218 protein-coding genes, 1 tRNA gene and 1 riboswitch (2 of these 220 cut by a window edge) are annotated in these 230,686 nt (G+C 36.1%); of the genes, 161 read left to right on the top strand and 58 right to left on the bottom strand.

Going from position 1 to position 230,686, the window contains the following annotated elements:
- From G7081_RS01670 to G7081_RS01650, 5 genes are all read left to right on the top strand, one after another.
- Nucleotides 1–148 carry the 3' portion of a post-transcriptional regulator gene (locus G7081_RS01670; RefSeq protein WP_166006837.1) on the top strand. The gene continues 146 nt to the left of window position 1, outside the view, so the window shows 148 of its 294 coding nt (coding positions 147–294); the start codon falls outside the window, past its left edge; its stop codon occupies nt 146–148.
- Between the two features lie 141 nt (nt 149–289).
- Complete coding sequence (adhE, locus tag G7081_RS01665) at nt 290–2,863, top strand: bifunctional acetaldehyde-CoA/alcohol dehydrogenase (protein ID WP_166006835.1); 2,574 nt, start codon at nt 290–292, stop codon at nt 2,861–2,863.
- 132 nt (nt 2,864–2,995) lie between these two features.
- Nucleotides 2,996–3,850, top strand: a complete 855-nt coding sequence (gene mreC, locus G7081_RS01660; protein WP_338064555.1) for a rod shape-determining protein MreC — start codon at nt 2,996–2,998, stop codon at nt 3,848–3,850.
- A 32-nt stretch (nt 3,851–3,882) separates the two neighbouring features.
- Nucleotides 3,883–4,371, top strand: a complete 489-nt coding sequence (gene mreD / locus G7081_RS01655) for a rod shape-determining protein MreD (RefSeq protein ID WP_166006831.1) — start codon at nt 3,883–3,885, stop codon at nt 4,369–4,371.
- Nucleotides 4,372–4,495: 124 nt separating this feature from the next.
- The gene (locus G7081_RS01650; protein ID WP_166006829.1) at nt 4,496–5,725 is read left to right on the top strand and encodes a C40 family peptidase; all 1,230 of its coding nucleotides are present in this window, start codon (nt 4,496–4,498) and stop codon (nt 5,723–5,725) included.
- 42 nt (nt 5,726–5,767) lie between these two features.
- Here the strand turns inward: G7081_RS01650 and G7081_RS07720 are convergent, their stop codons facing one another.
- A complete protein-coding gene (locus G7081_RS07720; RefSeq protein WP_166006827.1) occupies nt 5,768–6,451 on the bottom strand; it encodes a prepilin peptidase in 684 nt (227 codons plus the stop codon).
- Nucleotides 6,452–6,585: 134 nt separating this feature from the next.
- Between G7081_RS07720 and uvrC the strand changes: the two genes are divergently transcribed.
- A complete protein-coding gene (uvrC, locus tag G7081_RS01640) occupies nt 6,586–8,358 on the top strand; it encodes an excinuclease ABC subunit UvrC (protein WP_166006825.1) in 1,773 nt (590 codons plus the stop codon).
- 26 nt (nt 8,359–8,384) lie between these two features.
- Here the strand turns inward: uvrC and add are convergent, their stop codons facing one another.
- On the bottom strand, nt 8,385–9,404 hold the full coding sequence (add, locus tag G7081_RS01635; protein WP_166006823.1) for an adenosine deaminase: 1,020 nt from the start codon (nt 9,402–9,404) through the stop codon (nt 8,385–8,387).
- A 243-nt stretch (nt 9,405–9,647) separates the two neighbouring features.
- Between add and metG the strand changes: the two genes are divergently transcribed.
- The 9 genes from metG (at nt 9,648) to G7081_RS01590 (ending at nt 19,235) form a co-directional block, all read left to right on the top strand.
- A complete protein-coding gene (gene metG / locus G7081_RS01630; protein ID WP_166006821.1) occupies nt 9,648–11,654 on the top strand; it encodes a methionine--tRNA ligase in 2,007 nt (668 codons plus the stop codon).
- Between the two features lie 65 nt (nt 11,655–11,719).
- Entirely contained in the window at nt 11,720–12,487 is a 768-nt protein-coding gene (locus G7081_RS01625; RefSeq protein ID WP_166006819.1) for a TatD family hydrolase, read from the top strand.
- Nucleotides 12,488–12,490: 3 nt separating this feature from the next.
- Nucleotides 12,491–13,081: a ribonuclease M5 gene (gene rnmV / locus G7081_RS01620; RefSeq protein WP_166006817.1), complete on the top strand. Its 591-nt coding sequence runs from the start codon at nt 12,491–12,493 to the stop codon at nt 13,079–13,081.
- The gene (rsmA, locus tag G7081_RS01615) at nt 13,071–13,940 is read left to right on the top strand and encodes a 16S rRNA (adenine(1518)-N(6)/adenine(1519)-N(6))-dimethyltransferase RsmA (RefSeq protein WP_166006815.1); all 870 of its coding nucleotides are present in this window, start codon (nt 13,071–13,073) and stop codon (nt 13,938–13,940) included. Before rnmV ends, rsmA begins: the two co-directional genes overlap by 11 nt.
- A gap of 93 nt (nt 13,941–14,033) precedes the next feature.
- Nucleotides 14,034–14,192: riboswitch (THF riboswitch) on the top strand.
- A gap of 34 nt (nt 14,193–14,226) precedes the next feature.
- Nucleotides 14,227–14,754: a folate family ECF transporter S component gene (locus G7081_RS01610; protein WP_166006813.1), complete on the top strand. Its 528-nt coding sequence runs from the start codon at nt 14,227–14,229 to the stop codon at nt 14,752–14,754.
- A gap of 162 nt (nt 14,755–14,916) precedes the next feature.
- The gene (locus tag G7081_RS01605; protein WP_166006811.1) at nt 14,917–15,735 is read left to right on the top strand and encodes a ZIP family metal transporter; all 819 of its coding nucleotides are present in this window, start codon (nt 14,917–14,919) and stop codon (nt 15,733–15,735) included.
- Between the two features lie 237 nt (nt 15,736–15,972).
- Nucleotides 15,973–17,160, top strand: a complete 1,188-nt coding sequence (locus G7081_RS01600) for a glycine C-acetyltransferase (protein WP_166006809.1) — start codon at nt 15,973–15,975, stop codon at nt 17,158–17,160.
- A 43-nt stretch (nt 17,161–17,203) separates the two neighbouring features.
- Nucleotides 17,204–18,169 carry an L-threonine 3-dehydrogenase gene (locus tag G7081_RS01595; protein WP_166006807.1) on the top strand — a complete coding sequence of 322 codons (966 nt, stop codon included), beginning with the start codon at nt 17,204–17,206 and terminating at the stop codon, nt 18,167–18,169.
- A 121-nt stretch (nt 18,170–18,290) separates the two neighbouring features.
- The gene (locus tag G7081_RS01590) at nt 18,291–19,235 is read left to right on the top strand and encodes an L-lactate dehydrogenase (protein ID WP_166006805.1); all 945 of its coding nucleotides are present in this window, start codon (nt 18,291–18,293) and stop codon (nt 19,233–19,235) included.
- A 36-nt stretch (nt 19,236–19,271) separates the two neighbouring features.
- Here the strand turns inward: G7081_RS01590 and G7081_RS01585 are convergent, their stop codons facing one another.
- The 3 genes from G7081_RS01585 to G7081_RS01575 form a co-directional block, all read right to left on the bottom strand.
- Nucleotides 19,272–20,126: a DegV family protein gene (locus G7081_RS01585; protein ID WP_166006803.1), complete on the bottom strand. Its 855-nt coding sequence runs from the start codon at nt 20,124–20,126 to the stop codon at nt 19,272–19,274.
- A complete protein-coding gene (locus G7081_RS01580; RefSeq protein ID WP_166006801.1) occupies nt 20,127–20,681 on the bottom strand; it encodes a DUF1836 domain-containing protein in 555 nt (184 codons plus the stop codon). It lies immediately after the preceding gene.
- A gap of 104 nt (nt 20,682–20,785) precedes the next feature.
- A complete protein-coding gene (locus G7081_RS01575; RefSeq protein WP_166006799.1) occupies nt 20,786–20,974 on the bottom strand; it encodes a hypothetical protein in 189 nt (62 codons plus the stop codon).
- Nucleotides 20,975–21,170: 196 nt separating this feature from the next.
- Here G7081_RS01575 and G7081_RS01570 point away from each other — a divergent pair, with 196 nt between their 5' ends.
- The 4 genes from G7081_RS01570 (at nt 21,171) to G7081_RS01555 (ending at nt 25,983) form a co-directional block, all read left to right on the top strand.
- On the top strand, nt 21,171–21,749 hold the full coding sequence (locus tag G7081_RS01570) for a nicotinamide mononucleotide transporter (protein WP_166006796.1): 579 nt from the start codon (nt 21,171–21,173) through the stop codon (nt 21,747–21,749).
- 122 nt (nt 21,750–21,871) lie between these two features.
- Nucleotides 21,872–24,493, top strand: coding sequence for a pyruvate, phosphate dikinase (ppdK, locus tag G7081_RS01565; RefSeq protein ID WP_166006794.1), 2,622 nt, complete (start codon nt 21,872–21,874; stop codon nt 24,491–24,493).
- Nucleotides 24,494–24,542: 49 nt separating this feature from the next.
- The gene (locus tag G7081_RS01560) at nt 24,543–25,178 is read left to right on the top strand and encodes a CBS domain-containing protein (RefSeq protein WP_166006792.1); all 636 of its coding nucleotides are present in this window, start codon (nt 24,543–24,545) and stop codon (nt 25,176–25,178) included.
- 1 nt (nt 25,179) lies between these two features.
- The gene (locus tag G7081_RS01555; protein WP_166006790.1) at nt 25,180–25,983 is read left to right on the top strand and encodes a pyruvate, water dikinase regulatory protein; all 804 of its coding nucleotides are present in this window, start codon (nt 25,180–25,182) and stop codon (nt 25,981–25,983) included.
- Nucleotides 25,984–26,024: 41 nt separating this feature from the next.
- Here the strand turns inward: G7081_RS01555 and G7081_RS01550 are convergent, their stop codons facing one another.
- Complete coding sequence (locus tag G7081_RS01550) at nt 26,025–26,681, bottom strand: winged helix-turn-helix transcriptional regulator (protein WP_166006788.1); 657 nt, start codon at nt 26,679–26,681, stop codon at nt 26,025–26,027.
- 322 nt (nt 26,682–27,003) lie between these two features.
- Between G7081_RS01550 and G7081_RS01545 the strand changes: the two genes are divergently transcribed.
- The 7 genes from G7081_RS01545 to G7081_RS01515 all read left to right on the top strand — a co-directional run bounded on the left by G7081_RS01545 (nt 27,004) and on the right by G7081_RS01515 (nt 34,419).
- On the top strand, nt 27,004–28,263 hold the full coding sequence (locus G7081_RS01545; RefSeq protein WP_166006786.1) for a murein hydrolase activator EnvC family protein: 1,260 nt from the start codon (nt 27,004–27,006) through the stop codon (nt 28,261–28,263).
- A 111-nt stretch (nt 28,264–28,374) separates the two neighbouring features.
- Entirely contained in the window at nt 28,375–29,427 is a 1,053-nt protein-coding gene (locus G7081_RS01540) for an acyltransferase (protein WP_166006784.1), read from the top strand.
- A gap of 55 nt (nt 29,428–29,482) precedes the next feature.
- Nucleotides 29,483–30,025, top strand: coding sequence for an NADPH-dependent FMN reductase (locus G7081_RS01535; RefSeq protein ID WP_166006782.1), 543 nt, complete (start codon nt 29,483–29,485; stop codon nt 30,023–30,025).
- Between the two features lie 133 nt (nt 30,026–30,158).
- On the top strand, nt 30,159–30,725 hold the full coding sequence (gene ahpC, locus G7081_RS01530) for an alkyl hydroperoxide reductase subunit C (RefSeq protein ID WP_166006780.1): 567 nt from the start codon (nt 30,159–30,161) through the stop codon (nt 30,723–30,725).
- A 66-nt stretch (nt 30,726–30,791) separates the two neighbouring features.
- Nucleotides 30,792–32,465: an FAD-dependent oxidoreductase gene (locus tag G7081_RS01525; protein WP_166006778.1), complete on the top strand. Its 1,674-nt coding sequence runs from the start codon at nt 30,792–30,794 to the stop codon at nt 32,463–32,465.
- Nucleotides 32,466–32,567: 102 nt separating this feature from the next.
- The gene (locus G7081_RS01520; RefSeq protein WP_166006776.1) at nt 32,568–33,395 is read left to right on the top strand and encodes a hypothetical protein; all 828 of its coding nucleotides are present in this window, start codon (nt 32,568–32,570) and stop codon (nt 33,393–33,395) included.
- Between the two features lie 136 nt (nt 33,396–33,531).
- Nucleotides 33,532–34,419 (top strand): YitT family protein, encoded by an 888-nt coding sequence (locus tag G7081_RS01515; RefSeq protein ID WP_166006774.1) that lies wholly within the window; start codon nt 33,532–33,534, stop codon nt 34,417–34,419.
- Between the two features lie 31 nt (nt 34,420–34,450).
- Here G7081_RS01515 and G7081_RS01510 read toward each other — a convergent pair whose 3' ends face one another.
- The 4 genes from G7081_RS01510 to G7081_RS01495 all read right to left on the bottom strand — a co-directional run bounded on the left by G7081_RS01510 (nt 34,451) and on the right by G7081_RS01495 (nt 37,489).
- The gene (locus G7081_RS01510; protein WP_166006772.1) at nt 34,451–35,500 is read right to left on the bottom strand and encodes a YdcF family protein; all 1,050 of its coding nucleotides are present in this window, start codon (nt 35,498–35,500) and stop codon (nt 34,451–34,453) included.
- Nucleotides 35,501–35,579: 79 nt separating this feature from the next.
- Nucleotides 35,580–36,035, bottom strand: coding sequence for a hypothetical protein (locus G7081_RS01505; RefSeq protein ID WP_166006770.1), 456 nt, complete (start codon nt 36,033–36,035; stop codon nt 35,580–35,582).
- A gap of 319 nt (nt 36,036–36,354) precedes the next feature.
- Nucleotides 36,355–36,939: a helix-turn-helix transcriptional regulator gene (locus G7081_RS01500; protein WP_166006768.1), complete on the bottom strand. Its 585-nt coding sequence runs from the start codon at nt 36,937–36,939 to the stop codon at nt 36,355–36,357.
- Nucleotides 36,940–37,024: 85 nt separating this feature from the next.
- The gene (locus tag G7081_RS01495; protein WP_166006766.1) at nt 37,025–37,489 is read right to left on the bottom strand and encodes a hypothetical protein; all 465 of its coding nucleotides are present in this window, start codon (nt 37,487–37,489) and stop codon (nt 37,025–37,027) included.
- A gap of 173 nt (nt 37,490–37,662) precedes the next feature.
- Here G7081_RS01495 and G7081_RS01490 point away from each other — a divergent pair, with 173 nt between their 5' ends.
- Both G7081_RS01490 and G7081_RS01485 read left to right on the top strand, forming a co-directional pair.
- Nucleotides 37,663–38,031: a YccF domain-containing protein gene (locus G7081_RS01490; protein WP_166006764.1), complete on the top strand. Its 369-nt coding sequence runs from the start codon at nt 37,663–37,665 to the stop codon at nt 38,029–38,031.
- 93 nt (nt 38,032–38,124) lie between these two features.
- The gene (locus G7081_RS01485) at nt 38,125–38,829 is read left to right on the top strand and encodes a hypothetical protein (RefSeq protein WP_166006762.1); all 705 of its coding nucleotides are present in this window, start codon (nt 38,125–38,127) and stop codon (nt 38,827–38,829) included.
- Nucleotides 38,830–38,867: 38 nt separating this feature from the next.
- On the opposite strand, the gene G7081_RS01480 is transcribed toward G7081_RS01485, so the two are convergent.
- Nucleotides 38,868–39,248: an iron chaperone gene (locus G7081_RS01480; protein ID WP_166006760.1), complete on the bottom strand. Its 381-nt coding sequence runs from the start codon at nt 39,246–39,248 to the stop codon at nt 38,868–38,870.
- 190 nt (nt 39,249–39,438) lie between these two features.
- On the opposite strand from G7081_RS01480, the gene G7081_RS01475 reads away from it, so the two are divergent.
- From G7081_RS01475 to G7081_RS01460, 4 genes are all read left to right on the top strand, one after another.
- On the top strand, nt 39,439–41,376 hold the full coding sequence (locus tag G7081_RS01475; RefSeq protein ID WP_166006758.1) for a Na+/H+ antiporter: 1,938 nt from the start codon (nt 39,439–39,441) through the stop codon (nt 41,374–41,376).
- Nucleotides 41,377–41,534: 158 nt separating this feature from the next.
- Nucleotides 41,535–42,278: a helix-turn-helix domain-containing protein gene (locus G7081_RS01470; RefSeq protein WP_166006756.1), complete on the top strand. Its 744-nt coding sequence runs from the start codon at nt 41,535–41,537 to the stop codon at nt 42,276–42,278.
- 127 nt (nt 42,279–42,405) lie between these two features.
- A complete protein-coding gene (locus G7081_RS01465; protein WP_166006754.1) occupies nt 42,406–42,636 on the top strand; it encodes a hypothetical protein in 231 nt (76 codons plus the stop codon).
- Between the two features lie 224 nt (nt 42,637–42,860).
- A complete protein-coding gene (locus G7081_RS01460; protein ID WP_166006752.1) occupies nt 42,861–43,091 on the top strand; it encodes a hypothetical protein in 231 nt (76 codons plus the stop codon).
- Nucleotides 43,092–43,317: 226 nt separating this feature from the next.
- On the opposite strand, the gene G7081_RS01455 is transcribed toward G7081_RS01460, so the two are convergent.
- Nucleotides 43,318–44,574 carry a MucBP domain-containing protein gene (locus G7081_RS01455; RefSeq protein ID WP_166008362.1) on the bottom strand — a complete coding sequence of 419 codons (1,257 nt, stop codon included), beginning with the start codon at nt 44,572–44,574 and terminating at the stop codon, nt 43,318–43,320.
- A 293-nt stretch (nt 44,575–44,867) separates the two neighbouring features.
- Here G7081_RS01455 and G7081_RS01450 point away from each other — a divergent pair, with 293 nt between their 5' ends.
- Complete coding sequence (locus G7081_RS01450; protein ID WP_166006750.1) at nt 44,868–45,653, top strand: hypothetical protein; 786 nt, start codon at nt 44,868–44,870, stop codon at nt 45,651–45,653.
- A gap of 87 nt (nt 45,654–45,740) precedes the next feature.
- Here the strand turns inward: G7081_RS01450 and G7081_RS01445 are convergent, their stop codons facing one another.
- A complete protein-coding gene (locus G7081_RS01445; protein ID WP_166006748.1) occupies nt 45,741–45,887 on the bottom strand; it encodes a hypothetical protein in 147 nt (48 codons plus the stop codon).
- Between the two features lie 402 nt (nt 45,888–46,289).
- On the opposite strand from G7081_RS01445, the gene G7081_RS01440 reads away from it, so the two are divergent.
- Both G7081_RS01440 and G7081_RS01435 read left to right on the top strand, forming a co-directional pair.
- Nucleotides 46,290–47,000, top strand: a complete 711-nt coding sequence (locus tag G7081_RS01440; protein WP_166006746.1) for an ABC transporter ATP-binding protein — start codon at nt 46,290–46,292, stop codon at nt 46,998–47,000.
- Nucleotides 46,984–47,712, top strand: a complete 729-nt coding sequence (locus G7081_RS01435) for an ABC transporter permease (RefSeq protein WP_166006744.1) — start codon at nt 46,984–46,986, stop codon at nt 47,710–47,712. The genes G7081_RS01440 and G7081_RS01435 overlap by 17 nt, the downstream gene beginning before the upstream one ends.
- Before the next feature lie 423 nt (nt 47,713–48,135).
- Here the strand turns inward: G7081_RS01435 and G7081_RS01430 are convergent, their stop codons facing one another.
- Nucleotides 48,136–48,330, bottom strand: a complete 195-nt coding sequence (locus tag G7081_RS01430) for a helix-turn-helix transcriptional regulator (RefSeq protein WP_166006742.1) — start codon at nt 48,328–48,330, stop codon at nt 48,136–48,138.
- Between the two features lie 354 nt (nt 48,331–48,684).
- On the opposite strand from G7081_RS01430, the gene G7081_RS01425 reads away from it, so the two are divergent.
- From G7081_RS01425 to G7081_RS01415, 3 genes are all read left to right on the top strand, one after another.
- Nucleotides 48,685–50,601 (top strand): retron Eco8 family effector endonuclease, encoded by a 1,917-nt coding sequence (locus tag G7081_RS01425; RefSeq protein ID WP_166006740.1) that lies wholly within the window; start codon nt 48,685–48,687, stop codon nt 50,599–50,601.
- A gap of 188 nt (nt 50,602–50,789) precedes the next feature.
- A complete protein-coding gene (locus G7081_RS01420) occupies nt 50,790–51,794 on the top strand; it encodes a reverse transcriptase family protein (RefSeq protein WP_166006738.1) in 1,005 nt (334 codons plus the stop codon).
- Nucleotides 51,795–51,806: 12 nt separating this feature from the next.
- The gene (locus tag G7081_RS01415; protein ID WP_166006736.1) at nt 51,807–52,601 is read left to right on the top strand and encodes an abortive infection family protein; all 795 of its coding nucleotides are present in this window, start codon (nt 51,807–51,809) and stop codon (nt 52,599–52,601) included.
- A gap of 139 nt (nt 52,602–52,740) precedes the next feature.
- Here the strand turns inward: G7081_RS01415 and guaA are convergent, their stop codons facing one another.
- Together guaA and coaA are read right to left on the bottom strand one after the other, a co-directional pair.
- Nucleotides 52,741–54,285, bottom strand: coding sequence for a glutamine-hydrolyzing GMP synthase (gene guaA / locus G7081_RS01410; protein ID WP_166006734.1), 1,545 nt, complete (start codon nt 54,283–54,285; stop codon nt 52,741–52,743).
- A 60-nt stretch (nt 54,286–54,345) separates the two neighbouring features.
- Nucleotides 54,346–55,272 carry a type I pantothenate kinase gene (gene coaA / locus G7081_RS01405; protein WP_166006732.1) on the bottom strand — a complete coding sequence of 309 codons (927 nt, stop codon included), beginning with the start codon at nt 55,270–55,272 and terminating at the stop codon, nt 54,346–54,348.
- Nucleotides 55,273–55,534: 262 nt separating this feature from the next.
- Between coaA and G7081_RS01400 the strand changes: the two genes are divergently transcribed.
- The 15 genes from G7081_RS01400 (at nt 55,535) to comGG (ending at nt 70,994) form a co-directional block, all read left to right on the top strand.
- Nucleotides 55,535–56,116, top strand: coding sequence for a DUF459 domain-containing protein (locus G7081_RS01400; RefSeq protein WP_166006730.1), 582 nt, complete (start codon nt 55,535–55,537; stop codon nt 56,114–56,116).
- The gene (locus G7081_RS01395; RefSeq protein WP_166006728.1) at nt 56,109–56,717 is read left to right on the top strand and encodes a class I SAM-dependent methyltransferase; all 609 of its coding nucleotides are present in this window, start codon (nt 56,109–56,111) and stop codon (nt 56,715–56,717) included. Before G7081_RS01400 ends, G7081_RS01395 begins: the two co-directional genes overlap by 8 nt.
- Nucleotides 56,718–56,876: 159 nt before the next feature.
- Nucleotides 56,877–57,212 carry a helix-turn-helix domain-containing protein gene (locus G7081_RS01390; protein ID WP_166006726.1) on the top strand — a complete coding sequence of 112 codons (336 nt, stop codon included), beginning with the start codon at nt 56,877–56,879 and terminating at the stop codon, nt 57,210–57,212.
- Nucleotides 57,213–57,576: 364 nt separating this feature from the next.
- Complete coding sequence (gene rpoB, locus G7081_RS01385) at nt 57,577–61,167, top strand: DNA-directed RNA polymerase subunit beta (RefSeq protein WP_166006724.1); 3,591 nt, start codon at nt 57,577–57,579, stop codon at nt 61,165–61,167.
- 123 nt (nt 61,168–61,290) lie between these two features.
- Nucleotides 61,291–64,944 carry a DNA-directed RNA polymerase subunit beta' gene (gene rpoC / locus G7081_RS01380; protein WP_166006722.1) on the top strand — a complete coding sequence of 1,218 codons (3,654 nt, stop codon included), beginning with the start codon at nt 61,291–61,293 and terminating at the stop codon, nt 64,942–64,944.
- 107 nt (nt 64,945–65,051) lie between these two features.
- The gene (locus G7081_RS01375; RefSeq protein WP_166006719.1) at nt 65,052–65,351 is read left to right on the top strand and encodes a hypothetical protein; all 300 of its coding nucleotides are present in this window, start codon (nt 65,052–65,054) and stop codon (nt 65,349–65,351) included.
- The gene (locus tag G7081_RS01370; RefSeq protein ID WP_166006717.1) at nt 65,329–65,844 is read left to right on the top strand and encodes a VanZ family protein; all 516 of its coding nucleotides are present in this window, start codon (nt 65,329–65,331) and stop codon (nt 65,842–65,844) included. Before G7081_RS01375 ends, G7081_RS01370 begins: the two co-directional genes overlap by 23 nt.
- A 34-nt stretch (nt 65,845–65,878) precedes the next feature.
- Nucleotides 65,879–67,129, top strand: coding sequence for a hypothetical protein (locus tag G7081_RS01365; RefSeq protein WP_166006715.1), 1,251 nt, complete (start codon nt 65,879–65,881; stop codon nt 67,127–67,129).
- Between the two features lie 81 nt (nt 67,130–67,210).
- A complete protein-coding gene (gene comGA, locus G7081_RS01360) occupies nt 67,211–68,230 on the top strand; it encodes a competence type IV pilus ATPase ComGA (protein WP_166006712.1) in 1,020 nt (339 codons plus the stop codon).
- Nucleotides 68,166–69,209, top strand: a complete 1,044-nt coding sequence (comGB, locus tag G7081_RS01355) for a competence type IV pilus assembly protein ComGB (protein ID WP_166006710.1) — start codon at nt 68,166–68,168, stop codon at nt 69,207–69,209. Before comGA ends, comGB begins: the two co-directional genes overlap by 65 nt.
- Nucleotides 69,206–69,502 (top strand): competence type IV pilus major pilin ComGC, encoded by a 297-nt coding sequence (gene comGC, locus G7081_RS01350; protein WP_238786652.1) that lies wholly within the window; start codon nt 69,206–69,208, stop codon nt 69,500–69,502. The genes comGB and comGC overlap by 4 nt, the downstream gene beginning before the upstream one ends.
- A gap of 61 nt (nt 69,503–69,563) precedes the next feature.
- Nucleotides 69,564–69,941 (top strand): hypothetical protein, encoded by a 378-nt coding sequence (locus G7081_RS01345; RefSeq protein ID WP_238786651.1) that lies wholly within the window; start codon nt 69,564–69,566, stop codon nt 69,939–69,941.
- Nucleotides 69,922–70,245, top strand: a complete 324-nt coding sequence (locus G7081_RS01340; protein WP_166006706.1) for a type II secretion system protein — start codon at nt 69,922–69,924, stop codon at nt 70,243–70,245. The genes G7081_RS01345 and G7081_RS01340 overlap by 20 nt, the downstream gene beginning before the upstream one ends.
- A 46-nt stretch (nt 70,246–70,291) precedes the next feature.
- The gene (locus tag G7081_RS01335) at nt 70,292–70,657 is read left to right on the top strand and encodes a ComGF family competence protein (protein WP_238786650.1); all 366 of its coding nucleotides are present in this window, start codon (nt 70,292–70,294) and stop codon (nt 70,655–70,657) included.
- Entirely contained in the window at nt 70,626–70,994 is a 369-nt protein-coding gene (gene comGG, locus G7081_RS01330) for a competence type IV pilus minor pilin ComGG (protein ID WP_238786649.1), read from the top strand. Before G7081_RS01335 ends, comGG begins: the two co-directional genes overlap by 32 nt.
- A 33-nt stretch (nt 70,995–71,027) precedes the next feature.
- On the opposite strand, the gene rpsD is transcribed toward comGG, so the two are convergent.
- The 6 genes from rpsD to G7081_RS01300 form a co-directional block, all read right to left on the bottom strand.
- Complete coding sequence (gene rpsD, locus G7081_RS01325) at nt 71,028–71,639, bottom strand: 30S ribosomal protein S4 (RefSeq protein ID WP_166006702.1); 612 nt, start codon at nt 71,637–71,639, stop codon at nt 71,028–71,030.
- Between the two features lie 220 nt (nt 71,640–71,859).
- A complete protein-coding gene (locus G7081_RS01320) occupies nt 71,860–72,705 on the bottom strand; it encodes a MurR/RpiR family transcriptional regulator (RefSeq protein WP_166006700.1) in 846 nt (281 codons plus the stop codon).
- 61 nt (nt 72,706–72,766) lie between these two features.
- Nucleotides 72,767–73,408, bottom strand: a complete 642-nt coding sequence (locus G7081_RS01315) for an HAD family hydrolase (RefSeq protein ID WP_166006698.1) — start codon at nt 73,406–73,408, stop codon at nt 72,767–72,769.
- Nucleotides 73,409–73,411: 3 nt separating this feature from the next.
- Nucleotides 73,412–74,848 (bottom strand): PTS transporter subunit EIIC, encoded by a 1,437-nt coding sequence (locus G7081_RS01310; RefSeq protein WP_166006696.1) that lies wholly within the window; start codon nt 74,846–74,848, stop codon nt 73,412–73,414.
- Between the two features lie 23 nt (nt 74,849–74,871).
- Nucleotides 74,872–75,762 carry an N-acetylmuramic acid 6-phosphate etherase gene (murQ, locus tag G7081_RS01305; RefSeq protein ID WP_166006694.1) on the bottom strand — a complete coding sequence of 297 codons (891 nt, stop codon included), beginning with the start codon at nt 75,760–75,762 and terminating at the stop codon, nt 74,872–74,874.
- 5 nt (nt 75,763–75,767) lie between these two features.
- Complete coding sequence (locus tag G7081_RS01300) at nt 75,768–76,832, bottom strand: DUF871 domain-containing protein (protein ID WP_166006692.1); 1,065 nt, start codon at nt 76,830–76,832, stop codon at nt 75,768–75,770.
- Between the two features lie 239 nt (nt 76,833–77,071).
- On the opposite strand from G7081_RS01300, the gene G7081_RS01295 reads away from it, so the two are divergent.
- The 22 genes from G7081_RS01295 to G7081_RS01195 all read left to right on the top strand — a co-directional run bounded on the left by G7081_RS01295 (nt 77,072) and on the right by G7081_RS01195 (nt 98,302).
- A complete protein-coding gene (locus tag G7081_RS01295) occupies nt 77,072–77,479 on the top strand; it encodes a CidA/LrgA family protein (RefSeq protein WP_166006690.1) in 408 nt (135 codons plus the stop codon).
- Entirely contained in the window at nt 77,457–78,161 is a 705-nt protein-coding gene (locus G7081_RS01290) for an LrgB family protein (RefSeq protein WP_166006688.1), read from the top strand. Before G7081_RS01295 ends, G7081_RS01290 begins: the two co-directional genes overlap by 23 nt.
- 30 nt (nt 78,162–78,191) lie before the next feature.
- Nucleotides 78,192–78,968, top strand: coding sequence for an HAD family hydrolase (locus G7081_RS01285; protein WP_166006686.1), 777 nt, complete (start codon nt 78,192–78,194; stop codon nt 78,966–78,968).
- 340 nt (nt 78,969–79,308) lie between these two features.
- Nucleotides 79,309–80,025: a site-specific integrase gene (locus G7081_RS07705; protein ID WP_275115411.1), complete on the top strand. Its 717-nt coding sequence runs from the start codon at nt 79,309–79,311 to the stop codon at nt 80,023–80,025.
- Complete coding sequence (locus tag G7081_RS07700; RefSeq protein ID WP_275115410.1) at nt 79,985–80,437, top strand: tyrosine-type recombinase/integrase; 453 nt, start codon at nt 79,985–79,987, stop codon at nt 80,435–80,437. The genes G7081_RS07705 and G7081_RS07700 overlap by 41 nt, the downstream gene beginning before the upstream one ends.
- A gap of 158 nt (nt 80,438–80,595) precedes the next feature.
- Nucleotides 80,596–81,666, top strand: a complete 1,071-nt coding sequence (locus G7081_RS01275; RefSeq protein WP_166006685.1) for a coiled-coil domain-containing protein — start codon at nt 80,596–80,598, stop codon at nt 81,664–81,666.
- 35 nt (nt 81,667–81,701) lie between these two features.
- The gene (lepB, locus tag G7081_RS01270; RefSeq protein ID WP_166006683.1) at nt 81,702–82,823 is read left to right on the top strand and encodes a signal peptidase I; all 1,122 of its coding nucleotides are present in this window, start codon (nt 81,702–81,704) and stop codon (nt 82,821–82,823) included.
- 15 nt (nt 82,824–82,838) lie between these two features.
- Nucleotides 82,839–83,072: a hypothetical protein gene (locus G7081_RS01265; protein WP_166006681.1), complete on the top strand. Its 234-nt coding sequence runs from the start codon at nt 82,839–82,841 to the stop codon at nt 83,070–83,072.
- Nucleotides 83,073–83,088: 16 nt separating this feature from the next.
- A complete protein-coding gene (locus G7081_RS01260; RefSeq protein WP_238786648.1) occupies nt 83,089–84,438 on the top strand; it encodes a glucosaminidase domain-containing protein in 1,350 nt (449 codons plus the stop codon).
- A 26-nt stretch (nt 84,439–84,464) separates the two neighbouring features.
- The gene (locus tag G7081_RS01255) at nt 84,465–85,142 is read left to right on the top strand and encodes a type IV pilus modification PilV family protein (protein WP_166006679.1); all 678 of its coding nucleotides are present in this window, start codon (nt 84,465–84,467) and stop codon (nt 85,140–85,142) included.
- A 13-nt stretch (nt 85,143–85,155) separates the two neighbouring features.
- Nucleotides 85,156–85,851, top strand: coding sequence for a PulJ/GspJ family protein (locus tag G7081_RS01250; RefSeq protein WP_166006677.1), 696 nt, complete (start codon nt 85,156–85,158; stop codon nt 85,849–85,851).
- Nucleotides 85,838–87,811 (top strand): hypothetical protein, encoded by a 1,974-nt coding sequence (locus tag G7081_RS01245; protein WP_166006675.1) that lies wholly within the window; start codon nt 85,838–85,840, stop codon nt 87,809–87,811. The genes G7081_RS01250 and G7081_RS01245 overlap by 14 nt, the downstream gene beginning before the upstream one ends.
- A 17-nt stretch (nt 87,812–87,828) precedes the next feature.
- Nucleotides 87,829–89,391, top strand: a complete 1,563-nt coding sequence (locus tag G7081_RS01240; RefSeq protein ID WP_166006673.1) for a GspE/PulE family protein — start codon at nt 87,829–87,831, stop codon at nt 89,389–89,391.
- Between the two features lie 18 nt (nt 89,392–89,409).
- Nucleotides 89,410–90,615, top strand: coding sequence for a type IV pilus twitching motility protein PilT (locus G7081_RS01235; RefSeq protein ID WP_166006671.1), 1,206 nt, complete (start codon nt 89,410–89,412; stop codon nt 90,613–90,615).
- Complete coding sequence (locus tag G7081_RS01230; protein WP_166006669.1) at nt 90,615–91,826, top strand: type II secretion system F family protein; 1,212 nt, start codon at nt 90,615–90,617, stop codon at nt 91,824–91,826. Before G7081_RS01235 ends, G7081_RS01230 begins: the two co-directional genes overlap by 1 nt.
- A 26-nt stretch (nt 91,827–91,852) precedes the next feature.
- On the top strand, nt 91,853–92,332 hold the full coding sequence (locus G7081_RS01225; RefSeq protein WP_166006667.1) for a pilus assembly FimT family protein: 480 nt from the start codon (nt 91,853–91,855) through the stop codon (nt 92,330–92,332).
- A 148-nt stretch (nt 92,333–92,480) separates the two neighbouring features.
- Nucleotides 92,481–92,963 carry a type II secretion system protein gene (locus tag G7081_RS01220; RefSeq protein WP_166006665.1) on the top strand — a complete coding sequence of 161 codons (483 nt, stop codon included), beginning with the start codon at nt 92,481–92,483 and terminating at the stop codon, nt 92,961–92,963.
- Nucleotides 92,964–93,020: 57 nt separating this feature from the next.
- Nucleotides 93,021–93,797 carry a prepilin peptidase gene (locus G7081_RS01215; RefSeq protein ID WP_166006663.1) on the top strand — a complete coding sequence of 259 codons (777 nt, stop codon included), beginning with the start codon at nt 93,021–93,023 and terminating at the stop codon, nt 93,795–93,797.
- Nucleotides 93,798–93,822: 25 nt separating this feature from the next.
- Complete coding sequence (gene pilM, locus G7081_RS01210; protein ID WP_238786647.1) at nt 93,823–94,869, top strand: type IV pilus biogenesis protein PilM; 1,047 nt, start codon at nt 93,823–93,825, stop codon at nt 94,867–94,869.
- 1 nt (nt 94,870) lies between these two features.
- Nucleotides 94,871–95,470 carry a hypothetical protein gene (locus G7081_RS01205; RefSeq protein WP_166006660.1) on the top strand — a complete coding sequence of 200 codons (600 nt, stop codon included), beginning with the start codon at nt 94,871–94,873 and terminating at the stop codon, nt 95,468–95,470.
- Nucleotides 95,470–96,075, top strand: a complete 606-nt coding sequence (locus G7081_RS01200) for a hypothetical protein (protein WP_166006658.1) — start codon at nt 95,470–95,472, stop codon at nt 96,073–96,075. Before G7081_RS01205 ends, G7081_RS01200 begins: the two co-directional genes overlap by 1 nt.
- Nucleotides 96,076–96,100: 25 nt before the next feature.
- A complete protein-coding gene (locus G7081_RS01195; RefSeq protein ID WP_166006656.1) occupies nt 96,101–98,302 on the top strand; it encodes a MucBP domain-containing protein in 2,202 nt (733 codons plus the stop codon).
- 137 nt (nt 98,303–98,439) lie between these two features.
- Here the strand turns inward: G7081_RS01195 and def are convergent, their stop codons facing one another.
- Entirely contained in the window at nt 98,440–99,003 is a 564-nt protein-coding gene (def, locus tag G7081_RS01190; RefSeq protein WP_166006654.1) for a peptide deformylase, read from the bottom strand.
- Between the two features lie 240 nt (nt 99,004–99,243).
- Here def and rpsO point away from each other — a divergent pair, with 240 nt between their 5' ends.
- The 19 genes from rpsO (at nt 99,244) to G7081_RS01095 (ending at nt 117,878) form a co-directional block, all read left to right on the top strand.
- Nucleotides 99,244–99,513, top strand: coding sequence for a 30S ribosomal protein S15 (gene rpsO / locus G7081_RS01185; protein ID WP_166006652.1), 270 nt, complete (start codon nt 99,244–99,246; stop codon nt 99,511–99,513).
- 136 nt (nt 99,514–99,649) lie between these two features.
- Nucleotides 99,650–100,057 carry a hypothetical protein gene (locus G7081_RS01180; RefSeq protein WP_166006650.1) on the top strand — a complete coding sequence of 136 codons (408 nt, stop codon included), beginning with the start codon at nt 99,650–99,652 and terminating at the stop codon, nt 100,055–100,057.
- Between the two features lie 168 nt (nt 100,058–100,225).
- A complete protein-coding gene (pnp, locus tag G7081_RS01175; protein WP_166006647.1) occupies nt 100,226–102,364 on the top strand; it encodes a polyribonucleotide nucleotidyltransferase in 2,139 nt (712 codons plus the stop codon).
- Between the two features lie 97 nt (nt 102,365–102,461).
- Nucleotides 102,462–103,640 (top strand): CDP-glycerol glycerophosphotransferase family protein, encoded by a 1,179-nt coding sequence (locus G7081_RS01170; protein ID WP_166006645.1) that lies wholly within the window; start codon nt 102,462–102,464, stop codon nt 103,638–103,640.
- 230 nt (nt 103,641–103,870) lie between these two features.
- Nucleotides 103,871–104,392 (top strand): translation initiation factor IF-3, encoded by a 522-nt coding sequence (gene infC, locus G7081_RS01165; protein WP_166006643.1) that lies wholly within the window; start codon nt 103,871–103,873, stop codon nt 104,390–104,392.
- Between the two features lie 24 nt (nt 104,393–104,416).
- Nucleotides 104,417–104,620, top strand: a complete 204-nt coding sequence (rpmI, locus tag G7081_RS01160) for a 50S ribosomal protein L35 (protein ID WP_166006641.1) — start codon at nt 104,417–104,419, stop codon at nt 104,618–104,620.
- Nucleotides 104,621–104,683: 63 nt separating this feature from the next.
- Nucleotides 104,684–105,043 carry a 50S ribosomal protein L20 gene (rplT, locus tag G7081_RS01155; protein WP_166006639.1) on the top strand — a complete coding sequence of 120 codons (360 nt, stop codon included), beginning with the start codon at nt 104,684–104,686 and terminating at the stop codon, nt 105,041–105,043.
- 112 nt (nt 105,044–105,155) lie between these two features.
- Complete coding sequence (locus tag G7081_RS01150; RefSeq protein ID WP_166006637.1) at nt 105,156–105,455, top strand: hypothetical protein; 300 nt, start codon at nt 105,156–105,158, stop codon at nt 105,453–105,455.
- A gap of 192 nt (nt 105,456–105,647) precedes the next feature.
- Nucleotides 105,648–107,813 (top strand): anaerobic ribonucleoside-triphosphate reductase, encoded by a 2,166-nt coding sequence (gene nrdD, locus G7081_RS01145; protein WP_166006635.1) that lies wholly within the window; start codon nt 105,648–105,650, stop codon nt 107,811–107,813.
- A 44-nt stretch (nt 107,814–107,857) separates the two neighbouring features.
- Nucleotides 107,858–108,454 (top strand): anaerobic ribonucleoside-triphosphate reductase activating protein, encoded by a 597-nt coding sequence (gene nrdG, locus G7081_RS01140; RefSeq protein WP_166006633.1) that lies wholly within the window; start codon nt 107,858–107,860, stop codon nt 108,452–108,454.
- Nucleotides 108,455–108,576: 122 nt separating this feature from the next.
- Nucleotides 108,577–108,738 carry a teichoic acid D-Ala incorporation-associated protein DltX gene (locus G7081_RS01135; protein WP_166006631.1) on the top strand — a complete coding sequence of 54 codons (162 nt, stop codon included), beginning with the start codon at nt 108,577–108,579 and terminating at the stop codon, nt 108,736–108,738.
- A 14-nt stretch (nt 108,739–108,752) separates the two neighbouring features.
- A complete protein-coding gene (gene dltA / locus G7081_RS01130; protein ID WP_166006629.1) occupies nt 108,753–110,264 on the top strand; it encodes a D-alanine--poly(phosphoribitol) ligase subunit DltA in 1,512 nt (503 codons plus the stop codon).
- 8 nt (nt 110,265–110,272) lie between these two features.
- A complete protein-coding gene (gene dltB / locus G7081_RS01125) occupies nt 110,273–111,538 on the top strand; it encodes a D-alanyl-lipoteichoic acid biosynthesis protein DltB (protein WP_166008359.1) in 1,266 nt (421 codons plus the stop codon).
- A gap of 20 nt (nt 111,539–111,558) precedes the next feature.
- Nucleotides 111,559–111,795 (top strand): D-alanine--poly(phosphoribitol) ligase subunit DltC, encoded by a 237-nt coding sequence (gene dltC / locus G7081_RS01120; RefSeq protein ID WP_202982268.1) that lies wholly within the window; start codon nt 111,559–111,561, stop codon nt 111,793–111,795.
- Complete coding sequence (gene dltD, locus G7081_RS01115; RefSeq protein WP_166006627.1) at nt 111,795–113,102, top strand: D-alanyl-lipoteichoic acid biosynthesis protein DltD; 1,308 nt, start codon at nt 111,795–111,797, stop codon at nt 113,100–113,102. The genes dltC and dltD (G7081_RS01115) overlap by 1 nt, the downstream gene beginning before the upstream one ends.
- A 28-nt stretch (nt 113,103–113,130) precedes the next feature.
- Nucleotides 113,131–114,423 (top strand): D-alanyl-lipoteichoic acid biosynthesis protein DltD, encoded by a 1,293-nt coding sequence (gene dltD, locus G7081_RS01110; RefSeq protein WP_166006625.1) that lies wholly within the window; start codon nt 113,131–113,133, stop codon nt 114,421–114,423.
- A gap of 112 nt (nt 114,424–114,535) precedes the next feature.
- Entirely contained in the window at nt 114,536–115,618 is a 1,083-nt protein-coding gene (locus tag G7081_RS01105) for a M42 family metallopeptidase (protein WP_166008357.1), read from the top strand.
- A 112-nt stretch (nt 115,619–115,730) separates the two neighbouring features.
- On the top strand, nt 115,731–116,735 hold the full coding sequence (locus G7081_RS01100; protein WP_166006622.1) for a lipoate--protein ligase: 1,005 nt from the start codon (nt 115,731–115,733) through the stop codon (nt 116,733–116,735).
- Nucleotides 116,736–116,801: 66 nt separating this feature from the next.
- The gene (locus G7081_RS01095; protein WP_166006620.1) at nt 116,802–117,878 is read left to right on the top strand and encodes a M24 family metallopeptidase; all 1,077 of its coding nucleotides are present in this window, start codon (nt 116,802–116,804) and stop codon (nt 117,876–117,878) included.
- Between the two features lie 43 nt (nt 117,879–117,921).
- Here the strand turns inward: G7081_RS01095 and G7081_RS01090 are convergent, their stop codons facing one another.
- Together G7081_RS01090 and trpS are read right to left on the bottom strand one after the other, a co-directional pair.
- Complete coding sequence (locus tag G7081_RS01090) at nt 117,922–118,488, bottom strand: ATP-dependent Clp protease proteolytic subunit (RefSeq protein ID WP_166006618.1); 567 nt, start codon at nt 118,486–118,488, stop codon at nt 117,922–117,924.
- A 26-nt stretch (nt 118,489–118,514) separates the two neighbouring features.
- Nucleotides 118,515–119,531 carry a tryptophan--tRNA ligase gene (gene trpS / locus G7081_RS01085; protein ID WP_166006616.1) on the bottom strand — a complete coding sequence of 339 codons (1,017 nt, stop codon included), beginning with the start codon at nt 119,529–119,531 and terminating at the stop codon, nt 118,515–118,517.
- A gap of 329 nt (nt 119,532–119,860) precedes the next feature.
- Between trpS and spxA the strand changes: the two genes are divergently transcribed.
- From spxA to G7081_RS01070, 3 genes are all read left to right on the top strand, one after another.
- Nucleotides 119,861–120,259 (top strand): transcriptional regulator SpxA, encoded by a 399-nt coding sequence (gene spxA / locus G7081_RS01080; protein ID WP_166006614.1) that lies wholly within the window; start codon nt 119,861–119,863, stop codon nt 120,257–120,259.
- A gap of 140 nt (nt 120,260–120,399) precedes the next feature.
- Nucleotides 120,400–121,110, top strand: coding sequence for an adaptor protein MecA (locus tag G7081_RS01075; protein ID WP_166006612.1), 711 nt, complete (start codon nt 120,400–120,402; stop codon nt 121,108–121,110).
- Nucleotides 121,111–121,156: 46 nt separating this feature from the next.
- The gene (locus tag G7081_RS01070) at nt 121,157–121,840 is read left to right on the top strand and encodes a YjjG family noncanonical pyrimidine nucleotidase (RefSeq protein ID WP_166006610.1); all 684 of its coding nucleotides are present in this window, start codon (nt 121,157–121,159) and stop codon (nt 121,838–121,840) included.
- A gap of 33 nt (nt 121,841–121,873) precedes the next feature.
- Here the strand turns inward: G7081_RS01070 and nrdF are convergent, their stop codons facing one another.
- From nrdF to nrdH, 3 genes are all read right to left on the bottom strand, one after another.
- Complete coding sequence (gene nrdF / locus G7081_RS01065; RefSeq protein ID WP_166006608.1) at nt 121,874–122,836, bottom strand: class 1b ribonucleoside-diphosphate reductase subunit beta; 963 nt, start codon at nt 122,834–122,836, stop codon at nt 121,874–121,876.
- Nucleotides 122,837–122,851: 15 nt separating this feature from the next.
- Nucleotides 122,852–125,014 carry a class 1b ribonucleoside-diphosphate reductase subunit alpha gene (gene nrdE / locus G7081_RS01060; RefSeq protein ID WP_166006606.1) on the bottom strand — a complete coding sequence of 721 codons (2,163 nt, stop codon included), beginning with the start codon at nt 125,012–125,014 and terminating at the stop codon, nt 122,852–122,854.
- A 132-nt stretch (nt 125,015–125,146) separates the two neighbouring features.
- Nucleotides 125,147–125,371 (bottom strand): glutaredoxin-like protein NrdH, encoded by a 225-nt coding sequence (gene nrdH, locus G7081_RS01055; RefSeq protein WP_166006604.1) that lies wholly within the window; start codon nt 125,369–125,371, stop codon nt 125,147–125,149.
- 355 nt (nt 125,372–125,726) lie between these two features.
- On the opposite strand from nrdH, the gene G7081_RS01050 reads away from it, so the two are divergent.
- The 3 genes from G7081_RS01050 to G7081_RS01040 all read left to right on the top strand — a co-directional run bounded on the left by G7081_RS01050 (nt 125,727) and on the right by G7081_RS01040 (nt 127,385).
- Nucleotides 125,727–125,799, top strand: a tRNA-Lys gene (locus G7081_RS01050).
- 150 nt (nt 125,800–125,949) lie between these two features.
- The gene (locus G7081_RS01045; RefSeq protein ID WP_166006602.1) at nt 125,950–126,411 is read left to right on the top strand and encodes a Dps family protein; all 462 of its coding nucleotides are present in this window, start codon (nt 125,950–125,952) and stop codon (nt 126,409–126,411) included.
- Between the two features lie 125 nt (nt 126,412–126,536).
- Nucleotides 126,537–127,385, top strand: coding sequence for a YitT family protein (locus tag G7081_RS01040; RefSeq protein WP_420824505.1), 849 nt, complete (start codon nt 126,537–126,539; stop codon nt 127,383–127,385).
- A gap of 27 nt (nt 127,386–127,412) precedes the next feature.
- Here G7081_RS01040 and G7081_RS01035 read toward each other — a convergent pair whose 3' ends face one another.
- Nucleotides 127,413–128,717 carry a Na+/H+ antiporter NhaC family protein gene (locus G7081_RS01035; RefSeq protein WP_166006600.1) on the bottom strand — a complete coding sequence of 435 codons (1,305 nt, stop codon included), beginning with the start codon at nt 128,715–128,717 and terminating at the stop codon, nt 127,413–127,415.
- Nucleotides 128,718–128,940: 223 nt separating this feature from the next.
- Here G7081_RS01035 and G7081_RS01030 point away from each other — a divergent pair, with 223 nt between their 5' ends.
- The 7 genes from G7081_RS01030 (at nt 128,941) to G7081_RS01000 (ending at nt 137,257) form a co-directional block, all read left to right on the top strand.
- Nucleotides 128,941–131,094, top strand: a complete 2,154-nt coding sequence (locus G7081_RS01030) for a HelD family protein (RefSeq protein ID WP_166006598.1) — start codon at nt 128,941–128,943, stop codon at nt 131,092–131,094.
- A gap of 55 nt (nt 131,095–131,149) precedes the next feature.
- A complete protein-coding gene (locus G7081_RS07695; RefSeq protein ID WP_166006596.1) occupies nt 131,150–131,665 on the top strand; it encodes a methylated-DNA--[protein]-cysteine S-methyltransferase in 516 nt (171 codons plus the stop codon).
- A 134-nt stretch (nt 131,666–131,799) separates the two neighbouring features.
- Nucleotides 131,800–132,507: a response regulator YycF gene (yycF, locus tag G7081_RS01020; protein WP_166006594.1), complete on the top strand. Its 708-nt coding sequence runs from the start codon at nt 131,800–131,802 to the stop codon at nt 132,505–132,507.
- A gap of 11 nt (nt 132,508–132,518) precedes the next feature.
- Nucleotides 132,519–134,339: a cell wall metabolism sensor histidine kinase WalK gene (walK, locus tag G7081_RS01015; protein ID WP_166006592.1), complete on the top strand. Its 1,821-nt coding sequence runs from the start codon at nt 132,519–132,521 to the stop codon at nt 134,337–134,339.
- A complete protein-coding gene (locus tag G7081_RS01010; protein ID WP_238786645.1) occupies nt 134,339–135,637 on the top strand; it encodes a YycH family regulatory protein in 1,299 nt (432 codons plus the stop codon). The genes walK and G7081_RS01010 overlap by 1 nt, the downstream gene beginning before the upstream one ends.
- The gene (gene yycI / locus G7081_RS01005) at nt 135,637–136,434 is read left to right on the top strand and encodes a two-component system regulatory protein YycI (protein ID WP_166006588.1); all 798 of its coding nucleotides are present in this window, start codon (nt 135,637–135,639) and stop codon (nt 136,432–136,434) included. The genes G7081_RS01010 and yycI overlap by 1 nt, the downstream gene beginning before the upstream one ends.
- A 16-nt stretch (nt 136,435–136,450) precedes the next feature.
- A complete protein-coding gene (locus G7081_RS01000) occupies nt 136,451–137,257 on the top strand; it encodes an MBL fold metallo-hydrolase (protein WP_166006586.1) in 807 nt (268 codons plus the stop codon).
- Nucleotides 137,258–137,290: 33 nt separating this feature from the next.
- Here G7081_RS01000 and G7081_RS00995 read toward each other — a convergent pair whose 3' ends face one another.
- Nucleotides 137,291–138,547, bottom strand: a complete 1,257-nt coding sequence (locus tag G7081_RS00995; RefSeq protein ID WP_166006584.1) for a S1C family serine protease — start codon at nt 138,545–138,547, stop codon at nt 137,291–137,293.
- 206 nt (nt 138,548–138,753) lie between these two features.
- On the opposite strand from G7081_RS00995, the gene rlmH reads away from it, so the two are divergent.
- From rlmH to G7081_RS00970, 5 genes are all read left to right on the top strand, one after another.
- Nucleotides 138,754–139,233, top strand: coding sequence for a 23S rRNA (pseudouridine(1915)-N(3))-methyltransferase RlmH (rlmH, locus tag G7081_RS00990; protein WP_166006582.1), 480 nt, complete (start codon nt 138,754–138,756; stop codon nt 139,231–139,233).
- Nucleotides 139,234–139,246: 13 nt separating this feature from the next.
- On the top strand, nt 139,247–139,984 hold the full coding sequence (truA, locus tag G7081_RS00985) for a tRNA pseudouridine(38-40) synthase TruA (protein WP_166006580.1): 738 nt from the start codon (nt 139,247–139,249) through the stop codon (nt 139,982–139,984).
- A 169-nt stretch (nt 139,985–140,153) separates the two neighbouring features.
- Entirely contained in the window at nt 140,154–144,230 is a 4,077-nt protein-coding gene (locus tag G7081_RS00980; RefSeq protein WP_166006578.1) for a CDP-glycerol glycerophosphotransferase family protein, read from the top strand.
- A gap of 167 nt (nt 144,231–144,397) precedes the next feature.
- Nucleotides 144,398–144,961, top strand: a complete 564-nt coding sequence (gene efp / locus G7081_RS00975; protein WP_166006576.1) for an elongation factor P — start codon at nt 144,398–144,400, stop codon at nt 144,959–144,961.
- Nucleotides 144,962–145,111: 150 nt separating this feature from the next.
- Entirely contained in the window at nt 145,112–146,296 is a 1,185-nt protein-coding gene (locus G7081_RS00970; protein ID WP_166006574.1) for a NupC/NupG family nucleoside CNT transporter, read from the top strand.
- 28 nt (nt 146,297–146,324) lie between these two features.
- Here G7081_RS00970 and G7081_RS00965 read toward each other — a convergent pair whose 3' ends face one another.
- Both G7081_RS00965 and G7081_RS00960 read right to left on the bottom strand, forming a co-directional pair.
- Complete coding sequence (locus G7081_RS00965) at nt 146,325–147,767, bottom strand: MDR family MFS transporter (protein WP_166006572.1); 1,443 nt, start codon at nt 147,765–147,767, stop codon at nt 146,325–146,327.
- Nucleotides 147,754–148,206, bottom strand: coding sequence for a MarR family winged helix-turn-helix transcriptional regulator (locus tag G7081_RS00960; protein ID WP_166006570.1), 453 nt, complete (start codon nt 148,204–148,206; stop codon nt 147,754–147,756). The genes G7081_RS00965 and G7081_RS00960 overlap by 14 nt, the downstream gene beginning before the upstream one ends.
- Before the next feature lie 111 nt (nt 148,207–148,317).
- Between G7081_RS00960 and G7081_RS00955 the strand changes: the two genes are divergently transcribed.
- Complete coding sequence (locus tag G7081_RS00955) at nt 148,318–148,716, top strand: DUF4809 family protein (RefSeq protein ID WP_166006568.1); 399 nt, start codon at nt 148,318–148,320, stop codon at nt 148,714–148,716.
- 31 nt (nt 148,717–148,747) lie between these two features.
- On the opposite strand, the gene G7081_RS00950 is transcribed toward G7081_RS00955, so the two are convergent.
- From G7081_RS00950 to G7081_RS00935, 4 genes are all read right to left on the bottom strand, one after another.
- On the bottom strand, nt 148,748–149,125 hold the full coding sequence (locus G7081_RS00950) for a DUF956 family protein (protein WP_166006566.1): 378 nt from the start codon (nt 149,123–149,125) through the stop codon (nt 148,748–148,750).
- Between the two features lie 109 nt (nt 149,126–149,234).
- Entirely contained in the window at nt 149,235–150,146 is a 912-nt protein-coding gene (locus tag G7081_RS00945; RefSeq protein ID WP_166006564.1) for a PTS system mannose/fructose/sorbose family transporter subunit IID, read from the bottom strand.
- A 22-nt stretch (nt 150,147–150,168) separates the two neighbouring features.
- Nucleotides 150,169–150,972, bottom strand: a complete 804-nt coding sequence (locus G7081_RS00940; RefSeq protein ID WP_166006562.1) for a PTS mannose/fructose/sorbose transporter subunit IIC — start codon at nt 150,970–150,972, stop codon at nt 150,169–150,171.
- A 32-nt stretch (nt 150,973–151,004) separates the two neighbouring features.
- A complete protein-coding gene (locus G7081_RS00935) occupies nt 151,005–151,991 on the bottom strand; it encodes a mannose/fructose/sorbose PTS transporter subunit IIA (RefSeq protein ID WP_166006560.1) in 987 nt (328 codons plus the stop codon).
- Between the two features lie 481 nt (nt 151,992–152,472).
- Between G7081_RS00935 and G7081_RS00930 the strand changes: the two genes are divergently transcribed.
- The 3 genes from G7081_RS00930 (at nt 152,473) to G7081_RS00920 (ending at nt 156,687) form a co-directional block, all read left to right on the top strand.
- Nucleotides 152,473–153,348 (top strand): SPFH domain-containing protein, encoded by an 876-nt coding sequence (locus G7081_RS00930; RefSeq protein WP_166006558.1) that lies wholly within the window; start codon nt 152,473–152,475, stop codon nt 153,346–153,348.
- Nucleotides 153,349–153,650: 302 nt separating this feature from the next.
- Nucleotides 153,651–155,156, top strand: a complete 1,506-nt coding sequence (locus G7081_RS00925) for a peptide MFS transporter (protein WP_166006556.1) — start codon at nt 153,651–153,653, stop codon at nt 155,154–155,156.
- 190 nt (nt 155,157–155,346) lie between these two features.
- Nucleotides 155,347–156,687: a glycoside hydrolase family 18 protein gene (locus G7081_RS00920; RefSeq protein ID WP_166006554.1), complete on the top strand. Its 1,341-nt coding sequence runs from the start codon at nt 155,347–155,349 to the stop codon at nt 156,685–156,687.
- 37 nt (nt 156,688–156,724) lie between these two features.
- Here the strand turns inward: G7081_RS00920 and G7081_RS00915 are convergent, their stop codons facing one another.
- Genes G7081_RS00915 through G7081_RS00905 form a run of 3 tightly spaced genes read right to left on the bottom strand, consistent with a single transcriptional unit; the run spans nt 156,725 to nt 160,369 of the window.
- Nucleotides 156,725–158,008, bottom strand: a complete 1,284-nt coding sequence (locus tag G7081_RS00915; RefSeq protein ID WP_166006552.1) for a hydroxymethylglutaryl-CoA reductase, degradative — start codon at nt 158,006–158,008, stop codon at nt 156,725–156,727.
- A gap of 14 nt (nt 158,009–158,022) precedes the next feature.
- The gene (locus G7081_RS00910) at nt 158,023–159,189 is read right to left on the bottom strand and encodes a thiolase family protein (protein ID WP_166006550.1); all 1,167 of its coding nucleotides are present in this window, start codon (nt 159,187–159,189) and stop codon (nt 158,023–158,025) included.
- Between the two features lie 13 nt (nt 159,190–159,202).
- Nucleotides 159,203–160,369 (bottom strand): hydroxymethylglutaryl-CoA synthase, encoded by a 1,167-nt coding sequence (locus G7081_RS00905; RefSeq protein ID WP_166006548.1) that lies wholly within the window; start codon nt 160,367–160,369, stop codon nt 159,203–159,205.
- Nucleotides 160,370–160,583: 214 nt separating this feature from the next.
- Here G7081_RS00905 and G7081_RS00900 point away from each other — a divergent pair, with 214 nt between their 5' ends.
- A complete protein-coding gene (locus G7081_RS00900) occupies nt 160,584–161,549 on the top strand; it encodes a prenyltransferase (protein ID WP_238786644.1) in 966 nt (321 codons plus the stop codon).
- A gap of 31 nt (nt 161,550–161,580) precedes the next feature.
- Here the strand turns inward: G7081_RS00900 and pepI are convergent, their stop codons facing one another.
- Nucleotides 161,581–162,471 carry a proline iminopeptidase gene (gene pepI, locus G7081_RS00895; protein ID WP_166006546.1) on the bottom strand — a complete coding sequence of 297 codons (891 nt, stop codon included), beginning with the start codon at nt 162,469–162,471 and terminating at the stop codon, nt 161,581–161,583.
- 172 nt (nt 162,472–162,643) lie between these two features.
- Between pepI and G7081_RS00890 the strand changes: the two genes are divergently transcribed.
- From G7081_RS00890 to G7081_RS00870, 5 genes are all read left to right on the top strand, one after another.
- Nucleotides 162,644–164,152, top strand: a complete 1,509-nt coding sequence (locus tag G7081_RS00890; protein WP_166006544.1) for a DUF1846 domain-containing protein — start codon at nt 162,644–162,646, stop codon at nt 164,150–164,152.
- A gap of 90 nt (nt 164,153–164,242) precedes the next feature.
- Complete coding sequence (locus G7081_RS00885) at nt 164,243–165,958, top strand: ABC transporter ATP-binding protein (RefSeq protein WP_166006542.1); 1,716 nt, start codon at nt 164,243–164,245, stop codon at nt 165,956–165,958.
- Nucleotides 165,959–166,194: 236 nt separating this feature from the next.
- A complete protein-coding gene (locus tag G7081_RS00880) occupies nt 166,195–167,913 on the top strand; it encodes a ribonuclease J (protein ID WP_166006540.1) in 1,719 nt (572 codons plus the stop codon).
- Nucleotides 167,914–168,061: 148 nt separating this feature from the next.
- Nucleotides 168,062–169,384: a DRTGG domain-containing protein gene (locus G7081_RS00875; RefSeq protein WP_166006538.1), complete on the top strand. Its 1,323-nt coding sequence runs from the start codon at nt 168,062–168,064 to the stop codon at nt 169,382–169,384.
- Nucleotides 169,385–169,401: 17 nt separating this feature from the next.
- On the top strand, nt 169,402–170,349 hold the full coding sequence (locus tag G7081_RS00870; RefSeq protein WP_166006536.1) for a DHH family phosphoesterase: 948 nt from the start codon (nt 169,402–169,404) through the stop codon (nt 170,347–170,349).
- A gap of 26 nt (nt 170,350–170,375) precedes the next feature.
- On the opposite strand, the gene G7081_RS00865 is transcribed toward G7081_RS00870, so the two are convergent.
- A complete protein-coding gene (locus G7081_RS00865) occupies nt 170,376–172,304 on the bottom strand; it encodes an ABC-F family ATP-binding cassette domain-containing protein (RefSeq protein ID WP_166006534.1) in 1,929 nt (642 codons plus the stop codon).
- 236 nt (nt 172,305–172,540) lie between these two features.
- On the opposite strand from G7081_RS00865, the gene G7081_RS00860 reads away from it, so the two are divergent.
- Nucleotides 172,541–173,194, top strand: a complete 654-nt coding sequence (locus G7081_RS00860; RefSeq protein ID WP_166006532.1) for a redox-sensing transcriptional repressor Rex — start codon at nt 172,541–172,543, stop codon at nt 173,192–173,194.
- Between the two features lie 18 nt (nt 173,195–173,212).
- Here G7081_RS00860 and G7081_RS00855 read toward each other — a convergent pair whose 3' ends face one another.
- Entirely contained in the window at nt 173,213–173,863 is a 651-nt protein-coding gene (locus tag G7081_RS00855) for a CPBP family intramembrane glutamic endopeptidase (protein WP_166006530.1), read from the bottom strand.
- Nucleotides 173,864–174,049: 186 nt separating this feature from the next.
- Here G7081_RS00855 and groES point away from each other — a divergent pair, with 186 nt between their 5' ends.
- The 6 genes from groES (at nt 174,050) to pepF (ending at nt 181,499) form a co-directional block, all read left to right on the top strand.
- Nucleotides 174,050–174,334, top strand: a complete 285-nt coding sequence (gene groES, locus G7081_RS00850; RefSeq protein WP_166006528.1) for a co-chaperone GroES — start codon at nt 174,050–174,052, stop codon at nt 174,332–174,334.
- Nucleotides 174,335–174,351: 17 nt separating this feature from the next.
- The gene (gene groL / locus G7081_RS00845) at nt 174,352–175,968 is read left to right on the top strand and encodes a chaperonin GroEL (protein WP_166006526.1); all 1,617 of its coding nucleotides are present in this window, start codon (nt 174,352–174,354) and stop codon (nt 175,966–175,968) included.
- 151 nt (nt 175,969–176,119) lie between these two features.
- Nucleotides 176,120–176,953: a helix-turn-helix domain-containing protein gene (locus G7081_RS00840; RefSeq protein WP_238786643.1), complete on the top strand. Its 834-nt coding sequence runs from the start codon at nt 176,120–176,122 to the stop codon at nt 176,951–176,953.
- 165 nt (nt 176,954–177,118) lie between these two features.
- Nucleotides 177,119–178,381 (top strand): NCS2 family permease, encoded by a 1,263-nt coding sequence (locus G7081_RS00835; protein WP_238786642.1) that lies wholly within the window; start codon nt 177,119–177,121, stop codon nt 178,379–178,381.
- Between the two features lie 78 nt (nt 178,382–178,459).
- Nucleotides 178,460–179,653 carry a competence protein CoiA gene (locus G7081_RS00830; protein WP_166006520.1) on the top strand — a complete coding sequence of 398 codons (1,194 nt, stop codon included), beginning with the start codon at nt 178,460–178,462 and terminating at the stop codon, nt 179,651–179,653.
- A 31-nt stretch (nt 179,654–179,684) separates the two neighbouring features.
- Nucleotides 179,685–181,499: an oligoendopeptidase F gene (pepF, locus tag G7081_RS00825; protein ID WP_166006518.1), complete on the top strand. Its 1,815-nt coding sequence runs from the start codon at nt 179,685–179,687 to the stop codon at nt 181,497–181,499.
- Between the two features lie 28 nt (nt 181,500–181,527).
- Here the strand turns inward: pepF and G7081_RS00820 are convergent, their stop codons facing one another.
- Nucleotides 181,528–182,184 (bottom strand): DsbA family protein, encoded by a 657-nt coding sequence (locus G7081_RS00820; RefSeq protein WP_166006516.1) that lies wholly within the window; start codon nt 182,182–182,184, stop codon nt 181,528–181,530.
- A gap of 70 nt (nt 182,185–182,254) precedes the next feature.
- Nucleotides 182,255–182,845 carry a CYTH domain-containing protein gene (locus tag G7081_RS00815; RefSeq protein ID WP_166006514.1) on the bottom strand — a complete coding sequence of 197 codons (591 nt, stop codon included), beginning with the start codon at nt 182,843–182,845 and terminating at the stop codon, nt 182,255–182,257.
- Nucleotides 182,846–183,014: 169 nt separating this feature from the next.
- Here G7081_RS00815 and yjbM point away from each other — a divergent pair, with 169 nt between their 5' ends.
- From yjbM to mgtE, 4 genes are read left to right on the top strand one after another with little or no spacing between them, the layout of a single operon-like run.
- Nucleotides 183,015–183,698 carry a GTP diphosphokinase gene (gene yjbM / locus G7081_RS00810; RefSeq protein ID WP_166006512.1) on the top strand — a complete coding sequence of 228 codons (684 nt, stop codon included), beginning with the start codon at nt 183,015–183,017 and terminating at the stop codon, nt 183,696–183,698.
- 39 nt (nt 183,699–183,737) lie between these two features.
- Nucleotides 183,738–184,541 (top strand): NAD kinase, encoded by an 804-nt coding sequence (locus G7081_RS00805; protein ID WP_166006510.1) that lies wholly within the window; start codon nt 183,738–183,740, stop codon nt 184,539–184,541.
- A gap of 14 nt (nt 184,542–184,555) precedes the next feature.
- Complete coding sequence (locus G7081_RS00800; protein WP_166006508.1) at nt 184,556–185,470, top strand: RluA family pseudouridine synthase; 915 nt, start codon at nt 184,556–184,558, stop codon at nt 185,468–185,470.
- A complete protein-coding gene (gene mgtE / locus G7081_RS00795) occupies nt 185,471–186,835 on the top strand; it encodes a magnesium transporter (RefSeq protein ID WP_166006506.1) in 1,365 nt (454 codons plus the stop codon).
- A 41-nt stretch (nt 186,836–186,876) separates the two neighbouring features.
- Here the strand turns inward: mgtE and G7081_RS00790 are convergent, their stop codons facing one another.
- Complete coding sequence (locus G7081_RS00790) at nt 186,877–187,518, bottom strand: copper homeostasis protein CutC (RefSeq protein WP_166006505.1); 642 nt, start codon at nt 187,516–187,518, stop codon at nt 186,877–186,879.
- Nucleotides 187,519–187,631: 113 nt separating this feature from the next.
- Here G7081_RS00790 and G7081_RS00785 point away from each other — a divergent pair, with 113 nt between their 5' ends.
- From G7081_RS00785 to recD2, 4 genes are all read left to right on the top strand, one after another.
- Nucleotides 187,632–188,483 carry a methyltransferase domain-containing protein gene (locus G7081_RS00785; protein ID WP_238786641.1) on the top strand — a complete coding sequence of 284 codons (852 nt, stop codon included), beginning with the start codon at nt 187,632–187,634 and terminating at the stop codon, nt 188,481–188,483.
- A 208-nt stretch (nt 188,484–188,691) separates the two neighbouring features.
- The gene (trmL, locus tag G7081_RS00780; RefSeq protein ID WP_166006503.1) at nt 188,692–189,198 is read left to right on the top strand and encodes a tRNA (uridine(34)/cytosine(34)/5-carboxymethylaminomethyluridine(34)-2'-O)-methyltransferase TrmL; all 507 of its coding nucleotides are present in this window, start codon (nt 188,692–188,694) and stop codon (nt 189,196–189,198) included.
- Nucleotides 189,199–190,380: 1,182 nt separating this feature from the next.
- Entirely contained in the window at nt 190,381–192,219 is a 1,839-nt protein-coding gene (locus G7081_RS00775; RefSeq protein ID WP_166006501.1) for a lectin-like domain-containing protein, read from the top strand.
- A 1,020-nt stretch (nt 192,220–193,239) separates the two neighbouring features.
- Complete coding sequence (recD2, locus tag G7081_RS00770; protein ID WP_166006499.1) at nt 193,240–195,813, top strand: SF1B family DNA helicase RecD2; 2,574 nt, start codon at nt 193,240–193,242, stop codon at nt 195,811–195,813.
- Between the two features lie 32 nt (nt 195,814–195,845).
- Here the strand turns inward: recD2 and G7081_RS00765 are convergent, their stop codons facing one another.
- A complete protein-coding gene (locus G7081_RS00765) occupies nt 195,846–196,802 on the bottom strand; it encodes a diacylglycerol/lipid kinase family protein (protein WP_166006497.1) in 957 nt (318 codons plus the stop codon).
- Nucleotides 196,803–197,011: 209 nt separating this feature from the next.
- Between G7081_RS00765 and G7081_RS00760 the strand changes: the two genes are divergently transcribed.
- The gene (locus G7081_RS00760; protein WP_166006495.1) at nt 197,012–197,494 is read left to right on the top strand and encodes a QueT transporter family protein; all 483 of its coding nucleotides are present in this window, start codon (nt 197,012–197,014) and stop codon (nt 197,492–197,494) included.
- A gap of 37 nt (nt 197,495–197,531) precedes the next feature.
- Here the strand turns inward: G7081_RS00760 and argS are convergent, their stop codons facing one another.
- Nucleotides 197,532–199,223 carry an arginine--tRNA ligase gene (gene argS / locus G7081_RS00755; RefSeq protein WP_166006493.1) on the bottom strand — a complete coding sequence of 564 codons (1,692 nt, stop codon included), beginning with the start codon at nt 199,221–199,223 and terminating at the stop codon, nt 197,532–197,534.
- A 235-nt stretch (nt 199,224–199,458) separates the two neighbouring features.
- Between argS and G7081_RS00750 the strand changes: the two genes are divergently transcribed.
- A complete protein-coding gene (locus G7081_RS00750) occupies nt 199,459–199,917 on the top strand; it encodes an arginine repressor (protein WP_166006491.1) in 459 nt (152 codons plus the stop codon).
- 29 nt (nt 199,918–199,946) lie between these two features.
- On the opposite strand, the gene G7081_RS00745 is transcribed toward G7081_RS00750, so the two are convergent.
- Nucleotides 199,947–200,813 carry an RluA family pseudouridine synthase gene (locus tag G7081_RS00745; RefSeq protein ID WP_166006489.1) on the bottom strand — a complete coding sequence of 289 codons (867 nt, stop codon included), beginning with the start codon at nt 200,811–200,813 and terminating at the stop codon, nt 199,947–199,949.
- A 191-nt stretch (nt 200,814–201,004) separates the two neighbouring features.
- On the opposite strand from G7081_RS00745, the gene G7081_RS00740 reads away from it, so the two are divergent.
- From G7081_RS00740 to G7081_RS00715, 6 genes are all read left to right on the top strand, one after another.
- Complete coding sequence (locus tag G7081_RS00740; RefSeq protein ID WP_166006487.1) at nt 201,005–203,137, top strand: PBP1A family penicillin-binding protein; 2,133 nt, start codon at nt 201,005–201,007, stop codon at nt 203,135–203,137.
- A 71-nt stretch (nt 203,138–203,208) separates the two neighbouring features.
- Nucleotides 203,209–203,559 (top strand): YlbF/YmcA family competence regulator, encoded by a 351-nt coding sequence (locus G7081_RS00735; RefSeq protein WP_166006485.1) that lies wholly within the window; start codon nt 203,209–203,211, stop codon nt 203,557–203,559.
- Nucleotides 203,560–203,648: 89 nt separating this feature from the next.
- On the top strand, nt 203,649–204,866 hold the full coding sequence (locus G7081_RS00730) for a metallophosphoesterase family protein (protein ID WP_166006483.1): 1,218 nt from the start codon (nt 203,649–203,651) through the stop codon (nt 204,864–204,866).
- A 15-nt stretch (nt 204,867–204,881) separates the two neighbouring features.
- Nucleotides 204,882–207,509: an ATP-binding protein gene (locus G7081_RS00725; RefSeq protein WP_166006481.1), complete on the top strand. Its 2,628-nt coding sequence runs from the start codon at nt 204,882–204,884 to the stop codon at nt 207,507–207,509.
- 13 nt (nt 207,510–207,522) lie between these two features.
- Nucleotides 207,523–208,467, top strand: coding sequence for a 3'-5' exoribonuclease YhaM family protein (locus G7081_RS00720; RefSeq protein WP_166006480.1), 945 nt, complete (start codon nt 207,523–207,525; stop codon nt 208,465–208,467).
- 621 nt (nt 208,468–209,088) lie between these two features.
- Nucleotides 209,089–210,063 carry an ETX/MTX2 family pore-forming toxin gene (locus tag G7081_RS00715; RefSeq protein ID WP_166006478.1) on the top strand — a complete coding sequence of 325 codons (975 nt, stop codon included), beginning with the start codon at nt 209,089–209,091 and terminating at the stop codon, nt 210,061–210,063.
- A gap of 54 nt (nt 210,064–210,117) precedes the next feature.
- On the opposite strand, the gene ytpR is transcribed toward G7081_RS00715, so the two are convergent.
- The 4 genes from ytpR to pepA are packed head-to-tail and all read right to left on the bottom strand — an operon-like array spanning nt 210,118 to nt 212,645.
- Entirely contained in the window at nt 210,118–210,744 is a 627-nt protein-coding gene (ytpR, locus tag G7081_RS00710; RefSeq protein WP_166006476.1) for a YtpR family tRNA-binding protein, read from the bottom strand.
- Between the two features lie 17 nt (nt 210,745–210,761).
- Nucleotides 210,762–211,226: a universal stress protein gene (locus G7081_RS00705; RefSeq protein ID WP_166006474.1), complete on the bottom strand. Its 465-nt coding sequence runs from the start codon at nt 211,224–211,226 to the stop codon at nt 210,762–210,764.
- Nucleotides 211,227–211,241: 15 nt separating this feature from the next.
- Nucleotides 211,242–211,559 carry a thioredoxin family protein gene (locus tag G7081_RS00700; RefSeq protein WP_166006472.1) on the bottom strand — a complete coding sequence of 106 codons (318 nt, stop codon included), beginning with the start codon at nt 211,557–211,559 and terminating at the stop codon, nt 211,242–211,244.
- A 9-nt stretch (nt 211,560–211,568) separates the two neighbouring features.
- Complete coding sequence (gene pepA, locus G7081_RS00695; RefSeq protein ID WP_166006470.1) at nt 211,569–212,645, bottom strand: glutamyl aminopeptidase; 1,077 nt, start codon at nt 212,643–212,645, stop codon at nt 211,569–211,571.
- Between the two features lie 153 nt (nt 212,646–212,798).
- On the opposite strand from pepA, the gene G7081_RS00690 reads away from it, so the two are divergent.
- Both G7081_RS00690 and G7081_RS00685 read left to right on the top strand, forming a co-directional pair.
- On the top strand, nt 212,799–213,353 hold the full coding sequence (locus G7081_RS00690) for an NUDIX hydrolase (RefSeq protein ID WP_166006468.1): 555 nt from the start codon (nt 212,799–212,801) through the stop codon (nt 213,351–213,353).
- A 47-nt stretch (nt 213,354–213,400) separates the two neighbouring features.
- Nucleotides 213,401–213,736, top strand: a complete 336-nt coding sequence (locus tag G7081_RS00685) for a PepSY domain-containing protein (RefSeq protein WP_166006466.1) — start codon at nt 213,401–213,403, stop codon at nt 213,734–213,736.
- Between the two features lie 27 nt (nt 213,737–213,763).
- Here the strand turns inward: G7081_RS00685 and trmB are convergent, their stop codons facing one another.
- The 4 genes from trmB to G7081_RS00665 all read right to left on the bottom strand — a co-directional run bounded on the left by trmB (nt 213,764) and on the right by G7081_RS00665 (nt 217,294).
- Complete coding sequence (trmB, locus tag G7081_RS00680; RefSeq protein WP_166006464.1) at nt 213,764–214,411, bottom strand: tRNA (guanosine(46)-N7)-methyltransferase TrmB; 648 nt, start codon at nt 214,409–214,411, stop codon at nt 213,764–213,766.
- Between the two features lie 57 nt (nt 214,412–214,468).
- Nucleotides 214,469–215,251 (bottom strand): phosphotransferase family protein, encoded by a 783-nt coding sequence (locus G7081_RS00675; protein ID WP_166006462.1) that lies wholly within the window; start codon nt 215,249–215,251, stop codon nt 214,469–214,471.
- A gap of 85 nt (nt 215,252–215,336) precedes the next feature.
- Nucleotides 215,337–216,554 (bottom strand): ABC transporter permease, encoded by a 1,218-nt coding sequence (locus tag G7081_RS00670; RefSeq protein WP_166006460.1) that lies wholly within the window; start codon nt 216,552–216,554, stop codon nt 215,337–215,339.
- Nucleotides 216,551–217,294, bottom strand: a complete 744-nt coding sequence (locus G7081_RS00665; protein WP_166006458.1) for an ABC transporter ATP-binding protein — start codon at nt 217,292–217,294, stop codon at nt 216,551–216,553. Before G7081_RS00665 ends, G7081_RS00670 begins: the two co-directional genes overlap by 4 nt.
- 126 nt (nt 217,295–217,420) lie before the next feature.
- Here G7081_RS00665 and G7081_RS00660 point away from each other — a divergent pair, with 126 nt between their 5' ends.
- From G7081_RS00660 to G7081_RS00635, 6 genes are all read left to right on the top strand, one after another.
- A complete protein-coding gene (locus G7081_RS00660) occupies nt 217,421–217,855 on the top strand; it encodes an HIT family protein (protein WP_166006456.1) in 435 nt (144 codons plus the stop codon).
- On the top strand, nt 217,848–218,192 hold the full coding sequence (locus G7081_RS00655) for a YtxH domain-containing protein (RefSeq protein ID WP_166006454.1): 345 nt from the start codon (nt 217,848–217,850) through the stop codon (nt 218,190–218,192). The genes G7081_RS00660 and G7081_RS00655 overlap by 8 nt, the downstream gene beginning before the upstream one ends.
- A gap of 142 nt (nt 218,193–218,334) precedes the next feature.
- A complete protein-coding gene (locus G7081_RS00650; protein ID WP_166006452.1) occupies nt 218,335–219,351 on the top strand; it encodes a peptidylprolyl isomerase in 1,017 nt (338 codons plus the stop codon).
- A gap of 120 nt (nt 219,352–219,471) precedes the next feature.
- Nucleotides 219,472–219,738: an IreB family regulatory phosphoprotein gene (locus G7081_RS00645; RefSeq protein WP_166006450.1), complete on the top strand. Its 267-nt coding sequence runs from the start codon at nt 219,472–219,474 to the stop codon at nt 219,736–219,738.
- A complete protein-coding gene (ruvX, locus tag G7081_RS00640; RefSeq protein WP_166006448.1) occupies nt 219,738–220,160 on the top strand; it encodes a Holliday junction resolvase RuvX in 423 nt (140 codons plus the stop codon). The genes G7081_RS00645 and ruvX overlap by 1 nt, the downstream gene beginning before the upstream one ends.
- 23 nt (nt 220,161–220,183) lie before the next feature.
- Nucleotides 220,184–220,489, top strand: coding sequence for a DUF1292 domain-containing protein (locus G7081_RS00635; RefSeq protein WP_166006446.1), 306 nt, complete (start codon nt 220,184–220,186; stop codon nt 220,487–220,489).
- A 37-nt stretch (nt 220,490–220,526) separates the two neighbouring features.
- Here G7081_RS00635 and rnhC read toward each other — a convergent pair whose 3' ends face one another.
- A complete protein-coding gene (rnhC, locus tag G7081_RS00630; protein ID WP_166006444.1) occupies nt 220,527–221,435 on the bottom strand; it encodes a ribonuclease HIII in 909 nt (302 codons plus the stop codon).
- A gap of 197 nt (nt 221,436–221,632) precedes the next feature.
- On the opposite strand from rnhC, the gene G7081_RS00625 reads away from it, so the two are divergent.
- The 7 genes from G7081_RS00625 to efaA all read left to right on the top strand — a co-directional run bounded on the left by G7081_RS00625 (nt 221,633) and on the right by efaA (nt 228,187).
- Nucleotides 221,633–222,106: a cell division protein ZapA gene (locus tag G7081_RS00625; RefSeq protein ID WP_166006442.1), complete on the top strand. Its 474-nt coding sequence runs from the start codon at nt 221,633–221,635 to the stop codon at nt 222,104–222,106.
- Between the two features lie 20 nt (nt 222,107–222,126).
- Nucleotides 222,127–222,675 carry a CvpA family protein gene (locus tag G7081_RS00620; protein WP_238786640.1) on the top strand — a complete coding sequence of 183 codons (549 nt, stop codon included), beginning with the start codon at nt 222,127–222,129 and terminating at the stop codon, nt 222,673–222,675.
- A gap of 59 nt (nt 222,676–222,734) precedes the next feature.
- Nucleotides 222,735–225,101 (top strand): endonuclease MutS2, encoded by a 2,367-nt coding sequence (locus tag G7081_RS00615; protein WP_166006440.1) that lies wholly within the window; start codon nt 222,735–222,737, stop codon nt 225,099–225,101.
- A gap of 88 nt (nt 225,102–225,189) precedes the next feature.
- Nucleotides 225,190–225,498 (top strand): thioredoxin, encoded by a 309-nt coding sequence (gene trxA / locus G7081_RS00610; RefSeq protein ID WP_166006438.1) that lies wholly within the window; start codon nt 225,190–225,192, stop codon nt 225,496–225,498.
- 131 nt (nt 225,499–225,629) lie between these two features.
- A complete protein-coding gene (locus G7081_RS00605; RefSeq protein ID WP_166006437.1) occupies nt 225,630–226,418 on the top strand; it encodes a metal ABC transporter ATP-binding protein in 789 nt (262 codons plus the stop codon).
- On the top strand, nt 226,411–227,268 hold the full coding sequence (locus G7081_RS00600) for a metal ABC transporter permease (RefSeq protein WP_166006435.1): 858 nt from the start codon (nt 226,411–226,413) through the stop codon (nt 227,266–227,268). The genes G7081_RS00605 and G7081_RS00600 overlap by 8 nt, the downstream gene beginning before the upstream one ends.
- The gene (gene efaA / locus G7081_RS00595) at nt 227,255–228,187 is read left to right on the top strand and encodes an Mn/Fe ABC transporter substrate-binding lipoprotein EfaA (protein ID WP_166006432.1); all 933 of its coding nucleotides are present in this window, start codon (nt 227,255–227,257) and stop codon (nt 228,185–228,187) included. Before G7081_RS00600 ends, efaA begins: the two co-directional genes overlap by 14 nt.
- A 26-nt stretch (nt 228,188–228,213) precedes the next feature.
- On the opposite strand, the gene proC is transcribed toward efaA, so the two are convergent.
- The gene (proC, locus tag G7081_RS00590) at nt 228,214–229,026 is read right to left on the bottom strand and encodes a pyrroline-5-carboxylate reductase (protein WP_166006430.1); all 813 of its coding nucleotides are present in this window, start codon (nt 229,024–229,026) and stop codon (nt 228,214–228,216) included.
- A gap of 174 nt (nt 229,027–229,200) precedes the next feature.
- Between proC and mprF the strand changes: the two genes are divergently transcribed.
- A protein-coding gene (gene mprF / locus G7081_RS00585; RefSeq protein ID WP_166006428.1) for a bifunctional lysylphosphatidylglycerol flippase/synthetase MprF crosses the window boundary here: on the top strand, nt 229,201–230,686 show its 5' portion. The gene runs 1,106 nt beyond the window's last position; only the first 1,486 of its 2,592 coding nucleotides appear in the window; it begins with the start codon at nt 229,201–229,203; its stop codon lies off the right edge, out of view.

The following is a 230,686-nucleotide window of genomic DNA, read 5'->3' as shown; positions in this document are numbered from 1 at the left end:
GCGGGAGTTTCCCAAAACAATTTCTGAAATGAAAATAGATATTGAAAGCATTACTGCTAATGATTATTTTGATTATCAAGTGATCTGTGCTCAGACAGTAAAGAGTCATGAATTTGATTGGGATAAAATAAAAGATTTGTTAGATTAAAAGGCTGGTATAAAGGTCTTTTTCTTTTTTTGAAATCTTTTGTGAAAAAAATCACAGAAAAGCATTTACTTATTCCTCGTTGTGTTATATGATGATTGTGAAAAGTTTAACAAATGAAAGAAAATTGGGAGGATACAGTAAATGTCTGAAAAAAATCAAGGTGTTAAAGAAATGATTGATGAGTTAGTCGTCAAAGGAAACGCTGCTTTAATAGAAATGGAAAAGCTTAATCAAGAACAGGTTGACCATATAGTTCATCAAATGTCGATGGCGGCACTTAATGCTCATATGCCGTTAGCTAAGATGGCAGTTGAGGAAACGGGTCGTGGTATATATGAAGATAAAGCGATAAAAAATATGTATGCATCCGAATCAATTTGGAACAATATTAAGGATAATAAAACAGTTGGAGTTATTAATGAAGATCCATCGAAAGGGATTGTCGAAATTGCAACACCCGTTGGAGTTGTTTGTGGGGTGACGCCAACAACGAATCCAACATCAACAACTATTTTCAAAGCAATGATTTCTTTGAAAACGCGTAATCCGATTATTTTTGCATTCCATCCCAGTGCGCAAAAATCTTCTGCTGAAGCAGCACGAATCGTGCGTGATGCAGCGGTTCAAGCCGGAGCACCAGAAAATTGTATTCAATGGATTGAACAGCCATCTATTGATGGGACGAACGGTTTGATGAATCACGAGGGTGTTGCGATTGTATTAGCGACAGGCGGCTCAGGTATGGTCAAGGCAGCTTATTCAACGGGTAAACCAGCCTTGGGTGTGGGACCAGGGAACACGCCGGTTTATTTAGAAAAAACAGCTAAAATCAAACGTGCAGTGAATGATTTAATCGTTTCGAAAGCATTTGACAATGGAATGATTTGTGCTTCCGAGCAAGGGGTCATTGTTGATAAAGAAATTTACGATGATGTAAAAAAAGAATTTCAAGCACATCAAGTCTACTTTGCCAAAGCATCTGAGCTTAAAAAGTTAGAAGCAGCTGTAATGAATGAAAGTAAAACGGCTGTTAATCCTGCTATCGTAGGGAATAGTGCGGTAGATATTGCTAAACTAGCAGGTATTAAAGTTCCGGAAGGTACGAAAATTTTAGTAACGGAATTAGAGGGAACGGGGATTGATTACCCCTTATCGCTTGAAAAATTATCACCAGTTTTAGCAATGATGAAAGCTGACTCAAAAGAAGAAGCTTTTCAAATGTGTGAAAATATGCAAGAGTTTGGATTGGGTCACACAGCCGTAATTCACTCAGAAGATGAGGCGCTGCAAATTGAATTTGGTTTGAAAATGAAAGCTTGTCGTATTCTTGTTAATAGTCCTGCGGCACAAGGTGGGATTGGCGATTTATACAATGAAATGATTCCATCCTTGACACTTGGTTGTGGCTCGTATGGTAAGAACTCAGTTTCAAAAAATGTGTCAGCGTTAAACTTAATCAATATTAAAACTGTAGCGAAACGGAGAAATAATATGCAATGGTTTAAACTACCTCAAAAAATTTACTTTGAAAAGAACTCGTTAAACTATTTAGAAGAGATGGCCGATGTTAATCGTGTTTTCTTAGTTTGTGATGAAGGTATGGTTAAGTTTGGATATGCTGATCGAGTAATAGAAACCCTTCGTAAACGTAAAAATGATGTGCAGATTGAAATGTTTTCTGATGTCGAACCAGACCCATCAAGCGATACGGTCTATAAAGGTACTGAAAGAATGGTCGCTTTCCAGCCGGATACTGTTATTGCTTTAGGTGGTGGTTCTGCAATGGATGCGGCGAAAGGCATGTGGCTGTTCTTTGAACACCCAGATACAGAGTTTTTTGGGGCTAAGCAAAAATTCTTAGATATTCGCAAGCGTGCATATAAAATTCCAACAGCAGAAAAAGCGAAATTCGTTTGTATCCCAACAACATCAGGTACAGGATCTGAAGTGACACCCTTTGCTGTTATTACAGACAGCGAGACAGGGGTTAAGTATCCATTAGCTGATTATGCGTTAACGCCGGATGTGGCGATTATTGACCCGCAATTCGTATTATCAGTACCACGTTCAGTTACTGCTGATACTGGTATGGATGTGTTAACTCATGCAATTGAATCGTATGTTTCTGTAATGGCTTCTGATTATACTCGTGGACTAAGCTTGCAAGCAATCAAATTAGTATTTGAAAACTTAGAGGCTTCTTGTGATCGACCAAACGAGGAAAACAGGGAGAAAATGCACAATGCTTCAGCGATGGCGGGAATGGCATTTGCCAATGCGTTCTTAGGTATTTGTCATTCGATTGCGCACAAATGTGGTGGTGAGTATCACATCCCTCACGGTCGTACGAACGCCATTTTATTACCGCACGTTATTCGTTACAATGCTAAAGATCCATCTAAACACGCTATTTTCCCTAAATATGACTATTTCCGTGCGGATGAAGATTATGCTGAAATCGCTCGTTTCCTTGGTTTGAAAGGAACAACAACAACAGAATTGGTTGAGTCGCTTGCTAATGAAGTAACTGATTTAGGAAGACGTGTAGGCATAGATATGAGTTTTAAAGCACAAGGTGTAACTGACAAACAATTAAATAGTACAGTGGATCGCTTGGCAGAACTTGCCTACGAAGATCAATGCACAACTGCAAATCCTAAAGAGCCTTTAATTTCAGAATTAAAAGGGATTATCGAAGCAGCATATAAAGGATAAAAAATAAAAGCCCTCTTGGGGCTTTTTTATTTTTTATAAAGATAAGCATGATAAAATAGAAAAACTATTAAAAGAATGTTAAAATAGTTAGCAATAGTAATTTCAAGATTGGGGCGTAGTGATGTGAAGGATATGAATTCAAATAAAAAAATAATCATTCTTATTTCATTAGTGTTGGCAGTTGTTTTTTTAGTTAGTTTTTCTGCGCTTAAAAGAAATGAAACTAAAGAAACGGGAGTTGTTCAATCCTCAACAAATGATTTTGTAGGAACCGTAGATAAAATTGTTTCGGCTCCTGTAAAAGCGATTAGTAATTTAACTGATTCGATTGGAAATTTATTTAATACATTTGACGAGAATGCTAGATTAAAAAAACGTTTAGACAGTTATGCTGTTATCCAAGGAGAAAATGAAAATTTTAAAAAAGAAAATAAAGATTTGAAAAATCAACTTGAAATGTCAGATAGTTTGTCAAGTTATGAAAAAATCACAGGCAGTGTTATTAGTCGCTCTCCTGACACATGGCAAAATATTTTGATTATTGATAAAGGTAAAGATGCAGGTGTAGAAGTTGATATGCCGGTTATGGGATCTGAAGGTTTGATTGGTCGAATAATTGAAGTCAATAAGTTATCTTCAAAAGTAGAGCTACTAACATCGAATAATCAAAGTGTTAACAAGTATCCGGTTATGATTTCTCCAGACAAAGGCGACATGTCTTACGGGTTGTTAGCAAGTTATGAGGAAAAAAGCGGTCATTTTATCGTGAACCAATTAACTTCATTAGATGGGTTGAAGTCAGGTGATAAAGTAACTACCTCAGGTTTAGGAGGTAATTCTCCGAGTGGTTTAATAGTTGGAGAAGTTGTTGGAATCAAAAAAAATGGTTTAGGTCTCGATAAAGAAGTCTATATAAAACCAATAAATTCAATGTATGATATTTCGTTTGTAACGGTTATCAAACGCTTAGCAGAAAGTGAAGGTTAAGAAGAATGGATAAGCAAAAGATATTTAAGATTGTGCTACCAGTTCTATTGTTTATCTTAACCCTGTTGGATGGACAACTTAGTCGCGGTTTAAGAAGTGTGATGACTAATCAGGCTTTTTTAAACAGTCACTTACTTTTGATTGCGTTAATATTGGCAAGCATTTGGTATTCGAAACGATATATGGTAATAACTAGTATGTTTATTGGCTTACTTTTTGATATTTACTATTATGGCATTATTGGAATAAATATGGTTGTTTTACCATTAACAGTATTACTTGTATATCTGGTATTTAAACATGTCCCTATTAACATGTTAAGTATTATCTTAGGTTTAATTGTTTTCATAACAATAATGGATAGTAGTGCGTACTTACTACAAGTGGTATTCAACCTAAGAACGCCAGGCGTTGCAAGGTATGTAGTAGGGAACTTGGGACCGACATTGATGTTTAATATAGTGGCCTGTTTATTGTTAAGTTTTCCAATTAATAAGTTCTTAAAAAAGGCTAACGTGTAATTGAAACATGATTGTAACATTTCTATTATACAGTTGACATGTTGCTATGATATTATTTGAATGTTGAATAGGGGATTGCCCTATATGAAACTTAGAAAAAGAAAAAACTTCGGAGGTAACAACCTTGAAAAAACGTATTTTATCAACAGTAATGATCAGTTCAATGATGTTTGGTGCAACAGTACTACCTGTATTATCAAGCGCTAGTCCAGCAACTGACTCAGACAAAAAAATATCAGACTTAAGTTCTAAAGAAGCAGCAGCAAATGCTGAATTAACTTCAGTTAGAGAAAATATTGCAAATATTCAAGCGAAAGCATCAGCATTACAAGCTGAGCAAGTTTCGTTAAATAAAGAAACTAAAAAATTAACTAAAGAAATCACATCGTTAACAGAACGTATTGAAAAACGTGAAGCAGCGATTAAAGATCAAGCAAGATCAGTTCAAACAGATCGTAAAGGGACAACTTTTATTGATGCCGTTTTAAATGCTGAATCAGTTTCAGAAGCCATTACTCGAGTAGCAGCTGCAACTCGTTTAGTTGGTGCCGGAAATGATTTAATGGTTGAACAACAGCAAGATAAAAAAGCAGTTGAAAAGAAAAAAGAAGCAACAGAAGAAAAAGTTGCAACAATTCAAAACAACGCTGCTAAATTAGAAGCTAAAAAAGGTGAGTTAATCACTCAAGAACTTCAAAAAGCTGCTGTTTCAAATGGCTTAGCAGCTGAAAAAGCAACTGAAAAATCTAAAAAAGATGAATTTTTAGCTGAAGCTAAAGCAGCTGAAAAAGCATTAGAAAAACAAGAAAAAGCAGTTGCTAAAGCAGAAAGTTCAAGAGAAGAAGTTGAAGTTTCAAAAGGTGAAACAACGCCTCAAACGGAAGCTCCAAAAGAGGAAACAACGCCTCAAACGGAAGCTCCAAAAGAGGAAACGACACCTGAAACTGAAGCGCCTGTTCAAAAGCCTGAAGTGCCAACGACGCCAGCTAATCCTAACGCAAGTGGTTCAGCAATTGTTGCTGAAGCAATGAAACATATTGGTAAACCATATGTTTGGGGCGCTAAAGGTCCTGAATCATTTGACTGTTCTGGTTTTACAGCGTATGTATATCGTGCAGTAACAGGTAAAGAAATTGGTGGTTGGACAGTTCCTCAAGAATCAGCTGGAACTGTGATCCCATTATCACAAGCACAAGCAGGAGATTTATTGTTCTGGGGACCACAAGGTGGTACTCATCATGTAGCTATTTCAACTGGTGGAACAGGATATGTTCATGCACCAACTGAAGGCCAAACAGTAACGACTTCGAACTTTGCATGGTATTCACCAGATTTCGCAGTACGTGTAAACTAATTTAAAATGTCAAACCAACTCAATTGAGTTGGTTTTTTTATTTTATTTATTTAACAATAGTGCAAGTAATAAGCCAAGTGTTAAAAATGGAATGAATGGCGAGGTGTTAGTTTTCGTCATTAGAAGTGAGTAACATAGCCCTATTCCCGAGGATAGGATTAATGTTATTAGAATAATTGATGGTTCAAAAAAAATGCTCCATGAAAGGATAATTTTTATATCCGCTCCCCCAAGGGAATTAGGAAGTAGTTTAGTAATGCTAAATAAAACAATAAACAGTAAGAAAGTGAAAGATATATGTAATGTTTCGGTTATGCCATTTATGCTGACAACAGTTACTAAAAGAAGAATATTAGGTAGATAAAAAAGTGTTGGATTGATTTCTAAATGATAATAATCCATTAAACTGTATAAATATGCGAGGATTAGCGTGGTGATTATAATAATTGATTGCAATTGCTGTATGCAGAAAATTAAAATGAACAAGGCGCCGCAAATCAACTCAGCGATTAAATATGAATATGCAATGGGAAAATTACAATATCGACATTTTCTTCTATATAATATGTATGAAAATAATGGGATTAGATCATACCACGTTAATTGTTTTGAGCATGAATCGCAAGTGGACCTTTGAAAATTAATTGTTAGTACATTTTTTAAAGCAACTTGATTGAGAAATGAACCAAAACAACAGCCAATATAGAAAAGTGTGGCATTTAACATAACTTGCTCCTCCCCGTTTGTTATCATTAGTAAGTTACGTAAAATATTATATTTAAAACGGGGTAAAAGTATTTAAAAGAGTATTTTGCTATAATGATATAAAGGCATCTTAATAGTCGAAAGTAGGTGAACCAATGAATGAACGAATCAAAGGGAAATTAGAATTATTACCTGAACAGCCAGGGTGTTATTTGATGAAGAATGAATTCGGAGATATTATTTACGTAGGAAAAGCAAAAATATTGAAAAATCGTGTTCGTTCTTATTTTACGGGAAGCCATAATACCAAAACTGAGAAGTTAGTTAGCGAAATTGCTGATTTTGAATATATTGTGACAGAGTCAAATAAAGAAGCGCTTTTGCTAGAAATTAATCTAATTAAAGAAAATAAACCTCGATATAATATTCTGTTAAAGGATGATAAGAGTTACCCGTTCATAAAAATTACTAATGAAAAGTATCCTCAATTAAAGATTGTGAGAGAAATTAAGAAAGATCATGCCGATTACTTTGGTCCTTATCCTGATGTTAAGGCGGCGAATGAAACGAAAAGAATGTTGGATAGATTATATCCATTAAGAAAGTGTAGTTTATCTGCTAAAAAACCTTGTCTCTATTACCACCTGGGGCAGTGTTTATGTCCGGGTTATTTTGATGTGAATCCGCAAGTGTTTTTAGAAATGAGAACAGAAATTAAAAAATTCCTAAGTGGTAATTATTGGGGGATACAAGCTGAAATAAAAGAAAAAATGACAGCAGCAGCTAACAATCTTGAGTTTGAAAAAGCGGCAGAATACCGTGACCAGTTGTCATCGATAGAGTCCGTAATGATGCCACAAAAAATGACGCAAACAGACTTTGTCAATCGTGATGTTTTTGGTTTTTCAGTGGATAAAGGCTGGATGTGTGTACAAGTTTTCTTTGTAAGACAAGGTAAAATTATTGAACGTGATGTATCTTTATTTCCATTTTATGGAGAAGCGACAGACGACTTGCTAACATATATTGGACAATTTTATGATGAGGGTCGGCATTTATTGCCAAAGGAAATTTTTATTCCAGAAACGCTTACGATTAGTGATGTTAGTTTATTAGTTCCAGGTGTCAAAGTGACTCAACCGCAACGGGGTGAAAAGAAAAAGTTAGTTCAACTGGCATCTAAAAATGCTGATGTGGCGTTGAAGGAAAAGTTTGATTTAACAATAAAAAAACAAGAACGTAGTGTAGGAGCGATTGACCGATTAGCGGGTGCTATGAATCTACCCTCGTTGCACCGGATTGAGGCTTTTGATAACTCGAATATTATGGGGACTAATCCGGTTTCTGCTATGGTGGTTTTTGTTGATGGTAAACCAGTTAAAAATGAGTATCGAAAATATAAAATTAAAACAGTAGTTGGTCCAGATGACTATGCTTCGATGAGGGAAGTAATCTATCGTCGCTATTCAAGAGTATTAAAGGATGAGCTTGAAAAACCAGGTTTAATTTTAATTGATGGAGGTAAAGGACAGGTTGAAGCTGCGCGGGAGGTCCTCGAAAATCAGCTAGGATTAAGCATTCCGATTGCGGGGTTAGTTAAAAATGAAAAACATCGAACGAGTGAATTGATTTATGGTGCGGATCACCATGTCATCCCTCTGAAACGGAATTCAGCTGAGTTTTTCTTGCTACAAAGAATACAGGATGAGGTCCACCGTTTTGCCATAACTTTCCATCGTCAGCTAAGAAGTAAAACCAGTTTTGCTTCGAAATTAGATGGTGTTGATGGACTTGGTCCCAAGAGAAAACAACAGCTTTTGAAAAAATTTAAATCGTATAAAAATATTCAAGAAGCTTCAAAAGAAGAATTGATTAGTAGTGGTCTTCCTGAGGGAGTAGCTGAAAAGTTAATTGATCATTTAAAATAAAAAAGCTAGGCGTATGCCTAGCTTTTTTATTTATAGTCGTAATATGCCGTTTTTAGTAAAGTGTGTAATTGTTCTTTTTCGTTATCCGAAATGAATGCGCCGTTAACAGCGTTGTGATTTAGTTGTTCCATGCAACGGTAATCGATATTGTACCATTTGTGAAGCTTAGTATATTCCTTAGTAAGCGTAGTGTTTGAAACAGTTCGATTATCAGTATTAATACAAATATTTAAACCAGCATCCATAAATTTTTTGAAAGGGTAGTCTTCTAATTTTGTGACAGCTTTAGTTTGGAAATTACTTGTAGGGCACATTTCGATAACGGTGCCGCGTTCTTTGCATTCTGCTAGGATGGCATCGTCCTTTGCAATGGCAATGCCGTGCCCGACACGAGTTGCTCCTAACTTGATAGAGGTCAAAACGTTTTGAGGGCAACCACATTCTCCTGCGTGTAGCGTTAGAGGGATAGCATATTTTTTTGCAAGTGTGATGAGGTCAGTATATAAATCTGCTGGGAATTGGGCTTCATCACCAGCGATGTCAAATCCTACTACACCATTGTTTAAATAATTTTTTGTGGCTTCGACAACAGCTTTGTTATCCGAATTTGTGTGGTGACGCATCCCGCATAATAAAGCGTTTGATTTTACACCGAATACTTCTTCACCACGTTTCAAACCAGCAATAACAGCCTCAACAATTTGATTAATTGTTAATCCTTGATGCGCAAAAAGTAAAGGTGCGAAACGAACTTCAATATAAGCAACATTTTCTTCAGCAACTTGTTCAATTAAGTCATATGAAATTAATTCAATCGCTTCCGCTGTTTGTAAATAAGGGAGCACTATGTCGAAACGTTCTAAGTATTCTAGTAAACTTTCGCAATCTTCTGGGGCAGTTAATTTTGAAGCTAGTTCGGCACTGCTATAAGGGAGAGGATTTCCTTGTTCTTGAGCTAATCTTTCTAATATGTGAGGACGAACAGAGCCGTCCAAATGACAATGTAATTCGATTTTAGGCAAGTGTTGAATGATTTGTTCTTCCATGTGTTTCCCTCCAATTGAATTTTTAAACAAGATTATTTAGATATAATATACAGGTTATTTCAATTAATTACTACACTTCGAAGGAAGTAAGCTAGAACTTCTTAGTTACTTTTAATAATATAGTGGGACCAGTGAGAATTCCATGTTTTTAATGCTGATTTTGTCCGCAAATATGATATAATTATACCTGATTATAAACGGTGCTACATAGTAAGGCGCTAGTTTAAAAGGAGGTCATTTGAAATGACAGAAAAGAAACCATTTTATATAACAACGCCAATTTACTATCCAAGTGGTAAATTACATATTGGTAGCTCGTATACAACGATTGCTTGCGATGCTGTAGCGCGTTATAAACGTTTAACAGGGCATGAAGTTTTTTATCTAACAGGTTTAGATGAACATGGCCAAAAGATTGAACAAAAAGCAGAAGAAATGAATATTTCTCCCCAACAGTATGTTGATCAAATGGCGGTTGATGTTCAAAAGTTATGGAAAGATTTAGACATCACAAATGATAAATTTATTCGTACAACAGATCCAGAACATGTGGAACGTGTCCAACAAATTTTCGAACGCTTATTAGCGCAAGGGGATATTTATTTAGGTGAGTATGAAGGCTGGTACTCTGTTTCTGATGAAGAATATTTTACTGAAAGTCAGTTGATGGAAGTTTTCCATGATGATAACGGAAAAGTTATCGGTGGGAAAGCGCCGAGTGGTCATGAAGTCGAATTAGTTAAAGAAGAATGTTATTTCTTCAGAATGAGTAAGTATGCTGGCCGTTTACTTGAATACTATGCAGAGAACCCAGATTTTATTCAACCAGAATCACGTAAAAATGAAATGATCAATAATTTCATAAAACCTGGACTGGAAGATTTAGCAGTGACAAGAACAACATTCTCGTGGGGAGTGCCTGTCCCAAGTAATCCTAAACATGTTGTATATGTTTGGATTGACGCGTTATCTAACTATATCACTGCATTAGGATATGGCAGTCAAGATGATGAAAATTTTCAAAAATTCTGGCCGGCTAATGTCCACATGGTTGGGAAAGAAATCGTACGTTTTCACACGATTTATTGGCCAATTATGTTAATGGCATTAGATTTACCATTACCAGAGAAAGTTTATGCACATGGTTGGATCGTGATGAAAGATGGGAAGATGTCTAAATCAAAAGGGAACGTTGTCTATCCTGATATGCTGATTGAACGTTACGGCTTGGATGCATTACGTTATTATCTATTGCGTGCTATTCCATTTGGAAATGACAGTGTCTTCACGCCAGAAGAATTTGTAGCCCGTGTTAATTATGATTTAGCTAATGATTTAGGGAACTTGTTGAACAGAACGGTTGCAATGATTAATAAATATTGTGATGGTGTGGTTCCTAAGTACGCTTCACTTGTAACTGATTTTGATGGTGAGCTATCAACAACAGCTGCCAACGTGATTGGTAAATATCACAAAGCAATGGATAACATGGAGTTTAGTGTTGCCCTACAAGAAATTTGGGTGTTAATCTCTCGCGCCAATAAGTATATTGATGAAACAGCGCCTTGGGTGTTGGCTAAGGATCCAGAGAAAAAAGCAGAGTTAGATAGTGTAATGGTTCATTTAGCTGAAAGTTTGAGAATTGCAGCATTATTATTACAACCGATTTTAACAGAAGCGCCTAAGAAAATTTTTGCGCAACTTGGTTTAGATGATTCGGATATGGGGATCGAAGAAATTCGTTTTGGTGAGTTCCCAATTGATACAAAAGTAATCAGTAAAGGTCAACCAATCTTCCCGCGTTTAGATACGGAAGAAGAAGTCGCTTATATTAAAGAAAAAATGAATGAAAAAGCTAGTGAAAATGCTGAGGATTTCACGTGGGATCCAACTGAAACAGAATTGGTTAGCGTCAAAGAACAAGCAATTGTTTATGATGATTTCGACAAAGTGGAAATTAAAGTAGCAGAAGTTATTGATTGTAAAAAAGTCAAAGGTGCCGATAAATTATTACAATTCCGTTTAGATGCAGGTGATAAAAATCACCGTCAAATCTTATCAGGTGTGGCAGAATTTTATCCGAACCCAGAAGATTTAGTTGGTAAGAAAGTGATGGTAGTTGCTAACTTAACACCAAGGAAATTACGTGGTGAAATTAGTCAAGGAATGATCCTATCAGCTGAATTTGATGGTAAGTTACAAATTATGGAAGCACCTAAAGGCGTTCCGAACGGTTCAGTGATTGCCTAAGGTTTCAAACGATTGAAGGGAATGCCTTCAATCGTTTTGCCGTATAGATGAGAGGAGTAAAAAGAATGATTTTTGATACCCATACCCATTTAAATGTTGACCAGTTTAAAGATGATATTCCAGAAACTATTCAACGTGCTGCTGAGTTAGGAGTGACTGAAATGGCCATTGTTGGTTTTGATATTCCGACAATCAAAAAGTCATTAGAACTGAGCAAAGTGTATGATCATTTATACAGTATTATTGGTTGGCATCCGACTGAAGCTGGTAATTATTCAAAAGAGATTGAAAAAGATTTAGAAATGAAACTAACCTTACCGAAAGTAGTCGCTTTAGGTGAAATTGGTTTGGATTACTATTGGATGGAAGATCCAAAAGACGTTCAAGAAAAAGTGTTTCGTCGTCAAATTGCCATTTCCAAAGAACATAATCTACCGATTAGCATTCACACGCGAGATGCCATGGAAGATACCTATCGTATTCTTAAAGATGAGCAGGTACCTGAAGCGGGTGGTATTATGCATAGTTTTAGTGGTGATTCGGAATGGATGGAACGTTTTATTGATCTAGGTATGCACATTTCATTAAGCGGTGTGGTAACTTTTAAAAAAGCTATTGAAGTTCATGATGTGGCTAAGTTAGTCCCTCTTGAAAGACTATTAATCGAAACAGATGCTCCGTATTTAGCGCCAGTTCCTTATCGAGGGAAGCGTAATGAACCTGGGTTTACACGTTATGTGGCTGAACGGATAGCGGAGTTACGAAATGAACCATGGGAAAGGATAGCGGAAGAGACAACACGTAATGCTCATAAACTATTTAGGTTAAATTAGCTCATGGTAAAAAAACAAAAAATTAATGAAATGGTTGTTGTAGAAGGAAAAGATGATACAAAACGTTTACAACAATTTTTAGAAGTAGATACGATTGAAACGATTGGTTCAGCAATAGATGAAGCGATTCTAGAACGAATTCGTTTAGCCCAAGAAGTCAGAGGAGTCATCGTACTGACTGATCCTGATTTTTCGGGAGAAAAAATTCGTAAGATTATTACTGCTGAAGTGCCAGGTGTTAAACATGCTTTTATTACTCGTGAAGAAGGTGAGCCTTCTTCAAGTTCTAGAGGTAAAAGTCTTGGCGTGGAGCATGCTTCAAAGGGAGCGATTGAAAAAGCGTTGAAACATGTGATGACACCAACGTTAGATGACAATATCTCAGAAATGATTCCGCGAGAAGTTTTGATTGGTTTAGGATTGATTGCGGGACCTAAAGCTAAGAGACGTCGAGAACAATTAGGAAATAAATTACGAATTGGTTATACGAATGCGAAGCAATTAGAAAAAAGATTATTAGCTTTTCGTATTACAGAAGAAGAACTAGCGGCCGCTATGATAGAGGTTCTAGAGGAGGAAAAACGTGGAGTATAAAGATATAGCAACACCAAGTCGCACGCGTGATATTTTAAAAAAATATGGCTTTCAATTTAAAAAGAGTCTAGGGCAGAATTTTTTAACAGAACCTAATATTCTTAGAAATATTGTGGAAGCTGCTGAGTTAGATGAAACTTCAAATGCGATTGAAGTTGGACCGGGTATTGGTGCTTTAACAGAACATTTAGCACGCTCGGCTAAAGAGGTCTTAGCCTTTGAAATAGATGGTCGTTTAATTGAAGTTTTAGAGGAGACACTGTCACCTTACCCTAATGTGACAGTTGTTAATGAAGATGTCCTAAAAGCAGATTTAACAACTATTGCGAAAGAAACATTTAAACAAGATTTACCAATCAAAGTGGTTGCTAATTTACCTTATTACATTACAACACCAATTATGATGCACTTTTTAGAATCGGATTTAAATGTGTCAGAGATGGTTGTTATGATGCAAAAAGAAGTAGCAGATCGGATTACAGCTAAGCCAAGTACAAAAGCTTATGGTTCATTATCAATTGCTGTTCAATATTATATGGAGGCGAGTGTCGCTTTTATTGTTCCAAAAACAGCCTTTATTCCACAGCCAAACGTTGATTCAGCGATTATTAAACTAGTTCGTCGGGATAAACCAGCGGTGGAAGTTAATGATGAAAAAGCTTTCTTTAAATTAACAAAAGCTGCTTTCCAACAAAGACGTAAAACACTCTGGAACAACTTGCAAGCGACTTATGGCAAGGAAGAAGCTATTAAAGAGCGGTTAGCGAAAGCTTTAGAAACTGCAGGGATTGATCCTAAACGTCGTGGTGAAACATTATCATTGGAAGAGTTTGCAAAATTATCAAATGCGTTAGGTTAAGGCTATTCAAATGAATAGCTTTTTTGTATGCATTTTGAAGTAAAATTAAGTAGAAGATATGCTATAGTATAGAAGGTAATTCGTTACCAAATAATCAGAGTAGGAAATAAAGCGTTAAGTGTCGAATGGATGGGATGTTGCTATTCGAACGAAGGTATTAACTCAACGATATTATTTATGTGAGAAGGGTGCTCACGGAAATAGTTAATATTGTGTAGAGTTTATCGCGGTTTTATTTTCGCATTCGCTGCATTAAAATGTAGCAACTCTATCAAGGAGATGCGCAATGAATAAAAGAAAAATGAGTACGAGAACGATTGCTTTAATGGGTATCTTGATGGCGATGCAAATTATTTTGACGCGCTTTTTGTCAATTCAAACGCCATTTGTTAGAATTGGTTTTACGTTTGTCCCAATCGTCATTATGTCGATGATGTTTAATCCCTGGATTACAGGTGTAGGAACATTATTAGCAGATTTTGTGGGGATTATTGTCTTCGGAAGTACCGGTCCTTATTTTCCAGGGTTTTCGCTTTCGGCCCTACTGACAGGACTAGTTTACAGTTTCTTTTTTTATAAAAAAGAGATGAGTTTAAAACGAATCATCGTTGCAAGTTTAATTGTTGGTTTAGTCATTGAATTAGGTTTAAATACTGTATGGCTGTATATGATTGCACCAGGACCGGGTGTTTTAGCTCAGGTTCCATTACGTTTAGGGAAAGCAGCTATTTTAATTCCGATTAAAATTTTTGTCATCTATTTAATTAGTCATAATCAAGTGATGCAAAACCAAATTAAACGGTTTAGATCATAAGAAAAATTCACCCATGGAAATAACATCTATAAAGAGACCTATTTTATAATAGGTCTTTTTTTTTCGTTAGAAACGCAGGTAAATCGATATGTTAGGCTGTTATAAAATCCTATGTTAAACTTAATATATAACAATAATATTAAAGGGTTAAGGGGGCGTAGTATGCTAGATTGGTTAGTCGGGTTGTCTCCCTGGCAACAGGCGTTAGCAGGGACATTGTTTACTTATGGGATGACAGCATTAGGTGCTGCATTGGTTTTTTTCTTTAAAGATATCAAAAAAGATATTCTAAATTTGATGTTAGGTTTTGCATCAGGGGTTATGATTGCAGCAAGTTTTTGGTCATTATTAGATCCAGCAATTGAACAAGCAACGGAGAATGGGTCAATACCTTGGCTTGTAGCAGGGATAGGTTTTGCAGCTGGAGGGTTATTTTTATATGCAGCGGATCGTGTGATACCGCATATGCATTTTGGTCCTAATCAAGAGCGAGAAGGAATGGAAAGTCATTTAAAGAGAACCATTTTACTTGTTTTCTCAATAACATTGCATAATATTCCAGAAGGTTTAGCTGTCGGTGTGGCCTTTGGTGCGGCAAATCAAATGGCGGATCCAGTAGCAGGAGTATTAGCGGCAATGTCAGTAGCTATCGGGATTGGGATTCAAAACTTCCCTGAAGGTGCAGCAGTCTCAATTCCTCTAAGACAGGAAGGGTTGAGTCGTTGGAAATCCTTCCTTTATGGTCAGGCATCAGGGATTGTTGAACCAATTGCCGGTGTTTTAGGTGCGATATTAGTTACTAAATTAACATTTGTTTTACCGTATGCTTTAGCATTTGCGGCTGGAGCAATGATTTATGTTGTGGTTGAAGAATTGATACCAGAAGCACAACAAAATTCATCTAGTAAAAACCACCACGCTGTTTTTGGTGTGATGGTTGGCTTTATTATTATGATGGTTTTAGATGTGGCGTTAGGTTAAAAATGGAAGTTTGTGAAGTTATAAACTTGTTATTTGTAAAGCTGAATTTGCTAAACGTTTCACGAATTTTAGTCGAAAAAATTGCTGAAAAATAAGAATTTCAGTTGAATTATTAGAATGAGTTAAGTATCTAATGGAAGCGGTTGAATTAAAGGTTATTTTGTAGTATTTATAAGATGTAGGTATTAAATAAAATTGATTTTCACAAAGTCAATTAAACAAGTGGAGGGAATATTTATGAGTAAAGAATTAAACGAGTTTTTACAATCAAACCTTAACGATTTAAAATCAAAAGGTCTTTACAATGAAATCGAACCATTACAAAGTGCTAATGGTCCAATGATCCAAGTTGGTGGAAAAGAGTTAATCAACTTATCATCAAATAACTATCTTGGTTTAGCAACTGACGAACGTCTAACGACAGCTGCTAAAGAAGCTATCGACAAATGGGGAGCAGGTTCTGGTGCCGTTCGTACAATCAACGGAACATTAGAAATCCATTTAGAGTTAGAAAAAGAATTAGCTAAGTTCAAAGGAACTGAAGCTGCTATTTCTTACCAATCAGGATTCAACTGTAACATGGCTGCTATTTCAGCAGTTATGGGTAAAAAAGATGTTATCTTATCTGATGAATTAAACCACGCATCAATCATTGATGGTTGTCGTTTATCAGGTGCTAAAATTGTCCGTGTAAATCACTCTGACATGGAAGATTTAGCTGCTAAAGCTAAAGAAGTACGTGAGTCAGGTTTATATGAAAAAGCAATGTTCATTACAGATGGTGTCTTCTCAATGGATGGAGATATCGCTAAATTACCAGAAATCGTTGAAATCGCTAAAGAATTCGACTTAATGGTATATGTTGATGACGCTCATGGTTCAGGTGTCTTAGGTCATGGTCACGGAACAGTTAAACACTTTGGTTTAGAAAAAGAAGTTGATTTCCAAATCGGAACGCTTTCTAAAGCAATTGGTGTTGTTGGTGGATATGTTGCCGGAACACAAGATTTAATCGACTGGTTAAAAGTGCGTTCTCGTCCATTCTTATTCTCAACAGCCGTATCTCCAGCAGATGCAGCAGCAGCTAAACGTTCATTAGAAATTTTAGATGCGGACACTAGCTTAAATGAAAAACTTTGGGAAAATGCAACATACTTTAAAGAAAAATTAAACGCTATGGGATTTGAAACAGGTATTTCAGAAACACCAATCACGCCAGTAATCATTGGTGATGAGCAAAAAGCACAAGATTTCAGTAAACGTTTATATGAAGAAGGCGTTTATGTTAAATCAATCGTATTCCCAACAGTACCACTAGGAACTGGACGTGTACGTAACATGCCAACTGCAGCTCATACAAAAGAAATGTTAGATAATGCATTAGCTATCTATGAAAAAGTTGGTAAAGAGTTCGACTTAATCTAATTTAAAACACTAAAATCAAATAAATAATAAGGGAGTCTTTCAAATGAAAAAAGTATTAGTAACAGGTTCATTAGGCCAAATCGGATCAGAATTAGTTTACCGTCTACGTCAAGATAACGGCATGGATAGCGTTATCGCTACTGACATCCGTACTATCGAAGGTAGCCCAGTATGTGAAGAAGGAATTTTCGAAGTTTTAGATGTAACTGACTACGATAAATTCTTAGAATTAGCTAAAAAATATGAAGTGGATACAATCATCCACTTAGCAGCTTTACTTTCAGCTACAGCTGAAGCTCGTCCAGCGTTTGCTTGGAACTTAAACATGACTGGTTTAATGAATGGTTTAGAAATCGCTCGCGAACTAAACACTAAATTCTTTGCACCATCATCAATCGCTGCATATGGTCCAAACTCACAATCAGACAACACACCTCAAGACGATATCATGCGTCCAACTACAATGTACGGTGTGACTAAAGTTGCTGGTGAATTATTAGCTGACTACTACCACACTAAATATGGTGTTGATACACGTTCAGTCCGTTTCCCAGGTTTAATTTCTTACAAAGTTGAGCCAGGTGGCGGTACGACTGACTACGCTGTTGACATCTATTATGAAGCACTTAAATCAGGTTCATACAAATCATTTATCGCTGAAGGAACTTCAATGGATATGATGTATATGGACGATGCTATTGAGGCTATCGTTAAATTAATGAACGCTGATGCGGATCGTTTAGTACACCGTAACGCTTTCAATATTACTGCAATGGCCTTCACTCCAGAAGAAATTGCTGCATCAATCAAAAAAGTTATGCCTGAATTTGAAATGGGCTACGATGTTGACCCTATTCGTCAAGGTATTGCTGAATCATGGCCTAACTCAATCGATGCTACTTGCGCGAAAGATGAGTGGGACTTCGCTCCTAAATTTGATTTAGATGGCATGACAAAAGAAATGCTTGAAAAATTAACTGTTAAATTAAAAGCAGAAGGCAAAATTTAATCATTTAAACCACCTTTTATAGGTGGTTTTTTCATTTCACAAAGATCCCGAGCAATAAGGTTTCTTTTTATTCTGAAAGGTAGTAAAATAAACTTATAAAGATTGTGAAAGGGTGAGCAAGATGAAAAATAGAGATAAACAAAAAATTATTTTAGTTGGAGCAGGTGCGGTAGGTTCAAGTTATGCTTTTGCTTTAGTTAATCAAAATATTGGTAAAGAATTAGGGATTATTGATTTGAATCATGGTAAGAGTGAAGGCGACGCGATTGATTTATCTGATGGCTTAGCATACACGTCACCTAAAAAGATTTATGCAGCTACGTATGATGACTGTCATGATGCAGACTTAGTTGTTATTACGGCGGGAGCAACAAATACCGCTGATCAGACGCGGATGGATTTATTACATATCAATTTAAAAATTACTAAAGATATTGTTGATTCAGTGATGGCAAGTGGTTTTGATGGCATGTTCTTAGTGGCAAATAACCCTGTGGACATTATGGCTTATGCTGTTCAGAAGTTTTCTGGCTTGCCAGCATCACGTGTGATTGGTTCAGGTACGACCTTAGACAGTGCACGTTTCAAAAAATCGTTAGCTGAAATCATCCAAGCAGATCCACGTGATATTCAAGCGTATATTATTGGTGAACACGGCGATACTCAGTTCCCGGTTTGGTCACATGCAAATATTGGTGGACTACAGGTCTACGAATGGGTGAAAAAACGCCCAGAAGTGACTGAAGAAAGCTTAATCCAATTAGTTGAGGATGTTCGTGACGCAGGCTATCGAATCATTGAAAGAAAAGGCTCAACGTATTATGGGATTGCTATTTCTTTAGCTCGAATTACGAAAGCCATTTTTGATGATGAGCATGCTATTTTACCATTATCTGTCCAATTGAATGGGCAATATGGTGCATCAGATTTATACATTGGTTCGCCAGCAGTTATCACCCGCGAAGGGATCCAATGTGTGATTGAGATTCCGTTGAATGATATGGAGCAACAAAAAATGCAAGACTCTATCCACGCTATTCAACAAATGATTGATGAAGTATTTTAACTAAATAAAAAAGCCTTGACCAAATGGTCAGGGCTTTTAATTATGTTTTAGAACGGTCATGCCGAATGCATCAGGGCCAGTGTGAATCCCTAAAGCGGGACTAGCTTGTTCAAAATAAAAATTTCTAATGTGTGGGAATGTATCTTTAAGAAACGCAGCTAGATTTCTGGCATCAGTTTCGCAAAATGCATGGGCAACACCCATATCATAAGAAGTTGAGTCGCCAATAAAGTCTGAAGCTGTTTCTACCATCTTAGCCACACTACGTTTTCGGCCACGGGCTTTGGCAGCAGTATGATAAACGCCATCTTCATTACAAGAAACAACAGGATGTAGATTTAATGCGGATCCAATAACAGAGGAAACTAGTCCGATGCGGCCACCTTTTTTTAAATATTCTAACGTCGGTAAACTAAAATAAACGCGTGATTCTGAGACAAGTGTGTTTAATTTTTCTTCACATTCTGTTAGCGATAGACCGTGATCGATTAGTTCTTTAGCGTAGGCCCCCTGAAGCCCGCCGCCAAGTGTGATACTCTTTGTATCAATTAAGGCACATGTTAATTGTGGGAAATCTTCAGCAATTAATTTCACAGCGTTGTGCGTACCGCTTAGACCGCTAGAGATAGTCACAATTAAAAGTTCTTGATAGCCGTCAGCAATAATTTTTTCCATAATGTAATGAATTGTTTGACCACTTGGCAAAGAAGTCGAAGGGATTTCCTCATCTAATCGGGCGTAGATATCTTCGGCTGTGATATCTACCTTATCTGTATAGACAGCATCTTTATAAATAATATTTAAGGGGATTTCATAGACACCTGGCAAAGCAAGAATTTCTTCTGGTAGAGTCATGCCTGAATCAACTAAAAGCGCAATTTGTTTTGTCATTTATTTTTCCTCATTTTCTTTAAGTGTTTTGTTTATGCTTTGAATCGTTCGTTCTGTGACTAGTTTTGCAACCAATGTGATAGTTGCCATTTGAATTGGTTGGTACAGCGGATTAGCAATTCTAACTTCAATTTGATCGGTAGTGGAATTTATTAAGAATAATTCAACCGTGTCTTCCATTTCTTGGCAGAAATGATCGTAAGCTTGTTCGTAATTAGTACTAGCTTCAATTTGTTGAATAATTCCTTGCTGAACTATGGTCATATCGAAAGACTGTTTTAAAGTGGTAATAATAATTAATCTTGCCAAATGACGTTGGTCATATTTTTTCTTTTCAGGTGGGAGAATTAATTTTTGTTTAACGTAGTTATTGACCATTGAAGAAGTAATCAATGGTTGATTATCGATGCTAACAGAAAAAGGTTGAGTATAGCGTTGGACAAGTGTGACGAGTTGGTCCATGTATACTGGAATATCAGGTAACTCACTCCAACGCGGTAGTTTTAAATTGTGTAACGTTTTTTGCCAGTCAGTTGCCAGGATGATATCTTTCATACAGCCTCCTTAGTAGTTATCTAGTTTCCAATACTATATCATATAGTATCTGGAAAAGTAAACCAACAAAAAAAGAGAGCGCAAACGCGCTCTCTTCTTGGAGGTTATTTTTTACCAAATAAACCTTTAACTTTGTTTAAGATACCTTCAGCATTGTCGCCAAACATATCAGTTAAGTCATGAATTTTCTCACCAATATCTTCTTTGTGTTCTTCGATGAATTCTTTAGCTTCATCTAATTTACCATCGTTTAACATTTCTTTAGCTTTTTCAAATAATTCTTCTGGTTTCATAAATCATTCAACTCCTTCTTTAATATGAGCTAATTATAACACTGATAATTGACATCACAAAACAATATGTTTTTTTACAGCAGATTAAACGAGTAATTAATATTTAATTAAAGTCATGTCTATTATGTTTAAGAGGAAGTTTTTATGTTTAAGATAGGTTATAATAAAAGTATATTGATCAAGAGTGGTGGTATAAATGAAAACAATTGGATTTATTATTATGCTTATTTTTGGAATTTCGGGACTATTAGTCGGCTTCTCTATTAAAAATATGGCCGATCTTCTTTTAGTTGTCATGTGTATTTGTTTATTTTTATTAGGTTTAATGATGTGGCGTAAAAGAACCTTTGGCGCCTTAACGAAAACATCAGCTATTATTATGGCAATCGCATCGGTCTTATTATTTAGTGCGGTCTTACCAGACGCCAACGAATTAGACAGTAAGCCCCATAAAGAAACAGCTGTTAAGGATAAGCTTACGAAGGAAAAAAGTAAAGAAGAGACAATAGAGTTTGAAACCGAGGAAACTGTCGAAAAGATTGAAGAAACAGAATTGACGGAAAGTGAAGAAACATTTGCAGATGAAATTCCCCAAACGTTACCTGAAATGGTGGTTCTTGTTGGAAATGCAAATTCCCATGTTTATCACGCACCTGATTGTGAAGGTGTGATAAACATTAAAGAGAAAAATAGAGTGTATCTGTCTTCGGTTGAAGAAGCGGAAAAATTAGGTATGACACCAGCAGGAGACTGTCAACCAGCAGAATTTAATTAAGTAAAAGCTGTTAGAAAAGGGACCTTTTCTAACAGCTTTTTAATATGTCCTTGTTTTTGAATAAGACGTACTATATAATCGGTATTATATTAAATAAGACGTACTATAAAAAGGAGACTATCATGACTAAGCATGTATATGATTTTTTAGAAGGTAACGGAGAGATGAGAGATGAGCTAGGCGGCAAAGGTGCCAACCTAGCAGAAATGACAAAATTAGGATTACCAGTTCCGCCAGGATTTACGATTACGACAGGAACATGTATGGCCTATTTGAATGACAATCGGTTACCTGAAAGGTTAAAGGAAGAAGTAGACGCTGCAATTAAAACATTAGAATCTAAATTGAATAAGACGTTTGGCTCACAAGATAATTGTTTATTAGTGTCTGTTCGTAGTGGCTCTAAATTTTCAATGCCGGGAATGATGGACACCATTTTAAACTTAGGCTTGAATGATCAATCAGTGGTTGGATTTGCGAAATTAACAGGTGATGAACACTTTGCATACGATTGTTATCGCCGTCTTCTACAAATGTTTGGAGATGTTGTTTACAGTATTCCTAAACAACGCTTCGAGCTGAAAATCAAAGCAATGGAGGAATCAGCAGGTGTTCTAGTTGATCAATTTAGCATTGAGCAATTAAAAGAATTAATTGTTGAATTTAAAGCGGTTTATCAAAAAGAAGGAAAAGAATTCCCGCAATCAGCAAGAGAACAGTTAGATGTTGCGATAGAGGCGGTCTTTAGATCTTGGAACAATCCGCGTGCCTTTACATATAGAAACTTACAAAATATTGACCATGATTTAGGTACGGCGGTTAATATTCAAGCGATGGTCTTTGGTAACAGTGGAGAAAATAGTGGGACGGGAGTTGTCTTTTCACGTAATCCTTCAACTGGAGAATCAGGATTTTTCGGAGAGTATTTAATTAATGCGCAAGGTGAAGATGTTGTTGCGGGTATTCGTACGCCTGAAAAAATTTCGACACTAGAAGATGCCATGCCAGAAGTTTATCAAGAATTATCAGGCTTAATTACAACGTTGGAGAATCATTACCATGACATGCAAGATATTGAATTTACAATCGAGCATAATAAACTATATATGCTTCAAACTCGAAACGGTAAGCGGACAGACAAAGCTGCTATTAGAATCGCAGTTGAAATGGTAGAGGAAGGCTTGTTAACGAAAGAAGAAGCGTTGTTAAAAATTCAACCAAGTATGATTGAAACACTATTACATGCAGTGTTTTCTGAGGCTGGGTTAAAAGATGGAGAAGCCTTTTCTAAAGGTTTAGGCGCAAGTCCAGGCGCATCAATAGGGCGTGTTTGTTTCGATGCTGTTAAAGCTGCCGAATTACATCAATCTGGCGAACCAGTTGTCTTAATGCGAAATGAAACGTCACCAGAAGATATCGAAGGGATGATTATCAGTGAAGCAATTGTCACAAACCATGGTGGAATGACATCTCATGCGGCGGTTGTTGCACGAGGAATGGGGATTTGTTGTGTGACAGGTTGTGAACAATTAGCGATTGATGAAGAAGCTAGGACTGTAACCGTTAACGATGTGATGATTGAGGAAGGGACAATGATTTCTGTAGATGGAACATCAGGTGTCATTTATTTAGGAGAGCTAGAAAAAGTCTTAGCAGAAGAAGATCATAATATTAAAACGTTACTAACTTGGGCCGATGAGGTAGCAAACTTACAGGTATATGGTAATGCCGAAACAGCGCGTGATTTAGCAGTTGCAATGGATTTTAATGCACAGGGAATTGGCTTAGCAAGAACAGAGCACATGTTTTTCGGTAAAGAGCGTATTAAAGAAATGCGTAAAGTGATTTTAGCAGAGCAAGACGATGAAAAACGCGAAGCTTTAAATAAATTACTGGCATATCAAAAAGCGGACTTCGAAGAGATGTATGCTATCAGTCAAGATAAACCAATGGTCATTCGCTTACTGGATCCACCCTTACACGAATTCTTACCAACAAATATAAATGAAATAGAAGAAATTGCTAAAGAATTAAAAATGAACGCTTCTCGTTTAAACAAACAAATTAAAGGATTACATGAAACGAACCCAATGCTCGGTCATCGTGGTTGTCGTTTAGGCATTACATTCCCAGAAATTTACGAAATGCAAGCTCAAGCAATCATTGAGAGCGCAATTACCTTGCGCCAAAAAGGCATTGCAATTGTGCCACATATCATGATCCCGTTAGTATCGGAGCAAGGGGAAGCGGCGATGATTCGTCCTAAATTAATTGCTGTAATTGAAGAAAAATTAGCAGCGGCTAATATTCAGTTTGAGTATCAAATTGGAACGATGATTGAATTACCAAGAGCTTGTTTAACAGCAGATAAAGTAGCTGAATCCGTAGATTTCTTCAGTTTTGGAACCAATGATTTAACGCAAATGACTTATGGTTTTTCAAGAGATGATGCAGGTAAATTCTTAGGGCACTACCTAACAGATGGGATTATGGCTCACGATCCATTTACACAAGTCGATGAAGACGGTGTTGGCGTCTTAATGGATATGGCAGTCAAAAAAGGCCGTCAAACGAAACCGGATTTACGTATAGGTGTGTGTGGTGAGGTCGGTGGGTCGCCAGAATCAATTAGTTTCTTTGAAAAAATTGGTTTAGATTATGTATCATGCTCACCTTATCGCGTGCCAGTTGCTCGTTTAGCGGTAGCGCAATCAGCCCTAAATAAAACACATATTGCTCAATAAGACGTGCTAATATATAATGAAAGTACTAGAACAGAGATGAGGATCACACATGAAGTTAACGGCACGCCAAGAAGAAATTATCAAAATAGTCAAAAAAGAACAGCCAATCAGTGGAGATAAAATTGCTGCCAGTTTAGGTTTAACAAAACCAACGCTGCGAAGTGACCTAGCAGTTTTGACAATGACAGGTATTTTAGATGCCAAACCAAAAGTTGGGTATTTCTTCTCTGGTAGTCGTGTTGAACCGCTTCTTTTTGAGACAGTTTACAATCAACGTGTCAAAGATATTATGGCGCCAGCTATTTGTTTGCCACAAACAACAACGGTGGCAGATTGTATCACAAATTTATTTATGTACGATGTAGGGACCCTTTATATAGTAGAAAAAGATTCAAAGCAGTTAACAGGTGTTGTTTCAAGAAAAGATTTGTTGCGTAGTTTACTAAACAAAGGTGATCAAACACTGCCGGTAGCGGTCATTATGTCACGTATGCCAAATATTGTAAGGGTTACGCCGGAACAAACAATTTTGGATGTAGCAGATTTGTTAATAAAAAGTCAGGTGGATTCATTGCCCGTTATAGAATCGCAAACCTCTCATAAAGTAGTAGGGAAAATAACTAAGACCTTATTAACAGAACACTTTGTTTCAGAAGGACATAAGGCGAAAGGATATAGTGAATAAGATGGCAAAACCAATTACGATTTATATTATTTCCGATTCAGTCGGAGAAACAATTCAAAAAAATATTAATGCTGTCTTAGCACAATTTAATTCTGTAACAGAGCGCCAAGTTCGCCGTTTTCCATTTGTCACAAGTGAAAAAGAACTAGCTAATATTTTGAAGGATGCCCTGTCGGAAGAAGCGATTGTTGCGACAACATTAGTTAGTCAAAAATTAAATAAACAGTTGGCGGATTTCTCAAAAGAAACAGGCTTACAATACGTTGACTATATGAGTCCATTAACTAAGCTCATTTCAGAGCAAATCCAACAGGAACCAACTGAAAATCCTGGTGCTATTTATCAAATGAATGAACGTTATTTCAAACAAGCAGAAGCAGTAGAGTTTGCGGTGCGTTATGATGACGGTAAGAATCCCAAAGGGTTTAGTGAAGCAGATTTAATTATATTAGGAGTATCGCGTACATCTAAAACACCGTTAAGTATGTATTTAGCTAACAAATCATACAAGGTGGCGAACCTACCGTTAATACCAGAAGTGTCATTACCAGTTGAGTTAACAGTAGTACCTGAACAAAAAGTAATTGGTTTGATAGGTTCTGCAGAATATATTGAAAAAATTCGCCGTTCGCGATTACGTTCGCTAGGTTTAAGTGAAAATGTCAGTTATGTTAACGCTGAACGAATTCAAGAAGAAATTGATTATGCGAAAGAGGTTTATAAAAAATTAGATGCTTTAGTTGTCAATATTGATCACAAAGCTGTTGAAGAAATTGCTTCAGAAATTGAAGAGCGATTGGATTAAAAAATAAAAAGAACAAAGAGCGCTCTGCTCTTTGTTCTTTTTTATTTTATACCGAAACGATAGCCACTACCATGTACGGTCATAATATAGCGAGGATTTTTGCTGTCCTCTTCTATTTTAATTCGTAAGTTTTTGACGTGAGATGCAATTGCACGATCAGAACCAGAAAATTCAAGCCCACGAATCCCTTCCATTAAATTAACTCGAGAAAAAATACGTTGAGGATTAGTTGCCAACGTTTCTAAAATTTGGAATTCTGTAGAAGTTAGTTTAATAGGGGAATCTTTGACGTGCACCTCGTGGGTATCAAGATTAATCTTGAGATATTCATCATCAAATGTTAGCAAGCGACTGGTATTGTGTTTTTTAATTCGATTAAGAATCGCGTTAATTCTAGCGACAGATTCCTTCGGTTTGATTGGTAAGGCTAAAAAATCAGCTGCCCCCTCAACCAAAAACCTGCTAATGGAATCATCTGAATTATCAGAGCTGACTACGATATAAGGGATGGGGAATGTGTTAGTTAGTGTTAACTGATTAGCGGGAAGAGCACTATCGTGAATAAGTATTAAATCAGCCGTATATTCATGAATCTGATCTAAGCTATGAAGTAATGAAGTGTTAATTTCTGTGTTTATCAAGAGCTGTTTAAGAGTTTCAAAATAGACTTCTTTTGGGTCAATTATAAGTAAATTCATGTTAATGCCTCCAATTAAAATGTAATATAGGATTGTAATATTTTGTAATATTGATGCAAAAAAATAAAGTTACCATTCTGTAAAAGGGAGATATTCCTTGAAAACAAAGGGTTTTATCTCATTTTTTTCTTGTTAATAAATAGACAATAAGATTAATCAAATGTATCAAAAGTTACGTTTATATTATATCGTATTTTCTACACATTTTCTACACATTTATAAGTTAAATTGATACAGTACCCAATAGGGGATTAGTGAAACACTATAAAAAATCAAATATAAGTAACTAATTAGATAAATGATTAAGAAAAGAGATGAACAAATGAAGAAAATTATTATTTCAGGATTATCAATGGCCACTTTAATGTTAATGATGCCCACAATCAATCATGCAGATGAACTTGATACGAAAATCCAAGAAAAGAATCTTAAAATTGAAGAAATTGCTAAAGATAAAAAAACAGCAGATGCTTACTTAGCTAAATTAGCGAAAGAAGTTGCTACTTTAGAAGCTGAGTACAATGATACATTAGCTGAAAAAGTTAAGTCTGAGAAAAAATTAAGCGATATTCAAAAGAAAATTGTTATCCTAAAAGATAAAATTGAAAAACGTACATCTCAGCTTGAAAATCAAGCTCGTAATGCGCAAGTAAATGCTAAAGGAACTGCTTGGATTGATATTTTGATCAATTCAGAATCTATTGGAGACGCTGTTTCAAAAACAGTTGCAATGTCACAATTAGTTTCTCAAAGTAATGAAGTCATCGAAGAACAAAAAGCTGATCAAGATGAATTGTCAACATTAGAAACAAAAGTTTCTGGTGAAGTTAAAAAAGTGACAGCTAAAACTGAAGAACTGGCTGATAATAAAAAAGCACTTGCAGCTGTTAAAAGTGAACAAGATGTCAAAGTGAATGAGATTTCAGCTGCATTAGCAACTGAAAAATCTGAAAAAGTTAAATTCGAGAAACAAAAAGAAGAAGCTGAGAAAAAACGTGAAGAAGAAATGAAACGAATTGCTAAAGAACAAGAACTTCAAGCAAAAGCTGCTGCTGATCGTGCACAAGCATCAGCGAAAGCAGAGGCTGCAGAAGTTTCACGTCAAGAAGCAGAGGCTAACAATACGCTAGGTGAAACTACTGACAACGTTCAAAATGAAGAAAAAACACCAAAACCTGAATCGTCTGGTTGGGCTAATCCATTAGCTGGTGGTTACACTATTACAAGTGGTTTTGGTTGGAGACCGGATCCAAATGGTGTATCTGGTAACGGGCACGATGGTATTGATATGGCTGGTGCTTATGGTCAACAAATCATGGCGTCACGTGGTGGTAAAGTTGTTGAATCAGGTTTCCATTACTCAGCAGGTAACCACATTATCATTGATCATGGCGATGGGTATTATTCATACTACATGCATATGAGCAGTATTATTTCAGGTGTTGGACAAACAGTTTCTCAAGGCCAAGTTATTGGTTTAATGGGATCAACTGGTAACTCAACAGGAACACACTTGCATTTCGGTATTTCAACTGGAATCTGGAGCGGTTTCTTAAACCCAATGGGATTTGTGTCATTATAATTTAAAAGTAAAAAGCAGCTACTTAAGTAGCTGCTTTTTTTACGTCTAAGGACTGATGTATTGTTTTCTTTTTATCGTTACAATGAGATGAATTGAAAGGAGGATGACAGAATGATTAATGGTGTAAGAAATGATAATTTAAAATTACTAACAATCAGTCAATACATTGCCGCCTTATTGGTGATTATTATTCATAGTGGCAGTTTAAATGGTAATCCTGAATGGGATTTTTTTATCAAAAATATCATCTGTCGTTTAGCAGTACCTTTCTTTATGATTAGCACCGCGTATTTATATCGCCAAAAGATGATGAATTCAGAATCATATAAGAAGAAATACTTTAAGAAACAGCTGAAAACTCATGCTTTCTGGAGTATTATTTATTTGCCGGCAGGAGTAATATACCTGTGGCAACAAGCCTCTCAATGGTTTGTTTATCCGGTAGCCCTTTTGGTTGGCGTAGTTTACGTGGGGACGTGGTATCATTTGTGGTACCTACCAGCTCTTTTATTCGGTATCTGGTTCACGGACTGGTGTTTACGAAAGTTTGGATATAAGATAACGACTGTTCTGGCAGTTATTTGCTTTATAATGGGTTCAGCAGAAACATACTCATCTTACATAGGTGATAGTATTTTTGGGGAAGTCTATCAAATGTATGCCAATATTTTTGTCACAACAAGAAATGGCTTGTTTTTCGCGTTTGTCTTTGTTCTATTGGGCTTTGTTTTATCAGATTTTAGGAATAGCAAATTGTTCACAGCTAATTTACCTTTGAAGTTTATGCTCAGTTTTATTATTTTGAGTCAAGAAGGCTGGTACATTTTTCAAAACCCAGGAGTGGATAAGAATTTTTTATTCGGCTTAGTACCAACTTCTTTATTTTTGGTAACCTTAGTATTAAATAGTAAGATTAAAATAAAATTTCCAATCACCATGCTTCGTGATCAAGCTCGCTATTTATTTTTCTTACACCCGTTATTTTTGGAAACGAGTCGATATAGTATTGAACGCTATACAGGGAAGGGATTTGAAGGATGGGGTTTATTTATAATAACGTTTGTTTTGACTAGTATCATAAGTTCTGTGATTATAATTATCAAAAATAAATGGTCTCATCCCAAGGAAATCAGTTACCCAAGACAAGTTGCTATACAAAAGTAAGCAACTAAGGTATACTAAGTTTATAGTAAAAATTATAAATTTAGGAGGAATTATTATGACAGACTTAAATATTGGGATTATCATTGGGAGCACTAGAGAAGGACGTGTTAGTACACAGGTAGCTGAATGGGTAAAAACGGTAGCTGATAAGCGTGGAGATGCCAACTATACGGTTATTGATATTGCGGACTACAAGTTACCATTGCTTGGAGAGTCTGGCTCAGATGCCAGTGGGGCTGGTGATTGGAGTAAAGTGGTTGCTGAACAAGATGGTTTTGTTTTTGTAACGGCTGAATATAATCATTCAATTCCCGCTTCGTTAAAAAATGCTTTAGACTATTTGAGAGAAGAGTGGAATAATAAAGCTGCTGGTATCGTTTCTTATGGTTCAGTTGGTGGGGCACGTGCAGCGGAACATTTACGCGGTATTCTAGGTGAGTTATTGGTAGCGGATGTTCGAGTTCATCCAGCGTTATCATTATTTACTGATTTTGAAGGTATGACTGAATTCAAGCCGGCCGATATTCAAATTCAATCAGTTAATGAAATGCTAGATCAAGTTATTCCTTGGTCAACAGCCTTGAAAACAATTAGATAATATATATGTGAGTCCGACATTAGTCGGACTTTTTTTATTTTTCTCATAATTGAGCTTTTAGCTTCAGTTTAGAATAATTCTAATGTATACTAGGTGTTGTTAGAAATAAAATAGATAAAAGGGAGAGATTTTAATGAGTAACTTAATTAATACTAAATTATTTGATTTTGAAGCAGATGCATACCGTCAAGGGGAATTCGTAAAGGTTAAAACAGAAGATATTTTAGGTAAATGGAGTATTTTCTTCTTCTATCCAGCGGACTTTTCATTTGTTTGTCCAACTGAATTAGGTGATTTACAAGATCACTATGCTGAATTACAAAAAGCTGGTTGTGAAGTTTATTCAGTTTCAACTGATAGCCACTTCGTTCACAAAGCTTGGGCAGATGCCACTGATACAATTGGTAAAATCGAATACACAATGTTAGCTGACTCAAATGGTCAAATCTCTCGTTTCTTTGAAGTATTAGATGAAGAAGCAGGTCAAGCATTCCGTGGTTCATTCGTAGTAAACCCACGTGGTGAAATCAAAGCTTACGAAATTCACGATATGGGAATTGGTCGTAATGCTGAAGAATTAGTTCGTAAAGTAGAAGCGGCTATGTTCGTTGAACAACATGGCGATCAAGTTTGTCCAGCAAACTGGAAACCAGGTGCTGATACAATTGCACCAAGCTTAGACTTAGTAGGTAAAATCTAAGAAACTTAAAACTTAAAGCACTAGCTCATGGAGGTAGTGCTTTTTTTAGAGAAAAGGAGAATGAATATGACGGAACATATATATGATTTAGCGATTATTGGTGGCGGATCAGCAGCGTTATCAGCAGGGATCTACGCTGGGCGCTCAATGATGGACACAGTAATTATTGAAAAAGATAAAATTGGTGGTCAAGCGACAACGACTTCAAGTATTGTTAATTATCCTGGTATCAGAAATGGTCAAGGACCTGAAATGATGAATGAAATGCGTCTGCAAGCAGAAGAATTTGGAACAGAATTCAAAACTGATGAAATTGTCTCTGCTGAATTAAATGCGGATGTCAAAGTATTGACTGGTAAAAATGGTCAGACTTATCAAGCTCGCGCCGTGATGATTGCTACAGGTGCGTCACCAAATAAAATTGGTTTCCCTGGGGAACAAGAATTTACAGGTCGCGGGATTGGATATTGTTCAACCTGTGATGGTGAATTTTTTACAGGTTTAGATATCTTTGTATTAGGCGGCGGATTTGCAGCAGCAGAAGAAGCGGTATTCTTAACGCGCTTCGCTAAAAAAGTCCACATGATTATCAGAGAACCTGATTTCACATGTGCTGAAATGACAGCAAACCTAGCTAAGAATCACCCTAACATTGATATTACCTATAATACAGAAGTTAAAGAAATCAGTGGAGATGGCTTACTATCTAAAGCTATTTTTGTTAATAATCAAACAGGGGAAGAAACAATTTTTGAAGCAGACCCAGAAGATGGTTCATTCGGAATGTTTGTCTTTGCAGGAAATAAACCTAATACAGCCGTTTTCAAAGATCAAGTAGAAATGGATCCTCGTGGTTTTATTCCAACGACTGAGTCGATGGAAACAAACTTACCAGGTGTCTATGCGATTGGCGATTTACGAGTTAAAGAGTTGCGTCAAATCGTCACAGCCGTTGCAGATGGTGCTATTGCTGCAACCAAATCAGAAGGTTTTGTTAATGCTCAAAAAGAACGATTAGGTGTTGAAATTACGCATAAAGAAATGCCAGTTTCAAAACCAGTTGAAGAGAAGAAAGAAACGGCAGCAGCTGTTTCAGATGTTCCAGCAGGTAAATGGTTCCCAGCGGAGATGAAAGCTCAGTTGCAAGGAATCTTTGCTAAGTTGACAAAACAAGTCACAATTAAAAATATTTTAGATGCAAGCTTACCTAAGACAATGGAACTATCTAGTTTCTTAGCAGAGTTTGCTGAGCTAAGTGATAAGATAGTGGTTGAAAATAGTTCACGTGGTGATAACCCTGAATTAGAATCAACTATTAATTTAGAGCGTCTACCATTAGCAGCGCTATTTAATGAAGCAGATGAATATACTGGTATTAAATTTAGCGGCATTCCAAGTGGACATGAGCTGAACTCATTAGTTTTAGCTGTCTATAATGTAGGTAGTGACGGTCAGCCTATCGAAGCGGCACAAAAAGAAGCGATTGAAAAATTACCAAAAGCTAAAATTCAAATTTGTGTGTCGCTATCATGTCATTACTGTCCAGATGTTGTGGCGGCATGTCAACGTATTGCCTCGCTAAATCCGGGAATTGAAGCAGAAATGATTGATACGGCTCTATTCCCAGAATTAAAAAAAGAGAAAAAAATTATGAGTGTTCCAGCTATGATTATCAATGATGAAGAAGTTATCTTCGGAGCGAAATCAATGGATGAAATCATTTCAGAACTAGCTAAATAATATAGAAGAACTCGCTTAGCGGGTTCTTTTTTTTGAATAATATGTTATCTCGGTTTAAATAATGATAAAATAGTACTATCATTATTTTTAAGGAGTTTCAGTATGAAAAAGTTTAGTGTTTTTATTTTATTAATGTTAAGTTTTGTTAGTTTAATGGCATGCGGATCAAAAGAAGAAAAAAGTAATCAGCAAAAAAAAGAGTCAATCTTTAATTTAAAAGAGTTAACTCCTGAAATTCGTGCAGCCTTAGCTTATCAAGGTATTTTAGTTCATAATCAACAAGATACAGAATTGTTGAGAACAGCGGCTTTGATAGGTGATTCGACGAGCAGTAAAGAAACAGTTGGTCGAGAATCTGAGTCAGAAGTAAATAAGTTTGAAGTGAAAAATGATAAATTAATAGTGCTGGCTGATGAATTTGGTGCTAGTGAGTATGAATTGCAAGCGACCGATTTATTTAATCGCTTCTATAAAACATCTGTCCAAAAATTATATACAGAACGTCTTGCGAATCGGATTAAAAATGAAGTATCTGATTCCGTACTAGAGAAAACAGTGGCTGCTACGCTATTGATGCTTGTTAATGACGCTGAGACGAAAGTAGATGCCTCAATTCTAAAGCAGGAAATTCAAGTGCAGGACAAAACGAATAGTATAAAAACAATTTACGATATTTATATTACAGGCAAGGGCTTATACACAGTTCGTATAAAAGAAGATAGCCTGAATGTTTTCGATGATGAAAATGAGCTGATTTCTGAATTATCAAAAAAAGAAGTCTTGAAGGAAGCTGACACTTCGGAAGTGAAATCAATTATTAGTCATATAAAGGTTGTTGATGAAATGCCAGAAGAAAACCTTGAAGGGATTGAAACCAACGATTTTAGTATAGTCGAAGAAGAACCATTTATTGAACAAGCTATTTTTTAAGGACCTGAAAAGGTCTTTTTTGATTGGAATAGATAACAGTTTTGATGAGAATGAAATGAACTCTTTCTTAAGTATGTTGCAACAGTGTAAGCGCTTTGATAAAGTGTGGTTTGAACATATTAAAGGAGCGAGTTAAATGCAAAAAACACAAGCAGTTCCAGGTATACAAAATCAAAATTTTCCATTGCAATTATTTTTAGCAGCATTAAACGGTTTGTTTGTAGCGGTAGGGATTAATTTCTTTTTATTACCGCACAGTATTTATTCAAATGGTATTACAGCTGTGGGACAGGTAATTAATGCTTACACGGATCATTTTTTAAACTTTGAAATTATGAGTATTGGGACATGGGTTTTTGTTTTGAGTGTGCCATTGATCTTGTTATCTTGGTTTAAATTAGGTAAAAATTTTACTGTTTTATCCTTAGTAAGTGTTTTCTCAACGATGGTTGTCATGAACTGGGTGCCAGTTATCAAAGTATCTGGGAATCCACTTTTATCAGCTGCAGTTGGCGGTGCAGTTATGGGTTATGGAGCAGCATTATGTTATAAATATGGTTTTTCACCAGGTGGATTGGATATCTTAATTGCTTGGATAAAAAAAGCGACGGGCAAAAATGTTGGTGCGATTTCATTAGTAATCAATGCCATTGTCTACACGTTAGCAGCTGTTTTAGATGGGTTTGACATTTTATTGTATTCGCTAGTGACATTGTATGTGATGACAATGGTAATGGATAAATTTTATACTCAACAACAGTTAGCTGAAACAACCATTTTTACTAAACATCCCGAAAATGTCGAAACTATTTTGACAGAGAAGTTCCCACGTGGGGCAACAGTTATGGATAAAGCTTACGGTATGTATACAAAAGAAAATGTAGTTGTTTATACTGTCGTATCAACTCAATATGAATTATCTGAATTATATAAATTAATCGATGAATGTGATAAAGCAGCCTTTGTTAGAACGAACTTGATTTATAAAGTAAAAGGTAATTTCCAAAAAGATCATTTAAGCTAATAAAAAGAGACCTGTGGAGGTCTCTTTTTTGCTATATAAATAGTTTGAAAAATAATGGAATAACTAAGATGATGAATAAAAAGCCAATCACAACTAGGTGAGTCTTTTTAGACATAACTAGATATCCAATATATTCACGAATGAATGCTGTTGGTAAGTAGTATAATCTTGTTTTAGCACCGACTCCACGAACAGGAATATCTAATGAGTCAGCAATTTTACCTGCTCGTAGAATATGGTAATTATTAGATGCCACGACGACTTTTTTATTTGAAAAATCAGTTATACCATCTTTTTTACGGGCGATAGTTTGAGAAAACAATAAATTCTCTCGGGTCGTAGTAGATTTATCTTCTAGACGAAGTCGGTCAATAGTGTAACCTTTTTCATCGATATAATTCAGCATAGCTTGTGCTTCAGAGATTCCTTCATCAGCACCTTGACCACCTGAAAGAATCAAGATAGGGGCATAACCTTTTTCTTCCTGTTGATAATACAGCTTAATACCGGCTTCAATTCGACTGGCTAATAAAGGGGTAACCTTATCGTTGTAAAGTCCAGCACCAAGTACAATTATATAATCAACTTGTGACTTAATAGGATAGAGATTAAATAAAATAGTTGTGATACCGTACAAAATAAATAAAAGTGCGAAATAAAGGAAGCTAGTATTCATAAAGCTGAAAATACTCAAGATATCTTTGTTGGAAATGTTATTTCTGCCGATAAATAAGATTAATTCCAAAAGTATAAGAGCTGTTGCGACGAGTAGCGGTAACATGTTAGCAAAAGATTTACGTTCGTGCTTTAATAAGATACGCTCGTTCCAAAAAAGTGCGATGATCATTGCGTAAATTCCAAATAAGGAGAGGCCGATTAAAATAAGAGCTAGTATCATTCCGATAAAGACTGCCACGGGTTGAGACAAGCGTTCAATTAGTAAGATGAGCAAAACGGTAATAATTGAGATGAACCCTAAGAACCAAAATCCTGTCCAAAGGCTAGTTGGTTTTTTTACAACCCAAAATCCAAATAAAAAAATAGGTAGTAAGAAGATTAAAAAGAAAATTAGACTCTGCATAATTAAATCCTTTCAATAGTTATCTAAAAACATCATAGCATAAATTTAAAGAATAATAAAAAACAGGCTAATGCCTGTTTTAATTGTTTAATTGTTCAATTAGGTCCTTCATTTTAGCAATGGAATTTGAGTCATCTACGGCACTGAAAGAGTCATTTACTTGATTGAAATTTTCTAGCATGGCTTCTGTTGTCCGAGCTGTTTTAACTAATTGAATCATTTGTCCAATGTCATAACCTGATAACGTTGATTCTTTGATTATTTTAATTGCTTCCACCTTGCCGACAGTCATAGGTGATGCTCCGGTTAAAGTATCTTCATCTTTAGATGCACCGGTAACATTCTCATTGTGTTGTCGCTCATGGCGAGTGGCAGCAGTTGTGGTATCAGTTTCTTGCGAAGTCTCTGTCTTGTCAGTAGTTGATGTTGCCTCAGTCGCCACAGTAGGTGTTGTTGCACTTTTTTCATGTTTGGTACAGCCGCTAATGGCTGTCAAACTAATTAATGTGAGTGTAAAGAGTAGTGTTTTTTTCATTGTCATCCCCATTTTCATTTATCCCCCATTTAAAAACATTGTTAATTTTATCACAATAAGTAGTTGTCAGCAACTAAAGATTTGCTAATAAGATGTTATGTAATATAAATGATTTACATTTTTTGCGGAATATAACGTATAATTGAGAATACATGTCATTGAGAAATGATAAATCATATGGGTCAGTCTGAAAAACAGAATAAGAGGTGCTATCTTGTCTTCGAAAATTATTATTGGAGTGGTTGTGTTAATTTTAATAGTTGCGGTCACTATATTTCAAATGACGAATAAATAAAAAGACCTAGCTAGGTCTTTTTGTTTAGATATAAGAAAAAATGAAAGCAGATAATAAGGCAATCACACCAGCACAGGCTGCAAAAAGGATAACAATCAGAGTTTTTGATAAGAAATCTTTGGTTGGCTGACGCTTAGAGCGTGCCGCCTGAACATCGCCATTTTCAGTGAATGCAATGATTTCTGAATAGGTTTTAATATCTTCTTCTTTTTTTATACGTTCAATTTTAAATGAACTGATTAATCCCGGAAGGTACAAAATAATTGGAATAAGTATTGCCCATTTTGAATTAACAGCAATTGGAATCCCAACGGAAAGTGCTGCAGCTACAATTGAAATAATCATAATCCAACTGTAGCGATTCATTTCTTTATTTAGTTTCTTATTTTTGATTCGTTGTTTCATTTCTGCCACGTCTCCTTTGACTAAGTCGTCGATTGAAACATCAAAGAGGATACTTAGTAGGGACAAGTTGTGAATGTCAGGATAGCTTTTATCATTCTCCCAGTTTGAGATTGTTTGCCGAGAGACATAAATTTTATCAGCCAACTTTTCTTGAGAGTAACCGTGAGTTGTCCGATATTCTTTTAATTGTTTTCCAAGTTCCATCAAATCAGCTCCTTACTAAAACTATAACGAAAATAGCGTCATGACGCTGTCAAAAATCATTTACATTGGGAAAATAGTCGTGGATTTACAAACCTTTATGACATTTTCGAACATTTTTAACAACTTTATGGACCAGCTCTTGAGCATCGGTCACTTTTTCATAGGCGTTGTGGTCTAATGCAAGTATGTTATCCAACATACTATTTAATCTGAGTAAATCTGTTTCCCCATAGTATTTTTCATAGCGTTTTGTATCGATTGAATTGAGCACACGGGAAAAATTTTCACCACTCATTTTAAATTTGACGTCAATCTCATCTTTAACAAACATAGGATAAGAGTCGTCGATTCGTAGAAAACTAGCAGCAGCCCCCAGCATATCAGCGTAGTGATCTTCTAATGATTCTGCTTTATCTTCGTTGAAACGGCGGGCAGCTTGTTGGCGATCATAGAAAATGCCTAGCCCCCATAAAATAATTCCTGCATATAGGGCGATAGATAGGTCTCGTAAATATTCACCAGATGAAAAGAACTGAACAAAATTTTCCATAAAAACACCTCCGTTGTTATCTTAAGTATAACAAAAAATAGTTAGACAGTCTGTTTTTGAGGGATAAGACCTTAGGCTGAATTTGCGGCTAATCACTTGTAATCCACAGTAGAGTTGCTATGATAAAAGTGGAGGGTCTATTGTGACCTAGTTTGATAGAGGAAGTGGAACGAATGAGATTAGTTGGAAATATTATATGGTTGATTTTTGGTGGGTTAACAGGTGCTATTGGATGGTTCTTAGCGGGGATTTTGTGGTGCATCACAATTATCGGTATTCCAGTCGGCTTACAGTGTTTTAAGTTTGCGGAGTTGAGTCTATGGCCGTTTGGTAAAGAAATCGTTACCACTAGTACGGGTGGAACATTGATTTTAAATATTATTTGGTTGCTAGTATCAGGAATTCCCTTAGCTCTAGCTCATTTTATCAGCGGGATTATACTGACAATTACCATTGTAGGAATCCCATTTGCTAAACAATCATTTAAATTAGCAACTTTAGCTTTGATGCCATTTGGCGCAAGAATTGTCAAAAGATATTAAAAAAAGACCTAATTAGGTCTTTTTTAGTTTATAGTCTTAAATTAATCAGACTAGTGTATAATTTAAGTAGACGACATATTATTTGGAGGAATTATGAAGAAGAACAAGATTTTGATTACAGGATTTATGTTAATAGGTATCATTAGTTTTAGCGGCTGTACAGGTAGTAAGCCGGTATCTAGTCAAAAAGATTCAGTTGAAACAGAAGATAAGAAAGAAACTAAAAAAGATGATACGTCGAATAAAAATAAAGAAGAAACAGAAGCACCTAAAAAATTAGTGAATCTTAGCTTGTATGACAGTGTCAAAGAAAAATATCTAACTTATATCACAGAGTCTGAAGTTTGGGGGCAAGATGATAGTCTTAATAACATGGCATTCTTAGTCAATCAAGATTTCTATTCGGGAGTGGTTTATACATTAAAGGATTTAGACGATAATGGCACTGAAGAATTAATGATTGCTCTTGAAAATGTTGAAGGTAATCATAGTTTACTAGATATCTATACTATTTCTTCGGATAATCAGCTTGTTCGTTTGACAACGAATGAAAATGATTTAGGCATGATTGGCGAGAGAATGTCTATTACACCGTTGAAGGATGGGACGTTACTTTACAGTGGTAGTGGGGGAGCGGATAGACATACCTATGCACAATATAGTTTTTCTGATGATGGACCAGTCTTAAGTCGGACTCGTGAAAAAGATGGATATGAACTATTTGATGATTTAGCACAACCTATCGAATTGGATAAATTAGAATGGAAAGCTCTTGATGCAATGTCAAAAATCAGTTAGTATCATTAAATCAAAAAGAGACCTGTTAAGGTCTCTTTTTATTTGCGCCAAAAGGTCGGACAGTCTTTTTTATCATCAATATTAAATTGAATAATATCTCTAAGTAAATCGTAATTGATTGGTTGGTCCCATTTAATACGCATAAATTGTTTTCCGGTACTATAATTAGCATTAGCAATTTTATCAGCAAACTTTTCAATCACAATTCCCTCGGGAGCAATTGAAAAATGATGTTTGGCAACACTTAGACCGAGAATGAAAGTTCCGTGATCAGTAAACATCGGTTGGTTCCAAGCAATTTTTGTTTCTAATGTTGGGAACTCATCAATAATCCATTGTAAAACGCCAGTTAACTGTTCACGGTGAATGGGATTATCTATTTTAGTTAAATAATCAGCAAAATTATCTAGTTTTGACATAGGGATTCCTCCTAGTAGTTTCTATTCTTAATATAGCCATAAAAAGAGTAAGTATAAAAGAATATGCTTGAGGACTTTTTTATTGGAGGTTTTGTAGAAGAATCAAGAGCGCGTCAGAGGTAAATACTATATCTTTCATCATTTTTGTAATAAACTTGATACTATAAATAATTAGTTGGAGAGGTTATGTATGCAGATTGTTGAAATGATTTTATTGATGTTAACTATGGTGTTGGCATCGAATATTATTAATCGCTTTATTCCAAATATTGCCATCCCGTTAATTCAGGTGACATTGGGGATTTTAATCGCGATCCCTACTGGGTTACATAGTTTTGAATTAGGTTCAGAGCTATTTATGTTGCTCTTCTTAGCGCCATTACTATTTAATGATGGGGCTAATGTCGATAAGAAGTCATTGTGGCAAGAACGAAAAGCAGTCTTAGTCTTGTCGATTGGCTTAGTCTTTGTGACAGTAGCTGTTTTAGGAAGCTTCATTCATTGGATTATTCCATCCGCTCCTTGGGCAGCTTGTTTTGCACTAGCAGCAGCTTTGGCGCCGACGGACCCGGTAGCTGTTTCAGCACTTGCGGAAAAAGTTAAAATTCCTCATAAGATTATGCACACGTTAGAGGGTGAATCACTTATTAATGATGCGTCTGGTTTGGTATCATTCCAATTTGCCTCGGCAGCTTTATTGACAGGTGTTTTCTCAATGGCGAATGCTAGTCTTAGTTTTGTCTTAATTTCACTGGGCGGTATTTTTACAGGAGTCGTCATCAGTTTCCTAGCAATGAGCTTAGTGCGTTGGCTAAGAAATCAAGGAATTGAGAGTACCGTTTCCTTTATGTTGTTGGAATTATTATTGCCGTTCGGCATTTTCTTAGTGGCAGAACATTTCCATGTGAATGGGATTTTAGCAGCAGTTAGTGGCGGGATTGTCTATTCGTTTAGCTACTATCGTGTAACGCCAGAAGTAGCACAGTTAAATGTCTTGTCAAAAAACACATGGTCAATTTTAAGTTTTAGTTTAAATGGTCTAGTATTTGTTTTATTAGGAACTCAACTGCCACGAGTGATTCGTGTGGTGTGGGAAAATAATAATATTAGTAACGTGAGGTTGATTGCTTATATTTTAAGTATTACAGCGATTTTATTAGCCATTCGCTTTGTTTGTTTCTGGTTATTCAAAAACTTCCAGAAAAATTCTGAAGACCGTTTAGCAACATCATTTTTATACACTATTTCAGGTGTTCGTGGAACGATTACCTTAGTCAGTGCCTTGAGTTTGCCGATTATGTTGGCAGACGGATCAGCTTTCATGGAGAGGGAGTTGATGATCAGTATTGCAGGCGGTGTGATTATTACAACCTTAATATTGGCTAACTTTGCAATGCCGTTGTTTGCGGAAGAAAATGAAAATGCCACGGAACGCATGGGACATGATCAAGAAATTGCTATTTTAAGAGATGTCATCTTGCAATTGAAAGAACAAGAAACAACGGAAAATCATTTGGCTGTAGAACGTGTGATTACCATGTATAATGATCGAATTATTACCTTGTTAAATTCTGACGAATCTGACGATAGCCAAGATCGTTTAATGGAAAAAATCCTGAAATGGAAATATACAGATACAATTGTTCAAATGGCTGAAGGAAATGTTAGTTTCCAAACAGCATTCTTGAATTTACGTCGTTTAAATAAGCGATTGTTTAGGCTGACCCATGATAAAACTTATCAAAGCCAGATGTTTTATGGTCGCTTGATTCGTAAAAAAATGAGGTTTGCTAAATTAAGGTCAGCTAGTTTTGAAGAGCGCCGTGCTGAACGTGAGTATTTACAGGAAAGCAATCGAAACTATGTCTTGAACCATTTAGAAGAGTTGGATCAAGATGCCTTCCCGCAAGAATTAGTGGACTTTTACTTTGCCCGGTTACAACATAATGGCTTACGTTCTAGAACATCAACTTCTGAACAAGTTAATGAGTGGTTAACGTACGCCATTCAATTAGAACGTGATAGTATTCAAGATGCTTTTGAATTAGGTGATATTAATCGGAATGAGATGCGAGTTTATCGAGAAAATTTATTAGCCATTGAAAACACGATTCAATATATGGTGTAAAGCAAGGACTCTGACAGTTGTCAGAGTTTTTTTAATAGTGAATACCAGTGATACCAACATGATACGAATGGTATCGTTATGTTTTATTGCATTGATACGAATCATCGCTATACTTATGAGTGAGGATTCTTTAATAATGAAAGTAGGAGTTGATTGAGATGACCATTGGTGAAAAAATCAAAACAAAACGGATGGAGTTAAACCTAACTCAAGAAGCATTGGCGACAGAATTAAATGTTTCTCGACCAGCGGTGTCTAGCTGGGAAGTAGGGCGAAACTATCCTGACTTGGAAATGATTGTTAGAATCAGTGATGTCTTATCAATCTCTCTAGATGATTTATTAAGGGAGGACCAAGAGATGGTTAAAACAATGGATAAGAAAGTTAAGAATAATAAGAAATACAAACGAGTGATTGCGGCGTTAGTGGTGTTGATTTTAATTCCGTTAGCATTTGAAGGTTATTTTCAAGTAGTTAATCACCGCTATCTAAAAAATGCGGAAAGTTGGGATAAAGGGGACCAAGGACCTTATTCAGAAGGCTCGTATGAACTGACAGAAGAAGGGGTGACTTACAGTACCTTTGTTTTCCAAAAAGGAACAATCTTATTACCAATTATGGAAAGAACACCATGGTTAGTTGCTCATGATCCAGAAGCCAAACTGATTGTTGATGTAAAAGGTAAAAATGATGTGAGTACGTTAATTATTAATGAACGAGATCCTAGTGTTGATTTTAAAGCGGATGTTCAAATTAATGAAAAAGGTGAGATGATTGGTTCGAAAAAAGAATTATCTCCAAAAACAAAAGAAAAAACAGAAGCTTATCTAAAACAACACCAAGCTGAATACCAAGAGTTATACAAAAAAGCGATGGCAAAATGGCTTGAACTGACTGAATAAAAAAAGATCCTGAGAGGGGTCTTTTTTATTATCTCACTCTTGTTGAATTACATTTAGTGAAAGAGTATACTGTGTTTAAATTAGTGTGAGTTGTCATTCCGGGATTACAGAAGGAAGGGTATCGAGGATGTTTAAGTATATTTTATTAGGTATTATGATAGGATTCTGTATTTTATTTCTTATTTGGGGAAGAAAGCTTCGACAAGGGAAATGGTTACGAACAATGGCTGGTAATAATGATAATGAGTTGGCTAAAGATGAAGCCGTAAGGCAAGGGAAAAGTGTTGGTATATTATTGTATGTAATGGCCCTCTACATATTATGTGTAGGATTAGCCCCTTTACTTGGATCGAAGTGAGTCTTTTTTATTAGTTGTTTTACGGTGTTAATAGTAATCGTTAGTTTTATTTATATAGTCATCGCTTTGAAGAACTGGGTTAAGAATACCTAGTAAATAAAAAGATCCTTCGAGGTCTTTTTTTATTTGCCAAACCTATTGTTATTTAAAGAAATCTACACTATTAATTTTAAAGGATAGGTGTATAATCCGAGAAAAGAGCTACAGAAAGTAGGCGATTGTATATGGCGAAGGAAGCAAAAGAAATTGATGTGTTAGAAAGTTTTACAAGCTATGTGAACTGGATGCCGTATGCAGGTTTGGCGATAAGCATCATTATTTCAATCTTTTTTTATTTTGTTTCTGATGAAACAAGTTTAGCTATGTGGTTATATTGTGCAATGCCGTTCATGATTCACTTGGCGTTGTATATTCCTCTAAAAATTATTTTGAAAAAAGGAATTAAGAAAAGTTAACAGACTGAGGGTAAGCGAGGTGCTTTATGGATAAAAAGAAAAAACTACTGTTAATGATGTGTTGCTTACTTGTCCTAGCGCTAGTAGCATCGAATTTCGGACAAGAGTTGTTGAGTTATTCCTTCGATATCCTAGCGTTTATTATTTTACTTATATATGTGGAGAAAAAAGAAAAGGCCTGTGAGGGCCTTTTCTTTTTTGTTATAAGCTAGTAATTACCTTGTCATTAATTTTTAAATTTAAAGCGATAAGTTAATAATCCAGTTAATAAAATGATTAGCACACCTAAAGCAGTTAATGTTGTTTTAAAAGTGTGATTCTCACCAGTTTGTGGGAGTCTTTCTTTATCAACAGAGTTTTCGTTTGATTGGGTTGAAGAGTCAGTCGGATTTAAATCTGACTGAGATGTTGAATTCTCGGTCTCTGATGGAGTGGTGCTAGTTTCAGTGGTATTAGTATCTTCAGGCTCTGATGAACCAGTCGTTCCTTCGCGTTTTTTATATACGTAAGTAATCGTTTGTTCTTTATCAGAGAATACCCCAGTTGCATTTTCTGGTATTTCTTTTAAAATCCAGCCATCAATTTCTTTTTTTTCAGAAATATACGTGTCGCCAACAGCTCCTGCCAAAATGATATCGTCTGCTAAAGCATTTCCGTTTTCATCAAGATATTTTACTGTAACGGGTGATCCTTCAGCTGCTTGATCAAAGGTCTGTACCACTAACGCAGGAACCACAGCGTGAGATTCTGTCACGACAGAAAAACTAACTTCCTCTCTGTCTGAAAGTAATATCGTTCCCATATTTTCATGACCACCTTGAGATGTGAGCCACGAGCTATCAATTCCATTTTTTTTAAGTTTATTTAAATGGCTAACTCCATTATCACTTAATGCAGCTTTTTCTTTTGTAACATCTGAACCACTCAATATAAAAGCTTCTTTTTTTCCAGCTCCAAAGGTTGTTGGATAGCTTTGAGGTGATACGATTGTATCTGCCCATTGTGAATAACCAATACTACCATTCGTGTTGTCTTTCCAATAATATTTTTTCTTAACTTCACCTAATGTAATATTATGACTTGTTACAGGCTGTACAAATTCTTCAGCAGGACTTCCGGCAATGGTGTTCTTATACCATTCATCGACTGTGGCTTTCACAACACTTTCTTGATAACCATCATTATCGTCTTCGTCTTTATTAAAGAAATAATCTAAACTATAAATACTATCTCCAATTTTATTTTCCATAGCAATCATTTTAATCCCATCGCCATAATCTTGGATAACATCCCATGACTTTCCTACGAACTCTACCGTCCCGTCTCCATTATTTGTTGGGCGGGTTGTTCTGAGATTAGTACTCTCTGAGGGCGGGACCGAGTTGGTAAATTGTTGCTCCTCCATGTTGTTATCGTTTGCCAATCCCAAAATAGGTTGACATAATAACGTCATCGCGATTAATAAGTATCCACATTTTTTCATAAAGCACCTCCATAGTGTTATAAGTTTATTATCTAATATGAATACCTTTTTTTCAATCGTTTAGGTAAAAATTTATAGATAATTATTGTTATAATAGTCTATTATATATGAATGGTTTTAGAATAGTTAATCACTTAATGGGAAACAGAGATGATAAAGGAGATAGCTAGGGCCTACAGAAGTTTAGATTATATGTTTTCGATAAGGTATGAGGTCCTTTATACTTTGCTGTACCCAATGTATAATGAATTGTATAAAAAAGGATCTATTAAAAATGGAAGCGGGGACAAAAAATGTCTAAGTTCAAATTAGGTTGTGTGTGTCTGGTTTTAGGGATTGTTTTGGCGGGATGCAGTCAAGAGGAAGCTGGTAAATCAGAAGTGGTAGAAACAAAAGAGTCATTAGTGAAATCGACTGTAGAAGCGGTAGAGGAAACGGAGTACGATGAATTTAATGCTGTAAATTATATTGATTTAACATTTACAGGATCGAATGGCAAGGGTGTAGCCAATTATGTAATAAATCAGGTGAATCTAGCTAAAACGTTATTTAATTTAGATGTTAAGTCTGTAGATGAGTTGCCGCCTCAAAGGTTAATTGATTTTGAAAATATTGTAGCAGCCCTTGAAATCAAATTAAACAAAGATGTAAACCTTAAAAATGGTGATAAAGTCAAAGTGATGGTGAACTTACCAGAAGATGCTAATGAAGAGTTTTTAAAATACTTAAAGGTAAAACCAAGTGAAAAAATAGTGGTTGTTGATGGTTTGCAAGAAATAAATTCAGAAAATGATGTATCAGAGATGACAGATAGTGAAGTAATAGAAGGTTACATTACTTTTCAAGATTGGAAACAAAAAACTAACGGGGAATTAGCAACGTATATTCAAGAGCGAAACTCAGAATATATAAAGAGGTGCGAGGAAATAGGTAAAGTTTCAAATCCCGATTTCAAGAGGGACAACCCAATTATTATTAATAGAGAAGAGGAAAAACAAATTTATGCAGATGCTGGTTGGTTGGATTATACTCCAATGCCAGCTAATGAAGTTGTAAATGGTGTGATGGTAAGAGAGTAAGCGAGTGCTTGAGTATCTTAATTATCATTTGAATTAAATAAATTAAAAAACACGGCACTCTTTGAAGAGCACCGTGTTTTTTTGATATTACTTATTAGTTTTCTTTTTATTTTTCAACATTTTCTCACGCAGAGCTTGGACTTGTTGTTTCTTATCTAGACGTTCAGGTTTATTCTTTTCGTGAAAGTTTGTGATAGCAGCTTGTCCCTTATTATCAAATAAATATTTTCCCATGTCATTCACCTCATCTAATAATATACCTTATTTTTGGAGGGAGTGCATTAAAAGCTCGATTGATTTCGTTAATGTAAAATTGAAGATAAATGATTTAATGACTAAGTAAATTAAACTTTCTCATGAAACGAGAGAAGAGTTTTTGAATGTAGTATTCATTCTCTAGTGTAAAAGAATTACAGTTGTGTGATTCAAAAATATACACGAACTTTCTTTACTTGGAGCAACGAGTTAATACTCAAAGTCCATAGAAAGTATTCGGTTCAGAAATCAATTTTAATTATTTGTAAGGTTGGTGTTATTCAGTGAGATGTTATTTTAAAAATGATACGGTATTAATCCTAGAAGAGAGGTGTATAATATAGGTATATATGTTTCTAAATCAAATTAATGGGGGAAAACATGGGGGAATCAATGATTGAAATAAAAAAAGTTTCAAAAAAATTCAATAAAATAACCGTCTTAGATAATATTGATTTAACAATCAATGAGGAGGATGTTATTGGAGTAGTTGGGTTAAATGGTGCGGGGAAATCAACACTGATTCGAATGATTTTAGGACTTGAAAAGCCGACGTCTGGAAAAGTTAAAAAGGCTTCTTTGCTAAGTGCAGATGGGGCTGTGGGTGTGATGCTACAAGAGGTTAGCGCACCTAAAAAAATCAAAGTAGAAGAGTGGTTGGAATTAGTAGCAATCTTTTCTAAAGCCCCCTTATCAATCAAGAGAATTTTAGAATTAACAAATTTAACAGATCAAAAAGATAAACTTGTCACACATCTTTCGCAAGGGAATCAAAGACGATTACAATTTGGATTGGCGGTTATTCAAAACCCTCAATTGTTAATTTTAGATGAACCGACAGTGGGAATGGACTACCTGGCTAAATTACTATTTTGGAAAGAAGTTAAGCGTTTAAAAGAGGAAGAAAAAATGACGATTATTTTGATATCGCATGATTTTTCTGAGATTGAAGCCATTTGTAATCGAGTGATTATTTTACACGACCATAAAATTAAACTTGATAGAGAAATTTCAACAGCTGAAAGAGTTGATGTAAAAGAATACTTTGATGATATTATCATGAAAGAGGTGTCAGATGAATCAGTTAGTTAAATTAACGGTTCTAAATATTAAGCGAACGTTTCGAGATGTTTCCTACATACTTATGGTAATTGGTTTTCCTTTAATGTTTTATGTTCTTTATACGCAAATGTTTTCAGGTGATGTAGAAGTTAATGGAATTCCTTGGGTAGAATACTCTCTTATCTCAATGATAGCCTTTGGGATAGTTGGGAATGCGCTATCTAACTTTGGAGTGTCTTTAGCTGATGAAAAATCTGAAGGTTGGTATGATTTCTTAAAAGTATCGCCAATACCAGAGTCTATCTATATAGGAAGTCAACTACTGGCGAGTATTTTAGTTTCGACAGTCTCCATGATATTAATGTTCGTAGCGGCCTACTTGATAGAAGGCATTAGTTATACACCACTAGAATATATTTTATTCATTATCATCATGCAAGTTGCATCGATTGTTTTCTTGGCTCTTGCTACAATAATTGGTCAATTCGGTCGTTCGGCCAAACCGATATCATTATTTTTTTATTTGGGGTTATCATTATTAGGTGGTTTGTGGATGCCAGTCATTGCTATGCCAGAAGGAATACAAAAAATCGTGACAAAAATGCCGACTTATCACTTTGCAGAAATAGCACATAGTATTCAAAGTAAACAAGGGTTAAATATGAAGTCCGTTGGAATTCTAATAGTGTATACAATTGTATTTTTTGTGATTGGGAAACTGATTGCAAATAAGAAAAGATAAAAAGACCTTTGCAGGTCTTTTTTTATTTAGTATTTAGTTTTCTTTTGATTATAAAGAAAGTAAATAGCAGCTATACAACTGAAAATCAAACTCAAGATAAAGAGTGATAAGTAACCAGTCGTTATAAAGATTATTAGTCCGATAATTGGGAAAATTATGGTAGAGAATAGGCTAAGAATAGAAGCAGGAGACATTTTTGTTTTCATTAACACTATATTGGAAATAATCCAAAATAGTTGTTGCGAGATATAAATAGTAACAATACTGAAAAATGCTAGTTTTGGTCCGCTTTCAATACGAATAGTAACCCCCATCCCGATAATACAAAGAAATGAAGAAAAAATCATAGAGTAGTAACCACTTTGTTGGAAATTAATTTTAGTTCGTTCGTCTTTCATAAGTATATTCCTTTTTTCCATTAGATTAATCAGTGAAAAAGAAAATGTCTTCAATAGTCGTTTGGAACACTTGGGCAAGGTTGTGGGCTAGATCAATTGACGGTTTATATTGTTTGGTTTCTATGAAATAAATGGTTTGGCGACTAACCCCAACTAAATCAGCTAGCTCTTGTCGACTTAAATTTAAAGACTCACGCCATTGCTTAACATTATTACTCATTAACTCACCTCTTGCGTTAAGTTTACTTAACGATTAGCGATAAGTAAAGGTAATAATTATTAAAAAACGTAGTTGTTAGTAGAATGAAGTTATTTAATAAATGTGGTTAATAAAAGGAAAGTATTTATAGACAAATAAAGGAATTGTTAAAAATATTTGTTGATTTAAACTGATTTGATTTATTTTAATATATATATAAGGTTGTTAAAAAGTACTATTTATTATAGTACTTTTTTATGTAGTTAAATAATTATAGGTAATAAGGTGAATAGTTTTAATGTAACTAATGGTTTATAATGTACTAAGGTTATTAAATTACAGTTAACTTATTACTTAGATTAAAGAGGTGTAATAATGACGATAAAGCGAGTCAGTATTAAAAATTTTAAATCAATTGATAGTGCTACATTTGATTTAAATGATTTAAATGCATTTGTTGGTAAAAATGGAACGGGAAAAACTACTATTTTGAAAGCAATTGAATATTTTTTTGATAATTTAATTGATCTAAATATTTCCAATGATATTTTTGATAGTAATTCTTTGTATCATAAACCTGTTGAAATCTCAATTGAATTTGATTTTTCTAGAATATTAAAATATTCTTCAGGTGTATATGAAATGAAGTTGTTTAGTATGATGTTATTTAATGCTGAAAAATATATAGTGACAATGAAACAAGAAAAGAATAAATTGCCTGAATGGAATATTGGTTATGATGAGAGGTATATCATATATAATTCACATCCTGTTTATTTTTGTGATACAAGAAGCATTAGCTTGACTGATTGGTCAGAAATTTGGAATGTTGTGGGAGACTTGATAAATGCGAAAGATGCACGTGAAATCACTCGTGAAATATCAGATAATATCGCTATATCTGAATTTTCTAAATTCAAAAAGTACTCCAATATAGTTAATTCTTTCATGGAAGAAAATGGTTTAACTATTAAGTCGGATAATAAAAAAGATAGTATACTAAAACTGTTACAACAACAACTAGGTGGTATGGAATTTATAAAGCAAGGTAAGGAGTTGGAATATTATTCAGATGGGACTAATTCGTTAAATTATATTCTTTTTTTATGTTATATTGGCTTCGAGATTTCTAATAATCGACTAAAAGATGTAACCATTTTATTAGATGAACCCGAACAAGGTTTACATCCAAAGATGGTAGATGAGCTGATGTATAAAATTAATTCATATTCTAAGAAAGTGGTATTTGTTATATTTACACATTCTCCAAGAATTTTAACAAGTTTAATGAACAAAGGAGGTACATTGTATAGAGTAAGAGTACTAAATGATCATATGATGTTAAATAAAATGTATGGGTTTAGTGATGAGCGAGAGCAATTTTTTATTTCTGATAGAGAGTCTAGCTGTTTTTTTTCAGACTTTATTTTGTGTGTGGAAGGTGTTACAGAAATTGAACTTTTCTCTCATAAATTGTTAAGAGAATTATTTCCAGTTTTATTTAAAGTAGATATTGTTAATGTGGATTCTAATGATGTAGTACTTAAATTATTCTATAAAACATCTAAAAAAACTGGGTTACCCATATTGGTTCTAAATGACTTGGATAAATTTATAACCTTTACAGAAGAATCAAATAAGTACCAAATGAAATATAAAAGAAAAACATCATACTCGCCTTTTAAAACTATGGATGAACAAGTTAGGAAGTTAAAGCTTAGCATTTCAAAGGATGGAAACAAGCAACAAATTTCTCAATTGAAAAATCTGTTGAAATTAAATGATAAGGAATTTGTTTGTGAAAGTAAATTTGATAGTATACCAGAGTTTGATGAGGTGTTTAAGGATATTCAGCAAATCCTAATGAGGCATGATATCCTTGCAACTAGGACAACGATAGAAGGATCAATAATAAATATAAAAACTAATAAGTGGCTTCTAAGATGGTTGAGGGATGAATACGAAATAAAATTCAACTATGAGAAAGGTATTGAAGCTAGCCAGAAAGTAGCTATTAATAGGCTGTTACTTAATGGTAAGACGGATATGTTATTGAGTATTAAACATATACCTGAAGTTAAAAAAGATGATTATTTTTCAAATAAACAAACATTTAAAAAGACATCTGGTTGGGTTACTGAGTTCTTGAATTATTATTCTGAAAAAGTCATGGGTCAAAAACAGTATATGAATAAAAATGGTTTAAATATGAAGAGAAAACGGTTTGAAAATGATTTTCCGGAAATTTATGCTATAATAAAGATAATTGAAAGTAAGTTAAATAGTAAGTAGTAAGTTATTATTCTTATAATAAAATAATAACCCGTGATACTTCATTCTTATATAGTTAATATGAGGGAGAAAAAGGCACTGGGAAAATCTTTACAACTAGTCAGCACTCACGTGTTCACCTGTATGAAACGCTTCGCGAGGTGTTTAGAAAGTACTTGCTATTTGCTTGTTTTTAATAGGAGGAAACTATGTATAATTTATCCGATCATATAGAGCATGTGTATAAAAAAAATATATCCGAGTTGATTGATCAACTTGAATTAGATAAAAAAAATAATGTTGAAGAATTTAATATAAATAAGAACAACGGAACTAAACGTAATATAACAATGGTTGTAGGTGACTGCATTTTGGGTCGGTTGCAATCTTTTTTGTCAGACAATTATTTTAATAAAGTTGAATTTCCAATAAATTCGTTTGGTTTTAGAGAAAATTGTTCATATTTTGATTTTTTAGATATACATTGCAGCAGTGAAGAAAAAGACTTTTTGAAATTAGATTTAAAAGATTTTTTTAGCTCAATAGATGCTAAGTTAGTTTGTGAAAATCTTGCAAAAGATTTTGAGCGAAATGTAAAAAAAAGAGTTAAATTAGAAGAACTTTTTTTTACTGTTATTACATTTAAAGGTAAAATACCGCAAGGATTTAAAACATCGCCTTTTATATCGAATTATTTTTTTGTTAGAGCGGATCTTCGATTCCAAAAATATTGTGATAAGTTAAATTATCAATATAGTAGATATGCGGATGACATTATTATTTCGTCAAATACAGGAAAAGATTTTTTTGTTGGAAATACAATTGCTATTGCAAAGAAAATTTTAGCAGACTTTAATTTAAAGTTAAACTCATCTAAAACTAAGTATGCAAAGAATGAATTAGTATTAAATGGCTATGTGATTTCTAATGAAACTAGACTGAGTCAATCCAAGCTAAGAGAAATTAGAAGAGTTCTTTTTATAATGGAAAGTAGTGTGAATCTAGATGTTGCAACGGATCGTCTGAATAGTAAAAAGTATTTTTCTAGTAAAATAAGTAATAGAATATTTGATTTAGAGTATTTATTTAATTATTTAAGTGGATATAGGTCTTTTTTGATTTCTTCTATTCAGAAGAAAGAAACAGGGAAATGGAAAGATACAGCCTCTAAGTTAATCAAGAGGATTGAAGCTCAATTATTAAGACAAGAGTAAAGGAGGTTAAATTTGGATTATTTAGAAAAAAAGTTAATAAAATCTTTTTTTAATAATGGGGGATATGTTCTCGACTTTACCAATAGTACTTTTGATGAGTTTACCGAATATTATATCGGCAGAAGTATACGGCGAGAATATGGTCTTTCTAAAGGGAAAACGCTTGAAAAATTTGTCGATATGGAATTAGAGACGGATGGAATAAAATTGTTAATCAAGTTTTTCGAGCACTACGAAATGATGAATAAAAATTCGGATGATATAACACAATATATGCTCGATTATGCACCTCGAGTTAAATTAATCTTAGATAAGGAATTGGCGCTTTTGAAAGAAAAAGATAAGCATGTTTTTTTCGAAAGTGAATTTGTGAAGAACGTAGATAGCGATTATATAAAAAAACAATCTCAATTAATTATTGATGCTATAAAGGATGCACCGTCTGATGCGATAGGAAAATCTAAAGAATTATTAGAGACGTGTTTCAAATATATTCTGGACGATCTTGAGATAGCGTATTCAAAAGATGAAACTGTCTTGACATTGAGAAAGAAAGTGTTTAAAGAATTAAACTTGGACTCAAAGGATAATTTATCTGCTAAGTCAAGTCGAGATGTTCAGCAAGTTCTTTCGGGATTGACTCAAATTATTCAAGGGATTAATGGCTTGAGAAATGAAAAAGGATCAGGACATGGCAAAGAGAAAAATTTCGAAGAATTACCTCCGAGATATGCAATGTTAGTAGTCAATTCAATGGTAGCTATTGTTAATTTTACATGGGAAACTTATGAGTGTCTTTATAAATAAATATAATAAAAACCCTGCTAAGAAATATTCTTGGCAGGGTTTTCGGCAGGGAACGATATAAAATTAGTTGTTTCTATCCGTTTTACATGCTCCTAAATGTTGCTAAATAGGTGTTTCGCATTCATATTATGTTAGCTCTTTATTCCCACTCAACTGTTGCTGGTGGTTTGGATGTGATGTCATACACGATACGGTTAACGTGTGCCACTTCGTTTACGATGCGGACTGAGATTTTTTGGAGAACGTCCCAAGGGATACGAGCGAAGTCAGCTGTCATACCGTCGATTGATGTGATGGCACGTAAGCCAACAGTGTAATCGTAAGTACGGCCGTCACCCATAACACCTACTGAGCGGATGCCAGGTAGGACTGTGAAGTATTGCCAGATGTCACGGTCAAGACCGGCAAGAGCGATTTCTTCACGTAAGATTGCGTCAGATTCACGGACAATCTCAAGTTTTTCTTCAGTGATTTCACCAAGAACACGGATACCTAATCCAGGTCCAGGGAAAGGTTGACGCCAAACTAGTGATTCAGGCATTCCTAATTGGATACCTAAAGCGCGAACTTCATCTTTAAACAATGTGTTTAAAGGTTCGATTAGTTTGAATTGCATATCGTCAGGTAAACCACCAACGTTGTGATGTGATTTAATCACTTCCGCCGTTTCAGTTCCACTTTCGATCACGTCTGTGTAAAGAGTTCCTTGTGCCAGGAATTCCATACCGTCTAATTTAGTTGCTTCATCATCGAATAGGTAAACGAATTCGTTACCAATGATTTTACGTTTTTGTTCTGGATCAGAAACACCAGCAAGTTTTTCCATGAAACGCTCTTTTGCGTTTACACGGATAATGTTTAAACCAAATTTACCAGATAGGCTATCCATTACTTGGTCACCTTCACCTTTACGTAGTAAACCGTGGTCAACAAAGATACATGTTAGTTGGTCGCCGATAGCGCGTTGTAAAAGAACCCCAACAACACTTGAATCCACTCCGCCTGAAAGGCCAAGTAAAACTTTTTTATCGCCAACTTTTTCACGGATTTTAGCAATTTCTGTGTCAATGAAGTTATCCATTGTCCAGTCGCCTTTCGCGTGACAGATGTCCATTGCAAAGTGACGTAATAAATCATTACCGTACTCTGAGTGTTGAACTTCTGGGTGGAATTGAACAGCGTGGAAGTTTTTCTCTTTGTTTTCCATCGCCGCGATTGGGCAGTCAGTACTTGTAGCTGTGATTTCAAATCCAGCAGGTACTTCTGTTACTAAGTCGCCATGACTCATCCAAACTTGTTGGCGAGCAGGTAGACCTGCGAATAAACCTGCTTTGTCATCTTGGATATCGATGAAGGCTTGGCCATATTCTTTTTTAGAAGCGGCTTCAACTTTACCACCAAATTCGTTGGTCATCAGTTGCATACCGTAACAGATTCCAAGGATTGGAATGTTTAGGTTGAAGATTTCTGGATCGATTTTGAAGGCGTCATCAGCATAAACGCTGTTTGGTCCACCTGAGAAAATAATCCCGATTGGGTTAATTTCTTTGATTTCTGCTGCAGTGATACGGTGGCTCATTAATTCTGAGAAAACACCGAACTCGCGAATACGACGAGTAATAAGTTGGTTGTATTGACTACCAAAGTCTAATACGATGATTTTTTCCATTGTTGCTTGGCTCATGTCTTCACCTATCTTTCGTTATTTTATGTAAAAACTGACCACTAGAGTCAGCTCTATTAACTATTTAAATTTGTTTAGTAAGACGCGGTCAATTTGATGGTCTTCTGTTTTGTGAAGAATCACATTGGCGTTGCCTCGGGTTGGTAAGATATACTCTTCCAAGTTTTTCAGATTCACATCACGCCACACTTGTTTGGCCATGGCAAAGGCTTCTTCGCGATCACCAATAGCGTAAGAGTAGTAGAAGTTATCTGGGTCTAAAAAGGCTGAATCAAGTAACTTGCCAAAACGGTTTAAGTACCATTTTTCAATCAACTCAGGTTCTGCATCCACATAGACTGAGAAATCGAAGAAATCGCTAATGTAGATTTGTTCTGTAATCGGATGTTGCAGAACGTTAATCCCTTCAATGATCAAAATGTCTGGTTCGTTAATGATCGCTTTTTCATCGGGTACGATATCGTAAACATCGTGTGAGTAAACCGGTGCTTCCACCGTTTCTTTACCAGCTTTAACTTGTTCTAAGAAGTTAAAGAGTTTGTCCATGTCATAGCTTTCAGGGAAACCTTTACGTTCCATAATCCCTTTTTCTTCTAACACGGCATTAGGGTATAAAAATCCGTCTGTTGTAATCAACTGAACGTTACGGCGTTTGAAAATCCGCGATAACATCATTTGTAATAGACGAGCTGTGGTACTTTTTCCAACAGCCACACTGCCAGCGACACCGATAATAAATGGCGTAACTCCTGTGTAGGATTGCATAAACAAGTCTTTCCCAAGCTGTAGCGACTCATCTTCTTTCATATAAATATGCATTAAGTGAGTTAAGGGCATGTAAATGTCCTGGACATCTTGTAAGGAAATCTTATCATTCAAACTTTTGATTTCTTGCAGTTCTTCTTCCGTTAATGGGGGAATCCCATTACGATAAAATGATTCCCATTCAGCACGGGAAAAATCGAAGAATTTTTTAGAGCTTTCCATAGGAAGTAAAGCCTCCGTTATCGTTAGTGTGTGATAAATCTTTATAAAGGTTATTCTAACATGATTCTATTAGAATTTCATCTTGTTTTGTACTATAGAAAGAAGATGTTTTAAGTAAGGGGACAAAATTGTGAAAAAACCGTTGAAAATCAATGAAAAGAAGAAGTTCTGATACCCAAAAAAATGGGAGCGTGCTATCATAAGAGAAGTTCGGGAGTGAAAACGCACTGCCAAAATCTAGCGGAAGTGACGGAGGTGTCTTATGGAGAAGGTTATTTTATTCGGTGATAGTATCACAGCTGGTTATACAGAGGGTGAAATTACAGATGAACTAACAAAACGCATAAGTGCTAAGCTAACCGAAGTTGACGTCGTAAATGCGGGAATTCCTGGTGACACGACAACTGGTGCTTTAGTGAGATTGCATGATCATGTATTACGTTATCAGCCGCAAGTGGTGACAGTTTTCTTTGGCGCAAATGATGTGTGTCCTAGTTGTGAGGTGCCGCTCGAGCAATACCGTGCCAACTTGGTCTCGATTGTTGAGCAAATTGGTAGTCAGAAAGTTATCTTGATAGGCTTGCCATATGTTAATCCAAAACGGTATGATGAAGAAAGACCAGACGAAGAAGTTTTAAACTATAATCAAGTAGTTCGAGAGGTAGCGGAAACTTATGAGATTCCATTTGTGGAGCTATTTCAAGAGATGCGAGCAGTTGCGGTAGAACAAGGTTTTTACCAAGTGGATGGCTTGCACTTTTCGGTATCCGGGTATGATTATTTAGCGGCGAAGATGATCGCCTCAATTCAAGAAAAATTAAAGGAGTTAGGGCGCAATGACTAACAATAACCATTACTATACAAATCAACCAAGTACCCCTCATGATTTATCAGAGTGGACCTTTGAGTTAAAAGGAAAAATGTTTAGATTTACTACAGATGCTGGTGTTTTTTCAAAGAAAACCGTGGATTTTGGGTCACGTGTTTTAATTGATGCTTTCTCAGAAGAAAACTTACCAGCTGGGGGCATTTTAGATGTCGGCTGTGGTTATGGCCCCATCGGTTTATCTTTAGCTTCAGCAACAGACCGTCAAGTTGAGATGGTCGATATTAATCAACGGGCTGTTGAGTTAGCGCAAAAAAATGCGCAAATGAATGGTATTTCAAATGTCACAATTCATGAATCAAATATTTATGAGGCGGTTGAAGGAACGTATGCTGCGGTGTTAAGTAATCCGCCAATCCGTGCCGGTAAACAAGTTGTTCATGAAATCTTAGAAGGAGCCTATCCTAAATTAGTAACAGGTGGGACGTTGACAGTTGTCATTCAGAAAAAACAAGGTGCCCCAAGTGCGGCTAAAAAAATGGAAGAAGTCTTCGGGAATGTAGAAACACTCACGAAAGAAAAAGGCTACTTCATCTTACAAAGTGTGAAACAAGGGTAAATAAAAAGACAGCTCCTCAGAGTTGTCTTTTTTTATTGGATAGTCTATAAAGGCTGATATAATAAGGTTGCAACTATCTGGTTCTAAGATGCACCAGTTAGGTTCTGGTCAAATGAATGATAATAATCGAAACTAGAGTTGAAAGGGGAAGCGATAGGAATGATGATATCGGAATTAATCAAAAAAGAAAGACTGGCAAGAGGTTGGAGTCAGGAAGATTTGGCGAAAAAGCTGATGATTTCGCGCCAGTCAATTTCAAAATGGGAATTAGGCACAGCGTTACCTAACACGGAACAATTGATAAAGCTAAGTGATGTTTTTGGACTATCGCTAGACGTCTTGATTAAAGGAGATGAAAAAATGGAAAAGAAAGTAATTAAGGATAGCAAAATGATGTGGTGGAACGATGATTGTGCCAGACCGATTATGTTGATTATCTGGGGAGCGATTATCCCCCTACTTTGTGTCATGAAATACGTATTACATATTTTTTAAAAGTCGACTTAATCAGTCGACTTTTTTGTTGGAATAAAACAGGAATGTTACAAACCTGAAAATACACAGCAGAAAACTTATGAAAACAGCTAAAAACCTTAGAGGTGACATTGACACAGGTTTTGAAAGGCGGTATAATTATTAGTTGCAAAAGCTATCTAAAATCAACGAAATACAGAGTGAAATATTGTCCATTTTGTGTTTTATGTTATAGAAAAACAAAAGTAGAAGAGCCGATTACGGGAAATATTCTATTTTTGTCTTTTTTTTGCTTAAAAAGGCATCTGTAACGCAAATGTAATGAATATGTAATATTCGTTTCATTAAGACATGACGATGGTACTTTTGGAAAAAATACAGAGGGGTGAAGACTTTGGCTGGACACGTAGTAAAATACGGAAAACATCGCGAAAGAAGAAGTTATGCGCGAATCAATGAAGTGTTAGAATTACCAAACTTGATCGAAATTCAAACAGATTCTTATCAGTGGTTCCTTGATAAAGGGCTGAAAGAAATGTTCGAAGATATCTTACCGATCAAAGACTTTAGCGACAAATTAGCTTTAGAGTTTGTTGGCTATGAATTAAAAGAACCTAAATACACGGTAGAAGAGGCTCGTGCACACGATGCTAACTACTCAGCGCCAATCCACGTAACGTTACGTTTGGATAATAAGACAACTGGCGAAATCAAATCTCAAGAAGTATTCTTCGGAGATTTCCCACTTATGACTGAAATGGGTACATTTATCATTAACGGGGCAGAACGTGTTATCGTTTCTCAATTAGTTCGTTCTCCTGGTGTTTACTTTAACGGTAAAACTGATAAAAACGGTCGCGAAAGTTTTGGCACAACTGTGATCCCTAACCGTGGTGCATGGTTAGAAATGGAAACAGATGCGAAAAACATTTCATACGTACGTATTGACCGTACTCGTAAAATTCCATTATCTGTCTTAGTTCGTGCTTTAGGGTTCGGATCAGATGATACGATTTTAGAAATCTTTGGTGAAAACGAAAGCTTACGTTTAACACTTGAAAAAGATATCCACAAAAATGCTTCAGACTCACGTACTGAGGAAGGGTTGAAAGACATCTACGATCGTCTACGCCCTGGTGAGCCGAAAACAGCAGACAGTTCACGTAACTTGTTAAATGCTCGTTTCTTCGATCCAAAACGTTATGACTTAGCAGCTGTTGGTCGTTACAAAGTCAACAAAAAATTAAGTCTTAAAACACGTTTGTTAAACCAAACTTTAGGTGAAACGTTAGTTGACCCTGAAACTGGTGAAATTTTATTCGAAAAAGGCACTGTCATCAACCATGATGTGATGGATGAATTAGGCAAACATTTAGATGCTGGGTTAAACAATGAAACTTACTACCCAACTGAAGATGCTGTCGTGACAGAACCAATGACAATTCAAACAATCAAAGTTCTTTCTCCGAAAGATCCTGAGCGTGTGATTAACGTTATCGGTAATGGTCAAATCGAAGCAGATAACAAAACAATCGTTCCAGCTGACGTGATTGCTTCAATGAGTTATTTCTTTAACTTACAAGAAGACATCGGTAACGTTGACGATATCGACCACTTAGGTAACCGTCGTATTCGTTCAGTTGGTGAGTTATTACAAAACCAATTCCGTATTGGTTTAGCTCGTATGGAACGTGTGGTTCGTGAAAGAATGTCTATCCAAGACACTGAAACGTTAACACCACAACAATTAATCAACATCCGTCCAGTTGTTGCGTCAATCAAAGAATTCTTTGGTTCGTCTCAATTGTCACAATTCATGGACCAAACTAACCCACTGGGTGAGTTGAGTCATAAACGTCGTCTATCAGCCTTAGGGCCTGGTGGTTTAACTCGTGACCGTGCTGGTTATGAAGTTCGTGACGTACATTACTCTCACTATGGTCGTATGTGTCCGATTGAAACGCCTGAGGGTCCAAATATCGGTCTGATCAATAACTTATCAAGTTTCGCGAAAATTAACGAATATGGTTTCATTGAAACGCCATACCGTCGTGTTGATCGCAAAACAGGTGTTGTAACGGAAACAATCGATTACTTAACCGCTGATGAAGAAGATCACTACATGGTTGCGCAAGCAAACTCAAAATTAAACGAAGACGGTACATTCAAAAATGATGTTGTTATGGCCCGTATCCAAAGTGAAAACCTTGAAGTTTCAACTGATAAAGTTGACTACATGGACGTTTCACCTAAACAAGTAGTTGCGGTAGCGACAGCGTGTATTCCTTTCTTGGAAAACGATGACTCAAATCGTGCCTTGATGGGTGCCAACATGCAACGTCAAGCTGTGCCACTTATCCAACCTCGTTCACCATTCGTGGGAACTGGTATGGAATACAAAGCAGCACACGATTCAGGTTCGGCTTTAGTAGCTAAACATGATGGTGTTGTTGAATTCGTAGATGCGACTGAAATTCGTATTCGTCGTTCAAACGGAACATTAGATAAATATTCATTAACTAAATTCAATCGTTCTAATGCGGGTATGTGTTATAACCAACGTCCAATCGTGACTCTAGGTGAAAAAGTTGATAAGAGCGACATCTTAGCAGATGGCCCATCAATGGAAGAAGGCGAAATGGCTTTAGGTCAAAACGTCTTAGTTGCCTTCATGACTTGGGAAGGTTACAACTACGAGGATGCGATCATTATGAGTCGTCGTCTGGTTAAAGATGATGTGTATACATCTATCCATATTGAAGAATATGAATCAGAAGCTCGTGATACAAAATTAGGACCTGAAGAAATTACTCGTGAAATTCCAAACGTTGGTGAAGATGCTCTGAAAGATTTAGATGAGATGGGTATCATCCGCATTGGTGCGGAAGTTCATGATGGTGATTTATTAGTTGGTAAAGTGACTCCTAAAGGGGTAACAGAATTATCAGCTGAAGAACGTCTATTACATGCAATCTTTGGTGAAAAAGCTCGTGAAGTTCGTGATACTTCTCTACGTGTACCACACGGTGGTGACGGTATCGTTCACGATGTTAAGATCTTTACTCGTGAAGCGGGTGACGAATTAGCACCAGGCGTAAACATGTTAGTACGTGTTTACATCGTGCAAAAACGTAAGATCAAAGAAGGTGACAAGATGGCCGGACGTCACGGTAATAAAGGGGTTGTCTCACGCATTATGCCTGAGGAAGACATGCCATTTATGCCAGACGGTACGCCAGTCGACATCATGCTTAACCCATTAGGGGTTCCTTCTCGTATGAATATCGGGCAAGTACTTGAGTTACACTTAGGTATGGCTGCTCGTCAATTAGGTATCCACGTCGCTACACCAGTATTTGATGGAGCGGACGAGGAAGACGTATGGTCAACAGTTCGTGAAGCTGGTATGGCGAAAGACGCTAAGACTATCCTTTATGATGGTCGTACTGGTGAACCATTTGATAACCGTCTATCTGTTGGTGTGATGTACATGCTGAAATTAGCCCACATGGTTGATGACAAATTACATGCACGTTCAACAGGTCCTTACTCATTAGTGACACAACAACCATTGGGTGGTAAAGCTCAATTTGGTGGACAACGTTTCGGTGAGATGGAAGTTTGGGCACTTGAAGCTTACGGTGCTGCTTACACATTACAAGAAATCTTAACGTACAAATCAGATGACGTTGTTGGTCGTGTTAAAACTTACGAAGCAATCGTTAAAGGTGAACCAATTCCAAAACCAGGCGTGCCAGAATCATTCCGCGTATTGGTGAAAGAATTACAATCATTAGGTTTAGATATGCAAGTACTAGATATTGATGATCAACCGATTGAATTGCGCGATATGGACGATGAGGAAGATGGTTTAATTACCGTTGATGCCTTAACTAAATACGCTCAAGAACAAGCAGCAAAAACAGCTCAAGCTGAAGCAGATGCTGAAGCAAAAGCTCAAGAAACTCAAGATTAATTGATCGTCAGTCACTCGTGACTTGCAAGTCAATTTGTTGTGAAGGGAAGTGGCATGGCCACTTTTCCCACAACTTAGATGCTCTAAATTGTAGTAATAAATATGAAATGGAGGGAACACCTTTTGATCGATGTAAATAAATTCGAAAGCATGCAAATTGGTTTAGCTTCTCCAGAAAAAATCAGAAGCTGGTCTTATGGTGAAGTTAAAAAACCAGAAACAATCAACTACCGTACATTGAAACCAGAACGTGAAGGTCTGTTCTGTGAACGTATCTTCGGTCCTACAAAAGACTGGGAATGTGCCTGTGGTAAATATAAACGTATCCGTTATAAAGGAATCGTCTGTGATCGTTGTGGCGTTGAAGTCACTCGTTCAAAAGTTCGTCGTGAGCGTATGGCCCACATCGAATTAGCTGCACCAGTAACACACATTTGGTATTTCAAAGGAATCCCAAGTCGTATGGGTCTTATCTTGGATATGAGCCCACGTTCTCTTGAAGAAATTATCTACTTTGCTTCATATGTAGTCACTGAACCTGGGGATACAACGCTTGAGAAAAAACAACTATTATCAGAATTAGAATACCGTCAAAAACGTGAAGAATTTGGTCAACGTTTCCAAGCTGGAATGGGTGCTGAAGCAATCAAACGTTTACTTGATAGCGTAGACTTAGATAAAGAAGTTGCTGAATTAAAAGAAGAATTAAAAACTGCTTCAGGTCAAAAACGGACACGTGCTGTTCGTCGTTTAGACATTTTAGAAGCTTTCCGTAGCTCAGGTAACGAACCTGGTTGGATGGTAATGGATGTTATCCCTGTTATCCCACCAGAAATTCGTCCAATGGTTCAACTTGAAGGTGGCCGTTTTGCTACTTCAGATTTGAATGATTTATACCGTCGTGTAATTAACCGTAATAACCGTTTGAAACGTTTATTAGACTTAATGGCACCAGGCATCATCGTTCAAAATGAAAAACGTATGTTACAAGAAGCGGTTGACGCTTTGATTGATAATGGTCGTCGTGGCCGTCCAGTAACTGGACCAGGTAACCGCCCACTTAAATCTCTTTCTCATATGTTAAAAGGGAAACAAGGTCGTTTCCGTCAAAACTTACTTGGTAAACGTGTCGACTATTCTGGTCGTTCAGTTATCGTCGTAGGACCTTTCTTAAAAATGTACCAATGTGGTTTACCAAAAGAAATGGCAATTGAATTATTCAAACCATTTGTAATGCGTGAATTAGTTGGTCGTGAGATCGCAAGCAATATTAAAAATGCCAAACGTAAAATTGAACGTTTAGATGATGAAATCTGGGATGTCCTAGAAGACGTTATCAAAGAACACCCAGTTTTACTTAACCGGGCACCTACTCTTCACAGACTTGGGATTCAAGCATTTGAACCAGTTCTAGTTGAAGGTCGCGCAATCCGTCTTCACCCATTAGTATGTGAAGCCTACAATGCCGATTTCGATGGTGACCAAATGGCCGTTCACGTACCATTAAACGAAGAAGCGCAAGCTGAAGCTCGTATGTTAATGTTAGCGGCACAAAATATCTTGAATCCAAAAGATAGTAAACCAGTTGTCACACCTTCTCAAGATATGGTCTTAGGTAACTATTACCTAACAATGGAAGATGAAGGACGTGAAGGTGAAGGAATGGTCTTCCGCAATGTTCAAGAAGCTGAATTAGCATGGAAGAACGGTTACGTTCACTTACACACTCGTATTGGTTTACAAACTTCATCAATGCCGGAAAAACCATTCACTGAATGGCAACAAGAACGCACATTGATTACAACTGTTGGTAAAGCATTATTCAATGAAATTATGCCGTCTGAGTTCCCATACTTAAACGAACCATCAGATTATAACTTAACTATTCAAACACCAGATAAGTACTTCGTTGAAAATGGAACAGATATTCCAGCACACATTGCTGCGCAAGAATTAGTGGGCCCATTCAAGAAGAAAAATCTTGGTAATGTCATCGCTGAAGTCTTCAAACGCTTCAAGATTACAGAAACATCTAAAATGTTAGATAGAATGAAAGACTTAGGTTATAAATACTCAACAATCGCTGGTATGACAGTAGGTATTGCGGATATCGTAGTCCTACATGAAAAACAAGCATTGATTGATGAAGCCCATGAAAAAGTTGAAAACGTTACAAAACAATTCCGTCGTGGTTTAATTACTGATGACGAACGTTATGAACGCGTAATCGGCATTTGGAATGGTGTTAAAGATACAATTCAATTGAAACTTATGGAAAGTTTAGATGATAAGAATCCGATCTTCATGATGAGTGATTCTGGAGCCCGTGGTAACATTTCCAACTTTACTCAGCTTGCTGGTATGCGTGGATTGATGGCCGCTCCGAATGGTCGTATCATGGAATTACCTATCATTTCTAACTTCCGTGAAGGTTTATCTGTCTTAGAGATGTTTATCTCTACCCATGGTGCTCGTAAAGGTATGACCGATACAGCCCTTAAGACAGCCGATTCTGGTTACTTGACTCGTCGTTTAGTAGACGTTGCCCAAGATGTTATCATTCGTGAAGACGATTGTGGAACTGACCGTGGCTTAATCGTTTCTGCGATTAAAGAAGGTAATGAAGTTATCGAAACATTAGAAGAACGTTTATTAGGACGTTACGCTCGTAAAACAGTGGTTCACCCAGAAACTGGTGAAGTTATTGTGGCTAGTAATGAAATGATTACAGAAGATTTAACTAAAGCAATCATTGATGCTGGTATCGAAGAAGTAACAATCCGTTCAGTCTTTACATGTAACACTAAACATGGTGTCTGCCGTCACTGTTATGGTAGAAACATGGCAACAGGTCTTGACGTTGAAGTCGGCGAAGCAGTTGGTACAATTGCCGCTCAATCAATCGGTGAGCCTGGTACTCAGTTAACAATGCGTACCTTCCATACAGGTGGGGTTGCCGGAGACGATATCACTCAAGGTTTACCTCGTATCCAAGAGATTTTCGAAGCACGTAATCCAAAAGGTCAAGCAGTTGTCACTGAAGTTACTGGTGAAGTTGCTGAGATTGTTGAAGATGCTGCAACTCGTACTCGTGAAATTACGATTAAAGGTAAAACTGATACTCGTTCATACGCAGTGCCTTACAACTCACGCTTGAAAGTTGCTGAAGGCGACACAATCAAACGTGGTGAAGCATTGACTGAAGGTTCGATTGAACCAAAACAATTATTACAAATTCGTGATGTCTTATCGGTTGGCGTTTACTTACTTCGTGAGGTACAAAAAGTGTACCGTATGCAAGGGGTAGAAATCGGCGATAAACATATTGAAGTTATGGTTCGTCAAATGTTACGTAAAGTCCGCGTTATGGATCCAGGTGACACAGACATCTTACCAGGTACTTTAATCGATATCTCAGATTTCAAAGATCAAAACTACAGCACATTAATTGCTGGTGGTACACCTGCTACAGGTCGTCCAGTCTTGTTAGGTATTACAAAAGCATCATTAGAAACAAACAGTTTCTTATCTGCTGCTTCATTCCAAGAAACGACTCGTGTCCTTACAGATGCGGCGATTCGTGGTAAGAAAGATCCATTACTTGGTCTTAAGGAAAATGTTATCATTGGTAAGATTATTCCTGCCGGAACAGGTATGCCGAAATACCGTAACATGGAGCCGAAAGAAGTTGGCGTTGCAAGCGAAAATGTATACAGCATCAGCGACATCGAAGCTCAAATGGCTGCTGAAGATGCATTACTTTCAGATAAAGACTAATTAGCTATTTAAAAGGCTGAGGGAATTTTCCCTCAGCCTTTTTTTGTTAGACAGATGTTTTTCTAGGTGGTAAAGTTAGCTATAAGGACTTAGAAAGAAGGGTTTTAATGAGCGTAAAAAAATACATTAAAAAAAATTATGAGGGATCGGAAGCTGAAAATTTATTAGCATTTTATAAAAAACACGAAGGCATTCTAAGTGGCAACTTTTATCATTGGGAAAATGAATTTAAGGATTCAGATTATGATGAACAATTAGCTGTGGGCTTTGTTCCATTCTTGGAAGATAAAGTAAAACGTGTAATAGAGAATGCAGGGAAGTTGCAAAAAGAAGAGATAGAAAAAGAACAAGCGAGTGAAGCAGAGAAAGAAGAGGCATGGCAAGATGGCAGTCAGCAAGAAGATTAAAAATGCGAATATTTATTTATATATTGCAGGATTGATGATGGTGATTTTATTCATTTCATCATCGCAAACCTTCGAACAACAAGATCAATCAGGCTTAATTAGTAAGATTTTGGGAGACGAACCCTTTTTTAAGAGTTTAAACAATGTTAGTTTTATGTATGGTGGGGAACCGGTCAGTATTTCTGATAGTGGTTATGTTGGATTCATTCAGTTCTTTGTCAGGAAGCTGGCTCATTTTATTTCATATTTTGTGATTGGTGGCGCAGGGTATTTAGGACTACAACCAAGAATTCGCAATGTGGGATTAACAGCTTTTGTAAGCTGGTTAGCTGCGACAGGTTATGCTGGTTTAGATGAATATCATCAAATGGTTACAGGCGGACGTAGTCCCTTGTTTGAAGATGTTATCTTAGACAGTATCGGTGCTGCTACAGCCATTGGCATTTGTTTGGTTGTTGTATTAGTTAAACACTTGAGAAAGAAACGACGTTAATAGATCACTATATAATAGAAGAAAGAGGATTTAAATGAGAACTCTAAATGAAGAAATTAAGTACTATTTAAACCGTGATGTCTCACCACAACAAAAGGATAATGAGACGTTTAAAAAATTAGTGGCATACTTTCCAGTTGCAAGTTATCCAGAACAAACAGGAACCGCCCATGATTTAACAACAATGGTGGGTCAAACAATTGAAGGGACCTATCTTGTTGGTAGTATTCGCCAAACGCCAAAACAACTGAGTTTTGATTTGTCTAATCAAGTTGAAACCTTAAAAGGTAAAATGTGGTTGTCTAACCTAGGTGATGTGGATGGGTATGTTGCTAATCTCGAACAAGCCAGTTCGGTTCATATTCGCGGGAAAGTTAATGAATACAAAGGTTTTTATAGTGTGATGGTTGATGATTTGGATATTTTATCAGCAGCTCAAACAGATCCTGCTGACTTTTTAGAAACGGCAACTGAAATAGAAGCAGCTCGCGATAACTTCGTGATTTATTTTGCCTCATTATCAGCTCCATATAAACAATTAGTCAATGACTTGATTGGCGGAGATATGTGGGAATTGTATTCTACTGCTGTTGCTGCCAAAGGCAATCACCATAATTATTTAGGTGGCTTATTAGTTCATAGTATGGAAGTTTTGAAAGTTGCTTATACAATGGCGAATGCCTTTAAAAAAGAAGGGTTTGACAAAGGTAGTGCTAGTTTGCGAAGCATTTATGACTTTATGAATGACATTAAATGGAAGGGGAATGACCTTGTTTTAGAACATGACCTGAGATTTAATAAATTCGGAGATGATACCGATCATACAAATGAATACATTCATAAAATTCGTAAGTACTGTATGGATCACCCTGATACTTTCCAAGATGAGATTGATTTAAATACAATTATAGCGGGTACAATGTTACATGATATGGGGAAAATCTGTGAATACCGTTTTGCAGGGGAAGACACTGCTCGCAAGTTAAGTTTTATGTTAACTGGTGATACAAAAGTCTATCAAAATCAGACTCTATCAGCGATTGATATGGATGAGTTTGGGGCTAGATTTGGCCACATTCAATTAGGAACAATGAAATTATATAACTATTTTGAAACAACTGAGATTGAGTTGCCACTAAAAAAACAACATGATTTAATTTCTATGGTTGCTACCCATCACGCTAAAGGTGAATGGGGATCGCCAACTGCACCTCAAACATTAAACGAAATGTTTTTACATTTAGCTGATTACGTAAACTCACGTATGATGTCTTATATGGGATAAAAAGAAAACACCAACAATTTGTTGGTGTTTTTTGTGTACAAAAATAAACTTTGCAAATATTAATAAAGAGGGAGGTTACTGATGGAAATAAAAGAGCAAGTTTCCTATTACGTAGAGCTGGGGATTAAGACTGGTGCTTCGGATATGTATTTATTACCAAATGAATGGGGCTATACCTTGTCTTATCGCTATGGTGACTTAAAACGGAAACAATGTCGAGTAAGTTTGGGAATCGGGAAGCGAATGTTAGTCTATTTTAAGTTTTTAGGAGATATGAATGTTGGCGAAGGACGCTTACCGCAACTTGGCTCAACTGAGTTTGTCTTAAAAGAGCAGAGCTATTTTTTAAGACTGTCTACGGTTGGTGACTTTAAAAATAGAGAAAGTTTAGTTGTTCGTTTTTTACAAAGTTTCCAAGGTGAATCTAGCTTTCAGCAATTTTTCCCGAAAAAATTCAGCGAAATGAAGAATAGTATGAAAAAAAGTGGCTTATATATATTTGCAGGAAAAACAGGTACGGGCAAGACAACATCTATGTTCAATTTTGCTCAAAGTTTTTCTGAGGAGTATCAGCAAGTAATTACTGTAGAAGATCCAGTAGAAATTCATTACTCAGAATTCTTACAGTTACAAGTAAATGAGATGATTGGAGCTACGTATGAAGAATTGTTAAAACTTTGTTTGCGACACCGACCAGATACGTTAATTATTGGTGAAATTCGAGATCTGAAAACGGCTGCTGCTGCAATCAGAGCGGCTTTAACCGGTCATCGAGTATTGACGACAGTTCATGGGGATACGAAGCAGAGTATCGTTCAAAGGTTATTAGAACTGGGCATTAATAGTAACGATTTAGAGCAAGTTCTCAGAGGAGTTATCTTCCAAAAGTTATTACCTGTTAAATGTCCGTATTGTCAGGATGTTTGTCATGTGTATTGTCATCATAATTCAAGAGGAGTGATATTTAATGCCTCGTTTACAAATCAAATCGAGAATCAAAAAAATATGGCGGATTATCATAAGAAAGCTTGGGCTTATGGCTTTATCACAACAGCCGTTTATCAAGAACAAATGGCGTTGGCGGGGGCGTCGGAAACGTGAGTTTGTTGAAGTGTTAAGTGCATTAATGATAAACGGCTTTACATTAAACGAAGCCATTCCTTTTATGGAAGTAATCATGCCCCAACTTAAAGTAGAATTATTTGAATTAAATAGGACTTTTTTAGAAGGAAAAACATTAAGTGAAGGTCTCGGTTTATTAGGCTTTACAGATTACGAAAAGATGATTTTGTACTTAGGTGAAATGGACGGAAACCTCTCTGAATCGTTGGTTTTAATAGCAGAACGATTGCAAAAACAAAAGGCGAGACAAGGTGAATTAAAAAAAGTTTTGACCTACCCAATCATTTTAGTAGGCTTCTTAATGGGGATTTTGTTTGCTATGAGGTGGGTTGTTTTACCAGAAGTTAAACAGACGGTAGCGGGTAGGAATCAATTTTCTTTTGCCAATTTTATTATTAATTGGGGACCAGAATCGGTTTTAATAATTGGTGTCATTTTTTGTTTGAGTGGTGTCATTTTTTTGATTGTCACACGCGATAAGTCTGGATTGGAACGATTATCTTTACTATCAAGAATGCCAGTGTTTCACTTATATATATCTTATGTGATGACTGCTTTTTTTGCTAATGAAATTGGGAAATTACTCTTATCTGGTTTGGAAATGCAAGATATATTAAAAGTGATGGGTCAATCAGGTGCGGGAAGAGTATCAAAAGACTTTAGTGAACAAGTTATCACGTGCTATCAAAAAGGTCTAGGTTGGGGACAATCTTTAAAAGGCATCCCTTTTTTGAAAAAAGAGTTGGGGCACATCGTCCAACGAGGAGAAGCTAAAGGAAAATTAGGTAAGGAATTAATGTTATATAGTGAGCGACTTTGGCAAGATTTAAACACTAAAGTTGAAACAGCACTGGTCTGGATTCAGCCACTAATATTTGTGGGGATTGCGATAGTTATTTTATTAGTTTATGGAGCATTGCTGTTACCGATTTATCAGGAAATGGAGGGAGTCATTTGAAAAAGAAATATCCCGGTTACGAAGGCTTTACTTTAATTGAAATGTTAATAGTGCTGTTTGTAATCGCCGTATTAATTTTTTTGTTTGTTCCTAATTTGGTAAACCAGAGAGACAAAATTGAAAATCGGGGTGACAAGGCATTTACTCAAGTAGTTAAAACGCAAGCCGAATTATTTACGATGAATGAAAATCTCCCGTTATCATACGAAAACCTATTGTCAGAACACTATTTAACAGCTGAACAAATTACAAAGGCGAAAGAACTAGAAATTGATTTGAATCACCTTGAATAATAAGTGGCAAGGTTTTACTTTGATCGAGATGCTATTGGTTTTATTTATTGTTAGTATACTGATGGCTTATCCAATGCTGCATAAAGGGTCATGGCAGGTGCGACAACAAGAGGACTACTTCTTCTTTGAATTAAGTTATCAACTCTATTTAACACAAGAATCAGCTATATACGCTCATAAATCTACCAGAGTAACCCCTTTGATGTCAGAAAAAAAGATTATTTTTACTTACTATAATCAGCACGGTCAAAGAGTAGAGGAAAACCTTGAATTACCGGCAAGTGTGGCATTAGCAAATCAAATGGCTATTACATTTTCTCCTGGATCAGGAACGATTAATAAAATATCGAGTATTGCTTTTACAACGAATTATCAAGAGGGGAAAATCACCTATCAGTATTATATTGGGAGTGGTCGTTTTGTTAAAAAGAAATCGTGATTCTTTTGAGGGGTTTATTTTATTAGAAAGCCTAATGGCCTTGTTTGTTTTTTCGATTATCACAATAAGTTTAATTCCTTTGATAGTATTTATGAGAGAGCAAAAAGCTGAACGAGAATTCATGTTGGAGGCTGGCCGATTTTCACATGAATTAATCCAACATGGAGAGTTAGCGCATGAGGAAAATAAAGTAACCGCTGGGTTTGTGCTTAACGGAACCACAGCGGTTAAAGATGGAGTGATTTATTGTGTGGAAATTTCATCAAAAACTGAAAATCAATACTTTTCAGTTTGGGAAACATAATTTAGCTGGTTTTACTCTTCTTGAAGGAATGGTGGCCCTTTTAATATTGTCATGTATTCTTCTGTTAGCTAATACGGTTATCAAATCAACAGTAGCGATTGAAGTGGGTGCCGGGAAAAATTCTCAAGTAGAGTGGCACTTATTTCTAAATCAATTTGAGCACATTAGTACTGAATGGCAATTAAAAAAGGTTGAACCTGAAAAACTGACTTTTAGAGAAGGGAATAAATTGGTTGAATTATCTTTTTATAAAAACCTGTTAAGAATTAGAAAGAATGGAGGGTATGAACCAGTTTTAACACGTGTCATAAAGACCAGGTTCAGCGATAATGAAGGAGGTGTTGACTTTAAAATTAAATTGGAGGATGGCAAGGAATACTGTGCAACATTTTATGGTTGGGGACGTCAATAAATGGAGTGGCATTATTTTTCCATCGGTCCTTGTTTTATTAATGATTTTATCAGGTTTATTTTACTTGGAATTGAATTTACATAAAAAAGAACAAGAGCTATCAATCTTAACTAAGAGAATGTATGAAGGAAAAGTTATAGCAGACATGGCATACCAGAAGGTTGCTCATTTGCATCAAAGTTCCAAGAAGGATGAAGGGGTCCTTCAATATAATGTTGGCAATGTTAAGTATCGTGTTCAAGATGAAGAAGTGAGAATGTCTATATATATCGACGGATATTTAATGTATGATGTTAAAGAAAAATTACCAAATAAAAAAAGCCACTCTCTGAAATAGAGAATGGCTTTTTGAAAACTTGTAAGACAGATCTTAAAGTTTTTTGTTGTAGAATTCAACGATGAAGGCTTCATCAATTTCTTGAGAAAGTTCTTCACGTTCAGGTAAGCGAGATAAGCTACCTTCAATTTTAGCATCATCGAATGTTACGTAAGCTGGACGGCCTACTGCAGATTCTAGAGCTTCTTTAACGATTGTTAAGTTTTGTGATTTCTCACGTAATGAGATCACTTGACCAACTTCAACGTGGTATGAAGGGATATCAACACGTTTTCCATCAACCATAACGTGACCGTGGTTTACTAATTGACGAGCTTGACGACGAGTAGTCGCTAAACCTAATTGGTAAACTACGTTATCTAAACGTTGTTCTAATAAGATCATGAAGTTAACACCGTGTTTACCTTCGCGGATTTTACCAGCTTTAACGAATGTGTTAACGAATTGACGTTCGTTCATTCCGAACATGTTACGTAACTTTTGTTTTTCAGCCATTTGTAAGCCGTATTCTGATTTTTTACCACGGCTGTTTGGTCCGTGTTGTCCTGGAGCGTAAGGGCGACGAGCTAACTCTTTCCCTGTTCCTGATAATGAGATACCTAAACGACGTGAAATTTTCCAACTTGGTCCTGTATAACGTGACATAATTTGTTTCCTCCAATATATTGTTTTTTTGGAGTAAAATAATCTCTGAAAACTTTAGTCTTCGTGCAGTTCAACCTTCAACCTTCACCAATGCAGCCGTGGTTACACAATTGAACCTCTCGGGCGCTGAACTGTTGACGATGTACCTGTCTTCTAGCTGCTTATTTTACACAAGGATTATTATACGATAGAAAAGACCTTGGGTCAAGGTCTTTTCAGCTTAATTAAGGCTTTGAATCGCCTTTTTAGAATCGCTGATTTTTTTAATCATCGAATTATAATGACGTGAAGCATATGTTGAGAATAAAATATCTATTGCAAATAATTGTGTTAGCAATGAGTTTGAAGCAGAACTTCTTAAAACAGGCTCATTACTATCCGCAGTTAGTAGCAGAATGTCGCTTTCTTTGGCGAGTGGACTATCTTTGTCGCTTGTCATGGATAGAACAGTAATATTATTTTCTTTAGCAATAGCAGCGAGTTTAATGACTTCTTGTTTCATTCCTGAATGAGAAATCAGAAAAATGATATCAGCTTGTTCGTTAGTAGCTAAAGATGTCGCAAGTAAATGAGAGTTATCTGTATAACTAACATTCTTCCCGGAACGTCCCAATTTTTGACTGATATCTTGGGCAACTATTGCTGATGCACCGATACCGTAAGTGTATATCATTCGTGCTGATTCAATGTGCCTAATAGCCTCGTTGATGGCCTCATTATCCAATTTAATATTTGTTTCTTCAAATGCAAAATTTATTTTATAAGCGAGTTTCTTTTTTATTGTATCAATTGGTTCATCAACTAAGATATCAGTGTGTAGATCAGTAGTCTGTGTTGCTAAACAATTAGACAAATTGATTTTCAAATCACTGAATCCGTCTAAGTCTAGACGATAACAAAATCTGACAAGCGTTGCTGAACTGGTTTCTGTTTTCTTAGCTAAATCAGTGACTGAAAGTTTTAAAACGTCAGATGGGTATTTTAAAATCCAATCAGCAATTTTCTTCTCAGATTTAGAGAAGTTAGTGTAGTAATTTTTGATTTCTAATAAGATGTTATTGTGCATTAGATACTCCTTTCTAGGTATAGAAAAAGCCTATAATCATTCTAAATTATAGGCTTTTTTACTAAATAGAGCAATCAATCCAAGGGATTATGTCACGTAGAGATTTAATTTTTTCTGTTGCCTGAGACTGGTCAATTGAATAACCGTGCGCATTAATTGCTAGAACGTCCAGTCCAGCTGAAGTTGCTGAAGCAATTCCATGAGTGGAATCCTCAATAGCAAGACAGTCATTAGGAGTGAGTCCTAGCTTTCGAACGGTATGCTCGTAAATAGCGGGGTGTGGTTTGCTTTTAGGGAAACTTTCACCACTTGAAATCACGTCAAAATAATGATCAATCTGATGCAATTTTAAAATTTGATGTAAGTTTTTTAAAGGTCCAGCCGATGCTAAGCCGATTTTGATTTCGCGTTTCTTCAATTCGACTAAAACATCTGTTATGTCCGGGCTAAGTACATGGGTATAATCCATGGGATACTCTTTTTTAAACGTCATAAATGCTGCTTTTCGAACCGACTCCTTGATTGGATCATCTCCATATAATAAGTGAAACATATCGCTAGGATTTGAACCGATTAATTTTAGATTCGTTTCTTCGGAAATGGTTTCACCATATTGTTTGAAGAAAGTATCACGTCGTGCTTGATAGAGTGTTTCTGAAAGGATGATTACGCCGTCCATATCGAAGATGACTGCTTTTTTCATATATTAGCTTTCTTTTTGCATGTCTTTTGAGATACCAAAGAAGTAAGTTGCAATGAATCCACCCGCATAACCAGCTAATAGGCCTAAAACATAACTGAACCACTTGCCTTCAGCAATAAGTGGAATTAATGCCACACCACTTGGTCCAACAGATGTCGCACCAACGTTGCCAAGTAAACCAACAACAGCACCACCGATACCGCCACCAATACAAGCTGTGATAAATGGACGACCTAGTGGTAATGTAACTCCGTAAATAAGCGGCTCACCGATACCTAAAATACCAACAGGTAACGCACCTTTAATTAATTCTGTTAATTGAGTATTTTTGCGACATTTCAACCATAATGCAGCTGCGGCACCAACTTGACCAGCACCAGCCATTGCTAAGATAGGTAATAGTAATGTGCTACCTGTTTGTTCAATCATTTCTAAGTGAATTGGAGTTAAAATTTGGTGTAAACCAAACATAACCATTGGTAAGAATAACGTTCCAAGGACGAATCCAGAGAAAGCACCACCAATTTCAAGTACCCAGTTTAAAGCGCCAACTAATGAATCAGATACAACACCAGCGATTGGCATAATTAGGAAAATTGTCATTAAGCCCATTACTAGTAATGTAATAGTAGGTGTCACAATGATATCAATTGAATCTGGAATGACTTTACGTAGTTTTTTCTCAAGGAAGGACATGATCCAAACGGCGAAAATGACACCGATAACCCCACCTTGACCAGCAGAAAGATTACCACCAGTGAAGATGTTTGGTAGTGGAGCTTCAGGATTCATACCAGTTAGCATGGTAACTCCCCCGATAACTCCCCCTAAACTTGGTGAAGCGCCAAACTCTTTGGCACTGTTAATACCAACATACAATACTAAGTAAGCGAAGACCCCGCTCTTGATAATGTTCATAACAGTTAGAACGTTCAACCACATATCACCATCAACAGTACCGGCTGTGATTAAGTTTTGTAGAATTGAAGCGAATCCACCGATGATTCCGGCACCAACAAAGGCTGGGATTAGTGGAACAAAAATATTTGATATTGATTTAAGTGCTTTTGACCAAGGTTTTTGATTTTTTTGTTTAACTTGAGCTTTAACTTGAGCCGCTTTTTGTTCAACGGCGTCTTTTCCTGAAAGTGATTGATTGGCAGTGTCTGGGAATGTATCACCAAGGTTTACACCAGCCATTTCACACATTTCTAGAGCGACCTTATTTACAGTTCCAGGTCCAATAACAACTTGTAAGGTATCATCTTCGACAACCCCCATTACTCCTGGGACAGCTTTAAGCTCCTCTAAATTAACTTTGCTATAGTCTTTAATTTCCATACGTACTCGAGTCATACAGTGAACAACTTTTCCAACGTTTTCCATACCACCGACATTTTTGTAAATGCCAGTAGCGATAGTTTTAATTTTATCTGTCATTTGAAACACCTCTTCTTATTATTTTATTTAATAGTGCGTCTAACAAATCCGCTAGCATTTACTAATTGAGTTTGAGCTTCTTCTTTTGGAGAATTAGTTAAAATCATAACGATGGCTAGTTTTACATCTTCACCTGCTAGGTTAAAATGTTCTTCAGCGACACCATAAGAACATTCAGTGGCTTCCATGATGATACGTTTAGCACGTTCTACTAATTTTTCATTGGTAGGTTTAACATCGACCATCAGATTTTTGTAAACTTTTCCAATACCAATCATAGAAACTGTTGATAACATATTTAATACCAACTTTTGAGCAGTACCTGATTTCAAACGTGTTGAACCAGTTAAAATTTCAGGTCCGACTTCAACTTCAATAGGGAAACTTGCGTGTTCACTGATTGCCGCGTTTGCGTTACAAGAAATAGTAGCTGTTGTAGCACCGACTTCAGTTGCGTAATCTAAAGCTCCGATAACATAAGGCGTACGTCCGCTTGCGGCGATTCCAACAACGATATCTTTATCTGATAAATTAATGTCGACTAAATCAGTTTTGCCTAATTCAACAGAATCTTCTGCACCTTCAACAGCAACGGTCATAGCTGACATACCGCCAGCGATTAAACCTTGTACCATTTCGGGCTCAGTTCCGAATGTTGGAACACACTCAGCGGCATCTAAAATACCTAGACGACCGCTTGTTCCGGCACCTGTGTAAATTAAACGACCACCTTTATTGAAAGCAGCGATAATTTGTTCAACAACTTTTTCAATCTGTGGAATGGCTTTTTTAATAGAAGAAGGAACTGAAAGGTCTTCTTCGTTCATGATAGTTAAAATCTCGTTAATGCTCATTTGATCTAAGTTTAAAGTTCTTTGGTTACGTGTTTCCGTTGTTAGTTTTGTTAAGTCCATAATAATTAATCTCCTTCGGTTATTAATTTAAAACGTTGACCAGGTTTAATGAAGGAAACTAAGTCTACATCTGGTGTAGGGATAGTTGCCACGACATTCACTCGTGGGTCTTGCTCTAAATCTCTTTTTGTAATTTGTAATTCACCCATATAACGTTGGTATTCAACGTTATCTAATGTAACTGAGCCCTTAGAGCGAGTCACAGTATTATCGGGTTGAATAGTAGGGAATTCTTTAAAGCGTGCTTCTTGACTACGAACTGCATCACGGGCATCATCCACTCGGTTTGTATGGGTACCAATAAATAAGTTCGTATGAATATATGACGTTACGTTAATGGGTAAGACCATTAAATCATTTTGGAAATACTCTTTAAATTGATCCATAGTATTTGCTTTAATACTTTGATCGCCGATATAAACGGCATCGACTTCACAATTATCAAACATATCAATTGCGGCAGCTAGGGGATGCATATAACGGTGCTCTTCTAAACAAGGTAAGTGTTTATATAAGGGACCACGTAAAATACCATCGCCAGGGACAAATGTCATAATTTTCAAACCTAACGATCGTAGCCATTGATTTGTTTTAATGAAGTTTGACCGTTCTAATCCCGTTTCAACACGTGGGTAATAATTATGCCACAGCTCGAAATTTGAAAAATCAGCATTGAAGCCTTGCAATTCTTCAACTTCCCGTTCTGTTAAAGTACTAGCATTTAATCCTACATTCATAACCTTAGAAACATTTGCAATGGTTTCCATCGGAATGCCATAGTCCATTCGTAGTCCAGTGACACCGAGGTTTCTTATGTCTTCAGGATTGTCATTGAGGTTTAGACCTAATGCGCTAAGACCTTTTGTGGAAATATCCACCATCAGTGATAGGTTTAGTTCTTTGGCGATAGAGCCTAAAGCTAATAGTCTGTCGCTGTATTTTGTGGCGTCGTCCTCGGGAATGTGCATTGAAGTAAAAATGCCTTCGAATCCAGCTACCTTCATACTTTTAATATAATCTTTTGTTTCAGTAGTTAAATCATTATTTAAAAAGATTGAAAAGCCTAACAAATATCTAACCTCCTTTCGCTTTCTCTTTGTATCCGTTTTCATTCTACAATAAACGAAAAAAAATTTCAAGTTTATCTAAAAAATAAAATAAAATGAAAAAAAGTTTCTCAAGTAATTGATGGATTGTTATTTTTTCAGACTAATTAGGTAATTATAAGAAAATATAGAGAATTGAAATTTCCATCACAACTTTCAGAGAAATAGGAGTATACTAATATGTGTTATGGGAGGGAAGTTTCATGAAATTATTTAAAGAATTTTTATTAATTATTAGTTTTACTTTTTTAGGTGAAATTATATCTAAGGTAGGGCACTTGCCTGTTCCGGGAAGTGTTATTGGCATGTTATTGCTATTTGCTGGTTTGTATTTTAAAGTGGTGAAATTAGATGATGTGGACACTGTAGGAACGTTCTTATTAGATAATCTAAGTATTTTATTCTTACCAGCTGGAGTGGGAATTATGGTTTATTTCCCTGTTATTAAAGATCACTGGTTTTCTTTATTAATCGTGATGTTAGTGACAACAGCATTAACAATGGGCGTCGTTGGCATGGTAGTTCAAGCAGTCAAAAGAAAATACGAAGGAGATTGTATTGATTTGACAAGTGAGGAGGCAGAAGGTCATGTTACACGAATTGACGAGTAATCCGCTCTTCGGATTGATTTTATCTATTTTTGTCTTTTTATGCGCACGAAAATTAGCAGCTAAATTAAAGATTGCGATATTCAATCCTTTAATTGTTTCGATTATTATCGTCATTGCCACCTTGAAAATCACAGGGATTAGTTACGATGATTATTATGTTGGTGGGAGTATCTTGAATATGCTGATTGCTCCGGCAACGGTAGCTTTAGCGATTCCATTGTACCGTTCGATTCACTTATTGAAACATCATGCGCGTTCGATTATGTCAGGAATTATTGCTGGCACGATTGTTAGTACATTAACGACGGGTTTATTTGCTGTTTTATTGAAATACGACGAAGTTTTACTTGCATCACTACTGCCCAAATCTGTGACAACAGCAATAGCTATTGATGTTAGTAAGCAACTAGGCGGAATTAGCACAGTTACCATTATTGCAGTTATTATCACCGGTATTGGTGGAGCTATTATGGCCCCTGCCGTATTGAAATTTGTTAAAGTGGAAGAGCCGGTTGCTCAAGGAATCGCGTTAGGAACTTCTGCTCATGCTATTGGGACGGTGAAAGCGTTGGAGTTAGGCACAGCCGAAGGAGCAATGTCAGGCCTTGCAATTGGAGTGACTGGAGTCGTAACAGTATTTGTCGCACCTTTTATGTTACAATTGTTCATGCAGTGGTTATAAACTAATTTTTAAATCAAGGGAGATTGAAACGTGAAGAGAAAATTAATTGCATTTGATATTGACGGTACGTTGTATACAGAAAAAAGAACGTTGTTACCAAATACGTTGAAAGCTTTACGCGAATTAGAAGAGGCTGGTCACTTTGTGACAGTGGCTACAGGTCGTAGTTACTTTACAGCGAAAGAAACACTGAAGGAATTAGGCGTTGAAAATTATTTGTTATGTAATGGTGCCTATAGTTACGAAAATCATGAATTAAAACATAGCTTCCCGATTGATAAAGATGAACTAAAAACAATTGTTGAAGTAGCGAATGAAAATAAAATGGATATTTTATACCAAACAGAGCGTGGTGTGAAACAGCAAAAACCTTTTGAAGATCAAGAAAAACGTCAAAATGCGGTGGGGTTTGAACACTTGAATCCATCATATGAATTTGATATTGATAAGGAAGAAGCGATTTATCAAGCTATTATGTTTTGTACTCGTGACCAAGAAAAATTATTCAATGGATTATTAAGTGAGTTACGCTTCACACGTTGGTTGTCAGATGGTGTGGATATCGTATCGAAAGATGGTTCGAAAGCAGCTACCTTAGAAGTGATTGCAAAAGATCATGGCTTTGAGCATGAAGATATTATTGCTTTTGGTGACGGTGAGAACGACATTGAAATGTTGAAACTTGCTGGTTTAGGTATTGTCATGGGGAATGCCTCTGATCACGTAAAAACTTTTGGTGACTATATAACAGATACCAATGATAACGATGGTATATATAAAGCTTGTCAGCACTTTAATTTAATCTAAAAAAAAAAAGACCTGTTAGGTCTTTTTTTTTTACTTTGTATATTTAATGTAATTTAATTTTTGTAATATAAGAATATTCTCATATTTTTCTTGTTTTAAGTACAAACTAGAAAATTGTATAATATTCGTTTTTTTTCGTAGGTTTTTTGTCTATACTTAGTGTAGTTTAATCAATATATACTTGTCAACTTTTTTTTTATGCGGAACTAGTGTATGGAAAGGGGAAATAAAATGAGAAATTTTTTTGATGATTCTAATTAAACAGTTGGAATCAAGCTAGTTTTGCTAGTTATTTTTAAGCCGTCGTTTAAGCCGTCAAATAAATAAAGGGGGAATCTTGTTGAGCAAACGAGGAGAAAATATTTATAAGCGCAAAGATGGTCGTTGGGAAGGACGGTATTGGAAAGGTAGACGGGTAAATGGATCAATTAAGTATGGTTATATATACGGTAAGAGCTATTATGAAGTTAAACATAAATTAATCGATTATAAAGCCTATTATCAGGATCAACTATTAGTTAATAAAAATTATGGTGTAACGTTTGAAGAGTGGATGGAGTGTTGGTTACATGAAAAAAAAGAACGTGTGAAGCAATCAACATATGCACATTATAATAACAAAATGAGATATTATATCTTACCACTATTAGATGGATACCTGATTAGTGATATTAAAACATATGAAATTGAAATGTTGTTGAATAATTTAATGAAACAAGGTTTAAATCCGTCAACCGTCAAAATGCTAATATCGTTACTTAAGCAGTGCTTGTCAGCTGCACAAAAAAAAGAAATCTTATCTTCTAACCCGTGCGAAGAAATTCAATTACCTAAAGTACCTAAAAGGAAGGTTCAGGCATTAACTCAAATGGAACAATTAAAACTAGAAGAAATGGCGCTGAGTGAAGAACATTCCAATGGGTTACCAATTTTTTTAGCGTTACAAACAGGGATGAGAATTGGAGAAATTTCTGCGCTACAATGGAAAGACATTGACTTTGAAAAAGGGACTATTTATGTTAGGCACACGTATCAAAGAATCGGAAAAAACAATTGAGTCACATGCAAAGACTAAGCTTATCTTGGGGGCGCCGAAGTCGGAAGCATCAATACGAGTGATTCCAATGACCAATAGATTGTATGCGGTTTTAAAAGAGCACTCTAAACAAAAAGAAAGCTCATTTGTTTTTTCTGTAAATGGACATCCACGGGAACCTAGACTAATAACGTATCATTTTCAACGTATCATGAAAAAAGCGGGTTTGTCGGATCGCCATTTTCACCAATTACGACATACTTTTGCCACACGATGCAATGAATCAACTTCTGATATTACATCATTGAGCGTCTTAATGGGCCACCATTCAACGAAAATGACTTTAGATATTTACACTGATTCATTACTAGAACAAAGAATAAAAGTGATTGAACAAATGGAGCAAAAAGAAGTCAGCAGTACTTATACGTAATTCAGATGTATTTTAAAGCCGTCATACGCCGTCACAAAAACAAGCCAACTCTTTTGGTATTAAAAGAGTTGGCTTGTTTTTTCTAGTTTGTACTTAAAACAAGGTATAAAATACTGCCAAACAAATCAGAGTGCAATTGGATAAGAGGAGGAAATAAAATGTTCAGTAAAAAGAAAGACATCAATGAGTATGATTATGAGTATGAATATGAAGAAGTTGGTACAGGCACGGATTTAGAAAAATCAAGGTACAAAAAAGCAGTAAATAGTGCGCTGCCAGGAATTTCGAATGTCAGTAATATCCAAAAGAATGAGAGCGTTTCTACCGAATTAAAAGACCTTCAAAATGAGAATGCAAGAGTAACACTGTTAAATGAAAAAGTAAAGCAAGAAGTAAATGATAAGCAACAAGAAATTGATCTGTTGAGTAAGCGAATATTTGATTATCAAGAAGCTCAGAAAGAGATTGATAAAACATTAGATACTCTTAGAAAAAATAATAGTGATGAGGTTAGTAAGTTAACGAAAAAAATAAACGATTTTGAATTAGAAATTCAAAAACTATTATCCGTTAATAAAGAATTGACAAGAAAAGTTAATGAAAACAATGTGGAACGGGAGTCAGAGAATAATCAACAAGACGTTTTGCTAGAAGAAAACGAAAAATTAAAAATGATGTTGCAACAACAACAAAATAAATTCAGACAAAGAGAGCAAGAGTTTAATGAACGTAAAGTTCAAAACGATAAAAATATTTCGAAAGAGATAACACTTTTAAAAGAAAAAAACATTCAGTTGCAAGAGGAATTGAGAGAATGTACTGTAGATGCTCAAAAACCGATGCAAGAAGTTTTAAATGGCAAGATTGAAATTGCGGACGCTTTAGTAGAGGCAAAATCAGTGTCGAAACAAATTATCAACGGTGCTGAAGTAAAGGCGGAAAATATAATAACTAACGCAATTAACGAGGGTAACATTAAAGCGGAAGAAGCAGAAAAATTATTAAGTCAAGCAGAAACTAATGCTCAAAAAATTATCAATCAAGCGACTTTCGAAGCGAATAATAGGGTTTCTGAAGCGGAATTACAATTACGTTCTATCAAAGAGCAAGCGTACGATCTATATAAAGATGTAATGGTTGTGAAAGAAGAGTCAGCAGAAAGTTTTAACAACTTAACAAGACGATTAAGTGTGTTTGACCAAGCGGATACTAAAATCGAATTGCTTTAAAAGTTAGCTAAGTGTTTTCAGAGGGGGGTGTGGAGTTGGTAGGAATACATACAGAGTTTTTTCATAAGCCTGCTCCAGGGGTAGGTGAAATTATTTATCAAGTGGACCAGTGGAAAGTTATTTTGGGAAAAATGAATGACATATTTATTAATGCTGGTTTAACATTCGATGAAAAAGAACTACAGCAATCATGTGATTCAGCTTTTAAAATTGCAAGCCCTTTGAAGCATTTGGAAATAACAGTATATGATCAAAAAATAAAGTGGGAAGAAATATTATCTTATTTTCAAAAAAAATTCCCTAAGATTGCTTGGCTCGATATCAAGCTTGTTATTTCAGAGGACAGTCAGACGTATTATTTTGAGTTCGTGTCTGTTATTCAAGCAGATAGCGGATTTCCGGTAAGTTTTAGCTTTATAGAATTTTTAAATCGAATATACAATTCTGAAGGGGCTAAACTAGATTCGTTTGTATCTGATATTGAAGCGATAGTTGATATGAATGTTGACGTAACAGAAACTGTAACGCATCAAGAGAAGATAAAAGAGAAAAAGTTACCAAATGATCAGAAATTAATAAAAAATAATCATCCAAGACATAATGACAAAATGAACAAAGGTAATAAGATTGAGTCTTTGAGTCGAAAGGACTTTAAAGAAGCTCAAAAAAAAGAAAAAAATAAAACAAAGAACAAAGTGTTGGTTAGTAAACAAATATGGGGTGGCATCGCTATAGCGGTAGCAATCGCAGTGCTTCTACTGTTCATTGGTTGGAAAAATTTTGGGCCTTTCGAAGCTAAAATTGATGGGGAATCAATGATGCCGACTTTTCGAAATAATGATGCCGTGATTGTAGCGAAAGGCACGACCGATATAAAAAGATTTGATGTAATTGTTTTTGATCATGGGGATGGTCAAAATTATGTTAAAAGAGTGATTGGGTTACCTGGGGAAACCCTTTTTTATAAACAAGGGGAGTTGTATATCGATAATGAGTTGGTTGAAGATAATTTTAGTCAGGACGATGAAACTTCTTCTTTGATAGAAATACCAGAGGATTCTTATTATGTGTTAGGGGATAATCGAGCAAACTCTATTGATAGTAGAGTTTTTGGGGAAGTAAACAAATCAAAAATTATTGGGATTGTAAAAAAATAAAAGGTGGATGTTTGAATGATTGATTGGAAAGATTTAACTATAACAGAGTATCTATATTGGGGCTATTTGGGAGCCTCAATAGTGACGATGTTTATAAGTGTGATATTTATTATCCGGTTATATTTTTTTTCTTTAGCAATTACAACGGTAGCAGATGTATTTTTATGCTTAATTCTTTTTTTAATCAGTTTTTATTTTAGGTTTAATGCATTTCATTATCAAAAATTACTGATAGAAAATGATAAATAAAGGAAGTAGGGGTTAAATGAGCGTTCGAAAAAGAACAAGATATTTTATAGTGTTGTCTGTCGCGGTAGTTTTAGGGACGGGGATAATTGTTAAAGATAGAATGGGTGAATTTGAGCCTCATCTTTTTGCGAAGACATCAGAAGAACAAGCTAGTCAAAGCAAAGAAGCCGACACTAAAAGTACTGAAAATGAGACTGTAAGTGGGACGGAAGAATTGTTAGCCAGTCAAGTGCCAGAAGAAATAACAACAGAAATATCAGAAGAAGAATCGAATTCTGAAGAAGTGACAACAGAGGAAACAAGCGAAAGTTCTTCAAAAGAAACGGAAGAATCGGACATTCCAGAGGAAAGTGGAGAGACAACTCATTCAGAAGAAACAACTGAAAACATGACTAATGAATCACACGAATCAAGTGAACCTTTAGAAACTGAAACGTTACCAAAGGAAAACAGTACTGATGAACCCCGTCCAAGTAAGCCAAACGACAATGGGTCGTCACAGGAAAGTACAGTAGAACCTGAGATACCAGATAAGCCTTCAAAGGAACAAATTCGGGTAAGTGGTTCAGAAGAAGCCATAACTAATTTAAGTGGAAATGCTGTGGAAGATAATTATTATTTTTCAGTCGCTAAAAATCAAACAACGACAGGGTTTATAAATGCAATAAGAAAAGACGCTACAGAGATTGCTTGGAAAAATGATTTATATGCATCAGTTATGATTTCACAAGCCATTTTAGAAACAGGATCAGGTAATAGCTTGTTATCTAGTAAGCCAAATTATAATTTGTTTGGTGTGAAAGGGTCGTATAAAGGGTCAAGCGTTACGATGCCTACAAGCGAGGATAACGGCAGTGGGAAAATGTACACAATAAATTCTGGATTTAGAAAATATCCGAGTTATAAAGAAAGTTTGGAAGATTATGCGATTTTATTAAAAAAAGGAATAGCAGGTAATCCTAATTTTTATAAGAATACCTGGAAGTCTAACGCTAAGTCTTATAGAGATGTCACTGCGTTTTTAACAGGAAGGTATGCAACCGACACAAGATACGCCCAAAAATTAAACGCTATTATTACGACGTATAAATTAACACAGTACGATAACGATCCAAAAACAGTGTTTACTGGAAAAGCTAAGAAGTCTGGAAATAAAAATGAAACTAAGTTGTTAAGTAATAAGCAAAGCAAGGAAAAGTCGGATATAAATCTAGATGAATTTTTAGTAGAAAAAGATCATCCGAAACGTGAAGAAAAAGTGGATGACTCAGCAATAACTAGTAGTGAAAGTAACAGGATTGAAAAACTAATGACCTTGAAAATTCATGAGGTTTCAAGTGACAAAGACATCACTTTTAAAAAATAGTCAAATAGAAACTGAGGGATCAGACCATGCGTCAGTTTAATAAAATACTAAATAATGAAAAGGGTATGACGCTTATTGAAATAGTAGCGGCCATGCTGATTTTAGGGATAGCTTTGGCTGGATTGGCGACAATGACTTCGCAAAATTTCATTGCTATTGATCAAAATAAGCTGAAAGAGGAAGCAGCTTTTGTTCGTGATGATATTAAAGAGTGGTTAAATTATCGAGCGCAAACCCAAGATATCGCCAACTTAAATCCCTTAGCGCTGAAAAATGAAAAAAGTATTTCAGGTTTATTAACGGATAAAGAGCTTGCTGAGAGGTATAAACATCTGATTTTAGATGAGTCGGGGGTCCAAGTTGATCCTCAAACGGGCAAGAATAAATATGGTGAAGTATTAAGAAATAAATCAGACACTGGACGAGGGAAATTCATTTCAAAGGTAGAGTATGATCTTTCGGGTTCGTTTTTACCAAATGGTCTAAAAAAAAATGAATTTAATAAATACAATATTGGAAAATATATTGGAACCAAGACGGAAAATGATGCCTTTTTAGTTGAGGTTAATGCAACTGCAACCACAGGTGGGACTGATGACACAGATGTTCGCAAGCGTGGCTTGGAATTGACTATATTAATTTATAGTCAGGATACAGGAGCATTATTAACTGAAACTCAAATGAGATGGGTCCCTGAATATTAAGGAGTGGAACACTTTGAATAAATTTTTAAAAGATGAACGTGGAGTGTCCTTAATAGAGTTGATAGGGGTCACTGTTCTTTTGGGAGTCATGTCAATATTAATATCAGGTATTTTTTTCACCACTGTAAAAACAACGGATATTCAAGGTGAAAAAGTTCAAATACAGCAGGCTGCTAATAACATGTTTGCTCAAATGGAGAGTATTAGTAAAATTAAAAACATTTATAAAGATGCCGGTTATTTGGGGAAATTTACAGGTGTGGATTGGCATAAAGCCCATATTATTAAACCTTTAGCTGAAGATGCAGCGACGGGGGAATGGTTGGCGATGAAAGATGAGGAGCAAGGCACGAATAAAATTGCTATAACAAATATAAATGACACATTAAACAAAACTAAAACGACTTACCAAATTAAGAATCCCAAGATCAAAATTAAAATACTACAACAAAAAAATGAAAATGAAGTAACCAACACGCAATATAAAACCCCTAATTATCGTGATACATTTTCGATTCAAACAACGGTAATGGTTTTATTTTACAAAGATGATATTAACTTTTCTGAGTATTATGAAGCAGAATCAGGGACTTGGGAGTTTGATAAACTTTCTAAATTGACTAATACGGTCTATTCAAGAAAATCTGTTATGTATTATCGTGATGATGACAAGGCGAAAGGAGATGTTCCGGGAGATGGTAGATGGTAGAAACGAATCAGGATTTGCATTAATTACCGTTCTCGGATTAATTATATTTATTTCGTTGATGGTCGGCGGAGTATTTTATGTAGCTCGGATTGTTTTTAATCAAGTGGATAAAGCTGATCAGGTTAAGGTGATGAAAGATGCAGAAGAATATGTGATGCAAGATGCAACGGATGATATCCAGAGACGTATGGATGAGATCCTATCGCCTAAAGAATTAAAGACTGTGGATTTTGGAGACACACCTCAAAAGTTAGGTCATTTAGTAGATGAAAAAATGCCGAAAAATGTTGGTACTAAACAATCTTTTGGGAGTGAAAAACAATTCGCCAGCACTGTGGAGCTGAAGTCTATTCAAAAAAAGAAAGTCAAACCATATATTATGACTGCTAGTGGGTGGAAAAAGGATCCATCTGCAAACAATCCCACTGCGGCTACCAATATTGAGTTAACTTTTGAATTAGAAACAGAAATTAAGGAAACACTGAAAACAGGTGAAGTGAAAGAGAAACAAAGTACAGTCGATTTTGTCTACGAGGTCCAGTGGAACCAAATAGATATTGCGGAAGAATTCACGGAACTAGATGTGTGGCGAAATATCGCTTACTCACACAATTTACCAAATGGTGCGCGTTATTTGTCAGGTGATGAATGGGTAAAAAAAATGGTTGAATTTTATAATTACGGGGAAGAGACCAGGAAAACTTTTAATTACACTGAATATAATGATAATGCGAGTTATGAAACAGGGAAAGATGCTCAGGGATATTTTGACACAACAGATGGTAAGTTTTTAGATTTTTCCAGAACTGGTAAACCGGTAGCCGATTTATCTTTGCAAGGATCATTGTTATTAGAAAATGGCGTTAAGTTGCAAGGGAAGTCGACTAACTCTCAAAACTTATTAGTTAATGGAACCTTAGGTTTGAGAAGTAAGCAGAATCAAGAGAATTCAATCAGTGATTTGTCCATCAAAGCAGGCAGAGGAATATTTGTTGACCTTTCAGATGCCAGTGGCTACTTAGCTTTAAACAAGGTGAGTACGGATGCTATGGGAATGCTGGTAAATAACACAAAGAAAAATAATAAAAAACCAGGTGGATTTTTATTTGGCGAGGGACAATTATCGCTCAGTGGCTCGACTGGTATGAAGGCTAATAATTTAAATGGGTATAAAAGTAATCCCATTAAAAAAAATCCGGTGGATAATTATTGGTCAGAATATCAAAAAGGGTCATTAGTAATTGCTAGCTCTAATTTTGAAGCTGGGTCATTTGACTTAGGAAATAACCTTATGGCAAGTTCCGATGCAGAAAGAAAAATTGATGTTGCCGGTAATTTTTTATTAACAAGTGCCATGATTAATCGTCAAAGTGAAAGACAAAATATATCATATTTTGATGAAAGTAAGAGTGTTACTACTCCGTATGCGCCTTCGAAATTTATATTAGACGGTAAAAATACAAAAATGGTTGTGGCAGGCAAGAGCTTTATAGACGCGCCAAAAACAAATCGTCGAGATACACCTAAAAAAAATTCGAAGGACAACTCTAAATATTATGGTGATAGTGAAGATTGGAATGGGATTATCTTGAAGGACCGAGCGACTCTTGAATTGGGATATACAGGTGTAGAACCCTTCAATTTAGATATAGAAAAAGATGCTCAATTTTCAATGAAATTATTGCCGGATTTACTTTTTTTTGACGACACTTTTTTATTTAATAGTGTGAGTAAAAAAACTTTAAATGGGAAAGTTATTTTGAATGCATATAACCAAACGGATGCAGAAAATTTAAAGAGTGAATTAAAGAGACAGGCGATTCCGGTCGCAATCGTTTCTAAAGAAGACGAAGCTAAGAATGGGGAAGTGACGATTGTAAAACCGATTAATTCAGGTGGAGTAGAATCTTCACAATTAATTTCTAGGACATTTTCATATGTAATGGATGTCGATTATTAAGTAAAGGGGTATGGTCCATGGAAGACAATCAATATGCAGAGAATTACGATCGCTCAACAAGTTTTGATAACGATGGATTAACAAATACGTCAATTGATTTGTTTAATCATTCAATAGATAAAGAACTATTGAATCTAGTGCCTAAATCTTTTGCAAAAGAACATAGTTTAATTCCTTTGGAAGTAGATTATGTAAATAATAGTTTAACTATTGCGATTGGGAACACAATGAATTATTCAGCGTTAAATGATTTACGGTTAAAAACTGGTATGCAGATAAAACCTCTCGGAGCGAGCGAAAGTGATATCCAGCAATTAATTGTTAGGGATTACCCATCAGATATTAGTTTAGACGGCTTTAGTGTAGAGGCTGAATCGTTACCTTATTATGATGAGACAGAGGAAAATCATGACAGCGATGATTCACCAATTATTAAGTTAGTTAATAGTTTATTACGAGATGCGATTGACCGAAAAGCAAGCGATATCCACTTTGATTCACAAGATAAGTATATGACAGTTCGAGTTCGATTAGATGGTGAATTACAAGAGTTAAAACGTCTGCCAAAAAGTGTTCAAGCACCAGTTATTTCTCGATTGAAAATTATTTCTTCATTAGATATAACGGAGACGCGAGCTCCGCAAGATGGACGAGCTGTGTTCAAAAATGGCAGCAAAGTAGTCGATTTAAGGGTCTCAGTGTTACCAACAATTCATGGCGAAAAAATTGTTATTCGGATTATGGACAGGTCTGTTGGGATAAGAGAATTGGGAGATTTTAAATTTGAACAACAAACATTATTAGAGTTACGTCAGTTATTGCGGCAACCACATGGCATTATTCTCGTTACTGGACCAACAGGTTCGGGTAAATCATCAACACTTTATGCAGCATTGAATGAATTAAACAAACCTAACGTCAATATTATTACAGTTGAAGATCCGGTTGAATATCAATTGGAAGGAATTAATCAAGTAGCTGTTAACAGTGATATCGGCTTGAGTTTCGCTAGCGGACTTCGTTCTATTTTAAGGCAGGATCCAAACATCGTAATGTTAGGAGAAATTCGTGATGGTGAAACAGCTGAAATTGCTATTAGAGCATCAATGACGGGACATTTAGTTTTATCAACAATTCATACAAACGATGCGGCAAGTACGGTTAACCGACTAATTGACATGGGTGTAGACCCGTTCTTGGTAGCCAATTCATTAGGTGGAGTTTTATCACAACGCTTAGTTAAGACGATTTGTTCCAACTGTAAAGCGGAGGTACCAGTTACTAGTGAAGATGCGACTTTTTTAAGTAAATATAATGTGTTTCCAACGGTCATGTATAAAGGTACAGGGTGTTCTAAATGCAGATATAGCGGGTATCAAGGCCGTATGGCTATTCAAGAATTATTAGTTGTAACAACTGAAATTAGAAAAATGATCACGTCTCAAGTGACTAGTGAAGAGTTAGTTGACTATTTAAAAGAACATGGGATGCGCTTTTTAGTAAATGATGGTCTTGAAAAAGTTATTGCTGGTTATACAACAGTTGAGGAGATAATGAAAGTTGTCGCAACAGAATCATAATATAAAGGAGTTAATTGAATGGATCGAAAGGATTCTTATTTAGAAAGTGAGTTTGATTTAGAGTTGGAATCTAGTCTGGATTTAAACTTTAATAATTTGTATGAGATTGCTGATGAAATAAATGGGAATTTACAAGGTAAAAGTATAGCTGAAACGGTAATAAAACAGATTGAAGATCCCAAAGCTACTTTAGATGAGTGGCTGGCTTTAACTGTTTCGAAAGAAGTTTCCGATTTGCATCTTGTTGAAGGGATAGAGCCAATTTTTCGCTTAAATGGTGAGTTGGTTCCTATCCAAGGGACTCCTGTTCTTTATTCGGAAATGATTACTAAAATGGCTAGGTTAGTCTGTAACGATGAACAATGGGCCACTTTTTTGGCTGATGGTGAAATTGATTTAGCCTATGAATTAAAAGGAGCGGCTCGCTTCAGGATTAATATATTTCGTCAAAAAGATACAACCTCAATTGCGTTTCGTAGAATCCCGATTAAAATTCCCAATTTAACATCGTTGGGAATGCCGGATATTTTAAAAGATTTAATCCACAAATCGCAGGGATTATTTTTAGTAACGGGGCCTACGGGGTCAGGTAAATCAACGACATTGGCGGCCATGTTAGATTATTTAAATGATACAAAAAACACTCACATTTTAACATTGGAAGATCCTATTGAGTACGTTCATAACCACAAAAAATCTATTATCTCTCAAAGAGAAATTGGTCGTGATACGGATTCGTTTGGTAATGCACTGCGAGCAGCGCTGAGACAAGATCCAGATGTGATTTTGGTGGGCGAAATGCGTGATTTTGAAACTATTTCAATAGCGTTGACTGCTGCTGAAACAGGACATTTAGTTTTAGGAACGTTGCACACTTCAAGTGCACCAGCAACCATTGAAAGAATTGTCGACGTTTTCCCGGCTATTCAACAACCACAGGTGCGCTCACAACTAGCAGGAGCTTTACTAGGAGTTTTATCTCAACGATTATTACCGACTCCAGATGGAAATGGACGAATTGCAGCCACTGAAATGTTAGTGAATAACAAAGGAATTGCTCATATCATCCGATCAGGTAAAACTCATCAAATTAGTAATATGATTCAAATGGGTAAAAATGAGGGGATGCATACGATGCAAGCTAAAATTATTCAATTAATAAGTGCGGGGCGTGTTGATTCCGATGTTGCAGAAAGTTACTTAGAAGAAGGTAGTGAACTTTAATGGCTTTATATACGTATGAAGGATTGAAACCAACAGGAGAGATAGTAAAAGGTAATGTTCGAGGGAATTCCTTGGCGGAAGCACGCCAAAAAGTTCGTGACAGTAAAATTAGAATTCGAACAATTATAGAACAAGAAGAAACACTAGTTAACAAAGAGATAAAGTTATTTAACAAAGTTAGCATGAAAATCGTTTCGCCCTATTTACGACAAATGTCTACTTTAATCAATGCAGGGATTACGGTTTTAGATGCTTCTATTATGTTGGAAAAACAAGTTAAACATAAATTATTTCATCAAATATTAGAAGAAATAAGAAAAGATTTAGAAAATGGAGAAACTTTATCGGCTTGTTATCGGAAACACCCAAATGCTTTTCCGCCTCTATTGGTCAGTGTTATTTCTGTAGCGGAGGTTTCAGGATCACTCGAGAGTAGTTTGGCACAATTATCTAATTACTTCGAAAAAAGTCAAGAAAACAAAAGTAATATGATCACCGCAATGATCTACCCGTTCATGATGTTTATTGCTGCGATAGGTGTAGCAGTATTCTTAATGGTGAAAATCGTTCCGATGTTTGTGGCATTATTTGAAAGTTTTGATGCGGAGTTACCAGCAATCACAAAAATTACAATGGCTATGAGTGACTTTTTAACAACTAAAGGTATTTATATTGCCATTCTAATTGCTGTTGCCATTATGGGCTTTACTTTAGCTAAAAAAGAGCCGAAATTTGTTTTGAAATTGGATACATTGAAATTACGGCTACCAGTATTTGGTGATTTTATTGCCAAAAGCAATTTTGCTATGTTGATGACGACTTTATCAACCTTACTTTCCAGTTCGGTTCCTATGGGGAATGCTTTAAAAATGTCGAAAGATGCAGTAAGTAATACTTGTATTCGTGAGCTTATTACTCAGTGTGAAATGGAAGTTGAAAATGGGGGTAAGTTAAGCCATGTATTCACAGATAATCCCGTTGTGCCACTAACGTTATCACAAATGGTAGAAATTGGAGAACGAACGGGTTCGTTAGATGACATGCTGTATCGATTGAGTATCATTTTTGAAAAAGAAGTCGATGAAAATAGTAAACGTATTAAAACTATTTTAGAACCAATTGTTATGGTTGTCATTGCTTGTATCGTTGGTTTTATTGTGGCAGCAATCATGTTGCCAATGTTTGCAATGTATACAACGATTCAAGGGTAGATTTTAAAAGGTCAGGAGACATAACAGTGATTGTTGAGGAAAATGAAAGTTGTAGTATCAAAAAGCTAATTGCTGATGAAACAGGTCTTACATTGATGGAGTTACTGGGAACACTAGTCGTATTAACAATTATTGCAGGAATAGGTGTGACGACCATTGGTAAAGTTATTCAACATAATAAGGAAGATGTCGGAATTTCAAATGTTCAACAAGCGATGAATGCGGCTTTAATTTTTCAAACAATTACAAAAGTTCGTGACACGGATAAGAATCAATCAAGCTTCACTCTTAAAGAAGTCATAGAAGCAGGGTATTTAGAAGTTCCGATAACTACGTGGGAACGGCCTGACAAAGTCTATTTTATTTGGCGTAAAAACGGAAGTTTATTGATGACCGACGAGGTAGGCAAACAGTTAAAGGCTGGCATGAAAAGAAGTTTGCCATTTGAAAAGCTATCCACGAATCAGATTTATAAACTGAGTCGCGAACAGCTTTGGGGACCTTAGTTGAAAGAATAAGATAGCGTGCTCAAGAATCGAATCTTGGGTTCATAAAAAGAATTACCGCTCTGAGGAGCCTAAAAGGGTTATTAAACTAGAAATCTAGACTTCTAGTTTTAATATAAAAAAAGAAAAAATATTGGGGGCAACAAGAATGACAAACGTTTTAGTATTAAAGGAAGAAAATAAAATGAGTCGATTATTAAAAGACGAACGTGGGATGACTTTAGTTGAGTTGTTAGCAACAGTAGTTATCTTAGCAATCATTGCGGCGATTGGTGTAACTGCCATTGGTCAAGTAATTCAAAATTCAAAAGAAGATGCTGGTGTTGCAAATGTTCAACAAGCGATGAATGCTGGTAAGTTATACCAATCTACAAATTCTACAAATGATATGAAAAGTTTTGCCTTAAAAGATGTTATTGATGGTGGGTATTTAGAAGTGCCAACGACTACATGGAACAAACCAGAGGCTGTTCTCTTTGAGATTGATGGTGATGGTGTTGTGAAAATTACAGTTCCAGAAAAATCATTAAAAGCAGGTAGTAAGGACAGTAAGGCTCTAACTAAGTATTCAAATGATCAAATCTTATCCTTAGATAGAAAAATACTATTTGGTACTAAAACTACACCATAGTAAGGTTACAAAAAATTACGATTAACCTCGTATCCCAAATCCAGAAGGAGTTTTTACATGAATGTCGTTCAAAATAATATTAGCCTAATATTTATATTTAGCTATATTTTTATATTAGGAATGTGTCTAGGGTCATTTTTCATGGTCGTGGGATATCGAATTCCAAAAAAAGAAACGTTAATGGGGAAATCTCATTGCGAAAAATGTGACCAAGAACTTAGTTTATGGCATGTTTTTCCAGTGGTATCTTATCTGTTTCTAAAAGGGAAATGCCATAAATGCACTTCTGAGATTGGGGTATTTAACCCCATCTTAGAAGTTCTTATTGGTGTTTTATTTGTAAGTAGTGCTTTTTTCTTAAAACTAACACCTGAAACATTAGTGAGTTTTACACTCATTTGTTTGTTATTTACAGTCAGCATTTCAGATGCTTACTACCGGATTATTCCAAATAAAGTGTTACTTTCTTTTTTTATTATGGCAATCGTCGAACGAGCAATCATTCCACAAAATGATTTTTGGTGGTATCCATTAGCAGGCTTTATCGCAGGCTTTTTACCATTATTTTTATTAGGGTTGTCAAAAGAAGATTCAATTGGAGGCGGAGATATTAAATTATTCGCTGTTGTTGGGATTTTTATTGGTCCAATAGGTGTGTTGATTTCTTTATTTGTATCATCAGTCATTGCAATTATTGGTTATATTATTATATTTATTTTTAAAGGGAAGAAACAAAAAACAATTCCTTTTGGACCTTCAATAGCAATAGGTTCATATTTGGTTTATTTGTTTACATCAGGACAAATAGCAACGCTGATACAGTTGTTTAATTAATATCTCGATGAAAAGGGGAAAAGAAATGTTTGGTAAGAAAAGCGAAGTCATAGGAATTGATATCCAGAAAAATGTCATTAGGTACTGTATGTACAAAAAGGGGTATTGGCTGTATGGTGAAAAATTAGGGAAAGGTAGTTTTTTTAAGGAAAATGGCTTAAAAAATAAAGAAGAATTAAGCGATCTATTAGATGAAATATTTAGTGAAGTTAAGGTTAAAAACCCACAATTAGTAATCGCAACGTTAAATTCAAAATTATTAATTCGACAAATTCCATTGCAAGATATGACGTCAGAAGAAGAAATCAGAGAGTTCTTATTTTTTGAATTAGGACAATCAATTTCTTTACCTTTCGAGGATCCAATCTTTGATTTGTTGGTATTAGAAAGACCTAAAGTAGCAAAATCAAAGAGGGTGAAAAAAAGGAAATTGGGGTTATCTAAAGCGGATGGTCTTAGAGATGACGTAAAGGTAAAGACTATGAAACGGAATCGTTTTGCAGTAAATGGCAAGGTGCCCATTATTATCACATCCGAACCGTTATTAATTGAGTTAGGAGATACCTTTCAAAAAGTTGGAGGTAATCTAGTGGGAGTTGATTTTAGCGCGTTAGCCTATACTCAAATTTTTAAAAAACGAATTAACTGGGGTCAAACTTTTGTTTTAGTAGAAATTGATTCTGGTGAAGCGACAATTACGATTTTTGAAAAGATGGCGCCAGTCTATGTCCAAAATGAAGCTTATAACCGAGGGAATTGGCGCTACAGAGAAGAGAAAGGTCAAGTTATACCAGAATATCGAAGTGAAGGAATCGCTTTGAAAAAACTTGGGGAAACATTAAAGAATCTTATAGCGTATTTTGAGAACGATATTTCGGTAGGAAGTACGGTGGAACGGATTTATCTAGTAGGAGGACACCCACGATTGAAGACGGATGTCTTAGAAATTATGGAAATGACAAATGTCATTCCAACTAGTGTTTTAGAAGAGCCGTCGGTTGCAGAAGATTTGAATATAGTGCCTTACCGTTTCTTGCTAGCAGCTAGCTTAGCCTTAAAGGAGGTGCACTAGTTTGAAAATTAATTTATTACCAGCAAAGTTTATAAAAAATAGGGCTACTGATGTCATCATTTTATCCGTCAGTGCTATTTCAATTGTTATTGTGCTGTTATTTATGTTGTTCTTTTTATACTTTAATACGCAACTAGGAAAATTAAATCGCGAAGCGCAACAAAGGTTGACTGAAAAAGTAACAATGAATAAAACGGTAGATGAGTTAAAACAAAGCCAAGCGATTGATATTCAAGAATTTTTAGAGGGATTTAAGCAAGAAAAACAATTGATAACACCAATGATGGCTAATTTTGAAAAAACAGCCAATGATTTAAAATTAAAGATTATAAGTTATCAAATAACGGCACCAAGCACTGAGGAAACCGAAAATCCTATTAATGGTGAAAATGGGGATGCATTACTATCACCAATTACAATTAGTGTTGAAGGAGACCTATATAAAAATATGCCGAAATTTAAAGCGAAAACGGAAAAACTTTCGTGGGTGTACGATGTTCAGCCCGTTGGTGTGGACGCCAAGGATGGTAATGTGACGTCTGAGTTCATTATTCGAGTGAAAAATAATGTTGGACAGAGTGATAAGGAGGCAACTAAATAATGAATAAAGTTATTTTCACAAAAAAACATTTAGTTGCTGCGGGAGTGGCGGGAATCGTCTTAGTAGTTTTAATAATTGCAAGTTGGTTTCTGATGATTGCTCCTAAAAGTACACAAATTCAACATAAAGCTACAGAATTGAAAAAAACAAATGAGGAAATTCAATTGGTAGAGGCGGAGTTGGACAAACTAAAAGAAAATCCGGACTTATTAAATTCTGAAGTCATAAAAGTAGCCCCGGTCATCACAAATGGGGTTCAGCTTGAAGCGTACTTCAAAGATTTGGAAAATATAGATAAGAGCTTGGATATCTCAGTGCAAAAAATTCAATTTGAACACGAGTTATTATATCCGCAAGAACCTAATGCAGAAAAACAATTGCAGAAAAGTAAAGTCGGTTTCGACATTATAGGGGATAGTGCTAAAGACATTATTTCTTTTGTGGATCAATTGGAACAGGGCAAGCGTTTTATGAAAATAGTAGATATCACGTATCGTGCAAGTTCGACAGAAGACTCAGACTCAACGTATTCGGCAACAGTTGTTGCTGAAATGTATTATTTATCTCATTATGAAACGGGAAAACCAGTAGCGGATGAAAAGTAAACTAATGGAAAGGAGTATTTGGTTGATGAAAATAAAACTATTATCTAAAGTACTTGTTCTAGCGTGTTTTTTAGGTGTAGGAACGCTAACTTTTGCCAAATTTTATAATGGGGAATCTGGTAGCAGAGCGGCCCCTAGTAGTTATGATTGGGAAAAGTTTAATAAAAAAGATGGGCTAGATCTGAGTAGTTATAAAGAAGTTAATGTAAATACACCTGTGAAGTTAGAAGGAGATTTTTGGGGTCCGCAAGATCGGAATTATTATTTGTTTTTTGGGAAAACGACTATGAAGAGTTTTTTTTTGAAAGACAAAGGTGATTTTGAAACAAAAGGAGTTATGTATGCACCTCTAGGTAATAAAAAAAAATTACCTTTACTAGGTGGAAATATTATCGGTGTTTCTAAGAGTGGTAAAAGTAAAATAGCGGTTTTTAATTATACTTATGATCAAGGGCAAACGCCAAATGGTGGTCTGACGGCATCCTATGATATCGGAGAATTGTTAAAAGAGAACGGACCAGTTGCGGCTTCAAATAAACTCGGGGGGTCTGGAACAGCGACCGAACAAGATACGTATATTGTGAAACAGTATGTGAAAAAGAATGATATAGTTGCGTATGGTTGGGCAGAACGAACGGATAAATCTTGGATGCCAATTCGGATTCATTATTATTATAATGAAAATAATAATAATAAAATTTCTATGGATTTATCATTTGGAAATGAAAGTAAAAAGGATAAATATTTTGTGAATACTTATTCTTCTCATATGGATGTTGGTGGGGCACACAAAGCTAGTAAAATGTATTCTAATGGGGAAGATGGTATTTATTTCAACCAAAAGAAAACACCGGTAGATAAGTTAGATGCTCAGGTTTTATTTTATATGGGGAAAAAAAATTATGGTGATAAGAACGGTCCCACGATGAGAAAGCTTGGTAATCTGGGAAGTAGAGTGAATGGGATTGGCCATTGGGACGGGATACATAACGCTATGAGGGCATTGTATGGGAAAGCGCTATCCGTTGAAGAGCCACTTGCTAACTGGGATAAAACGGATCAAAAAGGGTATAATTACCCGTTAAATCACCCAGTTTTCGTTTTAGGATGGGATCCAATTTTTGTCAAACAAGGTGAGATTGGTGAAATGACCTTAGATATTCTTGTAAAGGAACAGTTTTATGAGCGTAAGTTACAAGTGGATTATATCGATACAAAAGGGCGTACGTTAGCTCCAAGTAAGAACCTCGTTTTAAATGATACTGATTACTATGATGAAAAGCCGCTAGATTTGGGAAATCCTGATTATCATTATTTTAGGGTAGCTGAAAATTCTGATCCGGTTTCTGGTAAAATGGATGGTGATAAACATGTTATTTTTGTTTATGCTAAAGAGATTGGAGAAGTAGAGGTTCACTATGAAGACGTAAATGGTAAGAAAATTGCTGACGATTTGATAGTTGAAGATGAAGTTGGGGAACCATATCATGTGAAGCCAATTGAAATTGATGGTTTTGAGTATATTAAAACGGTTGGGAATCCTAGTGGGGTGATGAGTCGGACAGTTCAAGAGGTGACTTTTGTTTATCGATCAAACACCTATTTTATGCACTTGCGACAAGTGATTTTATCTGCAGATAATACTATTTCGTTACCGAATAGCGGAAGGTTAGTTGCGTGGAATACTAAAGATCAAAGTACTTCTGATGTAGCAAGTAAAACAAATCTAAGCATTAATTCAGGGGTGGGTGATGTGTCCTATTCTGACGTGGAAGTAACCAAGAAAACAGGTTATAATTTCTTGCTAACAAAACCTACGGTACCAAGCTTGTATCAATACGTCGGATCAGTAGTTACTAAAAGTAATGTCCCACATGACCCGGCAAGTAAAAATCCAGATATTCCAACACTGTTGTTAACTGATGGCACAGAGTATTGGGTCACGCTTTATTTAGAACCGACAAGTAATACTAGTGTGTACTTAAACGTTGTAAATGACCGTTTAAATGTTTATTATTCAAATGTTTCAGAGTTTACTGTGTATATAGATGGAAAGAAATATAAGAAATATAAAGTTGCTAATACAGCGACAGTAGAATCTCAAGAAATAGATGTTCCAATAGATGATATGCGTAATAAAATATCAGTAAAATACAAAACACCAGATGGTAAAACAGCTATTTCTTATTGGAGTGATAGATGGGATTTTGTTGAAGACGATGCGTAGTACTTGTTTAGATATGTAAGTCTAAGCAAAGCGTGGTTATCGCTTGATTCCCGAAGAAATATTAAAAAGCACCGCTTAGCTAATTTGCTAAACGGTGCTTTTATCTTAGAATTATTTATCTGTTAATTGGAACTGAATTAACCGATTATTAGGACATCAGGACTAACAGCGAAAGGATTGGTTTTATTAATATGATCGTAGAACATGATACCATTTAAATGATCAAGCTCATGTTGGACAACGATGGCTTCGTAATTTTTAAATTTTTTAGTCTGTGTGTTGCCATCTAAATCAATATAGTTCACAGTAATGCGTGCATTTCTGACAATATAACCTGGGACTTCGCGATCAACTGAAAGGCATCCTTCACCATCTCGTAGACAAGCTTGTTGGACAGTATGGCTAACGATTTCGGGATTAATTAAGACGTCACTGAATAGTGGTGTCTCATCTTCAGGGTCTAGACTAGGGACGTGGACTGCCACCATTCTTTTTTTTTCGTCTAATTGGGGAGCAGCTAAACCAACACCACCACGTAAATTATACTTCTCAGCGATTTCAGGATCTTGGCTGTTTTTTAGAAAAGTCATCATCGCTTCTCCTAAAGCTTTATCTTCAACTGAAAGAGGTAACGTCACTTCTGGAACTTTTTCACGCAAAGTTGGGTGACCTTCGCGGATAATATTATTCATTTTAATCATATCTAAACTCCTTATTCTAATCTTTTCATTTAAGGCATATTTTCAATGGTAATTGTATCATAAAAAAGTGTGGCGTGGGGATGGTTGGTCTTGAAATAACAAGAAATCATCTTGCCTTTTTAGAAGGATTAGGGTAAAGTAAAGGAGTACGGAATACCGTGCCGCCCGTTACTTGGTTTATCGAATCACCAACGGTTTACTCGGTTCTGGGGTGAAATTAGAGAAAGAGGTGGATTTACAATGGCAATGTCAAAAGAAATGAAAAACGAAATCATTAAAGAGTACGCTCGTAAAGAAGGAGATACTGGTTCGCCAGAAGTACAAATTGCTGTATTAACTGCTGAAATCAATCACCTAAACGACCACTCACACGCCCACAAAAAAGATCACCATTCTTACCGTGGTTTAATGAAAAAAGTTGGACACCGTCGTAACTTATTAGCTTACTTACGTAAGACTGATGTACAACGTTACCGCGAATTAATCCAAAAATTAGGTTTACGTCGTTAATCAAATCGACATATTTAGAAAGTGGGATTCGTAAGAGTCTCGCTTTCTTTGTATCTATTGTGTGTTTAGAGTATAATAAACATAGAGTTATTTAACATAATTCTTACTATTATCTATTCGAATGGAGGTCTTTTTCATGACTGAAGAAATCAAAAATGAAGAAGTAAAAGCAACTGAACCAGAAAACTGTAATTGTGAATGCCACATCCCATCAGAGGAAGTGAAAGCACATGCAGAAGAATTCAAAACACAATTAGACGACGCTTTAAACCAAGCTAAAGATCATCTAGCTGACGTTGATGTCGAAGGTCAAATGGAAGAAGCTCAAAAGCAAGCCGAAGAAGCAATGGCTAAGTTTAAAGAAGCGACTAAAATCACACCTGAGAAAAAGGCTGAAATGGAAAAAGCTGTTAATGGTGCGGTTGAAGATTTCAAAGGAATCGTTGATAAAGCTGCCGATAGCGGTTTAATCGATCAAGCTAAAGGCTTTATGAATAACTTAGGTAAATTCGTAGAAGACTTAGTGAAAGATCAACAAAAATAGTTCTTAATTTAGGGCCAAGCTTTAGCCAATCGGTCTAAGGCTTGGTTTTAATTTTGATAAAAAATAAGGGTGCAAGGTTATCCACTACTATACAAATGAGAGTGACTGAGTGGTCAGTTGTTGTCATTTGTTTAGTAGCTAACCAACCCGTATAAAGGAGACAATAATATGTCAGAAAAAAAAGTATTTTCAATGGATTGGGGCGGACGTCCGCTTTCAGTAGAGGTTGGCCAATTAGCGAAGCAAGCTAATGGATCAGTATTCGTTCGTTACGGGGACACTGTGGTATTAACCGCAGCGGTAGGATCTAAAGAACCTAAGGATGTTGATTTCTTTCCGTTAACAGTTAACTATGAAGAAAAAATGTATGCAGCAGGTAAAGTGCCTGGTGGCTTCATTAAACGTGAAGGACGTCCGAGCGAACATGCTACATTAACGGCTCGTTTAATCGACCGTCCAATCCGTCCGATGTTTGCGGAAGGTTTCCGTAATGACGTACAAATTACCAACGTGGTTATGAGTGTGGAACAAGACTGTACACCAGAGATGTCTGCGATGTTAGGGTCATCGTTAGCTTTATGTATTTCAGATATTCCGTTTAACGGTCCAATTGCAGGTGTTAATGTGGGGCGTGTAAATGGCGAATACATTTTAAACCCAACCGTTGAACAACAAGAATTATCAGATATCGATTTAAGTGTTGCCGGAACGAAAGATGCTATCAACATGGTTGAGAGTGGTGCGAAAGAAGTATCTGAAGAAGATATGCTTGGTGCATTATTATTCGGACACGCAGCTATTAAAGAATTAGTTGCTTTCCAAGAAAAAGTTGTTGCTGAAGTCGGCAAAGAAAAAATGGAAATCAAATTATTACAAGTTGATCCAGCTTTAGAAACAGAAATTAACGATGCTTTCAAAGTTCGTATGGTTGAAGCGATTCAAACAGAAGAAAAATTAGCTCGTGAAGATAATATTTCAGCAATCAAAAAAGAAATCATTGAAATGTATGAAGAAAAATTTGCTGACGAAGATGATGCAGCTAAACGCATGAAAGAAGTTCGTCAAACTGCTGAAGATATGGAAAAAAATGAAGTTCGTCGTTTGATTACAATTGATAAAGTTCGTCCTGATGGTCGTAAAATTGATGAGATTCGTCCTTTAGCAAGTGAAGTTGGTTTATTACCACGCGTTCACGGTTCAGGACTATTCACTCGTGGACAAACCCAAGCGTTATCTACAGTTACTTTAGCGCCATTAGGTGAACATCAAATTATTGATGGTCTAGGTACGGAAGAAACAAAACGTTTCATTCATCACTATAACTTCCCGCAATTCTCTGTAGGGTCAACTGGTCCAACACGTGCACCAGGTCGTCGTGAAATCGGTCACGGTGCTTTAGGTGAACGTGCGATGATGCAAGTTATTCCATCTGCTGAAGAATTCCCGTACATGATTCGTGTGGTTTCTGAAGTATTAGAATCAAACGGTTCATCATCACAAGCAAGTATTTGTGGTGGTATCTTAGCGCTTATGGATGCTGGTGTGCCAATTAAAGCCCCAGTTGCTGGTATCGCTATGGGATTAGTTATGGACGGGAATGATTATACTGTCTTAACGGATATCCAAGGTTTAGAAGATCACTTAGGTGATATGGACTTTAAAGTTGCCGGAACTGAAGCCGGAATTACTGCTTTACAAATGGATATTAAGATTGAAGGTATTACTGAACAAATTCTTACTGAAGCCTTAGCGCAAGCTAAAAAAGCGCGTATGGAAATTCTAAATGTTATTACAGATGCTATTGCTGAACCACGTGCTGAGTTAAGCCAATATGCACCTAAGATTGAAATGATTCAAATTGACCCTAATAAAATCAAAGCAGTTATCGGTAAAGGTGGCGACACAATTAACGGTATCATTGATGAAACAGGTGTTAAGATTGATATTGATCAAGATGGTAAAGTTAGCATAGCTTCTGAAGATGCTGCAATGATTAAACGTGCGATCGAAATCATCGAAGAATTAACAAAAGAAGCTAAAGTCGGTGAAGTTTACGAAGCTAAGGTAGTTCGCGTTGAAAAATTTGGAGCTTTCGTTAACTTGTTCAAAGGGAAAGATGCTTTAGTTCACATTTCTCAATTAGCCCATGAACGTGTTGCTAACACTGAAGATGTTGTTAAAGAAGGTGACGTGATTAAAGTTAAGATCACTGAAATCGATAAACAAGGTCGTGTTAACGCATCTCGCAAAGAGTTAATGCCGAAACCAGAACCAAAAGTTGAAGCAAAACCAGAAGAAAGTAAATAGGTATTAAAGCCCCTATCAATGATAGGGGCTTTTTTTAGAATTGAGAAATCAAGTGCTAAGTGATATTATTGTTAGGAGTGATTTAGGAGGCGAAGTAATGAGTGCAATTAAAAATAAATATCGTAAATATTCAATAAAATTTAAAAGAAAAATAGTGCAATTTCTATCCTGGCTATTTTCAAAATGTTTAAATCGTGATGACAACATGATTTATTTTGAAAGTTTTTTAGGTCGTCAATATAGTGATAATCCAAGAGCTATTTATGAGTATATAAATAAAGAGTATCCAGAGTATAAGTGTTATTGGGGGATGGACAGTCGTTTTTTTTCAAAATTTGATGATTTGGGGCTAAATACTGTACCGAAAATTTCAATAAAAGGGTTATACATTATTGCGAAATCAAAATACTGGGTTACAAATAGCCGTGTTCCTCTTTGGGTTACGAAGCCATCAGATACGATTTATTTACAAACATGGCATGGTACCCCTTTAAAAAAACTAGCAATTGATATGGATGATGAAAACATACCTGATAGATGGAACAGGCCGATTCCGTATAAAGAGGCCTTCTCGTTAGAATCAGACCGCTGGGATTATATGATTTCACCAAATAAATATTCAACAGAAATTTTCAAGCGTTGTTTCAATTTTAACAATGCAATGTTAGAAACTGGGTATCCACGTAATGATTATTTAACAACATCTAACAATCAAGAACACATTGATGAGATTAAACAAAAATTAGGACTTCCATTAGACAAAAAAATTATTTTATATGCACCAACATGGCGAGATTATAAACATTATGAGCTAGAGCTAGATTTACAGCGAATGCAAGAGGAAATAGGTGATGATTATTATATTATCTTCCGTCTTCATTATTTAGTTTTAACGACAAATGATATTAGTGAAGATAACTCGTTTATAAAAAATGTTTCTTCATATAATGAGATTAGTGAATTATACTTAATCAGCGATCTATTGATTACAGATTATTCAAGTGTGTTCTTCGATTATGCTATTCTAAAACGTCCAATGATTTTTTATTGTTACGATTTGGAAGAATACAAAAATGATTTGCGAGGATTTTATTTTGATTTTGAAAAAGATGCACCAGGTCCGATTGTGCAAACAGAGGACGAATTGATCAAAGCTATCAAGAACTCAGATGAACAAAAAGTTTCAAAAGGGTTTGGGGATCAATTTACAAGTCTTGAAGATGGTTATGCAACTAAACGCGTTGTTGAGAGAATGTTAAATAAAAAGAATCAGTAAAGCTGGTTCTTTTTTTGATTTATAGTATTGACGAACCCTTTGGAACTTGCTATACTTATGAAGTTGAGAATTAAGCAGAAGCACCCGCTTCTCGCCTTAGTAGATAGTAATCTCTGGGCTAGATATTTTTTTGAACTTTGGTTTGCCAAAGGAATAAAAGGATTGCGGGAGTCTTCATAAAGAGGGCTTCTTTTTTTGTTTAATACTCCAAGTAATTAAAAGAGAGGTGAATGACCATAGCAAAAGATATGATGGTAAACGACGGCATTCGTGCACGTGAATTACGCTTGATTTCAGATTCTGGCGAACAAATTGGTGTTAAAACTAAAGCTGAAGCCTTACAAATGGCGGAAGATGCTAACTTAGACTTAGTTGTTGTATCACCAAATGCGAAACCACCGGTTGCACGTATTATGGACCATGGTAAATATCGTTTTGAACAACAGAAGAAACAACGTGAAGCACGTAAAAATCAAAAAGTAATCAATGTTAAGGAAGTTAGATTAAGTCCAACGATTGACTCTAATGATTTTAATACTAAATTACGTCAAGCACGTAAGTTCTTAGAAAAAGGCGATAAAGTGAAAGCTTCTATCCGTTTCAGAGGACGTGCTATTACTCATAAGCAAATTGGTCAGGATGTCTTGATGCGCTTTGCAGATGAAATTAAAGATCTAGCCGACATTGAGCAAAAACCAAAAATGGACGGCAGAAGCATGTTTCTAATGCTAGCACCAAAAACAGAAAAGTAAAAAGATTTTGAGGAGGAAATAAAGATGCCAAAACAAAAAACACACCGCGGTTTAGCTAAACGTGTAAAACGTACAGGTGGTGGCGGACTAAAAAGATTCCGTGCCTTCACTAGTCACCGTTTCCACGGGAAAACTAAAAAACAACGTCGTCAATTACGTAAAGCGTCAATGGTTTCAAAAGGCGATTACAAACGTATCCGTCAACAATTATACGCTTTGAAAAAATAGTTTTAACTAGCAATATCAAACAAATAACTAATTATTAGAGATAATTCAAGGAGGAATAACCATATGGCACGTGTCAAAGGTGGAAGTACTACCCGTCAACGTCGTAAAAAGACGCTTAAGTTAGCGAAAGGTTACTACGGATCAAAACATACATTATTCAGAACAGCGAAAGAACAAGTGATGAAATCTTACAGCTATGCTTACAGAGATCGTCGTCAGAAAAAACGTGATTTCCGTAAATTATGGATCGCGCGTATCAACGCTGCTGCTCGTATGAATGGCTTAAGCTACAGCAAAATGATGCACGGCTTAAAATTAGCTGAAATCGATATCAACCGTAAAATGTTAGCTGACTTAGCAGTTAACGATGCGGCTGCATTCACTTCTCTTGCAGAAGAAGCTAAAAAAGCTCTTGCTAAATAATTAAATTTAAAGATGCTACTCATTTGAGTAGCATCTTTTTTTGTTGTTAAAGATACTAAAGAGCGTATAATAAACAGTAGTAAGGTCATATTTTTAGAAAGGGTGAGTGTTGGTGGATAAAAAAGTGCCTAAAGCGTTAAAGGTTGAAAATGCTGCAAATATCTTAAAAATAGAATTTGATAATGGTGAAATAAAATATCTTCAAACGCATTATATTTCTAATATGAAAGATGCTTTTTCTGTTAGTAAAGGAAAAGGCAAACGTAAAAACTTATTGGTTAATCCAACCACCATGTGGATAGGTTGTGAGATTGATATCAAACCTGATGGGACAGTCACGATTAACGAAAATGATCATTATACTCCAGAAGAACTATGGCATGATAGTAAGAGTAGTGTGACTTTATTATAAAGGAATAAAAACGCCTCTTAAGAAAGGTGTTTTTTTGTTGTGTAATAGGTTCTTACAACAGGATTCTCCCACGGAACAAACTATATATGGTGTGTATTAATTAAAAAGTACACATATAACACATTATCTAGTTGTTAACTTCGTTGTTCTAGGTTAGAATAATAGAGAAAGCAAATGAAGGAGTGAACAAGGATGTCAAAGGATAAAATAGTAGCTTTTCCAACCCAATTAAACCGCATCCGCGTCATCAAACGTGATGGACGTGCTGTCGATTTTGATATGTCAAAAATTCATAATGCTTTAATCAAAGCAGATCAAAAAGAAGTAGCAGATGAGGAACGTATTTCACATCTAGTAGAATTAATTTCTGAAGAATTAACGTCTCGTTTTCACCAAGACGTTAAAATCTATGAAATTCAAAACGTCGTGGAACACATTCTACTACAAGAACATGAACTAGAATTAGCACAAGCGTATATTAATTATCGTACAAATCGTGACTTTGAACGGACGCAAGCGACAGATATTAATTACACAATTGGAAAATTATTAGCTAAAGATCAAACAGTAGTAAATGAAAATGCTAATAAAGATAGTGATGTTTTCAACACGCAACGAGATTTAACCGCAGGTATTGTGGGTAAATCAATTGGATTAAAAATGTTGCCGGAACATGTATCAAACGCTCATCAAAAAGGGGATATTCATTACCATGATTTAGATTATCACCCATATACACCAATGACTAACTGTTGTTTGATTGACTTTGAAAGCATGCTACGCGATGGTTTCAAAATTGGAAATGCAGAAGTTGAATCACCTAAATCGATTCAAACAGCTGCGGCACAAATTTCGCAAATTATTGCTAACGTGGCTTCAAGTCAATATGGTGGGTGTTCAGCAGATAGAATTGATGAATTATTAGCGCCTTATGCCGAAGAAAATTATCGCAAGCATCTGCGTGATGCTAAAAAATGGATTGATGATGAATCCAAGCATGATGATTATGCGAAAGAAAAAACACAAAAAGATATTTATGACTCAATGCAAAGTTTAGAGTATGAAATCAACACGCTATTTACATCAAATGGGCAAACACCGTTTACGTCATTTGGTTTTGGGTTAGGTGAAAGCTGGTTTGAACGAGAAATTCAAAAAGCTATTTTACAAATTAGAATCGAAGGATTAGGGCAAGAACATCGTACAGCCATTTTCCCCAAATTGATTTTCTCAATCAAAAAAGGCTTAAATTCACAGCCGGAAGATCCAAACTACGACGTGAAACAATTGGCGTTAGAATGTTCAACAAAACGCATGTATCCAGATGTTTTAAACTATGATAAAATTGTTGAATTAACGGGTAGTTTCAAAGCGCCAATGGGCTGCCGTTCGTTCTTACAAGGATGGCAGGATGAAAATGGAGTTGAAGTCAACTCGGGACGTATGAACTTAGGTGTGGTGACAATGAACTTGCCACGTATTGCTTTAGAAGCAAACGGCAGTATTGAAAAATTCTGGTATGGTTTAGCTGAACGCATGCAAATTGCTAAAGATGCCTTGGTCTACCGCGTCGAACGATGTAAAGAGGCTGCGCCGGAAAATGCTCCGATTCTTTATATGTATGGTGCATTTGGTGAACGATTAGCTAAAGGTGGCAACGTAGACGATTTATTTAAGAATAAACGTGCGACTGTTTCATTAGGGTATATTGGTTTATATGAAGTGGCGACTGCCTTTTACGGCGGAAACTGGGAATCTAAACCAGAAGCTAAGATGTTTACACTAGCGATTATGAATGAGTTGAAATCTGCAGTTGATGCGTGGAGTGATCAGTATGGCTACCATTTTAGTGTCTACTCAACACCAAGTGAGAGTTTAACAGATCGGTTCTGTCGTTTAGATAAAGAAAAATTTGGTTCGATTCAAGATATTACCGATAAAGATTATTATACTAACAGCTTCCATTATGATGTGCGCAAGAAACCAACACCATTTGAGAAGTTAGATTTTGAAAAAGATTATCCGGAATTTTGTTCAGGTGGGTTTATTCACTATTGTGAATATCCAGTCTTGCAACAAAACCCGAAAGCGTTAGAAGCAGTGTGGGATTATTCGTATGATAAAATCGGTTATTTAGGAACGAATGCCCCGATTGATCATTGCTACAAGTGCGGATTCGAGGGAGACTTCAATCCGACAGAACGCGGATTTGAATGTCCAAGTTGTGGGAATAACGATCCAAAAACCTGTGATGTGGTGAAGAGAACGTGTGGGTATTTAGGTAACCCACAAGCTCGTCCAATGGTCCATGGTCGTCATCAAGAAATTGCCTCAAGAGTGAAACATTTAAGAGATTAAAAGGTGAGCCTAGGCTCACCTTTTATTGCATAGGGGGTGCAGAAATGAGAAATCCTAAACCGAAAGAATGGTCTTCTACAGACTATTCAAAACATTTTTATGCAGACTATAAGCCCTTTAACTTTGTAGATGGAGAAGGTGTGCGTTGTAGTTTGTATGTTAGCGGCTGTTTATTTGCCTGTGAAGGCTGTTATAACAAAGCAATTCAAAATTTTTCCTACGGTCAACCATATACACGAGAATTGGAAGATCGGATTATAGATGATTTAGGTCAAGACTATGTCCAAGGGATGACATTACTTGGTGGAGAACCATTTTTAAATACAGAAGTTTGTTTATCTTTAGTTGATCGGATTCGTGCTGAATATGGTGAAACAAAAGATATTTGGTCTTGGTCGGGATACACGTTTGAAGAATTATTGAAAGAGAGTGACGATAAACTTGAGTTACTTTCTAAAATAGATATTTTAGTAGATGGTCGTTTTGAATTAAAACTACTTGATTTGAATTTACAATTTCGGGGCAGCAGTAATCAGCGGATTTTAGATGTAAAAAAATCGTTAGAAAAAAGGGAAGCTGTTATTTGGACTGGTTGTGTAGATGCCGATAAGAAGTTTGAAAAAATTAGAAAAGAAATATGATTAAACCTCGTCATGGCGAGGTTTTTTGTACATAATTATGAAAAATTTAATTTTCAAAAGGTAGTTTTATGGTATAATGTTTAAGAATATTGAAAAAATCGCTGATATTTCAGGAGGATATTATGTTTGAAAAACTAAGAGAAAAAGCGTTTGAAAATAATAGAAATTATTGGTTATTTTTTATAGGTCAAACAATTTTATATGCTATTATTTTTATTGTATTAATTTATTTATATAAATATCTACAGGTTAGTGGTGGAGATTTTATTTATAATGAATTTTAGTTAGGAGAGAGAATATGTCTAGAAATTTTATAATAAACCAAATAGATGAGTGGGCAAAGAAAGACCCTGAAAGAGTGTGTTTCAAAGATGGAGAAAGTAGTTATTCGTATAAACAATTAAAAAGAGATTCCGATACATTAGCAAATCACTTCATAAATTCGTTAGAAAAAAACGAACCTATATTAATTTTCGGAGGTATTTACTATGAAATGGTTGTTTCGTTTTTAGCTGCGATGAAAGCTGGACATCCATATATTCCTGTTGATAGTCAAACACCATTGGATCGTGTGGAGATGATTATATCTGTTGCAAAACCGAGTTGTATTATTGCTTGGGATGAATTGTCAATTGATACGACTACTAAATTTATTAATAGAGTTCAGGCAGAGTCTATTTTAAGAGATGATAAATCGATTGAATTAAAAAATGTTATTTCAGGTGATGATGTAATGTATATTATTTTCACATCTGGTACCACGGGTGTTCCTAAAGGTGTACAAATTACTTTTAATAATTTAACAGATCATTTGGACTGGTTAATGAATAATTTTGGGTTTGAAGAGGGCGATAAATTTTTAGCTCAAACATCGTATTCGTTTGATGTGTCAGTCATGATCACTTATCCATGCTTATTAAATGGTGGGGTGTTGAATCCCGTTTCCAAAGAATTAATTGGTAATTTTAATGATTTATTTATTGCGCTGAAAAAAATGGATTTGAACATTTGGATTTCGACGCCATCGTTTGTAGAAATTTGTTTGCTTGATCCAAATTTTAATGGCGATAATTACCCAAATTTAAAATCATTTATTTTAGCAGGTGAAGAATTAAAGCATTCTCTAGCAGAGACGCTAGTCAATCGTTTTCCAAATGCAGAAACTATAAATGCTTATGGACCAACTGAAGCGACAATTATTGTTACAAAAATGGTCATTACACCTGAATTGTTAGCTAAGAGTGAGCGTCTACCGATTGGTGAAATCAAAACAGGTACAGGAATGTACATCGTTGATGATGAAGGCAACAAGTTACCAGATGGTCAAGTTGGGGAACTAATTATTGATGGACCAACTATCTCTCCAGGGTATTTAAATAACCCTGAAAAAACAGCAGAAGCTTTCTTTGATATGGACGGGATCCCTTCTTACCATTCAGGAGATGCAGCTTATATTAAAGATGGTATCGTTTACTATCAAGGGCGTATTGATTTTCAAATTAAATTGCACGGGTATCGAATTGAGTTAGAAGATGTTGAGCATAATTTGAACAAAGTGAGCTATGTTAAAACTTGTACAGTTGTTCCAAAATATAAAGAGCATAAAGTACAGCAATTAGTGGCGTATGTTGTGGCTAACCCTCATGATTTTGAGAAAGATTTTAAACTATCAAAAGCGATTAAAGAAGAAATGAAACATCATGTGATGGATTACATGATTCCACAAAAATTCGTATATGTAGATGCACTACCTTTGACGCCAAATGGTAAGGTTGATCGTAAGAAGTTGATTGCTGAGGTGAATAACTAGTGTTAGATATGATTCGTCAATTTTTGAGTTATTTCCCATCTTATTCGCCTTACGAGAATCCCTCATACTTTATTTTGTTAGGAGTGGCGTTAATCCCTCTAGTTGTCCAACTGCTAAGAGGAAAAAGAATGATGTGGTACCAAAACATTCTTACCGTTTATTTTTTGATTATTAGTTTTGGTGGACCTAGTCTTAGATCAGCATTTGCATTGTGTTCATATATCCTTTGGCAAACAATTTTAGTTTACATTTATTTTAAATATAGACAAAAACGAAATAATACGGGAATTTTTTATGGCGCAGTTACGTTAGCCATTTTGCCATTATTTTTAGTGAAAATCATTCCGTTCATCAATAGCAGAACATGGTTTGAACCAGTGGTTAATAATCACCCTTCACTATTGTCGGTCCCCTCTTTTATTGGTTTTTTAGGAATTTCCTATTTGACATTTAAAGCGGTACAAATGGTAATGGAAATACGAGATGGTATTATCACGGAATATCATATTGGTCGTTATTTACAGTTTATGCTATTTTTCCCAACTATTTCATCAGGACCGATTGATCGTTATCGTCGCTTTGAAAGCGATTTGCTCAATGCCCCTGAAAAAAATGAATATGTTGATATGCTTTCAACAGGGATTCATAAGATTTTTATGGGATTTGTTTATAAATTTATATTGGCATATTTATTCGGCACCATCTTGTTACCCAAAATGTCTCATGCAGCGATTGCTGATGGCGGGATTTCCTGGGGATTGATTGGATATATGTATATTTATACATTCTACTTGTTTTTTGATTTTGCGGGTTACAGTCTATTTGCAATTGGAACAAGTAATATTATGGGATATAATACGCCTGAAAACTTTAACAAACCATTTTTAGCTAAAAATATTAAAGATTTTTGGGATCGCTGGCATATATCGCTTTCATCATGGTTTAGAGATTATATATACATGAGACTGATGTTTACCTTGCTAAAGAAAAAAGTTTTTAAAAGTCGAGTGGTAGCGTCTAATGTTGGGTACTTTGTCTTATTCCTAATTATGGCATTATGGCATGGATTAACGTGGTTTTACTTAGTCTATGGTTTGTATCATGCTACATTAGTTTGTGTGACCGACTGGTGGCTCCGTTTTAAACGAAAACATCGTAAAAAATTACCGAAGAATAAGTATACACACGCATTTGCAGTGGTATTGACTTTCCACGCAGTGGCGTTTGGATTATTATTATTTTCGGGATTTTTAGATACATTATTATTTAAATAAAAATAAAGGTGGAATTTATTATGGAAATTAAAGAAATCGTTTTAGATATTTTAGAAGATTTGACTGGAACAGATGAAGTGAGAGAAGATTTAAGCTTAGATTTATTCGAAGAAGGATTACTGGATTCGTTAGCAGTTGTTCAATTTTTAGTAGATATTGAAGAGAAAACTGGTAAACCAATGTTAGTGACAGAATTTCATAAAGAAGAATGGGCAACACCGCAAACTATCATTGATAAAGTAGTGGCGTTTCAGTAATGAGTAGAAATAAAAAAATCGTTTTAATTTTTGGACCGATTTGTTTCAGTCTGTTACTAGTTGTCCTAGTATTCTTAAGTGGAATAACCATTGGTATTAGTAATTCTGAAAAAGAATTTCAATCAACGGCTCGAAATACAAAGCAAGTTACTGGAGTGAATATTAGAAAAAACATACTCCAAGATGAAAAGTATGTGCCTGTTTATTCTTCATCGGAAATGGCAATTTTCGATGAATTTCATCCAAGTGTTTTAGCTGAAAAATATGATAGGGATTATCGTTTGCTTATTGCAGGGAAAGATGCTCAAGGAAGTTTAACTCATTTTTTAGAGATAAACAGTACACAGAACGAACATAAAAATAAGAAAATCATTTTAATTATATCTCCAAATTCCTTTGGAAATGTAGGTGGTATTTCTAATAAATACTACGGTAGGTATCATTCACCACTGCAAATATATTCTTGGTTAGATAGCTTAGTTAGCGTTTCAGATCGAGATGTTTATATTGCGAAGAGATTATTATCATATGATTTAGTTATGCAAGACTCTACGATTAAATTGATATTGGAAAATATTGCTTATAATAAAAAAATTAGTTCAAAAGATAAACTGGTTTCAAAACTACATAAAAATGTTTTGCTATCACAAGATTCTTTATATAGTTTAGTTGAAGAGAATAGGTTTAATAGCATGAATCTTGATGAATCAGATACTGTAAAAGGTATGAATAATTTTGAGTATGCTAGAAAATTCAAAATGAAAAAATTACCTGCTCAAGATGATTATGATGCATTGATGAATTTAGCATACGAAATTGGTGAAGAAGAGGGTAGCAATAATCCGTTTGGTTTTTTTGATGATAAATTTAAAAGAGACATAGGTAAAAAACTTCCAACTTACAAAAATTCTAGAGCAAATTATCAGTATACTAAGTCTCAAGAATATTCGGATTATGAGCTGTTGTTATCTGAAGTTGCAAGATTAAATATGGATCCGTTAATAATAATTGATCAAAATCAAAAAAAATGGAACGACTACACCGGTATTACATCCGACGAACAAACTAATGTAATAAAAAAATTAGAGTATCAACTAAAAAAACAAGGTTTTAATAATTATCACATAACGAAAAATACATATCCTTTTGGTTATGTTGATGGTGCCCATGTAGGACGACAAGGGTGGGTTGAACTGGATCAAATCATCAAAGAGTTTATGGCCCGCGATTATAAGGCACCAGAAGTAAAGATTGATGATTATTTCTTCTCGAAAGAATGGCAAATGTTTGATCCAAGCTCAAATTAGCTTTAGTAAAAAGTAATGGAGATGTTACATGGATTTCAATAAAAAAATTATTTTAAGTGTTGGGCCAATCGTTTTGGCGGGCTTGGTTGTAATTGCAAGTCTTTGTATACCAACCAAAGCTCCTGTCGTAAGCAAGGAGATGATATGTCAGTCAGCTACTGCTTTAGATAAAAAAGTATATACTGGGGAACTAGTTGTTAATCAAGCGCTATCTGATCCGAAATACATTCCGTTCATTGGCGCATCTGAACTGAGTCGTTTTGACATGTTCCATCCGAATGTATTAGCTGAGAAATATAGTCGAAACTATCGACCTTATTTATTGGGGCAGTCAGGTTCCTCTTTGCTTAATCAATACACGATGCTTAATTCGTTAAATAATGCTCCAGCATCAGGAAAAATTGTAGCTATTGTTGCATTATCTAGCTTTGAAGATAATGATTATCAAAATGATAATTTTGTCAATTCATACTCTGAATTGCAAACGATGAAATGGTTATCTAGTCTTGAAAAGGTAACAGAAGAAGATAAAATTTTTGCAGATAACTTACTACAAATGCCAGGATCTATTATTAGTCCCGTTTTTAATCAGGCGCTGAAGAAAGTTTCAAATGGTGAAAAACCAAATGATTTCCATAGACTAGTCTCTAAAATGAAGTATTACTTTGATAAAAATATTGAGACTCGCTTTGGTGTGAAAGTGGATGACAATCCAAAACACAAAAAATCTAAGATGTATATTTACAATAATGGTATTGCAGAAAATTTGAATAGTTTGCCTGACACTTATGATGAAGAAACCCTGTTTAAGTTATCAGAAAAAATTGGGAAAAAATACAGTTCTAATAATAAAGTAGGTTATTACAATCCATTTTATAAAATGAATATTAAAAATAAACCACATAAATTCAATCAAATGAGTGGTAAGTATAAAGATCGTTATCACGGTATTTCAAAAGGTTTTGCAGATTTCGAACTGCTTCTATCTGAAATTGCAGAACGTAAGTTAGATGCGTACTTTATCTTGCCAACAATGCATCCAGAGTGGCTTAAACATACTGGCTTGCCGAAGAAAAGTATTGACGATTTAAACGCTAAGCTAACAGAGCAATTAACTAGCCAAGGATTCAATAATATTTTAGATATGAACCAGTTGTCGGGTGATTACTTGATGCAAGATCCACTTCATATTGGTTGGCGAGGTTGGATGGAATTAGATAAAGCTATCAAACCATTCTTAGAAGGACCAAAAAATCCTAACCTAGACTATCAATTAAATGATAAATTTTATTCAGACGAATGGAAAAATTATCGACCTTAAAACACTCAAATTGTTGGGTGTTTTTTTATTGGAATTTTATTAAAGTCTGTCGATGTTAATTAAAAAGTGTTATAATGAAACCGTTATCAAATATGAGGATGAGGTGAAAAGTATGGATAAAAAAGAAGAACTATTTTTAAAAGAGTTGACTGATGCCCGTGCTGTTCCAGGTAATGAGGATGAAGTCCGTGACCTATTTAAAAAATATGCGGAACCACATGCAGATAAAATGATGTTTGATGGTCTAGGTAGTGTTGTAGCTAGACATGATGGTGATAAAGAGGGCCCACGTGTATTGATTATGGGACATATGGATGAAGTTGGTTTTATGGTGACGCAAATCACTGAAAAAGGCTTCTTAAAATTCCAAAACTTAGGTGGCTGGTGGAGTCAAGTCTTACTTGCCCAACAAGTTGTCATTAAAACAAGTGAAGGAAAATTATTCCACGGTGTGATTGGTTGCAAACCACCACATGTTTTATCAGCTGATGTTCGTAACAAACCTTATGATCGCGATGAAATGTTTATTGACATCGGTGCGACGAGTGATGAAGAAGTAAAATCATGGGGGATTCGCCCAGGAGATATGGTGACACCACATACGGAATTCCGTCGTTTAAATGATTCTAAATACATGATGGCGAAAGCATGGGATAATCGTATTGGTACGGCTGTGTCATTAAAAGTCTTAGAAACGTTAGCTACTGAAGGGCACCCAAATATCTTGTTTGCAGGTAGTAACACTCAAGAAGAAGTTGGTCTACGTGGAGCTAAAACAAGCACACACTTAACGAAACCGGATATTGCGTTTGCGCTTGATACTGGTACAGCTGGTGATACTCCAGGTATGACAGCTAAAGAATCGACGTCTATTTTAGGTGAAGGCCCACAAATTATTATTTATGATGCCTCAATGATTCCTCATAAAAAATTACGTGATTTTGTATTAGAAGTCGCTGATGAGTTAGAGATTCCTTATCAATTAGAAGTAATTGCAGGTGGCGGAACAGATGCCGGTAGCCAACATGTTTCAAATGATGGTGTGCCAGCTTTAGCCATTACAGTTGCAACTCGTTACTTACACTCACATACATCTGTTATTCACGAGGATGATTATTTGAATACTGTTAAATTGGTTACAGAAGTAGTTCGTCGTTTAGACAAAGACACTGTTGCAAAATTAACAGCTTATTAAGAATGAAAAAGCTGATAAACAACATTGTTTATGAGCTTTTTTGTTTAAATGTGACTCTTTTAAGAGTAAACTAAAGGGGTAATATCAGTAGCTATTTTGAGGGGGAATTTAAATGTTATTTGTACCAAATGAAGAAAATGATCCGCGTGTGAATTTAGCAATTGAAACTTATCTCATGAAGGAAGTTCCAGTAACGGAACCGATTTTACTTTTTTATATTAATGAACCATCAATTATTATTGGTCGTAATCAAAATACGATTGAAGAAATTAATAAAGACTATGTTGAAGAAAAAGGCATCCACGTCGTTCGTCGGTTAAGTGGGGGCGGGGCCGTTTACCATGATCACGGTAATTTAAACTTCAGCTTTATCATGCCAGATGATGGCGAATCATTCCGTGACTTTGCAAAAGTGACGCAACCGATTATCTCTGCCTTACATGATATGGGCGTTGAAGGAGCTGAATTAAAAGGGCGTAATGACTTGGTTATTGGCGATAAAAAATTCTCAGGCAATGCTATGTATGCAACAAATGGCCGGATGTTTGCTCATGGCACAATCATGTTTGATAGTGATGTTAATGAAGTAGTTAATGCCTTGAAAGTTCGTAAAGACAAGATTGAATCGAAAGGTATTAAATCAATTCGGTCACGCGTCACAAATATCAAACCGTTCCTTTCTGAAGAAAATCAAGAAATGACAACGATTGATTTCAGAGAAGCTATTTTATTGAAAATATTCGGGGTAGAATCACGTGAAGAAATTGAAACTTACGAATTAACGCAAGCTGATTGGAAACGAATCAATGAGATTTCAGATGAGTATTATCGCAACTGGGATTGGAACTATGGTCGTTCGCCAGAGTTTGATTTAGTTCGCCGTGAACGTTTTAAAATTGGTTCAGTTGAAGCAAAAATGAATGTGGCTGGTGGAACAATTAATACAATCAGAGTCTTTGGAGATTTCTTTGGTCTTGGTGAAATTTCTGATGTTGAAGAAATTCTAACAGGTATTAAGTACGATAAAGCAGCTATTAACGAAGCGGTTGAAAAAATTGATATTAAAAAATATTTTGGTGATATCACAACGGCAGATTTAGTTAACCTTTTATATTAAGCGCGTGTGTCCCTTGAGAGGCAACTCTTAGGCAAAAATATAACTATATTTTAGGAGGAAAGAACAATGAATCAAGAACGTTTAGCAAAAGTATTAGCGGAAATGAAGAAACAAGAAGTGCCACAATTATTAATTTCAGATCCAACTACGATTTTTTATCTAACAGGTAAAATGATTCACCCAGCAGAACGTATTTTAGTATTGATCCTAAAAGAAACAGGCGACCATGTGATGGTTGTAGCCAAAATTTTCCCAGTAGCAGATGATATGGGAATTGAGCTTGATTTTGTCGAAGATACAGAAGATGGTGTAGCTCATGTTTTATCACATTTGGATCCTAAACAACGTATCGGAATTGATAAAAACTGGCCTTCACACTTCTTATTACGTTTAATGAAAATGAGTGGAGCGACAGATTTTGTGAATGGTTCATCAATCACTGATGATGTTCGCGCAATTAAGAGTGAAGAAGAGATTGAATTAATGAGACAAGCTTCTGCTTCTAATGATGAAGCGATGGCACGTTTACAAGCGTTAATCCCACAAGAGTTAAATGAATTAGAAATGACTGAAAAGTTATTAGAGTTCTACCGTGACTTAGGTAACTCAGGCACATCATTTGATCCGATTGTTGCCTATGGTGCCAATGGAGCAGACCCTCACCATGCGACAGATACATCGGTTGTTAAAGAAGGGGATAGCATTATTCTGGATATTGGTGGCGTGAAAAATGGCTACTGTTCAGACATGACGCGGACAGTTTTCTATAAATCAGTTTCAGATAAGAGTCGTGAAGTTTTTGAAACAGTTTTAGAAGCTAACAAACGTGCCATTGAGAAAGTGAAACCAGGAGTTAAAATCAGTGAAATTGATGATGCAGCCCGTGAGTATATCACTGAAAAAGGCTACGGTGAATACTTTACTCACAGAACAGGCCACTTTATTGGGATCGAATGTCACGAAGCAGGTGATGTATCAGGAACAAATGATACAATTGCTAAACCGGGCATGATTTTCTCTGTAGAACCAGGTATCTACATTCCAGGTGAAGTCGGGGTTAGAATTGAAGATTTAATCGTTGTGACTGAAGATGGTTATGAAAACTTAAACCACCATCCAAAAGAATTAAAAATTATTGGATAATAAAAAAGCCATTAGCTAAATGCTAATGGCTTTTTAGATTGGCTTATTTAATTTCTGATGATTCAGTGATCAAGTGAGTAACAATCCCGTATTCAATAGCTTCGTCAGCGCTTAGCCAGAAGTTTCGGTCAGTATCAATGGCAACTTTTTCGTAGCTATTACCGGTTGCAGCCGCGATTAAACGGTTAATACGTTCGCGCATACGAATAATTTCTTGAGCTTCGATTTGAATCTCAGTACTTTGTCCTTGGACACCGCCTGCTGGTTGGTGAATCATGTAACGAGTGTTTGGTAAGCTGTAGCGGTTCTCCGGCTTAGCAGCTAAGTAAATCGTAATTCCGGCACTAGCAACCCAGCCAGTACCAATGATTTTAACTTCAGGCTTAATAAATTTAATCATATCATGAATTGTATCGCCTGCTTCAACGTGACCACCTTGGCTGTTGATGAAGAGTGTGATTGGTTCATCACTTAATGAAGCTAATAAAAGCAATTGACTTGATACTTCTTCTGCTAGTTCTTGGTCGATACCGCCGTAAATTAAGATCGTGCGATTTTCAATCATTTTACGAATTAAAAGTTCTTTAGTGTCTTTAGTTTTTTCTGTCATGGTTGTTTCCTCCGATTTTTAAGTAATTATTGAGATAAACGTCCTTTTCTTCCTAAGCCCATTCCATTACGCATTTTTTGCAGGGTCTTCTTAGCGACTTTATTAGCATCAATTGCGCCTTTGTCAAGAATGTTTTGTAATTCTTCTGATTTTAAAAGTTCTTGATAACGAGTTTGAATTGGCTCTAAAACAGCAACAACGGCTTCACCTAAATCAGTCTTAAAGGTTCCGTAGCCGCTATCTTTATAACGTTCGACTAAATCAGCGATTGGTTGGCCAGTCATCGCTGAGAAGATTGTTAATAAGTTAGAGATGCCAGGTTTATTTTCAACGTCATATTCAATCACACCGCTAGAGTCGGTTACAGCTGATTTGATTTTTTTACGAATGACATTTGGTTCATCTAGCATTGAGATAAATCCTTTGGCATTAGTATCAGACTTACTCATCTTACTTGTTGGATCTTGTAGACTCATAATACGAGCACCTTGTTTGGGGATTTTAACTTCAGGTTTAGTTAAAATTGGTTGGTCAGGTGTGCCGTAACGAGAGTTGAAACGATCCACAAAATCACGAGTTAATTCTAAGTGTTGTTTTTGGTCTTCTCCTACAGGCACCAAGTTAGCGTTGTATAAAATAATATCGGCTACCATTAACGGTGGATAAGTAAGTAGTGCCGCGCTAATCCCAGATTGGTTATTTTTTTGAGATTTATCTTTAAATTGTGTCATGCGTTCAAGCTCACCAATAGTTGTGTTACATTGAACCATCCAAGCTGCTTCGGCATGAGCCGCAACTTCAGACTGGATGAAAATCGTTGCTTTTTCAGGGTTTAAACCGATTGCTACATATAGTGCCGCTAATCCTAATGTTTGCTCCCGGAGTTTTAAACGGTCTTGAGGGACCGTAATGGCATGTTCATCTACAATACAGAAGAAACAATTATAATCATCTTGTAAATTGATGAATTGCTGCATAGCGCCAATATAATTACCAATGGTGGGGATACCACTAGGTTGAATTCCAGAAAAAATAGTTTCCATAGTTTAACTTCCTCACGTATAAGATTCTTAAAGCCTATTATACGGCAAAAAAAAGAAAAAGTGTAGGTTAATGTCTGGCTATAAAATAACAAAATTCCCAGTTGTTCGAACGTGTATATAAAGCGGTTTATGAACATTAGATATTAGTGAGGTTTGAAGATTTTGTGAACTTTATTAAATTTGTAATAAGAGTTTAAAATGTTGATATAAAAGCGTTTTTAAATTAGAATTATTCTCATAAAAGGTAGTATTTATTACTTTGATATTGTATAATATAGACAGAGGTAAAAAGAACATACTTATTGCAAACGCACAAAGGAGTGACGCAAATGTTAACATTATATACTTCTCCAAGTTGTACATCATGCCGTAAAGCTAGAGCCTGGTTGGTGGATCAAGAAATTCCGTTTAAAGAACGTAATATCTTCTCTGAACCACTAAACATTGATGAGCTTCGTGAAATTCTTCGAATGACTGAAGATGGTACGGAAGAAATCATTTCAACTCGTTCAAAAGTGTTCCGTAAATTAGATATGGATTTAGATGATCTACCTCTACAAGAATTATTAAAACTTGTTCAAGAAAATCCTGGCTTATTACGCCGCCCAATTATGATTGACGAAAAACGTCTTCAAGTTGGTTTTAACGAAGATGAAATTCGCCGCTTCTTACCGAGAGAAGTTCGTGCATTAGAGTTACGACAAGCCCAATTAATGGCTGGACTATAGAAGAATACAGAAAACCTATCTCTTTAAGAGGTAGGTTTTTTTGTAGGGTGTTTTACTTTACTTTTGGGTACTATCAGCTACAATAGTCTTATAAGGAGAAGTTGTTTTCTCCATCAAATTCGGAAAGAGGTGAAGTTACTATGGAAATGGAACGAATCAATGAAAATACGATCCGTGTCTTGATTGAAAATGAAGATTTAGCTGAACGTGGCATTACTTTTTTAGATTTATTAGGTAATCACAAGCAAATTGAATCATTCTTTTACAGTATTTTAGAAGAAGTCGATGTGGAAGAACAATTTCAAGAAACGGAAGCCGTTACTTTCCAAGTGCTTCCAAATCGAAATGGTATCGAGTTGTTTATCAGTAAAAATATGATGCTAGGTGATGATGCTGATTTGCCAGAATTATCTGATTTGATTAACCAAGATAGTTTTGGGGATTTCTTGAAAAATCAACTGGATAGCGGAGCTGATTTAGCTATTGAAAACACGATTGAATTAAAAGTGGATAATTCACTTGAGGAAGTTCGCATTCGCGAAACCAATCCAACTTTGGACTATGTCGTTAAATTTGAAGATTTTGATGACTTAGTCACGCTATCTACAGCAAGTAAATTTGAGCTAGTACAAACAAATTTATACAGTTTAGCTAGTGAGTCTAAAGCATACTATTTGCACTTAAGTTTCCCGGTTGAAGATATGACGGAAGAACAAGTCAATGATGATTTATCATTAGTTTTAGAGTTTGGAACACTTTCAAATGTGACGCCAGAAGTGTTAGGTGAGTATGGTCGTCTAATCATGGAACGTAGTGCATTAGAACAAGTGAAACATTATTTTAAAAAATAAAAAACCTTAAGCATGGTCTTAAGGTTTTTATTGTGGAGGTAAAGAGATGTACAAAGCAATTTTATTTGATGTGGACGATACGTTATTAGATTTTAAAAAAGGGCAACATCATGCCCTAGAAAAACTCTTTGCCGATCAAGGAGTTGTTTTTACTTCGGAATTAAAGGAAGTCTATCAAGAAAAAAATCATCAATTATGGTCAGCTTTAGAGGCTGGCAAAATATCAAGAAATGATGTTTTAGGCGGGCGTTTTGAGTCGATTTTTGATTACCTTGGGATGAAAAAAGATGGTTTGGAAATGGATCAGCTTTTTCGTCAATATCTAAACCAAGAAGCCGAGTACTTACCTGGAGCTGAAAAAGTATTAGCAACCTTACAGGATAAGTATGAGTTATATATTGTCACGAATGGTGTTGCTGATACGCAAAAAAGTCGCTTAACTAAGGCGGGGATGTATCCTTACGTTAAGGATGTTTTTATTTCAGAAGAAACAGGTTATCAAAAACCTATGACAGAGTTTTTTGATTATGTCTTTGATAGGGTACCTCATGTTAAACCAAGCGAGTGCTTGATTGTTGGAGATTCTCTATCAGCAGATATTAAAGGTGGTCTGCTATATGGAATTGATACGTGTTGGTTGAATCCTGACCAAAAAGTAAATACACTATCGCAAGAGCCGACTTATCAAATCAGAGATATTTCAGAAGTTTTGACTATTTTAGATAAATAAAAAAAGCTAACCAAATTGGTTAGCTTTTTAATTTTACATGCCGATTGTGTAATCGTCTTCTTGCATTGCTTCCACGCTACCTAGTAGGTAACCATTTCCGACTTGTGAGAAGAAATCGTGATTACTTGTACCAGTTGATAAACCATTCATGACGATTGGGTTAACATCGTTGGCGGTATCCGGGAATAAAGGCTCAACACCTAAGTTCATTAGGGCTTTATTAGCATTGTAACGTAGGAAAGTTTTCACTTCTTCGTCCCAACCTAGTTCACCATAAAGTAAATCAGTGTAGCCTTCTTCATTTTCGTATAATTCGAATAATAAAGCGTACATCCAATCTTTCATTTCTTCTTGTTCTTCTTCTGATAATTCGTTGAAACCTAATTGGAATTTATAGCCAATATAAGTTCCGTGAACTGATTCATCGCGGATGATTAATTTAATAATCTCAGCCACGTTTGCTAGTTTATTATTACCTAAGTAATAAAGAGGAGCAAAGAATCCTGAGTAGAATAAGAATGTTTCAGCGTAAACGCTGGCTACTTTTTTCTGTAAAGGTGTCCCATCTTTGTAAATTTCGTTAATAATTTTAGCTTTCTTCTGTAAGAATTCATTAGTATTTGTCCACTCGAAGATTTCTTCAATTTCAGCTTTTGTGTTTAATGTACTAAAGATTGATGAATAACTTTTAGCATGAACTGATTCCATGAATTGAATGTTATTGATAACCGCTTCTTCGTGAGGTGTACGAGCATCAGGACGAATGGCATCAATAGCAGATTCAGATTGGATTGTATCCAGTAGTGTTAAACCACCGAATACATAACCGACTGTTTGTTTTTCTAGGTCAGATAAAGAACGCCAGTCATCTAAATCGTTAGATAACGGAATACGAGTGTCTAACCAAAACTGTTCTGTTAGTTTTTCCCAAGTTGATTTATCAATCATATCTTCAATACTATTCCAGTTTATGGCTTCATAGTAAGTTTTACTCATTTTTAACGTTCCTCCCTAAATAACACAGCTTTCACAAGAGTTACTACCGATTTCTTCATCGTCATCTGTAAAGGTACGGATGTAGTAAATCGATTTTACACCTTTGTGGAAAGCATAGTGACGTAAAATGTTTAGGTCACGTGTTGTTTGTTTTGTTGTTTCAGTTTTCCATTCATATAAACCTTCAGGAATATCAGAACGCATAAATAATGTTAAGCTCATTCCTTGGTCAATATGTTGTTGTGCTGTAGCATAAACATCAATGACTTTACGCATATCCATATCATAAGCTGATTTGTAGAAAGGCATCGTCTCGTTGTTTAAATATGGCGCTGGGTAATAAATTTTACCAATTTTCTTCTCTTGACGTTCTTCGATTAAACGCGTAATTGGGTGGATACTTGCACTTGTGTCATTGATGTAAGAAATTGATCCATTTGGAGCAACAGCTAAACGGTTTTGGTGGTACAAACCATCTTTGGCAACGGCATCACGTAAGTTTTTCCAATCTTCTTGTGTTGGCACGGAGATGTCTTTGAATAAATCTTTGACTTTATCAAATTGCGGTTGGAAATCACCTTCGATATATTTATCGAAATAAGTTCCATTAGCGTAATCCGATTTTTCAAAGTTATTGAAAGTTGTTTGACGTTCTTTAGCCATATTGTTACTTTCAACTAAAGTCCAGTAGTTTAATAACATGAAATAGATGTTAGTGAAGTCAATTGACTCTTCTGAACCGTATTCCATTTGGTTTTTAGCAAAGTAAGAATGTAACCCCATAGCACCTAAACCGATTGTGTGGTTTAAGTCATTACCGTTTTTAATAGAAGGGACAACATCAATGCTTGAAGCATCTGTGACAAATGTTAAAGCACGCGTCATTGTGCGAACTGATTTACCAAAGTCGGTACTGTTCATCAAGTTTGGGATATTAGTTGAACCAAGGTTACAACTAATATCTGTTCCTAAAACATCATAGCCTTGCGTGTCATTAATAACAGATGGCTCTTGAATTTGTAGGATTTCAGAACATAAGTTACTCATGATGATTTTGCCATCAACAGGATTTTGGCGGTTAGCTTCATCGATGTTAATGATGTATGGATAACCTGATTCTTGTTGTAATTTACTAATTTCATTTTCTAAATCACGGGCTTTAATTTTTGTTTTACGAATCTTATCATTAGCAACTAAGTTATCGTATTCAGCTGTGATATCGATATAAGAGAATGGCACGCCATATTCTTTTTCAACACTATATGGGCTGAATAAGTACATATCTTCGTTGTTACGAGCTAATTCATAAAATTTATCAGGAACGTTTAATCCTAAAGAAAGAGTTTTAACACGGATTTTTTCATCAGCGTTTTCTTTCTTAGTTGATAGGAACATTTCGATATCTGGGTGGAAGACGTTTAAGTAAACAACACCAGCACCTTGACGTTGACCTAATTGGTTACTGTAGCTAAAGCTATCTTCGAATAATTTCATAACTGGAACAACACCGCTGGCTGCACCTTCGTATCCTTTGATAGGGGCACCGGCTTCACGCAAGTTGTTTAATGAAATCCCAACACCACCACCGATACGTGATAATTGTAGGGCACTATTGATAGCGCGTCCGATACTGTTCATGTCATCAGTTACTTGTAATAAGAAACATGATACTAATTCTCCACGGCGTTTACGACCAGCGTTTAAGAATGAAGGAGTAGCTGGTTGATAACGTTGGTGAATCATTTCGTCAGCAATTGCTAAAGCTAGTTCTTCATTACCGTCAGCGAAGTAAAGCGCGTTGAAAGCGACACGATCTTCGTAACGTTCTAAGTACATTGTACCCTCGTTATTTTTAAGAGCATATTGTGAATAGAATTTATACGCTGCCATAAATGATTTAAATTGGAAGTTTTGCTCAGCTAAGAACGTATATAACTCATCGATAAAGGTCATTGAATATTTACCAATGAATTCTGTCTCGATAAAATCATGTTCCATTAAATAGTTGATTTTTTCTTCTGTTGAAGCAAATGTCATCGTACATGGTTCAACGTTTTCTTTAAAGAAGGCATCTAAAGCTTCTTTATCTTTGTGCAATGGAATTTGACCATCGATTGGACGGTTGATTTCATTGTTAAGTTTGAAATAACTAACATCTGTTAAATTTTTTAAACTCACGTCTAGTCCCTACTTTCTATTGTTAATATGCTCTAAGAGCTAAGAAAAATCGTTCACTACCTAGGAGTGATGTACGGGTCCGAAGTAGGAACGATTTAGATGTTTATATTTAGTGCTACTATATATAGTAGTTTAAGCTAGTCCACGTAATTGATCTGGTCTAAAACCAACAATTGAAACATTTTCATTAGCTGTTACAACTGGTACGCTACGGTAACCGTTGTCTTTTAGCCAATCTACATATTGTGGTTCGTTGTCTATGTTGACTTCGTTATAAGAAACGTTTTTATCTGTTAAAAAACGCTTAGTCATCTTACATTGAGGGCAGTTATCTTTAGTGTATAATGTGATGTTCATTGTGTCTTTACCTCCGTCTTGATTTCTATATTTAGTATACTAGCTCACACAAAAAAGTCAACACGAACACACAACATATTGTGTGTTTTTTTTATGTAATACTACAAATTGTATTTGTATGATTTTCACAAGATTGATATTTCAAGGTTTCATAGGTGTTTTCATAATCGATATTTTTTGAATTTTTTTTTTATAAAATTAAAAAATAATGTGAATGAAATAACTCGGTTAGAAAATGGCCGAACTAACTTGTTGTTAAATTTATTTACTGCCAATCAAACACTATATATAGTAGGAAGTGATTTGAAAAATCATTGCGAAACAGTCTGGAAAGTGCTAAAATAAAGGCGTAGTCGGGTTGTTAGCTCAGTTGGTAGAGCAACGGACTCTTAATCCGTGGGTCGAGGGTTCGAACCCCCCACAACCCATGGGTGCCAAACCCACGAGGCAGGTCAAATGTTGGTGCGCAAGCATTTAGAAAACGATTGGCGCTGTCTCTTTTTGTACGAGCATCTAGATTGTAATAATTATAATTAAGGGGTATAATAGGGTTATAGATGAAGAAGGAGGAAATTATTATGGCATATGAAAAAACACAAGTCGTTTTAAATCAAGCGGTGGCGGATTTAAGTCAATTTTCAGTAATGATTCATCAAACACACTGGTACATGAGAGGGGAAGAGTTCTTAACCCTACATCCAAAAATGGATGAATTCATGGATGGCATTAACGATCAATTAGATGAGGTGGCCGAACGCTTAATCACTATTGGGGGAGCGCCATTCTCAACATTAAAAGAATTTGCTGAAGAAACTAAACTGGTCGAAAAACCAGGGACATATAAAACAGACATGACAACTCGCATGGAAGAGTTAGTTGCAGGATACCGTTACTTACAAGGGTTATATGCCCAAGGTATTGAAATCGCAGGTGAAGAAGGCGATAACGTAACAGAAGATATGTTTATCGACTTTAAAGGAACGGTGGAAAAACAAATCTGGATGTTAACAGCGAAGTTAGGTCAAGCGCCTAATATCTAGAATAATAATTAAGTGAACAGAAAAGAACATTGGTGTTTATCCAATGTTCTTTTTGTTTTATTGTTAAAAATAAGTTAAACTGTTTTTTATGTTGATTTTATGATTTAGAAAGTAGGAGATTAGGTTTGAAACAAATGATGACAAAAGATCGCTGGATGGATTTAGGCTATTTAATGGTAGGATCACTATTTTTAGCGTTAGCGATTAATTTAGTATTAAGTCCGAATCAATTAGTAGCTGGTGGCGCGAACGGTTTAGCTATTATTTTAGAAAAGAAATTTCATTCGAGCTTAGCGCTGACTTTATATGCGATTAATATTCCTTTATTAATTTTGAGTTTTGTGGCACTTGGTAAAGAAGTTGGGATGAAAACAATTTTAGGTAGTTTGATTTATCCGTTCTTTGTAGGGCTAACAAGTTTCTTACCGCCATTAACGAGTGATCCAATTCTATCAAGTATCTTTGGAGGTGTCTTGGCAGGCCTAGGATTAGGTTTAGTTTTTAGAGGGAATGCTTCAACAGGGGGAACGGCGACAATTGCCCAAGTCATTAATAAGTTTGCTAAAATCCCTTTAGGTATTGCAGTATTTTTAATTGATGGCATTATAATTTTAAGTGCGGGATTCGTATTTAATTTCGACAAAGTTTTATTCGCCTTAATTTGTTTATTTGTGATTAGTCGAGTAATTGATTTAGTTCAAGTAGGTGGTAAACCATCGAAAAATATTTTAATTATTTCCGATAAAATGACAGAAGTTGAAGCAGCCTTATTAAGTAAAATGGAAGTCGGTGTCACTAGAATTCCGATTACTGGTGGCTTTGATAAAAATGAAAAAGAGATGCTGATGTGTGTTATTCCAGAAAATAAATACCATGCAGTTAGTGAATGTGTCTTAGAAATTGATAGTACGAGTTTCTTAACAGTGATGCCAGCCCAAGAAGTTTTAGGACGTGGCTTCAGCCTTGCAAGATAAAATAGAATAAAGAAAAAAACAGCTAACTTAGTTAGCTGTTTTTATTTTTAAAAATTTAGGTTTCCATAAGACTACAATAATCAAAGTGATAAATGTGACAATGCCGTAGATACTGTATGGAATAACTTTGAAAACAGAGATATTAGCAGCACTGGCAATCACAAGTAAAGCAGCACTGTTCGGTAAAAATGCTTGTAAAGCAGCAGAACTCATATCTAGAATTGAAGCAACCCAGTTACGGTCAAGGTTGTTACGTTCACTGATTTTGTTAGCGATTGGTCCAGCAACTAAAACAGTAACAGTATTGATTGTGATACATGCCATAACGATGGTGCTCAATAGTAAAATGCCGAACTCAGTGCTCTTAGTTGATTTGAAGTTTTTATCAAACTTAGCTACTAAGTAATCAACGCCACCGAAAGCTTCCATCAAGCCACTTAAGCCACTCATTAAAATAGCAATGATAGCAATATCTTCCATCGAAATCATACCTTGACTCATAACACCTAAAGAATCGATAAAGTTAAAGTCACCTTGGAAGAACCCGATACACCAAGCTGAGATAATACCAATAATTAATGAAGCAATAATATTTAGACGAGTTAATGATAAAACAATAATTAAAACATAAGGTAAAATTTTCAACCATTCAATAGCATCAGTGGTTCCTGTGTAATCAGTCGTATTCATTGTTAATAGGAATAATGCTACTAATGTGATGATAAATCCAGGTACGACTAATTTGATGTTCATCATAAATTTTTCTTTAGTATTTGCTTTTTGAGTTTGGACAGCTGCAATAGTACTGTCTGAGATATTTGATAAGTTATCCCCAAACATTGCTCCCCCTAAAACAGTTGCAATGCAAAGTCCTAGTGGTAAACCAGCTTGTTCACTTAACATCATACCAATAGGAGTTAGTGCAGCAATTGTCGCCATACAACTACCAATTGATAATGAGACGAAACTTGTAATGATAAATAAACCTGGCGCTAGTAAACTAGCAGGTAAATAATGCAGACCAGCGTTGACAGTTGCTTCAATTGATCCCATTTCTTTTGCTAATCCAGTAAAGATTCCAGCTAATAAGAAAATTAAAACCATTTGAATCACGGTGTGGTTACCAGCACTTTTACAAAAAGTTGTTAACTTATCATCGAACTTCATTTTTGGAAATAAAATAATAGATAATAGCACACTAACGAAGAACGCTAAGTTAAACGGTAAGTTCATCACACTTCCTGTGCCAATGCCTACCGCTACAAATAAAATTAAAAATGTTGCCATGGGTAACAATCCAACGATACTACCTTTTTCTAAATCTTTTTTCATAAATCCTCCACCTTTCAAATGATAATTATGTGATAAAAATCACAAAAAGTAAAGTGGTTTTCTGATGCAAGCTGATAAAAAATGCTAAAAATTTGTGAAATGCTAGTTGTTTATTAAGTAGCACACGATGACAAGAGGCTTGAAATAAAGAAGAATGATTGACTTATCACGGTTTTGGGCGTAGAATTATTTGTTCAACGAGATAAAAGTAGGAGGCTATAAAATGTCAGAAAAACAAGAATGGCAGATGGAACAAGACCATCTATCAATGGTTTATGATAAGTTGCTGGAAATGGAACGCCGTGTTTACAATGATTCCGAAGAAGCCGATGAAGACTCTCGTTTATTCTTACGTAATTTGTCAGAAGATGTCCGGATGAACGGTGCTTCTGCAGCAGATAGTTTTGAATCCTTAATTCAGGTGGAGCAAAAAAACCAAGAATTGGCACAATTAAACTACAAGCGTGAGTGGCTAGAAAAACAAAAAAATGTTATTAAACAGTTATTAGATGGCCCGTACTTCGCTAAGTTGGATGTTAAATATCCAGAAGAAACAGAAGCGGATCAATTTTATATTGGGGTAGCCGGGTTTAGTGATGAAAATCATGAACAATATGTCTATGATTGGCGTTCACCGATTGCTAATTTATATTATGAAAATAGCTTAGGTGAAACAAGTTATGATGCTCCTATGGGAAAAGTTGCGGTTGATTTACAAAAGCGTCGCCAGTTAAAATTAACTAAAAATAAATTATTGGATTTCTTTGATACAAGTACAGCGATTGAAGATCCGATGCTGTTGGAAGTTTTGAACGAAGAATCGTCAGTGAAGTTACAAGATATTACGAGTACGATTCAAAAAGAACAAAATGCGATTATTCGTGACACAAAAAGCGATGTTCTAATCGTAGAAGGAATTGCTGGTAGTGGTAAAACGTCCACTGTTTTACAACGAATTGCGTTCTTGTTATACCGTTATAAGGATGATTTACAACCTGAACAAGTGTTATTACTTTCTCCAAATCCGATGTTCAGTCGTTATATTGAAGAAGTTTTACCAAGCTTAGGGGAGAAAAATCCGCGTCAAATGACTTATCGTGATTTAATGCGGACTCGTGGTCGTGATACAAAAATTGAAGAATTAGATGCACAATTAGAGAATGTATCTGTTTTAAATTCACTAGATAATATGTTTGCGATTGAAGAGTATGTATCAGAATTAGATGTTCATCTGATTGATTTTAAGGATATCAAGCTAGAAGCTGAAATGATTATTTCAGCAAAATGGATGCGCCAAACGGTAGAGTCATTACCGCAAGACATCGAGCTTTACCGTAAACTAGCTTTCTTACAAGAAAAGATGCAAGAAGCCTTAGCTAAGTTTATTAAAACAGAGGCTAAGAAACCAAAATGGCGTAATGAATTAGAAAACTTGAGCAATGAGGAATACAATCATTTATTTGCTAAAATTAAAAAAGGGACGGAAGATGAGCAGATTGAAAAAGTTGTCTTAAAAGTCGTGCAACATCACTACAATCCGGTTCGTCAATACATTGCTAACTATAGTTGGTTAGATATGGAAAGCCATTACTTATTAGCGACAGGCTTGCCACTACAAACACCAATGACGTTAGATCAAGCGACAGAATTTGCTTATTTAAATCACTTAGTTATCCGTAATCATGCCCAGCAAAAAACAAAATTTGTTATTTTGGATGAAGTTCAAGATTACACGGAAGCGCAGCTTTATTTCTTAGCAAAAGTCTATGGGGATGCTAACTTCACCTTAGTTGGTGATGGTTATCAAGCTATCTTTGCACAAGGAACAACCTTTACTCGTGTTGAAGAGTTATTTCAAGGGCCGAACCGTCAAGTAACCTCAGTGAAATTGCTGAAATCTTATCGTTCGAGCGGTCCAATCAGCCACTTTATGAAACATTTATTAGGTGGGGATCAAAGTGGTGTGGAAGTGATTGATCGACCAGGTAAAGATCCTGAATTGACAGCTTTAGCAACACAAGAGGAGTATGTATCTTATTTACAAGAGCGGTTAACCCAATTACAAGAAGGCTATCGCCAAGTTATTTTAACAAAAGATAGTCAGGAAGCTCGTGAACTTTACAAAGTGCTAGGGGAACCGCAGCAAGTCAGCTTGATTGCTGATTCAAGTAAGTTGGATTTAAGCCATCAACAATTTGTGATGCCTGTTCATTTGGCAAAAGGCCTAGAGTTTGATAGCGTAATTGTTCATAACGTCTCTCAAAAACGTTTTAAAACACAACACGATTTAAACTTGTTATATACTGCAAGTTCACGCGCAATGCATGAACTATACTTACCTTATATTGAAAATGTTTCCGAATTTATCGAAAAATAAAACAAGACACTTAGGTGTCTTGTTTTTGTTATAATGAATATAATGGGGTGATAAAATGTACTATATGGAAACATTTCAAGTTATGAACGAAGAACTGATAGGCATTGCATCAGATTTTGGTTTAGTTTTCCTTGGAACAAGGAGCGCTGGGGAAGCTTTTGTAAAAAAACATCAAATAAATAAAATTATTAATAAAGAAAATCAAATATTCCAAGAGTTAAACGAGTGGTTAGACGCTTATGAAAAACAAGAACCTAGGCCACGCCTGTTTAAATTAGAACTAATGCAGGAAGTTACAATTTTTCAAAAAGAAGTTTGGCGTGCAATGGAAGAAATTCCTTATGGAGCATCTTGTTCTTATCAAGATATTGCTAAGAAAATTAAAAATCCAAGAGCGGTTCAAGCTGTTGGGACGGCAATCGGTAAAAATCCGTGGTTGTTATTAGTTCCTTGTCACCGTGTTCTAAGAAAAACTGATGAGATCGGTGGTTTTTCAGCTGTGCTGGACTTAAAAAGAAAATTGTTAGCTCACGAAAAGATCAACTTTGTTGAAAATATCGGCGACAGATAAAAGAAAATGACAGAATTTTACTCATTATATAGTAGAAAGATGTGTCAAAAGTTTTCACTTGAGATAAAATAGGGTATAATAGTCAAGTACAGCTTGTGATTCTATTTCAGAAGGAACAAGGGGAGGAAAAATAAATGAAAAAAATTCTAGTGGTTGATGACGAAAAGCCAATCTCAGATATAGTTAAATTTAATTTGACGAAAGAAGGCTACGAAGTCTTTACGGCTTATGATGGTGAGGAAGCTTTAGAACAAGTGACTGAAGTTGAACCTGATTTGGTTTTATTAGACTTGATGTTGCCAAAAATTGATGGCTTAGAAGTTTGTCGTGAAATCCGTAAAAACTATGACATGCCAATTATCATGGTCACAGCTAAAGATTCGGAAATTGACAAGGTCCTAGGTTTAGAATTAGGGGCCGATGATTATGTGACTAAACCATTCTCAAACCGTGAATTAGTTGCTCGTGTCAAAGCTAACTTGCGTCGTCAAGGTTCTTTAGGTTCTAAAGAAGAAGCTAGCACTCAATCCAACGAACTTGAAATTGGGGCGTTAACTATCCACCCAGATGCGTATTCAGTTTCTAAGCGTGGTGAAAAAATCGAATTAACACATCGTGAATTTGAATTATTACACTACTTAGCGAAGCATCTAGGGCAAGTCATGACACGTGAACATTTGTTGCAAACTGTTTGGGGCTATGACTATTTTGGAGACGTTCGAACAGTAGATGTAACAGTTCGTCGATTACGTGAAAAAATTGAGGATAATCCAAGTCATCCAGGCTGGTTAGTAACCCGTCGAGGAGTAGGATATTACTTGAAAAATCCTGACCAAGATTAGGAGTATAAGAGATGGGAAAAAAGATTAAGTTTTTCCAATCTGTTCATTTTAAAATAGCCATGGTGTTTGTCCTGCTGCTACTAATTTCAGTGGAAATCATCGGGGCTATTTTTATACGTGAATTGGAAAAAAATACAATTACATCATTTGAAGATACCATGAATTCACAAGTTGAATTGTTGGCAGCTAATTTAAGCGGTGAGCTATCCGCCAATGAAGCTGAAAGCGATGCAGCGTTGAAGCGCATGGTTATTAGTTTTGCTAAAAATGACATCTTTGAAGTTCGTGTGGTAGATGATAAAGGGATTGTTCGTGCGACCAGTGATGTGAACCAGCAATCAGTAATTGGACAAAAAAATGATATTGCAGCATTGAATGACTTCACTGAGAAACGTCATGAAGAAGAGGATAAAGATTCAGGTCGACGCGTTTATATCAATGTTCAGCAAATTAAATCACAAACCGGCGATGCCGTCATTGGTGGGCTGTATGTGAAGAGTGATATTGAAAGTCGCTACAACGAAGTCAGTGATACAGCGATGATTTTCTTTACTGCTTCGATGATCGCCATGGCGATCTCGTTAGGTGTGGCGATGCTCGTTGCTAGAACGATTACAAAGCCTATTGGAGAAATGCAACAACAAGCTCAAAGAGTGGCGCAGGGTGACTATTCAGGTGTGCTAGAAGTGCATGGTCAAGATGAACTAGGACAACTTGCTCAGACATTTAACGAGTTATCTGTTCGAGTAGAAGATTCTCAAGAAACGTTAGAGGCTGAACGCCACCGTTTAGATAGTGTCTTGTCACATATGACAGATGGTGTGATTGCCACAGATCGTCGCGGAAAAGTTATTATTATTAATGACAAGGCGACGATGTTACTAGGATCTCCTGAAGAAAATAGTGTTGGAAAGTCAATCTTAGACTTATTAGGTATTCAAGAGGATTATACATTACGTGAATTACTAGAAGGTCATTCTGAAAAAATGATTACGATTGATAATTTAAAAGATGAACAAACAGTATTACAAGCTGACTTTGCCATGATTCGTCGTGAGTCGGGATTCATTAGTGGTTTAGTTTGTGTCTTGCATGATGTCACAGAACAAGAAAAAAATGAACGTGAGCGTCGTGAGTTTGTATCCAATGTATCTCATGAATTAAGAACGCCGTTAACAAGTATGCGAAGTTATTTAGAAGCTTTAGCTGACGGGGCATGGGAAGACCCTAAAATTGCTCCCAAATTCTTAAATGTTTCGCTAGTAGAAGCGGATCGCATGATTAAGATGATTAATGATTTGCTAAACCTTTCAAGAATGGACTCACAACGTAGTCCACTAGAGTTAGAGTTGGTGAATTTAAATGAATTAGTAAATTACGTGATTGAACGCTTTGAAATGATGATTAAAAGCGAAAATCGCAATTATACGATTAAAAAAGAATTTACACAGCGCAGTATTTGGTTAGATATCGACCCAGATAAAATCATTCAAGTGTTAGATAACTTAATGAATAACGCACTGAAGTATTCTCCTGATGGTGGTCAAATTACGTGTCGTCTATTAGAAACGCATAATAATGTCATTATTAGCATTAGTGATCAAGGAATGGGTATTCCTAAAAAAGATGTGCGTCGCGTCTTTGATCGTTTCTTCCGTGTAGATAAAGCACGCTCACGTGCAATGGGTGGTTCTGGTTTGGGACTAGCTATTTCTAAAGAGGTGATTACCGATCATGGTGGAACTATCTGGGCAGAAAGTGTCGAAGGTAAAGGCTCAACGTTCTACGTGTCATTACCATATGAAGAAATCGAAGGAGATGAGTGGGACTAATGAAACTTATGGAAAAAATCATACGTGTTAGCCTAGTTCTAATGATTCTACTAAGTCTTTTCCTAACTTGGAAAATTTGGAATAACTCCGGTAATAAGCAGGTAGCTAAACGTCAAACGAGTAATACAGAGCAATCGAGTTCGGCCAAACACCCAACTGATATATTTCTACCTGTAAAACTAGTTTATCAAGATCAAGATGGTAAACACTTGTATACAAATAAGGAAAGAGAAATTCAAGAGTTAAGTCGCCTGTTGGTGAAAGATGTTATCGGTAAGAAAACAGAGTTACTTGATGGCAAAAAGATCGAATTAGTAGACCGTAAAAATTCTTTCGATTTATCAATGTCAGATGACTTATCTTTATTATATTTTCTAAAAATGAATGAGATGCCGATTCCTAACGAGTTAGATAATAAATTAACGTTTCGTAGAATTGCTGTTTCCTTAGAGGACAAAGAAGTTGCCTTTTTAGACGAAGACAACCATGTTATTTATGAATTACCTTTATCAGATGATAGTTCGCAATATGAAAAAATTTTGAAGAATGAGAAGAACAACTATATTGAAGTGAATCATGATGACAGTATTTTACCTGTGTATTATGAGTTTTCTAAACCGATAAATTTACCGAAATATAGTTACATTTTAGCGACACAGTCATATAGCCTCTTTTCGCAAGCCTTTTTCTTAGAAACAGATGAACTAGTATCAAACAACGATGATCCAACAGATCGGGATGTAAATCTAGCCAGTCCTGCTGGAAATACGTTTAACGTTAAGTACGATACAGGTGAAATCAGTTATAATGGCTTACTTGGAAAAGAAGTAGACTCGGCATATGGCACAGAAACATTTGTAGAAGATAGTTTCTTTTTTGTGAAAAATATTGGAAATTCATTTGGGACATTGCGGTATTTTGAAGGGACAGAAGAAGCTGTTACATATCGTAATTATGTAGAAGGTTACCCGGTCTTTAGTGATGATACCAAAGGGCGGTTAGAATTCACTAAAAAAGATAAGGGCTTGCATATTGAAACAAACCAAGAAACAATCCAAGTGCCGATTCCATCAAAAGAAGAGGTAACCTTATCAACGACTAAAGAGGCAGTGATGTTATTAAATAACTATGGTATTGCCCAAAAAGACATTCAGGGGTTGCAAATTGGCTATACTTGGTTGAGTAATCAAGAAACCAAACAAGTTGTTGATTTGACACCAGAATGGTATGTTAAGACAAATGACGTCTGGGAAAGTATCGAACAAGTGATTGAACGAGTGACAAAGGGGGGAGAATAATGGATTTTAAACGAATTGAAATTATTTTCTTATGTGCCTTTTTAACGTTAAATATTTTCTTGTTAACAACCTTTAAACAAGGGAATGGAAAAGATGCGCAACGTCAAATGAACAGCCAATCAACAATAGAATCACGTTTGAAAAAGGATAAAATAACGTATCAGCAAGACTTTTCCGAACGGAAACATGGCGGCTACTATTTGAGTGGTGAAACGACTTACTTTAAAAAAGATAATGAAACTCTAGATGTTAAAGTTGGTGAAAGTGGACCAGGTAAATTACCCGTTTCAGATGATCCAAAAAAAGATATCGAGATCTTTTTAAAAAATAATAATCGTGTGACAAATTTTGAAGACTATCAATATTATTTAAAAGCAGCCTCGACACCTGAAAGAAAGATTATGGCTCAAGGTTTTGAAGAAGTCCCATTCTTTGATGAAACCGCTATGCTGGAAATGGAAGTAACAGAAGCGGACAAGTCATATCATTCTTTTGGCAAGTTTACTCAAAGCCATATTGATAATATTGAACCGCTGCGTGAAAAGCAAGAAGCAGTCAGTGAAAAAGAAGCGATTGAAACACTTTATATCGCAAATAAAATTCCGTATGAAGGTAAAATTAAAGAAACGTTACTAGGCTACTCTAAAATTTTTACCGTTCGTGGAAAGAATGTTTACATTCCGACATGGTTCGTTTGGCTGGAAGATGAGAAAAAGAATTCCCGTGTTGAACGGGTCAATGCCTTTGCTAATACGGTTTTCACAGCTAACATTTCAGATGTAAAAGAATCAGAATAAAAGGAGGTGGCAAGACGTGGAAAACGAAAATGGATTTAAAGTCAGTGTTCTTGCCAGTGGGAGCTCTGGAAATTCACTTTATGTTGAGACAAAAGAAAAGAAACTACTAGTCGATGCTGGCTTAAGCGGCAAGAAAATCACTAGTCTATTAGGTGAAATTAACCGCAAACCTGAAGATTTAGATGCTATTTTAGTCACACATGAACATAAAGATCATATTCATGGCGTGGGTGTTTTATCTCGTAAGTATGGGATTGATGTCTTTGCTAATGATAAAACATGGCAAGCGATGGCTAATAATATTGGTGAGATTAAGGCTGAACATAAACATCATTTTGATTTAGGTAAGCGCCTAACGTTTGGCGATATCGATGTGGAGAGTTTTGGGGTTTCCCATGATGCTGCAGAGCCGCAGTTTTATACTTTTCAAAAAGACAATAAATCATTTGTGGTCTTAACCGATACCGGCTATTGTAGCGAAAATGTTCGCGGGGTTATCCGTAATGCAGATGGCTATTTAATTGAAAGTAACCATGATCTAGGTATGTTGCGAATGGGAAGTTACCCGTGGAGCTTGAAACAACGTATTCTAGGTGACAAAGGTCATATGTCGAATGAAGATGGAGCCTTGGTTGCAGCAGATGTCTTAGGCGATAAAACTAAACGCATTTATTTAGGTCATTTAAGCCGTGAGAATAACTTGAAAGAAATTGCTCACATGACAATGGAAAACACCTTGTATGAGAAAAATCTAGGAGTTGGGCATGAATTTATGATTTATGACACCGATCCTGATCAAGCGACAGAATTATTTAGAATATAAAAAAGACTTAGCTAATTAGCTAAGTCTTTTTTGTTATTTCTCTCTTGATTGTTCAACGACTAAATCAACTGTTGTTGTTTTCTTCTCTGCTTCACGGTAGAAAGTAACTGAGATTTTATCGCCAACTTTTTTCTTATACAGTAAAGACTGTAAATCAGTTCCTGTTTCAATAGCATCACCATCTATTTCGACAATCACATCATATTGTTGTAAGCCAGCTTTTTCAGCAGGCGTTGCCGCACCGACGCTACGAATAATCACACCAGTTGTAATATCAGCTGGTACTTTTAGAATATTTTCTTGGCTGTCTTTTGTGATCAATGATAAGTCACTCATCGTTATACCAAGTGTTGGGCGCGATACTTTACCATCTTTTTCAAGTTGGCTAATGATTGCGACAACATCATTACTTGGAATTGAGAAGCCCATTCCTTCAGCAGAGACACCGCTAGAAGCTGCTGAGATTTTAATTGAGTTAATACCGATTACTTGGCCTGCGATATTGATTAGTGGACCACCAGAGTTACCAGGGTTGATGGCAGCATCTGTTTGTAAAGCATTAATGCTGACAGGTTCACCTTTTTCTGTTTGATTTGTAATTTCACGATTCTTAGCGGAGATGATACCTTGAGTAGCACTGTTTGCATAAACGGAACCAAGTGGTGAACCGATTGCAATTGCTGGTTCGCCAACTTTTAAGCTGTCAGAATCACCAAATTCAGCAGTGGCTTTGACATCTTTGCTAGCAATTTTAATAACAGCTAAATCAGTATAACTATCATGACCGACAAGTTCGCCGGGAACTTTTGTCCCATCGTTTAATAAAACTTCTAACGCGTCAGAACCTTCCACAACATGATTGTTAGTAACGACGTAAGCATCACCACCATCTTTACGATAGATTACACCGCTACCTTCGCTGTTAGCTTGTAAAGCATCATCATCTTTGTCGTTAGGATCGACTAAGTCTTCCCCGAAGAAACGGCCAAAATCATTTAATTGTTCTTTCTTTTGTAAATTAACAACAGATACAACCGCATCTTGAACTGTTTCAACGGCTTTTGATACATCTCCAATTACGGTATAATCACGTTTTTTCACATCCGTTTTAGCCGTATTTGGCACAGATGGATTGCGATCTGTTAAAACCGGTTTTAAGAAACCGTATCCCAGACCGAGAGTTAAAGCAGTTCCGATTACGCCGCCGAGGATACCAACTAGTAGTCGTTTTAAAGAAGTGGAATTTTTGTTTTTCTTTTTGTTAGGTGTTACATCTTTTATTTCAGTCATAAGTGTCGGCCGAAGCCTACCTCCTTTTAATATTAACTACTTATAGTATACATTTAGTGAACGGGATAAGTCTAATAACTTACTTTGATTTTTTTGTGAAGAATAATTGTCAGAAGATTGAAAAAGTCTGAGAGAAAAGTTGGTTTTCTGTTAAAAATAGCTTACTATTAAATGATGAGATTAGTTAATAAAGGCGGATTGTATAAATGAAAGTAAAAATAATAGCAGTTGGTAAATTAAAAGAAAAATATTTGAAACAAGGCATTGAAGAATATGCTAAGCGTTTAAGTAAATATTGCAAGTTTGAAATCATTGAAGTGCCTGACGAAAAAGCACCAGAAACCTTGAGTGAAGCAGAAATGATTGGGATTAAAGTAAAAGAAGGCGAGCGTATTTTAAGTAAAGTAGGCGAAGGGGATTTTGTATTCGCCCTAGCTATTAATGGTAAAGACTACACGTCAGAAGCATTTGCCAAAGTGATTGACCAAGCAACTGTGTCTGGTAAAAGCACGATTACTTTTGTGATTGGTGGATCTTTAGGTTTGTCAGAGGCTGTCATGAAACGCTGTAATCAGACGATTTCATTTGGTCGAGTAACCTATCCCCATCAGTTAATGCGTCTAATTTTAACAGAACAAATTTACCGTTGTTTTAGAATTATTAATGGGCATGCCTATCATAAATAGAGGAGACAAAATCATGAGAAATATTAAATTAACCATCGAATATGATGGTAAGAAATACTTAGGTTGGCAACGTCTGGGTGATTCAGATAAAACAATCCAAGGAAAAATTGAAACAGTGCTGAACCAAATGACGGATGAAACGATTGAAATTGTTGGATCAGGTAGAACGGATGCTGGAACACATGCTTATGGGCAAGTGGCTAATTTTAAAACAGAGTCAAAAATGACCGTTGAAAAAATGCAACTATTTTTGAATAATCAACTCCCTAACGATATTGTGATCAAGGAGATTGTAGAGGTTCCTGAAAGGTTTCATGCCAGATATAATGCTAAAAGTAAACAATATAGTTATCAAGTTTGGAATTCTGAAGTTCCAACAGCCCTACACAGAAATCATAGTTATCATTATGCTAATAATTTAGACTTAGAAAAAATCAATGAAGCATGTGAATTTTTAATTGGCGAACATGATTTCATTGGTTTTTCATCATTGAAGAAAACAAAAAAATCAACAATAAGAACCATTACATCTGCAAAGATTGCCACTAAGGATGAAATGATTACTTTTACCTTCACAGGTGAAGGGTTCTTGTACAATATGGTTAGAATTATAGTGGGCACGTTGTTGGAAGTTGGCGACGGGACTAAAGAAGTGTCTGCTATAGAAGAAATTTTAAATCAAAAAGATCGCCAGAAAGCAGGGCATACTGTTCCAGCACAGGGATTGTTTTTAGATAGAGTTAGTTACTAATTGTTTTAATTATATAATGTATGTTTTAGGTGTTGATAAGTCGGCGGCTTAGGCTCTGTTTAAACCATTAGTGGAACGAATATTTCACTTTTAAAGCATTCAAGTTGTTGGTATAATAATGAAGATGCAACATTAATGAGTGTGAAAATACTAGAAGTGAGGCGGTTCTTTGAAAAATATTATTAGAAGAATATATAAAAAGTTTAGAACAGGAAAGTACTATTTTCCTATTATGAAAAAAGTGTATTGGTTTATGTCACGTGTTTTGCCAGTCAAGTCGAATTTAATAGTTTTAGAGAGCAACGTAGGAAAGTCAATAGGTGACAGTCCGAAAGATTTATATGATGAATTACAGAGTAGAGATAATAATTTCAAATATGTTTGGATTTGTAACAATAGTCATTATGAAATGGGTCCAAGAACAAAAATAGTTAATAGATTGAGCATAAAATATTATTATTATTTAGCTAGAGCAGGATACTGGGTAAATAATCAAAATTTCCCAACGTATTTAACTAAACGACAAGGTACCAAATATATCCAAACATGGCACGGTACCCCCTTGAAAAAAATGCAAAATGATATTACAAATATTGTAGGTCGTGATGCTACATATTTAGATAGAGTTAACTACGCAGTTGAACAATGGGACTACTTAGTATCTCCAAGTTCATATGCAACAAAATGTTTCCGAAGTGCATTTAAGTATAATAAAGAGGTCATAGAGGTAGGCTACCCAAGAAATGATATTTTTTATAAATCAGAAGTAGAATTAGAACAAATTGGAGAAATTGTTAAATATAAGTTAGGAATACAGAACGATACAAGAAAAGTAATCTTATATGCACCTACTTTTAGAGATGATTCTTTGAATAAATTTGATTTAGAATTGGATTTTAAAAAGTTTGTTGACGAGCTATCTGATGATTATATTCTCCTTGTTCGAGGTCATGTTGCAACTAATCAAAAAATTAATGTTTCAAAACAGTATTCACTGGATATCATTGATGTAGCTACATATCCAAGTATTCAAGAACTATATGTTATTTCGGATATATGTATAACGGACTACTCTTCTGTTATGTTTGATTTTGCTCATACTAAAAGACCGCTACTTTTCTTTACATATGATTTAGAGCATTATCAAGAAAACTTGAGAGGTTTTTATTTTGACTTTATTAATGAGGCCCCAGGACCACTGGTGCGGACTACAGAGGAGTTAATTGAAACAATTAAGGACATTGCTAATAACAATCATGCAGAAAAATATACGGCATTTTACAATAAGTACTGCTCGTTAGAGGATGGGTTATCAGCAGCTAAAGTGATTGATTACGTTTTTGGTGAAAATGGTAAAACAAATTCAACTAATTATGGAAAAGAATGTATCAATCGTGAATTTGAAAAAATTAGGGAATATGATGTAAGGATCGAACGTGGCGAAAATGCAATTCATATCCAAGTGAAAAATGATAATCGCGATTTGGTTTTAGTAAATAAAGATAAGACTATTGTGTTAGAAAAAAATAAAGCTAATCAATTTGTTATTACAGACATAATGATGATGCACATGCAAGAAACTGATATGTATGAAGTGCATTTTTTTGACGGGAATAATTTGAGAGTGTTTAACTGTGTTGGAGATTGTTTACAGGTTGTGAAAAACGACTTAGGTGAAGACATTGGTTATTTATTCTTAGATAATAAATCACAAATTGTTATTTCTAAAATCAAACCAGAAAAATTAAACAGTTATTATAAACAAAATAAAATTATATCAATGGAAATAAATCAAGTCCAAGATCTGAATATTGTAATGGAAATTACAACTAAGCATGAAAGCATTGCAGCCTTAACAGGGTTGATGAAAATTCGTGGAACCGAAGAAATGCAAAGTTTTAGTAGTAAGATAGTGAAATGTGAAAAAAATGAAGATACAAAGTATATTACCCAAACAATCGAAATGACTTTTTCCGTAAAATCGTTTGTTGGTGACTTGTTTGATTTCTATATGCCGACAATTGATTTTTATTGTTTGATAAATTTTGACGAGGATCATGGATTGACACATGAATTTAGAATCAATTCACCATCTGAAAAGTTACCTACAATTACTTATACTGGGTTGAATAAAAAGATACTTTTTGTTTTATATGAGACATTGAATAAGAAAGCATTGTCAGCAAGACTAATTGAAGTACCATTGACTTATTATAATCAAGTTAAAAGTTCTTCGAACGAGCTCGAGGAACTTCCATTTGAGATATTAGCAGATATAAAAGATAGATGTTTAGAGCAGGTTAAAGATCCGGAGGTGGTTGTTACTTATTCAAAACAAGGAATAATGATTTCTAAGGATAACTCCTTCAAAGGTTTACGTCTAAAGGGAAATAAAAAGATGATTCCTATGAAGAATCAAGAATCTGCATTTTTTATCAAATATAAAGATATTAGACGGGTTTCTAATAGAACGGGTTCGGCATCAATTATAGATGAATCTGGCAACCCTATTTCTATTGGAAAATATACTCCAGTCAATTTTGAAGACGGTAACTATTACAAATTTGGATGCAATAGCTACTCTGTCTACAAGTCAGCCAAAAATAACTTGCGAGTAGGGATAAATGTTGAAATACCATCTGCCCGTTACTTAGTAAACCAAAATATCAGCGAAATAAAATCTAACAATGGAAATATGGAGGTTCACATTGTGATTAGAACACAGTGGGCTCCGATAGATAATATCTCTTCAGTATTGAAGTTGAGAGGTAATAAAGAACTGTATATTAATGAAAGTGATCTAGTATCCGCACAAGACTTGGGAAATGGAATATTTGAGAATAGTGTGATCTTAAAATATAGTGCAGATGATATAGCATCCTGTGCAAATGAAAAAGAAAGAAAGGTTTATAGTTTTGATATTTTTGATTTTTCTTTCAGCTACTCTCTTGCAGGGCAACGTCTAAAGGCTGTACCCATCAGAATTGATTACAAAAATCTTATTGAAACATCTGTTGCTTTAGATTTTGGCAATGAAAAATTAATTATGTTTGTCTATCCAACAAAAGTGGCGAAAAAATTATCGGCGAAGTTAACGTACGTTGAAACTTCGGTTTATGAGTATTACCTTAAATCACAAAAAGTTGAAACAAAAGAAAACGCTAAACTACCGGTTATTTTAGTCAGTGAATATCCTCATAAAGCGCAAGATACAGGATTGGCATATTTTAAATATTTAGTCGATAATCATTCCGATTCGTATGATACTTATTATATGATTAGTGAAATTTCCAAAGATATGAAAAATTTATCAGGATATGAAGATAAGTTAGTTTTATATAAGAGTAAACAACATGTTGACATATTTAATAAAGCAGATATTTTAGCGAGTAGCCATGGGACTAATTATTTATGCCCGGTCTTAGATGTTTATGCTAAAAATAAATTGCTTGAAAAGTATAAAATATTTTTACAACATGGTATTTTAGGAGTTCGAGATATGTCATATCTTTATGGCAAGGATGCTGAAAATCCATTTACTAACCTCTTTATTGTGAGTTCCGAAAGAGAAAAGCAACTGGTTGAAAAAGATTTTGGTTATGAAGAAAATGAGGTTTTAGTTTCTGGTTTATCTAGGTTTGATGACTTAATTCAGAAAGCATCAGAAGTGAATAATGAGTTTAAAAAAATTGTTATTATGCCAACGTGGCGAGAGTCTTTGCATAATGTAACAGCAGAAAACTTTCAAACGTCAGAGTACTATAAATCGTTTTCTAACTTATTAAACAATTCAAAATTCAGAAAATTAGCTCAGAGTAATAATTGGGAAGTATCGTTTTATTTACACACAAACTTTCAAAAGTTTGCAACATGTTTTAATTCAAACTTTATTAAGATTGTTAAAGAGGGCGAAAAAAATGTTCAAGAATTTTTAATTGAGAGTGATCTACTAATAACTGATTATTCAAGTGTAGGTTTAGATTTTTCATTAATGGAAAAACCTATAATATATTATCAATTTGATGAAGAGATTACTAATTCAACCAATAATTTGGTTGAGGAATTTTTCCCAGGAGAGATTGTTGAGTCGGAAGAGAAGTTAATTGAAGAATTAGAAACTTTTAGCAGAGATTCTAAAATGAAAGCTGCTCATTTTGATAAATTAGATGATTTATACAAATATCGTGATACAAGTGCAAATGATAGGATATACGAGGCGATGGATAAAAGATTTAAAAGAATTTAATATTATTAACTATAATTATTTGGTTTTTAAAAATAATATATATAGCTCAAATGAGTTAAGTGGTAATATTCTTACCACTTGTCCCACTAGTATCTCAAGCGCTTTTTTGCTACAATAAGTAGGCAAAAGAAAATTCTATTTTAGAATTGAGAAGAGGAGAATGTACAATGATCGCAGTTAGTGATTTAAAAGCAGGTATGACTTTTGAACAAGACGGTAAATTAATCCGTGTTATGGAAGCAAGTCACCACAAACCAGGTAAAGGCAACACAGTTATGCGTATGAAATTGAAAGATGTTCGTACGGGCTCAACAACTGATACAACAATGCGTCCAGATGATAAAGTGAAAAAAGCTTACATCGAAGGTAAAGCAGTTCAATATTTATATAGTCAAGATGACATGGCGATTTTCATGGATTTAGAAACATATGAACAATATGAATTACCAATTCCTTCTATTGAAGATGAATTAAAATATATGTTAGAAAACATGGAAGTTAAAATCCAATTCTTCGGTTCAGAAGTTATTGGGGTAACGTTACCAACAACAGTTGTGTTAACAGTTCAAGAAACGCAACCTTCAATTAAAGGTGCAACAGTTACAGGTTCTGGTAAACCAGCCATTATGGAAACAGGTCTTGTAGTTAACGTTCCAGACTTTATCGAAGCTGGTGAAGCCTTAGAAATTAACACGCAAGAAGGTACTTACTTAAAACGTGCCGCTAAATAATTAAATTAAAAAAGACTGCTAATTGCAGTCTTTTTTTGTTGTGAAAATAACATGAGACTGGCAAAGAAAACGTTGACATTTTCATGAAAACTACCTAAACTAATAAAGGATTAAATACAAAAGATAGAAAAGTTTGAGGAGCGAGACAGTTTGAAATTATTGATTAGCATTTTAGGTATTATTATATTTTTAGGTTTGGCATATATCACAAGTAGTGATCGTAAAAGTATTAAAAAATGGCCAGTGGTAAAATTGTTCGTGCTTCAATTTATATTTGGTTATATTTTATTAAATACTGGTTTTGGTAATGTTTTAGTTGGTGGGATTGCAAATGGTTTTACTAAAATCTTAGAGTATGCAGCAGAAGGTGTGGAGTTTGTTTTTGGTGGCTTAGCCAACGATGGAGCAGCGCCATTCTTCTTAACGGTATTGATGCCGATAATTTTTATTTCGGTATTAATTGGAATTTTACAATATTTCAATATCTTGCCCTTCATTATTAAATATTTAGGTAAAGCCATTAGTAAAGTCAATGGCATGGGTCAGCTAGAATCTTATAATGGGATTGCCTCGATTATCTTAGGACAATCAGAAGTCTTCATTTCAGTGAAAAAACAATTAGCAGGTTTATCAGAAAAAAGAATGTATACGTTATGTGCGTCAGCCATGTCGACTGTTTCAATGTCAATCGTAGGTTCATATATGACATTGCTTGAACCACGTTACGTTGTTACAGCCATTATTTTAAATCTTTTTGGTGGTTTTATTATTACATCAATCATTAATCCATATGAATTAGACCCGTCTGAAGAAGATGAAGTCGTCATTAATCAAGAAAAACAATCCTTCTTTGAAATGCTAGTCGAATACATCATGGACGGCTTTATGGTGGCTATTACTGTAGGTGCGATGTTAATCGGATTTGTTGCAATGATTGCTATGGTAAACGGGATTTTCGATGCTCTATTTGGTATTGATTTCCAAGAAGTATTAGGTTATATTTTCTCACCAGTTGCTTTCTTAATCGGTGTGCCATGGGAACAAGCAATTGATGCCGGTAGTATTATGGCGACTAAACTTGTCTCAAATGAATTTGTAGCTATGACGACATTGAAAACAGGTGGCTTTAGTTTTGATGAAAGAACAAATGCGATTGTTTCAGTATTCTTAGTATCATTTGCGAACTTTACATCAATTGGTGTAATCGCTGGTGCGGTGAATGGTTTGAATAAACAACAAGGTAAAGTGGTAGCTAAGTTTGGTCTTCGTTTATTGTGGGGAGCAACATTAGTATCATTACTTTCAGCTGGTATTATTGGTATTATCTTAATGTAATAAAAAAGAGACCTACTAGGTCTCTTTTTTATTTTTGAAATGTTTCAGCCGGTAATTGTTTAACGGGTTTCAGTCTTATCGTCATAATTAAAGCAATCGTACATAAGATTGTTGTCACGATGTAGGATGTTCGGATGCCGAACAATAAAACTTCTTGCTGTTGATGTGCTGTAAGCGTGATCACCTCAGAAAAGTGATGTTTTTGGAAAGTTGCAGAAGTGACACTCATCAAGGTAATCAGGACTGAAGTTCCAATGGAACCAGCAATTTGTCGCGTGGTTTGAAACATAGCAGTACCGTGAGCCACAATAGCTATAGGTAATGATTTTAAGGCTTCAGCTTGTAGTGGCATCATAATTAAAACTAAACCAATTGACCGAATTGTTTGAGCAACTGCTGCAAAGGCCACGCTTGTTTCAGTGTTTAATAATGTGAACATGAATGTTCCGATGACAAGAATGCTAATCCCAACAATGGCAACCGGTTTAGCACCGTATTTATCAAATAAACGGCCTGAAAAAGGTGATAAAATTGCCATGAAACAGGCACCAGGTAACATGATAATACCAGAGGTGAACGGGGAAACACCACGGACGTTTTGCAAGAACAACGGTAATAATAACATACCGCCGTATAATGCCATGATAATAAAGAAGTTAATCACTGTCATCATAGTAAAAGTAGGGCTTTTAAAGACTAAAAAGTTTAGCATTGGTTCTGTTTGACTAAGTTGTTGGCGAATAAATAAGCCAGTCACAATAGTTCCGATTAGAATGACACCGATAACACTGAAAGATAACCAAGGGTGATCGCCGGCGTTACTGAACCCTAAAAGCAGGCATCCAAGACCAACACTTGAAAGAATCACACCACTAATATTAAATTTCAACATTTTCTGTTTACCAACATTTTTCAAGAAGAAAATAGCCATTAGTAAATTAATCAGAGTAAAAGGAATCAACGTATAAAATAAAAAGCGCCAATTATAATTTTGGATCACCCATCCAGCAAAGGTTGGGCCGACACCGGGAGCGAAGTTCATGGCGATACCAATTAGTCCCATGATGCTACCAATTTTATGAGCAGGATAAATATTCATCAAGGTTACGGTCATCAATGGCATAATGATACCAGCTCCAATGGCTTGCACCATTCGACCCATTAATAAGAGGAAAAAGCTGGGTGCAAATCCTGAAATGACACTTCCTAGTAAGAACATTGTGATTGAGAAGATATAAAGTGGCCGGGTTTTAAAGCGTTCAATTAAGAAAGCAGTGATCGGAATCATCAGACCACTAACTAACATATAACCTGTTGAGAGCCATTGCCCTTGGCTAGCGGTGATATTAAAATCTAACATAATTTTAGGGAGCGCAACATTAAGTAATGTTTGATTAATATTGCAAATAAATGTCCCCATCAAAAGAATAGCAAGGATACTCCCTGTGTGTTTTGTTTTAGAATGTTCCATTGGCTTTCACCTCATCAATAATTGTTAAAATTTGTTGGTGAATGGTAAGCAGTTGTGCTAAGTCTTCACGTGGGACATCTAAAATCGGTAAAAGGTATTTCAAATAAATGTCATAAGTCGCTTTTACTTTTTCTTTCCCTGATTCAGTTAAGGTCAAGCCGTATGAGCGAGCATCCTGGTCAGAAGGGGTTTTTAAAACATGGCCCCCATCTATCATGCGACTGATGATCCCAGAAATGGTGCTTTTACCAAGACGCATTTCTTTAGCTACCTCAACAGATGTGATGCCGGGGTGAGTCTTAATGATATTTGCTACGTGTAGTTGAACAATCGTAATATCTTTCTCTAAAGCAGCAGTATTTAAAATGCCGCGTGTTTCTTGGTGTATATCGCGAAAGGAAAGTAAGACTTCCCGTAAATAATCTTCTGGTTTTTCCATAATAACCTCCTAATATAGTTCGTAAGCGAACTATATTATTATATCTAATTTTTTAAGTAAGTACAATAGCAGGTGTGCTATAATTTAAGTATTAAATAGGAGGCGATTAGTTTGAAGAAAGCGATTTTGAGTAGTTCTGTGGATTTAACTAATGGTGGCTGTAATGCATGTGGTACTGTAGAAAGTGTCAGTTATCGTCTAGAATTAAATGGTCGAGAGATAACAATGGATGGATTGACGGTCTCATCAGTTGTGATGACGATCGTACTTGCAGAAGGATGGCAGCAAGAGTTTAAAATGGGGATGATGGATGATTACACATTGTATTCCAAGGATGGCAAAGAAGTACGGTTAGATGAAGAATATGATGCGGTGACTTATCAAGGAGCTAAACAAGTTAATATGCCAAATCGTATTTCAGATTTTGAAAAGTTATTTGAGCAAGTGAACCGAGTTTTGGAAGACGCATTTGAGATAGAGTCGTATGAGTTTGTTTTAGAAGGCAATTAAAAAAGCAATCTACAATTATGTAGATTGCTTTTTATTTGTTCTTTTTGAACATTGATTTAAATGCACGTTTTAAGACATCTAACATACTAAGTGATTTGGTCATATGACTTGGATCAACATACTCACGGATAGCTCTTAAAACTTTCTTTGGTTGTTTTGAAGAGAAAGTATAAGTCCCGTTTGCTTTTGTTTGGACAGCATAACGTGGAATCCATTTCCCTTTAAACATGACTGAAGCGATCACATAATCAACTTCTTCCCAAGGAATTTGAATGAATTTGTTGGGGTCGCGATCGTTATAAAACTCAAAAGCTTTATCACCAATCATCACTTTACCGTAATCTGTTAAGCCGGTAAAAGATGTGGCATCGATTGCTAAATCAACTTTTGTATTTAAAGATTGTACCATTATAAATGCTCCGTTCTATCTTTTGCTAATTTTATTATAGCGTTAAAGGTTATCTTTTACTATAAAAATAAGGTGAGGCTAGAGCCTCACCTTGAAGTAGTTTGAAATCTTATAAAAGACCAACTAAGTGACCAACGATACCAACTACGAATAACCCTAAAATGATAACGATTGGGCTAACTTTTTTCTTAAGTAACCACATACAGAAGAAAGTTAATAATAGAGGCATTAATCCAGGGATTAATTGATCTAAGTTATCTTGTAATGTCGTGATTTTAGTAGGAGTTTGTGATAAACCTGAACCTACTTGTGAGAATGCTTCTTGGACACCTTTAGAACCTTCTGGTAATTTATCCCATTCGATGTAACCACCTTCTGGAACTTTTACTTCAGATACAACTGGTAAGAATTTAATTGATACCCAACGTTGTACTAGGGCTGCAAGAATGAACATACCTAAGATTGAGGCACCTTTAGTAACATCTTGTAATAAACCACCTGATAAATCGTCAGTGATTTTAGAACCAGCTTTGTAGCCGAATTCTTGTGTGTACCACATGAATGCCATACGGATGATATTCCATGCTAGGAAGAAAATGATTGGTCCCATGATGTTACCAGTCATAGCTAATGAGGCACCTAGGGCACCTAAGATAGGACGTAGTGTGAACCAGAATACGGGATCACCAACACCAGCAAGAGGTCCCATCATACCAACTTTAACCCCTTGAATTGCCACGTCATCAACTGGCGCACCATTTGCACGTTCTTCTTCAAGAGCTAAAGTAACACCTAAGATTGGTGATGCTACATATGGGTGAGTATTAAAGAACTCTAAGTGACGTTTTAACGCCGCTGATTGATCTTCTTTATTTTTATATAATTTTTTGATTGCTGGGATCATTGAGAATGCCCAACCACCATTTTGCATACGTTCGTAGTTCCAAGAACCTTGTAAGAACGTTGAACGCCAAGCAACTGCTAAACGATCTTTTTTAGTTAATTGAATTTTTTCTGCCATTGTTCTGTCTCCTCCTTTAGGATTAATAGTCATTTAAGATGTCGCCTAATGGGTCGCCTGAGTTGCCGCCACCATTACTTGAACCACCCATTTTAGATAAGTTTAAGTAGATAAGTGCTAAGGCAATACCGATACCACCTAAAGCGATTAATGTTAAGTCTGACATCGCCGCGAAGACGAAACCAAGGATGAAGAATGGCCATACTTCTTTAGTCGCCATCATGTTGATTACTAAAGCGTAACCTACGGCAACAACCATACCACCACCGATAGCCATACCATCAGTTAACCATGCTGGCATTGACTCTAAGAAGTTTTGAACAGTTTGAGCTGGAATGAAAAGTAATGCAGCAGCTGGAATAGCAATACGCACACCTTGCATACAGATAGCTAAAATTTGTAAAGCTTCTAATTTTTTGATGTTACCTTGTTCTGCAGCTTTATCCATCATGTGAACGATTGGTACAGCAAGTGTACGAACGATCATTGTTAAGAATAAACCAGCAACGGCAAGAGGGATTGCAACAGCGATTGCTGTAGGGATTCCGTCTTTACCTTGACCACCTAATACTAAGATAATTGCTGATGCAACTGATGCTAAGGCAGCATCGGGTGCAACGGCAGCGCCAATGTTTGCCCAACCAAGAGCTAACATTTGTAATGAACCACCTAAGATAATGCCGATTTCTAAGTTACCAGTTACTAAACCGATTAAGGTACAAGCCACTAACGGTTGGTGGAATTGGAATGCATCCAAGATTCCTTCCATACCGGCTAAAAATGCGATAAATACTACTAAAATCATTTGAATGATATTTAAATCCATGATAAGCCTCCTATGTTCTTTTTTTATAAGGATTAAGCTTTAGCTAATTCAGCTTTTGCTTTTTTAATGATATCTGTCATGTTTGCTTTAGAATCATTTGGTACTTTACGAACGTCAAATTTAATTCCTTTTTCAGCTAATGCATCAAAAGTTTCAACGTCTTCTTGTCCCATTGATAACACTTTGTTCACAGCAACTTTACCAGTTGTGTGAGCCATTGAACCGATATTTACTTCATCGATTTCAACGCCACCTTCAATTGCTTTTAACACGTCTTGAGGAGTTTCAAACAATAGAAGTGCACGAGTATTACCAAAACGAGGGTCTTTAGAAATCTCAACCATTTTTTGGATTGGGATAACGTTAGCTTTTACTCCTGGAGGAGCAGCTTGTTCGATTAATTTTTTACGCATGTTGTCATTTGCTACTGCATCAGACACAACGATGATACGGTTAGGTAAGATAGCTTTAGTCCAACCAGTTGCTACTTGTCCGTGTAATAGACGAGAGTCAACACGAGCTAAACCAATATCAATTTTACCATTTCCTAAAACAGTTCCTTCAGGGATAGCTGCTACTGGAGCTGCTGCCACAGGGGCTGCTTCTGCTGCCGCTGGTTCTAAAGCTTCAGGACGGATTTTAACACCATCTTTAGCAACTGTTGTAATGTGAGCAGCGATTTCTTGTGCTGACTCCATTGAAAAACGAGATGCATATGCTTCGATTACCATTGGTAAGTTTAGGCCACTTACGATAGCCCAGTTGTCTTTGTGATCTTCAAATAAAGTATTTGCTTGGTTGAATGGAGTACCACCCCAAAGGTCAACTAAGAATAATACCTCGTCTTGATTGTCGAAAGACGCCACAGCTGCTTCTAATTTTGCTTTTAGATCTTCAGGACCTTCAGACGGCATTAGAGTGACTGCTTTTACATTTTCTTGTTCGCCGAAAATCATTGAACCAGATTGTAGAATGCCATTAGCGAATTCGCCATGACTAGCAAGAATAATTCCTACCATTTCGTTACCTCCTCTAGATAATTAGTTTTGGCTAGACCATTAATTAGTTTTCAAACAACAAATAATTTCAAATATAATATGAAGAATAGCTCACTCGGTTGTTTGTTGACTGCAATGGTTGTTGCCTTTGAACCAGATTGCCATCATGGTATCGCTTTCTTTTTATTTCAATAAAAAGAGAGAATTCCATAAAATAGCAAATGTCTGATTGTAACTTTTCACATTTTTATCATTAAAATGAAATAATAAAAAGCGATAAAATTACCATCACTTTATTATAATAAGTTTTACATAGAAAATCAAATAAAACTTGTGAAAGCAAGGTTGGTATCGGTTCCATAAAATGAGAAAAATCTTTTGAAATAACGGTTTTATTAGGAAAAACAAATATAAAATAACAGATAAATAAATAGGACAACTAATTTCCTTTTCACAATCAAACAGGTGTATAATGAAGTTAGTATTGAAAGGGGATGAAAAGATGAAAGAGAAAAAAGCATTTGCAATAAATGGCTATCTTGGTTTAGTTATCATGATTGGCTTAGTTTTGGCTTCAGGTTATATTTTTTATCAAGGTGTTTCGGTGGTGGATGATACGATTAAGCCGACAAATATGGTAATCGGTGGATTATTATTAATAATTGCGTATTTATTTATCTCATCATTAACAATTATTGCTCCAAATACATCTAAGGTGTTAACGTTCTTTGGGAATTATGTTGGGACAATTCGTGAACCAGGATTATTCATGACGGTACCATTAACTAAAAAAACAACAGTGTCATTAAAAGTGAATAACTTTAATAGTGTTAAAATGAAAGTAAATGATTTGGATGGTAACCCAATTGAAATCGCTGCGGTGGTCGTTTACCGGGTCATCGATACTGCTAAAGCGTTATTCGAAGTAGATTACTATACAAATTTTATTGAGATTCAAAGTGAAACTGCTATTCGTCACGTTGCTACAAAATATTCATATGATGGTGATGATGAAGAGGTTTCGTTACGTGGAAACGTCAGTGAGATTTCAGAAGAACTAGCTTCAGAACTGCAAGAACGATTATCTGTCGCAGGTGTCGAAATTATTGAAGCTCGTTTGACTCACTTAGCGTATTCGACTGAAATTGCAAGCGCAATGTTACAAAGACAACAAGCTAAATCAATTTTAAAAGCACGTCAATTGATTGTGGATGGTGCAGTAGATATCACACAATCAGCGATTGAACGATTGACAATGGATGATAATTTAAATTTATCTGATGACCAACGCATTAAATTGGTCAACAATATCCTAGTTGCTATTATCAGTGAAAAGGGTGCACAACCCACAATCTCTGCTGATCAAGTATCTGAATAAATAAAATCAAAAAGTCTACCAGGAAGATGGGTAGGCTTTTTTTGTTGGATAAATTCTAATGAAAGATAACAATAAAAAAGAGGCTAGGTAAATAAACAGCTGGTAAAGGAGCTAGTTTGCGGGAGTTATCAGTGAGTATTGTCCTATAAACGTCACTTTTATGAGTAAATGATTAAAAAAAACTTTCTTTTATGAGAAAACAATGTTATTATTAAAAAACAACGAAAAATAAAAAGAAAAACTTATCGTTTTCTAATTTACCGAAAAGTCGTTGTAGAAAATAACAAAGAGAGAGTGATAGGATGAAGTACACACGTGAAGAGATGGTGGCAAGTGTTCCTCAAACCGGTTTCTTTGGACAACCCAAAGGATTAGGTATTTTGTTTTTCGTTGAATTCTGGGAACGATTCAGCTACTACGGAATGAGAGCTATTTTACTTTATTATATGTATTATTCAGTTTCAAAAGGTGGATTAGGTTTACCGATTGAGATGGCTCAATCTATTATGTCATTATATGGTGCCTTGATTTTCATGACATCATTGATTGGTGGTTGGTTAGCGGATAGGGTATTAGGTTCGCGACATGCGCTATTTATTGGTGCGACAATCATCATGTTTGGTCATATCGCTTTAGCGGTACCAGGTGGGGTTGGCACATTCTTAGTTTCAATGGCATTAATTATTATTGGGTCAGGTATGATGAAACCTAATATTGCCAATGTTGTGGGTGGTCTATACGACAAATCAGATGATCGAATGGATTCAGGATTTGTTATTTTCTATATGTCAGTTAACATGGGTGCTTTATTATCACCGATGATTGTTGGACAGCTACAAACTAAATTAGGTTTCCACTATGGGTTTGGTGTTGCGGCTATTGGTATGGCAATCGCTTTGGTTGTTTACGCAATGTATCATAAAAAATCTTTAGGTTTGGTTGGACGTGACGTTCCTAACCCGTTAACTGAATCAGAGAAAAGTAAAACGAAAAAAGTAGTTGGCTTAAGTGTTGTAGGACTAGTGGCGATTGGAACAATTGCTTATCTAACAGGATACCTAACATTTAATGCTATTTCATTGTTAGTTACAATTTTAGGGATTACGTTACCAGTTGTTTATTTCCGTATGATGTATAAGAGTGAAAAAACCGATGCGGTTGAGAAAAAACGTTTGTTGGCCTATATTCCATTGTTTATTTCAGCTATCATGTTTTGGGCTATCCAAGAACAAGGTGCAAGTATTTTAGGAACCTTTGCAGATCAAAATACGGAATTAGATTTAAGTAAATCTTTCGGAATTGACTTCACTGTTCCAGCGGCGTTCTTCCAATCGATTAATCCAATTTTTATTGTGTTATTAGCGCCGATTATTTCCAAGTTATGGTCTAGTTTAGGAAAACGAAACCCATCGACACCGGCTAAATTCTCATTAGGATTATTCTTTGCCGGAACATCATTCTTAGTCATGGTTATTCCAACACTAGGTATGACGGCAAGTACAAAAGTTAATCCATTATGGGTTGTCTTATCATTTGCCCTTTGTGTAATTGGGGAATTATGTATCTCGCCAGTGGGTCAAAGTACAACGGTTAAATTGGCACCAAAATCATTTGAATCAACAATGTTAAGCTTATGGTTATTATCAAGTGCGGCAGCGCAAGGGATTAACGCGCAATTAGTTCGTTTGTATAACATTTTAGATAACTCACAATACTTTGGTTTCCTTGGTTTAATGGCTATTATTCTAGGAGTAATTATTTTAATAGTTTCACCTTGGACTAAAAAAATGATGGGTGGTATTCATTAATAAGTAAAAAGCAAACGCATCTGCGTTTGCTTTTTTTGTGCCTATTTTTCCTTATATAATATAGAAGAAAAGTGTTAGATGTTGTGTCTAAGTTGATTTTATATTAAACTGTTACTAGATGTTTTGTAATTTTGGAGACGAGTTACAAATATAGAAAACCTTCTATAAAATATAAGTGTTAGGGGATAATATGAAAAGACGTCAAATAGTAGTTTTGGGAGCTGTACTTATTTCACTAGTTTTTGGAATGATGAGTTTTTCTCAAAAAAGTGAAGCCGCAGCCCGTAAATTTAAAACCGTTGGATATGTGCCAAGCTATGACATTGCACAATTAGAAACCGGTGTAGATTTAAACCAGTTTACAGATATCAATTATTTTTCGATGGTACCACAAACTGATGGGACGATTGAGTTTACCGATGCTGGTACGGATCAAATGTTGAAAGACTTAGTTGCCAAAGCTCATAAAGCTAACGTAAAAGTTGGAGTGAGTATTGGTGGTTGGAATTTGAGCGATAACTTTGAAGCCGCTACCTCAGATGATACAAGAAAAACTTTTATTGAAAATTTAGTTAAACTAACTGATAAATATGAGTTAGATACAATTGATATTGACTGGGAATATCCTCAAGAAGATTACGCAAAGCAATTTGAGACATTTATGAAAGAATTAAAGAAAGAAATGGCGGCCAAAGATATCAAGGTGACAATTTGTGTGCCTACGGGTATCTCATCAAATGGCACAGCCACAGATAAGTGGGAAAAATTCTTTACACCAGATGCGTTGAATCAAGCTGATTGGATCAACATCATGTCTTATGATGCAGAAGTTGAAGGTTCACCAAACCATTCGCCAGAAGAATTATTAGGTCAAACCCTAGAATATTGGAATGATATTATGGGTGGGGATAAAATGGATCATTTAATTGGTGGTATTCCGTATTATGCCAAGTCAGAGCAAAAACAAGTGATTACCTATAATAAAGTTGTTGATATCTTCCAAGAGAAAGTTGAAGGCGATGTTATTAACTATCGTGGAGAAGAGTTTTTATTCAACAATCAAGATACTGTTAGAGCAAAAACGAAAGATGCTATCGATTTAGGTTCTTTAGGAGTTATGGTATGGACGCCAACTCAAGATGCCGATTTGAAAAGTAAGCATCGCTTGACAGACGCGATTATTGAAACGATTGACGATAGTAGTAAAGTAGCGTTAGATAAAACTAAAGTCCTAATCGGAAAAGTTAAAATTGAAGAGAAGGTTAAATCTCATGCTCAGATGATCTGGAATATCCTTGCTTTAATTTTAGCGATTCTAAGTGGTTTACTATTTAAAGGGATCTTTAATAATTACTTGCCGACAGAGCTACGTGGCAAACATGTGAATAAGCCTAAATTTGCTAAGTTAGTAGGTAGTATTGGTTTTGTTCTAGTGTTCTTAATTTTAGTCTTTGCTAATTTACCGTGGTATTTAATATTATTAGTCTTTGCTGCTATCTTTGGTGGAGCCTATTATTTGTTAAAATTATAAAATAAAAAAGCTGTTTGAGAATCGCTCAAACAGCTTTTTATTTTGTTCTAACAGTTGCTAATAAGGCTTCTGCAACCTTAGATGACATAGTTGGTTGTTCTTTTAAGAGAGCGGTCACTTGATCGATTTCTTCACCTGTTGCCCCAGCATGGATAGCCAGAGATTTAGCGTGAAGGCTCATGTGTCCTTTTTGAATACCATCACTAACTAAAGCTTTTACTGCAGAAAAATTTTGTGCAAGACCAGCAGATACGATAACTTTTGCTAAGTCTTCAGCAGAGTTTGTTTTGGTTAACTCTTGGCTGATTTTAGCTAAAGGTAAGACGCTAATTGCACCGCCGACAGAACCAATTGGCATTGGCATAGTCAATTCTCCTTGTAAAAAGCCATCGTTTGTCAGTGTCCAGTTAGTTAAACTGCGATAATGCCCATCGCGAGAAGCGTAAGCATGAGCACCAGCTTCGACAGCTCGCCAATCATTTCCTGTGGCAAGTAAAACAGCATCAATCCCATTCATAATTCCTTTATTATGAGTGGCAGCTCGATAAGGATCTAAATGAGCGTATCGTGTAGCAGCGACCATTTTTTTAGCAACTTCTAAGCCAGTTAAGTTAGCTGTTGCCAAATCATCGGGATGAACACGACAATGACTAGTTACTAGTGATTGATCGTTGAAATTACTTAAGATAGACATTAATGATGTAGCGCCTAACCAGCTTTCTAATAGAGGAGATGTGCCTTCTAAAATAGTATTAACGATGTTTGCACCCATGGCATCTTTTACATCAACTAATAAATGAATCGTTAAAAACTCAATATTTCCATCTTCATTTGGAATTTGGCGGATGTGGATTCTTTTTAGACCACCACCTCGTTTGACGATAGATGGGTGAGCAGCTTCAGCTGCTGCAAAGATTTCTTTTTCTTTTTCATTAATAAATAAAGTAGCAGCTTCAAAATCAGTGACATCTGTTAAGATAATCTGACCAATCAACAATCGTTCACTAACAGTTGTCGTAAAGCCACCTTGTTTACGCATGAATTTTGCACCATTACTAGCAGCAGCAATCACGGAAGGTTCTTCAGTCACCATTGGCACAATCACATCTTGTCCATCAACAATAAAGTTTAATGCGACTCCGTATGGTAATGGGAATTGTGTAACTTGATTTTCAATTAAGCTATTGGCAACATCATCTTTTAATTCGGTGTTGCCAGCAAAGAAAGCTGCGGATGTAGTTGATAGAAAGTTGTTTTCTACAAGTATGTCCAGTCGCTCTGAGCGGTCTTTTTTATAATATTGAGAAATGTTTGATGTCATAACTACTCCTTATTTTAAGGTCGTGTGACCGATAATGCTAAGCCGATACCACCACCGACACAAAGTGAGGCAATACCAGTATGCTTATCTTCTCGTTCAAGTGAGTGGACGAGAGTTGTCAAAATGCGAGCTCCAGATGCTCCTAAGGGATGACCTAAAGCGATAGCACCACCAAAAGGGTTCACTTTTTCAGGTGGTAAACCTAGATCTTTTACAATGGCTAAAGATTGAGAAGCAAAGGCTTCGTTGATTTCATACAAATCTATATCTTCTGGGGTTTGCTTGTTTTTATCAAGTAACGCTTTAATTGCATAGTAGGGAGCATAGCCCATGTATTTAGGGTCATTGCCGATTTCTGTGTAATGACCTAAAGTAGCAAGATAATCTAGGCCAAGCTCATCAGCCACATCTTTTGCCATAATAACAAGAGCAGCTGCGCCGTCATTGATTGTCGAAGAATTACCAGCAGTGACACTCCCTTCTTTGACAAAAGCGGGGTTTAGGGTCGCTAGTTTTTCGGTTGAACTGTTCGGACGGACTCCTTGGTCTGAAATGATTAAACCGTCAGATGTTTCAACAACTGCGATTTCTTTTTCAAAACAGCCATTAGCTTGTGCGCGTGCTGCTTTTTGTTGTGACTCATTTGCATAAGCATCTTGTTCTTCACGAGTGATTTGATATTTAGATGCGACAGCTTCAGCAGTAGTACCCATATGTTCTTGGCTAAAGGCATCGGTTAAACCGTCTAAAATCATTGAATCAGCAAGCTGCGCTTCATCAAATTTATTTTCTGTAGCAGAACGTTGATAAAGTAGGGGAGATTGAGACATGTTTTCAATGCCGCCTACAACAACAGTATTAGCCTGTCCCAGTTGAATTGCTTGGGCACCTAAGATAACGGATTTAAGACCTGAACCACAAACTTCATTAATAGTCATAGCGGGTGATGTTTTAGGAATGCCAGAATGGATGGCAACTTGGCGGGCTGGGTTTTGACCATTACCTGCTTGTAAAACATTACCTAAAATAACTTGATCAATTAATTCGCTGGTAATTCCAGCATCTTGAATCGCCGAAGTGACAGCGACTGTTCCTAATTCAACAGCGGATGTGTTGGCAAAGGCTCCTTTGAATTTTCCGATTGGTGTTCGTTTAGCACTAAGAATGACAACTTCTCTCATTATAAGGCTCCTCTTATTTTTTAAGATAGTGACGTTGATGATCAGTCACTTTTGTTAATTGAATCGTTGAAGTGTCATCTTTAGAATCTAATTCTAAGGTTGATCCGTCAACAGGTAATTTTTGTTTGAATAACTCTTCGTACTCTGTCATTGACAAGGCTGTCCGGTTGGCTAATAAGTCTTGGTGCTCATTTGTCCGAATAGCCGTTTTAAAGTTCTCAGCTAAACGACCCGTAAAGAATTCAGCAACTGCTCCAGAACCGTAACTGAATAGTCCGATACGATGTCCCGCGGCAAGTTTATCTTGGTTATCAAGTAATGAACATAGACCAAGATAAAGTGAACCGGTATAAATGTTACCGATAGCTTTCGTGTAACGAATACTTTCTTCGTAATTTGCTAATAAACGAGCTTGGGTTGTTTCGTCTGCTTCTTCTAAGACGGGTAACAATGCTTTTTTACCCATTTTTGAATAAGGTAAGTGGAAACAGATAGCTTCGAAGTCAGCTAAAGATGCATGAGTCCTTCTTTGGTATTCATGCCAGGTGTCGGCAAAGAATTTAATGTAAGCTTCGTTTGAAAATTTACCATCAACCAAGGCATTGTCAGAATAGATTGGACGCCAGAAATCAAAAATATTTTCCGTCATCGCAACTGATTCATCATCGATAATTAAAATGTCAGGATTGCTGCTGATTAACATGGCAACAGCACCGGCACCTTGTGTCGCTTCGCCAGGTGTTTCAAGACCGTAACGTGCAATATCTGACGCAACTACTAAGACTTTGCGGTCGGGATGTTTTTCGATGTAATCTTTTGCCATTAAGATACCAGCAGTAGCACCGTAACAAGCTTGTTTAATTTCGATGCTACGAGCAAAGGGTTGAATTCCTAAAAGTTGGTGAATATAAGTCGCACCAGCTTTTGAATAATCAAAACCAGATTCGGTTCCAAGGATGACCATGTCAATTAAGGCAGCATCTTCTTTTGAAACAATTGGTTCAGCTGCGTTAGCTGCCATTGAAACAGTATCTTGTGTTAAAGGAGTAATGGCCATTTTTTCTTGCCCAATGCCTTTTGTATATTTATTTGGATCAATACCACGAGCTTCAGCAAGTGTAACTAAATCAAGATATAAATGGGGTGCAAAGAAATTTATTTTATCAATTCCGATAGTCATTTAATATCCAACTTTCTGTAGTTTTATTTAAGTCCTAAATATAGGATAATTGTCTTTTATATTTTAACATAATTCCATTATTATATTGCTATAAACAGCGAACTTAATCTTTCTTTAAAAAACAAGTGATTTGAGCTGTAGTGAGGGTTTTCATTCAAAAGTAATTCTGTATAATATAGAATAGATAATCTGTTGAAAGTTATTGAGGTGGAAGATGTTTAAAGAATTTATGAAGTGGGCGATTGGGTTTCCGAAAAGAGCCTATACAGTAATGGAAGTTAGGACAGGGTTTGCTACAGGCTTACCAATTTTAAGTAGCGGTTTGTTTGGGGCTTATTTGGTTGGAGAATTGAAAGTGATTCCCTTACTTTTATTTATTATTTGTGGTTATAGTTTTAATATCGTGGCGAACGTGGCTAATGAAATTAGAGCTTACTTAAAAAATGAAGAGGATGAATCCACCTTCACGGAACACTTAGGAAGTGAAGGCCTTGTTAGAGGAGACGCAACATTGCTTGATGCCTGTTTAACACTATTAGGAATGATTGGTGTAGGCGGATTATCGGGGTTATTATTAGCCTGGTTATTACAAAGTTGGTTATTGTTTACGCTAGGGTGTCTAGGCTTATTAGCTGCTATTACCTATTCTTTAGGACCTAAACCGTATATTTTATACCCGATAGGAGAGTTTGTATCGGGATTGTTTGTTGGGGGATTAAGTTCCTTAGTGTCAAGTTGGATTCAAACAGGCTCGGTGACGATTAACACATTAAGTTTCGCTTTGATCAGCATGTTGATGACTGTCTTCTTAATGTCGACTAATAATACTGGGGATTATGAAAAAGACTTAGGGGTACGTAAAACGCTGCCGCACATTATTGGTTTTAGAAATTCAATTTTGATTATTATTCCTGAATTTATCTTACTATTGCTGGCTTGGACGGTAGTTTGTCTTACGAGCTTCCACTGGTGGGTCTTTTTATTCGGTTTAGGAATATTTGCGCTTCAATGGTATTGGCGTTGGTATCGACAATACTATAAAATTGAAGCCGTTTATCCTGAAATGGGTCGTGAGTTTGGACCGCGTCCGCTACTGTTGATTTATCATTTCCACGGTTGGATGAGTATTATTTGCTTAGTATTATTTTTCTTGAATAAGGGAATAGTTAACTGGATCTAAAAAAGAGTTGAGGAATTTTCCTCAACTCTTTTTAGTTTGTTTCAACGGTATTTAACCAGTCAGTTAAAATAGCGATATATTTTTCAGTTTCTTCAGCAAAAGGCATGTGGCGACTGTGAGCAAATAGTTCCCACTTAGCATTTGGAATATCATCAGCCATTGTTTTAGCGATTAATGGGGTTGATAAATCATTGCTACCACTAGTAACTAAGGTCGGGACAGCAATGGTATGAAGTTTATCACGATATTCCCAATTGTGTAAGTTGCCGTTCGGATGGAACTCATTAGGTCCCCAAGCAGTATTATAAGCTTCCGTTCCGCTGACTTTTTTACGTCGTAGTGGTTCTGGCGCATCCGGGCCCCAGTGTGGTGCGGCGTGACGCAACATGAATTCTTCGTTAGCTGCTAAGTAAGCTTCACTTGTAAAGTTGTTAGTGGCTTCCGCTTCAGCAATGGCCGCTTGGTGTTCCGCAGACATAAATTTAATCATGCGATGCTGTTCTTGTCCCCAAAGCTCAGAAGAAGGTAAAGTGCTTGAAAGAATCGCGCTTTTTATTCCTGTTGGGTTGTAGTCACATAAATATTCAATTAACATCATGCCACCCCATGATTGCCCAAGAATATGACACTCATCAATATTTAAAAAATCTTTTAAAGCAATTAATTCTTCAATCCACGTTTTCGACGTCCATAAATCAGGACGGGATTCAGTGGCAGAAAGTCCACATCCAAGTTGATCATACATGATAATTTGACGTTGGTCAGCTTTTGCTAATTCGTCAAAGAGTTCAAAATAGTTATGAGTTGAGCCAGGTCCGCCATGTAATAAAATCAACGGGGCTTTTTGTGGATTAGTATCACCTACAATGCGGTAATACGTTTGATAACCTAAATAAGGCATGTATCCTTCAGTAATTGTCATCGTTTTTCCTCCATTTTTTAGGGGTCATTGTCATAAGTTTACCACAAAAATTGCGGAAGTTTAAATCTTTCGAATTTTCGATAAAAAGCTGATTAAATCACTTGTTTCAGATGGATATTAGTATATAATAGGTGAATATGATTTTACGAAAAGGTAGCCAGGAGGGAACAAAATGAAGAAGATCGGTTTTGATCCAGAGAAGTATATTGAAGAACAATCAAAGTACATTTTAGAACGTGTTGATCACTATGACAAATTGTACTTAGAATTTGGTGGAAAATTAATTGGTGACAAACACGCCAAACGTGTTTTACCGGGATTTGATGAAGATGCCAAAATTAAATTGTTACAAAAATTAAAAGATAAAACTGAAATTATTATTTGTGTTTATGCAGGTGATATCGAACGTAATAAAATCCGTGGCGATTATGGGATTACTTATGATATGGATATTTTGCGTTCGATTGATGAACTAACAGAGTATGGCTTAGCAGTAAACAGTGTTGTGATTACTCGTTACAATGGTCAACCGTCAACGCAATTATTTATTAATAAATTAGAACGTCGTGGCATTAAAGTTTACACACACGCTGCAATTGAAGATTATCCTTCAAATGTTGAAAAAATCGTGAGTGAAGAAGGATTTGGTAAAAACCCTTATGTGGAAACAACCAAACCGATTGTTGTGGTAACGGCACCAGGTGCGGGTAGTGGTAAATTAGCCACATGTTTAAATCAGCTTTACCACGAAAGTCGTCAAGGTCGTGTGGCAGATTATTCTAAATTTGAAACATTCCCAGTTTGGAACGTGCCGTTAAAACACCCACTAAACATTGCCTATGAAGCGGCAACTGTTGACTTGAAAGACGTTAATATGATTGATTCTTTCCATTACGATGCTTATCAAGAGATGGCTGTTAACTACAATCGTGATATCGAAACGTTCCCAGTAATCAAACGCATTATTGAGAAAATTACGAATAAACCAGCTGTTTTCAAATCGCCAACAGATATGGGTGTGAACCGAGTTGGTTTTGGTATTACCGATGATCAAGTGGTCCAAGACGCCTCTAAACAAGAGATTATTCGTCGTTACTTCTCGACAGCATGTGACTTTAAAAAAGGGATTGTGGATGAAGAAGTTTTACACCGTATGAAGTTAATTATGGAAGAAGTAGAATTAAAACAAGAAGACCGTGTACCGGTTAAACCAGCACGTGATTACTCTGAAAAATTAAAAGCGGGTAATGATCAAGCAGAAGTCCCAGCAGTGATTGCGCTAGAATTACCTAACGGCGATGTGGTAACCGGAAGGACAACAGCGTTATTGGATTCTTGTTCTACTGCATTGTTAAACGGCGTGAAAAAATTAGCCAATATTTCTGATGATATTTTGTTATTATCACCTGTTATTTTAGAAACCATTCAAAAGTTAAAAACAGAAGATTTACACAGTAAATTAGCAGCCTTAAATGCTAATGAAGTCTTGATTGCTTTATCAATTAGTGCGGTAACGAACCCGACGGCTAAAATTGCGTATGATCAATTAGATGCTTTAAGCGGTTCGCAAGCTCACTCAACAGTGATGTTAAATAATGATGACGAACAAATTTTGAAATCATTAGGAATTGATATTACCTGTGATCCCGAATATGCTTCATCAAACTTATATTTTGTTTAAATTTAAAGCTTACTCATAGAGTAAGCTTTTTGTTATGTCTTTACTAAAAATACCTTCTTTGTTTTAATTGATAGATAAGGAGGTTTTGTTATGTTAAAAAGATTTTTCAGTTATTATAAACCCTACAAGAAATTATTTATTCTTGATTTTGGGTGTGCAACTATAGCAGCAGTTTTAGAATTAGCTTTTCCGATTGTCGTAAACCAAGTGATCGACAAAATTATGCCACAAAAAAATTGGACACTTATTATTGTGGCATGTTTATCGTTACTTTTCTTTTACATGGTCAACACTGTTTTACAGTATATCGTGGTGACGTTTGGTCATAAGTTAGGCGTCAATATTGAAACCGATATGCGTCGTGATTTATATGCCCATATTCAAAAACAATCTTTTGAATATTATGATAATCAAAAAACAGGGAAGTTAATCAGTCGCTTAACGACAGATTTATTTGAGATTTCTGAAGTGGCGCATCACGGTCCAGAAGATATTTTCATAACGATTATGACGTTGGTGGGTGCCTTTGTTTTAATGATGGATATTCATGTCCAGTTGGCAATTGCAACTTCTATTTTAGTGCCATTTATTACAATTGCTTTAGTCGTCTTTAATAAGAAGATGACGAAGGTTAACACAGAAATTTATGATAATTTAGGTGAGTTCAATGCAGGGATTGAAGCCTCAGTTAGTGGAGTGCGTGTTGTTCAGTCCTTTACAAATGAAGCTTATGAACGTGAGCGTTTTGAAAGCTTAAATCAATTATACAGACAATCGAAATTGAAGTTTTATCAAGTCATGGGTGTGAGTTCATCGTACAACTATTTTTTAATCCGCTTAATCAGCTTATTCGCCCTGATTTTCGGTGCGTTTTATACCATTCGTGGTGAAATTACCTATGGTCAATTTGTTGGTTTTATTCTATTGTCCAATGTCTTTATTCGACCGATTGAAAAAGTAAATAATATGATTGAAAGTTATCCCAAAGGAATAGCTGGCTTCAAACGTTTTGCCAAGGAAATCGATACACCATCAAAAATTCAGGGTCGACCAGATGCCCAGGAATTAGTTGGGGTAGAAGGTCATATCACTTATGAGAATGTATCTTTCTCTTATAGTGATGGCACAAAAGTTTTAGAAAACATTTCATTGGCAATCAAACCAGGTGAAACAGTTGCTTTTGTTGGCCCAAGTGGCGCAGGTAAGACAACGCTTTGTAATTTGTTACCACGTTTTTATGAAGTCACTAGTGGCAGTGTCAAAGTGGAAGATCGTGATATTCGTGACTATACGTTAGAGTCATTACGTGGCAATATCGGCATTGTTCAACAAGATGTTTTCTTGTTCCCTGGAACGTTACGAGAAAATGTTGCTTATGGCGATTTGTCAGCAAGTGAAGAGGCTATCGATCAAGCAATTAAGTTGGCTCATTTAGAACAAGTTGTGGAAGAGATGCCAGAAGGATTGAATACGGTAGTAGGTGAACGTGGGGTTAAATTGTCTGGTGGTCAAAAACAACGTGTAGCGATTGCTAGAATGTTCTTGAAAAACCCGCCGATTTTAATTTTAGATGAAGCAACATCAGCTTTAGATACTGAAACAGAACAAGTGATTCAGGAGTCTCTTCTATCGCTTGCAGCTGGTAGAACAACCTTAATCATCGCTCACCGGTTAGCAACAATTCAACAAGCCGATCGCATCGTGGTCGTTAACACTCAAGGGATTGTTGAAGAAGGTAGCCATAAAGAACTACTTGCAAAAGACGGAGCCTATAAAAAATTATATGATGCGCAATTTAGAGATTAGGACTACTGGAAATTTCCAGTAGTTTTTTTGTGGCTTAATTATGAGATATTTTCCATGGTTTATGGTAAGATAATAGATGAATTTCTATTAAAGGACCGCCGTATTGGAAAGTTTACTTTCTTGTCAGACGACTTTAAATAGAAGAAGACCACTTTCAGAACTGATCACAGTTCTTATATAAGTAGATAAATTCAAAAAAATAAAAATTAAAGAAAGTTTATTTGAGGTGAAGAAATTTGAGTAATATTAAAATCATTCCATTGGGCGGAGTCCGCGAAAATGGAAAAAATTTGTATGTCGCAGAAGTAGAAGATGAGATTTTTGTCTTAGACTGTGGGATGAAGTATCCAGAAAATGATTTACTAGGGATCGACATCGTCATTCCAGGAATCAACTATTTAGTAGAAAATAAAGATCGTGTAGCAGGGATTTTCTTAACGCATGGTCACGCTGATGCGATTGGTGCTTTACCATACGTATTAGAAGAAGTTGATGTGCCAGTCTTTGGTACGGAGTTAACAGTTGAATTAGCGAAAATGCGGACGTCAGAGTACCCAGGTTCGAAAAAATTCACTGACTTCCATGTGATTGATGAGTTTACAGAAATTGATTTCCAACATGGGACAGTGAGTTTCTTTAGAACAACGCATACTATTCCAGATTCAGTTGGGGTTTCAATTAAAACAGAGGAAGGTAACATTGTTTACACAGGTGATTTCAAATTTGATCACGGTGCGGTTCCAATGTATGCCACTGATTTTGGTCGTTTAGCAGAAATTGGTAAAGAAGGCGTGTTAGCTTTATTATCAGATTCTACTAACTCAGAAAATCCAGCCCCAGTAGCAGCTGAAAAAGCGATTGCTGAAGAAGTTTATGACACATTACGTTACTGGAAGGGCCGCATTATTGTTGCCAGTGTTGCCAGTAATTTACAACGTATCCAACAAGTTTTAGATGCGGCTGAAAAATCAATGCGTAAAGTTGTTTTAACAGGTGAAGGCATTGAACGTATCATTCAATTAGCGATTAAGTTAGGTAAAATCACGTTACCAAGTGATGATATTTTAATTCAAGCGAAAGACATGAAAGATTATCAACCAGATGAGTTGTTAGTTTTAGAAACTGGTCGTACAGGTGAACCAATTAAAGGAATCCAACGTATGGCAAGTGCTCGTTCGCACTCAGGTATCAACATTGAAGAAGGTGATTTAGTTTATATTACGACGACGCCTTCAATTGCGATGGAAACAACTGTGGCTAAAACAGAAGATATGATCTACCGCGCTGGTGGAACAGTTAAAACAATTTCTGATAACTTCCGTGTATCAGGACATGCCAATCCAAATGATTTGAAATTAATGTTGAACTTAATGAAACCAAAATTCTTTATTCCAATTCAAGGTGAATACCGTATGCTTGCAGCTCATGCTGATTTAGCGCATGAAATGGGAATGGATTATAAAAATATCTATATCACAGGCCGCGGCGATGTATTAGAGTACAATAGTGGACGCATGCATATGGCAGGTTCTGTTGAAGCAGATAACATCATGATTGATGGTCTAGGTGTAGGCGATATTGGAAATATTGTTTTACGTGATCGTCGCATTTTATCAGAAGATGGTATTTTAATTGCGGTTACAACAATCAATCGTAAAAAACAAAAAATTGTTGCTCGACCCAAAATTACAACACGTGGTTTTGTTTATGCGAAACAAAGTCAAGATTTAATGGACGAAAGTGCAGCTATCGTTGAAGATATCATTACTGAAAACTTAAAAACAAATGATTTTGAGTGGGGTAAATTAAAACAAGATATTCGTGAACAACTAAGTCGTCACTTGTTTGAAAAAACAAAACGTCGTCCAGTTATCTTGCCAGTGATTATGGAAACGAGTCAACGTCACAAAAACAACTACAACAATGCAACTAAAAGACCTGAGAAAAAAGCATAGCTTCTAGCTATGCTTTTTTTCTGTACTAAAATAAAGTCTAAACTGTTATATAAACTGTACTAATTTCTTTTGTGCTTCCTCTTTAAAAAGGCTATAATAAAAACTGAGCAAGCTTTTAGAGAGTATCTAAAAGAGAGAGGATGATTGGATGGCAACAAAGCATGATCAGATTTTAGAATATATTGAAACCTTACCTGTGGGTGAACGGATTTCGGTTCGTAGTATTGCGAAAAACTTAAATGTCAGTGAAGGGACTGCTTATCGTGCCATAAAAGAAGCAGAAAACATCGGTCTTGTTTCGACAATCGAACGCGTTGGAACCATCAGAATTGAACGGAAATTAAAAGGAAACTTTGAAAAACTAACCTTTGGTGAGGTCGTTAAAATTATTGAAGGTAATGTGTTAGGTGGGGAATCAGGGTTAAGTAAAACCTTATCAAAATTTGTCATTGGTGCTATGACTCAAGGCGCTATGGAACGTTATATTTCACCAGGTTCCTTGATGATTGTAGGGAACCGTGAGGAAGTGCAAGGGTTGGCTTTAAGAAAAGGATCAGCAGTCTTAATCACTGGGGGGTTTGAAACGACTCCGGAAATTATTAACCTAGCAGATAAGATGGAAATGCCAATCTTAAGTACAACTTATGATACATTTACGGTCGCAACTTTAATTAACCGTGCGATGAGTGATCAGTTGATTAAAAAAGACATTATTTTAGTTGGTGATATATATACAGATATTGATAAAACCACTTATTTACTTGCTTCAGAAACAGTTGCGGACTATCGCCGTTTGTCAGATGAATCGACTCATACGCGTTTCCCGGTTGTAAATAAAAATAATCGTGTCCTTGGAATTATTACGGCAAAAGATATTATTGGTAAACAAGATACCCAAACATTAGATAAAGTCATGACGAAAGATCCGAATAACGTTAAAAAACATATGAGTGTTGCCAGTGTTGGTCACATGATGATTTGGGACGGTCTAGAAATGATGCCGGTTGTCGCTGATGACTTAACCTTACTAGGAATTATTTCTCGTCAAGATGTCATGAAGGCCATGCAATTAGCGCAACGCCAACCACAAGTCGCTAACACCATTGCCGATGAAATTACTGGTGAAATCGAAACCCTTGGAGCTGGTATCGGTTCCGAAGATTTACACTTCGCCTTTACAGTGACCCCGCAGATGGTTAGTACTGTCGGAACGATTTCTTTCGGTGTTCTTAGCGAAATCATCAGTAATGTTTCTCAACGAACGATGTATATTAATCAACAACAAAACGTCGTGATTGAACAAGTAAACCTGCATTATTTCCGCTTGATTCAATTAGAAAGTCGGTTAGATATTCGTCCACGCATTTTAGAAATTGGTCGTCGATCAGCGAAGTTAGATATTGAAGTCTTTTTAGAAAATGCCATTGTGGCTAAGGCGATTGTGGTCTGCCAACTAATGGAGAAATCATAGAAAATGAGGGAAATAGCATGACAGTTCAAGATAAAATTATTGAAGCCATAAAAAAATATAACCGCATTATTATTCACCGTCATCAAAGTCCAGATCCAGATGCTTTAGGTTCGCAAGGAGGTTTAGCAGAAATCATTCGTGCAAGTTATCCTGAAAAAGAAGTTTTGTTGGCAGGTGGAGAAGTCGGAGATTTAGATTTTCTAGTAACCATGGATGATGTGACGCCAGAAATGTATCAAGGGTCATTAGTTATTGTGACGGACACAGCTAATGCACCAAGAATTAGTGGCGAAAATTATGATTTAGGAGATCAACTAATTAAAATTGATCATCATCCAGATGATTCTCCTTATGGTGACCTGTCATGGGTGAACACAGAAGCAAGTAGTTGTAGTGAAATTATTTATGATTTCTATGACCTGTTTAAAAGTGAGTTAGTTTTAACAACTGAAGCTGCACGTTTACTATACGCGGGGATTGTGGGAGATACAGGACGTTTTATGTATCCTGCAACAACAGCTCACACTTTGCAAGTTGCTGCTTATCTACGTCAATTAGATTTTGATGCCCCGTTATTAAACCGTCAAATTAGTGAGATGCCTTATAAAGTAGCTAAATTATCAGGTTATGTGTTGCAGAATCTTGAAATGACGGAAGAGGGCGCTGCACGTATCATCTTGCCACACAGTGTCCTTGAAGAAAATAACGTGACTGATGCTGATACGTCAGCGCTAATTTCTTTACCTGGTCAAATTGATACAGTGGTATCATGGGGGATTTTCGTAGAACAACCAACAGGTAATTATCGTGTTCGCTTAAGATCAAAAGGACCGATCATTAATGAGATTGCTAAAAATCATGATGGTGGAGGACATCCCTTAGCCAGTGGTGCGAAAGCCAAAGACCTTTCAGAAGTAGATGCAATTTTCAGTGAAATAAAATTAGCAGTTGTTAATTATAAATAAAAAAAGCCTCTAAAGAGAGGCTTTTTTTATTGGTTATTTTCTAATGCTAAACTAGCTTCTTCCCATTCTTCCATTAAGGCTTCTTGTTTAGTTTCTAGTTCAGTTAGTTCTTTTTGTAAGTCCATTAGTGCGCCAGGATCAGAAATGTATTTAGGATTCGTCATTTCTTTTTCAATGGTAGTTTGACGTTCTTCAACTTCAGCTAACTGTGTTTCAACTTTTTCAATCGCGCGTTTCAAACTACGTTCTTGGCGTTGAGCTTCTTTTGATTGTTGGAAAGAAGCTTTTCCACTAGTGTCTGTTGCGAGTTCTTGTTCAATCGTCTCAGTCGTAGTGGCTTCTTGTTCCGCTTTTTTCTCAAGGTAGTAGTCGTAATCACCTAAGTAAAGAGTACTTCCGGTTGCTGAAAGTTCGACGACTTTTGTGGCGATACGGTTAATGAAGTAACGGTCATGAGAAACAAAGAGTAAAGTGCCTTCGTAATCAATCAAGGCATTTTCCAAAACTTCTTTACTATCAATATCTAAATGGTTGGTTGGTTCATCAAGGATTAAAAAGTTTTCTTGATCCATAGATAACTTAGCTAGTGCTAGTCGTGCTTTTTCCCCACCACTTAATTGAGGGACGGTTTTTTCAACGTCCTCACCAGAGAATAAGAAACTTCCTAAGACGGAACGAATATCTTTTTCAACGGTTGTCGGATGTTCGTCCCATAATTCTTGGAGAACGGTTTTGTTTGAACGAAGCTTAGCTTGTTCTTGGTCATAGTAACCAATACTTACGTTGCTACCTAAGTGAACATTGCCTTTAATAAAAGGTAAGTCGCCAATCAAGGATTTTAGTAAAGTTGATTTCCCGATACCATTGGGACCAACTAAAGCAATGGCTTCTCGTTTGCGAATATCTAAGTCGACAGGTTCACACAGGATTGTTTGATCATAACCAATCGCAGCGTGTTCCGTTTGTAAGACGACATTGCCTGATTCTTTAGCAATGTTGAATAAGAAACGAGCCGATTTTTCGTCACCTTGTGGCTTGTCCATGCGCTCCATTTTTTCTAGCTGTTTGCGACGACTTTGCGCACGTTTTGTCGTACTAGCGCGGACAATATTACGAGCGACGAAGTCTTCCAATTTATTAATTTCCGTTTGTTGTTTTTCAAATGCTTTCCAGTCAGCTGCTAATTGTTCTTCTTTAAGGGTTAAGAAGCGACTGTAATTGCCTTTGTAGTGAGTGATTTTTTGACGTGTTAAGTCATAGACTTCATTAACAACTTTATCTAAAAAGTAACGGTCATGTGAAACGATTAAAAGGGCGCCGCGGTAATTTTGAAGATAGTTTTCCAACCAGTCTAAAGTTTGAATGTCTAAGTGGTTGGTCGGTTCATCTAAAATTAAAAGCTGAGGGCGTTCTAATAGTAGTTTGGCTAAAGCAAGCCGTGTTTTTTGACCACCAGATAAGCTGGCAATTTCACGACCGTAAAATTCTGGTCCAAAATTAAAACCATTCAAAACAGATTTGATTTCGGCTTCGTAACCATAACCATTTTGATCATTAAAATCGTGTTGTAATTGATCATATTCTTTTAGTAGTCGTTGATAATCTTCTTGATTATCTTGGCTAGCTGTACCTAATTCGTTTTCTAAATGGTGAAGCCGGTTCTCCATTTTACGGATAGTTTCAAATGCGGTTAACATTTCATCCCAAACAGTTCGAGCACTCATTAAGCCACTATGTTGATCTAAATAACCTAACGTTAGATTTTTTATTTTGGAAATCGTCCCATCATCTGTTGAATCAATACCAGCAATGATTTTAAGTAAAGTTGATTTTCCTGCACCATTGCGACCGACAAGCGCAATGCGGCTACGGTCTTGAATTTCTAAATTAATATTTTCAAAGAGGATATCGCCACCGAAATGACGTGCCACCTGGTTAGCTTGTAATAAAATCATAAGAACTCCTTCGTGAGTCAGTGTTTAGTCATAGTTTATCATATTTATACGGAAGATTCAGTCTTAAATGACTGGAATTACTTCACAAGCCGAGACAGAAAAATTGCTTTTTGTCTTAGAGAACTGGTATTATGTTAGAGTAATCAACATAGTGAAATTTTATTCAAAACGAAATTTCTTGTTTACTAGTAAACAATGCGTGATAGATTTTAAGATTAGTCGAGGAGGAAATGTTAATGAAAGATCAAGTGATTCCAAAGGCAACAGCAAAACGCCTACCTTTATATTACCGCTATTTAAAAGTGTTATTAGATGCGGGGACAGAAAAAGTTTCATCAACTGAGTTGAGTGAGGCAATCAAAGTGGATAGTGCGACAATCCGTCGTGATTTTTCATACTTTGGAGAATTAGGGAAACGCGGATATGGTTATGATGTGAAGAGCTTATTAGATTTCTTCTCAAAAACTTTAAGTGAAGACCGCTTAACAAATGTCGTTTTAGTTGGTGTTGGTAACTTAGGAAATGCCTTATTAAAATATGGTTTCCACCACAACAACAATATCCGTATTAGTGCAGCTTTTGACGTTCGTGAAGATTTAGTCGGACGCATCGTTGATGGGATTCCTGTTTATCCAATGAGTGAAATGGCTGAACAAATCAAACAACAACAAATTGAAATTGCCATTATGGCAATTCCCGCAAATTCTGCTCAAGATACTGCCGATTTATTAATTGAATCAGGTATTAAAGGAATTATGAACTTCACGCCAGTTCGTCTACACACGCCAGCTGATGTTCAAGTTCAAAGTGTTGATTTAACAAATGAGTTACAAACGTTGATTTATTTCTTAAACCATTACACACCAAGTAAAGAAGATAAAAAAGGCTAGCCATTGGCTAGTCTTTTTTTATTGGGTTAATTGAATTAGTAATACTAAACTGTTCATGCCGCAGTGGGCAATAATCGATGTCCAGATACTACCAGTTTTTTGATATAAGAAGTAGAATGTCATACCCATGATGAAGTAAACGATAATATGACCATCAAAGTGAGCGATGGCGAATAATAGTGAGGTCACAGCGGCACTTAGTACAGGGGAAATGTATTGAGATAAGAAACCAATTCCAGCACGACGGAATAAGAGTTCCTCCATGATTGGACCGGCAATACTCACATTGATAATGAATAACGGTGAGAACTGAATCATATCGATAATGTTTTCAGTATTTTCAGATCCAAGTGGTGCCTGGATAATGAGTTGTTCCATAATACTAGCGGCCATTTGTGCCACAAAGGCTAAGAAAATACCGGCGATTCCCCACAAGATAACTTTAGGCCAGGCGGTTTTTATTTTTTCAACGGATAATGGTTGTTTAAGGAATCTTCCTTGTAACAACATAATAAGAGCACCGATGATGTAAGCAATTGCTGTAGCTGACAGCATGGTATTCACATTGGGATTAGCCGATTTCGTAATGCAAAAAGTGATGCCAACCGGACTTAAATAAATTAAAATGTAGGTAATTAAAGTAGTAAAAAAATATTTGTTAATTGTCATTAAAAAGCTCCTTCAAGTATCTATTTGAAATAAGTATAATATAAATTTCAGCCAATACCTAATCAAATGAGTTGAGTGAGTAATTCTTGAAAAAAGCCCTGAAAATCAGTATGATAGAGAGGTAGTTTAGCACTGTTAAATATAGAATGCTAAAGTCCAGATAGTCAGGGAATGGAGGAACTAAAAATGTTAAAACCGTTAAATGATCGTATTGTCTTAGAAGTTGTGGAACAAGAACAAATGTCAGCTGGAGGGTTAGTCCTTACGACAGCAGCCAAAGAAAAGCCGCAAAATGGCACAGTAGTCGCAGTGGGAGCAGGCTATATCTTAGATAATGGCAATAAAATGCCGTTAACCGTACAAATTGGGGACCAAGTGGTCTTTGAAAAACAAGCAGGACATACCGTAAATTATGAAGGAAAAGATTACCTAGTCTTGAGAGAAAAAGATATTATCGCAGTGATTGAATAGAAAGAAGGAGAATAACAATGGCTAAAGATATTAAATTTTCAGTAGATGCACGTGCTGCTATGGTAAAAGGTGTAGACACCTTAGCAGATGTGGTGAAAGTAACATTAGGTCCTAAAGGTCGTAATGTCGTTTTAGAAAAAGCGTATGGTTCACCACTAATTACCAATGATGGTGTAACAATTGCCAAAGAAATTGAATTAGAAGATCATTTTGAAAATATGGGGGCACAATTAGTTTCTGAAGTTGCCTCTAAAACCAATGATATTGCTGGTGATGGGACAACAACTGCTACAGTCTTAACTCAAGCGATTGTGCGAGAAGGATTGAAAAATGTGACAGCCGGAGCGAATCCGATTGCGCTTCGTCGTGGAATTGAAAAAGCAACAACAGCTGCCGTGAAAGCCTTACATGATATTTCAAAACAAGTTGATTCAAAAGAATCCATTGCTCAAGTAGCTGCGGTATCATCAGGTTCTGAAAAAATCGGTGACTTAATTAGTGATGCCATGGAACGTGTCGGTAAAGATGGCGTGATTACCATTGAAGAATCAAAAGGAATTGAAACAGAGCTAGATGTTGTTGAAGGTATGCAGTTTGACCGTGGTTATTTATCGCAATACATGGTGACAGATAACGATAAAATGGAAGCTGTCTTAGATAATCCATACATCTTGATTACCGATAAGAAAATCTCAAACATTCAAGAAATCGTACCGCTGTTAGAAGAAATCTTGCAACAAGGTAAACCTTTATTAATTATTGCTGACGATATTGACGGCGAAGCATTACCAACATTAGTCTTAAATAAAATTCGTGGGACATTTAATGTAGCTGCGGTTAAAGCACCAGGCTTTGGGGATCGTCGTAAAGCGATGTTAGAAGACATTGCCGTCTTAACGGGTGGAACGGTTATTACCGATGACTTAGGTTTAGAACTAAAAGACACAACGATTGAATCACTAGGGGTGGCTCGCAATGTTGTCGTTGATAAAGACAGTACAACAATTGTTGAAGGAAGCGGGACGAAAGCGGCGATTGCTGATCGTGTTAACTTTATTAAAATTCAATTGGCTGATGCAGTGTCAGAGTTTGATCGTGAAAAATTACAAGAACGATTAGCTAAATTATCAGGTGGAGTCGCTGTCATCAATGTAGGTGCTCCAACTGAAACTGAGTTAAAAGAACAAAAATTACGAATCGAAGATGCGTTAAATGCCACACGTGCTGCTGTTGAAGAAGGTATCGTTGCTGGTGGTGGAACAGCCTTAGTTAATGTGGCTGAAAAAGTTGCAGCGGTTGAAGCGACTGGTGATGAGTTAACAGGTGTGCAAATTGTGTTACGCGCCTTAGAAGAACCCGTTCGTCAAATTGCCGACAATGCTGGTTTAGAAGGATCTGTTATTGTTGATAAATTAAAACAAGTTGAAACAGGGGTTGGTTTCAATGCAGCGACAGCCGAATGGGTCAACATGATTGAAGCAGGAATTGTAGATCCAACAAAAGTAACCCGTTCTGCGCTACAAAATGCTGGTAGCGTCGCATCACTGATTTTAACAACAGAAGCAGTGATTGCGAATAAACCAGAAGTTCACACGCCAAATATGACTGATATGGACACAATGGGAATGATGTAATAAAAAGACCTCTTGCTAAGAGGTCTTTTTTGTTTGTTTATAGCTGAGTATTTGGTAGAAAAGTAGTTAGTGATTTAAAATAACCATCCATTGTAGTTATTATAAATTGAGTATCGTATAATGTACTTATAAAGTGAAATGTAGGAGGTGCATGATGAAGGAAGATATTATTTATGGCGGTGTCGTTAAACAAATTCGGGAAAAAAGACAATTATCTCAGGCGGAGTTAGCTGAAGGTATTTGTTCTCAATCTATGTTGTCGAGAATCGAGCATAATTTACTTGTTCCAAACATCAATGTCATTCGCCAACTATGTGAACGCTTAACAATTACTATGGATGAAGTCATCAATCAAACAACAACTAATAGCTGGTTGGGGTTCATGCGAGAATGCAGTGAAAGTAATCGTCATGAAGATTTACAGTTATTGGTTAAGGAAACGGCTAAATCAATAGGGATTATTTTTCCTAGCAAAATTGAACGTCAAGAGTATTTGTATTATAAAGGAACTTGTGAATTAATTTTAAATCGGGATAACCAATTGGCGTTGAACAGCTTTCAGGAATCGTTAAATTGTACTTATAGTAGTGATAAAGAAGCGGTGACTGATATGGAGATTTTATTACTGAGCGTCATTGGTAAAATTTATTATGAAGAAGGACAGGGGTCGATTGGCTTATCATTTATGGAAAAAGCCTTAGAACGTTTCTATGTTGGAATAAATAAACGTGAGGAAATTGAATTACCTTACATTTTTGCTAATTTAGGGATGTCGATGATTGAAGAAGGAAATCCAAAGCGAGCTTTAGAAATTTTAGAAGAAGGCATCTTATGGAACAAGAAGAAACAACGCTTCTTCTGTATGTCGAAACTATATTTGTTTAAAGGTTTAGCACTCAACGATTTAGGACAAATCGATGAATCGATTGATGCTGTGAAAATGTCGGAATCGTTAGCTTTACTAGAAGCTGATTTAAGCTTTTAATAAAGGGAGAATAGAATAACATCAATAAAGATAGCGCTTGCAAAAGGTTTTCAAAGATGATACATTATTAACAACAATTAAATAGAACAATTCTAAATGTATAGGTGGGTGGGCTTAGGCTACCCGTCTATACTTTTTTTGTTGAAAGATAAAGGAGAGAGTCACGTGTCTGAAAAAGTTGATTTTAAAAAAGAAATACTTGCCGGTTTAACTTCATTTTTTGCTGTATCGTATGTGATTATCGTTAACTCAATGATTTTAGCTGAGGCTGGCATCAAGCCAGAATTAAGTGTCTTTGGTACGATTTTAATTTCGATTATTGGTTGTTTAGCGATTGGATTTATAGGGAAAGTGCCAATTGTCATAACAACAGGAATGGGTGTGAATTCATTCTTTACCTATACCTTAGTTTATTCTTTAAAAATGAGTTGGCAGGAAGCTTTAGCTGCCAGTTTTTGTGCCAGTTTAATCTATTTAGTAGTCGCCTATACAAAATTATCGCAGATTTTGATTGAAGCTGTACCAGATAGTTTGAAACATGCCATTACAGCTGGTATTGGGATTTTCTTAGTGCTAGTTGGGTTGGAAAATGGTGGCATCATCGTTAAAGGTGAGCACACATTTATGGAATTAAATTCTTTTCAATCACCAGTTTTATTATTAACTTTAGCATCATTAGTGATTACTTTATTCTTATTCTTTAAAAATGTTCAAGGTAGTTTCTTTATTGGCATTATCATTACCACAATTTTAGCCAATGTTTTAAACTTAGTCCCCAAAGCGGAAACAGCATTCTCATTAAGTGAGATTACAAATTATCCAAGTATTGTGGGGCAGTTAGATTTCTCACACTTGTTTTCAGTTGAGTTCTTATTAGGAACATTCTCTTTAGCAATGATTTTAATTTTTGAATCAATGGGCCTGTTTAATGGATTACTACCGAATTTAAGTGATCAAGAATTCAAACGTGCTTACCGTGTGAATGGTTTAGTGATGCTCTTCTCAAGTGTCTTAGGAACGAGCCCAACGATTCCAGCGGCGGAAAGTTCAACAGGGATTCAACAAGGGGGTAAAACCGGACGTACGGCGATAACCGTAGGCTTGTTATTCTGTGTGGCATTCTTTGCAATCCCACTACTAACATATATTCCAAGTTCTGCCCTAGCGCCAGTTATTATTATCACTGGTTGCCTAATGATGCAAAACATTCAACATTTAAATTTAGATGATTTAAGTGACTGGGTGCCAGCCTTCTTAATGATTGTGATGATGGCCTTCTCAATGAGTATTTCAGATGGCTTAGCTTTTGGGTTCGTATCGTACCCACTAGTAAAATCATTTGTCGGAAAAGCCAAGGAAATTTCAAAACCCATGTGGTTGATTTCAGGTTTCTTCCTGATTTATTTAATCGCTAAAGTTTGGATTTAAAAGTTCGCACACTGTGCGAGCTTTTTTTTATTGTCCTCTGTCAAACTTGCGAATCCTTTTATTAAAGGAGCTGATAAGATGTTTGTTGGATATTCTGGCCGAGGTGAAACACTTAATTTATTACATTATTCAAGTCAATCACTTAAAGAGATTAATCGTAATGGTTGGTATTGCCCCGCTTGTCATTGCTCGCTGATTATTAAAAATGGTCAGAAAATCCGACCTCATTTTGCACATAAAGCCAAGCAGGAGTGTCAGTCTTTTAGTGAAGCCGAAACAGCAGAACATCTTTCAGGAAAAGCGTTACTGGCAAAGTGGTGTGAATCCATCGGAGTGCCCTATGAATTGGAAGCCTATTTGCCTCAGTTGCAACAACGTCCTGACCTATTAATTCATCAAAAAATTGCGATTGAATTTCAGTGTAGTTCATTACCTTGGTCTCGGTTTATAGAACGCACAGAAACCTATCTTGACCATGGGTTTCAAGTCATCTGGATTTTTGGGAGTAAATTAGAACTGAAAGGGAAATTACGAGAGATTCAAAGAAGTGCCTTAGCTTACTCACCCAGACTGGGTTATTACTTGTGGCAACTAGATGTGACGAGAGACCTGTTGACCTGCTGTTATCACATTGAGGAACTGGAAATAAGCCATCAAATTTGTTACTCAAAACGTCTGTTTGGCAGAGCGAAAACAGCTATGTCTGCTTTGCTTCAACCAGAGTCATCGCCAATTCAAATGGAAAGTCGGGTGTATCAAATAGAAACAGTGTTATCGAAAATTAAAGAAACAACCCAACTTGGTTTATTGCGACGGCAACAGGAAATCATGAGAATTCAAGAAATTCTTTATCGTGAGGGAGCAAATCTAAACGGATTAGCAGACGACTTTTTAGTCCCGCTTACACAACCCTTGATGTTAAAAGATTCCGTCATTTTATGGCGCTTTTATTTTTGGCGAGCATGCTTTGAAAATCAAGGGAGGACAATGACAGATATTTGGCATTTTTTCAAAATAATGTGTCAAAAGAATAATCTAGCAACTCAATCGTTACCATTGGTTTCTGATCATTTGTTATGGCAACAATTCCAGTCCGAACTAATGACATCATTTCAACGAACGAGTCGGATCAAATTAGTTAATAGTCGGGTAATTGTTTTAAAAGGTCAAAGCCAAGGGACGTCTGAAACACAGAAACAAAACTCGCTAGAGGATAGAACAGAAACTTCTTATCAAATATCCTCACTTCCCCAAGGTGATGTGTTACTATAGCAATAAGAATTTAAGAATAGGAGTGATAGATATGACAGAAGTGAAACAGTTACCAAACCGACCTGAGGTTGCTACAGATATGCAATGGGATTTAACTAAAATTTTTGAAGATGATCAAGCCTTTCAAGTTTCTTTTGAGAAGGTCACAAAAAAAATTGGTGACCTTGAAAAATATCGTGGGACTTTAAATCAAGGAGCTGCGGCATTATATCAAGCGTTAAAAAGTATCGAAACCATTACAGGTGAAGTTGAAGTTCTGTATGTCTATAGCCATTTGAAAAATGATCAAGACACATTAAATGCCACTTATCAAAGCATGAATGGTCAAGCAACACGTTTAATTTCAGAATATGGTCAAGCCGTTTCCTGGTTTGAACCAGAATTGCTGACGCTATCAGATGAACAAATTGCAGATTACATCAAGGAGTTACCTGAATTAGAACTGTACCAACATTTCTTTGCTGGCGTGACAAAATCTCGTCCTCATACATTATCTGAAAAAGAAGAAGCCATTTTAGCTGGCGCTGGAGAAATATTTGGGGCGGCAAGCCAAACTTTTGAAATGTTAGATAGTGGTGACTTAATCTTCCCTGTAGTTAAAAATGATCAAGGTGAAGAGGTGCAATTAAGCCATGGGGTCTACAGTCAATTGTTAGAAAGTTCTGATAGAGCCGTTCGTCAAGCAGCGTTTGAAGGCTTATACAGTGTTTACCAACAATTTGAAAATACTTTTGCCACAATCTTAAGTAATCACGTTAAATCAACCAATTTCCGAGCTAAAGTTCGCAATTATCCATCTGCTCGTGCGGCAGCCCTATCTGGCAATGATTTACCGGAAACGATTTATGACACATTGATCCAGTCCGTGCATAAACATTTACCATTATTCCACGATTATTTGGCGGTTCGTAAGGAGTTACTTGGTTTAGAAGAGTTGACAATGTATGATTTACACACGCCAATTTTGGGTGAAGCGTCATTGGCATATAATTATCAAGAAGCCAAAGCAGTTACCTTGAAAGCATTAGCGCCGATGGGTGAAGACTACCTTTCTATTATTGAAAAAGCCTTTGATGAGGGTTGGATTGATGTTGTTGAAAATAAAGGGAAACGAAGTGGTGCTTATTCTTCTGGTTGTTACGATACAGAGCCTTATATTTTGATGAATTGGCATGATAGCTTAGATCAACTCTACACATTGGTTCATGAATTAGGACATAGTGTTCATAGTTACTATACGCGCCACAATCAACCAGCTGTATATGGGGATTACTCAATCTTTTTAGCTGAGATTGCTTCAACAACAAATGAAAACCTTTTGACAGAGTATTTATTAGCAACAGAAACTGATCCAAAAGTCAGAGCCTATATTTTAAACAGATATTTAGATGGTTTTAAAGGGACGGTTTATCGTCAAACTCAGTTTGCAGAGTTTGAACACTTTTTATATGAACAAGATGCGCAAGGTGTTCCTTTAACAAGTGATGTCTTGAAAAAAGAATATGGCGAATTAAATGCTCGTTATTACGGTGATGTGGTAGTTGAATCCCAAGAAATTGCTGTTGAATGGGCGCGAATTCCTCATTTTTACTATAATTACTATGTTTACCAATATGCGACAGGTTTTGCAGCGGCCTCAACTTTAGCGGCTAGAATTGTCGCTAAAGAAGAAGGCGCATTAGATGCTTATTTAAATTATCTAAAAGCGGGAAGTAGTGATTATCCACTAGCTGTTATTGGACAAGCAGGCGTTGATATGACGAAAGAAGATTATTTAACAGAAAGTTTTGAAGTCTTTGCTAAACGCTTAGCGGAATTTAAACAAACAGTTAAAACGATTAAATAAAAAAAGCCGACCCGTAAGGGTGGCTTTTTTATTTTGGAACTAAACGGAATGGTCGTTCTTCATTATCTTTGGTTTCAATACTGACTGTTTGAGCGTGGATATCAAATTCATTAACACGTTCTGGCGTGAAGCTAAGTAACTCAAAAAGCAAGTCAACACTTAACTCGTCATGAACAGAAATGCCAAAATCTTGATTGTAAGTATAGTTGAAGAAAACTAGAGTCGATGCTTTTGTGACACCCATTTCTTTAGCAATTTCTTGGTCTTGTTTGAAAGAGTCACGGACAGCGAAAGTTTGACGATCTTCATAGAATAAGTCTAGATTGCCATTGATAGTTAAAATAGTTTGTTCAACCATATCTTTGCTGTAACAATCACCATCATCGAGTAAGGTTTCTTGAAGTTTTAACAAAAACTCGCGCCCTTTTTTCTTTCCTTGCAGTTGCATGGCTTTAAAGTCTAAAGCAGAAGAAAATGCTGCTTCAAATAATTTATTGCGCTTTTTAAAACTTGGGCAAACATTGGGATGTTGGTCCACAAATGATTGAAATGATTGCAGGTTAAGCAGTGGGATGAATTTGAATTGGATGTTCAAATCGGCTTGCTCGACAAAGTCTAAGACAACTTTTTCAGCAGCAAGTGATTCAGTGCATAATGGATGAACAAACAAATAAATTTCAATCACGATACTTTCCCCTCCCTTAATGACTTACTCTAATGTATCAGAAAGGAAAAGATTTTTGAAATAAAAAGCCTTATTTATCAGTGTTTTCAGCGACAGCACGGGCGATTTTGTTTTTAGTAGACACAAGTTGGATATTATGTTCTTTTAAGAAGTTTAAAAAGAACTCTTTTCCAATTGTCGCATCTGTGACTTCCATTTCTAATTCATAATCGTGTTTACCATGATACCAACTTTCATCTAAGACTAATAGAACATCAGGTGACAAGTTTATTTCAAGGCGACTGGTTTTTAGTTGGGCTTTTAATTCTAATTCGTTGGCATAAATAGCAAACGAATTTAATTTTTTAATGACGTGTTCGTGAGGCCAACTGACAGGGGATTTTATAAAAGTAGAGATATCATCTAAAGGCAAGTCGTCATTTGTTTCTAAAAGTCCGTATTGATTTTTTAGAGGGGTTTTCAAAGTTAATTCGGCACGGTCGTTAAGTTGACGAATACGCAGGCCAGCACCGTACTCTTTTAAATCAAAGTTAGGTGTATCGTAATAGTAATTTGTTTGAACAAAGGGTATCCTATCTTGTTGAAAATAAGCCACAACAAGTTTTTGATAGTCCGTTTGTGTTAGTAAGGTTTTAAATTCAATTTCAAGAGTTTGACTCATACGGTTTCCTCCTAGAGTTGTTATGACTTTAGTTTCCCGTAATCCAAGAAACAAGTCAACTAAAATAAGTCCTAGAAAGTAAACGGAAAGCAAAGCAATTTTATGGCTAGTATGCTAAAATATAACGTGGAATGTTTGACCTGAAAAATGATTAAACGAGGTGGACAAAATGGAAAAATGGGAATTATTTTTAGCGCCGTATGAACAAGTTGTCACTGAGATGAAAATTAAACTTAAAGGGATTCGCAAGCAATTTACAGATAAGAATGAACACTCACCGATTGAGTTTGTAACAGGTCGTGTGAAACCAATTGATAGTATTAAAACAAAATCGCGTCTTAAAGGGATTCCACTGGATAACTTAGAAGAAGAGATGCAAGATATTGCCGGACTGCGTGTGACTTGCCAGTTTGTAGAAGATATTTATGAAGTGGTGAATTTAATTAAATCCCGTAATGATTTAACCGTGATTCAAGATCGTGATTATTTAAGTCATGAAAAAGAAAGTGGTTATCGTTCCTATCATTTAATCATTGAATACCCAATCCAGTTAGTGACTGGGGAAAAGAAATTATATGCTGAGATCCAAATTAGAACCTTAGCGATGAACTTTTGGGCAACCATTGAACATTCGTTAAACTACAAGTACCAAGGTGAGTTTCCAGAGGAAATCAACAAGCGTTTGATTAGAGCCTCAGAAGCCGCTAATTTATTAGATGAAGAGATGTCTAAAATTCGTGAGGAAATCCAAGAAGCCCAACAGTTATTCTCACACGGACGTGGGAAACAACAAGATCGTTATTACCAAGATTTTATTGGTCAAAAAGAAACGGAACTTGGTGAAGAAGACTAAGTTAACGATAAACAGTGTCAGATGAAAGGTGGGAGTTAGATGAAGATAGCAATTGTTGCCAATGACTCAATTGAAAGTCAAACAGTGAAAGAGAAATTCGAAAGCTTGATTAAGGAATCAGCTTTAACAATCGATCAAATGCATCCTGAAGTGGTCATTTCGATTGGAGGAGATGGTACATTCTTATCTGCTTTTCACCAATATAAGGACCAATTGGATTCAGTTTGCTTTGCGGGAGTCCATACTGGCCATTTAGGTTTTTATACAGATTGGCGTGACTACCAGCTAGAAGAACTGATTGAAGACTTACAAAATGATGATAGCCGAGCAGCTAATTATCCCTTAATTGAAGTCGAAGTGTCCTACTCTGATGGTAAAGAAACGGGCAAGTTTTTAGGCTTGAACGAATGTATTATCAAACGTAATGACCGCACATTAGTTGCCGATGTCTATATTAAAGACGAATTGTTTGAACACTTTCGTGGAGATGGTTTATCTGTTGCCACCCCAACAGGTTCAACAGGTTACAACAAAAGTGTCGGCGGCGCAGTAATTCACCCGCGTGTTAATGTCTTACAAATGACAGAAATCGCCTCAATAAATAACCGTGTCTTTAGAACACTAGGGTCACCACTTGTGATTCCAAGTGATGAGTGGATTACTGTTCAAGTAGAACCAGCTGATGATTATTTCATTTCATTGGATCAACTAAATATTCCCCAAGCGGGACTAAAAGAAATTCGTTATCGTATTGCCGATGAACGGATTCAATTTACAGGCTCACGCCATACCTTATTCTGGCAACGCGTGAAAGATGCCTTTATTGAAGAGTATAAAGATTAAGAGGAGCTACCAATATGGAGTTTAGCTGGACCTATCAAGAAACAGAACCTCAAGCAATTAAATATTTTTTAAGGCGCCAAGGGGTCTCGCGTGGTTTGTTAGCTAAAGTGAAATTTCAAGGTGGCAAAATCAAGGTCAATCAACAAGTTGAGAATGTCTTGTATAAGTTAAAACAAGACGATGTTTTAACCATCGACATTCCAGCCGAAGCAGAGCACGAAACGTTAGTGCCAGATGAGACGCCGATTGATGTGGTGTTTGAAGATGATCATTACTTAATCGTGAATAAACCGATTGGTGTGGCATCGATTCCAGCACAGTATCATCCGCGAGGCACCATGTGTCATCGTGTGAAACATTACATTTTAAATCAAGGCTATGAAAATTTAGTCGTGCATGTGGTGACGCGTTTAGACCGTGATACATCCGGTTTAATGCTGTTTGCTAAGCACGGCTTTGCTCATGCGATGATGGATCAAGAACTCCGTGAAAAAAAGTTAGTTAAAAAATATCAAGCTCTAGTGAGTGGTCAAGTATCTGAGTTGTCAGAACATAGTGAGATTAACTTAGGAATTGAACGTGATCTAACATCTTTAGTCAAACGCCAAACAACAGAAACGGGTGGCTTAGTTTCACGGACAGAGTATTGGTTAAATCAACGCGTAGAGGATTTAGCTTTAGTGGATATTCGTTTGCATACTGGACGTACCCACCAAATTCGCGTCCATTTTGCCGCCGTTGGTTGTCCCTTGTTAGGAGATGACTTATACGGTGGAGATTTAGAACGGGGTATCACTCGCCAAGCGTTACACTGTGGCGAGTTAAACTTTACTCATCCGTTTACAAAAGAAGAGATTTGTTGCCAACTGCCAATTCCTGAAGATATGGAGCAAGTCATTGAACAAACAATTACTGAAAGAGGTCATTAGATGGACAATCAAGAAGCAATCGACGTACAATACAGCCAATTATTAGATATTTTAACCGCTGATAATTTAACAGAATTCAGAGAAGTCTTTTTTGAATTACATATTTATGAGCAAGGGCAGTTTTATTTAACCTTAACGGAAGAAGAACGCCAACGTCTCTATACGTATTTATCACCAAAAGAAATGGCTGACATGTTTGATGTCATCGAAGAAGATGAAGAAGATGTAGATATCTATATTAAAGAGATGAAACCAAAATATGTAGCTGATATGTTAGCGGAAATGTATACCGATAATGCGGTAGACACGTTGAATCAGTTAGATGAAAAAGAAGTGCCAAAATACTTAAGTTTAATGGATAAAGAAAGTGCCCGTGAAATTAAGCACTTATTACATTATGAAGATGAAACAGCCGGAGCCATCATGACAACGGAATACGTTGGAATAGGTGCCGAGCAAACGGTTAAAGAGGCGATGGCTAACTTAAAAGAGGAAGCTAAAACCGCTGAAACGATTTACTACACCTTCGTTGTTGATCAAGATAATACCTTGGTGGGTGTGATGTCATTAAGAGATTTAATTATAAATGATGACGATGCAATTATTGGTGAAATCATGAGTGAGCGTGTGATTGCTGTTAAAGTTGGCGATGATCAAAAAGACGTTGCGCGCATGATGAAAGACTATGACTTCTTAGCAATGCCCGTTACTGATTATGATGAGCATTTAGTCGGTATCATCACTGTTGATGATATTATCGACGTTATGGAAGAAGAAGCAACGAGTGACTACTCTGGTTTGGCCGGGGTTGACGTTGAGGAAGCTGCTGATGAGAATCCATTTAAAGCTGCTTCAAAACGTTTGCCATGGTTGATTACCTTACTATTCTTGGGAATGGCAACTGCCACATTAATTGGTCGTTATGAAAACTTAGTCAGCGAAGCAAGTATTTTAGCAGTCTTCATTTCACTAATTACTGGTACAGCTGGGAATGCCGGAACACAATCACTTGCCGTAGCTGTTCGTCGGATTGCGGTAAAAGATGATAAAGATAGTGGCTTCTTTAGTTTAATTATGAGTGAAATTCTGACAGGTCTAGTGACAGGTTTAGTCACAGGGGTGACAATCTTCTTAGTGGTGGGAATTTGGCAACATAACTTCCCATTAGGATTTGTGATTGGGATGGCGATGTTATTCGCTATTACAGTGGCAAACTTAGCCGGAAGTTTAATTCCAATGGTAATGGATAAACTTGGTTTTGATCCAGCTGTTGCAAGTGGACCATTTATCACAACCTTAAGTGATTTAACTAGTGTCTTGATTTACTTCAACATTGCCAGTCTATTCATGGAATATTTTATTTAAAACAAAAAAAGACCGACTTTTGTCGGTCTTTTTTAATTTCTTTATTTAATGTCTACGATACGTGTGCCGTGAATTTCATTCACACCTAGATACTCAATCACTTGGTCACAGTTTTCATAAGAAATGCCACCACCAGGTAGAATGGTTAAGCGTTCACCCGCATAATCAACTAGTTCTTTAAGGTGTGGTAAATTATCTAAGATATCAGTTCCAGCAGGACCACCGTGAGTTAAAATACGTTGAACACCATTTTCAACCAACCAATCAATTGCTGCGAATTGCTCTTCAACAGCGATTGAATCAAAGGCCATGTGGAAAGTAATTTGCAGGCCATCTGCTAATTCAAGTAGTTGATACATGGCTTCTTTATCGATTTGATTGTCATCAGTCAGACACCCAATAACCACACCATCTGTTCCTAATTCTTTCGCTGTTAATAAATCGTGGCGCATCATTTGTAACTCAATATCGTTGAAAACAAAATTGCCTCCACGAGGACGAATAATCGTCATAACTGTGGCATCATTTTCGTGACAGTAATCAAAAGATGCTGCCATAACACCGGGACTAACAGTTGTTCCGCCAACTGTTAAGTTATCACATAACTCAACACGTTTAGCGCCAGCCGCTAAAGCTTTAGGGATAATCGTAAAATTTTCAACACATGCTTCTTTTAGTAACATATTATCATTCCTCTCGGGATTTTAGTGTAAGTTGTCTATACCAGTATTGTATCATATTTTATAGTAGATTGTGGTATGATAAGTAAGAGAAAAAACGGAGAAGAGGGACAGGATTGTTATTAAAGAAAATCGATCGCAGTCGTTTATTTTTAGAAAAACATCACGACTTATTCGCGTGTCCAAATTGTCATCAACCATTGAAGATGAATCAAACGAGTTTCATTTGCGATAATAACCATCGCTTTGATTTAAATAAAAAAGGTAACTTACACTTCATGAATCATACAGTGAAGACTGAGTATGATAAAGAAATGTTAGAACATCGTCAGCAGATGATACAATCAGGCTTGTACCAACCGTTGATTGAGTGGTTAGTCGATTACTTGCAAGAGGATCAAGTGTCTTCTGTTGTAGATATGGGATGTGGTGAAGGTAGCTTCCTCCAACAGTTAGAAAAAAATGGTTTGCCAGGAACAAAAGTCGGTTTTGATATTTCTAAAGATGGAGTGGCATTAGCGACCAATCAAGAATTAGAAGCTTTCTGGTGTGTGGCGGATATTACCAATTTACCTTTCGCAGACAAACAGATTAGTCACTTACTGAATATCTTTTCACCTAGTCACTATCAGGAATTTCGTCGGGTGTTAGCACCTAAAGGAAAACTAATAAAAGTCGTTCCTGAGTCAGGGTACTTAAAAGAGCTTCGCGAATTATTTTATGATGGTCGTGAAGAAAAACAAAGTTATAGTAACGAAAAAGTTGTCACAAAGTTTGCTGAAGAAATGACAACAATCACCACAGAACGCTTAACCTATCAAATTCCTGTGACTGATGATAACTATTTAGATATCCTTGAAATGTCGCCTTTAAAATGGGGAGCGAGTCCTGAGTTAAGAGCCAAAATAAAAGAAACTAGAAAAATCGATTTTCTAACAGTTGATGTTTTGATTTTAGTGGGGCAATAAATAACTGAAATCACCTGTCGCTGTTGCAATCAAGTAGTCACTTTGTTATAGTTATTTCATAGTAATTTTTCGGTAGTTTTTCTCAGGGTCCTGTCCTGATAAAAGTTAGTGAAAAATACTTCACTAACGTAGCGACTCGCCGTGGATTGACACCGAGTTGATACGTTTTTTTTTATTGAATTTAATCCAATCCATAGGAGATGAAAATATGGCAAATCATATTGTATTATTTGAACCGCAAATTCCAGCAAACACAGGGAATATTGCCCGTACTTGTGCGGCGACGAATACTCCTTTACACCTAATCGAACCATTAGGCTTTTCAACAGACGATAAACAGTTGAAACGTGCCGGTTTAGATTATTGGAACGATGTAAAAATTGTTTACTATAAAAACTTAGAAGATTTCCTAGAAAAAAATCCAGATATCAATTTGCACTTAGTCACAAAATTTGGTCATAGAACTTACGATGAACCAGATTATAATAACGGCGAAGATCACTTCTTTATGTTTGGGAAAGAAACAACAGGCCTGCCAGAAGAATTTATGCGAGAAAACGAAGAAGACTGTATTCGAATTCCCATGAACGACGAACACGTTCGTTCATTAAACTTATCTAATACAGCAGCAATGTTAGTCTATGAAGCATTAAGACAACAAGGCTTCCCGAATTTAGAATTAACGCATCACTATGAGAATGATAAATTAGATTAATAATAAACACTGTAAAAGTTCAGTTTTTTAAACAAGTGGTTTGTTATAATAATCGAGTTTGTGAAAAGAGATAACAATGAAAGTGAAAATGATAAGCAAATAAAGAAAACGCTGTCTTTATTTGTCGTGTATTATTATTTAATTGTAAATAATATTTAGTAGGAGTTTATTATGAATAAAAAGAAAATTTGGTACATGTATATTATTATCTGTTTTAGTTGCATCGATATTGAGTTTTTCGATTTTGAGCGTACCTTATGTTGAAGAAATGAATAATTATCAATCAGAAGAATCAGTGATTTTGAATGATGAAAGATTACCAAAAGGTATTATAGTTTCGAACGCTAATTCTAGACTTATTGGACCACCTTTACAACGGTGGTATTATCCGGCGCAAAGAGTTCAAGTGGCTAAAGTTCAATATATATGTATAAGGAAGTTTATTGCTAAATCAGCTAGAGCCATATATAACAGCAAGTGCTATGTGGTGGTTGAAGAAACTTACAAACTCTCTAAATGTAAATTATTATGAAGTTAAATAAAATAATACGGATAATATAATTTTTTTCATAATTGATGTCCTTTTATTCTTATATTATTAAATAAGTAATTTTCATTGTAAAACAAATGATTAAATAATATATATTATTTAATGGACAGTGAGTTTAAAAACAAATATACAAAAAAAGAACTAAATCGTATTTTATTAATGATAAAGGAGCTGAAATTATTAGGCAGAAATTATCGAAAAAATCAGAAAATACTACCGAAAAATATTTTGCAGAAACCGAAAAAGGAGATTTAGCGTTTTCAAAAAGCAACTGGAAGAAAAGGACAAATAAATTGAGCAGTTATCGGCACAACTAGACACTAGCCGACGTATCAATGAAATCCTTTCTATATCGGTTCAAATGGAACAATCTAAAACTGGACAGTTACAATTACAGCTAGAAGAAATGAATAACGAAAACACGGTAGAAATAATCGAAAAATAAAACGCGAAAACGAAAACAAATAACACGAATAAACCGAAAAAAGATTTTTCTGGTTATTCTCGTGAAAAAGTCCGATTCTTTATTTTAAAGGCACCTTATATGTTAGTTTATAAGCATAGTTTATCTTTTATATATGAAAAGATGGTAGAATTATCATGTAATATATAAAATAGGAGGATTTAGGATTATGGGGAAAAGAATAATTAGCATTATTAGTTCTTTTGTAATGATATTAGGAATATTTATTACACCAACAATTGGTTTATCAGAAGATATTATGAGGGCACCGACAAACAATGACTTTAAGATTGCTCCGCCAGAATCTGGTTTGAATATACAAGATCAGTTTGTTAATAATGAGTCTGTTGGATCAAACTCTTATCTTAGCGAAGTTTACCCTCAGGCTGCCGGTTTAACACCGAAAGAATCTTGGCAATTTGGGAGCATTTGGTCTAAGTATAAGCTTGATTTAAAAAAGGACTTTAAATATGACTCCTATGTTTACTTAGGTGAAAAGACAGGATCTAATTTTGGAGACGATATTGCTGCTGACGGAATAACTTTCACTCTTCAAAATGACCCTAGAGGACAGCAAGCTTCTGGAACAACCGGAGGAGCTCTTGGTGTGTACGGTTCTGGAAATAGCGTAGAAAAACCTCAAGATTTTAATTATATACAAAATGCTTTAACTGTGGAATTAGATACGTGGTACAACAATTCGAATAGAAGAAATGACCAATTTGATTTTGATGTTCCGAAAGAAGCTGAAAATTCAGGTCATATAGGTCTGGTAAGACCTGCTCCAGGTGAAAATGGAAATTCTAAAATAGGTCATTTAAATTTTAAATATGACGTGAATAATCCGTTGGCCAATGATACGTGGAAACCTTTTAACATACAGTGGCATCCTTATGATGAAGGTGGCATTCTAAAAGCGGAAATAAGTTATGAAATTGCTGGAATGGGCGATTCTTATGTTATAGAAGATGTTAATGAAATGTTCAATGGTAGTGAGGTCTTTTTTGGTTTTACTTCATCAACAGGAGCCAATAAAGTATTCCAAGGAGTGAGTATCAATACTCTTCCACAAAGACCGAATATTGCTATAACTAAAGTTGTTGATAAAAATGAAGCAAGCGTAGGTGAAGAATTAACTTATACTATTAAAGCTAGTAATAGTGGAGACGCACCTTGGAATGGAAATATTACAGATGAACTTCCGATTGAATACGTTGAATATGTCCCTGGATCAACCATTGTAGATGGTGTTTCTATCAGTGACGAAAAAGTCGTTTGGAAAGACGGCAAATTAACTCATAAAACATCAATAGAATCTGGTAATGAATCTGTAATTAGTTTTAAAGTTAAAGTGAAAAAAGCAGCTGAAAATCAAGTGATTAAAAATATCGCAACAACTATTCCAGAAGACCCCAACGAGCCACCAACACCTTCGACACCTCCTACAGAAACTGAGGTTCATGGGAAAGGTTTAATTGAGGTTATAAAAAAAGATTCAAAAGATAAGGAAAAAATGTTATCCGGAGCAGAATTCGATGTTTTAGATAAGGATGGAACGGTCGTTGATCGGATTGTAGTAGGTGAAAATGGTCACGGAATATCTACAAAACCTTTATACTTTGGTGAATATGTACTGATTGAAAGAAAAGCTCCTGATGGTTATATTTTAGATGAAACGCCTATTCATGTAGAAGTTAAATCAGGAAATGACGAAAATGTTACTTTGATTGTGGTTGAAAATAGTAAGAAACCAACAGAACCAACGGAACCAACGGAACCAACGGAACCAACGGAACCAACGGAACCAACGGAACCAACGGAACCAACAAAACCAACAAAACCAACGGAACCAACAAAACCAACGGAACCAACAAAACCAACGGAACCAGAAAAACTTCCTCAAACTGGTGAAGGTAAAGAAATGCAAATCCTTATATCTGTTTTAGGTGCATTATTAATATCATTATTTGGTCTATTAACATACCGCTTTAAATTAAAAAAACAGTAAGCTTAAAAAGCTATGTTTAATTAGTTAACATAATGTATCTTTTAACAAATGGAGTACCTAAATGCTTTAATACCAGTGTTTAGAGAGACGTTCTAACGCATTTAAAAATTCACAAGCAGTGGTATACTTGAAACGCAATTTAAAAAGCCCTATTTATAGGGCTTTTTGTTTTTGGAAGATTGTGAAATTTCGTTATACGACTTTGTACGTATTCATACGTCTAGCGTCCACTATTTTGTCCACCAATTTTTAAGGTGGGACGAAGAGCTAAAAACGTATAGGGACAGCTTGTTAGAACCACATTCAGCTTGGCTGAAAAATGGATTGGTGGATGTTTTCCCTTATGCTCTTTCTAAAAAAAGGGTAATTCATTCATTTTTCAGATCAGAATATTGTGAAATGGATAGGTCTAAATGGTCGTTATTTTCAGTTTTAAGAGCAGATAACATAATTTGGTATATTTAAATTGACGTAAAATTAAGATTGCTTAAAGGATAAAAACTAGTCGTTTATGAAGAATTGGTTTGCGTGTATAAAAAAGGGTTACAATTACAGAGTAATGCAACAACTCAAATCGAATATAAACAAAAAGCCCCAACGACTCTTGGCGGAGTCGTTGAGTGCTTGATAAGTAGTACAATCTACTATCAATACTTTTGGCAACGTTTTAAGAAACATTCAAGGTGTTTCTTCTAAGCCGTTATAACAAAAAGTAGCATGACTTTACAACGTGAAAACAACGCATAAAATCCGAGATAGTAGGAATGGCCTGTTATTTCGGATTTTTTGTTGATAAAAAATGTATTAAAGATGTCAAAAACTGAATAGCCAGTGAAACAATCGAATGCATTTGCCAATTATCAAAGATACATAGAAAAGTGATAAGCCAGAAGTATAACGCTAAGAATGAAATTTCACATCAATTAAAAGAGTCCCAGTTTATTGGGCTCTTTTTTAATTCATTTGTTAAATATTATTTGTTATACTAATAGAAGTGAAAAAAGAAAGGATGTGTAAGAGATGGCAGAGGATTTAAACCAGGATGAACAGTTTATTAGTGGTAAGATCTTAGCTATCTTTTACCAAAATCCAAGTAATTTTTATAAGGTCATGTTAGTTAAAGTGTCTGATACAAACACCAGCTATCAAGAAGACGAGATTGTGGTGACGGGTAGCTTTGGTCAAGTGCAAGAAGAAGAGAGTTACCGCTTTGTTGGGAACTTAGTGGATCATCCCAAGTATGGTCAGCAATATCAAGTGGAAAACTATCAACAAGATAAACCGACATCAGGTAGTGGTTTGGTGACTTATTTATCTAGTAGTAAGTTCCCTGGTATTGGTCGTAAGACTGCTGAAAATATGGTGGACACGTTAGGTGACGAGATTATTGATATCATTCTTGAAAAACCAGAGCGTTTGGCAGAAGTCGCTGGTTTAACGAAAGCTAAGCGTGAGATGATTTTAGAAACCTTACGTTTAAACTACGGCATGGAACAAATCGTGATTGGCTTAAATAAATATGGTTTCGGTAGTCAGTTAGCTATGTCGATTTATCAAACCTATCAAGAGGATACGTTAAATGTCATTCAAGAAAATCCTTATCAATTAACAGAAGATATTGAAGGGATTGGCTTTAAGAAAGCTGATAATATGGCAGAACAATTAGGCATCGGACCTGATGCACCAGCTCGATTACGGGCGGCTGTTCGTCATGAGTTGTTAAGTGGCTCGATGGAAACAGGGAATACTTATATTGAAGCTGAGTTACTATTAAGTCGCAGTATTAAAACTTTAGAAACGAGTCGTCCATTTGAAATTAATCCTGATTTAGTGGCGGCGGAAATCATTAACTTAGTCAATGAAGGCAAGATTCAACAAGAAGGGACTAAGCTTTATGAAAATACTTTGTACTTCTCAGAGTGGGGAATCGGCACATCGATTCAACGTTTATTAAGTCGTAAGAAGACGATTAAATATGACAATGATGAAGTCGATAAAACTATTCGCTTGATTGAAAAGATTAACGATATTTCTTATGGTGAGTCACAAATCGATGCTATTAAAGAAGCTATCAAATCACCAATGTTTATTTTAACTGGGGGACCAGGGACTGGTAAGACAACCGTTATTAATGGCATCGTTAATTTATTTTCCGAGTTAAATGGCCTATCTTTAGATATTATGGATTACCATGATGCTATTTTCCCAATCCTATTAGCAGCGCCAACTGGTCGGGCTGCCAAGCGAATGAACGAAACGACTGGCTTACCAGCTAGTACCATTCACCGTTTATTAGGATTAACAGGTCGAGAAAAAAATGCTAGCTTAGCAGCCAAAGAGTTAGAAGGTGGGTTATTAATCGTGGATGAAATGTCCATGGTAGACACCTGGTTAGCTAATACCTTACTAAAAGCGATTCCCACAAATATGCAAGTGATTTTTGTGGGCGATAAAGATCAACTACCATCTGTGGGACCTGGTCAAGTCTTGCATGATTTACTGGCGATTGATGATATTCCAAGTTGTGAGTTAGTCGATATTTATCGTCAAGGTGATGGCTCAAGTATTATTCCCTTAGCTCATCAAGTGAAGGAAGGGGTATTACCAACTGACTTTACCCAAAATCAAAAAGACCGATCATTCTTTCCAGCAAACGCCTATCAAATTGAAGATGTGATTCGTCAAATTGTCACGCGAGCTCAAAGTAAAGGTTTCACGCCACAAGACATTCAAGTGCTAGCACCCATGTACCGAGGAGTAGCGGGAATTGATAATTTGAATAAAATGATGCAAGAAATCTTTAATCCGAATGATGCTGGACAACGGAAAGAAGTTGTTTGGAATGATAAAGTGTACCGAATTGGTGATAAAGTCCTTCACTTAGTTAATAGTCCTGAAGCCAATGTCTTTAATGGTGATATGGGTAAAGTGGTGGGAATTACTTATGCCAAAGAATCGGAAGATAAAATTGATGAATTAACGCTAGAATTCGATGCTAATGAAGTAGTTTATAAACGTAACGAGTGGAATAAAATCACCTTAGCTTATGCTTGTTCAATCCATAAGTCTCAAGGTAGTGAATTCAAGATGGTTATTTTACCAATGGTTAAACAATATCAACGAATGCTCCAACGTAACCTACTTTATACGGGGTTAACTCGAAGTAAAGAGTTGTTGATTCTAATTGGTGAAACCCAGGCTTATCAAGACTGTGTCCAAAACGAAGGAGACAATCGTTTAACCAGTCTTCAAGACCGGATTATCACAGCAGGTGATATGCCAAGTCGCTTACAATATCAGTTAGAAGTTTATGAAAATAACTTATTAATTGAAGCAGGTGAAATTGAAGGGGATATTGAAACAGTCATTGTTCAACAATCTGAGAAAACCAAAGAACCTGCAACAAAAAAAGAGCCATCGACTAAAAATCGTGGCACTGAAAAAGTTGAAGAAGAGTTATCACTATTCGACGAACCAACAGAAGATGTCACTATCGATGTGGAAGACTTTATCTTAACCTTAAATAAAATAAAAACACATGCAATCGATCCTATGATTGGGATGGGTGATGTGACGCCGGCAGATTTTAACTAAAAAAACCTAACTCAGTTGAGTTAGGTTTTTTATTATAGCCAGAATAATCTTTTTTGAGTTGAGAAACTCATGTCATAAGTTGTTAGTCCAAGTTCTTCACCATCAGTTTGGCCGAATTGTTGTGACTGACAGGTTAATTGAATCTGTTGATCCAAGTAAAGGTGGACATAAGGTGAGTTCAAATGTTTTTTACGAAGGAGTTGACCAACTAAGCGGAGTAATTTTAATAAAGGAATCCGTTCCACTACGACCAGGGTCATATCTTCTTTGCGGGCATCAGCATTCGGTGCCAATGCTACACCGCCACCAAAGTAAGGGTGATTCGTAACGGTACATAAATAGGCGTTGCGATAATGTTCTGATTCTTTAGAAGTTTTGATAACTAAGTCAAAGCCTTTTTGTTTAATCAAGACTTTAGCTGCTGCAACTAAATAAGCGAGCGACCCTAATTTTAATTTGTTGAGCCATTTCTTAGCTTGCGATTTATTGGCAGTGGCGACGATATTAGCATCAATTCCAATCCCTAAATTATTTGTCAGATAGCCCGATTCATCAGTTAAATGATTGTGGTAAATAAGAGTGTTGAACTCGTCTGGTGTACTCAATGATAAGAGATGGTCTAGTGCTTCAAGAGGTTTGCGACTTAAGCCGATCGCTCGAGCAAAGTCATTCCCTGATCCGCAAGGAATATAGCCGACAGGAATATCGGTGTGAGTGGCTAAAGCGTTAATCACTTCGTGTAAGGTGCCATCACCACCAAGGACAACTAACAATGGGAAATCACCAGTGTGTTTATCGTTCCACTCAACTAAAGTATGCCGTAATAAATCCTCTGTTAATTGAGTAGCGTGACGTGGATATTCTGTATGGTAGACGTGAAAAGGGATGTTTTTCTTAGATAAGGCAGCTGTCACTAATTGCTCGGCCTTTTTACCGCTACCATTGCCGGCATTTGGATTAATTAATAAGTGTAATGATAAAGACGTCATCGTACTGCCCCTTTCGTATTGTACTATTATAGCAAAAAAACATGAGGCAAACCATGTCAAAAGCCTTTTGTAGCAAAGATGACGTTGCTATCTTGAAATAGGTGGCGTATAATTCTGGTTAGTTGCTTTTTGAGGGGTAGCAATTCAAAACACACCTTCAACGCGGTTCGTCTACCATCCCGCGAAATCAAAACTAGGAGGAACAGAATATGACACAAACAGAAAAAACAAGAACATTAGCGATGAATGGTATCGTAGCAGCTATTTATGTAGCGTTATGTATCGTTGTAGCGCCAGTGGCATCAGGAGCGATTCAATTCCGAGTTGCTGAAGGATTAAACCACTTGGTGGTCTTCAACAAAAAGCTAATGTGGGGTGTTTTAGCCGGAGTCATTATCTTCAATGCGTTGTACTCAACGCTACCAGATATTATCTTTGGTGGTGGTCAAACTTTTTTAGCTTTAGGGGCAACGGCTTTAATTAGCAAGTATGTCAAAGATGTTAAAATGCGTATGGTCTGGAACACAGTCTTTTTCACAGTCAGTATGTTTATGATTGCTTGGATGTTAAACATCACATTTGATCTGCCATTTTGGCCAACATACGGTACAACAGCGTTAAGTGAGTTGATCATTATGACAATCTCAGCGCCTGTGATGTACTTAGTCGGTAAAAAAGTAAAATTAAATTAAAAGAAAAAAGCCTACTCATTCGAGTAGGCTTTTTATATTACATTTCTTCAGGGGCTTCTAAGCCAAGTAAACGTAAGTCTTCTTTTAGCACCACTTTAACAGCGTGAACTAAAGCTAGACGAGCATTTTTCTCTTCGTTTTCTTCAAGAATTTTAACGTGAGCGTAGTATTTATTGAAAGCTTGCGCTAATTGAATCGCATGTTTTGCAATAATTGATGGCTCATATTTTTCTGAAGCACGAACCACTGTGTTAGGGAAAGCTTGTATTAGTTTAATGACTTCCCAGCTATCAGCATCGCTTAGTGAGTCAGACTCAGCTAAGTTAGCAGACCAATCAGCTTTACGTAAAATAGAGGCACAACGAGCGTGTGTGTATTGAACGTAAGGACCAGTTTCACCTTCGAAACGGACGACTTCTTCTAAGTTAAAGTCAAAGTTGTTTAGACGGTCATTTTTCAAATCGTGGAAGACAACCGCACCGACACCAACTTGGTGAGCAACTTCTTCTTTATTAGCAAGGTCAGGGTTTTTCGCTTCGATTTGTGCTTGAGCTAAACTCATTGCTTCATTTAAAACTTCAACAAGTAAGACGATTTTACCTTTACGAGTTGATAATTTTTTACCATCTTTTGTAATTAAACCGAATGGGATGTGGTGGATATCATCTGCCCAATCAAAACCAAGTTCAGTTAAAACAGCTTTCATTTGTTTGAAGTGACCAGACTGTTCGTTTCCAACAACGTATAAAGCTTGAGCGAAATCGTAAGTGTCTTTACGGTAGAACGCTGCTGCTAAATCACGAGTCATGTATAAGGTAGCACCATCAGACTTGCGAATTAAGGCCGGGTTTAAATCATATTTTTCTAAATCAACAATCTCAGCACCTTGGCTTGTTGTTAATAAGTTTTTCTCTTGTAAAGCATCGATGACTGGTTGCATTTTATCGTTATAGAATGCTTCACCGTTTAGTGAATCAAAAGTAATCCCTAATAAATCATAGACATCTTGGAATTCTTTTAATGATTCTTCACGGAACCAAGTCCATAATTTTTCAGCTTCAGCATCGCCATCTTCTAATTTCTTAAACCATGTCCGACCTTCATCTTCAAGACTAGGATCATTCTCAGCTTCTTCATGGAATTTCACGTATAAACGTAGTAGTTCTTGAATTGGTGCAGCTTTAACGGCTTCTTCAGAACCCCATTTGAAATAGCCAACCATTAATTTACCAAATTGTGTACCCCAGTCACCTAAGTGATTGATGCGAATTGGTTCATAACCAACTTTAGCCATGATGTTAGCCAAGGCATTACCAATTACAGTCGAACGTAGGTGTCCCATTGACATTGGTTTCGCAATGTTTGGTGAAGACATGTCGATTGGCACTTGTTTGTTGCCCTCAATCGTTCCTTGACCGTATTCATTGTTTTCAGTTAAGACTTTAGCCAATGTTTCGTGACTAACTTTACGTTTGTTTAGGAAGAAGTTGATGTAAGGACCAACAACTTGGACTTCATCAAAATCATCTGTTGGGATTGTTTCAACAATTTCAGCTGCGATAGCTTGTGGTGCTTTGCGCATCACTTTTGCTAAAGAGAATACTGGGAAAGCCACGTCACCGTGTTGAGCGGTTTTGGGATTTTCAAGTAAGTTTAAAATTTCATCCATTGATAGGTAGTCAGATAAAGCTTGACTAAGAGCTTGTGCAACAACAGTTCTTTCACTCATGGGAATACCTCCGAATTTAATGTTATTAAAAAGAGCGACTTGCCTAATAGGCAGACTCAGCAAATTTCAAAATATACGCTTAATTATAGCAAAAAAGTCTATGAATTACTATGATTGGTTAGGCGGTTTTACTTTAGACATTAGTTACTTTTAATAAATATTCATAAAATTTAGAGAATATACAAAAATAAGCGTATTTTTTGCTATACTATAACTAAATAGAGGAGGGCTGAAGATGAAGAAAACTGAAAGACAAGATTTGGTGAAACAAGTGGTGCTTCAATATCAAATTGAAACGCAAGATGAATTACTGGAAAAGTTAAAAACAGTTGGAGTGGAAGCGACGCAAGCAACAATTTCCCGTGATATGCGCGAGTTATCAATTGTCAAAGGCCGCAAAGATGGCAGTGGTCCTAGTCATTATTTAATTCACGATATTATTTCAGTACCTCAACAGTTAGATCAATTAGCGGAGTCAGTTGCGGACTCAGTCGAAAAAATTACAGTGGTTCAGTTTATGGTCATCATCCAAACCTATTTAGGATCAGCCAATATGTTAGCGGCGCAAATTGATGATATGAAATTACCAGAAGTTGCCGGGACGCTGGCTGGAGCGAACACTTTATCAATTATCACCCATACAAATGAAGAAGCCGAAACGTTGGCTGAACAATTATCAAGCTATCTAAAATAAAAAGCACCTACAAAAGTAGGTGCTTTTTTTTAATCCCAAAGATTAGCTTTAGTTGTTAAGCTGATTTCTTCTTTAGTAAAAGGATGAATAAAATTAATCGCGTAAGAATGTAACATCATCCGTTCAGCTTTATTCGGTTGTGGATGATATAAAGGGTCTCCCACGATTGGGTGATCGATACTTTGTAAATGGACACGGATTTGATGAGTCCGACCAGTTTCAAGTTGACAGTTCAAATAAGCGAATTGCGCATCTTTTTCAACTGTTTCAAAATGAGTGACAGCAGTTTGTCCACCCTTAGCCGTCACGATACGTTTGCGGTTGTTGTGGCGGTCACGACCGATATTAGCGTTCACAGTCATCGTATCTTTTGGTAATCGACCGTCAACTACTGTTTGATACGTTCGTTTAATTTCTTTTGCTTCAAATAATTTATCTAAAATCGGTAAAATTAATGGGTTCTTCGCAAAAATAAGCGCGCCACTAGTTTCTTGATCTAAACGGTGAACCACATAAGGTGCTTCGTTTTTATCAGCTAAATAAGCCGCAAGATGATTAATCATTGTATTCGCTTCATTTTCAGTGTTGTGATGCGTTTTTACTCCAGCAGGTTTATCGACGATAACTAAGTGATCATCTTCAAATAACACATCGACTAAATTAGCATCACCGAGTTTGATTTCTGGTAATGGAAAATCGGCTTCTGGTAAATCAATGGCAAGTTGGTCATCAGCTTTCACTGTCACGTGGAAGTTGCTGACGTCACCATTAACGCTCACGCCGTTATCCATGCGTAATTGATGACGAACTTTTTTAGAAAGTTGGAGTTCTTGTTCAAGGTAGGTCTGTAATTTCATATCTGCTGTGCCAGCAGGAATTGTAAATGAATAGTTCATTAATAGTTGCTCCTCTTTGCTAAAAGTTTAAATTTATCTAATGCTTCTGCATTGTAACACATGGAATCAATAACTTCATGATATGATTTTGATAGAAAGTCAGACTAAAGTCTCTTTATAGTTACAATCATCTAAACTATGATAAAATAAAGGGGAAAGAATCCTTTAACTAGTATATTCGAGGTGGACAAATGGATATCAAAAAGATATTAAAAAATATAAAAAGAAAACTTAAGAAAGGTTGGCAAAATTTCAAGCCACGCTTTCGTAAGTTTAATACAAAGCGCAAACACATTTGGCGTAAGTATCAAGTTAACAAAGTTTTTGTATTAACAGTTTTAACGATAACCCTAATTGGAAGCTTATATTTATTTTACTTAGCCAAAAGTGAAAATGTCGAAGCGTTAAAAGCAGGGATTAATCAAGTGACAACGGTCTATGATATTAATGATGAAGAGGCTGGTGGCTTATACAGTCAAAAAGGAACAGCTGTTGAGTTGAATGCCATGTCACCTTATTTAGTGGATGCCTTGGTGTCAACTGAGGATCGTCGTTTCTATGAACACCGTGGGTTTGATATTCGCGGGATTGGTCGTGCCGCTGTTGGCTTCTTTACGGCAGGTCGGATTACTGGTGGTGGTAGTACCATTACCCAACAGTTAGCTAAAAATGCTTACTTAACACTTGACCAAACGTTGAAAAGAAAAGCGAAAGAATTATTCTTAGCCATTGAATTAGAAAAAGAATACAGTAAAGATGAAATCATGGAGATGTATTTAAACAACTCATACTTTGGTAATAGTGTTTGGGGAGTTGAAGATGCCTCACATAAATACTTTGCTAAATCAGCGAAAGATTTAACCGTTGATGAAGCGGCTGTTTTGATCGGTATGTTAAAAGGACCGTCTATTTATAACCCGATTGATAATTTCGAGTTAGCCAAAGACCGTCGTGATGTGGTTTTAAGCGTGATGGTAGATAACGGTAAATTAGATAAGGCCTCTGCTGAAAAAATGCAAGCGGATGAATTATACTTAAGTGATAATTATACCGATACGAAAAAAGGTTATCAGTATATGGATTACTTTGATTCGGTGATTGATGAAGCATACAAATTGTATGGCATTAAAGATTCAGACTTGTTATCAAAAGGCTACAAAATTTACACGAGTTTAGATCAGAATTATCAAAAAGCCATGGATACATCCTTTAAACAAGATTATTTATTCCCACCCGATGCAGCAGATGGTGTGAAAGTTCAAGGGGCTTCGGTTGCCATTAATCCCCAAACTGGTGGCGTGATGGGTGTTATGGGTGGCCGTGGTGAAAGAGCCAGTCGAGGTTTAAACCGTGCCACAAATTCGCGTTTATCACCAGGGTCAACGATGAAACCGCTAGCTGTTTACACATCAGCTTTAGAAGAAGGCTATCGTTCAACGGATGATTTAAAAGATGAAAAATTAAGCTTCTATGATGTTGAAAACTATGACCACACATTCCGTGGGACAGTGCCAATGTATAAAGCTTTAGAAGAAAGTTTAAACGCGCCTGCCGTTTGGTTGTTTGATAAAATCGGTATGGATAAAGGCTTTGATAAAGTTGAAAAATTTGGCTTAGATTTAGAAAAAGATGACCGTTACCCAGGTTTAGTTTTAGGTGGAATGACCAAAGGAACAACACCGTTAAAAATGGCGAGTGCCTATACAGTATTTGCTAACCAAGGGGTAAAAAAAGATCCTCATTTCATTACGAAAATTGTCGATGCAACAGGGACAGTGATTGTTGACAATGAAGATGCTAAATCTGTTGAAGTGACAACGCCTGAAGTAGCGGAAGAAATGACTGGGATGTTATTAGGAGTCTTCAGTTCAGGAACAGGGGTTCCAGCTAAACCAGCCGGGTTTAAAATGGCTGGTAAAACAGGAACGACCGAAAGTGTCATGGCAGAAGAACAAGCCAAAGACCAATGGGTAATTGGTTACACACCAGACGTTGTTTTAGCAACGTGGATTGGCTTTGACCAAAGTAGCGAAAATCATTTCCTACAACCACAAGCGGTAGCGCCAGTCTTTAAAGACCAAGCTGAACGTATTTTACCAAACACGCCAAACACTCAATTCGGCGTGAGAGACATTGGTTTAGATAAAAAGGTTGAAGAGGAAGCAAAAGAACAAGCAGAAGATTTATTAGGTGAGCTATCTGATTTTGGTGGTAAAATCCGTGAGGGTGCTGATTACTGGGGTGAGAAATTAAAGGATGGCGCTAAGAATATGAAAGACAGTCTAGGCGGCCTAACAGACCGGTTAAGTGGTTACTGGAATTAAAAGTAATCAATAGAAATTTATGATTGAAAATGCTATACTTTAGCCATACAAAATGAAAAGGGGTTACTAACATGTCAGTAAATATTTATGATAGCGCGAATCAAATCGAAAGAGAAATTCGTCAATTACCAGAATTTTTAGCATTACAAGAAGCGTTTGAAGCGGTGAAAGCTGATCAACCTTCATATGATTTATTTAAAAAATTCCAAACATTACAAATGGAATTACAACAAAAACAAATGCAAGGGTTAGAATTCTCTGAGGAAGATGCTAAAGAAGCACAAGAATTAGCAGAAAAAGTTCAGGAGTCTGAATTAATCAATGCAATGATGACAAAAGAACAAGGCTTCAGCATGATCGTAAATGATTTAAACCGTATCATCATGAAACCTATTCAAGAATTATACTCAGAAGCAAACTAATTCAGAAGCGGGCCATCTAAAGGTGGTATCCGCTTCTTTTTTTTGGTAAAATAAGAACATACATTCCCAAGTTTAGAAAGGAGTTTCTTATGAAATTTATCCACTGTGCAGACCTCCATTTAGACCAACCATTTCAAGGATTAGGCAAACTGTCATCAGCTTTTTCAAATAAGCTAGTTGATGTTAATGCTCAAGTCTTCAATAGTTTAATCGAAACGGCTATTGAAGAGCGCGTCGATTTTTTATTAATCGTGGGAGATACTTTCCATCAAGCGAAACCTTCGATTCAAACACAACAGTTATTTGTTTCGGGTTTAGAAAAATTAAATCAAGAAGGAATTCCCGTCTATTTAACTTTCGGGAATCATGATTATTACCAAGCAGAAAAATATTGGTTTAAATTCCCTAAAAATACTTATCTTTTTAATAGTGAAGAGATTGAAACGAAAACCTTGTCCTTGCCTTCCGGAGAAACCGTTGCAATTAGTGCCTTTTCCTATACATCACCCAAAATCATGGCCAACAAAGCCAGTGAATTTCCAACAAGAAGTATCATTAGTCAGTATCATATTGGGTTGTATCACGGCCAGGTGGGACGTGTTAATGATCACCCGTATGCACCGTTCCAACTAGGAGAGCTGCAACAACTAAACTATGATTACTGGGCATTGGGACATATCCATCAACCGCAATTATTGTCTAATGAGCCATTGATTATTTATCCTGGTAGTCCAGTCGGGCATACGAAAAAAGAAACAGCTAGTCGTGGTTGCGTCTTAGTTGAAAACCAAGGGAACACTTTAAAAGAAAGTTGGCTAGAACTGACGGACTTAATTTGGGAAACAGTTGTTGTGGATGGCCGTTCGGCTACAAGCTTGGCTAACTTAATGGCAATAACTGAAATACAATTAAAAGAGTTTATGCAGTCGCAAGAATTGTTGACCTGTTTAGAGGTTCAATTCCAAAACTTACCGGCAGAGTTAGCAAGTCTAGTGAAGGAAGAACTTGCTTCAGGAGAACTGCTTTTATATTTAAGAGAATTAGTTGCCGTTGGAACAGACCATCAAGTGTGGCTTTACCAAGTGTCTAGTGACATAGCAGTAAAACCCATGCAGTGGCCAGTCGGTATCACGAAAGAAATGGTTTTAAACCAAGCGATGACCTACGCCGAGGCAGAGATGTTTGCCGGTGAATTATCAGATTTATTTAAACAAAGTGAACTTCAACACTTATTTTCAAATAATCAAGATTTTATAAATGAGACAATCGATAAAACGGTTAGGCATCTAGGGATGACAGAGGACTAAAAGGAGGTCAATAAAATGAAAATTGAAAAATTAGAAATTGTTGGCTTCGGTCAATGGCGCCAGCAAATTTTTGAACTGGGCGAGGAAGTGACCTTATTCTTTGGTGATAATGAAGCCGGTAAAACGACTATTTATCATTTTATTCAAACTATTTTATTTGGTTTTCCTACTAAACGAGGTGCTGTTCGTGATTACACTCCCAGAGATGGAGGAAGTTATGGGGGCCATATTTGGGTCAATCACCCGCAATTTGGGCAAGCTAAAATCAGTCGCTTTAAAGATGTAAATAAACATCAAGCGACGGTTCAAATCATGACTGAACCAGATATGGTGATCTCAGTGGCAGAATTTTTAGCCCCCCTAACGGAAGAAGTCTTTAAAGAAGTCTATACCCTAGAACAAGGTCAACTGCTAAATATCAAAAACTTAGATGAAACTAAGCTCCAAGAGTTATTGTTAGTAGTTGGGCTAGCCGGTAGTAAACAAGTCATTGAGCAACAAGAAGAGTGGCAGAAAGCACAACAAGAACTTTACAAAAAAACGGGACGTAATCCTAAGTTGAATCAACTGGTGTTAAGTTACCGAGAATTAACTGAAAAAATACAACTAAAAGAAAAAGCTGAAAGTAGTTATCAAGAAAACAAAGAAGAACTAGAAATAGCAGAAGCAGACTTTGTAAAAAATCAACAACTGTCTCAAGAGTTAGAAACAAAGAAAATGCTTCAAGAGCAACAACTTGATCATTATGGTTTGTTGGAAGAGTATCGTTACCAAGTTAAGCAACTAAACGAGACGGCAACTCTTGAGTTGTCGCAAGACGAAGTGACGCAATTACAAGAACTAAACTTTCAAATCAATCAATTAGCTGACCAAAAAGCACATTATCAACAACTAAAACAATCGGCCTTTGCTCAAGGAACTTTATCACCAGCGGTTGCTTTTTATTTAGAAGAAGAGCAAGACATTCAACGCTTGTTAAACCAACGTGTTAGTGTGGAAAAAGAGCTTAGTAAACTAGAGTCTCTAGAAGAACAGCTTCGAGAAAAAGAAGCAGCTGTTCAAGAACTGTCAGAAGGAAATCCTAATTGGCAAGCGCAGCCAATTCCTTCCCAACTCGAATCTAAGTTAGCTGACTTAGCAGAAGATGAACGTCACTTTAGCTATGAACAGCAACAAGCAACAGCTGAATTTGCTAGACTTGTTGAGCAAGGAAAACACTATCAGGAGCAACAAGTCAAACGTCAGCGTAAACTTCAACGGTTGTGGTTGTTTCCGGGATTGATTGCGTTAGTTGGCGTCGCTTTCTATTGGCTTAACCAACAGTGGATGCTAGCAGTATTTGGGTTGGCAGCGGTTGTCTCGGGGCTTATTGCCGTCGTAATTTATCGCCGAATCAACAGTGGCGCTGGCACATTAGGCGCCGTTACCTTAACACAATTAAGCGCAGCTCAAGATAAGAAAAAACTAGCTGATAGTAGATGGACGTCAATCTTAACGACTAAGGAACAACTAGCAGCTGACTATGGATTTGATATAAACCAAACAGTTAAAGAATGGCTTTATCAATTACCATTACGTCAACATTTGGCTACGTTGGTCTCAGAACGAACAAGTTTATTAAGTAAAAAGACCGCTAGCCAAGTTCAATTGGCAAAAATTGAAACAGCATTTATTAAGCTGAAAGATTGGATTCCATCAGGTCAGGATATTGGCAGTAAGTTTCAAAATCTAGCAGAATTTTCAGCAACACAAATTCAACAATTAAAAACGCTGGAACAAGTCAGCCAGTCTCAACAATGGCAACAGCCATTAGCCTTAATTGAAGCGAAAGAAAAACAAATGGCGCAAACCTTAGCAAAAGTTCATCCACAATTATCAGTTGCTAACCATGCAGAGGTTTTAGCGGAGCAATTGTCTAACCATGAGTCACAGCAAGAATTACGTCAACTAAGTGCTAAGTTAGCACCTTATTTTGAATTAGATAATGACGCTTCCTACAACCAAGTTCAGCTGCGTTCAGACTATCAGGATCTTAGTCAACGTTATCGTGCTATTCAAAGTGAGTTAGGTGAATTGGATGAAACTATTCGCCATCTTCGATTCGCTATTAAACAAGCTGAAAGTGATGGTTCCTTAGCAAGCCTTTATCAAGAACAAGCTGCTTTGGAAGATGAGTTACGTGAGTTAAGTTCAGACTGGGCTAGTTTACAATTAAGTTCAGTCGTGGCGGATGACGTCTTAAATCAAATTTCGTCGCAACGTGTTCCAGCCTTATTAAAAACCACTAGCTTATTATTAAATCGTCTAACTTTAGGAACGTACCACAGGTGTGACCTTGTAAATGATGAGCTCCTTATTTTTAATCGTGAGGGAGTATGTTATCATTTAAGTGAGTTATCAACTGGAACTAGGGATCAACTTTATCTGGCAGTTCGTTTGGCCTTTATTGAATTACACCAAGGAACAAACATTGCACCGTTGATCATTGATGATGGTTGGTTACACTATGACCAAGCGAGAAAAATCGCCTTATTTAATGTCTTAGTAGAAATAAGCGCGGTTGTCCAAGTAATCTGCTTAACATCGGACCAAGAACTATTAAACTTTGCTGAATCAGAAAAAATTGTTGTAGAACACTTATAAAGGAGTGGTTAGGATGAAAAAAATTCGTGACCTAGTAGTAGATGATACATTTGAAATGTTTGTTTTGATTAAACAAGCAGACGTTCGCTTAGCGAAAAACGGGAAGAAATTCATCGCCTTCACCTTCCAAGATGGTTCAGGGAATATTGATGGTAAATTTTGGGGTGCAACAGAAGATGAAATTGAACGCTACAAAGCAGGGAAAGTTGTTTTCTTAAATGGTAAACGTGAAGTTTATCAAAATACACCGCAAGTTAAAATTATCAAACTAAGACTAGCGACAGAAGAAGAACCATACCAAGCAGAGCTGTATATGGAAAAATCTCCGGTTCAAAAAGAAGACTTGGCCGAAGAAATTAATCAAACTATTTTTGAAATAACTAATGCCACTTGGAACCGGATTGTTCGTCACTTGTTGGTAGAACATCAAACAGCTTTTTATGAGTATCCAGCAGCTAAAAATTTCCACCACGCGTTTGTGGGAGGATTAGCGGTCCATACAGTCTCAATGTTACGTATCGCTAAATCGTTGTGTAAAGAATACCCAGCCTTGAATGCGTCGTTATTATATTCTGGTGTCTTGCTACATGACTTAGGGAAAGTTATTGAGTTATCTGGTCCAATTGGAACAGAGTACACGTTAGCGGGTAATTTATTAGGACATATTGTCATAGTGGATGAAGAAATTTCTAAAGCTTGTGTAGCCCTTAAAATTGATGAACAATCAGAAGATGTGATTGTCTTGAAACATATGATTTTAGCTCATCACGGTCAATTAGATTACGGTTCACCAGTGCGACCAAGAATTATGGAAGCGGAAGTCTTACATCAAATTGACAACATTGATGCCTCAATGCAAATGATGATGGGGGCCTTGGAACAAGTTGAACCAGGTCAGTATACCAATGCACTATTCGGAATGGATGGCCGTCGTTTTTATCGACCTAATAGTAAATAATAAAAAAGCACTAGACTGCGAGTTTCCGATATTTAATCGGTGACCCGCAGTTTTTTTATTCGATTTTTATTATCATAATAGCTTCTGTTGAAATGTTCAGAGTAAAAATGACTGTTTCACGATGTTCTATTTTTATGATGTGATTCCTATTAATTTTTCAGTTAACGTCAGGCTAAAATAATGTTTTTTAAATTGTTCGAGTTTAGAATAATCCATTTGGAAACCTTGTTATTATATTAAATTTTACCAAGTTATATAATTATATTCATCAGGAAAAAGTCTTGAGTTAGAAATAAAACCATGTTACTCTTTGCACATAAAGACCGTTCTAAAAAAGTATGTATTTCGAATGATGTGATTAATAAATATAAAATTAAATTCAATAGTTTTAAAGAAATAGAAATTGTGTAATCAATAACTTATTTAAGTTTTTCCAACCTACTTAGTTTTTGGGTTGTATCTATTAGGGTTAAAAGCTTTTCACCGCATAATAGTTCCAACTAATAAAAGTGCATTCGTGCGTAAGAAAGGGGGAGTGTATGTGTTATTGCTCAGTTTGTCATGAGTCTTTCTGTTGCGTATTTTAATTTTCTAGTAATTTACTTATAGAGGAGGATATATATGAATAAAAAAATAACTCTCACAGGTCTAGCGCTGTTGTCTTTATCGCTTTGTTTGCCTATTAGCTCTATAGCTAGTACCACTGAATTAGGTGATCTTCAGAGTGAGTCTATGGGTGAAACGAGAAATAATATAAATCCTAGGGCAGAAGGCATTTTAACGGATCCAATTGATTTTACTAGAATAATGTTAAACAATTATGGTAAACAACTGATACCTTCTGAGTATAAATATAAAGGGTCTAAAGCTGAAAGACCTAACCCAACAATTGATAATTTCCGTGTGCTCCCTGATGGCAATCCTGTCGTAGAAAATCAGTCCACTCTATTTGTTGGTGAATCTATTTTAACCAATAATACTGATACCCCTCAATCCTTAAAAACAAATACCTTTGCTAAAACAATTACTCACACTATTTCATCTCAAGTAACACATGGCTTCAAATTAGGTTCAGATGTGAAAGCATCATTTGGTATTCCATTAATTGGTTCAACTGATGTAACTCTGAAAACAGAGTACTCACTTAATAGTACAAAGACCAATACTGATACCGAAACTTATACATACACAGCTGATGCTCAATCAATAACTGTCCCTCCGAAAAGCTCGGTTGTAGTCAATGTTTCGTTGAATGAAGCGGAGATATCAGGTAAAACTAAGATAATAGGTGAAGTTGATCCTAATGATGAAATGGTAAAAGGAAACGCTTTTTATGAAACGCTGGGCATTATGTTAAAGAAAAAACCGATAAATGCCTCTTGGAAAAATGTATATAAATACAATGTAGATAATGACTTTAAAATTGATGGTTATTTTTACGACACAGAATCCCAAACACACAACATATTAGGGAGTGGGGTTTACTCAGCCAATTATGGAACAACTTTTAATGTGAAAGTGAGCTCTCTAGAAAAAAATGTAAACAGTGTAGACAAAACTTATACAATCAGTCCTAGAGTTACTAAAAATAATTAATCTAAAAAAATAAAAAGCCCTTCTTGTTGACTTCAACAAGAGGGGCTTTTTATTTTAAAGCTTGTAATTAGCAGCATCGAAGGCTTCGCCGACTGGGTAATCAGTTGGTAACTCTAAGATACCTTTTGCTTCAGGGGCATTTGGAACAGCAAGTTCACGAGCAGAGCATAACATCCCTAAACTTTCCACACCACGTAAAGCACCTGGCCAAATAATCATTCCGTCAGGCATCATTGCACCAGGTTTGGCAACAACAACGTTTAAACCTTCACGAACATTAGCAGCGCCACAAACAATTTGTAGGACTTCGCCGTTGTCGACTTCAGTTTGAGTGACAGATAAATGATCTGAATCAGGGTGTGGGACACACTCTTTGACTAAACCGGAAACAATTTTTGGGCGACGGTCATCAGCAATAGTTTCATTGAAACCGGCCTTGGTAATCGCTTGATCTAACTGTTCTTTTTCTGAATCAGTAGGGAAGACTTGGCCGTTGCCAGTTAAGTTTGTTAAAACTTCACTAGCATTGAAAAAGTTCCAACCAACTGTTTCATTTGATTCAGTCACGTAAATACGTGCAATATTTTCTTTACGGTCCGCTTCAACCTTGTTACCTGCTGCATTTGCAACAGTAACCATTAAGACGTCACCAACCGCTTCTTTGTTATAAGTGTAAATCATGAGACTCTCCTTTAAATCTATTCTTCGTTTTCTTCTGGGCGAATAACTAAGACATCACATGGTGCGTGACGAATCACGTAGTCACTGACACTTCCCATCATGAATTTTTCAACCGCACTTAAGCCCGATTGACCAACCATGATTAGATCGACATTGTGTTCTTCAGGAAGTTCACTTCCCATTAATACTTTTGCCGAACCAAAAGCTAAAACTGTTTCTACTGTATCACAGCCTTGAGCGCGTGCATAGTCTTTATATTCAGCTAATAATTCTTTTGAACGATCTGTTTCACGTTGAACTAAGTCAGGTGTCACAAGAGAGTAACCCATATTTCCATAAAGTTTATTTTCAATGACGTGAGCTACGATTACTTTAGCATTGTTACGTTTAGCAACGGCTAAAGCTTTGTTAAATGCATTTCGAGCTTGATCACTACCGTCAATCCCAACTAAGATACGTTGATATTCTTGTTTTTCAATCATCCTAAACACCCTTTCTTATTTAGTTGCTTCTGTTAAGAACGCGATAACTTCTTCTTTTGTTTTACGTTGCTTGTTAACTAAACGGGCCGTTTCTTTACCGTCATGTGTAACGACGAAACTTGGAATACCGAAGATAGCCCAATCAGAACACAAATCAATGTATTCATCACGATCTACTTGAATAAAAGTGTAGTCGGGGAAGGCTGCTTCAATTTCAGGCATAACTGGTTTGATGAAGACGCAGTCTCCGCACCAGTCAGCTGTAAAGAATAAGACTGTATTTTTTGTATCGATTAAAGTTGCAAGTTCTTCATAGTTTGTTGGGATAATCATTTTAAAATCCTACTTTCCGTAAATAATTTCGTTTACTTTATCAGCATCTAAAGTTCTTAATGTTGTTAAGACCATTTCTTTAGCTGATTCATAATCTTCCATGCTGAACATTGTTTGGTGAGTGTGGATATAGCGTCCAGCCACACCGATAACCGCACTTGGCACACCATCATTTGCTAGGTGAGCGGCACCAGCATCTGTTCCACCTTTTGAAACAAAGTATTGATGTTTAATTTTGTTTTCTTCTGCCACATCTAATAAGAAGTTACGCATGCGACCTAGTGTAATCATACCTGGATCGAAGATACGAACTAAGAAACCCTCGCCTAAGTGACCGAATGTATCTTTTTTACCTTCTAAATCATTTGCTGGTGAACAATCAACAGCGAAGAATAAATCGGGCTTGAACTTGTTAGTTGAAGGTTTAGCACCACGTAAGCCAACTTCTTCTTGTACGTTAGCACCGGCAATTAATGTGAAAGGTAGTTCTTCATCTTTCAAAGCTTCTAAAACTTCAATGACTAAGGTACAACCATAACGGTTATCCCAAGCTTTACTGATGATATTTTTACCGTTGGCTGTTTTAATTGTTTCAGAAACGGGCACGATGCTGTCGCCAGGGCGCACACCATATTCTTCCGCTTCTTCTTTTGAAGAGAACCCTGCATCGAATAAAATATCAGAGGCTTCGATTTTTGCAGGACCACTTGTGCCGCGTAATAAATGCGGAGGAACTGATGATGAGATAACAGGGTAGTTACCTTTACGTGTTTTTAAAGTGAAGCGTTGAGCTGAAACAACATAAGGGTTCCAACCACCAAGAGGAACGACACGGAACATGCCTGTTTCAGTAATTTGTGAAAGCATGAAGCCGACCTCATCCATGTGAGCAGCAAGCATAATTCTTGGTGCGTTTTCAACTTTACTTTTACGGATACCGAATACGCCACCTAGGCCATCGTGTTCGATTTTATCAACAAAAGGAGAAATTTCCTTTGTCATTACTTCTCTTACGTCGTCTTCGAAACCGCTTGTACCTTGAACTTCAGTCATCTTTTTAATTAGGTTAAATGTTTTTTCGTTCATAGAGTTCTCTGCTTTGCAGAGTTCACCTCGCTTTCGTTTGATACTTATATTATAACGCTAATGTAGCCGTTTTCATAGTTTTTCAATTATTTTTTTATATCAAATAGACTGGTCTGTGATAGGATTAAAGTATTAATAGAAATGGAGGCGCCTATGTCAATTCAGTTAATTGAAAACTATCAACCATGTGATGTGGAAGAAGCTAAGGTTAAGTCAGATATACTAACTATTTGCCAGCAAGAAGCGGATTTGTTTACAAGAGATAATCGCCAAAATCATTTTACAAGCTCCGCTCTAATCATTTCACCTGATAAAAAAGAAACATTATTGATTCATCATAAAATATACAACGCCTGGGGTTGGACGGGCGGTCACAATGATGGGGATGAGGACTTTAAAGCAGTTGCTTTGAAAGAAGCCAGAGAAGAAACTGGGCTAACAAATTTCAAGTTTTTAAATAACGAGATTGCTAGTTTGGATATCCTGCCTGTAAAAGAACATCTGAAACATGGAGAACTCATTGCAGAACATCAACACTTGAATGTTTCTTATATATTAGTTGCTGATCCAGCTGAACGTTTAGAATGGAACGAAGAAGAAACGAACGATTTAAAATGGTGGCCGCTTGATAAATTAATCGAGGTAAGTGGTGAAGTGCTCATGAAGCCTGTCTATCAAAAATTATTGAAAGTGATTTCCGAGAGCTAATATAGTGGTTATGTTATAATTAAGAAAATGAATGAGGAGGCCACATCATGGCTAAAGAATTAAAAAAATATGGTTTTGTCCTAGGATTAGGAGCTATCATTGGGAGTCTAGCAGGTGTTAGCTTAATGAAGAAAAGTCAGGAAGTCTTCGATGCTAAAACAACGAATGTCTTATCGGAAATTAAAGAACGGTTTACTGAACAACAAGAAATTGAAGGCTCTTGGATCCAATCTGATAAAGAAGTGATTGACCGTTTAGGAATTGAAACAGAAGTTTATAAAGGCGGCTTCACTTGTAAAGATGGCGACACCTTCACGCAATATGAATTTATCGCAGATGCTAAAACAGGGGCATTAATTGATATCTACCCATTAGAAGCATAAAAAAAGAACAGCCATTGGCTGTTCTTTTTATTTGTCTGAAGGGAAGTAAGCTTCCACACGATTAATTCTAAAACCTTTGTTTGAGAATTTTTCTTCATATTCTGTTTTGATATTACCTTCAAAGGTTGAATTGTGTAAATCTAACCAAACTTGGTTAATGATCATACCGTACTGTGAAAAGCTAGCAAGTGAATATTCAAATAATCCTTGGTTATCTGTTTTGAAATGGATTTCACCGTCAGGTACTAAGATTTGTTCATAAGTTGCTAAGAAAGTTTTATACGTTAAACGACGTTTGGCATGGCGTGTTTTTGGCCATGGATCAGAAAAGTTCAAGTAAAGTAAGTCAACTTCTGCATCATTGAAGTATTCTGTTAAATCACGACCATCGACTCTTAACAATTGTAGGTTAGGAAGTGGCTCTTCAATTAATTTTTCTAGAGCAGTCACGATGACGCTCGTTTCAATTTCGATTCCAATATAGTTAACGTCAGGATTAGCTTTGGCCATTTGATAAATGAATTGACCTTTACCAGTTCCGACTTCGATATGTAGGGGTTGTTTCTTGCCGAAACGTTCTTGCCAACGACCTTTCCAAACTTCAGGTTCGTTTACAACAAATTGTGGGTACTCAGCAAGTTTATCTTTTGCCCACGGTTTATTTTTTACGCGCATCTGTATTCTCCTCTTCTAATTAAAAACTCTCTGCTATTATAGCAGAGAGTCGGGTAGTTAATAAATAAATATTTTCTTTAGCAAGGCAATTTCTTTATTGACTTGTTTAAAGTTACCTTGTAGATAATAATGTTTAATTCGTAATAAGAAGTTCATGCCACAGTACCAATAGATCCGATCCATGTTTTCTTTATTATTAGGAATACCATACTGGTGTAACCAAGTTGTCCAATCATCGTGGTCCACATAACGTCCTAAAATCGTTCCTAAATCAGAAGCAGGGTCGGCTAACATGCTAGAATCCCAGTCAACTAAATAAAGGTGCCCATCTGCTGCTTGTAACCAGTTATTGTGAATAGGATCGCCATGACAAGCTGATAACGGTACAGGTTCTGGGATGTAGTGTTCTAGATATTCTAAAATGCTTTCTAAATACTTGTTATCTTTCAAGCCGAAAGGTAGGTCAGTAATATAGCTGCTTAAGAAGTCCAAGGGTTGCATTTTTTTGCCGCCAACTTTTTCAAGCATGTCAGCAAGGTTTTCGGAACCGTGTAGGTGTTGCAAGATTTGAACGACACCTAGATGATTACCTAAATTTTCAGATGTCAGCAAATCACCATCTAGCCATTCTTGAGCTGTTAAGACATCGCCGTTTCCAAGTCGCTTTGTCCACATTAATTTGGGAGCGATACCTTCGCGGGATAAAATTGCTAAAAATGGCGGGGAGTTACGTTTAATGAACATCTTTTCATTGTCTGAAGTTCCCATATAGGCTTGGCCAGTATCTCCAGCGATTGGTTGGAGTAACCACTTGTTATCAAACTTTAAATTTGCTTCCATGAAACTCCATCCTTTCTTTACTAGAGTACGTCTCTTTTATTTTAAAGCTGTCTGAGGACAACGTCAACACTTTATGAGAAACTGTCTATAAGTTTGTCATTTTTTGTAATTTTTTTGGCAGATAAAAACGTGTGAAAATAACAACTTCCAGAAGTGATAGCAAAATGAACAAACTAGCATGTGCTTTATCATTAAAACTGATTAAAGCAATAAGACTGAAGATGATTGAAATACTGAATAGAACGATTTGGATTAAGCGTGATAAAGCTTTAGTTTTATCAGCTTGAGCCACGGGATAAAGCTGCACAGCTGAAATATAGTTAAAAGCATTAACCATAGGTAAAAGCTGAAAGCCAATCAAGAAAATAATCAGTAAACCTAGTCCACTAGCTAAAATAGTTTGGTCGATGAAAAATAATGCAAGGCCACCAATAATGGTTAATCGGAAAACAAGTCCACCGTAATCAGACCCACGTAAAAAATGTCTAGCATATAAATAATCAAAAGTTCGCTCTTGTGATGACTTGATTTTTGCTAAGATGGGATCGAAATACTTTCGTCTGTGAACCGTTGTTGGCATGCCAGGAACATCCGTAAATAAATTAATAAAACGATAAATACGTTTCATGCGACTTTCTTCGGATTGGATTAACTGTGACCAATCTAAGTAATCAATTTGTTTTGTTCTATTATAGTGAACAAATGATAATAAGGCTGTCGCTACAGCAATAGGTAAACTGAAAAGGGGTTGCCATAATGCAAGGGCAATGACAATGACACTCGCAAGCAACCAGATGCCATAGATTTTTTTCGCTTGATAGCGAGATTTAACAAAAAAGTTTAGTTGCGCTAAGACTAGGTGAGCAATTTTTAAAGCGAGTAAACTCATTATGATAAAAACTAGCTCAACTAGACTAGTTGACTTGATGGCTAAAAGGAGTGGGTAGCAAGCTCCTGTTATTAAAATAATAGCAAAAAAAGGCATGATCAAAGAGTGGCGCAAAGCAGTCCCTAAATACTCATGCATTTGTTTTTCTTTGGGTAAAAGAAAAACTTTATCAGCCTCTTTGATTAAGGTTGCTAATTTTCCAATATGTAAAGTGAAAAGTAAAATCAGCCAAATAATGAGGAAGCCAACTTTGAAATCAGGGGTGAGAGTTTTAACAAAGTTAGAGTAATATAACCCCAGCCCTCCTAAAATAAAAGTCATGGCTATCATCATATGATCGTTGAAAACATATTTGAGATAGGTCATTAGTTGTTTTTGATGACTAGCTAAGCGTTTTTTATAAAATTGTTTCATGATTGAACCGCTCCCTCAAGAGTGGTCAGCGCTAAATAAATATCATCTAAACTTGCCTCAGGCATATTGAATTCTTTTTGTAGCTCAACTAATGTACCGTAAGCACGTACTTTTCCTTCATGCAAGACTACAAAACGATCACAGTAACGCTCAGCAGTAGCTAAAATGTGCGTCGACATTAAGATTGCAGCGCCCGCTTTTTTACGTTCAGCCATTAATTCCAATAGCGCGTGGATGGCTAACGGGTCAAGACCTAAGAATGGTTCATCAATGATATAGAGGTCAGGTTCGACTAAAAAGGCGCATAAGACCATCACTTTTTGTTTCATTCCTTTTGAAAAATGAGCGGGGAACCAATCTAATTTAGTGTCTAATCTAAAGGTTTCCAGTAAAGGTTGTGCTCGCTTAAATGCTTCCTCTTTGGGAATGTCGTAAGCCATGGCAGTGACTTCAATGTGTTCACGCAAGGTTAACTCTTCATATAAACTTGGGGTTTCGGGAATGTAGCCAATCGCTTTGCGATAAGCTTCCGAATCCATTGCGAGACTTTGGTTATTAATTGTAATACTACCTTGTTGTGGTGTCAGTAAACCAATGATTTCTTTGATTGTAGTGCTTTTTCCAGCACCATTTAAGCCGATTAAGCCAATCATTTCACCAGCATTCACGTCAAAGCTAACATCTTTTAAAACAGCTAAGTGACCATATCCACCGGTCACATTTTTAAGTGATAAACTCATCTTGACCCTCCAGTATTTTTATGTGCTTTATTATATCATACAACTTGTTAAAAACGGGTGTTTAACTTTACAGCACGCCCTTTGTTCACGTATGATAGCACTAAGGATATTAAAGGAGATGACAAGATGACAGATTGTATATTTTGTAAAATAATCAATAAAGAGATTCCTAGCTATAAAGTATATGAAGATGAAGAGGTTTATGCTTTCTTAGATTTATCACAAGTGACACTTGGGCACACATTAGTCATTCCCAAAAAACACGTAGCAGATATTTTTGATTATCAAGGAGCAGAGGCGGGAGTAGTTTTTGCTAAAATTCCTAAAATTGCGCGAGCGATGGAACATGCCTTACCAGAAATGCAAGGGATGAATATTGTTAACAATAATAAAGAACTTGCTTACCAAACAGTCTTCCATTCACACTTGCATCTAGTTCCTAGATACACAACAGAAGATGACTTCTCAATTAAATTTAAAGACAATAGTCAAAAATACTCGCAAGCAGAGTTACAAGCATTAGCAAGTAAACTAAATGAGCAGGTGATGAAGGATGTTTAAAAAATTTGCAAAAGGTGTTTTGTTTGGCACAACTGTCGGCGGGATTGTCGCAACATTGATGGCCCCGAAAAGCGGAAAAGCCATGCGTCAATCAATTGTAGATGAAGCGGTTGGATCAAAAGATACAGTTGTTACGTGGACTCAAGACATTCGAAACGTTAAGGGGCACAGTGAAGTTGTCAAAGCTGAATTACCTAAACTAAAAGAAGTTCAAACAGAAACAGCTGATTTGATTGAAGACTTTAAATTTCAAGCAGAACCAAGAGTTAAAGAAATTCAAAATCAAGTAAGCACAATTAAGGGACGAATCTCGACGCTACAAGATAAATTAAAATAATCTTAAAAGTCGTGTTCAAATGTGATTTTTCTTTGAATTATCAAGGCATACTATAGGTCTGCATTTTATCTTATGGTATAGTTGGAAAGTAGTTTTAAATGAAATAGCAGTTAAATTATATGAATGGATGTGTCAATTAAATATGAAAAAAAATAAAATTGCAGTAGCATTGGTCGGTATGGTCTGTGCTATGACATTAGCAGCTTGTTCACCATCAGGGAACGAAGAGTTAGTCACAATGAAAGGTGATAAAATCACCGTTGGAGAATTTTTCCAAGAAATCAAGAAAGATCAAAACGTTCAACAAAGCTTACAAAATACAATTATCTTCCGTGTAGCTGAAAATGCTTATGGCAAAGATATTGATAAAAAAGATATTGAAGCTAAATTAGATGAAGTTAAAGCACAGTTTGGCGATACGTTTGAAGAACAACTAAAATCTGCTGGTTTTACTGAAGCAAGCTACAAAGATTCAGTAATTAAACCACAATTAGCATTTGATAAAATGTTAGATGCTCATGTTGATGTAAAAGATAAAGACCTAGAATCAGTTTGGGCAGACTTCCATCCAGAAGTAGATGCTCGTTTGATTTCAGTCAAAGATAAAGAAACAGCTGAAAAAGCGCTCGAAGAAATTAATGTTGGAACAGATTTTGAAACAGTGGCTCGTGAAAAATCAGAGCACGCTTCAAGTAAAGATAAAGGAGCAATTAAATTCAATTCTGCTAGCCAAGAGCTGCCTGAAGATGTGAAAGAAGCTGCTTTCAAATTGAAAAATGATGAAATGTCAGAAATTATTACGTCTAAACAAATGGATCAAATGGGTCAACCAGTAGAAAGTTTCTACATTGTAAAAATGGTTAAGAACCAAGAAAAAGGGACTGACATGTCAGCCTTTAAAGATGAATTAACAAAAATCGCAGCGGATGCTCAAAAAGCTGATCAAGAATTCATTCCGGCTGTAATCGGAAAAGAATTAACAAAAGCTAATGTAAAAGTAACCGATGACGAATTGAAAAATGTCTTATCAGCCTTTGTTGAAAAACCAAAAGAAGATAAAAAAGAAGCTGATTCAAAAGATAAAGATAAAAAAGATGATGCTGATAAAGATGAAAAAACTACCGAAACAAAAGAAGCAGATAAAGAAGAATCAAAATAATCAAAAACAACCCCTAGGGGTTGTTTTTTTATTTTCTCAGATATAGTCTAAAAGTTTGTAGTTTCCTTAGTTATCTAGTAAAATAGAGGTGTACAAATAATAGGAGTGAGGTGTTGACTAATGAGTTTTACAGATGAAACAGTCCAATTCAAAGTAGATGATTTTTCAAAACAATCAGTTGCTGAAACATTAACAACGGTCTATTCAGCTTTAGAAGAAAAAGGCTACAATCCAATTAACCAAATCGTGGGATATTTACTTTCTGGAGATCCAGCTTATATTCCCCGTTACCAAGATGCTCGTAACTTAATTCGTCGTCACGAACGTGATGAAATTATGGAAGAGTTAATCAAATCATACTTAAGCAATCAAGGGACAGCTAAATAATGCGCAAAATGGGTTTAGACGTAGGGTCTAAAACAGTTGGTATCGCAGTTAGTGATCCTTTAGGCTGGACTGCGCAAGGAATTGAAATTATCCGCATTAATGAAGCGGAAGGCGATTTTGGGTTTGACCGCGTCCAAGAATTGATTGAAGAACATAAAGTGGATCAATTAGTCATTGGCTTACCTAAGAACATGAACAACTCAATTGGACCGAGAGCCGAAGCTTCAATGGCTTATGGCAAGAAGATTGAAGAGTTATCAGGTGTCCCAGTGGCTTACCAAGACGAACGCTTAACAACAGTAGAAGCAGAACGCATGTTGGTCGAGGAAGGTAATGTTTCTCGAAGCAAACGTAAAAAAGTAATTGATAAGCTAGCGGCGGTAATGATTTTACAAAATTATTTAGACAAAACAAGCAATTAACTATAGGAAAAGAGGAATTTAACATGACTGAAGAGCACAACCACGAACAAGAAACAGAATTTATCACATTAATCGATGACGAAGGTAACGAATCTTTATTCGAAATCTTATTAACAATCGATGGTGAAGAAGAATTTGCTAACAAACAATACGTTTTACTATTCCCTGCAGGTGTTGATGAAGATGATACTGACGTTGAGTTATTAGCTTACCAATACATTGAAACTGAAGGATCTGATGAAGGTGAACTTAAAAACATCGAAACAGATGCTGAGTGGGATATGATTGAAGAAGTTTTCAATACATTCGTTGAAGACGCTGACGCATAAGACACAAAAAAGAAGCTACTTTTAGTAGCTTCTTTTTTTATAGTTTATTTTGAGCTTTTTGGGTGTTAGCAAAATGTAGCTTAGCATATTGACGTAGTAAGTTCATGCCACCACGTTTTAAAATCTTAGCAGCGGCTAAGTCAGACTTAGGTCCAGCTCCCGAAGGAACCGTAAAGCCTAATTCTAAAGTAGCTTGATCCAAAGCTTCTAAAAAGCTAGCACGACAAATAATAGAGGAAGCGGCGACGGCTAAATGATGCTGTTCCGCTTTCGTAGCAAAGTACAAATTATCTGTGACTTGAATTTTTTCACGTTCTAAATATTTGCGATAATTTTTCTCTGGAGTGAATTGATCAATTAAAATACTATCAGGTTTTAATGGTGCTAAGTCTTGTAATAACAAATGAATAGCTTGGTTGTGTAACGCTACTTTCATTCGGTTAACATTATAGTCTGGCTGGATTTGATTGTATTTTTCCGGTGTCACAATTAATTCACGATAAGGAATGACTTCTTTAATATCTTTAGCGATTAATTTGATTTCACGGTCAGTTAATTCTTTTGAATCTTTGACCCCAAGTTCTTTTAATAATGGCATGTGTTTTTGATCAACATAAGAAGCGCAAACAACGACGGGACCTAAATAACTGCCGTTTCCGACTTCATCACTACCAATAGCTGACCGGCTTGAAAAATCTTTCGGTAAGCCAGACACTGGGGCAGTGTTTTTCTTTTCTAAGGCTGAACCCCAGATAGCAGCTTCTTGCTCTGCATTTGCCCCTTGAAACATAACTTTTCCCGAAGTGTATGCGGTAATCGTCACACCATTTTTAGTAGCAGAGAATGTGCTATAAGGTGGAGTTTTCGCTTTTTTATGTGTGTCGTAGTAGTCAGACATCTTCGCCATGACTCCTTGATCTACTTTTATAACAGTTGAAGAACTCAAACTGGACAACTCCTTTTGCTAGTCATTTGATGTGAACGAATCTTGTTAAGTGTATCGAAAAAAAAATAAAAACTCAACTAAGATATTTAAGTAGTATGAATTGTAAATTGAAAAGAACTACCTTATAATTAAGCTTAATTACGTTTATTAAATGAAACGGTTAAATAACATTAGATTGAACCAGGAGGTTATGAGTGATGACACAGACAAAAAATCGTTACAAAGCAAAAATCGCTAACAAAACTTATACAATTATTGGAACTGAAAGCAAAGTTCATATGGATATCGTGACAGAAATTGCGAATAAGCAATTAGCAGAAATTCGTGACATCGCACCCGAAACAACTTTAGAAAATGCCTCAATTTTATTAGGGATTAATGCGTTATCGGATCAATTAAAAAAAGAAGAAAAAGCAATGCGCCTGGAAGCTCAAATGAAAAAAATGACGGCTGAAATGGAAGAGTTAAAAAATAAAATGAAACGCACGGAAGAATTAGAAGCACGTTTAGAAAAATATACGTCACTTGAAAATTCTGCGAAAGAAGCACTAGTAAATGGTGGCGAACAACTTGAATTAACTGATCAAGAGTTATCGCCCCAAGAAGCACAATCAATTATGAATCAACAAGTACGTGAAAAGATTCAACAAAACTCACACGAATTTAAGTAGATAGATCGGAAGGTAAACATATGATTTTAACAGCAATTATTATTTTAGCTTTAGCCTTAGCATTTTATAATGGTGCTCGTCGTGGCTTAGTGATGCAATTAATCTTAACAGCAGGCTATATCATTACTTTTGTGGTGGCTAAAACACAATCAGGTAACTTAGCAAAAAAATTGGATTTAGTCGTACCTTATCCTAATCCCAATGCTGAAAGTAAATTAGAGTTCTTTAAAGGAGAAGCCTTATTCCATTTAGATAAAGCTTTCTATACCATTTTATCTTTCGTTTTAATTTTAATCATCGGTTGGTTGTTAACACGCTTTGTTGGAATGTTATGTAATAGTTTAACTTTCTTCCCAATTGTGAAACAAGCTAACTTTTTAGGTGGTGGCTTAATCAGTCTGCTAGTTTCTTATATCGGAATTTTCTTTGTCCTAGTAATGCTAGCGACAATTCCAATGGACGGCATTCAAAACCTATTAAGATCAAGTGGGATTGCTAAATTTATGATAAATGATACACCTTATTTCTCAAATATGATTTTTGAATGGATCAATCAAATTATGAAATAATCTTAGAGCTGGACCTTGTGTTCGGCTTTTAATTTAAACTAAAAAATGGATGTGTAAAAATGAATCCGAAAATTTTAAAAACGTTAGAGTTTGAGAAAATCAAACAACAATTAACTGAATATACGGTAACAGCTTTAGGTCAAGAAGAGGTTCAAAAGTTGTCTCCCGTAACAGATCAAGAGGTCTTAACAAACTGGTTATCGGAAACAGAAGATGGTGCAACCCTATTAAGAATTCGTGGGGGTATTCCAGTTCCTAAACTAGAAAATATTGGACCGCACATGAAACGAATTGAAATGGGTGCGGACTTAAATGGTTTAGAGTTGGCTCAAGTTGGTCGTGTCTTGCAAACTACGGCCGAAGTCATTCGTTTCTTTGATGATATAAAAGATGCTGAAATTGACTTAAAGCGTTTATTTTATTGGGCAGATCAAATGGAAACAGTGCCAGCTTTATCACAACGAATTCGGGAGTCTGTGGAACCAGACGGACGCTTAACGGATGAAGCCTCACCAGAATTAAAAAATATTCGTGTGCAAACGCGCCGAACAGAACAAACCATTCGTGAACAACTAGATGGTTTAGTTCGTGGTAAAAATGCAAAGTATTTAAGCGATGCTTTAGTAACAATGCGTAATGACCGTTATGTGTTACCAGTTAAAAGTGAATACCGTAGTGTCTTTGGTGGAGTTGTCCACGACCAAAGTTCATCAGGGCAAACCTTGTTTGTTGAACCGAAGCAGGTGGTAGAACTTAATAACAAGTTACGCCAATTACAAATTTCTGAACGTCAAGAAGTGGAAAGAATTTTAGCTGAGATTTCTGCAGAGATTGAACCACATAGATATGAAATTATCCAAAATGCCTATGTTTTAGGTAAGTTAGATTTCATCAATGCGAAAGCCCAATTTGGTAAAAGTTATAAAGGTGTTATTCCGAAGATTAGTGAGGAAAAGCATGTTGAATTAAAACAAGCCCGTCATCCCTTAATCGATCCTGATGTGGTTGTAGCAAATGATATCTTTATTGGCGAAGAGTACCAAGCGATTTTAGTAACCGGACCTAATACGGGTGGTAAAACCATCACGCTGAAAACTTTAGGACTACTACAACTTATGGCCCAAGCAGGGTTGCCGATTACAGCTGGCGAGGATAGCCAAGTCGCAATCTTTAATAATATCTTTGCCGATATTGGCGATGAACAATCGATTGAGCAAAACTTAAGTACCTTCTCATCTCACATGACAAACATTGTCGACATTATTGCGGAAGTAGATCAAGACAGCTTAGTTCTATTTGATGAACTTGGAGCTGGGACGGATCCTCAAGAAGGAGCAGCCTTAGCTATTTCGATTTTAGATGAAGTAGGAGCAAAAGGTGCCTATGTCATGGCGACGACTCACTATCCGGAGTTGAAAGTTTATGGCTACAATCGTGTAGGAACCATCAATGCCAGTATGGAGTTTAATGTTGATAGTCTGCGTCCGACCTACAAGTTATTAATTGGGGTGCCTGGTCGCAGTAATGCCTTTGAAATTTCAAAACGTTTAGGATTAGATGGACATATTATTGAATCTGCTAAACAAATGATTGATGGCGATAGCCAAGATTTAAACGACATGATTGCTGATTTAGAAAGTCATCGTAAAATGGCGGAAACGGAATACTTAGAGGTGCGTCATCATGTCGATGAAGCCAGTCGCTTGCATGCCGATTTAGAAAATGCCTATGGCTACTTCTTTGAAGCGCAAGAAAAAGAATTAGATGAAGCGAAAGCCAAAGCGAATGAGATTATTCGCGAGGCACAAGAAAAAGCTGAAACGATTATTACTGATTTGCGTGAGAAACAAAAAGCCTTAGGAAAAAATGGCATGGTCAAAGAGCATGAATTGATTGCAGCTAGAACAGGCTTAAATCAGTTGAAACATGAAGAAAGTCATCTGAAGAAAAATAAAGTCTTACAAAAAGCTAAAGAACAGAAAAAATTAAAAGCCGGTGATGATGTTAAAGTTGAGTCATACGGTCAAAGAGGAACATTATTAAAACAATTATCTAATGGTGATTGGCAAGTTCAACTAGGGATTTTAAAAATGGTCTTACCGGAATCAGACTTAACATTGCTGAAACCTGAAAAAGTAGCACCGCAAAAACCAATCTCTACAATGAAACGTTCTAGTGAACACGTTCAATCGCAATTAGATTTACGTGGCATGCGTTACGAAGATGCTTTAGAATCTGTGGATCGTTATTTAGATGCGGCTTTGTTGGCTGGCTATAGTCAAGTAACGATTGTTCATGGTAAAGGGACAGGTGTCCTGCGAGAAGCGATTACCACATTCTTGAAAAAACACCGCAGTGTGAAGAGTTTTGAATTGGCACCACAGAGCCAAGGTGGTACGGGAGCAACAATTGCTTATTTCAAATAAACTGTGAGCAGATAAATTTAAAGGAATTACCCCCTATGGTATAATTAATCTATAAGCTAGAGGGAAACCTCTAAAGGAGGAAACAATAATGGTAAAAAATTTAAATGATAACAATTTCAATGCAGAAACAAGTGAAGGATTAGTATTAGTAGACTTCTGGGCACCTTGGTGTGGACCATGTCGTATGCAAGGACCAATCTTAGATGAGTTAGCTGAAGAGATGACTGATGTGACAATTGCTAAAGTTAACGTTGATGAAAACCAAGCAGCACCTGCTTTATTCGGTGTTCAAAGTATTCCAACATTAATCGTTAAAAAAGATGGCGAAGCGGTTGAAACATTAATCGGTGTTCACCGTAAAGAACAATTAATCGAAATCTTAAATAAACACAAATAAGACTAACGAGAGAGTCCCTTTTAGGAGGGGCTCTTTTTTGTATCAAAAATTTGACCAATCGACAGTTCAATGGTAGACTTAATTTAAAGTTTAGGCATACCTAAAACTTATAAAATAAGAGGAGTGATTAAATGAGTCACAATGCTCAAGTTGAGACAACTCCGAAAGTCTCATATTTACCAATTCATGTTGAGAATCTTGAAGTCCATTATCAAGGGAAAGTTGCTTTGGAAGATATCTCATTAGACATACAGCCTGGAAAAATTACTGGGATTATCGGTCCAAATGGAGCCGGTAAATCAACTTTAGTAAAAGGGTTACTTGGTTTAGTTAAGTCAGCCAGTGGACGTGCTACAGTTGGCAAGCAAAATTTATTAGATATGCGTAAAACAATTGCCTACGTAGAACAACGTAGTAATTCTGATTTAACATTTCCGATTACGGTAGAAGATGTTGTGTTATTAGGAACGTATCCCGGCTTAGGGTTATTTCACCGACCAGGAAAAAAAGAAAAAGAATTAGTGAAAGAGTGTTTGGAAGCTGTTAAGATGACAGAGTTTCACGACCGCCAAATTGGTGAATTGTCAGGCGGACAATTACAACGCGTTTTTATAGCCAGAGCTTTAGCGCAAAAAGCTGATATTATTTTCTTAGATGAGCCCTTTGTCGGAATTGATATGGTAAGTGAAAAAGTTATTGTCGATATTTTAAAAGTGTTAAAAGAAAAAGGCAAAACTATTGTCATCGTCCATCATGATTTGGCAAAAGTCACAACTTATTTTGATGAGTTAATTATTTTAAATAGAAAATTGATTGCATCAGGTCCGGTGTCAGAAATATTTACAACAGAAAAAATTCAAGAAGCCTACGGCAGTTCATTAGGTGATATTCGTATCAAAGGAGTGGAGTCAAATGATTAGTAATTTTATTGATGGATTAATCCATTATGAATTTTTACAAAATGCGTTAATTACCTGTGTCGTTGTCGGTTTAACTTCAGGTGTTGTGGGTAGTTTTATTGTTCTGAGAGGAATGTCTTTAATGGGCGACGCGATTTCTCATGCGGTGCTCCCAGGTGTTGCGATTTCTTATATGTTAGGAATTAATTACATTATTGGAGCGACAGTGTTTGGGATAGCAACAGCTGGTTTGATCGGTGTAATCGGTCAAAAAAGTAAGCTGAAAAATGATGCAGCTATTGGTATTGTATTTAGTTCTTTCTTTGCCTTAGGTGTCATTCTAATTAGTTTTGCACAAAGTTCAACGGATTTATATCACATTCTTTTTGGGAATGTGTTAGCGGTACGTCAAAGTGATATTATGTTAACTCTCGGCGTTGCTGTGATTGTTTTATCATTTATTGCGATTTTCTATAAAGAGTTATTAGTTAGTTCTTTCGATCCAGTCATGGCAGAAGCCTATGGCTTAAATACAAAGCTAATTCATTATGGCTTGATGTTTGGTTTAACATTAGTTGCAGTAACAGCTCTACAAACAATCGGAACAATCTTAGTGGTGGCATTATTAATCACGCCAGCTTCAACAGCTTACCTATTAACAAACAAACTATCTCACATGATTTGGGTATCATCTATTATAAGTGTGATTAGTTCAGTCGTTGGGTTGTTCTTTAGTTACAGCTTCAACTTAGCTTCAGGTGCAGCAATTGTTATGACAGCAGCCTTCTTCTTTATCCTAGCGTTTATCTTTTCGCCGAAACAAGGTTTCTTTAAAACTAAGAAAGTAGGGATGGAAATTGAAAAAAATTAATGTAATGGTTTTATCTGCTTTGTTGTTAGTGCTATTAGTTGGATGTGGAAAGAAAGATCATCCAGGTGAACATGCTGATGGGAAAGTCCACATCGTTGCTACCAATTCAATCTTAGCTGATATGGTCAACGAAGTCGGAAAAGATCACGTATTAGTGCATAGTATCGTGCCAGTTGGGACGGATCCACATGAATACGAACCTTTACCAGAGGATGTTGCTAAATCGTCTGATGCAGATATTATTTTCTATAATGGTTTGAATTTAGAAACAGGCGGAAATGGCTGGTTCACTAAATTAATGGAAACGAGCCATAAAAAATCTGAAGAAGATTATTTTGCGGTTAGTGTCGGTGTGGAGCCACAGTATTTAACAAGTAAAGGTCAAGAGTCAGAGCAAGATCCGCATGCTTGGTTAGATATTGCTAATGGCTTAATCTATATTGAAAATATCACTAAAACATTAGTTGCTAAAGATCCTGAACATCAAGCAGACTACGAGAAAAATGCTAAAGAATACAGTGCTAAATTAACTGAGCTGAATGATAATTCAAAAGATAAATTTAGTAAATTACCAAAAGATAAGGCATTACTCGTAACAAGTGAAGGAGCTTTTAAATATTTCTCTAAAGCATACGGCTTAGAAGCGGCCTACATTTGGGAAATAAACACTGAGAATCAAGGAACACCAGATCAAATGAAACACATTATTGATAAGATTGATTCGACGAACGTGGCCTCATTATTTGTTGAAACTAGTGTTGACCCACGTAGTATGGAAAGTGTTTCTAAAGCGACTAGTATTCCTATCTATAAAAAAATATTTACCGATTCATTAGCTAAAACTGGTGAAGTCGGAGATACGTATCTAGATATGATGGCATACAATTTAGAAATCATTTATGATGGTTTAAATAAATAAAAAAAGACTCCTATTAGGAGTCTTTTTTATTTTGTCATTTCTTCATCACGTTTGATGGTAGCATCAAGAGCACGAATAACAGTTGCAGTAAAAGCGTCTTCTTCTAAAGAAACTAAACCAGCAACGGTCGTTCCGCCAGGTGAGCAAACTTTATCAATTAAATCCCATGGCGTCTCATCTTCTGTCGCAGAAAGTAAGGCGGCGCTTCCCATCACAGCTTCCGTCGCAATTTTAGTGGCTAATGCTTTTGGTAAGCCGTTTTTAACACCAGCTCGTGACATGGCATCGATAAATAAGTAAGTATAAGCTGGTGAACAACCTGCCAATGAGGTGAAGTTACGGAAGTCTTTTTCGGCAATTAAATAGGTTGAACCAACAGCATCGAAAATAGTTTGAGCAGTGAAAGTTTCTTGTTCTTCGACAAACGTATTTGCAGTAATCGCTGAAACACCCATGCGGACAGTCACATTCATATTAGGCATCACACGAATGAATTTTTGTTGAGGATTGGTTGGAACTAAGTTTGCTAAATCGGCTAATGTTAGCCCAGCAGCAATCGAAATGATGGGCAGATCTTTTGTTGATAAGATGGCTGACAAGTCAGTTAGCACAGTTGGAATAACACCAGGTTTGACTGCTAAGATTAAATAATCAACGGTCTTAGCTAGTTCCTCGTTAGAGGCTAAAGCGTGTACACCTAATTGACCAGCCACTTCTTGACTATGTTCGACAGTGCTAGTTGTTAAATAAATAGCATCTCCAGTAACAGTCTCTGACGCTACAAGTCCTTTAATAATCGCTTGAGCCATGTTACCTGCTCCAATAAACCCAATTTTCATAAGAAGCCCTCTTTTCTTGTTTTTAATAATCTTATCTTACCTTGAAAAGTTTGAAACTGCAAAGTGGGTGAGCCGTACTGGTATTATATAGAAGAATAAGCTAACATATAAATAACGATTATAAAATTTGAGCTGATGATTCAGCTAGTCTCAAAACAAGGAAGTGCAGTAAATATGTTAGATAAATTGAAACAGCTTTTGGCTGTCTTAAAGAAATATAGTGGCATGTTAAAAGCTTTGTTTTTATTCTCAATTCTGTTATTTGTTGTGAATCAAATGACTGGCATCCTGCAAGGGATGACCTGGAGTGAACTCCAAACAATCTTGTTTTCTCAGCCGAAAAAACGCTTATTATTAATGGTGGTGACTGGTTTAGTAGCGGTCTTGCCAATGATGACCTATGACTGGGTTACCGTTGAAATTTTAGCAGCAAACGGTAAAAAACGGTTACCGCGTAAACACTTACTAACATCAGCGTGGACAACTAATACGCTGAACAACTTAGCTGGTTTTGGTGGGGTTATTGGTGCCACATTACGTGCCCGTTTTTACGGAGGGGATGGCGTGAGTTCTAAGAAAACCATTGCGACTGTTTCAAAAGTAGCATTGTTTATGTTAACAGGGTTATCGTTCTTATGTTTAATTACGGTCGTTGATATTTATTTGTTCAGAACGACCAATCCATTCAGAAATTACTGGGTATGGTTGCTAGGCGGAAGTTTGTTTGCGCCAGCCATCATCGGTTTTATTTATTTAAATCAGCAAAAATTATTTAAAGACTTTACAACGAAACGTATTATCAAACTATTTTTAGGATCATTAGGCCAATGGTTAGGGGCTTTAATTAGCTTCTTGTTGATTGGTCAATTATTAGGAGTAGAAGTATCAAGCTTTACCGTCTACCCATTGTTTATCGCTGCAACCTTTATTGGGATGATTTCAATGGTGCCAGGTGGGATGGGGACCTTTGATGTCATCATGATTGTCGGTCTTGGGACAGTTGGAGTTTCAAAAGAACTAGCAGTGGCCTGGTTACTGTACTATCGTATTTTCTATTACTTAGTGCCATTCTTAACAGGTGTCTATAGTTTCGTTCATCAAATGGGATCGAAAGTAAATGAATTCTTTGATGGGATTCCCAAATTAATCACCCAAAAAGCAGCCCACTTAATATTAGTTGGCATGGTATATTTTGCTGGGATTATGATGATTTTATTATCAACGATTCCCAACTTATCAAATATTAGTCAGATTTTCCAAAAGTTACTTCCCTTCTCTTTTAACTTTTTAGATCAAAGCTTAAATATGTTGGTTGGTTTCTTACTATTAGGTTTAGCTCGTGGAGTCTCAAATCGCGTGAAGAAAGCTTACTTCCCAACGATGTTGGTGTTGGCATTCTGTATTTTCAATACCATTTCAAGAACCTTCTCGTGGCAGTTGCTAATTTTTTATGCCTTCTTAGTGGCTTGTTTATTCTTAGCGAGAAAAGAATTTTACCGGAAACAATTAGTTTTCAGTTGGGAATCCTTAGCAGTTGATGGTGCCTTATACGGTGGCTTGTTTATTCTGTATTCAATCGTCGGCTATTATGCGAGTGAAAAGATTGGTCATGGTAAGACGCCAGCTAATTTCTTGTTATTTCCATCAGAAACCGTTTGGA

Source organism: Vagococcus coleopterorum (assembly GCF_011303955.1).
GTDB lineage: Bacteria > Bacillota > Bacilli > Lactobacillales > Vagococcaceae > Vagococcus_D > Vagococcus_D coleopterorum.
Note: the sequence above shows the minus strand (reverse complement) of the source record. Positions and strands in the feature narration are given on the sequence as shown.

Excerpts from the sequence above, each read along its gene's own strand:
- adhE (WP_166006835.1), top strand. The coding sequence starts at position 290 with ATGTCTGAAAAAAATCAAGGTGTTAAAGAAATGATTGATGAGTTAGTC.
- mreC (WP_338064555.1), top strand. The coding sequence starts at position 2,996 with ATGAATTCAAATAAAAAAATAATCATTCTTATTTCATTAGTGTTGGCA.
- G7081_RS07720 (WP_166006827.1), bottom strand. The coding sequence starts at position 6,451 with ATGTTAAATGCCACACTTTTCTATATTGGCTGTTGTTTTGGTTCATTT.
- uvrC (WP_166006825.1), top strand. The coding sequence starts at position 6,586 with ATGAATGAACGAATCAAAGGGAAATTAGAATTATTACCTGAACAGCCA.
- add (WP_166006823.1), bottom strand. The coding sequence starts at position 9,404 with ATGGAAGAACAAATCATTCAACACTTGCCTAAAATCGAATTACATTGT.
- metG (WP_166006821.1), top strand. The coding sequence starts at position 9,648 with ATGACAGAAAAGAAACCATTTTATATAACAACGCCAATTTACTATCCA.
- G7081_RS01625 (WP_166006819.1), top strand. The coding sequence starts at position 11,720 with ATGATTTTTGATACCCATACCCATTTAAATGTTGACCAGTTTAAAGAT.
- rnmV (WP_166006817.1), top strand. The coding sequence starts at position 12,491 with ATGGTAAAAAAACAAAAAATTAATGAAATGGTTGTTGTAGAAGGAAAA.
- G7081_RS01610 (WP_166006813.1), top strand. The coding sequence starts at position 14,227 with ATGAATAAAAGAAAAATGAGTACGAGAACGATTGCTTTAATGGGTATC.
- G7081_RS01605 (WP_166006811.1), top strand. The coding sequence starts at position 14,917 with ATGCTAGATTGGTTAGTCGGGTTGTCTCCCTGGCAACAGGCGTTAGCA.
- G7081_RS01600 (WP_166006809.1), top strand. The coding sequence starts at position 15,973 with ATGAGTAAAGAATTAAACGAGTTTTTACAATCAAACCTTAACGATTTA.
- G7081_RS01595 (WP_166006807.1), top strand. The coding sequence starts at position 17,204 with ATGAAAAAAGTATTAGTAACAGGTTCATTAGGCCAAATCGGATCAGAA.
- G7081_RS01590 (WP_166006805.1), top strand. The coding sequence starts at position 18,291 with ATGAAAAATAGAGATAAACAAAAAATTATTTTAGTTGGAGCAGGTGCG.
- G7081_RS01585 (WP_166006803.1), bottom strand. The coding sequence starts at position 20,126 with ATGACAAAACAAATTGCGCTTTTAGTTGATTCAGGCATGACTCTACCA.
- G7081_RS01580 (WP_166006801.1), bottom strand. The coding sequence starts at position 20,681 with ATGAAAGATATCATCCTGGCAACTGACTGGCAAAAAACGTTACACAAT.
- G7081_RS01575 (WP_166006799.1), bottom strand. The coding sequence starts at position 20,974 with ATGAAACCAGAAGAATTATTTGAAAAAGCTAAAGAAATGTTAAACGAT.
- G7081_RS01570 (WP_166006796.1), top strand. The coding sequence starts at position 21,171 with ATGAAAACAATTGGATTTATTATTATGCTTATTTTTGGAATTTCGGGA.
- ppdK (WP_166006794.1), top strand. The coding sequence starts at position 21,872 with ATGACTAAGCATGTATATGATTTTTTAGAAGGTAACGGAGAGATGAGA.
- G7081_RS01560 (WP_166006792.1), top strand. The coding sequence starts at position 24,543 with ATGAAGTTAACGGCACGCCAAGAAGAAATTATCAAAATAGTCAAAAAA.
- G7081_RS01555 (WP_166006790.1), top strand. The coding sequence starts at position 25,180 with ATGGCAAAACCAATTACGATTTATATTATTTCCGATTCAGTCGGAGAA.
- G7081_RS01550 (WP_166006788.1), bottom strand. The coding sequence starts at position 26,681 with ATGAATTTACTTATAATTGACCCAAAAGAAGTCTATTTTGAAACTCTT.
- G7081_RS01545 (WP_166006786.1), top strand. The coding sequence starts at position 27,004 with ATGAAGAAAATTATTATTTCAGGATTATCAATGGCCACTTTAATGTTA.
- G7081_RS01540 (WP_166006784.1), top strand. The coding sequence starts at position 28,375 with ATGATTAATGGTGTAAGAAATGATAATTTAAAATTACTAACAATCAGT.
- G7081_RS01535 (WP_166006782.1), top strand. The coding sequence starts at position 29,483 with ATGACAGACTTAAATATTGGGATTATCATTGGGAGCACTAGAGAAGGA.
- ahpC (WP_166006780.1), top strand. The coding sequence starts at position 30,159 with ATGAGTAACTTAATTAATACTAAATTATTTGATTTTGAAGCAGATGCA.
- G7081_RS01525 (WP_166006778.1), top strand. The coding sequence starts at position 30,792 with ATGACGGAACATATATATGATTTAGCGATTATTGGTGGCGGATCAGCA.
- G7081_RS01520 (WP_166006776.1), top strand. The coding sequence starts at position 32,568 with ATGAAAAAGTTTAGTGTTTTTATTTTATTAATGTTAAGTTTTGTTAGT.
- G7081_RS01515 (WP_166006774.1), top strand. The coding sequence starts at position 33,532 with ATGCAAAAAACACAAGCAGTTCCAGGTATACAAAATCAAAATTTTCCA.
- G7081_RS01510 (WP_166006772.1), bottom strand. The coding sequence starts at position 35,500 with ATGCAGAGTCTAATTTTCTTTTTAATCTTCTTACTACCTATTTTTTTA.
- G7081_RS01505 (WP_166006770.1), bottom strand. The coding sequence starts at position 36,035 with ATGAAAAAAACACTACTCTTTACACTCACATTAATTAGTTTGACAGCC.
- G7081_RS01500 (WP_166006768.1), bottom strand. The coding sequence starts at position 36,939 with ATGGAACTTGGAAAACAATTAAAAGAATATCGGACAACTCACGGTTAC.
- G7081_RS01495 (WP_166006766.1), bottom strand. The coding sequence starts at position 37,489 with ATGGAAAATTTTGTTCAGTTCTTTTCATCTGGTGAATATTTACGAGAC.
- G7081_RS01490 (WP_166006764.1), top strand. The coding sequence starts at position 37,663 with ATGAGATTAGTTGGAAATATTATATGGTTGATTTTTGGTGGGTTAACA.
- G7081_RS01485 (WP_166006762.1), top strand. The coding sequence starts at position 38,125 with ATGAAGAAGAACAAGATTTTGATTACAGGATTTATGTTAATAGGTATC.
- G7081_RS01480 (WP_166006760.1), bottom strand. The coding sequence starts at position 39,248 with ATGTCAAAACTAGATAATTTTGCTGATTATTTAACTAAAATAGATAAT.
- G7081_RS01475 (WP_166006758.1), top strand. The coding sequence starts at position 39,439 with ATGCAGATTGTTGAAATGATTTTATTGATGTTAACTATGGTGTTGGCA.
- G7081_RS01470 (WP_166006756.1), top strand. The coding sequence starts at position 41,535 with ATGACCATTGGTGAAAAAATCAAAACAAAACGGATGGAGTTAAACCTA.
- G7081_RS01465 (WP_166006754.1), top strand. The coding sequence starts at position 42,406 with ATGTTTAAGTATATTTTATTAGGTATTATGATAGGATTCTGTATTTTA.
- G7081_RS01460 (WP_166006752.1), top strand. The coding sequence starts at position 42,861 with ATGGCGAAGGAAGCAAAAGAAATTGATGTGTTAGAAAGTTTTACAAGC.
- G7081_RS01455 (WP_166008362.1), bottom strand. The coding sequence starts at position 44,574 with ATGAAAAAATGTGGATACTTATTAATCGCGATGACGTTATTATGTCAA.
- G7081_RS01450 (WP_166006750.1), top strand. The coding sequence starts at position 44,868 with ATGTCTAAGTTCAAATTAGGTTGTGTGTGTCTGGTTTTAGGGATTGTT.
- G7081_RS01445 (WP_166006748.1), bottom strand. The coding sequence starts at position 45,887 with ATGGGAAAATATTTATTTGATAATAAGGGACAAGCTGCTATCACAAAC.
- G7081_RS01440 (WP_166006746.1), top strand. The coding sequence starts at position 46,290 with ATGGGGGAATCAATGATTGAAATAAAAAAAGTTTCAAAAAAATTCAAT.
- G7081_RS01435 (WP_166006744.1), top strand. The coding sequence starts at position 46,984 with ATGAATCAGTTAGTTAAATTAACGGTTCTAAATATTAAGCGAACGTTT.
- G7081_RS01430 (WP_166006742.1), bottom strand. The coding sequence starts at position 48,330 with ATGAGTAATAATGTTAAGCAATGGCGTGAGTCTTTAAATTTAAGTCGA.
- G7081_RS01425 (WP_166006740.1), top strand. The coding sequence starts at position 48,685 with ATGACGATAAAGCGAGTCAGTATTAAAAATTTTAAATCAATTGATAGT.
- G7081_RS01420 (WP_166006738.1), top strand. The coding sequence starts at position 50,790 with ATGTATAATTTATCCGATCATATAGAGCATGTGTATAAAAAAAATATA.
- guaA (WP_166006734.1), bottom strand. The coding sequence starts at position 54,285 with ATGAGCCAAGCAACAATGGAAAAAATCATCGTATTAGACTTTGGTAGT.
- coaA (WP_166006732.1), bottom strand. The coding sequence starts at position 55,272 with ATGGAAAGCTCTAAAAAATTCTTCGATTTTTCCCGTGCTGAATGGGAA.
- G7081_RS01400 (WP_166006730.1), top strand. The coding sequence starts at position 55,535 with ATGGAGAAGGTTATTTTATTCGGTGATAGTATCACAGCTGGTTATACA.
- G7081_RS01395 (WP_166006728.1), top strand. The coding sequence starts at position 56,109 with ATGACTAACAATAACCATTACTATACAAATCAACCAAGTACCCCTCAT.
- G7081_RS01390 (WP_166006726.1), top strand. The coding sequence starts at position 56,877 with ATGATGATATCGGAATTAATCAAAAAAGAAAGACTGGCAAGAGGTTGG.
- G7081_RS01375 (WP_166006719.1), top strand. The coding sequence starts at position 65,052 with ATGAGCGTAAAAAAATACATTAAAAAAAATTATGAGGGATCGGAAGCT.
- G7081_RS01370 (WP_166006717.1), top strand. The coding sequence starts at position 65,329 with ATGGCAGTCAGCAAGAAGATTAAAAATGCGAATATTTATTTATATATT.
- G7081_RS01365 (WP_166006715.1), top strand. The coding sequence starts at position 65,879 with ATGAGAACTCTAAATGAAGAAATTAAGTACTATTTAAACCGTGATGTC.
- comGA (WP_166006712.1), top strand. The coding sequence starts at position 67,211 with ATGGAAATAAAAGAGCAAGTTTCCTATTACGTAGAGCTGGGGATTAAG.
- comGB (WP_166006710.1), top strand. The coding sequence starts at position 68,166 with ATGGCTTTATCACAACAGCCGTTTATCAAGAACAAATGGCGTTGGCGG.
- G7081_RS01345 (WP_238786651.1), top strand. The coding sequence starts at position 69,564 with ATGGCTTATCCAATGCTGCATAAAGGGTCATGGCAGGTGCGACAACAA.
- rpsD (WP_166006702.1), bottom strand. The coding sequence starts at position 71,639 with ATGTCACGTTATACAGGACCAAGTTGGAAAATTTCACGTCGTTTAGGT.
- G7081_RS01320 (WP_166006700.1), bottom strand. The coding sequence starts at position 72,705 with ATGCACAATAACATCTTATTAGAAATCAAAAATTACTACACTAACTTC.
- G7081_RS01315 (WP_166006698.1), bottom strand. The coding sequence starts at position 73,408 with ATGAAAAAAGCAGTCATCTTCGATATGGACGGCGTAATCATCCTTTCA.
- G7081_RS01310 (WP_166006696.1), bottom strand. The coding sequence starts at position 74,848 with ATGACAGATAAAATTAAAACTATCGCTACTGGCATTTACAAAAATGTC.
- murQ (WP_166006694.1), bottom strand. The coding sequence starts at position 75,762 with ATGGACTTAACAAAACTAACAACGGAAACACGTAACCAAAGAACTTTA.
- G7081_RS01295 (WP_166006690.1), top strand. The coding sequence starts at position 77,072 with ATGAAATTATTTAAAGAATTTTTATTAATTATTAGTTTTACTTTTTTA.
- G7081_RS01290 (WP_166006688.1), top strand. The coding sequence starts at position 77,457 with ATGTTACACGAATTGACGAGTAATCCGCTCTTCGGATTGATTTTATCT.
- G7081_RS07700 (WP_275115410.1), top strand. The coding sequence starts at position 79,985 with ATGTTAGGCACACGTATCAAAGAATCGGAAAAAACAATTGAGTCACAT.
- G7081_RS01275 (WP_166006685.1), top strand. The coding sequence starts at position 80,596 with ATGTTCAGTAAAAAGAAAGACATCAATGAGTATGATTATGAGTATGAA.
- G7081_RS01265 (WP_166006681.1), top strand. The coding sequence starts at position 82,839 with ATGATTGATTGGAAAGATTTAACTATAACAGAGTATCTATATTGGGGC.
- G7081_RS01260 (WP_238786648.1), top strand. The coding sequence starts at position 83,089 with ATGAGCGTTCGAAAAAGAACAAGATATTTTATAGTGTTGTCTGTCGCG.
- G7081_RS01255 (WP_166006679.1), top strand. The coding sequence starts at position 84,465 with ATGCGTCAGTTTAATAAAATACTAAATAATGAAAAGGGTATGACGCTT.
- G7081_RS01245 (WP_166006675.1), top strand. The coding sequence starts at position 85,838 with ATGGTAGATGGTAGAAACGAATCAGGATTTGCATTAATTACCGTTCTC.
- G7081_RS01240 (WP_166006673.1), top strand. The coding sequence starts at position 87,829 with ATGGAAGACAATCAATATGCAGAGAATTACGATCGCTCAACAAGTTTT.
- G7081_RS01235 (WP_166006671.1), top strand. The coding sequence starts at position 89,410 with ATGGATCGAAAGGATTCTTATTTAGAAAGTGAGTTTGATTTAGAGTTG.
- G7081_RS01230 (WP_166006669.1), top strand. The coding sequence starts at position 90,615 with ATGGCTTTATATACGTATGAAGGATTGAAACCAACAGGAGAGATAGTA.
- G7081_RS01220 (WP_166006665.1), top strand. The coding sequence starts at position 92,481 with ATGACAAACGTTTTAGTATTAAAGGAAGAAAATAAAATGAGTCGATTA.
- G7081_RS01215 (WP_166006663.1), top strand. The coding sequence starts at position 93,021 with ATGAATGTCGTTCAAAATAATATTAGCCTAATATTTATATTTAGCTAT.
- pilM (WP_238786647.1), top strand. The coding sequence starts at position 93,823 with ATGTTTGGTAAGAAAAGCGAAGTCATAGGAATTGATATCCAGAAAAAT.
- G7081_RS01200 (WP_166006658.1), top strand. The coding sequence starts at position 95,470 with ATGAATAAAGTTATTTTCACAAAAAAACATTTAGTTGCTGCGGGAGTG.
- G7081_RS01195 (WP_166006656.1), top strand. The coding sequence starts at position 96,101 with ATGAAAATAAAACTATTATCTAAAGTACTTGTTCTAGCGTGTTTTTTA.
- def (WP_166006654.1), bottom strand. The coding sequence starts at position 99,003 with ATGATTAAAATGAATAATATTATCCGCGAAGGTCACCCAACTTTGCGT.
- rpsO (WP_166006652.1), top strand. The coding sequence starts at position 99,244 with ATGGCAATGTCAAAAGAAATGAAAAACGAAATCATTAAAGAGTACGCT.
- G7081_RS01180 (WP_166006650.1), top strand. The coding sequence starts at position 99,650 with ATGACTGAAGAAATCAAAAATGAAGAAGTAAAAGCAACTGAACCAGAA.
- pnp (WP_166006647.1), top strand. The coding sequence starts at position 100,226 with ATGTCAGAAAAAAAAGTATTTTCAATGGATTGGGGCGGACGTCCGCTT.
- G7081_RS01170 (WP_166006645.1), top strand. The coding sequence starts at position 102,462 with ATGAGTGCAATTAAAAATAAATATCGTAAATATTCAATAAAATTTAAA.
- infC (WP_166006643.1), top strand. The coding sequence starts at position 103,871 with ATGACCATAGCAAAAGATATGATGGTAAACGACGGCATTCGTGCACGT.
- rpmI (WP_166006641.1), top strand. The coding sequence starts at position 104,417 with ATGCCAAAACAAAAAACACACCGCGGTTTAGCTAAACGTGTAAAACGT.
- rplT (WP_166006639.1), top strand. The coding sequence starts at position 104,684 with ATGGCACGTGTCAAAGGTGGAAGTACTACCCGTCAACGTCGTAAAAAG.
- nrdD (WP_166006635.1), top strand. The coding sequence starts at position 105,648 with ATGTCAAAGGATAAAATAGTAGCTTTTCCAACCCAATTAAACCGCATC.
- nrdG (WP_166006633.1), top strand. The coding sequence starts at position 107,858 with ATGAGAAATCCTAAACCGAAAGAATGGTCTTCTACAGACTATTCAAAA.
- G7081_RS01135 (WP_166006631.1), top strand. The coding sequence starts at position 108,577 with ATGTTTGAAAAACTAAGAGAAAAAGCGTTTGAAAATAATAGAAATTAT.
- dltA (WP_166006629.1), top strand. The coding sequence starts at position 108,753 with ATGTCTAGAAATTTTATAATAAACCAAATAGATGAGTGGGCAAAGAAA.
- dltB (WP_166008359.1), top strand. The coding sequence starts at position 110,273 with ATGATTCGTCAATTTTTGAGTTATTTCCCATCTTATTCGCCTTACGAG.
- dltC (WP_202982268.1), top strand. The coding sequence starts at position 111,559 with ATGGAAATTAAAGAAATCGTTTTAGATATTTTAGAAGATTTGACTGGA.
- dltD (WP_166006627.1), top strand. The coding sequence starts at position 111,795 with ATGAGTAGAAATAAAAAAATCGTTTTAATTTTTGGACCGATTTGTTTC.
- dltD (WP_166006625.1), top strand. The coding sequence starts at position 113,131 with ATGGATTTCAATAAAAAAATTATTTTAAGTGTTGGGCCAATCGTTTTG.
- G7081_RS01105 (WP_166008357.1), top strand. The coding sequence starts at position 114,536 with ATGGATAAAAAAGAAGAACTATTTTTAAAAGAGTTGACTGATGCCCGT.
- G7081_RS01100 (WP_166006622.1), top strand. The coding sequence starts at position 115,731 with ATGTTATTTGTACCAAATGAAGAAAATGATCCGCGTGTGAATTTAGCA.
- G7081_RS01095 (WP_166006620.1), top strand. The coding sequence starts at position 116,802 with ATGAATCAAGAACGTTTAGCAAAAGTATTAGCGGAAATGAAGAAACAA.
- G7081_RS01090 (WP_166006618.1), bottom strand. The coding sequence starts at position 118,488 with ATGACAGAAAAAACTAAAGACACTAAAGAACTTTTAATTCGTAAAATG.
- trpS (WP_166006616.1), bottom strand. The coding sequence starts at position 119,531 with ATGGAAACTATTTTTTCTGGAATTCAACCTAGTGGTATCCCCACCATT.
- spxA (WP_166006614.1), top strand. The coding sequence starts at position 119,861 with ATGTTAACATTATATACTTCTCCAAGTTGTACATCATGCCGTAAAGCT.
- G7081_RS01075 (WP_166006612.1), top strand. The coding sequence starts at position 120,400 with ATGGAAATGGAACGAATCAATGAAAATACGATCCGTGTCTTGATTGAA.
- G7081_RS01070 (WP_166006610.1), top strand. The coding sequence starts at position 121,157 with ATGTACAAAGCAATTTTATTTGATGTGGACGATACGTTATTAGATTTT.
- nrdF (WP_166006608.1), bottom strand. The coding sequence starts at position 122,836 with ATGAGTAAAACTTACTATGAAGCCATAAACTGGAATAGTATTGAAGAT.
- nrdH (WP_166006604.1), bottom strand. The coding sequence starts at position 125,371 with ATGAACATCACATTATACACTAAAGATAACTGCCCTCAATGTAAGATG.
- G7081_RS01045 (WP_166006602.1), top strand. The coding sequence starts at position 125,950 with ATGGCATATGAAAAAACACAAGTCGTTTTAAATCAAGCGGTGGCGGAT.
- G7081_RS01035 (WP_166006600.1), bottom strand. The coding sequence starts at position 128,717 with ATGAAAAAAGATTTAGAAAAAGGTAGTATCGTTGGATTGTTACCCATG.
- G7081_RS01030 (WP_166006598.1), top strand. The coding sequence starts at position 128,941 with ATGTCAGAAAAACAAGAATGGCAGATGGAACAAGACCATCTATCAATG.
- G7081_RS07695 (WP_166006596.1), top strand. The coding sequence starts at position 131,150 with ATGTACTATATGGAAACATTTCAAGTTATGAACGAAGAACTGATAGGC.
- yycF (WP_166006594.1), top strand. The coding sequence starts at position 131,800 with ATGAAAAAAATTCTAGTGGTTGATGACGAAAAGCCAATCTCAGATATA.
- walK (WP_166006592.1), top strand. The coding sequence starts at position 132,519 with ATGGGAAAAAAGATTAAGTTTTTCCAATCTGTTCATTTTAAAATAGCC.
- G7081_RS01010 (WP_238786645.1), top strand. The coding sequence starts at position 134,339 with ATGAAACTTATGGAAAAAATCATACGTGTTAGCCTAGTTCTAATGATT.
- yycI (WP_166006588.1), top strand. The coding sequence starts at position 135,637 with ATGGATTTTAAACGAATTGAAATTATTTTCTTATGTGCCTTTTTAACG.
- G7081_RS00995 (WP_166006584.1), bottom strand. The coding sequence starts at position 138,547 with ATGACTGAAATAAAAGATGTAACACCTAACAAAAAGAAAAACAAAAAT.
- rlmH (WP_166006582.1), top strand. The coding sequence starts at position 138,754 with ATGAAAGTAAAAATAATAGCAGTTGGTAAATTAAAAGAAAAATATTTG.
- truA (WP_166006580.1), top strand. The coding sequence starts at position 139,247 with ATGAGAAATATTAAATTAACCATCGAATATGATGGTAAGAAATACTTA.
- efp (WP_166006576.1), top strand. The coding sequence starts at position 144,398 with ATGATCGCAGTTAGTGATTTAAAAGCAGGTATGACTTTTGAACAAGAC.
- G7081_RS00965 (WP_166006572.1), bottom strand. The coding sequence starts at position 147,767 with ATGGAACATTCTAAAACAAAACACACAGGGAGTATCCTTGCTATTCTT.
- G7081_RS00960 (WP_166006570.1), bottom strand. The coding sequence starts at position 148,206 with ATGGAAAAACCAGAAGATTATTTACGGGAAGTCTTACTTTCCTTTCGC.
- G7081_RS00950 (WP_166006566.1), bottom strand. The coding sequence starts at position 149,125 with ATGGTACAATCTTTAAATACAAAAGTTGATTTAGCAATCGATGCCACA.
- G7081_RS00945 (WP_166006564.1), bottom strand. The coding sequence starts at position 150,146 with ATGGCAGAAAAAATTCAATTAACTAAAAAAGATCGTTTAGCAGTTGCT.
- G7081_RS00940 (WP_166006562.1), bottom strand. The coding sequence starts at position 150,972 with ATGGATTTAAATATCATTCAAATGATTTTAGTAGTATTTATCGCATTT.
- G7081_RS00935 (WP_166006560.1), bottom strand. The coding sequence starts at position 151,991 with ATGGTAGGAATTATTCTTGCTAGTCATGGCGAATTCGCTAATGGCATT.
- G7081_RS00930 (WP_166006558.1), top strand. The coding sequence starts at position 152,473 with ATGAAAGAGAAAAAAGCATTTGCAATAAATGGCTATCTTGGTTTAGTT.
- G7081_RS00925 (WP_166006556.1), top strand. The coding sequence starts at position 153,651 with ATGAAGTACACACGTGAAGAGATGGTGGCAAGTGTTCCTCAAACCGGT.
- G7081_RS00920 (WP_166006554.1), top strand. The coding sequence starts at position 155,347 with ATGAAAAGACGTCAAATAGTAGTTTTGGGAGCTGTACTTATTTCACTA.
- G7081_RS00915 (WP_166006552.1), bottom strand. The coding sequence starts at position 158,008 with ATGACATCAAACATTTCTCAATATTATAAAAAAGACCGCTCAGAGCGA.
- G7081_RS00910 (WP_166006550.1), bottom strand. The coding sequence starts at position 159,189 with ATGAGAGAAGTTGTCATTCTTAGTGCTAAACGAACACCAATCGGAAAA.
- G7081_RS00905 (WP_166006548.1), bottom strand. The coding sequence starts at position 160,369 with ATGACTATCGGAATTGATAAAATAAATTTCTTTGCACCCCATTTATAT.
- G7081_RS00900 (WP_238786644.1), top strand. The coding sequence starts at position 160,584 with ATGTTTAAAGAATTTATGAAGTGGGCGATTGGGTTTCCGAAAAGAGCC.
- pepI (WP_166006546.1), bottom strand. The coding sequence starts at position 162,471 with ATGACAATTACTGAAGGATACATGCCTTATTTAGGTTATCAAACGTAT.
- G7081_RS00890 (WP_166006544.1), top strand. The coding sequence starts at position 162,644 with ATGAAGAAGATCGGTTTTGATCCAGAGAAGTATATTGAAGAACAATCA.
- G7081_RS00885 (WP_166006542.1), top strand. The coding sequence starts at position 164,243 with ATGTTAAAAAGATTTTTCAGTTATTATAAACCCTACAAGAAATTATTT.
- G7081_RS00875 (WP_166006538.1), top strand. The coding sequence starts at position 168,062 with ATGGCAACAAAGCATGATCAGATTTTAGAATATATTGAAACCTTACCT.
- G7081_RS00870 (WP_166006536.1), top strand. The coding sequence starts at position 169,402 with ATGACAGTTCAAGATAAAATTATTGAAGCCATAAAAAAATATAACCGC.
- G7081_RS00865 (WP_166006534.1), bottom strand. The coding sequence starts at position 172,304 with ATGATTTTATTACAAGCTAACCAGGTGGCACGTCATTTCGGTGGCGAT.
- G7081_RS00860 (WP_166006532.1), top strand. The coding sequence starts at position 172,541 with ATGAAAGATCAAGTGATTCCAAAGGCAACAGCAAAACGCCTACCTTTA.
- G7081_RS00855 (WP_166006530.1), bottom strand. The coding sequence starts at position 173,863 with ATGACAATTAACAAATATTTTTTTACTACTTTAATTACCTACATTTTA.
- groES (WP_166006528.1), top strand. The coding sequence starts at position 174,050 with ATGTTAAAACCGTTAAATGATCGTATTGTCTTAGAAGTTGTGGAACAA.
- groL (WP_166006526.1), top strand. The coding sequence starts at position 174,352 with ATGGCTAAAGATATTAAATTTTCAGTAGATGCACGTGCTGCTATGGTA.
- G7081_RS00840 (WP_238786643.1), top strand. The coding sequence starts at position 176,120 with ATGATGAAGGAAGATATTATTTATGGCGGTGTCGTTAAACAAATTCGG.
- G7081_RS00830 (WP_166006520.1), top strand. The coding sequence starts at position 178,460 with ATGTTTGTTGGATATTCTGGCCGAGGTGAAACACTTAATTTATTACAT.
- pepF (WP_166006518.1), top strand. The coding sequence starts at position 179,685 with ATGACAGAAGTGAAACAGTTACCAAACCGACCTGAGGTTGCTACAGAT.
- G7081_RS00815 (WP_166006514.1), bottom strand. The coding sequence starts at position 182,845 with ATGAGTCAAACTCTTGAAATTGAATTTAAAACCTTACTAACACAAACG.
- yjbM (WP_166006512.1), top strand. The coding sequence starts at position 183,015 with ATGGAAAAATGGGAATTATTTTTAGCGCCGTATGAACAAGTTGTCACT.
- G7081_RS00805 (WP_166006510.1), top strand. The coding sequence starts at position 183,738 with ATGAAGATAGCAATTGTTGCCAATGACTCAATTGAAAGTCAAACAGTG.
- G7081_RS00800 (WP_166006508.1), top strand. The coding sequence starts at position 184,556 with ATGGAGTTTAGCTGGACCTATCAAGAAACAGAACCTCAAGCAATTAAA.
- mgtE (WP_166006506.1), top strand. The coding sequence starts at position 185,471 with ATGGACAATCAAGAAGCAATCGACGTACAATACAGCCAATTATTAGAT.
- G7081_RS00790 (WP_166006505.1), bottom strand. The coding sequence starts at position 187,518 with ATGTTACTAAAAGAAGCATGTGTTGAAAATTTTACGATTATCCCTAAA.
- trmL (WP_166006503.1), top strand. The coding sequence starts at position 188,692 with ATGGCAAATCATATTGTATTATTTGAACCGCAAATTCCAGCAAACACA.
- G7081_RS00775 (WP_166006501.1), top strand. The coding sequence starts at position 190,381 with ATGGGGAAAAGAATAATTAGCATTATTAGTTCTTTTGTAATGATATTA.
- recD2 (WP_166006499.1), top strand. The coding sequence starts at position 193,240 with ATGGCAGAGGATTTAAACCAGGATGAACAGTTTATTAGTGGTAAGATC.
- G7081_RS00765 (WP_166006497.1), bottom strand. The coding sequence starts at position 196,802 with ATGACGTCTTTATCATTACACTTATTAATTAATCCAAATGCCGGCAAT.
- G7081_RS00760 (WP_166006495.1), top strand. The coding sequence starts at position 197,012 with ATGACACAAACAGAAAAAACAAGAACATTAGCGATGAATGGTATCGTA.
- argS (WP_166006493.1), bottom strand. The coding sequence starts at position 199,223 with ATGAGTGAAAGAACTGTTGTTGCACAAGCTCTTAGTCAAGCTTTATCT.
- G7081_RS00750 (WP_166006491.1), top strand. The coding sequence starts at position 199,459 with ATGAAGAAAACTGAAAGACAAGATTTGGTGAAACAAGTGGTGCTTCAA.
- G7081_RS00745 (WP_166006489.1), bottom strand. The coding sequence starts at position 200,813 with ATGAACTATTCATTTACAATTCCTGCTGGCACAGCAGATATGAAATTA.
- G7081_RS00740 (WP_166006487.1), top strand. The coding sequence starts at position 201,005 with ATGGATATCAAAAAGATATTAAAAAATATAAAAAGAAAACTTAAGAAA.
- G7081_RS00735 (WP_166006485.1), top strand. The coding sequence starts at position 203,209 with ATGTCAGTAAATATTTATGATAGCGCGAATCAAATCGAAAGAGAAATT.
- G7081_RS00730 (WP_166006483.1), top strand. The coding sequence starts at position 203,649 with ATGAAATTTATCCACTGTGCAGACCTCCATTTAGACCAACCATTTCAA.
- G7081_RS00725 (WP_166006481.1), top strand. The coding sequence starts at position 204,882 with ATGAAAATTGAAAAATTAGAAATTGTTGGCTTCGGTCAATGGCGCCAG.
- G7081_RS00720 (WP_166006480.1), top strand. The coding sequence starts at position 207,523 with ATGAAAAAAATTCGTGACCTAGTAGTAGATGATACATTTGAAATGTTT.
- G7081_RS00715 (WP_166006478.1), top strand. The coding sequence starts at position 209,089 with ATGAATAAAAAAATAACTCTCACAGGTCTAGCGCTGTTGTCTTTATCG.
- ytpR (WP_166006476.1), bottom strand. The coding sequence starts at position 210,744 with ATGATTTACACTTATAACAAAGAAGCGGTTGGTGACGTCTTAATGGTT.
- G7081_RS00705 (WP_166006474.1), bottom strand. The coding sequence starts at position 211,226 with ATGATTGAAAAACAAGAATATCAACGTATCTTAGTTGGGATTGACGGT.
- G7081_RS00700 (WP_166006472.1), bottom strand. The coding sequence starts at position 211,559 with ATGATTATCCCAACAAACTATGAAGAACTTGCAACTTTAATCGATACA.
- pepA (WP_166006470.1), bottom strand. The coding sequence starts at position 212,645 with ATGAACGAAAAAACATTTAACCTAATTAAAAAGATGACTGAAGTTCAA.
- G7081_RS00690 (WP_166006468.1), top strand. The coding sequence starts at position 212,799 with ATGTCAATTCAGTTAATTGAAAACTATCAACCATGTGATGTGGAAGAA.
- G7081_RS00685 (WP_166006466.1), top strand. The coding sequence starts at position 213,401 with ATGGCTAAAGAATTAAAAAAATATGGTTTTGTCCTAGGATTAGGAGCT.
- trmB (WP_166006464.1), bottom strand. The coding sequence starts at position 214,411 with ATGCGCGTAAAAAATAAACCGTGGGCAAAAGATAAACTTGCTGAGTAC.
- G7081_RS00675 (WP_166006462.1), bottom strand. The coding sequence starts at position 215,251 with ATGGAAGCAAATTTAAAGTTTGATAACAAGTGGTTACTCCAACCAATC.
- G7081_RS00670 (WP_166006460.1), bottom strand. The coding sequence starts at position 216,554 with ATGAAACAATTTTATAAAAAACGCTTAGCTAGTCATCAAAAACAACTA.
- G7081_RS00665 (WP_166006458.1), bottom strand. The coding sequence starts at position 217,294 with ATGAGTTTATCACTTAAAAATGTGACCGGTGGATATGGTCACTTAGCT.
- G7081_RS00660 (WP_166006456.1), top strand. The coding sequence starts at position 217,421 with ATGACAGATTGTATATTTTGTAAAATAATCAATAAAGAGATTCCTAGC.
- G7081_RS00655 (WP_166006454.1), top strand. The coding sequence starts at position 217,848 with ATGTTTAAAAAATTTGCAAAAGGTGTTTTGTTTGGCACAACTGTCGGC.
- G7081_RS00650 (WP_166006452.1), top strand. The coding sequence starts at position 218,335 with ATGAAAAAAAATAAAATTGCAGTAGCATTGGTCGGTATGGTCTGTGCT.
- G7081_RS00645 (WP_166006450.1), top strand. The coding sequence starts at position 219,472 with ATGAGTTTTACAGATGAAACAGTCCAATTCAAAGTAGATGATTTTTCA.
- ruvX (WP_166006448.1), top strand. The coding sequence starts at position 219,738 with ATGCGCAAAATGGGTTTAGACGTAGGGTCTAAAACAGTTGGTATCGCA.
- G7081_RS00635 (WP_166006446.1), top strand. The coding sequence starts at position 220,184 with ATGACTGAAGAGCACAACCACGAACAAGAAACAGAATTTATCACATTA.
- G7081_RS00625 (WP_166006442.1), top strand. The coding sequence starts at position 221,633 with ATGACACAGACAAAAAATCGTTACAAAGCAAAAATCGCTAACAAAACT.
- G7081_RS00620 (WP_238786640.1), top strand. The coding sequence starts at position 222,127 with ATGATTTTAACAGCAATTATTATTTTAGCTTTAGCCTTAGCATTTTAT.
- G7081_RS00615 (WP_166006440.1), top strand. The coding sequence starts at position 222,735 with ATGAATCCGAAAATTTTAAAAACGTTAGAGTTTGAGAAAATCAAACAA.
- trxA (WP_166006438.1), top strand. The coding sequence starts at position 225,190 with ATGGTAAAAAATTTAAATGATAACAATTTCAATGCAGAAACAAGTGAA.
- G7081_RS00605 (WP_166006437.1), top strand. The coding sequence starts at position 225,630 with ATGAGTCACAATGCTCAAGTTGAGACAACTCCGAAAGTCTCATATTTA.
- G7081_RS00600 (WP_166006435.1), top strand. The coding sequence starts at position 226,411 with ATGATTAGTAATTTTATTGATGGATTAATCCATTATGAATTTTTACAA.
- proC (WP_166006430.1), bottom strand. The coding sequence starts at position 229,026 with ATGAAAATTGGGTTTATTGGAGCAGGTAACATGGCTCAAGCGATTATT.